General features: G+C 66.4%; 215 protein-coding genes and 1 tRNA gene (2 of these 216 only partly in view). 120 read left to right on the forward strand and 96 right to left on the reverse strand.

Going from position 1 to position 223206, the window contains the following annotated elements; translation table 11 throughout:
- Window positions 1-74 carry the final stretch of a helix-turn-helix domain-containing protein gene (locus GA0116996_RS00250; RefSeq protein WP_244159736.1) on the forward strand. The gene continues 238 nt to the left of window position 1, outside the view, so 74 of the gene's 312 nt are visible here — the last part of the coding sequence; its start codon lies beyond the left edge, outside the window; its stop codon occupies window positions 72-74.
- A gap of 556 nt (window positions 75-630) precedes the next feature.
- Window positions 631-1314 (forward strand): choice-of-anchor D domain-containing protein, encoded by a 684-nt coding sequence (locus GA0116996_RS28585; protein WP_165835106.1) that lies wholly within the window; start codon window positions 631-633, stop codon window positions 1312-1314.
- Between the two features lie 461 nt (window positions 1315-1775).
- Here GA0116996_RS28585 and GA0116996_RS27880 read toward each other — a convergent pair whose 3' ends face one another.
- The 3 genes from GA0116996_RS27880 to ispB form a co-directional block, all read right to left on the reverse strand.
- Window positions 1776-2186 (reverse strand): hypothetical protein, encoded by a 411-nt coding sequence (locus GA0116996_RS27880; protein WP_141693701.1) that lies wholly within the window; start codon window positions 2184-2186, stop codon window positions 1776-1778.
- Between the two features lie 213 nt (window positions 2187-2399).
- Window positions 2400-2476: transfer RNA gene (locus GA0116996_RS00260), tRNA-Pro, on the reverse strand.
- Between the two features lie 118 nt (window positions 2477-2594).
- Window positions 2595-3524: an octaprenyl diphosphate synthase gene (gene ispB / locus GA0116996_RS00265; RefSeq protein WP_092306243.1), complete on the reverse strand. Its 930-nt coding sequence runs from the start codon at window positions 3522-3524 to the stop codon at window positions 2595-2597.
- A gap of 86 nt (window positions 3525-3610) precedes the next feature.
- On the opposite strand from ispB, the gene GA0116996_RS00270 reads away from it, so the two are divergent.
- The 5 genes from GA0116996_RS00270 (at window position 3611) to proB (ending at window position 7049) form a co-directional block, all read left to right on the forward strand.
- On the forward strand, window positions 3611-3817 hold the full coding sequence (locus GA0116996_RS00270) for a hypothetical protein (RefSeq protein ID WP_092306245.1): 207 nt from the start codon (window positions 3611-3613) through the stop codon (window positions 3815-3817).
- Window positions 3818-4012: 195 nt separating this feature from the next.
- Complete coding sequence (gene rplU / locus GA0116996_RS00275) at window positions 4013-4324, forward strand: 50S ribosomal protein L21 (protein ID WP_006576525.1); 312 nt, start codon at window positions 4013-4015, stop codon at window positions 4322-4324.
- A 39-nt stretch (window positions 4325-4363) separates the two neighbouring features.
- The gene (rpmA, locus tag GA0116996_RS00280; RefSeq protein ID WP_092306246.1) at window positions 4364-4624 is read left to right on the forward strand and encodes a 50S ribosomal protein L27; all 261 of its coding nucleotides are present in this window, start codon (window positions 4364-4366) and stop codon (window positions 4622-4624) included.
- Between the two features lie 161 nt (window positions 4625-4785).
- Complete coding sequence (gene obgE / locus GA0116996_RS00285; protein WP_092306248.1) at window positions 4786-5883, forward strand: GTPase ObgE; 1098 nt, start codon at window positions 4786-4788, stop codon at window positions 5881-5883.
- Between the two features lie 47 nt (window positions 5884-5930).
- The gene (gene proB, locus GA0116996_RS00290) at window positions 5931-7049 is read left to right on the forward strand and encodes a glutamate 5-kinase (protein ID WP_092306250.1); all 1119 of its coding nucleotides are present in this window, start codon (window positions 5931-5933) and stop codon (window positions 7047-7049) included.
- Between the two features lie 70 nt (window positions 7050-7119).
- Here proB and GA0116996_RS00295 read toward each other — a convergent pair whose 3' ends face one another.
- Together GA0116996_RS00295 and GA0116996_RS00300 are read right to left on the reverse strand one after the other, a co-directional pair.
- A complete protein-coding gene (locus tag GA0116996_RS00295) occupies window positions 7120-7701 on the reverse strand; it encodes a CNP1-like family protein (protein ID WP_092306252.1) in 582 nt (193 codons plus the stop codon).
- Complete coding sequence (locus GA0116996_RS00300; RefSeq protein WP_092306254.1) at window positions 7694-8386, reverse strand: RNA pyrophosphohydrolase; 693 nt, start codon at window positions 8384-8386, stop codon at window positions 7694-7696. The genes GA0116996_RS00295 and GA0116996_RS00300 overlap by 8 nt, the downstream gene beginning before the upstream one ends.
- Window positions 8387-8579: 193 nt before the next feature.
- Here GA0116996_RS00300 and GA0116996_RS00305 point away from each other — a divergent pair, with 193 nt between their 5' ends.
- From GA0116996_RS00305 to GA0116996_RS00330, 6 genes are all read left to right on the forward strand, one after another.
- Complete coding sequence (locus GA0116996_RS00305) at window positions 8580-10301, forward strand: proline--tRNA ligase (protein ID WP_092306256.1); 1722 nt, start codon at window positions 8580-8582, stop codon at window positions 10299-10301.
- Between the two features lie 5 nt (window positions 10302-10306).
- Entirely contained in the window at window positions 10307-11080 is a 774-nt protein-coding gene (locus GA0116996_RS00310; RefSeq protein WP_092306258.1) for a lytic transglycosylase domain-containing protein, read from the forward strand.
- A complete protein-coding gene (locus GA0116996_RS00315; protein ID WP_092306260.1) occupies window positions 11077-11973 on the forward strand; it encodes a 2OG-Fe(II) oxygenase in 897 nt (298 codons plus the stop codon). Before GA0116996_RS00310 ends, GA0116996_RS00315 begins: the two co-directional genes overlap by 4 nt.
- Window positions 11970-12800, forward strand: a complete 831-nt coding sequence (locus GA0116996_RS00320) for an AraC family transcriptional regulator (RefSeq protein WP_167355464.1) — start codon at window positions 11970-11972, stop codon at window positions 12798-12800. The genes GA0116996_RS00315 and GA0116996_RS00320 overlap by 4 nt, the downstream gene beginning before the upstream one ends.
- 89 nt (window positions 12801-12889) lie before the next feature.
- Window positions 12890-13549 carry a LysE family translocator gene (locus GA0116996_RS00325; protein WP_092306264.1) on the forward strand — a complete coding sequence of 220 codons (660 nt, stop codon included), beginning with the start codon at window positions 12890-12892 and terminating at the stop codon, window positions 13547-13549.
- A 105-nt stretch (window positions 13550-13654) separates the two neighbouring features.
- On the forward strand, window positions 13655-14278 hold the full coding sequence (locus tag GA0116996_RS00330) for a LysE family translocator (protein WP_092306266.1): 624 nt from the start codon (window positions 13655-13657) through the stop codon (window positions 14276-14278).
- Window positions 14279-14370: 92 nt separating this feature from the next.
- Here the strand turns inward: GA0116996_RS00330 and GA0116996_RS00335 are convergent, their stop codons facing one another.
- Entirely contained in the window at window positions 14371-14913 is a 543-nt protein-coding gene (locus tag GA0116996_RS00335) for a hypoxanthine-guanine phosphoribosyltransferase (protein ID WP_092306268.1), read from the reverse strand.
- A 53-nt stretch (window positions 14914-14966) separates the two neighbouring features.
- Entirely contained in the window at window positions 14967-16361 is a 1395-nt protein-coding gene (ffh, locus tag GA0116996_RS00340) for a signal recognition particle protein (RefSeq protein WP_092306270.1), read from the reverse strand.
- 141 nt (window positions 16362-16502) lie between these two features.
- On the opposite strand from ffh, the gene GA0116996_RS00345 reads away from it, so the two are divergent.
- From GA0116996_RS00345 to GA0116996_RS00380, 8 genes are all read left to right on the forward strand, one after another.
- Window positions 16503-17450 carry a cytochrome C assembly family protein gene (locus GA0116996_RS00345; RefSeq protein WP_092306272.1) on the forward strand — a complete coding sequence of 316 codons (948 nt, stop codon included), beginning with the start codon at window positions 16503-16505 and terminating at the stop codon, window positions 17448-17450.
- 6 nt (window positions 17451-17456) lie between these two features.
- On the forward strand, window positions 17457-17768 hold the full coding sequence (locus GA0116996_RS00350; RefSeq protein WP_092306274.1) for a PP0621 family protein: 312 nt from the start codon (window positions 17457-17459) through the stop codon (window positions 17766-17768).
- Window positions 17765-19915 carry a sensor histidine kinase gene (locus GA0116996_RS28590; protein WP_092306276.1) on the forward strand — a complete coding sequence of 717 codons (2151 nt, stop codon included), beginning with the start codon at window positions 17765-17767 and terminating at the stop codon, window positions 19913-19915. Before GA0116996_RS00350 ends, GA0116996_RS28590 begins: the two co-directional genes overlap by 4 nt.
- Window positions 19916-19938: 23 nt before the next feature.
- Window positions 19939-21570: a sigma-54-dependent transcriptional regulator gene (locus GA0116996_RS00360; protein ID WP_208601222.1), complete on the forward strand. Its 1632-nt coding sequence runs from the start codon at window positions 19939-19941 to the stop codon at window positions 21568-21570.
- On the forward strand, window positions 21567-22187 hold the full coding sequence (gene ampD, locus GA0116996_RS00365) for a 1,6-anhydro-N-acetylmuramyl-L-alanine amidase AmpD (RefSeq protein WP_092306280.1): 621 nt from the start codon (window positions 21567-21569) through the stop codon (window positions 22185-22187). The genes GA0116996_RS00360 and ampD overlap by 4 nt, the downstream gene beginning before the upstream one ends.
- A gap of 495 nt (window positions 22188-22682) precedes the next feature.
- Window positions 22683-25622, forward strand: coding sequence for a ribonucleoside-diphosphate reductase subunit alpha (locus GA0116996_RS00370; RefSeq protein WP_092306282.1), 2940 nt, complete (start codon window positions 22683-22685; stop codon window positions 25620-25622).
- A 155-nt stretch (window positions 25623-25777) separates the two neighbouring features.
- On the forward strand, window positions 25778-26977 hold the full coding sequence (locus tag GA0116996_RS00375; protein ID WP_092306284.1) for a ribonucleotide-diphosphate reductase subunit beta: 1200 nt from the start codon (window positions 25778-25780) through the stop codon (window positions 26975-26977).
- A 187-nt stretch (window positions 26978-27164) separates the two neighbouring features.
- Window positions 27165-28859: an AIPR family protein gene (locus tag GA0116996_RS00380; RefSeq protein ID WP_092306286.1), complete on the forward strand. Its 1695-nt coding sequence runs from the start codon at window positions 27165-27167 to the stop codon at window positions 28857-28859.
- A gap of 198 nt (window positions 28860-29057) precedes the next feature.
- On the opposite strand, the gene GA0116996_RS28595 is transcribed toward GA0116996_RS00380, so the two are convergent.
- Together GA0116996_RS28595 and GA0116996_RS00390 are read right to left on the reverse strand one after the other, a co-directional pair.
- Complete coding sequence (locus tag GA0116996_RS28595) at window positions 29058-29273, reverse strand: SymE family type I addiction module toxin (RefSeq protein ID WP_092306288.1); 216 nt, start codon at window positions 29271-29273, stop codon at window positions 29058-29060.
- Between the two features lie 323 nt (window positions 29274-29596).
- Window positions 29597-30310: a PGN_0703 family putative restriction endonuclease gene (locus tag GA0116996_RS00390; RefSeq protein ID WP_244159737.1), complete on the reverse strand. Its 714-nt coding sequence runs from the start codon at window positions 30308-30310 to the stop codon at window positions 29597-29599.
- A gap of 610 nt (window positions 30311-30920) precedes the next feature.
- On the opposite strand from GA0116996_RS00390, the gene GA0116996_RS27890 reads away from it, so the two are divergent.
- On the forward strand, window positions 30921-31724 hold the full coding sequence (locus tag GA0116996_RS27890) for an Nmad2 family putative nucleotide modification protein (RefSeq protein WP_279615819.1): 804 nt from the start codon (window positions 30921-30923) through the stop codon (window positions 31722-31724).
- A complete protein-coding gene (locus GA0116996_RS28600; RefSeq protein WP_167355466.1) occupies window positions 31699-32403 on the forward strand; it encodes an Nmad3 family putative nucleotide modification protein in 705 nt (234 codons plus the stop codon). Before GA0116996_RS27890 ends, GA0116996_RS28600 begins: the two co-directional genes overlap by 26 nt.
- A gap of 257 nt (window positions 32404-32660) precedes the next feature.
- Here GA0116996_RS28600 and GA0116996_RS00395 read toward each other — a convergent pair whose 3' ends face one another.
- On the reverse strand, window positions 32661-33704 hold the full coding sequence (locus tag GA0116996_RS00395; protein WP_244159738.1) for a LysR family transcriptional regulator: 1044 nt from the start codon (window positions 33702-33704) through the stop codon (window positions 32661-32663).
- Window positions 33705-33944: 240 nt separating this feature from the next.
- On the opposite strand from GA0116996_RS00395, the gene GA0116996_RS27895 reads away from it, so the two are divergent.
- The 5 genes from GA0116996_RS27895 to GA0116996_RS00415 all read left to right on the forward strand — a co-directional run bounded on the left by GA0116996_RS27895 (window position 33945) and on the right by GA0116996_RS00415 (window position 38099).
- A complete protein-coding gene (locus tag GA0116996_RS27895; protein ID WP_141693703.1) occupies window positions 33945-34136 on the forward strand; it encodes a hypothetical protein in 192 nt (63 codons plus the stop codon).
- A 40-nt stretch (window positions 34137-34176) separates the two neighbouring features.
- Window positions 34177-35763, forward strand: a complete 1587-nt coding sequence (locus GA0116996_RS00400; protein ID WP_092306290.1) for an asparagine synthase-related protein — start codon at window positions 34177-34179, stop codon at window positions 35761-35763.
- Between the two features lie 3 nt (window positions 35764-35766).
- Window positions 35767-36750 carry a phosphotransferase enzyme family protein gene (locus tag GA0116996_RS00405; protein WP_092306292.1) on the forward strand — a complete coding sequence of 328 codons (984 nt, stop codon included), beginning with the start codon at window positions 35767-35769 and terminating at the stop codon, window positions 36748-36750.
- A gap of 16 nt (window positions 36751-36766) precedes the next feature.
- Window positions 36767-37249, forward strand: a complete 483-nt coding sequence (locus tag GA0116996_RS00410) for a GNAT family N-acetyltransferase (RefSeq protein ID WP_092306294.1) — start codon at window positions 36767-36769, stop codon at window positions 37247-37249.
- 319 nt (window positions 37250-37568) lie between these two features.
- Window positions 37569-38099: a DUF6496 domain-containing protein gene (locus GA0116996_RS00415; RefSeq protein WP_092307321.1), complete on the forward strand. Its 531-nt coding sequence runs from the start codon at window positions 37569-37571 to the stop codon at window positions 38097-38099.
- 96 nt (window positions 38100-38195) lie between these two features.
- On the opposite strand, the gene GA0116996_RS00420 is transcribed toward GA0116996_RS00415, so the two are convergent.
- Window positions 38196-39020: a PaaX family transcriptional regulator C-terminal domain-containing protein gene (locus GA0116996_RS00420; protein ID WP_092306296.1), complete on the reverse strand. Its 825-nt coding sequence runs from the start codon at window positions 39018-39020 to the stop codon at window positions 38196-38198.
- 90 nt (window positions 39021-39110) lie between these two features.
- Between GA0116996_RS00420 and GA0116996_RS00425 the strand changes: the two genes are divergently transcribed.
- A complete protein-coding gene (locus GA0116996_RS00425; RefSeq protein WP_092306298.1) occupies window positions 39111-40757 on the forward strand; it encodes an isovaleryl-CoA dehydrogenase in 1647 nt (548 codons plus the stop codon).
- 2 nt (window positions 40758-40759) lie between these two features.
- Here GA0116996_RS00425 and GA0116996_RS00430 read toward each other — a convergent pair whose 3' ends face one another.
- Window positions 40760-42478, reverse strand: a complete 1719-nt coding sequence (locus GA0116996_RS00430) for an ATP-binding cassette domain-containing protein (protein WP_244159739.1) — start codon at window positions 42476-42478, stop codon at window positions 40760-40762.
- Between the two features lie 274 nt (window positions 42479-42752).
- Between GA0116996_RS00430 and GA0116996_RS00435 the strand changes: the two genes are divergently transcribed.
- The 12 genes from GA0116996_RS00435 (at window position 42753) to GA0116996_RS00490 (ending at window position 52008) form a co-directional block, all read left to right on the forward strand.
- Window positions 42753-43046, forward strand: a complete 294-nt coding sequence (locus GA0116996_RS00435; RefSeq protein WP_092307323.1) for a YciI family protein — start codon at window positions 42753-42755, stop codon at window positions 43044-43046.
- A 168-nt stretch (window positions 43047-43214) separates the two neighbouring features.
- On the forward strand, window positions 43215-43607 hold the full coding sequence (locus GA0116996_RS00440) for a PAAR domain-containing protein (protein ID WP_092306302.1): 393 nt from the start codon (window positions 43215-43217) through the stop codon (window positions 43605-43607).
- A 6-nt stretch (window positions 43608-43613) separates the two neighbouring features.
- Window positions 43614-44117 carry a DUF4123 domain-containing protein gene (locus GA0116996_RS00445; RefSeq protein ID WP_092306304.1) on the forward strand — a complete coding sequence of 168 codons (504 nt, stop codon included), beginning with the start codon at window positions 43614-43616 and terminating at the stop codon, window positions 44115-44117.
- Complete coding sequence (locus tag GA0116996_RS00450) at window positions 44101-44487, forward strand: hypothetical protein (RefSeq protein ID WP_092306306.1); 387 nt, start codon at window positions 44101-44103, stop codon at window positions 44485-44487. The genes GA0116996_RS00445 and GA0116996_RS00450 overlap by 17 nt, the downstream gene beginning before the upstream one ends.
- Window positions 44488-44613: 126 nt before the next feature.
- Window positions 44614-45204, forward strand: a complete 591-nt coding sequence (locus GA0116996_RS00455; protein ID WP_092306307.1) for a restriction endonuclease fold toxin 5 domain-containing protein — start codon at window positions 44614-44616, stop codon at window positions 45202-45204.
- On the forward strand, window positions 45201-45911 hold the full coding sequence (locus GA0116996_RS00460) for an Imm52 family immunity protein (protein WP_092306309.1): 711 nt from the start codon (window positions 45201-45203) through the stop codon (window positions 45909-45911). Before GA0116996_RS00455 ends, GA0116996_RS00460 begins: the two co-directional genes overlap by 4 nt.
- Before the next feature lie 181 nt (window positions 45912-46092).
- The gene (locus tag GA0116996_RS00465) at window positions 46093-46818 is read left to right on the forward strand and encodes an Imm52 family immunity protein (protein ID WP_092306311.1); all 726 of its coding nucleotides are present in this window, start codon (window positions 46093-46095) and stop codon (window positions 46816-46818) included.
- A 219-nt stretch (window positions 46819-47037) separates the two neighbouring features.
- A complete protein-coding gene (locus tag GA0116996_RS00470; RefSeq protein ID WP_092306313.1) occupies window positions 47038-47766 on the forward strand; it encodes an Imm52 family immunity protein in 729 nt (242 codons plus the stop codon).
- A gap of 145 nt (window positions 47767-47911) precedes the next feature.
- Window positions 47912-48850 carry a LysR family transcriptional regulator gene (locus GA0116996_RS00475; protein WP_092306315.1) on the forward strand — a complete coding sequence of 313 codons (939 nt, stop codon included), beginning with the start codon at window positions 47912-47914 and terminating at the stop codon, window positions 48848-48850.
- Window positions 48851-48911: 61 nt separating this feature from the next.
- The gene (locus GA0116996_RS00480) at window positions 48912-49877 is read left to right on the forward strand and encodes a Bug family tripartite tricarboxylate transporter substrate binding protein (protein ID WP_092306317.1); all 966 of its coding nucleotides are present in this window, start codon (window positions 48912-48914) and stop codon (window positions 49875-49877) included.
- Between the two features lie 59 nt (window positions 49878-49936).
- The gene (locus GA0116996_RS00485) at window positions 49937-51190 is read left to right on the forward strand and encodes a CaiB/BaiF CoA transferase family protein (protein WP_092306319.1); all 1254 of its coding nucleotides are present in this window, start codon (window positions 49937-49939) and stop codon (window positions 51188-51190) included.
- Complete coding sequence (locus GA0116996_RS00490) at window positions 51187-52008, forward strand: enoyl-CoA hydratase/isomerase family protein (protein WP_092306321.1); 822 nt, start codon at window positions 51187-51189, stop codon at window positions 52006-52008. The genes GA0116996_RS00485 and GA0116996_RS00490 overlap by 4 nt, the downstream gene beginning before the upstream one ends.
- Before the next feature lie 52 nt (window positions 52009-52060).
- Here the strand turns inward: GA0116996_RS00490 and GA0116996_RS00495 are convergent, their stop codons facing one another.
- Entirely contained in the window at window positions 52061-52570 is a 510-nt protein-coding gene (locus GA0116996_RS00495; protein ID WP_092306323.1) for a GNAT family N-acetyltransferase, read from the reverse strand.
- 165 nt (window positions 52571-52735) lie between these two features.
- On the opposite strand from GA0116996_RS00495, the gene GA0116996_RS00500 reads away from it, so the two are divergent.
- Window positions 52736-54283: a methyl-accepting chemotaxis protein gene (locus GA0116996_RS00500; RefSeq protein WP_092306325.1), complete on the forward strand. Its 1548-nt coding sequence runs from the start codon at window positions 52736-52738 to the stop codon at window positions 54281-54283.
- Between the two features lie 174 nt (window positions 54284-54457).
- Window positions 54458-54979: a DNA-binding protein gene (locus GA0116996_RS00505; protein ID WP_092306327.1), complete on the forward strand. Its 522-nt coding sequence runs from the start codon at window positions 54458-54460 to the stop codon at window positions 54977-54979.
- A gap of 67 nt (window positions 54980-55046) precedes the next feature.
- Here GA0116996_RS00505 and GA0116996_RS00510 read toward each other — a convergent pair whose 3' ends face one another.
- Together GA0116996_RS00510 and GA0116996_RS00515 are read right to left on the reverse strand one after the other, a co-directional pair.
- On the reverse strand, window positions 55047-56549 hold the full coding sequence (locus tag GA0116996_RS00510; RefSeq protein WP_141693705.1) for a methyl-accepting chemotaxis protein: 1503 nt from the start codon (window positions 56547-56549) through the stop codon (window positions 55047-55049).
- A 256-nt stretch (window positions 56550-56805) separates the two neighbouring features.
- A complete protein-coding gene (locus tag GA0116996_RS00515) occupies window positions 56806-57798 on the reverse strand; it encodes a Bug family tripartite tricarboxylate transporter substrate binding protein (RefSeq protein ID WP_092306331.1) in 993 nt (330 codons plus the stop codon).
- 278 nt (window positions 57799-58076) lie between these two features.
- Here GA0116996_RS00515 and GA0116996_RS00520 point away from each other — a divergent pair, with 278 nt between their 5' ends.
- Window positions 58077-58520: a thioesterase family protein gene (locus GA0116996_RS00520; protein ID WP_092306333.1), complete on the forward strand. Its 444-nt coding sequence runs from the start codon at window positions 58077-58079 to the stop codon at window positions 58518-58520.
- A gap of 54 nt (window positions 58521-58574) precedes the next feature.
- On the opposite strand, the gene GA0116996_RS00525 is transcribed toward GA0116996_RS00520, so the two are convergent.
- Window positions 58575-59474 carry a recombination-associated protein RdgC gene (locus GA0116996_RS00525; RefSeq protein ID WP_092307324.1) on the reverse strand — a complete coding sequence of 300 codons (900 nt, stop codon included), beginning with the start codon at window positions 59472-59474 and terminating at the stop codon, window positions 58575-58577.
- A gap of 107 nt (window positions 59475-59581) precedes the next feature.
- Complete coding sequence (locus GA0116996_RS00530) at window positions 59582-60160, reverse strand: BPSL1445 family SYLF domain-containing lipoprotein (protein WP_092306335.1); 579 nt, start codon at window positions 60158-60160, stop codon at window positions 59582-59584.
- A 211-nt stretch (window positions 60161-60371) separates the two neighbouring features.
- Here GA0116996_RS00530 and GA0116996_RS00535 point away from each other — a divergent pair, with 211 nt between their 5' ends.
- The gene (locus GA0116996_RS00535; RefSeq protein WP_092306337.1) at window positions 60372-60785 is read left to right on the forward strand and encodes a hypothetical protein; all 414 of its coding nucleotides are present in this window, start codon (window positions 60372-60374) and stop codon (window positions 60783-60785) included.
- Between the two features lie 15 nt (window positions 60786-60800).
- Here the strand turns inward: GA0116996_RS00535 and GA0116996_RS00540 are convergent, their stop codons facing one another.
- The 3 genes from GA0116996_RS00540 to GA0116996_RS00550 all read right to left on the reverse strand — a co-directional run bounded on the left by GA0116996_RS00540 (window position 60801) and on the right by GA0116996_RS00550 (window position 63716).
- Entirely contained in the window at window positions 60801-61634 is an 834-nt protein-coding gene (locus tag GA0116996_RS00540) for an aldo/keto reductase (RefSeq protein ID WP_092306339.1), read from the reverse strand.
- A gap of 101 nt (window positions 61635-61735) precedes the next feature.
- On the reverse strand, window positions 61736-63127 hold the full coding sequence (locus GA0116996_RS00545; protein ID WP_092306341.1) for a GntP family permease: 1392 nt from the start codon (window positions 63125-63127) through the stop codon (window positions 61736-61738).
- A 196-nt stretch (window positions 63128-63323) separates the two neighbouring features.
- On the reverse strand, window positions 63324-63716 hold the full coding sequence (locus GA0116996_RS00550; RefSeq protein ID WP_092306343.1) for a tautomerase family protein: 393 nt from the start codon (window positions 63714-63716) through the stop codon (window positions 63324-63326).
- A 133-nt stretch (window positions 63717-63849) separates the two neighbouring features.
- Between GA0116996_RS00550 and GA0116996_RS00555 the strand changes: the two genes are divergently transcribed.
- Window positions 63850-64722 (forward strand): LysR family transcriptional regulator, encoded by an 873-nt coding sequence (locus GA0116996_RS00555; protein WP_092306344.1) that lies wholly within the window; start codon window positions 63850-63852, stop codon window positions 64720-64722.
- 176 nt (window positions 64723-64898) lie between these two features.
- Window positions 64899-67037, forward strand: a complete 2139-nt coding sequence (locus GA0116996_RS00560; protein ID WP_092306346.1) for a TonB-dependent receptor — start codon at window positions 64899-64901, stop codon at window positions 67035-67037.
- 124 nt (window positions 67038-67161) lie between these two features.
- On the opposite strand, the gene GA0116996_RS00565 is transcribed toward GA0116996_RS00560, so the two are convergent.
- Complete coding sequence (locus GA0116996_RS00565) at window positions 67162-67626, reverse strand: DUF2147 domain-containing protein (protein WP_092306348.1); 465 nt, start codon at window positions 67624-67626, stop codon at window positions 67162-67164.
- 1516 nt (window positions 67627-69142) lie between these two features.
- Here GA0116996_RS00565 and GA0116996_RS00580 point away from each other — a divergent pair.
- Window positions 69143-69724, forward strand: coding sequence for a histone H1-like DNA-binding protein (locus GA0116996_RS00580; RefSeq protein WP_062801739.1), 582 nt, complete (start codon window positions 69143-69145; stop codon window positions 69722-69724).
- A gap of 271 nt (window positions 69725-69995) precedes the next feature.
- On the opposite strand, the gene GA0116996_RS00585 is transcribed toward GA0116996_RS00580, so the two are convergent.
- The 10 genes from GA0116996_RS00585 to GA0116996_RS00630 form a co-directional block, all read right to left on the reverse strand.
- Complete coding sequence (locus GA0116996_RS00585) at window positions 69996-70472, reverse strand: outer membrane lipoprotein (protein WP_062801738.1); 477 nt, start codon at window positions 70470-70472, stop codon at window positions 69996-69998.
- Window positions 70473-70510: 38 nt separating this feature from the next.
- Window positions 70511-71458, reverse strand: coding sequence for a carbohydrate kinase family protein (locus GA0116996_RS00590; protein ID WP_092306352.1), 948 nt, complete (start codon window positions 71456-71458; stop codon window positions 70511-70513).
- A gap of 130 nt (window positions 71459-71588) precedes the next feature.
- Window positions 71589-72089, reverse strand: a complete 501-nt coding sequence (gene tpx / locus GA0116996_RS00595; RefSeq protein WP_092306354.1) for a thiol peroxidase — start codon at window positions 72087-72089, stop codon at window positions 71589-71591.
- A gap of 98 nt (window positions 72090-72187) precedes the next feature.
- The gene (locus tag GA0116996_RS00600; protein WP_092306356.1) at window positions 72188-73633 is read right to left on the reverse strand and encodes a DUF3426 domain-containing protein; all 1446 of its coding nucleotides are present in this window, start codon (window positions 73631-73633) and stop codon (window positions 72188-72190) included.
- A gap of 9 nt (window positions 73634-73642) precedes the next feature.
- Window positions 73643-74536 carry a 50S ribosomal protein L11 methyltransferase gene (gene prmA / locus GA0116996_RS00605; protein ID WP_092306358.1) on the reverse strand — a complete coding sequence of 298 codons (894 nt, stop codon included), beginning with the start codon at window positions 74534-74536 and terminating at the stop codon, window positions 73643-73645.
- A 39-nt stretch (window positions 74537-74575) separates the two neighbouring features.
- Entirely contained in the window at window positions 74576-75928 is a 1353-nt protein-coding gene (gene accC, locus GA0116996_RS00610) for an acetyl-CoA carboxylase biotin carboxylase subunit (RefSeq protein ID WP_092306360.1), read from the reverse strand.
- 247 nt (window positions 75929-76175) lie between these two features.
- Window positions 76176-76643, reverse strand: a complete 468-nt coding sequence (gene accB, locus GA0116996_RS00615) for an acetyl-CoA carboxylase biotin carboxyl carrier protein (RefSeq protein ID WP_092306361.1) — start codon at window positions 76641-76643, stop codon at window positions 76176-76178.
- A 167-nt stretch (window positions 76644-76810) separates the two neighbouring features.
- Window positions 76811-77308, reverse strand: coding sequence for a type II 3-dehydroquinate dehydratase (gene aroQ / locus GA0116996_RS00620; RefSeq protein WP_092306363.1), 498 nt, complete (start codon window positions 77306-77308; stop codon window positions 76811-76813).
- A 197-nt stretch (window positions 77309-77505) separates the two neighbouring features.
- On the reverse strand, window positions 77506-78054 hold the full coding sequence (locus GA0116996_RS00625; protein WP_092306365.1) for a TlpA family protein disulfide reductase: 549 nt from the start codon (window positions 78052-78054) through the stop codon (window positions 77506-77508).
- A gap of 36 nt (window positions 78055-78090) precedes the next feature.
- Complete coding sequence (locus tag GA0116996_RS00630) at window positions 78091-78780, reverse strand: UDP-N-acetylmuramate--alanine ligase (protein WP_092306367.1); 690 nt, start codon at window positions 78778-78780, stop codon at window positions 78091-78093.
- Between the two features lie 200 nt (window positions 78781-78980).
- On the opposite strand from GA0116996_RS00630, the gene mpl reads away from it, so the two are divergent.
- From mpl to mtgA, 8 genes are all read left to right on the forward strand, one after another.
- Window positions 78981-80369 carry a UDP-N-acetylmuramate:L-alanyl-gamma-D-glutamyl-meso-diaminopimelate ligase gene (mpl, locus tag GA0116996_RS00635; protein ID WP_092306369.1) on the forward strand — a complete coding sequence of 463 codons (1389 nt, stop codon included), beginning with the start codon at window positions 78981-78983 and terminating at the stop codon, window positions 80367-80369.
- Window positions 80370-80380: 11 nt separating this feature from the next.
- A complete protein-coding gene (locus GA0116996_RS00640; RefSeq protein ID WP_092306371.1) occupies window positions 80381-80995 on the forward strand; it encodes a YqiA/YcfP family alpha/beta fold hydrolase in 615 nt (204 codons plus the stop codon).
- Complete coding sequence (locus GA0116996_RS00645) at window positions 80992-81657, forward strand: chorismate--pyruvate lyase family protein (protein ID WP_092306372.1); 666 nt, start codon at window positions 80992-80994, stop codon at window positions 81655-81657. The genes GA0116996_RS00640 and GA0116996_RS00645 overlap by 4 nt, the downstream gene beginning before the upstream one ends.
- Complete coding sequence (gene fabG, locus GA0116996_RS00650) at window positions 81654-82394, forward strand: 3-oxoacyl-ACP reductase FabG (RefSeq protein ID WP_092306374.1); 741 nt, start codon at window positions 81654-81656, stop codon at window positions 82392-82394. Before GA0116996_RS00645 ends, fabG begins: the two co-directional genes overlap by 4 nt.
- Before the next feature lie 228 nt (window positions 82395-82622).
- Window positions 82623-84737 carry a ribonuclease catalytic domain-containing protein gene (locus tag GA0116996_RS00655; protein WP_092306376.1) on the forward strand — a complete coding sequence of 705 codons (2115 nt, stop codon included), beginning with the start codon at window positions 82623-82625 and terminating at the stop codon, window positions 84735-84737.
- Window positions 84738-84928: 191 nt separating this feature from the next.
- Window positions 84929-85801, forward strand: coding sequence for an energy transducer TonB (locus tag GA0116996_RS00660; RefSeq protein WP_221209880.1), 873 nt, complete (start codon window positions 84929-84931; stop codon window positions 85799-85801).
- The gene (gene aroE, locus GA0116996_RS00665) at window positions 85801-86688 is read left to right on the forward strand and encodes a shikimate dehydrogenase (RefSeq protein ID WP_092306380.1); all 888 of its coding nucleotides are present in this window, start codon (window positions 85801-85803) and stop codon (window positions 86686-86688) included. The genes GA0116996_RS00660 and aroE overlap by 1 nt, the downstream gene beginning before the upstream one ends.
- Before the next feature lie 17 nt (window positions 86689-86705).
- Window positions 86706-87479, forward strand: coding sequence for a monofunctional biosynthetic peptidoglycan transglycosylase (gene mtgA / locus GA0116996_RS00670; RefSeq protein ID WP_092306382.1), 774 nt, complete (start codon window positions 86706-86708; stop codon window positions 87477-87479).
- A gap of 12 nt (window positions 87480-87491) precedes the next feature.
- Here the strand turns inward: mtgA and corA are convergent, their stop codons facing one another.
- Both corA and GA0116996_RS00680 read right to left on the reverse strand, forming a co-directional pair.
- The gene (gene corA / locus GA0116996_RS00675) at window positions 87492-88454 is read right to left on the reverse strand and encodes a magnesium/cobalt transporter CorA (protein ID WP_018006324.1); all 963 of its coding nucleotides are present in this window, start codon (window positions 88452-88454) and stop codon (window positions 87492-87494) included.
- A gap of 555 nt (window positions 88455-89009) precedes the next feature.
- On the reverse strand, window positions 89010-89909 hold the full coding sequence (locus GA0116996_RS00680) for a DMT family transporter (RefSeq protein ID WP_092306384.1): 900 nt from the start codon (window positions 89907-89909) through the stop codon (window positions 89010-89012).
- Window positions 89910-90127: 218 nt separating this feature from the next.
- Between GA0116996_RS00680 and pyrF the strand changes: the two genes are divergently transcribed.
- Window positions 90128-90946, forward strand: coding sequence for an orotidine-5'-phosphate decarboxylase (gene pyrF, locus GA0116996_RS00685; protein WP_092306386.1), 819 nt, complete (start codon window positions 90128-90130; stop codon window positions 90944-90946).
- Window positions 90947-91026: 80 nt separating this feature from the next.
- Here the strand turns inward: pyrF and GA0116996_RS00690 are convergent, their stop codons facing one another.
- The 3 genes from GA0116996_RS00690 to thiL form a co-directional block, all read right to left on the reverse strand.
- Window positions 91027-91524 carry a CinA family protein gene (locus tag GA0116996_RS00690; RefSeq protein WP_092306388.1) on the reverse strand — a complete coding sequence of 166 codons (498 nt, stop codon included), beginning with the start codon at window positions 91522-91524 and terminating at the stop codon, window positions 91027-91029.
- Window positions 91525-91570: 46 nt separating this feature from the next.
- Window positions 91571-92137 carry a phosphatidylglycerophosphatase A family protein gene (locus GA0116996_RS00695; RefSeq protein WP_092306390.1) on the reverse strand — a complete coding sequence of 189 codons (567 nt, stop codon included), beginning with the start codon at window positions 92135-92137 and terminating at the stop codon, window positions 91571-91573.
- Window positions 92138-92262: 125 nt separating this feature from the next.
- Complete coding sequence (gene thiL / locus GA0116996_RS00700; RefSeq protein ID WP_092306391.1) at window positions 92263-93243, reverse strand: thiamine-phosphate kinase; 981 nt, start codon at window positions 93241-93243, stop codon at window positions 92263-92265.
- Between the two features lie 391 nt (window positions 93244-93634).
- On the opposite strand from thiL, the gene GA0116996_RS00705 reads away from it, so the two are divergent.
- The 3 genes from GA0116996_RS00705 (at window position 93635) to GA0116996_RS00715 (ending at window position 97321) form a co-directional block, all read left to right on the forward strand.
- Window positions 93635-95956, forward strand: coding sequence for an NADP-dependent malic enzyme (locus GA0116996_RS00705; protein WP_092306393.1), 2322 nt, complete (start codon window positions 93635-93637; stop codon window positions 95954-95956).
- Window positions 95957-96335: 379 nt separating this feature from the next.
- Window positions 96336-96707 carry a guanyl-specific ribonuclease gene (locus GA0116996_RS00710; protein WP_062801716.1) on the forward strand — a complete coding sequence of 124 codons (372 nt, stop codon included), beginning with the start codon at window positions 96336-96338 and terminating at the stop codon, window positions 96705-96707.
- Window positions 96704-97321 (forward strand): barstar family protein, encoded by a 618-nt coding sequence (locus GA0116996_RS00715; RefSeq protein WP_092306395.1) that lies wholly within the window; start codon window positions 96704-96706, stop codon window positions 97319-97321. Before GA0116996_RS00710 ends, GA0116996_RS00715 begins: the two co-directional genes overlap by 4 nt.
- An 82-nt stretch (window positions 97322-97403) precedes the next feature.
- On the opposite strand, the gene GA0116996_RS00720 is transcribed toward GA0116996_RS00715, so the two are convergent.
- The 3 genes from GA0116996_RS00720 to GA0116996_RS00730 are packed head-to-tail and all read right to left on the reverse strand — an operon-like array spanning window position 97404 to window position 99283.
- Complete coding sequence (locus tag GA0116996_RS00720; RefSeq protein WP_092306397.1) at window positions 97404-98030, reverse strand: YidB family protein; 627 nt, start codon at window positions 98028-98030, stop codon at window positions 97404-97406.
- A 57-nt stretch (window positions 98031-98087) separates the two neighbouring features.
- The gene (locus tag GA0116996_RS00725; protein ID WP_092306399.1) at window positions 98088-98849 is read right to left on the reverse strand and encodes a 16S rRNA (uracil(1498)-N(3))-methyltransferase; all 762 of its coding nucleotides are present in this window, start codon (window positions 98847-98849) and stop codon (window positions 98088-98090) included.
- The gene (locus GA0116996_RS00730; protein ID WP_092306400.1) at window positions 98849-99283 is read right to left on the reverse strand and encodes a VOC family protein; all 435 of its coding nucleotides are present in this window, start codon (window positions 99281-99283) and stop codon (window positions 98849-98851) included. The genes GA0116996_RS00725 and GA0116996_RS00730 overlap by 1 nt, the downstream gene beginning before the upstream one ends.
- A 300-nt stretch (window positions 99284-99583) precedes the next feature.
- Between GA0116996_RS00730 and tkt the strand changes: the two genes are divergently transcribed.
- The 3 genes from tkt to GA0116996_RS00745 all read left to right on the forward strand — a co-directional run bounded on the left by tkt (window position 99584) and on the right by GA0116996_RS00745 (window position 104067).
- On the forward strand, window positions 99584-101617 hold the full coding sequence (tkt, locus tag GA0116996_RS00735) for a transketolase (protein WP_183298368.1): 2034 nt from the start codon (window positions 99584-99586) through the stop codon (window positions 101615-101617).
- 84 nt (window positions 101618-101701) lie between these two features.
- Window positions 101702-102700 carry a type I glyceraldehyde-3-phosphate dehydrogenase gene (gene gap, locus GA0116996_RS00740; protein WP_092306404.1) on the forward strand — a complete coding sequence of 333 codons (999 nt, stop codon included), beginning with the start codon at window positions 101702-101704 and terminating at the stop codon, window positions 102698-102700.
- Between the two features lie 371 nt (window positions 102701-103071).
- Window positions 103072-104067, forward strand: a complete 996-nt coding sequence (locus GA0116996_RS00745; RefSeq protein WP_092307326.1) for a LysR family transcriptional regulator — start codon at window positions 103072-103074, stop codon at window positions 104065-104067.
- 95 nt (window positions 104068-104162) lie between these two features.
- Here GA0116996_RS00745 and fur read toward each other — a convergent pair whose 3' ends face one another.
- Window positions 104163-104594, reverse strand: coding sequence for a ferric iron uptake transcriptional regulator (gene fur, locus GA0116996_RS00750; protein ID WP_012353845.1), 432 nt, complete (start codon window positions 104592-104594; stop codon window positions 104163-104165).
- Between the two features lie 39 nt (window positions 104595-104633).
- A complete protein-coding gene (locus GA0116996_RS27905) occupies window positions 104634-104843 on the reverse strand; it encodes a hypothetical protein (RefSeq protein ID WP_133250508.1) in 210 nt (69 codons plus the stop codon).
- Between GA0116996_RS27905 and GA0116996_RS00755 the strand changes: the two genes are divergently transcribed.
- From GA0116996_RS00755 to GA0116996_RS00795, 9 genes are all read left to right on the forward strand, one after another.
- Window positions 104842-105483, forward strand: a complete 642-nt coding sequence (locus GA0116996_RS00755; protein WP_092306407.1) for an outer membrane protein assembly factor BamE — start codon at window positions 104842-104844, stop codon at window positions 105481-105483. The genes GA0116996_RS27905 and GA0116996_RS00755 overlap by 2 nt on opposite strands.
- A gap of 108 nt (window positions 105484-105591) precedes the next feature.
- A complete protein-coding gene (gene dapB / locus GA0116996_RS00760; RefSeq protein ID WP_092306409.1) occupies window positions 105592-106389 on the forward strand; it encodes a 4-hydroxy-tetrahydrodipicolinate reductase in 798 nt (265 codons plus the stop codon).
- Between the two features lie 168 nt (window positions 106390-106557).
- Window positions 106558-109179 (forward strand): leucine--tRNA ligase, encoded by a 2622-nt coding sequence (gene leuS / locus GA0116996_RS00765; RefSeq protein ID WP_092306410.1) that lies wholly within the window; start codon window positions 106558-106560, stop codon window positions 109177-109179.
- A 44-nt stretch (window positions 109180-109223) separates the two neighbouring features.
- The gene (locus GA0116996_RS00770; protein WP_062801706.1) at window positions 109224-109739 is read left to right on the forward strand and encodes an LPS-assembly lipoprotein LptE; all 516 of its coding nucleotides are present in this window, start codon (window positions 109224-109226) and stop codon (window positions 109737-109739) included.
- Window positions 109740-109746: 7 nt separating this feature from the next.
- On the forward strand, window positions 109747-110805 hold the full coding sequence (gene holA / locus GA0116996_RS00775; RefSeq protein ID WP_092306412.1) for a DNA polymerase III subunit delta: 1059 nt from the start codon (window positions 109747-109749) through the stop codon (window positions 110803-110805).
- Between the two features lie 84 nt (window positions 110806-110889).
- A complete protein-coding gene (locus GA0116996_RS00780) occupies window positions 110890-112170 on the forward strand; it encodes a glutamate-5-semialdehyde dehydrogenase (RefSeq protein ID WP_092306414.1) in 1281 nt (426 codons plus the stop codon).
- Window positions 112171-112218: 48 nt separating this feature from the next.
- Complete coding sequence (locus tag GA0116996_RS00785) at window positions 112219-112641, forward strand: CopD family protein (RefSeq protein WP_092306416.1); 423 nt, start codon at window positions 112219-112221, stop codon at window positions 112639-112641.
- A 65-nt stretch (window positions 112642-112706) separates the two neighbouring features.
- Window positions 112707-113312: a 2-hydroxychromene-2-carboxylate isomerase gene (locus tag GA0116996_RS00790; RefSeq protein ID WP_092306418.1), complete on the forward strand. Its 606-nt coding sequence runs from the start codon at window positions 112707-112709 to the stop codon at window positions 113310-113312.
- Between the two features lie 63 nt (window positions 113313-113375).
- Window positions 113376-114629, forward strand: coding sequence for a THUMP domain-containing class I SAM-dependent RNA methyltransferase (locus GA0116996_RS00795; RefSeq protein ID WP_092306420.1), 1254 nt, complete (start codon window positions 113376-113378; stop codon window positions 114627-114629).
- A gap of 27 nt (window positions 114630-114656) precedes the next feature.
- On the opposite strand, the gene GA0116996_RS00800 is transcribed toward GA0116996_RS00795, so the two are convergent.
- The 5 genes from GA0116996_RS00800 to GA0116996_RS00820 all read right to left on the reverse strand — a co-directional run bounded on the left by GA0116996_RS00800 (window position 114657) and on the right by GA0116996_RS00820 (window position 119473).
- The gene (locus GA0116996_RS00800; RefSeq protein ID WP_092306422.1) at window positions 114657-115703 is read right to left on the reverse strand and encodes a response regulator; all 1047 of its coding nucleotides are present in this window, start codon (window positions 115701-115703) and stop codon (window positions 114657-114659) included.
- 244 nt (window positions 115704-115947) lie between these two features.
- A complete protein-coding gene (locus GA0116996_RS00805) occupies window positions 115948-117423 on the reverse strand; it encodes an NAD(P)(+) transhydrogenase (Re/Si-specific) subunit beta (RefSeq protein WP_092306423.1) in 1476 nt (491 codons plus the stop codon).
- Complete coding sequence (locus tag GA0116996_RS00810) at window positions 117423-117764, reverse strand: NAD(P) transhydrogenase subunit alpha part 2 (RefSeq protein ID WP_092306425.1); 342 nt, start codon at window positions 117762-117764, stop codon at window positions 117423-117425. Before GA0116996_RS00810 ends, GA0116996_RS00805 begins: the two co-directional genes overlap by 1 nt.
- Window positions 117765-117931: 167 nt before the next feature.
- Entirely contained in the window at window positions 117932-118294 is a 363-nt protein-coding gene (gene panD, locus GA0116996_RS00815) for an aspartate 1-decarboxylase (RefSeq protein ID WP_018007908.1), read from the reverse strand.
- 57 nt (window positions 118295-118351) lie between these two features.
- On the reverse strand, window positions 118352-119473 hold the full coding sequence (locus GA0116996_RS00820; RefSeq protein WP_092306427.1) for a Re/Si-specific NAD(P)(+) transhydrogenase subunit alpha: 1122 nt from the start codon (window positions 119471-119473) through the stop codon (window positions 118352-118354).
- Window positions 119474-119728: 255 nt separating this feature from the next.
- Here GA0116996_RS00820 and GA0116996_RS00825 point away from each other — a divergent pair, with 255 nt between their 5' ends.
- A complete protein-coding gene (locus GA0116996_RS00825; RefSeq protein ID WP_092306429.1) occupies window positions 119729-120220 on the forward strand; it encodes an NUDIX hydrolase in 492 nt (163 codons plus the stop codon).
- On the forward strand, window positions 120217-121302 hold the full coding sequence (gene mnmA / locus GA0116996_RS00830) for a tRNA 2-thiouridine(34) synthase MnmA (protein ID WP_092306431.1): 1086 nt from the start codon (window positions 120217-120219) through the stop codon (window positions 121300-121302). Before GA0116996_RS00825 ends, mnmA begins: the two co-directional genes overlap by 4 nt.
- A 71-nt stretch (window positions 121303-121373) precedes the next feature.
- Here the strand turns inward: mnmA and GA0116996_RS00835 are convergent, their stop codons facing one another.
- Window positions 121374-121988, reverse strand: coding sequence for a glutathione S-transferase C-terminal domain-containing protein (locus GA0116996_RS00835; RefSeq protein ID WP_092306433.1), 615 nt, complete (start codon window positions 121986-121988; stop codon window positions 121374-121376).
- Window positions 121989-122344: 356 nt separating this feature from the next.
- Between GA0116996_RS00835 and purB the strand changes: the two genes are divergently transcribed.
- The 8 genes from purB to GA0116996_RS00875 all read left to right on the forward strand — a co-directional run bounded on the left by purB (window position 122345) and on the right by GA0116996_RS00875 (window position 131115).
- On the forward strand, window positions 122345-123721 hold the full coding sequence (gene purB, locus GA0116996_RS00840) for an adenylosuccinate lyase (RefSeq protein ID WP_092306435.1): 1377 nt from the start codon (window positions 122345-122347) through the stop codon (window positions 123719-123721).
- A gap of 283 nt (window positions 123722-124004) precedes the next feature.
- A complete protein-coding gene (locus GA0116996_RS00845) occupies window positions 124005-124559 on the forward strand; it encodes a cytochrome b (RefSeq protein WP_092306437.1) in 555 nt (184 codons plus the stop codon).
- Window positions 124560-124624: 65 nt separating this feature from the next.
- Window positions 124625-125206 (forward strand): YceI family protein, encoded by a 582-nt coding sequence (locus tag GA0116996_RS00850; RefSeq protein WP_092306439.1) that lies wholly within the window; start codon window positions 124625-124627, stop codon window positions 125204-125206.
- Between the two features lie 74 nt (window positions 125207-125280).
- Window positions 125281-125871, forward strand: a complete 591-nt coding sequence (locus GA0116996_RS00855; protein WP_092306441.1) for a YceI family protein — start codon at window positions 125281-125283, stop codon at window positions 125869-125871.
- 349 nt (window positions 125872-126220) lie between these two features.
- Window positions 126221-127612: a class I SAM-dependent methyltransferase gene (locus GA0116996_RS00860; RefSeq protein ID WP_092306443.1), complete on the forward strand. Its 1392-nt coding sequence runs from the start codon at window positions 126221-126223 to the stop codon at window positions 127610-127612.
- Between the two features lie 22 nt (window positions 127613-127634).
- Window positions 127635-128966 (forward strand): sensor histidine kinase, encoded by a 1332-nt coding sequence (locus GA0116996_RS00865; RefSeq protein ID WP_092306445.1) that lies wholly within the window; start codon window positions 127635-127637, stop codon window positions 128964-128966.
- Between the two features lie 5 nt (window positions 128967-128971).
- Complete coding sequence (locus GA0116996_RS00870) at window positions 128972-130111, forward strand: hybrid sensor histidine kinase/response regulator (RefSeq protein WP_092306447.1); 1140 nt, start codon at window positions 128972-128974, stop codon at window positions 130109-130111.
- Entirely contained in the window at window positions 130108-131115 is a 1008-nt protein-coding gene (locus GA0116996_RS00875; protein WP_092306449.1) for a response regulator, read from the forward strand. Before GA0116996_RS00870 ends, GA0116996_RS00875 begins: the two co-directional genes overlap by 4 nt.
- A gap of 69 nt (window positions 131116-131184) precedes the next feature.
- Here GA0116996_RS00875 and secF read toward each other — a convergent pair whose 3' ends face one another.
- The 5 genes from secF to queA form a co-directional block, all read right to left on the reverse strand.
- The gene (gene secF, locus GA0116996_RS00880; RefSeq protein ID WP_092306451.1) at window positions 131185-132156 is read right to left on the reverse strand and encodes a protein translocase subunit SecF; all 972 of its coding nucleotides are present in this window, start codon (window positions 132154-132156) and stop codon (window positions 131185-131187) included.
- 41 nt (window positions 132157-132197) lie between these two features.
- The gene (gene secD, locus GA0116996_RS00885) at window positions 132198-134069 is read right to left on the reverse strand and encodes a protein translocase subunit SecD (RefSeq protein WP_092306453.1); all 1872 of its coding nucleotides are present in this window, start codon (window positions 134067-134069) and stop codon (window positions 132198-132200) included.
- Window positions 134070-134278: 209 nt separating this feature from the next.
- Window positions 134279-134605 (reverse strand): preprotein translocase subunit YajC, encoded by a 327-nt coding sequence (gene yajC, locus GA0116996_RS00890; RefSeq protein WP_012353816.1) that lies wholly within the window; start codon window positions 134603-134605, stop codon window positions 134279-134281.
- Between the two features lie 191 nt (window positions 134606-134796).
- Window positions 134797-135927 (reverse strand): tRNA guanosine(34) transglycosylase Tgt, encoded by a 1131-nt coding sequence (gene tgt / locus GA0116996_RS00895; RefSeq protein ID WP_092306455.1) that lies wholly within the window; start codon window positions 135925-135927, stop codon window positions 134797-134799.
- A 16-nt stretch (window positions 135928-135943) separates the two neighbouring features.
- On the reverse strand, window positions 135944-137014 hold the full coding sequence (gene queA, locus GA0116996_RS00900; protein ID WP_092306457.1) for a tRNA preQ1(34) S-adenosylmethionine ribosyltransferase-isomerase QueA: 1071 nt from the start codon (window positions 137012-137014) through the stop codon (window positions 135944-135946).
- A gap of 229 nt (window positions 137015-137243) precedes the next feature.
- Here queA and recG point away from each other — a divergent pair, with 229 nt between their 5' ends.
- The 5 genes from recG to ubiA all read left to right on the forward strand — a co-directional run bounded on the left by recG (window position 137244) and on the right by ubiA (window position 143979).
- Complete coding sequence (recG, locus tag GA0116996_RS00905; protein ID WP_092306459.1) at window positions 137244-139427, forward strand: ATP-dependent DNA helicase RecG; 2184 nt, start codon at window positions 137244-137246, stop codon at window positions 139425-139427.
- A gap of 121 nt (window positions 139428-139548) precedes the next feature.
- Window positions 139549-140499, forward strand: a complete 951-nt coding sequence (locus tag GA0116996_RS00910; protein ID WP_062801683.1) for a LysR substrate-binding domain-containing protein — start codon at window positions 139549-139551, stop codon at window positions 140497-140499.
- Window positions 140500-140905: 406 nt separating this feature from the next.
- Window positions 140906-142348, forward strand: coding sequence for a catalase (locus tag GA0116996_RS00915; RefSeq protein ID WP_092306461.1), 1443 nt, complete (start codon window positions 140906-140908; stop codon window positions 142346-142348).
- A 146-nt stretch (window positions 142349-142494) separates the two neighbouring features.
- Window positions 142495-142980 (forward strand): Dps family protein, encoded by a 486-nt coding sequence (locus GA0116996_RS00920; RefSeq protein WP_092306463.1) that lies wholly within the window; start codon window positions 142495-142497, stop codon window positions 142978-142980.
- A gap of 141 nt (window positions 142981-143121) precedes the next feature.
- The gene (gene ubiA / locus GA0116996_RS00925; protein WP_092306465.1) at window positions 143122-143979 is read left to right on the forward strand and encodes a 4-hydroxybenzoate octaprenyltransferase; all 858 of its coding nucleotides are present in this window, start codon (window positions 143122-143124) and stop codon (window positions 143977-143979) included.
- A gap of 99 nt (window positions 143980-144078) precedes the next feature.
- Here ubiA and proC read toward each other — a convergent pair whose 3' ends face one another.
- Window positions 144079-144915 (reverse strand): pyrroline-5-carboxylate reductase, encoded by an 837-nt coding sequence (gene proC, locus GA0116996_RS00930; protein ID WP_092306467.1) that lies wholly within the window; start codon window positions 144913-144915, stop codon window positions 144079-144081.
- 43 nt (window positions 144916-144958) lie between these two features.
- Window positions 144959-145648 (reverse strand): YggS family pyridoxal phosphate-dependent enzyme, encoded by a 690-nt coding sequence (locus GA0116996_RS00935; RefSeq protein ID WP_092306469.1) that lies wholly within the window; start codon window positions 145646-145648, stop codon window positions 144959-144961.
- A gap of 68 nt (window positions 145649-145716) precedes the next feature.
- Between GA0116996_RS00935 and GA0116996_RS00940 the strand changes: the two genes are divergently transcribed.
- Genes GA0116996_RS00940 through GA0116996_RS00950 form a run of 3 tightly spaced genes read left to right on the forward strand, consistent with a single transcriptional unit; the run spans window position 145717 to window position 148485 of the window.
- Window positions 145717-146760 (forward strand): type IV pilus twitching motility protein PilT, encoded by a 1044-nt coding sequence (locus GA0116996_RS00940; protein ID WP_025583874.1) that lies wholly within the window; start codon window positions 145717-145719, stop codon window positions 146758-146760.
- A 36-nt stretch (window positions 146761-146796) separates the two neighbouring features.
- On the forward strand, window positions 146797-147936 hold the full coding sequence (locus tag GA0116996_RS00945) for a PilT/PilU family type 4a pilus ATPase (RefSeq protein WP_092306471.1): 1140 nt from the start codon (window positions 146797-146799) through the stop codon (window positions 147934-147936).
- A gap of 54 nt (window positions 147937-147990) precedes the next feature.
- Window positions 147991-148485, forward strand: a complete 495-nt coding sequence (locus GA0116996_RS00950; RefSeq protein ID WP_092306473.1) for a glutathione peroxidase — start codon at window positions 147991-147993, stop codon at window positions 148483-148485.
- Between the two features lie 3 nt (window positions 148486-148488).
- Here the strand turns inward: GA0116996_RS00950 and GA0116996_RS00955 are convergent, their stop codons facing one another.
- The 11 genes from GA0116996_RS00955 to GA0116996_RS01005 form a co-directional block, all read right to left on the reverse strand.
- Entirely contained in the window at window positions 148489-149178 is a 690-nt protein-coding gene (locus tag GA0116996_RS00955; protein ID WP_092306474.1) for a helix-turn-helix transcriptional regulator, read from the reverse strand.
- A 22-nt stretch (window positions 149179-149200) separates the two neighbouring features.
- On the reverse strand, window positions 149201-149572 hold the full coding sequence (locus GA0116996_RS00960) for a VOC family protein (RefSeq protein ID WP_208601223.1): 372 nt from the start codon (window positions 149570-149572) through the stop codon (window positions 149201-149203).
- 98 nt (window positions 149573-149670) lie between these two features.
- Complete coding sequence (locus tag GA0116996_RS00965; RefSeq protein ID WP_082819011.1) at window positions 149671-150396, reverse strand: LrgB family protein; 726 nt, start codon at window positions 150394-150396, stop codon at window positions 149671-149673.
- Entirely contained in the window at window positions 150393-150779 is a 387-nt protein-coding gene (locus tag GA0116996_RS00970; protein WP_092307328.1) for a CidA/LrgA family protein, read from the reverse strand. Before GA0116996_RS00970 ends, GA0116996_RS00965 begins: the two co-directional genes overlap by 4 nt.
- Window positions 150780-150850: 71 nt before the next feature.
- Window positions 150851-152104, reverse strand: coding sequence for a glycolate oxidase subunit GlcF (gene glcF, locus GA0116996_RS00975; protein ID WP_062801673.1), 1254 nt, complete (start codon window positions 152102-152104; stop codon window positions 150851-150853).
- 40 nt (window positions 152105-152144) lie between these two features.
- Window positions 152145-153248, reverse strand: a complete 1104-nt coding sequence (gene glcE / locus GA0116996_RS00980; protein ID WP_092306478.1) for a glycolate oxidase subunit GlcE — start codon at window positions 153246-153248, stop codon at window positions 152145-152147.
- 40 nt (window positions 153249-153288) lie between these two features.
- Complete coding sequence (locus tag GA0116996_RS00985) at window positions 153289-154212, reverse strand: ion transporter (RefSeq protein WP_092306479.1); 924 nt, start codon at window positions 154210-154212, stop codon at window positions 153289-153291.
- A gap of 8 nt (window positions 154213-154220) precedes the next feature.
- Window positions 154221-155747: an FAD-linked oxidase C-terminal domain-containing protein gene (locus GA0116996_RS00990; RefSeq protein WP_092306481.1), complete on the reverse strand. Its 1527-nt coding sequence runs from the start codon at window positions 155745-155747 to the stop codon at window positions 154221-154223.
- A gap of 250 nt (window positions 155748-155997) precedes the next feature.
- Window positions 155998-156537 carry a GNAT family N-acetyltransferase gene (locus GA0116996_RS00995; RefSeq protein ID WP_092306483.1) on the reverse strand — a complete coding sequence of 180 codons (540 nt, stop codon included), beginning with the start codon at window positions 156535-156537 and terminating at the stop codon, window positions 155998-156000.
- 12 nt (window positions 156538-156549) lie between these two features.
- Window positions 156550-157440: a LysR substrate-binding domain-containing protein gene (locus tag GA0116996_RS01000; protein ID WP_018007943.1), complete on the reverse strand. Its 891-nt coding sequence runs from the start codon at window positions 157438-157440 to the stop codon at window positions 156550-156552.
- A gap of 24 nt (window positions 157441-157464) precedes the next feature.
- Window positions 157465-158895, reverse strand: coding sequence for an FAD-binding oxidoreductase (locus tag GA0116996_RS01005; protein ID WP_092306486.1), 1431 nt, complete (start codon window positions 158893-158895; stop codon window positions 157465-157467).
- Between the two features lie 282 nt (window positions 158896-159177).
- Here GA0116996_RS01005 and GA0116996_RS01010 point away from each other — a divergent pair, with 282 nt between their 5' ends.
- The 4 genes from GA0116996_RS01010 to pabB all read left to right on the forward strand — a co-directional run bounded on the left by GA0116996_RS01010 (window position 159178) and on the right by pabB (window position 165305).
- Window positions 159178-159738 (forward strand): cob(I)yrinic acid a,c-diamide adenosyltransferase, encoded by a 561-nt coding sequence (locus tag GA0116996_RS01010; protein WP_092306488.1) that lies wholly within the window; start codon window positions 159178-159180, stop codon window positions 159736-159738.
- A gap of 196 nt (window positions 159739-159934) precedes the next feature.
- Window positions 159935-161881, forward strand: a complete 1947-nt coding sequence (gene dnaK / locus GA0116996_RS01015; protein WP_092306490.1) for a molecular chaperone DnaK — start codon at window positions 159935-159937, stop codon at window positions 161879-161881.
- Window positions 161882-162052: 171 nt separating this feature from the next.
- The gene (gene dnaJ, locus GA0116996_RS01020; RefSeq protein ID WP_092306492.1) at window positions 162053-163186 is read left to right on the forward strand and encodes a molecular chaperone DnaJ; all 1134 of its coding nucleotides are present in this window, start codon (window positions 162053-162055) and stop codon (window positions 163184-163186) included.
- A 190-nt stretch (window positions 163187-163376) separates the two neighbouring features.
- The gene (gene pabB / locus GA0116996_RS01025) at window positions 163377-165305 is read left to right on the forward strand and encodes an aminodeoxychorismate synthase component I (RefSeq protein ID WP_092307330.1); all 1929 of its coding nucleotides are present in this window, start codon (window positions 163377-163379) and stop codon (window positions 165303-165305) included.
- A gap of 8 nt (window positions 165306-165313) precedes the next feature.
- Here pabB and GA0116996_RS01030 read toward each other — a convergent pair whose 3' ends face one another.
- From GA0116996_RS01030 to GA0116996_RS01070, 9 genes are all read right to left on the reverse strand, one after another.
- Entirely contained in the window at window positions 165314-166030 is a 717-nt protein-coding gene (locus tag GA0116996_RS01030) for an ATP-binding cassette domain-containing protein (protein WP_092306494.1), read from the reverse strand.
- The gene (locus GA0116996_RS01035; protein WP_092306496.1) at window positions 166027-166725 is read right to left on the reverse strand and encodes an ABC transporter permease; all 699 of its coding nucleotides are present in this window, start codon (window positions 166723-166725) and stop codon (window positions 166027-166029) included. The genes GA0116996_RS01030 and GA0116996_RS01035 overlap by 4 nt, the downstream gene beginning before the upstream one ends.
- A 4-nt stretch (window positions 166726-166729) precedes the next feature.
- A complete protein-coding gene (gene panB, locus GA0116996_RS01040; protein WP_062801660.1) occupies window positions 166730-167551 on the reverse strand; it encodes a 3-methyl-2-oxobutanoate hydroxymethyltransferase in 822 nt (273 codons plus the stop codon).
- Between the two features lie 102 nt (window positions 167552-167653).
- Window positions 167654-168295: a deoxynucleoside kinase gene (locus GA0116996_RS01045; RefSeq protein ID WP_092306498.1), complete on the reverse strand. Its 642-nt coding sequence runs from the start codon at window positions 168293-168295 to the stop codon at window positions 167654-167656.
- 56 nt (window positions 168296-168351) lie between these two features.
- The gene (gene folK, locus GA0116996_RS01050; protein ID WP_092306500.1) at window positions 168352-168891 is read right to left on the reverse strand and encodes a 2-amino-4-hydroxy-6-hydroxymethyldihydropteridine diphosphokinase; all 540 of its coding nucleotides are present in this window, start codon (window positions 168889-168891) and stop codon (window positions 168352-168354) included.
- Complete coding sequence (pcnB, locus tag GA0116996_RS01055; protein ID WP_092306502.1) at window positions 168892-170415, reverse strand: polynucleotide adenylyltransferase PcnB; 1524 nt, start codon at window positions 170413-170415, stop codon at window positions 168892-168894. It lies immediately after the preceding gene.
- Between the two features lies 1 nt (window position 170416).
- On the reverse strand, window positions 170417-171091 hold the full coding sequence (locus GA0116996_RS01060; RefSeq protein WP_092306504.1) for a histidinol-phosphatase: 675 nt from the start codon (window positions 171089-171091) through the stop codon (window positions 170417-170419).
- 63 nt (window positions 171092-171154) lie between these two features.
- On the reverse strand, window positions 171155-171862 hold the full coding sequence (gene hda, locus GA0116996_RS01065; RefSeq protein ID WP_012353781.1) for a DnaA regulatory inactivator Hda: 708 nt from the start codon (window positions 171860-171862) through the stop codon (window positions 171155-171157).
- 63 nt (window positions 171863-171925) lie between these two features.
- Window positions 171926-172996, reverse strand: a complete 1071-nt coding sequence (locus tag GA0116996_RS01070; RefSeq protein WP_092306506.1) for an AI-2E family transporter — start codon at window positions 172994-172996, stop codon at window positions 171926-171928.
- A 191-nt stretch (window positions 172997-173187) separates the two neighbouring features.
- Here GA0116996_RS01070 and purM point away from each other — a divergent pair, with 191 nt between their 5' ends.
- The 5 genes from purM (at window position 173188) to GA0116996_RS01095 (ending at window position 179567) form a co-directional block, all read left to right on the forward strand.
- Window positions 173188-174240, forward strand: a complete 1053-nt coding sequence (purM, locus tag GA0116996_RS01075; RefSeq protein WP_062801653.1) for a phosphoribosylformylglycinamidine cyclo-ligase — start codon at window positions 173188-173190, stop codon at window positions 174238-174240.
- Window positions 174241-174575: 335 nt separating this feature from the next.
- A complete protein-coding gene (locus tag GA0116996_RS01080) occupies window positions 174576-175904 on the forward strand; it encodes an MFS transporter (RefSeq protein ID WP_092306508.1) in 1329 nt (442 codons plus the stop codon).
- 40 nt (window positions 175905-175944) lie between these two features.
- Entirely contained in the window at window positions 175945-177381 is a 1437-nt protein-coding gene (hydA, locus tag GA0116996_RS01085) for a dihydropyrimidinase (protein WP_092306510.1), read from the forward strand.
- Window positions 177382-177423: 42 nt separating this feature from the next.
- The gene (locus GA0116996_RS01090) at window positions 177424-178815 is read left to right on the forward strand and encodes an amidase (protein ID WP_092306512.1); all 1392 of its coding nucleotides are present in this window, start codon (window positions 177424-177426) and stop codon (window positions 178813-178815) included.
- Between the two features lie 8 nt (window positions 178816-178823).
- A complete protein-coding gene (locus GA0116996_RS01095) occupies window positions 178824-179567 on the forward strand; it encodes an aspartate/glutamate racemase family protein (protein ID WP_092306514.1) in 744 nt (247 codons plus the stop codon).
- A gap of 37 nt (window positions 179568-179604) precedes the next feature.
- On the opposite strand, the gene GA0116996_RS01100 is transcribed toward GA0116996_RS01095, so the two are convergent.
- The 4 genes from GA0116996_RS01100 to mutL all read right to left on the reverse strand — a co-directional run bounded on the left by GA0116996_RS01100 (window position 179605) and on the right by mutL (window position 184033).
- Window positions 179605-180348 (reverse strand): GntR family transcriptional regulator, encoded by a 744-nt coding sequence (locus tag GA0116996_RS01100; protein ID WP_092306516.1) that lies wholly within the window; start codon window positions 180346-180348, stop codon window positions 179605-179607.
- A 110-nt stretch (window positions 180349-180458) separates the two neighbouring features.
- Window positions 180459-180971 (reverse strand): GNAT family N-acetyltransferase, encoded by a 513-nt coding sequence (locus GA0116996_RS01105; protein ID WP_092306518.1) that lies wholly within the window; start codon window positions 180969-180971, stop codon window positions 180459-180461.
- 78 nt (window positions 180972-181049) lie between these two features.
- On the reverse strand, window positions 181050-182018 hold the full coding sequence (miaA, locus tag GA0116996_RS01110; RefSeq protein ID WP_092306520.1) for a tRNA (adenosine(37)-N6)-dimethylallyltransferase MiaA: 969 nt from the start codon (window positions 182016-182018) through the stop codon (window positions 181050-181052).
- Window positions 182019-182053: 35 nt separating this feature from the next.
- On the reverse strand, window positions 182054-184033 hold the full coding sequence (mutL, locus tag GA0116996_RS01115) for a DNA mismatch repair endonuclease MutL (RefSeq protein WP_092306522.1): 1980 nt from the start codon (window positions 184031-184033) through the stop codon (window positions 182054-182056).
- 165 nt (window positions 184034-184198) lie between these two features.
- On the opposite strand from mutL, the gene GA0116996_RS01120 reads away from it, so the two are divergent.
- The gene (locus GA0116996_RS01120; RefSeq protein ID WP_092306524.1) at window positions 184199-184852 is read left to right on the forward strand and encodes a VTT domain-containing protein; all 654 of its coding nucleotides are present in this window, start codon (window positions 184199-184201) and stop codon (window positions 184850-184852) included.
- Window positions 184853-184873: 21 nt separating this feature from the next.
- Here GA0116996_RS01120 and GA0116996_RS01125 read toward each other — a convergent pair whose 3' ends face one another.
- Together GA0116996_RS01125 and murJ are read right to left on the reverse strand one after the other, a co-directional pair.
- Window positions 184874-185722, reverse strand: coding sequence for a SirB1 family protein (locus GA0116996_RS01125; RefSeq protein ID WP_092306526.1), 849 nt, complete (start codon window positions 185720-185722; stop codon window positions 184874-184876).
- A 91-nt stretch (window positions 185723-185813) separates the two neighbouring features.
- Entirely contained in the window at window positions 185814-187364 is a 1551-nt protein-coding gene (gene murJ / locus GA0116996_RS01130) for a murein biosynthesis integral membrane protein MurJ (protein WP_092306528.1), read from the reverse strand.
- A gap of 320 nt (window positions 187365-187684) precedes the next feature.
- Between murJ and rpsT the strand changes: the two genes are divergently transcribed.
- Complete coding sequence (gene rpsT, locus GA0116996_RS01135) at window positions 187685-187951, forward strand: 30S ribosomal protein S20 (RefSeq protein ID WP_006579059.1); 267 nt, start codon at window positions 187685-187687, stop codon at window positions 187949-187951.
- Between the two features lie 113 nt (window positions 187952-188064).
- On the opposite strand, the gene GA0116996_RS01140 is transcribed toward rpsT, so the two are convergent.
- Entirely contained in the window at window positions 188065-188364 is a 300-nt protein-coding gene (locus tag GA0116996_RS01140) for a DUF3579 domain-containing protein (RefSeq protein WP_012353767.1), read from the reverse strand.
- 442 nt (window positions 188365-188806) lie between these two features.
- On the opposite strand from GA0116996_RS01140, the gene argF reads away from it, so the two are divergent.
- The gene (gene argF / locus GA0116996_RS01145) at window positions 188807-189730 is read left to right on the forward strand and encodes an ornithine carbamoyltransferase (protein ID WP_092306530.1); all 924 of its coding nucleotides are present in this window, start codon (window positions 188807-188809) and stop codon (window positions 189728-189730) included.
- 79 nt (window positions 189731-189809) lie between these two features.
- Window positions 189810-190121 carry a pyrimidine/purine nucleoside phosphorylase gene (gene ppnP, locus GA0116996_RS01150; protein WP_092306532.1) on the forward strand — a complete coding sequence of 104 codons (312 nt, stop codon included), beginning with the start codon at window positions 189810-189812 and terminating at the stop codon, window positions 190119-190121.
- A 36-nt stretch (window positions 190122-190157) separates the two neighbouring features.
- On the opposite strand, the gene murB is transcribed toward ppnP, so the two are convergent.
- On the reverse strand, window positions 190158-191177 hold the full coding sequence (murB, locus tag GA0116996_RS01155) for a UDP-N-acetylmuramate dehydrogenase (RefSeq protein WP_092306534.1): 1020 nt from the start codon (window positions 191175-191177) through the stop codon (window positions 190158-190160).
- A gap of 123 nt (window positions 191178-191300) precedes the next feature.
- On the opposite strand from murB, the gene GA0116996_RS01160 reads away from it, so the two are divergent.
- Window positions 191301-191786, forward strand: coding sequence for a YajQ family cyclic di-GMP-binding protein (locus GA0116996_RS01160; protein ID WP_092306535.1), 486 nt, complete (start codon window positions 191301-191303; stop codon window positions 191784-191786).
- A gap of 47 nt (window positions 191787-191833) precedes the next feature.
- Here the strand turns inward: GA0116996_RS01160 and GA0116996_RS01165 are convergent, their stop codons facing one another.
- The 3 genes from GA0116996_RS01165 to GA0116996_RS01175 form a co-directional block, all read right to left on the reverse strand.
- The gene (locus GA0116996_RS01165) at window positions 191834-192286 is read right to left on the reverse strand and encodes a DUF192 domain-containing protein (RefSeq protein ID WP_092306537.1); all 453 of its coding nucleotides are present in this window, start codon (window positions 192284-192286) and stop codon (window positions 191834-191836) included.
- 169 nt (window positions 192287-192455) lie between these two features.
- Window positions 192456-192656, reverse strand: coding sequence for a hypothetical protein (locus GA0116996_RS01170; RefSeq protein WP_092306538.1), 201 nt, complete (start codon window positions 192654-192656; stop codon window positions 192456-192458).
- A 107-nt stretch (window positions 192657-192763) separates the two neighbouring features.
- Window positions 192764-193426 carry a pseudouridine synthase gene (locus tag GA0116996_RS01175; protein WP_092306540.1) on the reverse strand — a complete coding sequence of 221 codons (663 nt, stop codon included), beginning with the start codon at window positions 193424-193426 and terminating at the stop codon, window positions 192764-192766.
- A gap of 278 nt (window positions 193427-193704) precedes the next feature.
- On the opposite strand from GA0116996_RS01175, the gene icd reads away from it, so the two are divergent.
- Together icd and GA0116996_RS01185 are read left to right on the forward strand one after the other, a co-directional pair.
- On the forward strand, window positions 193705-194955 hold the full coding sequence (icd, locus tag GA0116996_RS01180; protein WP_092306542.1) for an NADP-dependent isocitrate dehydrogenase: 1251 nt from the start codon (window positions 193705-193707) through the stop codon (window positions 194953-194955).
- 142 nt (window positions 194956-195097) lie between these two features.
- Window positions 195098-195559 carry a VOC family protein gene (locus GA0116996_RS01185; RefSeq protein WP_092306544.1) on the forward strand — a complete coding sequence of 154 codons (462 nt, stop codon included), beginning with the start codon at window positions 195098-195100 and terminating at the stop codon, window positions 195557-195559.
- Between the two features lie 232 nt (window positions 195560-195791).
- Here GA0116996_RS01185 and GA0116996_RS01190 read toward each other — a convergent pair whose 3' ends face one another.
- Entirely contained in the window at window positions 195792-195998 is a 207-nt protein-coding gene (locus GA0116996_RS01190; protein WP_012353757.1) for a cold-shock protein, read from the reverse strand.
- A gap of 511 nt (window positions 195999-196509) precedes the next feature.
- Between GA0116996_RS01190 and clpS the strand changes: the two genes are divergently transcribed.
- The 4 genes from clpS to GA0116996_RS01210 all read left to right on the forward strand — a co-directional run bounded on the left by clpS (window position 196510) and on the right by GA0116996_RS01210 (window position 201155).
- Window positions 196510-196836, forward strand: a complete 327-nt coding sequence (gene clpS / locus GA0116996_RS01195) for an ATP-dependent Clp protease adapter ClpS (protein WP_010814998.1) — start codon at window positions 196510-196512, stop codon at window positions 196834-196836.
- Window positions 196833-199127, forward strand: a complete 2295-nt coding sequence (clpA, locus tag GA0116996_RS01200; protein ID WP_018007976.1) for an ATP-dependent Clp protease ATP-binding subunit ClpA — start codon at window positions 196833-196835, stop codon at window positions 199125-199127. The genes clpS and clpA overlap by 4 nt, the downstream gene beginning before the upstream one ends.
- A gap of 127 nt (window positions 199128-199254) precedes the next feature.
- Entirely contained in the window at window positions 199255-200262 is a 1008-nt protein-coding gene (locus GA0116996_RS01205; protein WP_092306546.1) for a tripartite tricarboxylate transporter substrate binding protein, read from the forward strand.
- 44 nt (window positions 200263-200306) lie between these two features.
- Window positions 200307-201155 carry a VOC family protein gene (locus GA0116996_RS01210; RefSeq protein WP_092307332.1) on the forward strand — a complete coding sequence of 283 codons (849 nt, stop codon included), beginning with the start codon at window positions 200307-200309 and terminating at the stop codon, window positions 201153-201155.
- 56 nt (window positions 201156-201211) lie between these two features.
- Here the strand turns inward: GA0116996_RS01210 and dut are convergent, their stop codons facing one another.
- The 5 genes from dut to GA0116996_RS01235 form a co-directional block, all read right to left on the reverse strand.
- Window positions 201212-201712 carry a dUTP diphosphatase gene (gene dut / locus GA0116996_RS01215; RefSeq protein ID WP_092306548.1) on the reverse strand — a complete coding sequence of 167 codons (501 nt, stop codon included), beginning with the start codon at window positions 201710-201712 and terminating at the stop codon, window positions 201212-201214.
- A 28-nt stretch (window positions 201713-201740) separates the two neighbouring features.
- The gene (coaBC, locus tag GA0116996_RS01220) at window positions 201741-202943 is read right to left on the reverse strand and encodes a bifunctional phosphopantothenoylcysteine decarboxylase/phosphopantothenate--cysteine ligase CoaBC (RefSeq protein WP_092306550.1); all 1203 of its coding nucleotides are present in this window, start codon (window positions 202941-202943) and stop codon (window positions 201741-201743) included.
- A gap of 47 nt (window positions 202944-202990) precedes the next feature.
- Complete coding sequence (gene lspA, locus GA0116996_RS01225) at window positions 202991-203518, reverse strand: signal peptidase II (RefSeq protein ID WP_092306552.1); 528 nt, start codon at window positions 203516-203518, stop codon at window positions 202991-202993.
- A complete protein-coding gene (ileS, locus tag GA0116996_RS01230) occupies window positions 203518-206409 on the reverse strand; it encodes an isoleucine--tRNA ligase (RefSeq protein ID WP_092306554.1) in 2892 nt (963 codons plus the stop codon). The genes lspA and ileS overlap by 1 nt, the downstream gene beginning before the upstream one ends.
- Window positions 206410-206528: 119 nt before the next feature.
- A complete protein-coding gene (locus GA0116996_RS01235) occupies window positions 206529-207533 on the reverse strand; it encodes a bifunctional riboflavin kinase/FAD synthetase (RefSeq protein WP_092306556.1) in 1005 nt (334 codons plus the stop codon).
- A gap of 235 nt (window positions 207534-207768) precedes the next feature.
- Between GA0116996_RS01235 and GA0116996_RS01240 the strand changes: the two genes are divergently transcribed.
- Window positions 207769-209583, forward strand: coding sequence for a hybrid sensor histidine kinase/response regulator (locus GA0116996_RS01240; protein ID WP_092306558.1), 1815 nt, complete (start codon window positions 207769-207771; stop codon window positions 209581-209583).
- A 44-nt stretch (window positions 209584-209627) separates the two neighbouring features.
- On the opposite strand, the gene GA0116996_RS01245 is transcribed toward GA0116996_RS01240, so the two are convergent.
- A complete protein-coding gene (locus GA0116996_RS01245; protein WP_012353747.1) occupies window positions 209628-210287 on the reverse strand; it encodes a response regulator in 660 nt (219 codons plus the stop codon).
- 253 nt (window positions 210288-210540) lie between these two features.
- On the opposite strand from GA0116996_RS01245, the gene purN reads away from it, so the two are divergent.
- The 6 genes from purN (at window position 210541) to nadC (ending at window position 217791) form a co-directional block, all read left to right on the forward strand.
- Window positions 210541-211209, forward strand: a complete 669-nt coding sequence (gene purN, locus GA0116996_RS01250; RefSeq protein WP_092306560.1) for a phosphoribosylglycinamide formyltransferase — start codon at window positions 210541-210543, stop codon at window positions 211207-211209.
- On the forward strand, window positions 211206-212609 hold the full coding sequence (locus GA0116996_RS01255; RefSeq protein ID WP_092306562.1) for an RsmB/NOP family class I SAM-dependent RNA methyltransferase: 1404 nt from the start codon (window positions 211206-211208) through the stop codon (window positions 212607-212609). Before purN ends, GA0116996_RS01255 begins: the two co-directional genes overlap by 4 nt.
- A gap of 58 nt (window positions 212610-212667) precedes the next feature.
- Window positions 212668-214065: a mechanosensitive ion channel family protein gene (locus GA0116996_RS01260; protein ID WP_092306564.1), complete on the forward strand. Its 1398-nt coding sequence runs from the start codon at window positions 212668-212670 to the stop codon at window positions 214063-214065.
- Between the two features lie 394 nt (window positions 214066-214459).
- Window positions 214460-215650 carry a DesA family fatty acid desaturase gene (locus GA0116996_RS01265; protein ID WP_092306566.1) on the forward strand — a complete coding sequence of 397 codons (1191 nt, stop codon included), beginning with the start codon at window positions 214460-214462 and terminating at the stop codon, window positions 215648-215650.
- A gap of 126 nt (window positions 215651-215776) precedes the next feature.
- Complete coding sequence (gene nadA / locus GA0116996_RS01270; RefSeq protein WP_092306568.1) at window positions 215777-216931, forward strand: quinolinate synthase NadA; 1155 nt, start codon at window positions 215777-215779, stop codon at window positions 216929-216931.
- Entirely contained in the window at window positions 216928-217791 is an 864-nt protein-coding gene (gene nadC / locus GA0116996_RS01275) for a carboxylating nicotinate-nucleotide diphosphorylase (protein ID WP_092306570.1), read from the forward strand. Before nadA ends, nadC begins: the two co-directional genes overlap by 4 nt.
- A gap of 72 nt (window positions 217792-217863) precedes the next feature.
- Here the strand turns inward: nadC and nadB are convergent, their stop codons facing one another.
- The 4 genes from nadB to radC all read right to left on the reverse strand — a co-directional run bounded on the left by nadB (window position 217864) and on the right by radC (window position 220928).
- Window positions 217864-219456 (reverse strand): L-aspartate oxidase, encoded by a 1593-nt coding sequence (nadB, locus tag GA0116996_RS01280; RefSeq protein WP_092306572.1) that lies wholly within the window; start codon window positions 219454-219456, stop codon window positions 217864-217866.
- 177 nt (window positions 219457-219633) lie between these two features.
- A complete protein-coding gene (gene rpmG / locus GA0116996_RS01285) occupies window positions 219634-219804 on the reverse strand; it encodes a 50S ribosomal protein L33 (protein WP_010814980.1) in 171 nt (56 codons plus the stop codon).
- A 13-nt stretch (window positions 219805-219817) separates the two neighbouring features.
- Window positions 219818-220051, reverse strand: coding sequence for a 50S ribosomal protein L28 (gene rpmB, locus GA0116996_RS01290; RefSeq protein ID WP_006575661.1), 234 nt, complete (start codon window positions 220049-220051; stop codon window positions 219818-219820).
- A gap of 190 nt (window positions 220052-220241) precedes the next feature.
- Window positions 220242-220928 carry a RadC family protein gene (radC, locus tag GA0116996_RS01295; RefSeq protein ID WP_092306574.1) on the reverse strand — a complete coding sequence of 229 codons (687 nt, stop codon included), beginning with the start codon at window positions 220926-220928 and terminating at the stop codon, window positions 220242-220244.
- Window positions 220929-221030: 102 nt separating this feature from the next.
- Between radC and GA0116996_RS01300 the strand changes: the two genes are divergently transcribed.
- The 3 genes from GA0116996_RS01300 to GA0116996_RS01310 form a co-directional block, all read left to right on the forward strand.
- Window positions 221031-221519 carry an FKBP-type peptidyl-prolyl cis-trans isomerase gene (locus GA0116996_RS01300; protein ID WP_012353738.1) on the forward strand — a complete coding sequence of 163 codons (489 nt, stop codon included), beginning with the start codon at window positions 221031-221033 and terminating at the stop codon, window positions 221517-221519.
- A 35-nt stretch (window positions 221520-221554) separates the two neighbouring features.
- On the forward strand, window positions 221555-222520 hold the full coding sequence (ispH, locus tag GA0116996_RS01305) for a 4-hydroxy-3-methylbut-2-enyl diphosphate reductase (protein WP_092306576.1): 966 nt from the start codon (window positions 221555-221557) through the stop codon (window positions 222518-222520).
- Window positions 222521-223077: 557 nt separating this feature from the next.
- Window positions 223078-223206, forward strand: partial view of a branched-chain amino acid ABC transporter substrate-binding protein gene (locus GA0116996_RS01310; protein ID WP_092306578.1) — the start only. 1083 nt of this gene lie beyond the right edge of the window; 129 of the gene's 1212 nt are visible here — the first part of the coding sequence; its start codon is at window positions 223078-223080; its stop codon lies off the right edge, out of view.

Genomic DNA, 223206 nt, shown 5'->3' on the forward strand with positions numbered 1-223206 from the left:
TCGGGCGCAGCCAGCTTTTCTCCGTAGCGGAGCTGAAAGCATACAAGCGACAGCGCAAAGCCATCAAGGGCTGAGGCCTTCCTGCATACGTAGCAGCTATTATACTACTGTAACTTTTAATATCCTTATCTGCTGCTCGTCGGGTGGTATAAGCCTGCGATGATCCCCCGAAACATTTTGCTCCTTTGACACGTCTCCGTACAAGCTATTCTTGTTCGAAAATTTGTCCACGTTGGTGGTTGCCCATCCATTAGATGCAATGGTTGCTTCGGGCAAGAGCACGAAGGATGCCCAATTGCAAGTCGCATCGGGGGAAGCTTGATCCATGCAAAGAAGTCTGTAGTCGCGATAACTCGACCATCTGCTAATTTCAAAAAAACACCTCGTGTCCTTTTGTTTGTGGTGTGAGGAGGGCAGGCATACAGCGCGGATGGCGAGACTGCAGAGTCTTGGTGGTTCGGCCTCCATCACTGGCCCATGAACAATCGGCCGCAACGCCCCTTGCTGTAAGCTATGCCAGGTTGCGGTCACCCCTGTTGCTTACAACAGTAGGATGCATCGCACCGCTCGATTCCTCATTCACAAACGGGATTATTGATGGATAAATTGGCTCACCGTGGAATTGTGACCATGCTTTCCGCTGTGGCGGCACTGGTAGTCCTTAGTTCTACTGCAGCATTTGCGCAGGAAAATCTCCCAAGGCTTGGTCTTATCTTTGCTCTCGATTTAGGTAAAACTGACGGTGCACCCTTGTCAGAAGATACCTCACTGGTCAATCCTGGACCAGGACCCGCAATTATCCAAAAGATGGAGATACAAGGCCGCGTTGCCTCAGCTTTCTCGGTCAGCAGTAAATGCCCTCTCGTTCTTGAGCAGGGAGAAAGCTGCGACATAACCGTGAAATTTTCTCCTCTGAATGCTGGATTTCATCAAGCCCTACTCCTAGTAACCCCGAAGGGAGGCGCTCCCGCGAAAATGCATGTAGTTGGGCGTGGCCTCCCTGCGTCGGCTAAACTTTCCTCGAGAGAACTTTCGTTCAGCGCGAAGTCACCCACTAAGTCCGTTACGTTGACCAACAGTGGTTCGACAACGCTTCCAGTCTACGCAATTGCAGTAACTGAAGAGAAGGAGAGCTTTCGTAGTACGAATAAGTGCCCAGCTTTGTTACAACCAGGTGCATCTTGCGATATTTCCGTGGAATACCGCTATCAACACGAGGGCCTTGCGATGGGAATACTCGAACTGTACACGGGTAACTCGGGAGGACCTCAATTCGTGAAGTTGTACGGAGATAAATCGTCGCCTGAGCGTTAGGCTTGGTAGACCGTTTGTCCGGAAAGCCCAGTCCTTTCGGGTCCGGGATGACATCAAATACATCGCAGTGCAATGGATCCCGCAGAAGAGGTCTCGACCAAGACCAGAGCTCAGTGCAGGAGTGCGAACAGCGTCGTCTTAATGAGTGAGCCTGTCACGCGTTCTTCCGTAGTCGGGGTGTTGGCTGCCTGCGTAGTGGAGCTGCAACGCACCTGAGCGGTTTCGGTATGTTCCGAAATCACCGTCTGTGTTCGAGCTACCACGCGCGACGTGATTGGTGACTCGGCCCGCTCGGAAAAGCGAACACCGGTGACGCCAACGGTGAATTTGCGCCGCTCGACCCACATTTCGGCCAAAGAACTGCGTGCGAACACGGCCCAATGGCGTCGACTTGATGTCGGTGGTGCAGTTTCGGTTGGTGAGCGGCGTGATGATGAGCGTCTTCCGGCGTGGCCAGGACTTCATCGGGTGCGGTGCTGAGGACAACCGGCTGAAAATCTGGCTTCGCCCGGGGCACGAACTTTATCGGTAATGCTGCGGCATAGGTTTGCTCGCCCAGCAGGTCTGCTTGCGTACCCCCGGGCGTAGTCGATGAAGAGCCCTTGCTTGTGCTCGCTTTCAAGGCGTGCCTGAATGGCCTCGGCTTCTGCTTTACTGGTGGCGCGAAGCGTCTGCTCCTTGCGCGACACACTGCGGTCGCGAACGACGTAATAGTTGTCCAGGCGTCCCAGCTTGGGCTTGAACCTTTGCGCCTTCAAGGACTGGCAGTATTCCTCGGCCTTCTTCTTGGCGCTATGGGCGAAGGTCTGCGCGAGGTCGTCGCGGTGCTTGACCGAAACTTCGTAGTGCGAGCGGTTTTCGCTGGACGCCATGGTCCGTACTCCATGTGTTGCGGAGCACGGTATATGTCGAGCGAGCGACTATGATTTGTCGTTGAGCGCGCGAACGGCGAAAAGTGCCACTGATGGCTGGCACTTATTTTTTGTAACAGGCGAACCAGGTGGCAACTGCCACTGATTTGCCACTGCCGTCCAACACAAACAAAAACAGCGGGTTAGCAACCCGCTGTTTTGTAAGGAGAAATCTGGTCGGGGTGAGAGGATTCGAACCTCCGGCCTCTACGTCCCGAACGTAGCGCTCTACCAGGCTAAGCTACACCCCGATTTGGTTTGCCGGCAGACGCTTTAGCGTCAGCAGCAAAGAACGTAAGTTTAGCAGCGTTTTTTTGGGAATGGAAGAGGGCGGAGGAAAACGCCGCGCAGCCCGCCGCCTGTCCCGACTCAGGACTGCCGCTGCAGCGAGAACGCGCAGAGCTGGATCAGCGTTTCCTTCAGCTCGGATGGCGGGAACTGCCGGGCCGCCTGCTCGGCGGCTTCGGCCTCGCGCCGTGCGGCCTCGAAGGTGACCTCGAGCGCGCCGCTGGCGTGGATCGCGGCAAAGACCGCGTCGAAATGCTCGGTGCCGCCCTGCACGATCGCGTCGCGTGCCAGCTGGCGCTGCTCCGCGGTGCCGTGTTCCAGCAGGTGCAGCAGCGGCAGGGTGGGCTTGCCTTCGCGCAGGTCGTCGCCGGCGTTCTTGCCCATCTGCTCGGCGCTGGCGGTGTAGTCCAGCATGTCGTCGATCAGCTGGAACGCGGTGCCGATGCGGCGGCCGTATTCGGCGGCGGCTTCTTCCATCTGCGCGTCGGCGCCGGACAGCACCGCGCCCAGTTGCGCGGCGGCCTCGAACAGCTTGGCGGTCTTGTAGCGGATCACCTGCAGGTAGCGCTCGACGGTGACGTCGGGGTCGTGCATGTTCAGCAGCTGCAGCACTTCGCCCTCGGCGATCACGTTGGTCGCGTTCGACAGGATCTCCATGATGCGCATGCTGCCGGCATCGACCATCATCTGGAACGCGCGCGAATAGAGGAAGTCGCCCACCAGCACGCTGGCCGCGTTGCCGAACACGGCGTTGGCGGTGTCGCGCCCGCGGCGCAGCTCGGACTCGTCGACGACATCGTCGTGCAGCAGGGTGGCGGTGTGGATGAATTCCACGACGGCGGCCAGCTCATGGTGGCGGTTGCCGTCATAACCCAGCGCGCGCGCCGTCAGCAGCAGGATCACCGGGCGCAGGCGCTTGCCGCCGGCACCGATGATGTATTCGCCGATCTGTTCGATCAGCGGGACTTCGGAGGACAGCCGCTGGCGGATAACAGCATCGACCGCGCGCATGTCTGCAGCGACCGGGGCAAGCAAGGCAGTGGCGGAAGGCTGGGGCAAGATGATCACCGTTACGCAAAACCGGTCGATTATATGCGATGCAGGCGGCGTTCTACGCATGCCCCGCATTGTTTGCCGGGCTGCTGGCCGGGCGATGTCAGGGTATGCGCGCAGCGGTGCCGGTGGCGGGCGCCACTATAATGGCGGCCATGGACAAGCCCGTACCTCGCCGCCAACTGCGCCGCACCGCCTGGTGGGTGGCGTTTGCCGCACTGGCGGGGTTTCTTCTCGCCGATCTGACCTGAGCCCAGCCGCGGCCGATTGTGCCGGGCGCGCCGCTCACAGGCTATGTGCCTGTTTTCTTTGCGGTTTTCCCTAATCTCGTTTACAATTCCCGGTTTCCTCCGGTAGTCGCTCGCCATGCGGGTCCTTGCCGGTGGGAGATAACCGGGCCGCATCGCGCGGTTTCGGCGTTTTATTCACATCCGAGAGGTTCGACAATGTACGCGGTCGTAAAAACCGGCGGCAAGCAATACAAGGTTGCTGCTGGCGAAAAACTGAAAGTAGAACAGATACCGGCAGACATTGGCGCAGAAATCACGCTCGACCAGGTGCTCGCAGTGGGCGCCGGCGACCAAATCAAGTTTGGTACGCCGCTGGTGAGCGGGGCTTCCGTCAAGGCTACCGTTATCTCCCAGGGTCGTCACGACAAGGTGAAGATCTTCAAGATGCGCCGTCGCAAGCACTACCAGAAGCGTCAGGGCCATCGTCAGAATTACACCGAACTGCGCATCGAAGCGATCGTTGCCTGATCGATCGAGCGTAATCCGGTAAAGCGACAGGAGTAAGACATGGCACAGAAAAAAGGCGGCGGTTCCACGCGGAACGGCCGTGATTCCGAATCGAAGCGTCTGGGCGTGAAGGTGTTTGGTGGCCAGGCCATCAACGCCGGCGGCATCATCGTGCGCCAGCGCGGTACCCGCGTGCATGCCGGCGACAACGTCGGCGTGGGCAAGGACCACACGCTGTTCGCACTGGTCGACGGCCACGTGCAGTTCGCCGTCAAGGGCCCTGCCAAGAAGCAGCAAGTCAGCGTCGTCCCGGCGGCCTGATAACAGCCTTTGCAGGATGAAAGGCCCCGCAACGCTTGCGGGGCTTTTTCTTTTCTGGCGACAATAACATTGGCCAGTCCGGATGATGCGGCGTATTGCCGCACGTTCGCGCCGAGCCCGCCGGTCCCGCGGACCCGCCAATCCATCACGGAAAACCCATCATGAAGTTCATCGACGAAGCCCGAATCGAAGCCATCGCCGGCAACGGCGGCAATGGCAGCGCCTCGTTCCGGCGCGAGAAGTTTGTGCCCTTCGGCGGCCCGGATGGTGGCGACGGCGGCCGGGGCGGCAGCGTGTTCGCCGTGGCGGACCGCAATATCAATACGCTGATCGATTTCCGCTACGCCAAGAAGCATGTGGCGAAGAACGGCGAGAACGGCCGCGGCTCCGATTGCTATGGCGCCGCCGGTGAAGACATCACCCTGCGCATGCCGGTGGGCACGCTGATCACCGACATGGACACCGGCGAAGTCATTGCCGACCTGACCGAGCACGGCCAGCGCGTGTGCCTGGCCGAAGGCGGCATGGGCGGCTGGGGCAACCTGCACTTCAAGTCCAGTACCAACCGCGCGCCGCGCCAGCAGGTCGACGGCAAGCCGGGCGAGCGCCGCATGCTCAAGCTCGAACTGAAGGTGCTGGCCGACGTCGGCCTGCTGGGCATGCCCAACGCCGGCAAGTCGACCTTTATCTCGCATATCTCCAACGCGCGCCCCAAGGTGGCGGACTATCCGTTCACCACGCTGCATCCCAATCTGGGCGTGGTGCGCGTGGACCATGAGCAATCGTTCGTGGTCGCCGACATTCCCGGCCTGATCGAAGGCGCGGCCGAAGGCGCGGGCCTGGGCCACCAGTTCCTGCGCCACCTGCAGCGCACCGGGCTGCTGCTGCATATCGTCGACCTGGCACCGTTCGACGAGGCGGTCGACCCGGTCGCCGAGGCCAAGGCCATCGTCAACGAGCTGAAGAAGTACGACGAGACCCTGTATGAAAAGCCGCGCTGGCTGGTGCTGAACAAGCTCGACATGGTGCCCGAGGACGAGCGCGCCGCGCGCGTGAAGGACTTCCTCAAGCGCTACAAGTGGAAGGGCCCGGTGTTCCAGATCTCGGCGCTGACCGGCGAAGGCTGCCGCGAGCTGATCTACGCGATCAAGGACCACCTGCAGGCGATCAAGGCCGAAGAGGCCGCGGCGCTGGCAGAGCCGGACATCCGCCTGGACGACCGCCTGCATAACGTCGACCAGGACCAGCGCGAGGCATAAACAAGAATCAGCGGTTCCGAACGATCTCCGGAGACAGGATTTCCACCATGCAATCGGTCATCGCGCAGGCAAAGCGCATCGTCGTCAAAGTGGGCTCCAGCCTGGTCACCAACGACGGCAAGGGGCTGGACCACGACGCCATCGCCCGCTGGGCGGCCCAGATCGCCAAGTTGCGCGTGGCCGGCAAGGAAGTGGTGCTGGTCAGTTCCGGCGCCATTGCCGAAGGCATGCAGCGGCTTGGCTGGGTGCGCCGCCCGAAGGAAATCCATGAGCTGCAGGCGGCCGCCGCGGTTGGGCAAATGGGCCTGGCGCAGGTCTATGAGAGCCAGTTCGGCCGCTATGGAATCCGCACCGCGCAGGTGCTGCTGACCCACGCCGACCTGGCCGATCGCGAGCGCTACCTGAACGCCCGCTCCACGCTGCTGACGCTGCTGTCGCTGGGCGTGGTGCCGATCATCAACGAGAACGACACCGTGGTCACCGACGAAATCAAGTTCGGCGACAACGATACGCTCGGCGCGCTGGTCACCAACCTGATCGAAGGCGACGCGCTGGTGATCCTGACCGACCAGCGCGGCCTGTACACCGCCGATCCGCGCAAGGATCCGGCCGCGCAGTTCGTCGACGAGGCGCTGGCCGGCACGCCCGAGCTGGAGGCCATGGCCGGCGGCGCCGGCACCTCGATCGGGCGCGGCGGCATGCTGACCAAGATCCTGGCGGCCAAGCGCGCGGCCAAGTCCGGCGCGCATACCACCATCGCCTCGGGCCGCGAAGCCAACGTGCTCGAGCGCCTGGCGGCCGGCGAGGCCATCGGCACCCAGCTGCTGGCGCCGACCGGCCGGCTGACGGCACGCAAGCAATGGATGGCCGACCACCTGCAGCTGCGCGGCCGGGTCGTGATCGACAACGGCGCGGTCGAGAAGCTCACCAGCGGCGGCAAGTCGCTGCTGCCGATCGGCGTGACGGAAGTGCAGGGCGAGTTCGCCCGCGGCGAGGTGATCGCCTGCGTGGACGCGCAGGGCAAGGAGGTGGCGCGCGGCATCACCAATTATTCCAGCGCGGAGTCGCGGCTGATCGCGCGCAAGCCGTCGTCCGAGATCGAAGCCGTGCTCGGCCACCTGAACGAGCCCGAGCTGATCCATCGCGACAACCTGGTGCTGGTCTGAGCGACGCAAGCAAAAACGGCGGAACTGCCAGGCAGTTCCGCCGTTTTTTTATGCCGGTGCGCGGTGCGCTTCAGCGCTTGTGCGGCGCGCGCGACTGCAGCTCGCGCACCATGTCCGCGGGCTTGCCGGCCACGGTGCGGCCCTCGCAGAAGAAATCGATCGCGAGCGTGGCGGCGTAGGCGTTGCGGACCCCGGCTTGCATGCGGTGCCAGGTCTCGCCGTAGTCGCTGGTGTTGGGCACCCACTCGGTGGCGCCGGGGGGCAGGGTCGCGTACAGCTTGCGCTCGAACACGTCGCAGCGCATGCCTTCGAAGGTCACGTTGCGGGCGCCGCTCTGGCTGGTGGTGACGGCGGTATAGCGCACCACGTTGTCCTTGCCCACCGAGATCGACTTGCTGTCCACCGCGAACGACAGCGTGCCGGTGCCGGCCACCGAGAACGGAATCAGGTTGGCTTCCTGCGGCAATGGCGGCAGCATGGCCTTGGCTTCCTCGAAGGTCTTGGGCGCGAACGGGTTGTTCCAGGTGCTTTCTTCCTCGGCCATCTCCTTGCCGGTGGTCTTGCAGCCGGCCAGCGCCAGGCTGGCCGCGGCAAGCAGCAATCCGGCAGCGCCCAGGCCGCCGCGGCGGCCCACGCCGGTAAAACTAGTCATCAGTGCTCCGTGAGGTGGATACCGGCGTAGCCGGCGAAACGTAGTCGGCCGTGGCCGGGGCTTCGGCATTGCCGTCGGCGTCGGCCTGCTGCGCGGCCTGCGCCCGGCTCAGCGCCTGGCCGCGCGGCCCGCCGTGGCGCCCGTGCACGCCGTGGGCACCATGGGCGCCATACGCCCCATGTGTGCCATAGGGGCTGAGCGGCACGCGCGGGTGACGGTTCAGGAAGCGTGACAATTCCGTCAGCGCCATCTGGTAGACATCGCGCTTGAACTCGATCACGGCTTCCAGCGGCACCCAGTAATGGCTCCAGCGCCAGGCATCGAACTCCGGGTGCTCGGTGGCGCGCAGGTGGATGTCGCAGTCCCTGCCGGCCATGCGCAGCAGGAACCAGATTTGTTTCTGGCCCTTGTAGTGGCCGCGGATCTCGCGGCGGATGAACTTGTCCGGCACCTCGTAACGCAGCCAGTCGCGCGTGCGACCGACGATCCTGACGTGCTCCGGAAGCAGGCCGATTTCCTCATGCAGTTCGCGGTACATGGCCTGTTCCGGCGTTTCGCCGTACTTGATGCCGCCCTGCGGAAACTGCCAGGAGTGTTCGCCGATTCGCTTGCCCCAGAAAACCTCGTTTCTTGCGTTGAGGAGGATGATGCCGACGTTCGGGCGAAAGCCTTCACGATCGAGCATGACTGCACCTCGAATCCTTTAGAATTACGCTGATTATAAAGGAAGCGCGCAGCCGGGCCCGGACCGGGGGATGGTGGTTTTCCCCGAGCGGAAGGGCAGTTTCAGGCGCGTGCGCATAATTCAGCGCCGCCAGCTCCCCGGATTGTGCCGGGACGGATTTTTCCGACCTTGGCGGCCCAGAGAGAAATTACGGATGAAAGCCTCGCAATTCTTCATTTCCACCCTTAAGGAAGCGCCCGCCGACGCGGAAATCGTTTCGCACAAGCTGATGATGCGCGCCGGCATGATCAAGAAGCTGGGCGCCGGCATCTACACCTACATGCCGGTCGGGCTGCGCGTGATCCGCAAGGTGGAGAACATCGTGCGCGAGGAGATGAACCGCGCCGGCGCGGTGGAACTGTCGATGCCGGTGATCCAGCCGGCCGAACTGTGGCAGGAGACCGGCCGCTGGGACAAGATGGGGCCCGAACTGTTGCGCCTGAAGGACCGCCACGAGCGCGACTTCGCGGTCCAGCCCACCTCCGAAGAGGTGGTGACCGACATCGCCCGCAGCGATATCCGCAGCTACAAGCAGCTGCCGCTCAATTTCTACCAGATCCAGACCAAGTTCCGCGACGAGCGCCGGCCGCGCTTCGGCATCATGCGCGGGCGCGAGTTCACCATGAAGGACGCCTATTCCTTCGACCGCGACACCGACGGCCTGCGCAAGTCGTACGAGAACATGTACGACGCCTACGTGCGCATCTTCCGCCGCTTCGGCCTGGAATTCCGCGCCGTGGCGGCCGACAACGGCGCCATCGGCGGCTCGGGCTCGCATGAGTTCCACGTGATCGCCGAAACCGGCGAAGACGCCATCGTCTACTGCCCGACCTCGGCCTACGCCGCCAACATGGAGGCCGCCGAGGCGCTGCCGCTGCTGGCCGAGCGCGCCGCACCCAAGCAGGACCTGGTCAAGACCTTCACCCCGGAGAAGGTCAAGTGCGAGCAGGTGGCCGAATTCCTGAACCTGCCGCTGGAGACCAACGTCAAGTCGATCGTGCTGGCCACCGACGGCGAGGCCGGTACCCAGATCTGGCTGCTGCTGATCCGCGCCGACCACGAGCTGAACGAGGTCAAGGCCTCCAAGGTGCCGGGGCTGGCCGACTTCCGCTTCGCCACCGAGAACGAGATCGTCGAAGCCTTCGGCTCGCCCCCCGGCTACCTGGGCCCGATCGACATGAAGAAGCCGGTCAAGGTGGTGGCCGACCGCACCGTCGCCAACATGAGCGACTTTGTCTGCGGCGCCAACTACCGCGACTACCACTACACCGGCGTCAACTGGGGCCGCGACCTGCCCGAGCCGATCGTGGCCGACCTGCGCAACGTGGTGGCGGGCGACGCCTCGCCGGACGGCCAGGGCACGCTTGAGATCTGCCGCGGCATCGAGGTGGGCCACGTGTTCATGCTGGGCACGCGCTACTCGGAATCGATGAGCGCCACCTTCCTCGACGAGAACGGCAAGACCCAGCCGATGCAGATGGGCTGCTACGGCATCGGCATCACCCGCATCCTGGGCGCGGCGATCGAGCAGAACTTCGATGAGCGCGGCATCATCTGGCCGGCCGCGATCGCCCCGTTCGCGGTGGTGATCTGCCCGGTGGGCTACGACCGCTCCGAGGCCGTCAAGGCCGAGGCCGACCGCATCCATGCCGAGCTGCTGGCCGCCGGCGTGGACGTGATCCTCGACGACCGCGGCGAGCGCCCGGGCGTGATGTTTGCCGACTGGGAGCTGATCGGCGTGCCGCACCGCGTGGTGGTGGGCGACCGCGGCCTGAAGGAAGGCAAGGTCGAGTACCAGGGCCGGCGCGACGCGCAGGCCACCGCCGTCAGCGTGGCCGAGGTGGTCGGCCACGTGCGCAGCCTGCTGGCAGACTGAGCCTCATGCGCGCCGTCCGCGGCCTGACCGCCGCCGCTGTTGCCTCCCGCCGCCTGGCGGGCGCGCTGCTGGTATCGCTGCTGGCATTCCTGCTGGCGCTGGCGGCCCCGGCGGCGCACGCCGGCGCGCAGAAGGAAGAAGACCTGGCCGACTCCGTGCGCGGTGCGCTGGCCGCGGCCATTGCCGATGACCGGCCGCTGCGGCCGGTGTTCGCCTCCGGCGGCGAGCGCCTGGCCTACCTGAAGTGGCTGGGCGAGATGTCGGCGCGGCTGGCCTCGCGCATCCCCGAGCCGCAGGTGCGGGTCGAGCTGATCGAGGTGGCCTACTACGAAGCCAAGCGCGCCGGCCTGGAGCCCGCGCTGGTGCTGGGCCTGATCCAGGTCGAAAGCAACTTCCGCAAGTACGCGATCAGCTCGGCCGGCGCGCGCGGGCTGATGCAGGTGATGCCGTTCTGGGTGCGCACCATCGGCGACAGCGACGCGCGCAAGCTGTTCCACCTGCAGAGCAACCTGCGCTACGGCTGCACCATCCTGCGCTACTACCTGGACCGCGAGCAGGGCGACCTGTACCTGGCGCTGGGCCGCTACAACGGCAGCCGCGGCCGCGCGGAGTATCCCAACGCGGTGCTGGCGGCGTGGAAGCGCTGGCAGTATTCCGAAGCCACCGTCACCGTGGCCGGCGATCCCGAGATCGCGCCGTCGCGCCCGCGCGCGCCGGTGGCGGAGCCGCCTGCCCGCAACCCGTTCTCGTCGCAGCGCGTCGCAGCCAATCCGTCATGATCCGCGAAGCATCCGTTGCCGGCGGCAAGGCCGGCTACACCGAATCCTCGCCCGAACTCGAACAATGGCTGGCCCGGCATATCGCCCAGGGCTTTGCGGCCGATGCGCTGGTGCTGTCGATGCTGCGCTCGGGCTACGACGACGCTTTCGCGCGCCGTTGCGTGGCCGCGGCGTTTGCGCAAGGCACCGAGGCCGCCGTGCCGGCCCGGCCGGCCCAGCCCCAGGCGGAGACCGCCGCTTCGAGCACGCCCGCGGTCTACGCCGCCGATGGCGGCGACCGCCGGGTGCCCGTCCTGTTCCGGCTGGCGTCGCCGCAGGTGCAGCTGTTCCAGCAGCTGCTGAGCGACGACGAGTGCGATGCCCTGGTGGCGCTGTCGCGCGGCCGCCTGGCACGCTCGCCGGTGGTCAATCCCGACACCGGCGACGAGAACCTGATCGACGCCCGCACCAGCATGGGCGCGATGTTCCAGGTGGCCGAGCACGCCCTGATCGCGCGCATCGAGGCCCGCATCGCCGCGGTCACCGGGGTGCCGGCCGAGCACGGCGAGGGGTTGCAGATCCTGAATTACAAGCCGGGCGGCGAGTACCAGCCGCACTTCGATTACTTCAACCCGCAGCGGCCCGGCGAAGCGCGGCAGCTGTCCGTCGGCGGGCAGCGCATCGCCACGCTCGTGATCTACCTGAACTCCCCCGAGGCGGGCGGCGCCACCGCGTTCCCGCGCGTGGGCCTGGAAGTGGCGCCGGTCAAGGGCAACGCGGTCTACTTCAGCTACCTGCTGCCCGACGGCACGCTGGATGACCGCACCCTGCACGCGGGCCTGCCGGTGGCCGCCGGCGAAAAGTGGATCGCCACCAAATGGCTGCGCGAACGGCCGTACCGCAGCGCGGCGTGAGCCGTCCCGCGGCCCCATCGGCACCCGGCTGCTGGTGGGCGGACCCCGCGCTGCCGTTTGCCGAAAGCCGGCGCGCCAGCCACAGCAGCGCCAGCTACCTGCCGCATACCCATCCCACCCTCTCGGTCGGCGCCGTCGACGGCGGCACCAGCCGCTTTACCTGCGGCGACGAGAGCGCCGTGCTCGGGCCGGGCGGGGTGGTGGTGATTCCCGCGCACCAGGTCCACGCCTGCAACCCGGTGCCGGACGGGCGCTGGAGCTACCAGATGCTGCATTTCGACCCGGCGTGGGTGGCGGCCGTGCTGGACGAGGGCAGCACGGCACGGGCTTGGCTGCCGGCACGCGTGCTGGCGTCCCCACACGTCTACCGGCTGGTCTGCGCGTTGAACCGCACGCTGTTCTCGCCCGCGGACAGCGTCGAGAAAGAGGCCGCGCTGGTGGCCTTCGTCGGCGACCTGCATGCCGCCCTCGACACCGGCGCCGCCACCAGGACACTGCCGCCGCCCGCTGCGGTCTCCGCGCGGGTGGCGCAATTGTGCGAGCTGCTGCAGGCGCGCCATGCCGAGCGGCTGCCGCTGGCGGAACTGGCGCGCGCCTGCGGGCTGAGCCGCTACCACCTGGTCCGCGCCTTCCGCGCCGAAACCGGCATGACGCCGCACGCCTACCAGCTTGACCTGCGCATCCAGCATGGGCGCCGCCTGCTGCGGCAAGGTGCGGCGCTGGCCGAGGTCGCCCTGGCGCTGGGCTTTGCCGACCAGAGCCATTTCCAGCGCGCCTTCAAGCAGCGCGTGGCCATGACACCGCGCGGCTACCAGCGCGCCGCCTGAGGCACGGCGCCTCGCGCCGCTACCGCAACTTTCTTCAAGACGGCCACCCCGGCGCGCACGACACTGCGGACTCTTCACGGAGGGTCGGCATGGACATGGCTTTCGATCTCGCCCCCGGGGCATTGCCGTGGCAGCAATTCGCCATGGTCGCCGGCGCGCACGCGCTGGCACTGCTGAGCCCGGGGCCTGATTTTTTCCTGGTGGTGCGCAGCGCGCTGCTGCACGGGCCGCGGCGCGCCAGCGCCGTCTGCCTGGGCATTGCGCTGGGCAATGGCGTCTTTATCGGCCTGGCGCTGGCGGGCGTGGCCGCGATGCGCGACTCGCCGCAACTGTTCGCGGCGTTGCAGTGGGCCGGCTGTGCCTACCTGGCGTGGCTGGGCTGGCGCCTGCTGCACGCGTCGGGCGAACTGTCGATGCCGGCGCCCGCCGCCGCAAAGCCCGCGCCCGCGGCATGGCTCGGCCAGCTTGGCAGCGGCTTCCTCTCCGCCGTGCTGAACCCGAAGAACGGGCTGTTCTACGCCAGCCTGTTCTCGGTGCTGGCCACCAGCCGCACGCCGGCGGCGGTGCAGCTGGCCTATGGGATGTGGATGTTCGCCGTCGTGCTCGGCTGGGACCTGCTGGTGGCCTACGGCATCGGCCATCCGGCCATGGCCGCGCGCTTCGGGCGCTCGGTGCGGTGGGTCGAGCGCCTGACCGGGGCTGTGCTGTGGCTGCTGGCGCTGGGTGTCGCCTGGCACGCGCTTGGTTGAGCGGCCCTGTATCGGCGTATTTCCGCTGAAGTGTACCGGTACTGTACCGTTAGGTGGCCGTAGACTGATTTCCCGAAAGCACATGAACGCCCCCTGGAGTCAGTCATGGAAGTGTCCCAATTCGCCGCCGGCACCGGTGTCTTTGCCGCCTTTGCCGGCTTCGCCCTGGTGTCGTCGATCACCCCCGGTCCGAACAACACGATGCTGCTCGCCTCGGGGGTGAACTTCGGCTTCCTGCGCACGGTGCCGCACCTGCTTGGGGTCAGTATCGGTTTCGCGCTGATGGTGGGGCTGGTCGGGCTGGGGCTGGGGTCGCTGTTCCATGCGTTCCCGTGGACCTGGCAGGTGCTGCGGGTGGTGGCGACGGTCTACCTGGTGTGGCTGGCCTGGAAGCTGGCCATGGCCGGCGGCGTGCAGGACCAGCAGGTGGCGCGGCCGATGGGCTTCTGGGCCGCCGCGGCGTTCCAGTGGGTGAATCCCAAGGCGTGGGTGATGGCGGTGGGCGCGTGCAGTACCTATGTGCTGCACGGCAACCTGTGGCTCAACGTGCTGCTGCTGTCGGGGATCTTCGGGGTGGTGAACCTGCCCAGCGTGGCGATGTGGGCGTTGTGCGGGTCGGCGCTGCGGCGCTGGCTGGCGCGGCCCAAGGTGCTGCGGGCGTTCAATATCGGGATGGCGGTGCTGCTGCTGGCGTCGCTGTGGCCGATCCTGGGGACGCACCAGGCGTAGCCGAACGAGCTTCCAACTCCCCGCATGTTTGCTCCCTCTCCCGCGAGCGGGAGAGGGGAGAATACCCTCAGCGCGCGCCGCCCCCGTCTAGATCAAACCAGCGCCCGGATCGAATCCAGATTCCGCCAATACCCCTTGGCATCCATGCCGCAACCGAACACATAGCGGTCCGGCACCGCAAAGCCGCAGAAGTCCGGATGCATCGGCTTGGGTTTGCTCAGCGTCTTCTCGCACAGCACCGCGGCGTGGAATTCCTTGGCGCCCATGTCCATGATGCGCTGGCGGATGGCCGCCATGGTCTCGCCTTCATCGAGGATGTCGTCAAGCACCAGCACCACGCGGTCCTTGACCGATTCGCGCGGCGCCACGCGCCATTGCATCTCGCCGCCGACGGTCTTGTTGTTGTAGCGCGAGAGGTGGATGTAGTCGAACTCCAGCGGAAACGCCAGCTTGGGCAGCAGCATGCCGGTGAAGACCACCGCGCCGCCCATCACCGACAGCACCAGCGGGAAGTCATTGCCCATCCTGGCGGTGATGTCCGCGGCCATGCGGTCCAGCGAGGCCTGGACTTCCTCGGCGGAGACGATTTCTTCGGAATTGGCCCACAGCTCGCGGGCCTGTTCGGCGCTCATCATGATGTCTTTCCTGTTCTTTTGCGGGGAGGCGGTTCGGCTTGCGGCAGAGGGCTTCAGCGGTTGAAGAGGCCCTTCATGCCGCCCTTCATCGCGCCCATCTGGCGCATCATCTTCATCATGCCGCCGCCCTTGAGCTTCTTCATCATGGATTGCATCTGGTCGAACTGGTTGAGCAGGCGGTTGACTTCCTGCACCGGCACGCCGGCGCCCGCGGCGATGCGGCGCTTGCGGCTGGCCTTGATCAGGTCCGGCTTGGCGCGCTCGGCCGGCGTCATGCTGTTGATGATGCCCTCCATGCGCGCCACCTGCTTCTCGGCCTGGTCCATGTTGGCGCCCTGCGCCTGCTGGGCGAACTGCGCCGGCAGCTTGTCGACCAGGCTGCCCAGGCCGCCCATCTTCTTCATCTGGCCGATCTGGGCCTTGAAGTCCTCAAGGTCGAAGTCGCCGGTCTTCTTGATCTTCTTGGCCAGCTTCTCGGCCGCTTCCATGTCGACGCCGCGCTGGGCTTCCTCGACCAGCGCCAGGATGTCGCCCATGCCCAGGATGCGCTGGGCCATGCGGTCCGGGTAGAAGGGCTCCAGGCCGTCCAGCTTTTCGCCGACGCCGACGAACTTGATCGGGCGGCCGGTGATATGGCGCACCGACAGCGCCGCGCCGCCGCGCGCATCGCCGTCCAGCTTGGTCAGCACCACGCCGGTCAGCGGCAGGGTGTCATTGAAGGCCTTGGCGGTGTTGACGGCGTCCTGGCCCAGCATGGCGTCGACCACGAACAGGGTTTCGGCGGGCTTGAGCTCGGCGTGCAGCGCGGCGATTTCCTGCATCATCGCCTCGTCGATACCCAGCCGGCCGGCGGTGTCGACGATCAGCACGTCGTGGTAATGCTTGCGCGCCCAGTCCACCGCGGCGCGGGCGATGTCCACCGGTTTCTGGTCCGGCTGCGACGGGAAGAATTCCGCGCCGACCTGCTCGGACACGGTCTTGAGCTGGGCAATGGCGGCGGGGCGGTAGACGTCGCACGAGACCGTCAGCACCTTCTTCTTTTTGTTTTCCTTGAGCCACTTGGCCAGCTTGCCGGCGGTGGTGGTCTTGCCCGCGCCCTGCAGGCCGGCCATCAGGATGATGGCCGGCGGCTGCACCGCCAGGTTCAGCTCGGATTCCTTGTTGTTGCCGCTGGCGGCGTCGGCGCCGCCGATCACCGCGGTCAGCTCGCGCTGGACCACGCCGACCAGGGCCTGGCCCGGCGTGAGGCTGCTGACCACCTCTTCGCCCATGGCCTTTTCCTTGACGCGGGCGACGAATTCGCGCACGACCGGCAGCGCCACGTCGGCTTCGAGCATGGCAAGGCGCACTTCGCGCAGCATCTCGGCGGTGTTGGCCTCGGTCAGGCGCGCCTCGCCGCGCATGGTCTTGACCACACGCGCCAGGCGTTGAGTGAGATTGTCCAGCATGGCAGGAATCGGGGGAGAAGTCGGAGCAGGGCTCGGGGCTGAAATCGGAGGCAGTCCGGCACACGGGGCGGGCCTGGAACACCGGCCACACCGGTTCAAGCGGGCCGCCACCGGCCGTGGGCACTAAGGTAAACTGCGTAAATGGTCATTGTACTGTATGCCCTGACGGCACTTCTCTATTGCGGCCTGGCCTGGCACGGCTGGGCCACGCGCCATCCGCGCGTGGCGGCGGCCGCCGGCCCGGCCGGCCCGGGCAGCGCTTCGGCCGCGGCCGTGCTGGTGGCGGGCGGCGGGCCCATTCCCCCGTCCGGCGGCGCGCACGGCGAAGGGCGGCCGGCCTGGTGGCACGTGCTGATGCTGGCGGCGCTGGCCAGCCACGGCATGCTGCTGCACGAAACCATCTTCCCGGCCGAGCGCATGATGTTCGGCTTTGCCTTCGCCCTGTCGGCCATGCTGTGGCTGGGCGTGGGTATCTACTGGATCGAGAGCTTCTTCTTCTCGCTGGCGGGGCTGGGCCTGATCGTGATCCCGGTGGCCCTGGTGGCCAGCCTGATGCCGCTGGCGTTTCCCGGCTCGCAGATCCTGGGCTACGCGGCGCGGCCGCTGTTCAAGCTGCATTTCATCATCGCCAACGTGGCCTACGGGCTGTTCACGCTGGCCGCGTTCCACGCCTTTTTGATGCTGCTGGCCGAGCGGCGCCTGCACGGGTTCCGGCATGCGCCGGCACGGATGACGCAACAGCAGCCCAGCCAGTGGCTGGGGCGCTGGCTGGATCTGCTGCCGCCGTTGCTGACGCTGGAGAAGCTGCTGTTCCGGCTGATCGGCGCCGGCTTCGTGCTGCTGACGCTGACCATCGGCTCGGGGCTGCTGTTCTCCGAAGAGTTGTTCGGGCGCGCCTTCCGGCTGGATCACAAGACGGTGTTCGCGCTGATCTCGTGGGCCATGTTCGGCGGCATCCTGGCCGGGCGCATCTTCCGCGGCTGGCGCGGCAAGGTGGCGCTGCGCTGGGTCATCGCCTCGTTCGGCATCCTGCTGCTGGCCTATGTCGGCAGCCGTTTCGTGATTGAAGTCGTCCTGCACCGGCTCTGATTTTCCATGGCACGTATCCTGATCCTGCTGGCCGTGGTGCTGGGCGTCTTCTGGTGGCTGCGCGCCCGCGCCGAGGCCCGCCTGGCCGAGCATCGCGCCCGCCAGGCCCGTGAGGCCAGCGAACACGCGGCCGCCGGCACGCCCGACGTCGCCGCCGAGCGCATGGTCCAGTGCGCCCAGTGCGGCGTGCACCTGCCGCAGGGCGACGCCATTGCCTGGCGCGGCCTGCACTACTGCCGGCGCAGCCACCTGCCTGACGAAAGCCGCACCGATGGCAGCAACGGCAGCGGCGACGGCAGCAGCGGCCCGCGCCCATGACCCAGCCGGCGCCGTCGGCCTGGCAGCGGCTGAACGCCTGGCGCGGCCTGGCGCAGCTATGGCACCAGCCCGAGCCGCCTGACTTCCACTGGCGCCTGCTGCGCTATTTCTGCTGGACCCGCGTCGCCGTCGGCCTGCTGCTGGTCGGCTTTGCGCTGATGCGGCGCGGCGAACCCGCCACCGGCGCCGCTTCCCCCCTCACTGCCGCGATCCCCGCCTTGCCCTTTGGCCTGGAAGCCATGGGCGGCATCGAACATGCGGCGGCCATGGCCGTCGCCGTCCCTTACCTTGGCATTGCCCTGGCGATGCTGGCCGGCACGCTGTGGCGCCGGCATTTTCATCTGCGCGTGCGGGTGCAGGTGCTGGCCGACCTGGCGCTGCTGGCGCTGGTCTTCAGCGTGCTGGGCCGGGGTGGGCATGCCGAGGGCCTGGCCATGATCTTCCTGCTGCCGGCGCTGGAGGCCGGTGCGCTGACCAGCCTGCTGTTCGCGCTGTTTGCCGCGGCGATCTCGGCGCTGGTGGTGATGAGCGGGCCGTTCATGCACACCATACTGCTGCGCCAGGCCGATGCCGGGCTGCTGGGCTCGGGCCTGTTCGGCCTGGTGTTCATGATCGCCGCGCTGCTGATGTATATGCTGGCCAACCGCCAGCTCGCGCAGGAGCGCCTGGCGCTGGCGCGCGAGCAGGAGCTGCGCCTGCAGCAGCTGGTCAACCGGCTGATGGTCAACGACATGCAGGACGGCGTGATGCTGGTGCGCGCCAACGGCGCGGTGGTGGCCGCCAATCCCGCCGCGGTGGTGCTGCTGGGCGTGCAGCCGCATGAGCGCATCTACTCGCGCAAGCTCGGCGGCGGGCCCGGTGGCGAAGCCGGGCAGGGCGGCGGCGATTCCGTATTGTTCGACCTGCGCCGCATCCCGCGCCTGCAGCCGCTGATGGAAATGCTGCGCGACTGGCTGCGCAGCAAGGACGACGTGCCGCGCATCCTGCAACTGCTGCCGATGGCCTCCGGCGCCGCGCTGGCCGACGGCACCATGCAGCACACCCGGCTGCGGCTGCGCTTCGTGCTGCCGGGCCTGGCCGGGCTGCGCTCGACCATGGCGCATGGCCGCACCGTGCCCGCCGCGCTCGACACCGCCGCGTGGAATGAACTGTCGCCCGAAGCTGCCGGCCGCCTGCGCCTGGCCATCGCCCAGAACGAGGCCATGGCCTGGTCGCAGGAGGACGAGGCGCTGCTGCGCAGCGAGATGCGCGACACCGTGCTGGTCCATATCGAAAGCTGGGAACGCATCGCCGAGCAGGTGCAACAGGAAAAGCTGGCCGCCATGGGCCGGCTGGTGGCCAGCATCGCGCACCAGATCCGCAACCCGCTGGCGGCGATCAGCCAGGCCAGCGAGCTGCTGGGCGATTCCGGCCGGCACGATCCGGCCGCGCATGACCCGGCCGCGCATGATCCGGGCGGGGCCGATGTCGATATCGATGCCCGCCTGCTGCGCATCATCCACGACAACGTGCGCCGGCTGGACCAGGTGGTGTCGGACGTGCTGCAGATGTCGCGCCGCCCGCGCACCGGCCGCAGCACCGTGCACCTGGCGCAGGCGCTGCCCGAGATCGTCGAGCGCTGGCGCGCCGAAATGCGCCAGCGCCGCCCGCGCGCCGGCGAGACCCGCCCGGCGGGCCGCGCCGACATCAACGCCAATGCCATCCGCCTGACCGTCGACGTGGCCCAGCCGGTGGTGTTCGACGCCGCGCAGCTGCAGCAGGTGCTGGGCAACCTGCTCGACAACGCCTGGCGCTATTGCAGCCGGCTGCCCGGCTCGATCCGGTTGCTGGCGCACGCGCTGGACCAGCACCATGCCGAGCTGATCGTCTGGAACGACGGCGCCGAGGTGGCGCGCGAACACCAGCGCAGCCTGTTCGAGCCGTTCTTCACCAGCAACGCCCAGGGCACCGGGCTGGGCCTGTTCATGGCGCGCGAACTTTGCGGCGCCAATGACGCCCAGGTGCGCTACGGCGCCATCTCGCTGCCGGCGCTGATCGAGCGCACCGGCGTGCTGGCCCCCACCGCGCGCGATACACTGCCGGCCAAGGCCTTCGTGCTGACGCTGCGCATCGAGAGCGCCGAAGCCGCCGCGGCGGCCGCCGTCTGACCCGTCCTCATTCCGCCATCACAATGCCACCCCGAATGTCCCGCGCGCCCGATCCCATCCTCGTCATCGACGACGAGGCCGACCTGCGCGAACTGCTGGACATCTCCATCCGCCGCATGGGCCATGACGTAGTGCTGGCCGGCTCGCTGGCCGAGGCGCGCGACAAGCTGGCGCAGGGCCGCTACAGCCTGGTGCTGACCGACATGCGCCTGGGCGACGGGCTGGGCATCGAGATCGTGCGCCAGCTGTCGGCCGCGCCGGAACGCATCCCGGTAGCCGTGATCACCGCCTACGGCAGCGCCGACAACGCCGTGGAAGCGCTCAAGGCCGGCGCCTTCGACTACATCGCCAAGCCGGTGTCGCTGGAGCAGCTGCGCAGCCTGGTGCTGAACGCGCTGGGCCGCCAGCCGCGCGACAGCGCCGATGCCGATGCGGCCACGGCGGCGGATCAGGCCGCCGACCGCGCCGCCGCGCTGCTGCCGGGCCATTCCGCGGCGATGCAGGAGGTGCGCCGCTCGCTGTCGCGGCTGGCGCGCAGCATGGCGCCGGTGGTGATCAGCGGCGAATCGGGCAGCGGCAAGGAGCGTGCCGCGCGCGCCATCCACGCCACCAGCGCGCGCGCCGCGCATCCGTTCGTCGCCGTCAACTGCGGCGCCATCCCCGAGAACCTGATGGAGTCCGAGTTCTTCGGCTACGTCAAAGGGGCGTTCACCGGCGCCGACGCGGAACGCGGCGGCTTCTTCCAGGCCGCCAACGGCGGCACGCTGCTGCTCGACGAGGTGGCCGACCTGCCGCTGCCGATGCAGGTCAAGCTGCTGCGCGCGCTGCAGGAGCGCCGCGTACGCAAGATCGGCGCCAGCCGCGAAGACGCCGTCGACGTGCGCGTGATGTGCGCCAGCCACAAGGACCTGGCCGCGATGGTGGCGGCGGGGCAGTTCCGGCAAGACCTGTATTACCGCCTGAACGTGCTGGCGTTGCGCATGCCCACGCTGCGCGAGCGCGGCGAAGACATTCCGGTGCTGGCGCGCGCCATCCTGGACCACCTGGCGGTGCGCTACGGCGATGCGCATCCCAAGCGGCTGTCGCCGGCGGCGCTGCAGCGGCTGGCGGCGTATCCGTTCCCGGGCAATGTGCGCGAGCTGGAAAACCTGCTCGAGCGCGCCTACGCATTTGCCGAGAGCGAAGACATCGAGCTGGCCGACCTGGGTCAGCTGGACGCTGGCGCCGGGCGCGCCGGGCTGATGCCTGCCCCGGCGCCGGCGATGGTGCCGCAGCCGATGGCGCCTTATCCTTACGCGCCCTGGGGCACGGCCGGGGTTGCGGCCGCGCCGGCCGCCGCCACGCCTGCGCCGGTTCCGGCCGAGCCACCGCTGGCGGCCGCTGCCGTCGCGCCCGAACCCGAGCCCGCCGGCGACCCCGCCGAGCGCGCCTGCCGCGGCATCGTCTTCCCGATCGACCTGCCCGCCAAGCTGGAAGCCGTCGAGCGCGAGCTGATCCTGCAGGCGCTGGCGCAAACCAATTTCAACCGCACCGCGGCCGCGCCGCTGCTGGGCCTGAACTTGCGCCAGCTGCGCTACCGCATCCAGCAACTGGGCATCCGCGAAGCCATGGACGCCGCCGACCGCGGCGCCGTGGAAGGCGAGGGCACGCCATGACCGCGCCCGCGTCTTCGTCCTATCTGCCCGGTGCCGACGGCTGGGTTCCGGCCGCGCGCCGCGTGCCGTCGCCCAATTTCGATGCGCGCCCGGACGGCATGCCGGTGGACCTGGTGGTGCTGCACAACATCAGCCTGCCGCCCGGCCAGTTCGGCAGCGGCGACATCGAGGCGTTCTTCCAGAACCGGCTCGATCCGAACAAGCATCCCTTCTTTGCCACCATCCATCAGGTCCAGGTGTCCGCGCACTTCCTGGTCACGCGCACGGGCGAACTGGTGCAGTTCGTGCCGTGCACGCAGCGGGCCTGGCATGCGGGGCAGTCAGACTTCTTCGGCCGCGCGCGCTGCAATGATTTTTCGATCGGCATCGAGATCGAAGGCTGCGACGACCTGCCGTTCACCCTGGCCCAGTACGACACCGTGGCGGCGCTGGTGCCCGCGCTGATGGCCGCCTACCCGGTGCGTGCGATTGCCGGCCACAGCGACATCGCCCCGGGCCGCAAGACCGATCCGGGCCCGCATTTCGACTGGGCGCGGTTTGCCAGGCAGGCCGGCGTGGCGCCGGGCATGCTGCCCTACCAGTGCCCCGGCGCTGGCGGGCACGTGACGGATTCCTAACGTCATTCCCCGCCCTTGTGCGCGGCATACCGGCGCACATGCCCCACGTCGGTGTGGGGCTATCGCAACCTCGCAACAATCAAAAAAATTTTTGTGAAATGTGCAGTTGCGAACGGTCTGGCCGAAACCCTTGCGAGTACTAGGCTTGCGGGCATGTGGCGCTGCCGCACAGCCGCCGTCGCCGTCCAAATAACGGTTGTCAAGACTGGTCATTCGGATTCGTTTCACTATACTTAGCCCAGTTTTCCGCTTCACACACTATATCTAGTAGTCAAACCGGGGAGCCGGCCCCAAGAGCGAGGCAGCAGCCGCGAAATTCGCGTATCGACTGCAAACCTCCCCGCAAGGCCAGCGAATCACAAGAGTCCCTGGCGAAATGTTCACGTAAAGGCAGTCTGTCCGCACCCGCTTGCGAGCCGGGAGGGACGTTCTTTTCGCCGCATTTCGCCAGGGACTCTTTTGTCTCTTATTTCCAGGGTAAAAACAGGAGTTCTCATGCAAACGGCCCAGAACGAAATCACCACGGGTGGCGCCGCCGCCGGCGTTGCCAGCCAGGCCTCGACCACGCAGCAGACCCCCAACGCCGCGACCACGAATTACCCGGATCACAAGATCATTCGTCGCAACGGTGCCGTGGTGGCGTTCGAGCCGTCCAAGATCGCCGTCGCCATGACCAAGGCCTTCCTCGCCGTCAACGGCGGGCAGGGCGCCGCCAGCGCGCGCGTGCGCGAGATCGTCGAGCAGCTGACCAACAACGTGGTGCGCGCGCTGGTGCGCAGCCGCCCCAGCGGTGGCGCCATCCATATCGAAGACGTGCAGGACCAGGTTGAGCTGTCGCTGATGCGCTCGGGCGAGCATGAAGTGGCCCGCGCCTACGTGCTGTACCGCGAGAAGCGCAAGGCCGAGCGCGCCAGCGCCAGCGCCGAAGCCGTTGCCCGCGTGCAGGAAGGCGGCATCAGCATCAACGTGACCGACGCCGGCGTGACCAAGCCGCTGGACATCGTCGCGCTGCACGCCCTGATCGACAACGCCTGCTCCGGCCTGGGCGATGCGGTCAGCGCCGAGCCGATCCTGAAGGAAACGCTGAAGAACCTGTACGAAGGCGTGCCGATGACGCAGGTGTACGACTCCGCCATCCTGGCCGCGCGTACCCTGATCGAAAAGGACCCGGACTACAGCCAGGTCACCGCCCGTATCCTGCTGCACACCATCCGCAAGGAAATCCTGGGCACCGAAGTGACCCAGGCCGAGATGGCCACGCGCTACGCCGAGTACTTCCCCAAGTTCATCGCGCGCGGCATCGCCGCCGAGCTGCTGGACGAAAAGCTGGCCACCTTCGACCTGGCCCGCCTGGGCGCCGCGCTGGACGCCGGCCGCGACTTCCAGTTCAACTACCTCGGCCTGCAGACCCTGTACGACCGCTACTTCCTGCATATCGATGAAACCCGCATCGAAATGCCGCAGGCCTTCTTCATGCGCGTGGCCATGGGCCTGGCGCTGAACGAGAAGGACCGCGAAGCGCGCGCCATCGAGTTCTACCAGCTGCTGTCGTCGTTCGACTTCATGTCGTCCACGCCGACCCTGTTCAACTCGGGCACCCAGCGCTCGCAGCTGTCGTCGTGCTACCTGACCACCGTCTCGGACGACCTGGAAGGCATTTACGAAGCGCTCAAGGAAAACGCGCTGCTGTCCAAGTTCGCCGGCGGCCTGGGCAATGACTGGACCAACGTGCGCGCGCTCGGCTCGCACATCAAGGGCACCAACGGCAAGAGCCAGGGCGTGGTCCCGTTCCTGAAGGTGGTGAACGACACCGCCGTGGCCGTGAACCAGGGCGGCAAGCGCAAGGGCGCCGTCTGCGCCTACCTGGAAACGTGGCACCTGGACATCGAAGAATTCCTGGAGCTGCGCAAGAACACCGGCGACGACCGCCGCCGCACCCACGACATGAACACGGCCAACTGGATTCCGGACCTGTTCATGAAGCGCGTGATGGAAAACGCCGAATGGACGCTGTTCTCGCCGTCCACCTGCCCGGACCTGCACGACAAGGTCGGCAAGGAATTCGAGAAGGCCTACCTGGGCTACGAAGCCAAGGCCGCCAGCGGCGAGCTGAAGCTGTTCAAGAAGGTCCCGGCCATGCAGCTCTGGCGCAAGATGCTGGGCATGCTGTTCGAAACCGGCCACCCGTGGATCACCTTCAAGGATCCGTGCAACATCCGCAGCCCGCAGCAGCACGTCGGCGTCGTTCACAGCTCCAACCTGTGCACGGAAATCACGCTGAACACCAACGACAGCGAAATCGCCGTCTGCAACCTGGGTTCGGTCAACCTGGTCGCCCACCTGGCCAAGCAGGCCGACGGTTCGTACGCGCTCGACCACGCCAAGCTGCAGAAGACCATCCGCACCGCCATGCGGATGCTGGATAACGTCATCGACATCAACTACTACGCTGTCGAGAAGGCCCGCAATTCCAACATGCGCCACCGTCCGGTCGGCATGGGCATCATGGGCTTCCAGGACTGCCTGCACGTGCTGCGCACGCCGTACGCCAGCGACGCCGCGGTGAAGTTCGCCGACACCTCGATGGAAGCCGTGTGCTACTACGCCTACCAGGCCTCCACCGAGCTGGCCGAAGAGCGTGGCCGCTACGAGACCTACACCGGCTCGCTGTGGGACCGCGGCATCCTGCCGCAGGACTCGCTCAAGCTGCTGGCCGAAGAGCGCGGCGGCTACCTGGAAGTGGACCTGTCCAGCACCATGGACTGGGACAGCCTGCGCGCCCGCATCAAGCAGCACGGCATGCGCAACTCGAACTGCATCGCGATCGCGCCGACCGCCACGATCTCGAACATCATCGGCGTGTCCGCTTGCATCGAGCCGACCTTCCAGAACCTGTACGTCAAGTCCAACCTGTCGGGCGAGTTCACCGTGGTCAATGACTACCTGGTGCGCGACCTGAAGGAACGCGGCCTGTGGGACGAAGTGATGGTCGCCGACCTGAAGTACTTCGACGGCTCGCTGTCGCGCATCGACCGCATTCCGCAAGACCTGCGCGACATCTACGCCACCGCGTTCGAAGTCGAGCCGACCTGGCTGGTCGAAGCCGCCAGCCGCCGCCAGAAGTGGATCGACCAGGCCCAGTCCCTGAACATCTACATGGCCGGCGCCTCGGGCAAGAAGCTGGACGACACCTACAAGCTGGCCTGGCTGCGCGGCCTGAAGACCACCTACTACCTGCGCACCATGGCTGCCACCCACGTGGAGAAGTCCACCGTGTCGCGTGGTTCGCTGAATGCGGTGTCGTCGGGCAGCGATAGCGGCTCGGCGCTGGACGCGGCAGCCGCATCGGCCCCGGCCATGCCGGAAGCCGAAGGCGCCGTCTGCACGATGCGCCCGGGCGACCCCGGCTTCGAAGAGTGCGAAGCCTGCCAGTAAGGCAAAAAAGACTAGAGAGCAAAAAACCACCCCCTGTTTGCTCCCCTCTCCCGCTTGCGGGAGAGGGGCGGGGGTGAGGGCCGGCGCATCAACGAAGTAAAGCGTCAAACCTGACCAACCACCGCGCCCCCCAACCGATCCACGGAGAACCAATCATGCTGAGCTGGGACGACGACGTTCAAGCCACCCCGCAGGCCGCACCGCAGCCTGCCCTGCAACCCGCCGCAGTTTCCAATCCCGCCGCTGCCACCGCTGACCAGCAAGGCGTCCTGCCGCCGAGCGCTACGCAAGCCGGCATCCTGGGCAACAACCCCAACGCCGCCGCCGCGCAAAGCAACCGCCGTGTCAACGCCGCCGACAAGCGCGTCATCAACGGCTCGACCGACGTCAACCAGCTCGTCCCGTTCAAGTACAAGTGGGCGTGGGAAAAGTACCTGGCCGGCTGCGCCAACCACTGGATGCCGCAGGAAATCAACATGTCCCGCGACATCGCCCTGTGGAAAGACCCCAACGGCCTGACCGAAGACGAGCGCCGCATCATCAAGCGCAACCTCGGCTTCTTCGTCACCGCCGACTCGCTGGCCGCCAACAACATCGTGCTGGGCACCTACCGCCAAATCACCGCGCCGGAATGCCGCCAGTACCTGTTGCGCCAGGCCTTTGAAGAGGCCATCCACACGCACGCCTACCAGTACATCGTTGAATCGCTGGGCTTGAACGAAGCCGAGATCTTCAACGCGTACCACGAAGTGCAGTCGATCCGCGACAAGGACGAGTTTCTGATCCCGTTCATCGACACGCTGACCGACCCGTCGTTCAAGACCGGCACGCCGGAAAACGACCAGAAGCTGCTGAAGTCGCTGATCGTGTTCGCCTGCATCATGGAAGGGCTGTTCTTCTATGTGGGCTTCACGCAGATCCTGGCGATGGGGCGGCAGAACAAGATGACCGGGGCGGCGGAGCAGTATCAGTACATCCTGCGGGATGAGTCGCTGCACTGTAATTTTGGGATTGATTTGATTAATCAGATCAAGCTGGAGAATCCGCATCTTTGGACGGCGGAGTTTAAGGCTCAGATTACGGAGCTGTTCAAGAAGGCGGTGGATCTGGAGTATCGCTATGCTGAGGACACCATGCCGCGTGGCGTTCTTGGTCTGAATGCGCCGATGTTTAAGTCTTACCTGCGCTTTATCTGCAATCGTCGTTGCCAGCAGATTGGTCTTGATCAGCTGTTCCCGAATGAGGAGAATCCGTTCCCGTGGATGTCTGAGATGATCGATTTGAAGAAGGAACGCAACTTCTTCGAAACGCGCGTCATTGAGTATCAGACGGGTGGGGCGTTGAGCTGGGATTGAGCTTCTTCTTTAAAATTGTTGTGCACAAAAAAATGGGAGCTGAGGCTCCCATTTTTGGGCCTGGAGTGACTACCTCGTTCCGGGATTCACCCATGTTGTTGGTTATACTAGGTGTGGCCAGAATCCTGCTGTGGCGAAGACTGGTTTTATTTGAAGATTAAACAAGAATTTTCGATCGGAAATATCGATGCATAAAATTGTTAAGTCTCATCTCGATAGTTACGTGGCTAGTTGTGGATTGGAGCAACTCACGGAGTCTGAGCGTTTTGAGTCATTCTGCAATTATTCGATAGCATTTGACCGAGTGGGTGCAAGCTTTGATGCGTCCGAGATAACGACGGGCGCTGATGAAGATGGGATTGATGGCGTAGCGATTATCATCAACGAAGAGATCTGTCTCTCTAGGGAGGACGCCGAAACGATATTCGGATCCGATAAGAGAAATAATGATGTTGAGCTTGTCTTTGTTCAGGCGAAGACAAGCGAATCGTTTGACTTGGGGGATTTTCTGAAGTTCAAGGAAGGGGTTATGCGGTTCGTCGAGGCGGATCCGTATGATTCACGCGATGATGTTTTATTGTCGGCGAATGAAACATATAATTTCTGCCTTACCAAGGTGCCAAAAATTCGAGACGGAAAGCCAAGATTTACGGCGCGATACGTCGCTACTGGGAAATATGATAAGCCCATAGAAATTGAGCGGGCAGTTGAGAAATTTGAATCGGAAATCTCCACTCTTGGTTATTTTGGGAGTGTCGATATCGCCATTATTGGTCGTGAGGAATTAACCACACTATGGGTGCAAACATACTCCGGTGTCTCCGCGGCATTGCCCGTTTTCAGCAGCGCTGCGCTACCGCCGATTGCCGGCGTTGATGAGGCCTATTTGGTCGTTGCAAGAGCAAAGGATATTGTGGAGGAACTCTTGACTGCCAAAGACGGCGCGCTCCGAACACAAGTGTTCGATGAGAACGTTCGCGCATTCCTTGGCACCGACAACCCCGTCAATGCTTCTATTGGTAGTACCCTTAGTGATGCAAAAGCATCAACCCGTTTTCCTGTTATGAACAATGGTATTACGATTGTTAGCCCAGATGTTCGAGTGCAGGGGAATGTAATACATCTTGAGAATTTTCAGATCGTTAATGGATGTCAGACTTCAAACGTTCTGTTTGAGCATCGTCATTCTTTGAGTCATAATGTCATGGTTAATCTCAAGATTGTTGAGACAAAGAATGAAGATATATTCGCCGATCTAGTGCGCGCAACGAATAGTCAGTCAAAAATTGATGATAATCAATTTTACTCGCTCCGTCCCATTGTTAAGCGGATCGAGCAGTATTTCAATTCATTCGATGGTGATGAATCTAGGCTGTATTTTGAGCGTAGGGATCGGCAGTTTGTGGGTTTCGAAATTCCAGCCATTCGAGTTTTTTCCCTGTATATCGTGGCTAAGTGTGTTTGTGCGATGTTGTTGCGGCGACCTGATCTTGCGTACAAATATCCTAAGCAAATGTACGAACAATTGGGGGAAAGGATATTCGCCGAACGAAATAAGGAGTCTATCTATTATGCCGCAGCGCTCGCACTTTATAGGTTCCACTTGCTGAGGTCAAATGGGGTTATTTCTAAGAATCTCGGCAAATTCAAATGGCATTTGATTGCGTTGGTGGCGGAATTGGTTGCCGGAAAGCAGACACCAGATTTAAATTCGAAGGCTGCCGACAAATATGCGGGAAAGCTTATTGACACGCTTTCTCGGCATGACAAGTCTGTACCATATTTCAAGCGAGCAGCCGATGCTGTTCAGGCGCTCGCTCCGATCTCCGATGACCGATTGAAACGCGGCGCGATCTTGGAGGAAATGAGTGCAAAGTTGTAAGGTATGGCGTCCTTCGTCAGGAACATGATTTCACTAAATTGAAAGTTCGTAATTTCGATGTTCTAGCCTGAGCTGGCGCATAGAAAAGAGAAGGGGCGGATCTATTTTTATATTCTGCCAATCTTTCGCCCCCGTCTCTATTGTTGTCACAGCGTTTGAGGGTATAGCAAAGCACCTACCAATCCCTTGGCTTTGTGGCTATTCCGACGAAATTACGATGACCTTGTTCCGTACTTCCACTTTGAGCGCCTGCCCGATCTTGAAGCCTGCCTGTTCCAACCATACCCCACCTAACCGTATCCATGGAACGCATCGCATCCCACAATAACGGTTACCTTCAGTTGCCTTGACGCGGAAATGCCTGTAACTGGTTGTGAATGTGCGCATGTGCGCAGTGGAAGATATCTTCCGCATAGCGAACTCCTAACTCGAAACTTGGATTCGCCCGTGCAAACTGGGCGGCCGGGCACTTGAACACCGCCCGCAGATCGGCCCGCATGTTTCCCCTTTCGGGTCTTGTATCGATGCGCGCTGCCCGGCCTTAGCAGAAAGCTATGGAAGACACGCCACGACTGTCGGACGTGGCAACGCTGCGGGAGGTGTGTTCAGCACCGACAACAAGGCTAAGGAATGCGGATACTGCCGCCAATGAGACAACTCTGCATTGCTGTACCGCAACCCACGGGCCCACGCTATTCTTTCCCAGTTGCCTAACCTTCGGCTGACGAAAGTACCTTTCACCCAGATAGGCCAGATAGGGCTGACACGCTGGTAGCCTGGCTGAACATAGCTTCCCCAAAGATCGCCTGGTAACTGATGGCTTCGAACCGCAGCTCATCGCCTACTAGATCCTGGAAACGCCAGATCTCATCCCGGTGCCGCTCCCCGTGCGATCCCGGCCAATCGAAGTACACATAGCGCAGTACCCAACGGTCCTCGTACTGACGGGCCAGTGCAAGGGCATGCTTGAGAAGCTGCGGCGCGCCAATGTGCCGGAACGCCTCATATCCCTCTTGCAGGGCTTCCGCGAGCGCCTGTGCCCTCGGCAACCCGACCTCTTCCCAGCGTCTGCGCCCCTGTGCAAGGTATGGCGGCCTGAACGCCTCACCCACCTGCGTTGCCTTGCCGCGCAGCCATTCCGTGAACTTGCTCTCCACGCCGGCCATGACGCCGTTCGCCAGTGGCAGGCACACATCCAAGTTGGCCTGACTGTCGACGCCGGTGGACAGTTTGGATTCGAATAGCACTGCGGTGGGGCAGGAGGGTAGCGCCAGCGCTTTCATCAATGGCGTGGCATCCGCGCAATCGGTCCAGAAATCGAAGAAGTTCGCGGCCAGCGCAGAAGACGAATGTAAGGCTCGCATCTTTGCCGGCCTGTCTCCACGCTCCAGTAGCTCGCCACCATCGCCATTTGCAAACGCCGCCAACGTTGCTGGCGAAAGTGGTCGCATCAGATTCAGATCCAGATGGGGGACATAACCGCGTGCGTCATAGGCGCCGGTTCGCTGCCCATTCCTGCTGTTCCCCGCAAATGGCTGTTACAGACATGAATCGCCTCCGTCGAGCGCGTTCCCCTGCTGACCGGCGGTCATGCAAGGGATCGTGGTTACTGTTGACGATTGTTTGTCAGCCGGGCAGCGCGGGAAATCCGCCAAATGGTGGAGAGGGGGACTGTGCCCTGGCCCTGGCCGAAGCGGAGCAGATCAAATCTCCTATGCCTTTCCACTCCTCTTACCGTCGAAACACATCCCAATCTGCAAGCGTTAGCCCCATCGTGGCGGCCACCGCGTTAGCCTCTCATGTACGCCACGCCCTCCTGGCCGGGCGCAGAGTGATTCCCAAATCCCGCGCAGGCTCTCTCGTCTCCGTAAAATACGCATCCAACTCCGCGCAGTTGTGGCGATGCTTCTCAATCAGCATCCGACACAGTCATGCGCGGCGTGGTGCTTCGTAAGAAACCCTAAGGCAAACCATTCTCAGTCGATGAGGTTGCGCGGCATATCAGGCGTGAGTGGTAATGAGGCCTGGTTTCAGGCTACATTACGAGAATACCCGACCCACATGCCGCCAGGATTTCACGTGCACGAACCAGCAAAGATTGTCTGTGCCTATGTCATGACTCACGACAGTGGCCACGCACCAAATCCATTTCACAACACTTGTACACTGGCTATCTGCACTCCAAACCACATGCGTTCGCGCTGCAGGCCCGGTGATTGGATTATTGGGCTGGCCAGCGCCAGTATTCGCAGGGAATTGGGGGAGCCAGACGTATGGCGACTAATCTATGCCATGAACGTCGAGAAGAAGCTGGATCTAGATTCGTACTATAGAGATCCACAGTTCGCGGCAAAAATCCCCAGGCTTGGTAGCTCACTGGTGGAGTCGTGTGGAGACAATTTCTACTGTAAGGACTCGAGCGGGCAACTCCATCACACGCGACAAACCGACGAGCATCAGGCCCAACCGCCGGGTACAGGTATTGAAAAGCAGGACATTTGTGGTGATCGTGTGTTTGTCGGACAACGATTCTGGTACTTCGGGCGCAACGCACCTGCCATACCCCTTGGCAAGCAATGGGCGGAGCGGTTGATTTCCAAGTTTTCCGCATCCGCAGTGGGACTTCGCTACGTATATGAGGAAGGGGCGGAGATCGGGGGACGGTGGTCTGATTCGGATCTTTCCGACTTTAGCGCGTGGCTGCCAGCCAACGGCGGTCTCCTTGGCCGCCCGACTCATTGGCCTCAGGGGGAGGAGGGGCGGATGAATTCCTCGGGCTGTAACTCCTATCGAACGAATTCGCTAACTGACATCGAAAAGATCTCCAATGCAAAGGCAGATGCTATTCCTGCGTGTAGGGGTTGACCGGGGCTGCGGCGGCTGTTTGGCGCCTCAATTTGAGGATGGCAGTTTTGAGTACGTACCCATCCCAGAATCTAAGGCCGTAAGCCTAAACCGAGGCGTAAGCTATAGCGAGATTCCGGCCCGAAGCGGAGGGACGTTGCTGCGATGGGTCAGACAGGATGGGCTGGCGCATTACGATCCGGAGTTTGAGTCATTTACATACGGAGAGCCCAACAATCCGAAGCGCTTGCAGCTCTTGCGGCTCCAGCCCGGTGACTACCTGGTTTTCTATGCGGGATTTCACGGAGCGACGATTTCCGCAGGAACGTGCTTTGTTATAGGCTATTTCTGCGTAAAGATGGTTCATGAAGTCCGCCACGAGGATACCTGGCCGCCGGCACACCTGGTTCATTTGCACCGGAACGCCCACTTCAGACGGTCAAGTCCAGAATCGAGCCTTGTGGTCGTCGAAGGTGACCAGTCGCGATCCCGCCTTCTGGGAAAGCTGAAGCCGCTCTCTGATCCAAACCAGATGGTTTTGCCTGACGTCGAAGACAAGATAGGTTTTGGGGGTTCTGTAAAGCGAGCAATTGGACGTTGGGTTCCAAGGACTCACTATGGATCGGCTGAGGCTTGGCTGCTAATGAATGAACCTGTAGGAGGGTCTTTGCAAGTCCCTCATATCGGGCTTTTTCGCTAGCCGATTGCGGATCGTGCCGCACGACTCATTCTCCTACAATCGGTGGCTCGCTCCCTGTAACGACGCACCGTAGGCGCCGGCCACCGTGACGACCCAGGCCCCTCCCGCACCCCCGCCTCCACTTCGACCTAGCCACCATCCAACCCTTCATCGCCGTAACCGACGAGGCAGCATTACCTGCCGCGCGGGATGCCTCTACCTTCATACGGTTGTGTCGCAATAGGGCGTCCGCTGGCTGCTCCACCGACGTGTCCTCATCAACCGAATTGCCGCCTGCCAAGTCTTTGCCGCGCAATCGACAAGAACGCCTGCAACAGCTCTGGCGCTCTCTCCGCGCTATACACGACACCAAGCGGGGAGAGCGGTGCCGTGATATCGACGTCAAGTTGATGGACGCGCCCGCTAGCGATCAGACCCCTCGACACACTGCGTGGCAGAAGCGTGACGGCGCCGGGCTGCTGCAGGAATCCTTCCAGCACCGATAGGGAAATGGTCGAGAGGGGAAACAACAAGGCATCGGGCAGCGCGCTCAGCACTACGCGATCGAACAACTCTCTCAACTGGATGCTCGAAGCGGGTAATACCCAGCGTGCACCATCTAATGCGGTGATAGCCAAGCCAGCCATCGTGGACAGCGGATGGGACGATGCAGCGATGATGATGGCATCGTCTTCAAGCAGCGGCTCGAACATCAGTTCGGCTGGCATTTGTAGTGGTGTCCTGCAGAACAATGCATCGAGACCACCGCCAATCAACACCGGTAGCAAGCGCGCGTCGGTGTCTTCCGCCAAGTCGATGTGCACATCAGGATGCCGGCTGTAAAAGGCCGGCAAAAGCGGGGCGATCAGTGCGTAGGAAGCCGCTGGTATGGAGCCGATGCGCAATGCATTGGTCGTGCCCCGTTTGCTGGTTGCGAGGTACTCTGCAGCCTGCCGGATCCTGACAATGACTTCACGCGCATGCGATATCAATCCATGCCCACTCGCTGTGGGTCGAATGCCGCGAGCGTGCCGCTCGAACAATCTCATGCCAACAACTCTCTCCAACTCCGCCAGGGCTTGCGTGGCAGCAGACTGGCTCATGCAGAGTTCAGCAGCGGCGCGCGCAATGCTTCCACACTCTTCGATCATCACCAGTAACTGAAGCTGCCGCAAACGTCCTTGCCTGATAAGGCGTCCGAAGATCGTCCTGGCGAGCGATAAGCTGCTCGTCCCGGCCGTCACGGAACTCTCAGGTGATCTTGATGTTGCGTCGCTCGGGCCCTTCATGGCGAAGGGATTGACCAGGTGTCTGCCATCCATGGCTCGCATTGGAGAGTGGATTGGAGTCTAGGACGCCGAGTCTTCATCCCAATACCGACAATGCCATCAAGCTTGATCTATGTCAGAGCATGGCGATCGCACCAAGCTCAGATATTCAGATATCCGGTAGCTCCGCTGGAAATTCACCTGCAGCGAGAGTGCGATGCTCGCCTAGCATTGAGTCGAATCGACGAGCACCCTGACTCTGCCGATTCGATCAACGTATGAAGGAGATGAAAGATGAATGCACTTCCTGACCAAGAAGCCATCCATGCTTCAGTCAAGCCGGTGATGTTGCGTGATGTCTACAAGGATCTGATCGCTACCGATCCATGTACATCGATTGCGGCACCACTCGATAACCCAAGGCCGAAGCCGGCGTTACCAAAGAATCGGTTCCCCGGAGACAGCTCGACCCTGGCCTATATGTGATTGCCCTTTGCGGAGATGACGCCGCGCACGGAGGCTTGCCATGCTGAAGGCAAGAATCAGCATCGAAGATCTGTCGCGGACGCCTCGCTGGTGCGGCAGAGGCATTCGGTTTGGAGGTAGCGAGATTTCAGCATTTCCGAACCCATGCCTCTGCTCTCTGTTTGCACAGGGGACAAACCGTTGGGTCTACGCCGTACTCGAACGGAGTACTCATGAGCCGGACGAAAGACCCCCATCCGCGCAAGGCATATTGTCGCTCGAAGACTATGCCGAAGTTCACAAAAAGATCCTGAACTGGCCGCTCGACTATGCGCTAGTGGAGGCCGTATCGAACGGGGCAAATGCGCAAGTACGGATTACATCGGGGCGGCTGGGCGTTGCTCCTCTCTATGCGACAGTCGGCGCGGGTCATGTTGAATTGTCATGGGACTGCGCAGACGTGGTTTCTCGCGGAAATCACGCCGCGGACTTTGAGGTGCTGGCTCATGTTCTAGGTCTGCGCACCTTCTACGCGAGTCGCCAGGTTTGTACAGGAATCGCACTGCTGACCGAACGTTCCTCGCTTCTTGTTGACGCCGAAGGCGCATCATTCGTCTATCCTTCCGCCGCGCCAACGCTTTCGCCGCACGCCTTGCAGGAAGGTGTGGATGTACTTGGTGCGTTCGAAGCTTGTATGGCGAGCGCGACCGGTGCACGGCCGCTTGATGCGAGCGGATGTCTGGTGGAACTCAGCGGAGGCATGGATTCCTCCTCAGTTGCAGTCGCCACAACGCAACTTTCCGGTGCCCCTTGGCGTTCGGCTGGCATCGTACTCGCTCAGCCTGGCCGAAACGTGCAAAGCACGCGGCGGCGTGCGATCGTGCAGACGCTCGCTCTTGAGGACGTGTCGTTCGACATGTCAGCCTACATGCCCGTTGTTGATCTGGATTCTTCTGTGAGGGCACCAGAGCATCCTCTTGGTGAGTTCTACATCGAGGCCTTCGATGCGTTATGGCGACAGGCGGCAACGAAAGGTTGTCATGCTGTCCTGACGGGAATAGGTGGCGACGAGCTGTTTCCTCGCTACGAAACGGACTATCCATCTGCAAGCAGGGTGAAACCTTCGAAACTGATAGCCGCGGAGAAGATCGCTCGGTCAATGCTGAGCCGCCGGGCACGCGTTGCCGCGGATACTGAGCCGCTTTACTGCGCACCGACCAGCGCCATTCCGCAAACGGCGCTGCTAGCACATGCCGCTCGCTCGCCCTACATGATGCGGCTTGGACTGTGGCCAGTGAATCCGTTGTGCGACCCGAGCCTGATCGGATTCTGCCATCGACTGCCGGTCAAGTTTCGCGGCGAACGTCGACTGCTTCGCCAGTATCTCCGCAGGTATTTGAGAAAGGATCTGTTTCCCATTGGCTATAAGAAGGAGACATTTGACTACGTACTGCCGGAAGCCATCTCGCTTCATTACGATCGAATCAATGCACAGCTCCGCGAATGTGCACTTGCTGACTTCGGTCTGGTCGATATGAAGGCGGTGAAATGCGTGTTGAAACGCGTCGCCGATACGCGTGATATCGCGGCGACGGCTCCGCTGGCGATCTTCCTTTTCCTTGAGCGGTTCATGAGACAGGTCACATAAGTGATGACCACTGACCACGAAACCAAATCAGCTGGCGACGTCGCAATGGTGCGGCGGGCCGTCGCAACCGTCTACGGCATAGATGCGATCGACGTGCATGAAGTCGTGCGCGGAGTGAATCGAACATTCTCGCTGACGGATTCTGCCGATCGGACCTACTACCTTCGTTTGTACAGAATCCACGGACGAGGCGAAGCCGAGATTGACGCCGAGCTGCGATTGCTAGCGCGAATCGAGCGGGATGACCTGCTGGAGGTATCGACTGCACATTCAACGCTACGGGGAGGAAGGCGCTTTCGTCTTGCCTTGTCGGACGGTGCAATACGTCATGCAGCTTTGTTTGGCGCCGCAGTGGGACGTCCTTTGGAGATGACTTGTGATGATCTCGCTGCAGCCGCGAACGCGCTGAAGCGCCTTCATGCGCAGCCTGCGTTGGGCGAACTCGCACCCAGCAGGCATATCGCAGAGCTTGGTGAGGCATATCGGACGCTGAACCGTTTGGCCGAATCGTTCACCTTTGCCGGTAGCGCAGCCGCGACAGTCAGCGACCGTTGCAAGCACTTGGCGGCTGGCGGTTGCTCGCCTACCGGTATGCCTGTTGGCTTCTGCCATGGCGATTTCCGAATTGCGAATATGCGGATCGAAGGCAGGCGAGTCACGTTGTTCGACTTCGACGACTGTGGAAGCGGGCCGCAATGGTTTGACCTGGCCACCATTGGATGGTGGCTCGAGACCGAAGGCCGAGACGATTCAGCGTCTTTGTGGCATGCGTTCGTCAATGCCTATACGCCGGCGTTGCATGGTTCCCCGAGGTTTCTCCATGCGATCTCTGTTCTGATCCTGCTTAACGAGATCAGATCGATCGGCTTTCTGCTTGACTACTGTGTACTGGATGAGCCCACATGGCGTGAGATGTGCAGGCGCTTGGATGATCTGAGCTACCGCGCAGTGTCAGGTCAGCTGGCCATTGACCGTTGGCCCGCGTAAGCAAGAAGGGGCTCCCATGAAGATTGAGATCCGCACTGTGAGGCATAGCGATCTCGAATGGTACAAGCTTCTGCATTCCGACGAGGCGTTCAACCGATGGATAACGCGAAGAATCAACGATCCACAGTCCATGGAAGAAGAGTTCTTGTTCAAGATGGAAGCGCAGCGCGCCCGCCGCGGTGTGTTTGCTGTGGCGGACGTTGACGGCACTAGTCAGGGGTATGGCGTTTTGCTCTTCTCCGTTACGGGGGAAAGCGCTCACGTCGAATTTGGCGTGGATCCTCGCTATCAGCGCAAGGGAATTGGCAGTTTGCTACTCGACGAAGCGTTGCGTGCAGGCAACCGTATTGAACCGGGGCTGAGAACTATCAAAGCGCTGTGTCATCGAGATAACGAGGACTGCATCCGGCTACTCAGGGCTCGAGGCTTCACGACATCAACGGCGGCCGGGCTGGCAATGCCGCCTCTATGCGTCGGGTGGCAAGTGCGAGTCGGCTAGTTGATGGTCCGATTGTGATGCTCTCATGAGACATCGGCCCGCCATCGAACCGGACCTAATCCAAAAGCGACCTGAACATTCTTGCGTTGGCATGGTTGCCCGATGTGCAGGTCGTTGATCACTGCTTACATCAACCCCGTGCAAGTCAGCGGGAATATGCTGCCGCATCCAGCCGCTTTGTAGATTCAACGCACAGCGTGCAGCTTTCGCACTCTGCCGCAACACCGATTTCCTTCCAAGTGACGGCTTCCAGCACGCTAAAAGCCTGGCATGGCATATGCGTCTCTCCAACAACTTCGCCAACCTCATGGAGGCCATCATGCCAAAAGCATCCAGCATCGCACAGGCAAAGGCGGACAAACGAGCGGGGAAGTCGCCGAGCACCCAGGCTGGTCATTTTGTCCGCGACGAGATCGAAGCCGTCCGCCATGGCAAGCACGGCGTACGCTCGGCCAAACAGGCCATCGCCATCGGCTTGTCTGAAGCGCGCCGCGCTGGCGTTGAACTGCCGCCTAAGGCCGGTACCAAAGCCGCAACGGCCAAGAGCGCGGCCAAGCCGGCCGCCAAGAGTGCCGGCGAAAAGAAGCCAAAGCGGCCTAGTTCCGAAAGCACGGCCAAGCGTCGCAGTGCCGCCATCAAGGCGCTCAAGCGAGAGAGTACGGCCGGGGCCTCGCATCAGGCGTTGTCAACCCAGGCTAAGCGCGCGGCCAGCAAGCGTACTGCGGCAGAGCGCTCCGCGGCGGCCGAGAAGGCTGCCAGGACAAAGGGTGCGGCCGCACGATCCGAAGCAGCCCAGAAGGCTGCGCGCACGCGTGCTGCGAACAAGCGGGCAGAACAGAAGCCCCGTTAAGCAGGTGTTTCGAGCGTGGAAGGCGGGTGCGTGCTACGGAACATTGGTATTGCCGTCACGCCCCGGCCTTCAACGGCGCCGATCAGGCGCCAGCGCCTAACCCCGCGCCGCCAAAAACCGCTGCCAGATGGAGCGACCAACTTCGTCATAACGACGTACCTGACTCCCAAAGGCGACACGATCCGCCACGCTCACAAGCGGCTCGGGCAGCATCGGATCGAACACCAGTTGCCGGATCGCCTGGTCGCCTAGCAGATAGGATTCCTTGGCGGCCAGCTCCAATGGCAGCGTGTCGAGTTTGGCCTCCGATTTTTCAAGCAGACGCTTGCTCTCCCGATAGCCCTTCACAAGTTCCTTCCCGTTCCACAGGCCGCGAGCCTTCGATTCCAGCCCGGCGTCGAAGTCTCGTACTGTAAAGACCGGTGCACTGTCCTCGACGCCAAGGCCGTAGAGCCGTTCGCGCGCATGGGCGACACCTCCGGCGAGGTTATCCGGCCGAACATACAGGCCTTCCTCGAGCTGCCGCATGCCGACGAGCGCCAGGGCGCGCTCGCGCGCTCGCAGCGCCGTGCGATCGCTTCGTCCCAGGCCGGCAATCAACACGGCGATCCACGTGCCATCCCAGGGGCGCACGCGTTGCTCCGCGATTCGCCATGCGGAGATGTCCTCCCCCAGCGCGCGGCCCTCGGGGCCTAGTCGATAAGTTCCTCTTCCCGCTGCCTCGATCAGATCGGCGCTCGCCAGACGGGTAAGCGCCACCCGCGCATTGTTGTCCGAGATCCCGAAGAGCGCGCAGGCGCGGATGGCGTCAGCGGCGTCGAGGGTCTCCGTCTCTGATGCCACCAGGAGCTTGAGAATCAGGCGGCGCGCTGCCGGACCGGGAGCGCTCTCATCCAGCGCAGCCTTTGATGGCTCAGCCATAGGTTAGGGTTCTTCCTTATATTACTTATTTATGCAGAATATGCGATGACATGTAATATTTGTATCGCTTCCACGGATGAGAGTCTACCCATGTCAGCCAGCTCACAGTTCAGCACTCACGATGTACAGAACCAGCCGTTGCCCCTGCCCGCGTATAACGCCTGGTCAACGGATCAAGCATTGCAGGAGGCCGTAGCGCGGCACGGCGGAGCATGGGCGAGCGAGCACCTTGCGGCCTTCGGTGAAGTCACCGGCGGAGAGATGATGGAGTACGGCGAGCTGGCCAACCGGCACAAGCCGGTGCTGCACAGCTTTGACAGGTATGGCCGGCGCATTGATACGGTGGAGTTTCACCCCGCCTACCATCAACTGATGAGCCGCGCGATGCAGGGCCAGGTGCACAGTTTTTCCTGGCGGAATGAGGGTCGCGCGGGCGCGCACGTAGCGCGTGCGGCCCTGGTGTATCTGAACAGCCAGCCGGATGCCGGCACCAGCTGCCCGCTGACGATGACACATGCCGCCATTCCGGCGCTTCGGAAGTCTCCGGCGGTTGCAGACGCATGGATCCCTCGCGTGACTGCCAGCGAGTACGACTCATGCACCCTGCCTGCCCACGAGAAGACCGCCTGCACCATCGGCATGGGCATGACGGAAAAGCAGGGCGGCTCGGATGTGCGCAGCAATACTACGCGGGCACTCCTGCAACGGGATGGCACGTACGAGATCGTTGGCCACAAGTTCTTCTTTTCGGCGCCGATGTGCGATGCGCATCTGGTCCTGGCGCAGGCGGAGGGCGGCCTGAGTTGCTTTCTGTTGCCGCGTGTCCTTCCTGACGGCTCGCTGAATGCGGTCCGGATCCAGCGCTTGAAGGACAAGCTGGGCGACTGGAGCAATGCATCGTCCGAGGTCGAGTTCCAGGGGGCGACGGCTCAACTGATTGGCGAGGAAGGGCGTGGTGTCGCGACGATTATCGAGATGGTGGCGCTGACCCGGCTGGATTGCATTGTCGGCTCGGCCGGGCAGATGCGGCAGGCCATTGTCCAGGCGCTCCATCACACGCGCCAGCGCAAGGCATTTGGGCGGTTGCTGATTGACCAGCCGCTGATGCGCAATGTGCTGGCCGACCTCGCACTGGAGAGCGAGGCAGCCATCGCGCTTGCGATGCGTATCGCGTCCGCCGTGGATGCGTCGCCGCGCGATCCTCATGAGGCCGCGCTCGCCCGCATCGGGACCGCCATCGGGAAATACTGGATCTGCAAGCGCACGCCTGCGCATATCAACGAAGCGCAGGAGTGCCTGGGCGGGATCGGATACGTCGAAGAAAACATCCTGCCGCGGCTCTATCGGCAAGCGCCTTTGAATTCGATCTGGGAGGGCAGCGGCAATGTGCAGTGCCTGGATGTGCTGCGAGCCTTGCAGAAGGAGCCGGGGGTTCGCGATGCCTTGTTCAAGGAGCTCCAGGCCGCACGCGGATTGCATGATGCCTATGACCAGCATGTGGCCTGGCTGCAAAAGGCGTTCGAAGACCCGAGCGTGCTGGAAGCGCGCAGCCGGCTGGTGGTGGAGCGAACGGCAATGGCCCTTCAGGCGGCGCTGCTGTTGACCTCCGGCAATGATGAGATCGCCAATGCCTTCTGCCGCGCCCGTCTGGCACAAGACAGTGGCTTTGCATATGGCACGCTGGACCCACAAGCGCCGATTGCCCAGCTGATCGACCGCGCCAGCCTGATGGCGTGATGTCAACCCGCGGCATTCGCAGCGCGCGGACAGTGCTCCCGGACGGTGCCGTTCGCAACGCGATATACGCGCTCTGCCGCCTTGATCAGCGCATGTCGATGCGTCACCACGATAAGCGTTGGGACCCGCTGCCGGACACGTGCAAAAATCCGCGCCTCGCGATCCGGATCGATCGATGAGGTGGGTTCATCCAGAATGATCACCGCTGGGCGGCGTGCGAGCGCACGGCCCGGCGCGACACGCTGGCGCTCACCTCCTGACAGGGCCCGGCCTTGAATGCCGAGGGGGCGATCCAGGACATCGCCGTCTCCGTCTGCGGCGATCTCCTGCAATTCGAGCAACGCTACGAGGTCATGCAGGGCATGGTCGGATGGCACGTTGCTGCAGCCGTAGATCAGATTTTCCCTGAGTGAGCCCGTGAGAATCATCGGCGCTTGAGGCGCTACCGCGACTTCACGTGCGATATCGCTGACCGCCAGCTTGCTGACGTCCGCGCCAAAAAGGTAAACAGTGCCAGCCGCGGGGCGGACGAGCCCGAGCGTCAAGTGGACCAGGCTCGATTTGCCGGCACCCGATGGCCCGACGAGCGCGACCAGTTCCCCCTGCCTGACAGTGATATTCACGCCCTGCAGAATCTGCTTTCCACCTTGTGTCACCGTTGCGTGCTCGATGCGAAAGACTTCGTTCGCCGTGCGGTCAATGTGCGCGCTGGATTCGCTGCGCTCGATCGGCAGCTCCAGCAGCCCGAAACTCTCGCGCAATGCGAGATGGTTGCGGCGCAATTCAGACAGAGACCCCGCGAGATTCGTGAAAGGGGTTGCCAGTGTCACGATATAGCTGGCAATCATGACGAAATCGCCGGCGCGGAATGTTGAGTGAATGACGACGTACGCGGTCGTGACCGTGAACAGCGTGAGCAATAGGCCGGTGCAGATGGCTTGTGCCACAAGCAGCAGCGCGAGCCGGGTGTTTCCACGGGTCACTTTGCCGATGTAGACCTCAAGCGTGCGATGCAACGCGGCATCTTCCCTGGCGTACGCGTTGTTGAGTTTGATGTCGAGCATGAAGCCGAGCTTCTCAACAAGGTGGCTCGACAACATGTCGACACCGCTGAAAATCTCTTCATGGGCGCCCTTGCTTTTGTCCGCGAGAAACCATGTCGCGGCAAAGAGAAGCATCATGGAGATGGCAAATCCCAGCGCGAACGCGCCGCCGATCAGTTGCCACAGAGCGAGGCTGGACAGCATCAACTGCAGCGCCGTCGGTACGATTGCCCAGAACATCGAAAAGGTGATGGCACTGAAGGCTGCGCGGCTTCGGGCGATGACGGAGACGAGTTTCCCCGGGTCTTCCGCAGTCAGGTGCGGGTAGTCGACCCTGATCAGCCTGGCAAAGATGGCGTCATGGAAGGCGGCGTCGCATCTTGCGAGAACGGCCGCCGAAAGTATGGCTTTCAGCCAATCGAATGCGCGCGCGGCAGTCCAGGCCAGACCGTACGCGCCGGCAAGAAGCAGCGCAGCGCCCGCAGCGCTTCGTGAGGCGTCCACAGACAGCGCATCGGTTGCCTCCCGCAAGAGGTAGGGGATCAGCGTAGACAAAGCCGCGCACAGCGCTACAAATAGCGTTGCTGCGCAGAAGTGGATAGGTAAGGCTGGGTACTTTCTGACCGTGATTCGGTAGGCGAGGATCCAATCCTTGTACAAATCGAGAAGAAGCCTCATCGCCATCACCTTCGGGGATCAAAGTCATGGGGGGTCTACAGATCAGATTGGTCGTGCCATGTTGAGCGGGACCATCTGCTCACAGGTTAGGTATGCTGCAAGGCAAAGGTCGTCAGAGCATTCAGAAGATTGCAGAAGAAAGTTCTGGCGGTTTCGCTTCGCTGGACATCAAGCAATGGGCGGGCTGGCGGCACAGCGAAAGTTCTGCGCTTTTGCGCCGATGCTTCGCGGGATGTACACCACAATCGTAGCTATTCCCTCCTTTAGGAACACCATGATTTTTGCGGTCCGCTTTCACGACAAGCCCGACCAACTCACCCTGCGCAATGCCCTTTTGCAAGCCCATCTCGATTGGCTGGCTCTGCATCGCGACGCGATCCTGATCGCCGGCTCTCTGCGCGAAGCGCCGAACCAAGGAGCCGTTGGCGGGCTTTGGATTGTCCGGGCCGGGGATCGTGCGGAGGTTGAGACCCTCGTTCAAACGGATCCGTTCTGGACGCAAGGCCTGCGCGAGCGCGTGGAGATCCACAGCTGGCACCGCGCCTTCGATGAACCGGTGACCATTTGACTCAGGGCTTCGCCCTGATGCAGCCCTTTCCCTCACCCTTGCAGAAACAGACGCATATCTTTGCAGATTAGGTCTGTTGCGATGACCCCCTTGCGCCAACTACCTTGAGCAAGCATGCCTTTGGCAGTCAGGCGGCTTTCTCGAACATAGCGAAGGTGGAGGGGTCAGTTGATCTCCGGACTCATTTGCGTCGGCGACCGGACAACGCACGGAGGGACAGTCATTACCGGTGATGCCACCAGCATCATCGGTAATCGTGCCATGGCACGTGCAGGGGACATGACGATTTGTCCCAAGTGCAAGGGCACTTTCCCGATCCTCGCAGGGAACGGAATTATCACTGCGCCCAATGGCGTTCCCTACGCCAGGCATATGGACCGCACCGCCTGCGGTGCCAGGTTGCTTGCCAGCCAGGACACCACGCTGGCAAGCGACATGGAGACGCCAGTTGCTGCCGACTTTGAACCGGCAGGGATTGCTGCGGTAACGGCGTCTGGCCTCTGCCTGGACTGTCTGATGAAGGCCGCTATGGCCGGCGCGGCAACCGTCGTCCGAGGGTAGCTGACGATGGATGTCCTCGATCGATACGGCCAACTCCGTACGCGCTTGCAGACGCTGAACCTGTATGCCCTGGTGGATGGCGCGCTGTATCAGCAGCATCGCGAGCGCCAGCTTGAACAGGTGCCTGGCGGGATAGTCGCCTTGTTCTCCGGTACAGCGGATGACGCGCTGGCGCACGCAGGCCCCTGGCTGGTTGACGCGGCGCAGGTGACTGAAGCAGTCCTGCGCGACTTGATCTCACTGGAGAGGGCGGCACCGGCCGTCACTTGGCTTATCGCTGAGGCTGATCTGACCGGGCTCACACAACTGCTGCAATTGCGACTCGACATCAAGCTGCCCGACGGAAGAATGGCGCTTTTGCGGTATTGGGATCCGCGTGTACTGGCTGGCCTCTTTCAATTGTTGGCAGGTGACCAGCGAGCGGAATTCTTCCGTCATATCCATGAATGGCATTTGCTGGCCAATGGCAGGCGAGTATGGATAGGGAGGCAGCATGCTGACGCTCAGTGAGGCGCAATGGCAGGCGCTGCGACACACAGAGGTGCAGAACTTTGTCGGCGCGGTCTGTGATCAGTTTCTGGCTCATCGGCCGGAGCTGTTGCGCGAACCGGGTAAAGAAGAAGTTCTCGGACGAATGCGGACTGCGCATGACTTTGCCGCAAAAATTGGCATGGAATCAACACCACATATCGTGAGGCTTCTCTACCTCTGTGTCGATGCGCCGCAATTGGCGGCTGACACGGATTTCCAGGCGTATCTCCAGAAGCCGGGAACGACACCGGAGCTCAGGCTGGATGACTTGTCTGCCGTGATCGAGCACATCCTTAAGAAGAAGGAGGCAAGGGTGGCGCACGGGGCCAAGGTAATGCGCGTGCTCTGAACAAGGGCGACCCATGGCCAGTCGCAGAGCCGGCAGTTGCTCGGCACACTCGCCAGCGCTTGCAAATGATTGCGCAAAGGATGATTCCGTCTCAGCGCGAAAGCGGAACAGTGGAGAGCTATCACCATGGCCACACTTGCAATCCCAGTAATCGAGAGTATCGCTGTTCGCGTGTTGGCTGCGCTCGGTGTCGGCCTCACCGGAGGTGCAGCAATTGAGGAGATGCGAAAGCGAAACGAGGAGGCGGAAAAGGCCAAGGATAGCCCTGTAGCCCGCACCGATGCTCAGACGAAAACAAAGAAAGAAAAATGCAAGGAGTGCCCACCGGATCATGGAAAACCAGTGGCGAGAGGCTGGAGCATGTCGGACGCTTCGCTCGCATATCAGGCGCGAATCACAGGGTTCCCTCCGGGTACAGAGTGGAATTTTGCTGGACTGGATTTCGATGGTTTCCGGTCTTCCCAATGCCTGCTGCAGGAGGCCAAGGCAAAGTACGACCAGTTCTTTGACGAGTACGGCTTGCCGAAGGAGTGGTGGGCAAGCGATTCGGGCGGGGAGAACGGCCTGATCCGACAAGCGGGTACACAGTACGCGGTCGCGCTGCCGCGGCCGCCTGTCAGGCTGAGTTGGTACTTCATGGAGCCGAAGAGCTACTCCCATTTTGCTTCGCTATTCTCGGTCCACTACCCAGGCCTGGAAACGGTCTTTGAACCATGACGAGCACGTTGCTCCCCGAAATTACTGCCCTCATGCGCCCGTCGGTCGCCCCGTCGCTTCAGGACCAGTTGGATCAACTGGGCAGATTCATCCACGTGATCCAGGCCTGGGGGCCGTCGTTCAGCAAGTGGTATCTGGGCGGCGACAGCAAGGATGAAGCATTGCGCTATGAGGCCTTTGGAGATGGTGGAATCAAGCCAGCGGCGCTCGCGGTCCTTTGGGCGATGAATAGCGGAAAGGCCACGGCATGTGACGTCGGCCTCTGGAATGGGCAAGACGGTGCCCAGGCGGCAGGGCTGAAGTATTTGATCGGCGGACTTCGCCCGTGGACTGTCAATCTTAGGCCGAGAGTCGACCCGGCAATTGCTACGCCGCAGGTCGTCTACGTTGTGGAGCAAGCCGCCGTCATCTGGTCGCCCTTGCTAATTACCGCGCACGCTCAGTCGTATATGACGAAGAAGGTGTTTCGCGATCGTCCGGGCGTCGGCAATATGATCTATCTGCCGCGCTCACTCACACAACGTGAGGTGCCGGAAGCGGGTGCTCTCGTTCCTGTCATGAGAGAGCAGTGTCAAATCGGGACAATCATCATCAGTGTCGTGGATCAAGTGTTTTCGGATCTGCTTCCTGATCACGTAAGGCTGGCGAACAGTATTGAGGTGCGGCTTGTCGACCAAGACCTCCTCCCCCGATACGCTGACCTCTAGCCATCGTTCATTAACCTGTTTCGAGCATGAGAGTCTGGATAGCGAGGCTGCATGCTGACGCTCAGTGAAGCTCAATGGCGGGCGCTGCCGATGACGGAGGTTCGGAACTTTGTGAGTGCGAACGGGATTTCTCTCGGATCATTCGAGCCGCATTTCCCGACATAGAAGTGGTCTTTCAGCCATGAGTTCCATACCTGCACTCGAACTCGCAGTCCGGCGCAAGGAAGCTCACCTCATCGACATCAGGCGCCAGTTTGCGGAGCTGCACGAATTTGCACGTGTCATTGGCAGGTATTCGTCCCTTCTCGATGACTGGTATCTGTCGTCCAGCAAAAGCAAAGAAGATGCGCTCCTGTACCGCGCCTTCGACGAAGACGGACCAGCCAGTGCGGCGCTGGCTGTCCTTGAAGAGCGCAATAGAGGTGTCACCGATATTCGTTCGATCGCACTTTGGAATGGCGCCGAGAAGACCGCTCAACAGGCGTCGCTTGCATCAACCGCCAATGTGCTTGGGCGACCGGACAGGATTGCGCTGTCACTTCGCGTTGAGCCCTCATTCTCTGACTGGAAAGTGCCGCTACTCTGGTTAGAAAAAGCCGTTGCTATATGGCGACCGCTTGTTGCGTGCTTTGGCCCATTCTGGTACAGCGAGCACAAGGCTTTTCAGGATCGCCCAGGCGTGAGCTGGCTGTTCTATTTGCCGCGTGTCCTCTCGGAGCAGGAGGTGCCAGAAGCGGGACTGTTGCACCCGGTGCTGGATGAGGGAAGGAAGCAGGTTGGTACGGTTGTGATCAGCATCATCGATGAACCATTCTCTGAATTGAATCCTGAGCATGTGCGGGTGGCAAACGCAATCGAGATTCGGCTAGTTGATCAGGATTTGCTACCAAGGTACATCGATCTGTAGATGATGTTAGGGATTGAAGTGCCGCTCAGTTCAGCGTCCGCCAGACCCAAGGGTTGTATGCGTAGTGGACGAACCATTCTCGGGAAGCAATCCGGAACATGGCAGGGTGGCCAATGCCATTGAGGTGCGGCTTGTCGATCAGGACCTTCTGCCGCGATATGCTGACCTCTAACTCTCTGAGAGAAATCGACCTAGGTCGACAGATTAGGTTGCGCTGCCATGTCGCACGAGCTCTGCCTGTGGTTTCGGCACTCATCCGATTCACATCTCACTTTGCGAGACCATCTGTCGCTTGTGCAGAAGCTGACGGGATTTCTGGGAGCAGAAGACACGCTGCTCGATGAATCCGCGTGGCTGTTGGCAGGTGACACGAAAGACGATTCTTACCGTTATTTGGTCTTCGACAGCCAAGGCCCCACCACGACCGCACTGTCCGTGTTGAATCAGGAACTCGAAGCAGAAGATGTCATCAAGACGTTCGTCATATGGAACGGGCAACTGGCAAACTCGCAAGGTGCGTCCATTTCATACTATTTCGATCGCGCTGACGGAGCAGCGTCAGCCATGAGTCTTACTTTGGGCTCCAAGCCTCCATCGAGCCGATTAGGCCCTTGGACCACGGTTGCCAAGGTTTTGAGCGAGGCGGTAAAGATCTGGGACCCGCTGATCGCCACTGTCGAGACACGGAAATATGATGGTGTCTTCCCGGACCGTCCCGGTGTGGGTTGGATGATCTATCTGCCGACCATCGTCACGGAGCAGCACGTCCCGGAAGCGCGCGCACTCATGGCCGTCTCGGACGGGTGCAACGATCAGATGGGAACGATTGTCGTGAGCGTAACTGACGGGCCTTTCTCAGGAACGGACCCGGAACACGTCAGGTCGGCCAATGCCATTGAAATTCGGCTTGCCGAACTGGATTTGCTGCCGAGATTCATCGATCTGTAGACGCGGGGAACCCGCCATTGCAGAGGCCCGACGTTGAGCGGAAAATGGGCGCGCATTTCGCAACAACCGCTGTATTGCTCGTGGCGGTTTCTCCAACATCGATCCCTACCTCGCCCCAACAACCTGCACCAGCGCGCCCACGACCGTGACGTCCCCCGCCCCCTCACGCAATCCCCGCCTCCATTTCGACCTCACCACCATCCAGCTCTTCATCGCGGTAGCCGACCAGGGCAGCATCACCCGCGGCGCCGAGCGCCTGCATCTCGCCGCAGCGGCGGCTTCAAGACGCATCCTCGAACTCGAATCCCAGCTCGGCGTCGCCCTGTTCGAGCGGCTGCCTCACGGCATGGCTTGCACGGAAGCCGGACGCGCGCTGCTGGCCCATGCCCGCGGCATTACGCACACCGTCCAGCGCATGCAGGACGACGCCGCGTCGTTCCTGGGCGGAGACCTGGGCGTGGTGCGGGTGGCGGCGCCAAAGTCGGCCGTGATCCAGTTCCTCCCGTTCGACATCCTGCGCTGCGCCACCGAATGCCCGGGCGTTCGCATCGACCTGCAGGAAATGAACAGCCAGGAAGTCCAGCAGTCGCTGCGCCGCGGCACGGTGGACATCGGCATCTACGAGGGCAGCCTGGGCGTGGTCGACCTGCCGACCGCGCCGTACCGCAGTGACCGGCTGGTGCTGGTGGTGGCGCGCGGTCATGCGTTGGCGAAGCGCAAGAAGGTGACGACGCAGGACGTGCTGGATTGCGAACTGATCGTGCTGGGCGAGAGTTCGGCGATCTCGGTCGGGCTGGAGCGGCTGGCGGAGGAGGCGGGGCGGCTGCTGCGCATGCGCATGCGGGTGAGCGGGTTCGACAGCATCGCGGCGCTGGTGGCGCAGAACCTGGGGGGCGGGGTGATGCCGGAGGCGATTGCGCGGGAGGTGGCGGGCGACAGCCGCTTCGTCCGGCTGCCGATCGCGGGGGAGTGGGCGGTGCGGCATTTTGTGCTGTGCCATCGGCCGGAGGGGGCGCTGTCGTCGGCGGCGTTGAGCGTGCTGCAGGTGCTTGCGCAAAACGCGAAACCTGAATCCCGAAAATAGCGATAGCCCTGGGCGGGGGCATTGCGGAAGATGGCTCCATAACGATGAGAGGAGACACGCAATGCGGCGCAGACAATTTCTTGTGGCGGCGGCGGCCGGGCTGGCGGTGCCGGGCCTGGCGCGCGCGGCCAATGTGGCGGGGCCGGTGCGCATCGTGGTGGGCTTTGCCCCCGGCGGCGGCACGGACGTGCTGGCGCGCGTGATCGGGCAGAAGCTGGGTGTCATGTGGAACACCAGCGTGGTGGTGGAGAACAAGCCGGGTGCCACCGGCGCCATTGCCGCGGCCTATGTGGCCAAGCAGCCGCCCGACGGCACCACGCTGCTGATGGCGCATGTCAACAGCCACGCGATCGCGCCGGCGCTGCTGGACGTCAAGTACGACCCGCGCGCGGACTTTACGCCGATTTCGATGGTCGGCGTCACGCCCAATATGCTGACCTGCCGTCCGGAACAGAAGGTGCGCACGGTATCGGACATCGTGGCGCTGTGCCGCAAGAATCCGGGCAAGATTTCATTCGGCTCGTCAGGCATCGGCTCGGCGCAGCACCTGGCGCTGGAACTGTTCCGGATGCAGGCGAAGATCGACGTGGTGCACGTGCCGTACAAGGGCTCGGGGCCCCTGGTGGCAGACCTGCTCGGCGGCCAGATCGACTATGCCTTCGACACCATGACCGCGGCCACGCCCTTTATCCAGCAGGGCAAGGTGATCGCGATCGCGCAGACGCGTCTGAAGCGCGCGCCCAGCCATCCGGGCGTGCCGACGCTGGCGGAGTCGGGCTTCCCGGGCCTGGACGCGGCGTCGTGGTACGGGCTGGTGGGCCCGAAGGGCATGCCGCCGGCGCTGGCGCAGCGCCTGAACGAAGACGTCAACCGCGTGCTGGCCATGCCGGACGTGGCGGAGCGGCTGAAGAGCTTTGGCGCCGAGGACTCGGGCGGATCGAACCAGCAGTTCGCCGCCTATATCACCGCGGAATCGACCAAGTGGGCCAAGGTGATCAAGGACGCCGGCGTGAAGGCGGAGAGCTGATGGCCGAGCGCCGACGCACCGATGCACGAAGCCCGAACCAATTTCCCAGGACGCAACCGATGACTGATTTCCGCGACTCCGGCGCCCGCGCCAACCAGGCCGCCCAGGCCAACGCCGCGCCCCTGCCGCTGGCCGGCGTGCGTGTGCTCGACGTCAGCCAGGTCATGGCCGGCCCTTACGCCTGCATGCTGCTGGCGGACCTTGGCGCCGACGTGATCAAGATCGAACCGCCGGATGGCGGCGACCAGACGCGCGGCTCGATGGGGTTCAAGATGAAGGGCCCGGACAGCATGGGCTTCCTGAACATGAACCGCAACAAGCGCAGCGTCACGCTGGACTTGAAGACGGAATCGGGCCGCGAGGTGCTGTACCGGCTGGCGGAAACCGCCGATATCCTGGTCGAGAACTATCGCCCCGGCGTGATGAAGCGCCTGGGTATCGACTACGAGACCCTCAGCCAGATCAACCCGAAGCTAGTCTACTGCAGCATCTCGGGCTTCGGCCAGAGCGGGCCGTGGGCCGCGCGGCCGGGCTTCGACCTGATGGCGCAGGCGATGTCCGGCGTGATGAGCGTCACCGGCTATCCCGGCGGCGCGCCGGTGAAGGCGGGCGTACCGGTGGCGGATATCGGCTGCGCGCTGTTCGCGACCTATGGCATGTTGTCGGCCTATATCGGCGCCAAGGAGACGGGCAAGGGGCAGTATGTCGATGCCTCGCTGTTCGATTCCGCGCTGGCGTTCTCGGTGTGGGACACCTGCGAATATTGGGGCACCGGGCGCGAGCCCGAGCCGCTCGGCACGGCCAACCGCATGAGCGCGCCGTACCAGGCGATGAAGGCGGCGGATGGCTACTTCGTGATGGGCGCGACCAACCAGAAGCTGTGGCAGCTGCTGTGCAATACGCTCGACCGGCCCGACCTGCTTGCGGACGAGCGCTTTGCCACCGTCGCGCTGCGCCTGGCCAACCGGCAGGCACTGATCGGCGCGCTGGAAGAGAGCTTTATCAAGCAGAGCGCCGACTACTGGATCGAGCAGCTGCTCGAGGTCGGCATCCCGGCCGGGCCGATCCTGACCTACCCGCAGGCGTTCGACAGCGAGCACGGCAAGCACCGCCAGATGCGCATCGAGATCGATCATCCGATCGAAGGCAAGGTGCCCAATATCGGCTTTGCGGTGAAGATGGGCGGCACGCCGCAGCAGGTGCGGCGCCCGCCGCCGCTGCTGGGCCAGCACACCGCCGAGATCCTCGCCGAGCTGGGTCTGTCGCAAAACGAACAGCAGTCGCTGGCCGCGGCCGGCGCATTCGGCGCATGAGCGCCCCGCAGGCTGCAACCGGCGCAGGCACGCCGCCCGGCGAAGGGCAAGTCACGCTGACGCGCCAGGGCCGGATCGCGACGCTCACCTTCGACCGCCCGGCCGCGCGCAATGCGATGACGTGGGCGATGTACGGGCAGCTTGCCGCGCACTGCCGCACGCTCGCCGCGGAGGGTACCGCCGGTGCGCGCGTGGTGGTGCTGCGCGGCGCGGGCGGCGAGGCCTTTGTTGCCGGGACCGACATCGCGCAGTTCCAGCAGTTCGGCGGCGGCGATGACGGGGTCGCGTACGAAGCGCGCATCGACGAGGGCATCGCGCTGGTCGAGCAACTGCCGATGCCTGCGGTAGCGGTCATCGACGGCTGGGCGGTGGGCGGTGGCCTGGCCATCGCGACCGCATGCGACTTCCGGCTGGCAACGCCGAAGGCCCGCTTCGGCGTGCCGATCGCCAGGACGCTGGGCAATACGCTATCCGCGCTGAACCTCGCCAAGCTGCGCGCGGCATGGGGGTTGCAACCGGTGCGGCGCATGCTGTTGCTGGCGCAGGTGCTCGATGCCGACGCGGCGCTGGCGTGCGGCTTCCTCGAGGGCGTGCATGCGCCGGAAGCGCTGGAAGCCGAAGTCGCCAAGCTGTGCGAGCGGCTCGGTGCGCTCGCGCCGGTCACGCAGACGGTCATCAAGGAGTCGTTGCGCCGCCAGACCGTGGCGGCGGTGGCCGAGACCGACGATCTGGTGCGGCAGTGTTATGGCAGCGACGATTTCCGGGAAGGGGTGGACGCGTTCGTTGGCAAGCGTCCGCCGGTGTGGAAGGGGCGGTGAACCTGCAAGAGGCCGACGCCCTGAACGGTGGTGTCGATGGGTCCCGAGCCAGCTAATTTACCGGCACCGAATAAACCACCCGCACAAACTTGCGCGCCGGCTGCCGGTCCACCACGACGCCGCCCATCGCTTCCGCGATCCGGCGGCTCTTCCAGTTCTGCTCCGCGGCCGGATACACAAACCGTGCCGGGCGCAAGGTGGCCGTCGCCCATGCTGCCACCGCCAGCACCGCTTCCTTGCCATAGCCGTGCCCGTGGGCGTCCTCGCGGATCCAGATGCCGAACTCGGGTGCCGGCGTGTCGGCATGATGCAGGCCCGCCAGGCCGAGGAAATGTCCATCGCTGGTCCGACGGACGGCAAAGACGAAGTCGGTCCCTTTCTCCATGGCCGGCAGCCATGCCTGCCAGACCTCGTGAAACGCCTCGGGCGACGGGGCGGGGTCCCATTCCATGTAGCGGGCGAGCGTGGGGGTGATGCAGGGCCAGGCCTCGGCGGCGTCGTTCTCGCAGAAGGGCGACAGGGTCAGGCGGTCGGATTGGATCGGCAGGGAGAACGCGGGCATGGGCGAGGCTGGGTCGGTCAAACAGGCGCGAACCTGTTACGCCGCAGTGTACGCCTCCCGGTTCTTCCACTAGCGATAACTCAATTTACGGATCCCGTTGCCGATAAGAGCCATGCCATACCAGCCCCCGCGCTGGCGTGTCCCCATGCCCATCGGAAATCCGTAATGAAGATCGCAGTCAAACTCCCGCTCGCCTTCGCCGCGGCGCTTATCGTCATGTTCGCCGGCGCGCTGTACGGCCTGAGTACCCTGAACCGCTCGCTCGACGACTACAACCATGTCGTGCTCGAGCGGGTCGAGGAGGAGCGGCTGGTCACGGCGATGCTCGTCGATTTCAAGGAACAGATCCAGGAGTGGAAGAACACGATCCTGCGCGGTCGCGATACGGCGCGGCTGGACAAGCACTGGGCCGCCTTCGCGGCGCGCGAGGCGGCGATCCGCGAGCGTGGCGCGGTGCTGGCCAGGCGCCTGCCCGATGGCAAGTCGAAGCACCTGGCCGCGCAGTTCGCCAGCGCGCATGCCGCCATGGGCGAGGGCTATCGGCGCGGCTTCGAGGCCTTCAAGGCGGCGGACTTCGACCCTGCCGCGGGCGACCGCGTCGTGGCCGCCGTCGATCGCGAGCCGGCGCGGCTGCTGCAGGAAGCCGCGCGACTCATTGCGGCGGACGCCGCGGCCGTGTCGGCGCAGACGGCTGCGACCGCGAGCCGTGCTGCAACGCTTAGCTACGCGCTGATGTTTGCCGCATTCGTCTGCGGACTGGCCGGCGCGATGGTGTTCAGCCGTGCGCTGACGCGACCGCTGTCTCGTGCGCTGAATGTGGCGCAGACCGTCGCCAGGGGGGATCTTTCGACGCCGATCGATACGCGCGGCAAGGACGAGATCGCCGCGCTGATGCAGGCGCTGCACGACATGCAGCACAGCCTGTCCGATGTCGTCGGCCTGGTCCGGCGCAATGCCGAAGGCGTGGCGGCGGCCAGCGCGCAGATCGCGAACGGCAACTTCGACCTGTCGGCGCGCACCGAGCAGCAGGCCGCATCGCTGGAGCAGACCGCCGCGAGCATGGATGAACTGACGCTGACCGTGCGCGCCAACGCCGAGAACATCGAACAGGTCTCGCAGCAGACAGCGCTGGCTCGCGATATCGCCGGGCGCAGCGCCGATGTGATGGGCAATGTCGTCGCCACCATGCAGGAGATCGCCGAGCGCTCGGCCAAGGTGGGCGATATCGTCGACGTGATCGAAGGCATCGCCTTCCAGACCAACCTGCTGGCGCTGAACGCGGCGGTCGAGGCCGCGCGTGCCGGCGAACAGGGACGCGGCTTTGCCGTGGTCGCCAACGAGGTGCGCACGCTCGCGCAGCGCAGCGCGGTGGCTTCGCGCGAAATCAAGGCGCTGATCGACGTGGCGGTCGAGCGCGTCGCGGCCGGCCACGCGCTGGTGGGCAGCGCCGGCGGCACGATCGAAGAGATGACGGCGGCCATGGCGCAGGTCTCGCGCATCGTGAACGAGATCGCCGCCGCGTCGGGCGAGCAGCGCCAGGGCATCGAGCAGGTCAACACGGCGGTCGGCCAGCTCGACGAGGTCACGCAGCAGAACGCGGCGCTGGTCGAGCAGGCTTCGGCGGCCACGCAATCGATGGCGGAGCAGGCGCGTGCGCTGCGCGAGGCAGTGGCGGTGTTCCGGTTGGGTGGGGCGGCGATGGCGGCGGCGTGAGGGGGAGGTGCACGTCCGCGCCGCGCTTTGTTGCCGACGCCGGAGCGTTTGACATGGCATGGCTTAAGGTTGTCAGTTGACAACCTTAAGCCATGCCTCTAGCCTTGGAGGCATCGATGCCCCGTGCCCAACACCCAACGTGATGCCGGTCGAGCTGACGGAGAAACCACCGCCATGGAATACGCGTTCACCTTGAGATACCAGTTGTCGGCAGACGACAGCGATCCCGACACGCTGGTCGAGCGCCTTTACGAAGCCGGATGCGACGATGCAAGCGTGGGCACTGGCGTGGTGGGTCGGATTGCGATCGCCTTTGACCGCGAGGCGGAATCAGCGGCCGACGCCATCGTGAGCGCGCTTACCGACGCCAGGCGCGCCATGCCGTCCGCCACGCTGATCGAAGCGGCACCAGATCTGGTGGGACTGACGGACATTGCGGACACCGTTGGCATGTCTCGCCAGAACATGCGCAAGCTGATGCTGGGCCATCCGGCTTCGTTTCCCCCGCCGGTGCACGAGGGGGCGAGTTCCCTCTGGCATTTGCGGGAAGTGCTCTTGTGGATGAGCGGCAAGGGCTACGAGATCGAACCGTCGCTCATGGACGTCGCTGCGGCGGCGATGCAGGTCAATCTGGCCAGGAGCGCCGGAAACATTGTCCCGGCGATGGAGCGCCGGATCCGCAAGCTGGTTGCCTGAGGCAGCACGGCGGGTCGGCGGTCATTTCGTCGCAGGCGACGAGAAAAAACGCTGAGCCCCCGGCGGGTCAGTCGAGCCGGAACACCCCCACCGCCCGGTTCAGCCCTTCGGTCTGTACTCGTTGTGCCCGCGCGGCTTCGGCCGCGCCGGCCACCAGTTCGGCGTTCTCCTCGAATGCCGCCTGGATCTCGGCAACGCGTTGCGCCATGCCCTCGATGCCGCTGCGCTGGTGGTCGCCCAGCGTTGCCAGTTCCTGCACCAGCGCGGCCAGCTTGCCGATGCTGGCCACCACTTCGTTCATGGTCTCGCCGGTATGGCCTACCAGCTGCGTGCCGGCGTGGGCGCGCTCGACCGAGGTATTGATCAGCCCGCGGATTTCCCGCGCCGCGGCGCCGCAGCGATGCGCCAGTTGCCGCACCTCGCCGGCCACCACGGCGAAGCCCTTGCCGTGCTCGCCGGCGCGCGCGGCTTCGACGGCGGCGTTCAGCGCCAGGATGTTGGTCTGGAAGGCAATGCTGTCGATCACGCCGATGATCTCGGTGATGCGCCCGCAGGCCTCGTCAATCTCGCCCATGGTCTGGATCACCGACAGGATCTCGCCGCTGCCGCGCGCCACCACGGCGCTGGAGGCGCCGGCCAGTTCGCAGGCGCCGCGGGCCTGGTCCGCGCTGGCGCGGGCGGACTGGGTCAGTGCCTGCATGTCGTGCATGGTCTGGGCCACGATGCGCGCCTGCGCCTCGGTGCGGTGCGCCACGCTGGCGCTGGTGTCGAGGATCTCGCCGGCGGCGTCAGCCACGGTGCCGGCGGTGTCCCGTACCTGCTGCAGGGTCTGACGCACGGTGTCCAGGGTCTTGCGAAAGGCGCGGGCGAAATCGCTGTCGGGCTCGGTGCCGTCGCCGGCCAGCGTCAGGTAGCCGGGTTCGCGCCCGATGCCCGCGGCCAGCGCGCTCAGTTCGTCGGCGGAATGGGCGTCGCGTTCCAGCCGCCAGGCGATCACGCACAGCACGGCGGTCTGCGCGATGACAAAGGCTGCATGGAACACCACCATGTTGAAGCTGGGATCGGTGAAGCAGATGGTGTTCCAGCCCCATTGCTGGAAAAAGTTGAAGCTCAGGTGATGCAGCGCGATCACCAGCGCTGCCAGCAGGATCACGCGGAAGTCGCGATAGGCCAGCAGCATCGACAGCGACACGAACACCAGGAAGTGGAATTCCACCTGCCCGCGCGCCTGGTGGATCAGCAGCGCCACAAAGGCCATTATCAGCACCGCCATCGCCAGCCGCGTGGCCAGGCGGGCGGGCAGGGCGACCGCCATCAGCGTGCCGAGCAATGCAATCGGCAGGCCCAGCGCCAGCGTCAGGCCGGTGGATCCATAGTGATTGCCTACCACCAGCGACAACAGGCCCAGCAGCCACAGCATCGCCGTCATCAAGCGGTCCGCGCGGCGGTGCACGCCTTGCAGCAATGGCGTGTGCTTCGCGGCCGGGGTGGAAACGGAACCGCCCGCGGCACGGCGGGCAGGGATGGTCGCGGACAGGCGTCCGGACAGGGCGTGGTCAGCGCTGGTCATGGTTCCCCCGCAGCGTGGTTCGAGAAGACGCCGCACCCCGTCCGTGCAAGTTATTGTTTTAATGTCTTTATCTTGGGTATTGCGCGGCTGATTATATCGACGCCCATGGCGCGCGGCGGGCCGTGCCGCCGCCGCGCAACACCGCGGGCAAATTGCTGCAATTGAGTGATGTTCGAGGTCGCCGCAAGCGGCTACGATGTTCCGCCTGCGCCGCGCCGCGCTTGCCACGCCGGTTGTGAACCGGCGCTGCCTCGCCTCAATCGAGCCGAATATTGTTTTCCTTGATCACGTTGCCCCAGTACGCCTGGTCGGCACGCGTCGCCGCCGCGAAGGCCGCCGGCTGCGTGGTCTTGACGATCAGGCCCAAGTCACCCAGCCGCTGGCGGATGTCGGGCGCGGCCATCACCGTTTCCACATCGGCCGCGATCTTGTCGACGATGGCTTGCGGCGTGCCGGCCGTGGTGAACAGGCCCAGCCAGGCCGGGCCGTCCAGGCCCTTGAAGCCGAGTTCCTGGAAGGTCGGCACGTCGGGCAGCATCGGCGCGCGGGTATTGCCGGTCACCGCCAGCGGCTGCAGCTTGCCGGTGCGCGCATGCTGGCGCACCGTCATCGGCGACAGCGTGCCCAGCGAAATCTGGCCGCCGATCAGGTCGGTGGCGATCGGCGCTTCGCCCTTGTACGGCACGTGGACGAGCTGGGCCCCGGCGTCCTTGAGGAAGACCTGCATGTATAGATGGGCGCCGGTGCCGATGCCATAGGTGCCATAGGAGAACTTTTCCGGCTGGGATTTGGCCAGGGCCACCATCTGCGGCAGCGTGCGCGGCATGGTGCTGCTGGCGGTCAGCACCAGGCTGGAGGTGCACAGCTGGCCGATGGCGGTAAGGTCGCGCAGCGGGTCGAACGGCGGCTTGGCCACCATATAGGGCGTCTGCACCAGGCTGGGCAGGCCCAGCAGCAGCGTGTAGCCGTCCGGCTGCGCCTTGGCGACCACGTCGGCGCCGATCATGCCGCCCACGCCGGGACGGTTCTCGACGATCACCGGGCGCTGCCACAGCTTGCCCAGCGGGTCGCCCAGCGCGCGCGCCAGCACGTCGGTGGCGCCGCCAGGCGGGTAGGGCACCACCAGCCGCACCGGACGCGCCGGCCAGGACTGCTGGCCCCGGGCCGGCCCGATTCCCAAGGTTGAAGCGGCGGCGGCCAGGGATCCGGCTCCCAGCCAGTGCAGGGCCTTGCGGCGGTCGGCTTGCATGGTGTCTCCTCCAGTGGTTGACGTCGTATCGGCATGCGGCCAGGCGTCGGTGCGCCAGTGGCCACGGCAAGGCGCAGCGTACGAGGCCACGACGCGTTGCGGCATCGACGGAATGGACGAAAACGGTGGGGAGTACTTACCCGGATCGGGTTTGCGCAAGAGGATGCGGCCGTGCCGCGATCCGAACCGCGGCATCGCTTATGATGGCGCCGCCGCTGCCGGCGCGTTCAGTCAGTCCGTTCCGTGCGGCGCTTGATCCATTTCCTGCTTGATCCAACATGGCCCGCCTCAAACTCGACCTGCCCGCCGACCAGCTTTGCTACGCCACGCACCTCACTGTGCGCGTGACGGACATCAATTCGGCCAACCACCTTGCCAATGATTCGATGATCTCAATGATTTCAGAGGCGCGGGCGCGGTTCCTGTTTGAATTCGGCAGCGAGGATGTACGCGAGGAAGGGGTAGGGATCATCGTCACCGACCTGGCCACCATGTACCGCAACGAGGCCCATGCGCGCGACCAGCTGCTGTTCGAGGTGGGCGTGATGGACTTCAACAAGTACGGCGGCGACATCATCTTCCGCATCACGCGGCCGGCCGATGGCGCGCTGATCGCGATGGCCAAGTCGGGCTTCGTCTTCTTCGACTACGTGGCCAGGCGCGTGGTGGCGATGCCGGCGGGATTCGCCGGGCGCTTCCCGAAGGTGAACTGGGTGGAGTAGCCGCTGGCGTGGCGCTGCCCGGTGGCGGCGCCACGTGTTTGCCAACCAGAAGGATCAGGCCTTGCGCTCGCCGCCAAGCGCCTCGGTCAGATCCACCAGCATGCCGGACAGCTCGCCCGCCATCATGGTGAAGTCCGCGTCGAAGCGCTCGTCTTCATCGTGCGCGGTGCCGTCGGCCTGTTCCTTGATCACGTCGAGCGGCGCGACTTTCTTGACCACCAGCCCGTCGGTCAGCACGAACGAGACGCGGTCGTTCCAGGTCATCGCCAGGCGGGTGCAGCGCTTGCCGGCGGCGATATGGCGGCGCAGGTCTTCCGCGTCGAGCGGGTGGCGCACGTAGCGGACCGTGGCCTTGCTTTCGGCGCCGGACTGCAGCTCGATTTCCTGGTCGACGGTAAAGCCGGCGGGGGCCGCATCGCCGGCCAGCCATTCGGTCATCGCCGCCACCGGCGACTGGTTGACGTGCAGGTTGATCAGCGGCAGCGGGTCCAGCGCCTTGAACAGCATGCCGCGCACTTCATCGGCCTTGGCCGCGGCGGCGGCGTCGATGGCAAGCCAGCCGTTGTCAGGATCGATCCACACGCGCGTGTCGCGGCGGATGCTGAAGGCGCGCGGCAGCAGTTCTTCGGTGACCTGCTCCTTTAGTTCCTTCATTTGCTTGCGGCCCGGCTTGTAGCCTTGCTGCTCTTCGATCTCGGCGGCGCGGGCGCGCGTGACCTGGTTGACCACGGTGGTGGGCAGCAGCTTTTTTTCGGTGCGCAGCGTCAGCAGCATCTGGCGGCCGACGGTATGGACCAGCTGGCCGTTGTCACGCGGCGAAGCCCAGCCCTGCGTCTGCATTTCGAGGCTGGTGCCGGGAAAGAAGGCGTGCTTCGCCAGGCTGGCTTCGACCTCGTCGGCGCTGGGCGACCACGGGGCGGAGAAACGATGGACCTGCAGATTCTTGAACCACATGGGGAATTCGGCCAAAGGGACGAATTCTAACGCCCGCGGCGCGCCGCCGCGGAAAATGCCTGCGCCGCGCGACCTGCAGGCCGCGCGGCGGCGATCGGAAATTGCTGCTACAGGTCGAGCCGGGTGATCTTGCTGCCTTCGAAGCTCAGGCCCGCCATCAGGCCGGCATTGGTCAGCACGAAGCCGACGATCGGCTGCTGGGCAGTGTTGGTGTCGAGCACGCCGTTTGCGCCAACCGTCGCCAGCGCCACGGTGGCATCGACGCCCGCGGTCCAGCCGCTGCTGCGCACGAATTTGTCGTAGGCGTCCTGCGTCATGAACATCAGGATCACCGACTTGGACTGGGCCCCGATCTGCCAGCCGACCGAGCCCGAGATCAGCCGGTAATAGCCGCGCGTGCCGCCACCGGAGCGCAGCGTGCCGTCGCCATACTCGCCGCCGACGATAAAGCCCGCCGACAGGGTCTTCGGGAACACCAGGATGCCGCGCGCGCGGCTGCCCAGCTCGCGCGCGCCGTTGACCGAGCCGTACAGGCGCGACAGCGTGGCATCCGCGCCGGAGTCCAGTTCGCGCCGGCGCGCGGACTTGTCGGCAGGCGCGTCGGGCTTGGTGGTGGTGCACGCGCCGGTAGCCAGCGTGCCGAGGGCCAGACCCGCGCTGGCCGTAAGGAAGGTTCGACGTTTCATCTCGTCTCCTTGGTGTTGTTGTCGCCTTTGAAGCATAGGCGCCGAAATCACCCGGGCAAATGATTCAGGCCAAGGAGTCGTTTCCATTTGTGACGAAGGTGGTGCAGGATGGGCCTTCGCGGCAAGAATAGTGGGCCTTGCGCCCGGTACGTCCCATGGCTGGCTTACTGCCAACATAGGACCGGGCGCCGTCACCGCATCTTAATCCGCCATGAAGAAACTTCTCACCGCCTTGCCGCTGCTTCTGCTGGCTGCCTGCGCCTCCCAGCCTCCGGGTGCTTCGACCGACGCCGCGGTATCGGCCCCGTCGGCCGACTCCGGCAGCGAATGGCAGGCGCTGCGCGCCAAATACATGGATTGCACGCAGAAAAAGGCGAACGACAACCTGTCGGCCAAGGGCCAGCCGAAAGACGTGGCCGACCTCGCGCTGTCCGCGTGCCAGCCTGAACTGGACGCGATGCACAGTGCCTTCCGCGGCTATCTCGACGCGCAGATGTCGTCGTCGCACGGCAAGAGCAGCGCGCGCCAGGCGGCGGCGCGCGTGACCACCGACACCCGCGACAAGGCGCGCAGCTACCTGGTGCGCTACGTCGAGCGCGAGCGCTACCTGGCGCGCCAGAACTGAGGGCGCGCCGGCGGCTCAGAGCATTTCCAGCGGCCCCGGCCCGTCGGGCGGCGGGAAGATGCGGTCGATCTCGGCCAGCTGGGCGGGGGACAGGCTTTTCGACAGCGCCTCCAGGTTTTCCTGAAGGCGCTCGCGCCGGCTGGTCTTGGGAATGGCGATGACGCCGTCCTGCGCCAGCAGCCAGGCCAGCGCGGCCTGTGCCGCGCTCATGCCGTGGTCGCGCGCGAAGCGCTTGAGCCCGGCATGGCCCAGCAGCCGCGACTGCTCGATCGGGGAATAGGCCATCACCGGCACGCCGCGCTGGCGCAGCCAGGGCAACAGGTCCCACTCGATGCCGCGCCGCCCCAGGTTGTACAGCAGCTGGTTGGTGGCCACGCGGCTGCCGCCGGGCGCGTCCCACAATTCCTGCATATCGGACAGGTCCAGGTTGCTGACGCCCCAGTGGCGGATCTTGCCGTCGCGCTGCAGCGCCTCCATGGCCTGCACGGTTTCTTCCAGCGGCACGCCGCCGCGCCAGTGCAGCAGATACAGGTCGATGCGGTCGGTGCGCAGCCGCTTCAGGCTGCGCTCGCAGGCCTGCACGGTGCCGCGCCGGCTGGCGTTGAAGGGGTAGACCTTGCTGACCAGGAAGGCCTGGTCGCGCCGGCCGGCGATGGCCTCGCCGATCATCTCCTCGGACTGCCCTTCGCCGTACATCTCGGCGGTATCGATCAGGCGCAGGCCCAGGTCCAGCCCCAGGCGCAGCGTGGCGATCTCTTCCGCGCGCGCGGCGGGCGACTCGCCCATATTCCATGTGCCCATGCCGAGCGCCGGGACGCGCTCGCCGTCGGGCAGGGTGACTTGCTTCATCGCTTGGCTTCCAGGTTGGCCGGGGTCGGGTGCCCGGCGGCACCCAACCACACTAGTTAACAACACCGGCAATGTACAACCCGGCGCGGGCCGGCAATGCTTCAGACCAGTCCGGTCAGAAAATACAGCGCGATGACGAAAAACACCGCGGCGGTCTTGATCAGCGTGACCGCGAAGATATCGCGGTAGGACTCGCGGTGGGTCAGGCCGGTCACGGCCAGCAGCGTGATCACGGCGCCGTTGTGCGGCAGGGTGTCCATGCCGCCGCTGGCCATCGACACCACGCGGTGCAGAACTTCGAGCGGGATCTGCATGGCCTGCGCGCCCGCGATGAAGGTTTGCGACATCGCCGCCAGCGCAATGCTCATGCCGCCCGAGGCCGAGCCGGTGATGCCGGCCAGGGTGCTGACCGAGACCGCGGCATTGACCAGCGGGTTGGGGATGGCGCGCAGCGCGTCGCTGACCACCAGGAAGCCCGGCAGCGCGGCGATGACGCCGCCGAAGCCGTATTCCGACGCGGTGTTCATCGAGGCCAGCAGCGCCCCGCCGACCGCCCCCTTGGTGCCCTCGGCAAACCGTTCGCGCAGCGCGCCAAAGGCGGTCACCAGCACCACGGCGATGCCCAGCAGCAGCGCGCCTTCCACCGCCCAGATCGCGGTGACGCTGGCAATCTTGGTTTCCACCGGGCTGGCCAGGCCGGGCAGCGCCACGCTGCTGGATTCGCCGTACCACAGCGGAATCATCCGCGTCAGCCAGAAATTGGCCACGCCCACCACCACCAGCGGCAGCAGCGCCAGCAGCGGGTGCGGCAGCTTGCCGGCCTGGCTGCGCTCGGGCTCGTTGCGCAGATTGGTGCCATAGCCCTCGCCGCGCGCGGCGGCGCCGCGGCGCCGCCATTCCAGGTAGCTCAGGCCCACCACCAGGATAAACAGCGACCCGGCCACGCCCAGCGCGGGCGCGGCCCACGAGGTGGTGTTGAAGAAATTGGTGGGAATGATGTTCTGGATCTGCGGGGTGCCCGGCAGCGAATCCATGGTGAACGAGAACGCGCCCAGCGCGATCGCGCCCGGCATCAGCCGCTTGGGGATGTTGCTCTGGCGATACAGCTCGGCGGCAAACGGGTAGACCGCGAACACCACCACGAACAGCGACACGCCGCCATAGGTCAGCAGCGCGCACACCGTGACGATCACCGCATTGGCGCGCGAGCGCCCGATATAGCGGATCGCCGCGGCGACGATGGACTCGGAAAAGCCCGATAGCTCGACCACCTTGCCGAACACCGCGCCTAATAAGAACACAGGGAAATACAGCTTCACGAAGCCGACCATCTTCTCCATGAAGATGCCGCTGAACACCGGCGCCACCGCCGACGGGTCGGTCAGCAGCACCGCGGCCAGCGCGGCGATCGGCGCGAACAGGATCACGCTGTAGCCGCGGTAAGCGGCGAACATCAGAAAGGCAAGGGCTGCCAGTACGATCAGGAACGACATCGGATCTCCTTCAGGGTTGCCTTCTCCTGAGGTGCGGTCCGTTGCCGCGCTGGGGCCTGCGCTTGTGGCGCGTTGTCTCTCTCTGTGCGTCAGGAAAAGGGATCAGCCGGCGACTGTGCCACAGCTTGGCCGGCGGCGAAACCTCGCGTCTCGCCGCCGGCGCTGGCGGTGGCCGGCATGAAGGAGCGGGGCGGCTTCACGCGTGCTGGTGGCGATATTCCTGCGTGCGCCCGCCGTAGCCATAGGCCGCGGCACGGGCGTCGATCACGTGGACGTAAGAGACCGGATGCAGGTTGCCCAGCAGGCCCGACATGGTCTCGAACACGGCCGCGATGAACTGCGCCTTCTCCGCCTTGGTATTGGTTTCATCGGTCACGCTGATGTCCAAATGGAAGGCGTTGCGGCCCTGCCCGGACAGCGGCGCGTCGGCGATGATCCAGTGGTCGTGCGGGATGTACTGGACCGTGACGGCAATCACGTCGCGCTGCTTGCCAAGCACGCGCTCGGTCAGGTCGGCGATGGCCTTGGCGCTGCGGCGGGTGAGGTCGGCATCGGGGTGGCCGGACAGGTGCAGGACGATGTGGGGCATGGCGGAGCTCCTTGGGTTTGGCGGGTTGGTGAAGCCATGGTAGGGGGGTGGTGTAGTATCGGAAAAGCGGGAATAACCGATGCCTTCCATCGGTTGTGCCGAAATCACTCCACCCCTGCCCCGGAGGCTTGCCATGCGTGGATTCGACACCGACCAGTTGCGCACCTTCGTGACGGTTGCCGACAGCGGCAGCCTGTCGGCCGCGGCGCCCCGGCTGTTCCTGTCGCAGTCGTCGGTCAGCGAGCAGCTGCGCAAGCTGGAAGAGCGCGCCGGCGTGCCGCTGCTGACGCGCGGCCGCCACGGCGCGCAGCCGACGCCGGCCGGACAGCGGCTGCTGGCGCACGCGCGGCGCATCCTGGACCTGAACGAACTGGCCTTGCAGGAGTTGCGCGGCCACGCGCTGGAAGGCGAGCTGCGGCTGGCGGTGACCGACTATTTCCGCCCGGGCGAGATCGCCGGCATGCTGCGGCGCCTGCGTGAGCGCTATCCGTACCTGCGCCTGCACGTGACGGTGATGAAGAGCGCGGCGATCGATGCCGCCGCGGCGCGCGACGCCTTCGATATCGGCCTCAGCATGCGGCTGCCAGGCACGCGCGGAACCGCGGCGCGCGGCGCGGTGCTGCGACGCGAGCCGCTCGCCTGGGTGGCGGCGCCGGCCGAGGCCGAGAGCCTGCCGGCGACCCTGCCGCTGGTGCTGCTGCCCGATACCTGCTCGCTGCACCAGTACGTGGTGCAGCGGCTCATGCGCAAGCGCGTGCCGTTCGAGATCGCGCATTCGGCGTCCGGCGTGGCAGGGCTGCACCTGGCGCTGGCTGCGGGACTGGGCCTGTCGTGCCTGAACGCGTCGGCGATCGGGCCCGGCGTGGCGCCGCTGGACGCCGCCACCATCGCGCGGCTGGGGCTGCCGCGCTTGCCCGAGGCGGAGTTCTTCCTGCTGCCGGGGCGGCGCGGGGAATCGGCATTCATTGCCGAGGCGCGCGATGCGCTCGCCGCGCAACTGGCCTAGCCGACCTACCTGAGGTCAGAAAGTCACAAACCGGAGCGTGCCGGCCAACCTGATTGTGTTGAAAGCAACATATCTTGATTGGGAATAGGAATAATTCGCAATCTCGTTGACCATGACAATCCCGTAATCGATAATTCGCCCGCTTTTTCAAAATTATTACAGTCGATTACAGGCCAATGAGAATAAAACTTCACCCGATTTGTGCCGCGGTGGCGGGGAGCTTCGTTTTTCAACCGATGCTGGTGTGGGCGCAGTCCGCACCGGCAGCCCCGGCGCAGTTGCCGGAGGTCACCGTCAAGGCGGACGTCAGCCGTGAACTGGGCGCGGGCTACAACCCGCCCAATGCGGTCAGCGCCACCAAGACCGAAGCGCCGCTGCGCGACGTCCCGCAAACCGTCAACGTGGTCACCGCCGACGTCATGCGCGACCAGCACGCCACCTCGATGCAGGACGCGCTGAAGAACGTGCCGGGCGTGTCGTTCTCGCACGGCGACGGCCAGCGCGACCAGGTCTCGATCCGCGGCTTCACCGCCATCGCCGACCAGTTCGTCGACGGCATCCGCGACGATGCGCTGTACTTCCGCGACATGTCCAATGTCGACCGTGTCGAGGTCATCAAGGGACCGGCAGCGGTGCTGTACGGGCGCGGCTCGTCGGGCGGCCTGATCAACCGCGTGACCAAGAAGCCCGGCATCGATGTCACCGACTTCGCGCTCAGCTACGGCATGTGGGCCGACCGCCGCGCCGAAGCCGACGTGGGCCGCGTGTTCGCCGACGGCGCCGCGGCGTTCCGCGTGACCGGCGCAGTGCAAAAGGCCAACAGCTACCGCTCGCAGCAGTTCCTGGACCGTGCGGCGATCGCGCCGTCGCTGGAGCTGCGGGTCGCGCCCGAGACCACCGTGCTGTTCCAGGCCGACTACCTGGAAGACCGCCGGGTGACCGACTTCGGCATCCCGGCCTACCGCGGCCGGCCGGTGGAAGTGCCGGCGTCGCGCTACTACGGGGCGGCCAACGCGCGCGACGCGGACTACTCGCAGTCGCGTGTGTTCTCCGGCACTGCCACGATCAACCATCGCTTCAATGAGAACTGGTCGATCCGCAATGCGACGCGGTATTACCACTACTCGCTGGACCGCAACAACACGCTGACTCGAGACGTGTTCGAGGCAACTCGGGAACTGACGCTGAATCACGGCAATGTCCGGCGCGAGGAGCATGGCTGGTTCAACCAGACCGACCTGACCCAGAAAGCAACGATCTTTGGCACCAAGCACGAGATCCTTTATGGCATGGAGTTTGGTCAGCAAAACAAGGACCAGGTAAACAACACCCAGCCTGTGCGCGATACCAGTGGCGGGATTGCCCGTTTTGACTTGTTCAATCCGGCGCTTCCGGTGCTGCCGCGCCTGGCACCGGGCAACCCGGCTACCTCGAACCTGGGTGTCTTCGACACGCTGGCGTTCTACACCCAGGACATGATCACCTTCAGCGAGCAGTGGAAGGCGCTGGTGGGGGTGCGCTACGACAACTTCCAGCAGGAAACCCGCAACCGCATCGCCGGCCAGCGCGACCTGTCGCGCAGCGACTCCGCCTGGAGCCCGCGTGCCGGCCTGGTGTGGCAGCCGAGCAAGACGCAGTCGTACTACGTGTCGTGGAGCAAGTCGTTCCAGCCGTCCGGGGAAACTTTTCCCCTGGCGACCAACAATGCCGACCTGACGCCCGAGACTACGAACAATACGGAGATCGGTGCCAAGTACGACTGGCTCGACGGCAAGGCCAGCACGACAATTTCCGTGTTCAGGCTGGAGCGGAACAATATGAAGGTGCCGAACGCTACTAACACTGCCATCTTGCAGGTGGGCAAGCAGCGCACTGATGGCGTTGAACTGAGTGCCGCCGCTGAACTGGCCCAAGGTTGGAAGGTTCTGGCGGGGTATGCTTATCTGGATGCACGTATCATCAATTCCACTCAGATTGATGCCGGCCAGCCAGTGCAGGGCAAGCGCGCGACGCTGACGCCAAGGCATAGCGGGAACGTCTGGGTGACGAAAGATCTAGGACATGGATTCGGTATCGGTGGTGGCCTCAACTTGGTCGGGCCCCGGTTCGCCAACTTAGGAAACACGGTAACCCTGCCCGGCTACGTCACCGCCGACGCGATGGCCTGGTACCGTCGCGGCGCCTTCGAGGCCCAGCTCAACGTGTACAACCTGTTCGACAAGGGCTACATCGTCTCGGCGCATGGCACCAACGCCAACCTGAACATGCCCGGCGCTCCGCGCAGCGTCATGGCCACCCTGCGCTACCGCATGTAAAGCGCAGCATCGGGGACAAAAAAACCGGGCGGTTCATCACCGCCCGGTTTTTTTTCGCCTGCTGTTTCCGCTTCAGCCGGACATGCAACGGCATGCCCCGGAGAAACCCTGAGTCCGCCAGCGATCAGTGCTCGCGCTCCCAGGTCTGGGTGCGCCCGATCAGGCTGATGCCGATGAAGCCGCGCACGTTGAGCTTGTTGCCATCCTCGGCGAGCGACATCTTGCTCTTGTAGACCTTGCCGTTCTCCGGGTCGAGGATCTCGCCGCCGCTCCACTCGTTGTCGCCGGTCTTGCGCAGGCCGGACAGGATGGTCATGCCGATCAGCGGCTGGTCCTTGCGTGCGTCGGTGCACTTGTCGCACACCCTCGGCTTGCCGTCGCTGTCGACGAAGCTCTTGAGCAGGCGTCCGCTGTAGACGCCGTTCTTCTCGGTGATCTCCACCAGCCCGCGCGGCTTGCCGGTGTTGTCGTCGATGGTCTTCCACGTGCCGCTGGGCGTGGCCTGCGCCAGCGCCGCGGCGCTGCCGAGCAGGGTGGCGGCAAGCACCGCGGCGCGCATGGTGCAGGCAATGAGGGAAGGGCTGCGCATGATGTCTCCTTTGAGGTCCGTAGCCACGCCAATCTACTGGCGCTGCCGCCGCGCCGCAATCCGTCGCGGACCGGCGCGCGCCGCTGCGCGGCGCTTGCCTGCTGCCCGCCAGGCCGCATGCAGCGGGCGTTTGCGGGTTTTTGTGGCGCAGCAAAACGCGCCTGCGCACGGCCGCTGAAGCAATCCTCTAAGCGGACGTACGACGCACCGGACGGCACCTTGCCGCGTCCTTCGCGACGGCGCGAACGCATCCGCAAAGCACGGCGCGCGCGCTCCGGATCGTGCGGCACGACGCGACCTCATCGCAGCGACTGCCGGAGTGTTGCCGCGACGCTTCGCTGTCGTCCGGCTTGGCTCGATCGCAACGCTTCGACGTCGCCGCGACGTCCTTGCGATGCCTTCGCGATGCCCTTTCGATGTTGCGTCGATGCAAACCGTTGCGTGCGCGCATCACTCTCGCGCGCGCTCGGCGATGGTGTCGCGCCGCGACCGACCCCGGTGTCGTTGAGCATCGGGCTCGGCGTCGCGCATGCGTGCCGGGCCGAGTGTGTAAAGCATGCAGGGCGCGCGCCGGTGATCGCGTCGCGCGCGTGCCGAAGCGTGCCGCCGCACAGCTCGACGCGCGCCGCTCGCGCGTTGGTGCATCGCCCGCAAAGCCTTTGTCCATGCGGCTTTTCGGAAAGTGCGAGGACGCGCGTCGGAGCTTTTCACTGTCGTCGCGCGCATGCCGCGCGGCTTGTCATCGCTACGCGCGACGGTGTGTAAAAGCTGCGGCGCGCGCAGTCAGCGAAGGGGCATCGCGCAGCGTGCGCGAGCGCGCGTGGTGGGTCCCGACACGGGCATGCGCGCGACGCGTTTTGATGTCGTCGGCAACGTCTTCGTGACGACGCGCGTGAGAACTAGTTGGAGCGATCCATGCAGGCAAGTTTTTTTGCACTTTTTTCTTAACATCATCGTGCAAACGAATTATGATTCGCCTTGACAAGAGTCTCACTTCATTGCAGCGAAGCAGGAAGCAAGATGGAACCGAAAAGCGCGATGCGCGCTTCGATGCAATGACGAAGGTAGTAGCTGAGGAGCACGAGAACTTTGACGCAGACCAGGCCCGACCGGCTTCTTAAAACGCGTGCAGTCTCCCTTGGTCCATTAACGGGTTGGACCCGCTACCACCGAATGAATGCCGCCTGCCGTGCGCGAGGCCAAGCCCGCACCGCAGGCCTGCTGTCCGATATCTCCTCAATTCTGGCCGCGCGCCGGCTCAACGGGCGGTGCGGGCTGATCGAATATTCCAGGGCGCGGCATGTGCCCGAGACCCGCTTGCGGGCTCGCGCCGGCCGCCAAGTCACCGCCATGGGCGGTGCCCCTGCAACCGAATTCATTAGCGTGCAGCAGTGGTCGGGCCGCACGCCGATGAATCGCTCGCTCGACTGGGGCCGCGCTGCTGTGGCGCGCCTCGGGTCGGTCGGGTCGCCAACTTAGGTCATTCGATATTCACTCTCTAGTGAAGGAGTTATCCATGGCAACTGCTGCAAAGAAAAAGCCGGCGGCTAAGAAGGCCGCCAAGCCGGCCGCCAAGAAGGCTGCTGTGAAGAAGGTCGCCGCCAAGAAGGCTGCACCGGCCGCCAAGAAGGCAGCCGCCAAGAAGGCACCGGCCAAGAAGGCCGCGGTGAAGAAGGTCGCCGCCAAGAAGGCCGCACCGGCCAAGAAGGCAGCCGCCAAGAAGGCAGCACCGGCCAAGAAGGCCGCAGTGAAGAAGGTCGCCGCCAAGAAGGCAGCGCCGGCCAAGAAAGCTGCTGCCAAGAAGGCACCGGCCAAGAAGGCCGCGGTGAAGAAGGTCGCTGCCAAGAAGGCCGCACCGGCCAAGAAGGCTGCTGCCAAGAAGGCGCCCGCCAAGAAGGCCGCTGCCAAGAAGGCTGCACCGGCCAAGAAGGCTGCTGCCAAGAAGCCCGCCGCCAAGAAGGCTGCTGCCAAGAAGCCGGCTGCCAAGAAGGCTGCCGCCAAGCCTGCCGCGGCCCCTGCCGTTGCTCCCGCTTCGGCTGCCAAGACCGCGCTGAACCCGGCTGCTGCCTGGCCGTTCCCGACGGGCAACCGTCCGTAAGCTGCGCCACCACGGCGTGGATCCTACCCGTTCCGCAAGGAACCTCAACGGCACGCACGTCGTGCCTGCATGACCGGATACCGCGTATCCGGTCCGCAAGACACCTGGTCTTGCCGACCCGCCGATGGCAACCGCCCGGCGGGTTTTTTCATGGGCGCGCCAGCGCCGCGCCGGGGCATGGAAAGGCCGCCAGAGCGACCAAAGAAAAAGCGCCGCACCCTTGCGGGTACGGCGCCCGGGGAGCGCCTTTGGCGAGGGGCCTGCGTGGCCGTCAGTGCGTGACGCGTGTCACGCCGCCGGAAGACAGCAGCCGCACCCGTTCGCCGGGACGGAAGGCTTCGTCGGCCTCCTGCGTGATCGCGCGCATCTCGCCGTTGTCCAGGCGCACCGTGATCTCCAGCGCGCGGCGCTGGTTGATCTTGTTCTCCGCCGCGCTGCCGGCGATGCCGCCCAGCACCGCGCCGAGGATGCCGGCCGCCACCGCGCCGTTGCCGCCGCCGATGGTGCTGCCGGCCGCGATGCCGCCGATGGCGCCGCCGGCCAGCGTGCCGGCGCCGCTCTGGCTGCCCTGGATGGTGACCTCGCGGATGCCTTCGACCACGCCGTAACGCACGGTCTGCTCGCGCTGCGCCTGGCCGGTGCTGTAGACGCTGTTGGAATTGGATTGCGTGGCGCAGCCGGCCGCCAGCGTGGCAACCAGGGTGGCACCAAGGACGGCAAGCGCGCCGCCGCGTAGCTTGTTGTTCATGTCAGTTCCCGAAAAATTCGCCACGCGCCGGCCGCAGCTCAGGCGTAGCGGTACCCGAATGCAGACTGGAACCGGTTGCCGATTTCCTCGCGCGACAACCAGTGGTTCTGCGGACCCTGCTGCGCGATCTTGACCGACCCCATCAGCGATGCGAGACGGCCTGTCGTTTCCCAGTCTAATCCGTTTTCGATGCCGAAGAGCAGGCCGCCGCGGAAGGCGTCGCCACAGCCGGTCGGATCGACGATGCGCTCGGCCGCGACGGCCGGGATCGCGTACTGGCGGCCATCGGCAAAGATGCTGGCGCCGCGTTCGCCGTGCGTGATGATGAAGGCACGAACCTTGGCGGCAACCTCGGCGCTGGTCCAGGCGGTGCGCGACAGCAGGACCTGCGCCTCGTAGTCATTGACTGTCACGTAACTGGCGAGTTCAACGAACTCCCGCAGGTCGTCGCCGTTGAACAGCGGCATGGCCTGGCCCAGGTCGAAGATGAACGGCACGCCGGCCTCGGCGAACTGGCGCGCGTGGTGCAGCATCCCTTCGCGGCTGTCGGGCGCGACGATGCCCAGGCGCGGCGCCTTGTCGCCGCCCAGCGCGTCCTTGACGTTGTTCAGCTGCGACTGGCTCATTGCGCCAGGGTGGAAGGCGGTGATCTGGTTGTTGTCCAGGTCGGTGGTGATCATGGCCTGGGCGGTGAAGGTCTCCGGCAGCACGCGGATGTGGCCGGTGGGGATCTCCAGCTTGCGCAGGTATTCAAGGTAGGGCTCGGCGTCGATGCCGACGGTGGCCATCACCACCGGATCGCCGCCCAGCATCTTCAGCGTGTAGGCGATGTTGCCGGCGCAGCCGCCGAACTCGCGGCGCATGCCGGGCACCAGGAACGAGACGTTCAGCATGTGGATCTGGTCCGGCAGAATGTGTTCGCGGAAGCGTCCGTCGAACGTCATGATGGTGTCGTAGGCGACGGAGCCGCAGATCAGGCTGGCCATGCTCTCTCCAGGTGTCGGGGTTGGGTTCGGGTGGATCGGTGCCCTTTGCGGGCGGAAGCAGTAACGCACAAAACAGAAGCGGCCGCCCCGTGGTCGCGGGCGGCCGCTGACATCGCAGGCGCGCCGCCTGTTACTTCAGCGCGGCCAGGGCGGCGTCGTAGTCGGGCTCGGTCTTGATCTCGGGCACCAGCTGGCTGTACTTGACGGTGTCGTTCTCGTCGAGCACCACCACCGCGCGGGCGGTCACGCCGGCGAGCGGGCCGGTCTTGATGTCGACGCCGTAGTTGCCTTTGAACTCGGCGCCGCGCATGGTCGACAGCGTCACCACGTTGGCCAGGCCTTCGGCGGTGCAGAAGCGGCCCATGGCGAACGGCAGGTCGGCGGAGATGGTCAGCACCACGGTGTTGGCCAGGCCGCTGGCAGCTTCGTTGAACTTGCGCGCGGACGCCTGGCACACCGGCGTATCCAGGCTCGGGACGATGTTCAGCACCTTGCGCTTGCCGGCGAAGTCGGCCAGCGTGACGTCCTTCAGGTCCTTGCCGACCAGCGAGAAGGCGGGGGCCTTGTCGCCGGCTTGCGGGAACTTGCCTGCTACTTCGATGGCGTTGCCGCCGAGGGTGACGTTGCTCATGTCTACTCCTTGATGTCTGATGGATTTCCGGTTGCGGTCCGGAGCGGGGGCAAGGCTCGCTGCCAGACTCGGATTCGGTCAGGCGGCGGGCCAGGAATTCAGGGGTAAAAAATCAGCACGCGATAGTTGGCTGGCGCCTGCTGCGTCCGGAATCGTACCCGAACCGGCAGCTCCATGCCCGCGCGCAGCCCTTGCGCGGCAAAGGCCTGCTGCGACGGCTCCAGGTATTCGGCGGGCTGCAGCACCCGGCGCAGCAGCAACTGGTCCTGCAGGTCGGTCATCACCAGCTCGATCGCCGGCAGCGCGGTGCTGGCCCGGCCCAGGTTGCGCAGCGTGACAGCAAGCAGGTAGGTGTCGCCGCCTTCATCCTGGCGCTGCAGCTGCGAGGTCTCGATGCGCAGCGCATCGATGTCGCGCCACGGCGGCACCGTGCAGCCCAGCGGCGCGCATGCCGCCTCGAGTGCCGGGCGCAGCATCGGAAAGTGCCCGGCGAGCTGGCTGCGTCCCAGGTACGCAAGCTGCAACAGCGCGGCGATGGCGAGCACCACGGCTGCCACGCGCCATGCAGCGCGAGGCACGGCAATGGGCCGGCGCGGCTGGCGTTCACGCTCGCGCTCGCGCGCGTGCCGCAGGAAGTCAGGGGCGAACACCGGGCCGGCCGGTGCTTCGGCGCGGACCCAGCGGCGCGTCGCCTGCTCGCGCGCGACCGCGCCGCCGGTGACGCTGGCAAGGGTGTCGGGGCCGGCGGAGCGGGCTTCGTCCTGCTCGCCGACGGCGGGCAAGGCGTTCGGCGGCGTGGCGGCCGCAGCCTGGTCAGCCGGGCCCCGCGTGTGATCCGGCCACGGCGCCGACTCGGATGCCTGATCGGCCGATGCCGCGCGCAGGAATTCGCTCGCGCTGGGGATGGCGCCGGGGGTCGGCGCCGCGGGTTTTTCGGCCGGGCTATCGAGCGCGCCGTGATCGAGCGCCGGCCAGGCGGTTGCCGGCGCGGGCGGCTGTGCCGCCGGTGCCGGTGCCGGGGTCGGAGCTGGGGCCACTTCGGCGACCGGGCTTGCCGCCTGCCGCTGCGCGTCGCGCGCATCGCGGTCGGCGACGGCTGCGTTGGCTTCGCGCAGCGCGCGCTCGATCTCGGCTTCGTCCATGCCGGCCTGCGGCGGCACGGCCATGTCCTCGGGCGACGACATCAGCATGGTCGGCGCATCCAGCGCAGGCACGTCGTAGCCGGGATCGATGGTCGGGGTGAAAGCGGGCGTCGGGGCGGGCGTCGGCGCGGGCGCCGCTGGTGACGATGCGAGCGGCGCGGGGGTGTCAGCGGCAGCGGGGGCAGGCGTGGCAGACGCTGCCGGCTTCTGTGACGGGGCCGGGGCGCTGCCCGCGGTGGTGCCCGCCGGCAGCGGAATCTCGATCAGGTGCTCGCGCGCGTCGAACACCGTTTCGCACTGGCCGCAGCGCACCAGCCCCTGGCGCAGGCGCAGCTGGTCGGCGACCAGCCGGAAGGCGGTGCGGCAGGCCGGGCAGCGCGTGACTAGCTTGACGGCGGCCATCGGGCGGAATCAGGGGCGGGTGCCGTGCAGGCAGACCCAGCCTTCCTCGCTGCGCCACACCGTCAGCGGCAGCCAGGGGGCGTAGGCCGCGGCGACTTCGTCGGCCTGGCGCTCGAGCACGCCGGACAGCACCAGACGCCCGCCGGCGCGCACGCGCGCGCTCAGCATGGCCGCCATCAGCTTGAGCGGGTTGGACAGGATATTGGCGACCACCAGGTCGTAGCTGGCGTCGGACACCGATTCCGGCAGCGCGAACGACGCCTCGACGCGGTTGCGCTCGGCGTTGTAGCGCGATGCTTCCACCGCGTTGGGGTCGATGTCGATGCCGACCGTGTCGCCCGCGCCCAGCTTGCGCGCGACGATGGCCAGGATGCCGGAGCCGCAGCCGTAGTCGAGCACGGTTTCGCCCGGCTTCAGGTTCTGCTCCAGCCACTGCATGCATAGCCGCGTGGTAGGGTGGCTGCCGGTGCCGAAGGCCAGGCCCGGGTCGAGCTCCAGCACCACGGCGTCGGGCTCGGGCGCGTCGTGCCACGACGGCACCACCCAGATGCGCTCGCCCACGCGGATCGGCTCGAACTGCGACTGCGTCAGCCGCACCCAGTCCTGGTCCTCGACCGCGCGCAACTGGTACGGCGGCACCGGGTCGATGCCCAGCTGGTTGGCGGCAGCGGCCACCACCACGGCGGGATCGGCGTCGTCGCCGAACAGCGCGACCACGCGCGAGCGGTTCCACGCGAGTTGCTTCGGTTCCAGCCCGGGCTCGCCAAACAGCGGCTGCTCATCGGGCGTGTCGGCGTCGGCGTCTTCCACCGAGACCGACAGCGCGCCGAGGTCGAACAGGGTGTCAGACCAGGCCTCGGCCTGGTCCTGCGCCACTTCGATCACACATTCCTGAAATGCCACGGGCTTCCTTCTGTTGCTGCGGGTTGCTCAGACCGGTGCTCAGGCCTTCGCGCGTTCTGCCAGGCGATGCTCGAGATAATGGATGCTGGTGCCGCCTTCGACGAAGTTGGCGTCCATCATCAGTTCGCGGTGCAGCGGCACGTTGGTCTGGATGCCGTCCACCACCATTTCCGACAGCGCGATGCGCATGCGGGCGATGGCCTGCTCGCGCGTGGCGCCGTAGGTGATGATCTTGCCGATCATCGAATCATAGTTGGGCGGGACGAAGTAACCATCATACGCGTGCGAGTCCACCCGCACACCGGGGCCGCCCGGCATGTGCCATGCGGTAATGCGCCCCGGCGACGGGGTGAACTTGAACGGATCTTCGGCGTTGATGCGGCATTCGATGGCGTGGCCGCGGAACTGCACGTCCTTCTGGCGGAAGCGCAGCTTCTCGCCAAAGGCGATGCGGATCTGCTCCTGCACGATGTCGATGCCGGTGATCATCTCGGTGACCGGGTGCTCCACCTGCACGCGCGTGTTCATCTCGATGAAATAGAACTCGTTGTTCTCGTACAGGAACTCGAAGGTGCCTGCGCCGCGGTAGCCCATCTTCTTGCAGGCCTCGGCGCAACGGTCGCCGATGCGCTCGATCAGGCGGCGCGGGATATGCGGCGCGGGGGCTTCCTCGATCACCTTCTGGTGACGGCGCTGCATCGAGCAGTCGCGCTCGCCCAGCCAGATGGCCTGCTTGTGCTGGTCGGCCAGGATCTGGATTTCCACATGGCGCGGGTTCTCGAGGAACTTCTCCATGTAGACCTCGGGATTGCCGAAGGCGCGGCCGGCTTCTTCGCGCGTCATGTTGACGGCGTTGATCAGCGCGGCTTCGGTATGCACCACGCGCATGCCGCGGCCGCCGCCGCCGCCGGCGGCCTTGATGATCACCGGGTAGCCGACGCGGCGCGCGGTGGCCAGGATTTCCTTGGGATCGTCGGGCAGGGCGCCGTCGGAGCCGGGCACGCACGGCACGCCGGCCTTGATCATGGCCTGCTTCGCCGAGACCTTGTCACCCATCAGGCGGATGCTGTCGGCGGTCGGGCCGATGAAGACGAAGCCGGACTTTTCCACACGCTCGGCGAAGTCCGAGTTCTCGGACAGGAAGCCGTAGCCGGGGTGGATGGCCTGCGCGTCGGTCACCTCGGCGGCCGAGATGATGGCGGGCATGTTCAGGTACGACAGCGGCGACGGGGCCGGGCCGATGCAGACGGCTTCGTCGGCCAGGCGCACGTACTTGGCCTCCTTGTCGGCCTCGGAGTACACCACGACCGTCTTGATGCCCAGCTCGCGGCAGGCGCGCTGGATGCGAAGAGCGATTTCGCCGCGGTTCGCGATCAGAATTTTTTCAAACATGGTCTCTCTCTGCGAGAACAGTAGCGGTCCCGCTGCGTGGCGCCATGGCGCGCCGGGCGCGCTCCGTGATGGCCTGTGGCCACCCGGGCCGCGATACTGCGGGAATTGCATGGAACTGCACGGAACGGGCCGCGAAGCCCACAACGTCCCTGGCGTCGGAAGCGCCGTGGCATGCCGCGTGGGACGGGCCGCCGTGAGGCCGCTTGCGCGGCCGTAGGCAGCCCCGGGGCCGGCATGCCGGTCAGGATCAGCCGATGACGAACAGGGGCTGGCCGTATTCCACGGCCTGGCCGTTCTCGACCAGGATTTCCTTGATGACGCCGGCCTTGTCGCACTCGATCTCGTTGAGCAGCTTCATGGCTTCGATGATGCAGACGGTCTGGCCTTCCTTGACGGCGTCGCCGACGTTGACGAAGGGCGCGGCGCCCGGCGACGGGGCACGGTAGAAGGTGCCCACCATCGGCGAGGTCACCACATGGCCGGCGGGCAGCTGCGCAACCGGCTCGGCAGCCGGCGCGGCGGCGCCGGCGGGGGCGGCCGCGGCCGGCACGGCGGCGGGCAGGGCCTGCATCTGCGGCATGGCCATCGGCGCGGCGACGACTTGCGGCGGTTGCTTGACGATGCGTACCTTGCCGTCGCCTTCGGTGACTTCCAGCTCGGAGATGCCGGATTCGGCCACCAGGTCGATAAGCGTCTTCAGCTTGCGCAGGTCCATCTTTTTATCCTCCTGAATCGGGTTTTCCGCCGCTGCCCGGGACGGGCCGTGGCGGAACAATCGTTGTGCCGGCCACCGGAAATCCGCACCCGCCGTGCCGAGGCACGCCAACGGGCGCAGGCCGCCGGGCGGCGCGCGCAGGTTGTCGAAAAAATCCTTGCGGGGGTTCAGCTCCCCGAACTGTCGGGCGGGGGCTGCTCCTGGCCCAGTACATAGTCCAGCGCCAGCAGGTAACCCTGCCAGCCAAGCCCGCAGACCACCCCGACCGCCACGTCCGAGAAGTACGAGTGGTGCCGGAAGCTTTCACGCCGGTGCACGTTCGACAGGTGCACCTCGATGAACGGGATCGCCACGCCGGCCAGCGCGTCGCGCAGCGCCACGCTGGTGTGCGTATAGGCAGCCGGGTTGATGATGATGAACTCGACCCCTTCCGCCCGAGCGGCGTGGATGCGGTCGACCAGCGCCCCCTCGTGGTTGGACTGGAACGTCTCCAGCGACGCGCCGGCTTTCGCCGCGCGTTCGGCCAGGGCCGCGTCGATATCGGCCAGCGTGGTGTGCCCGTAGGTCTCCGGCTCGCGTGTTCCCAGCAGGTTAAGGTTCGGCCCGTGCAGGACCAGCACCTTGCGGTAGCGGGGTGAGCGACGGATAGAGCGGGATGCAGTCACGGCGGCTCGACCAGATCAACGAAATTGCGCGGAGATTACCGTAGCTTAGAGGGATTTGTCTAGCACGCGATACAGGCCTTGGCGGCCCTCGGCGCAAGCTCGGCGGCCTTTTGAGCACTTTTGCATCAAAGCGGTCCGCAGCCGGGACAAATCCTTCAAGAAAGCCGAAATTCCGCGATGTTGGCGGGAGAAATGACTCAGGTGCGCGGCAGCACGGCACGCAGTTCGTCCGCGGTAACCCGGCCCATCTTGCGATACTTCACCGATCCGTCCGGATTGATGACCACGGTGTAGGGCAGGCCGCCGGCGCTGTTGCCGAAATTCCGGGACAACTCAGTGCCGGCGAAGCCAGCCACGGCCAGCGGATACGCAACCGGCACCTTCTGGGTGAACTGCTGGATGTTGGTGGCGGAATCGATACCGATGCCGACAAATTCCACCTGACGATGCTTGAACTCCTCATGCAGGGCAGTCAGCTCCGGCATTTCCTCGACGCACGGGCCACACCACGGGGCCCAGAAGTTGACCACCACGGTCTTTCCGCGCAACTTGCCCAGATCAAGTTCGGTCCCGGCGGGATCAGGCAGGCGCGACTGGAACAAGGTTTCGACGGCCTGATCGTTGGCGGGCTTCGGCGAGAACACGAAATGCCCGGCGAGCGCACCGGCGGCACAGGCGACCACGGCGACAGCGATCCATAGCCAGAGACGGGAGCGGCGGACGGGCGGGGCGACGGTTTCAGTCATGGAGATGGCTTGACCAGTAGAAGGTAAGGCGGGGCTTCAGGCGTTGCCAGCGGCGTCAGCGGCATCCAGCAGGGCCTGCACGGCCTGCACATCGGCGCGGGCCGCGCGCCCGGAGGCGTCCGTGCGCATTGCGCCGCGTTCATCGACGGCATCATACAGTGCTATATGGATGCCGACTGGCGCACCCAGTTCCGCGCGGACTTCACCGGCCAGGAGACGCGCCTCGCGGCGGTCGGGCCACTGGCCCTTCCACAGGAAGCTGAGGGTTTCGACCTCGCCGCGCCCGCCGAAGTGGCGGCTTTCGCTGGTTTCGAAATCGACGCCGGCATTGATCAGGTGCAGCGCGGCGTCCTTGGCGCTGTCGCAGAAGCACTGCAGATAGATATCGGAGTGTTCCGTGGCGGTGCCGTTGAGCACCGCGCCGACCAGATAGGGCCGGAACGGCGCCAGGTCTTGCATTGCCATCACCGCCAGCCGGCGCAGCAGCGCCAGCACGCGCGGCTGGCTGTCGGCGTGGAACAGCGCCTGATAGGCGCGCACCTCGGCCTCGACCTGTTCGTTGTCGGGCAGCCATTCGCCCGGCACGCGTTGTTCGCCCAGCACCTGGCGCGCGGCCTTGCGCTTGGCGGTGGCGTAGTCGGCACCGTCCTCGGCAATCATGCGGGCGGCGGCCTGGGCGATTTCCTCGCGCAGGCGGGTCGGGTCTGGGGCGGTACGTCGGTTCATGCCCCATGATACCGGAGGCGTCCGCGGTCGCGCTGCGGCGCTGCCCGTGCTGCCGCAGTGCAGCGAAGGGCGCTGGCGCTCGGGTACAATCGAAGGCTTCCTGCCCGGCCGCCGCACCGCACGACACGGCTGCAACCCAGCCGCCGCGCCGCCGGGCCCGAATCCCCACGCCTGCGGGCTTCAAGTCTTTCCGGGAACCCATGCATATTCATATCCTTGGCATCTGCGGCACCTTCATGGGCGGCCTGGCGGTGCTGGCCAAGCAGGCCGGCCACCGCGTCACCGGCTGCGATGCCAACGTCTATCCGCCGATGAGCACCCAGCTCGAAGCCCAGGGAATCGAACTGATCGAGGGCTTCGACCCCGCCCAGCTGTCGCTGGAGCCGGACCTGTTCGTGATCGGCAATGTGGTCTCGCGCGGCAACCCGCTGATGGAGGCCATCCTCGACCGCAACCTGCCTTACGTGTCGGGCCCGCAATGGCTGGGCGAGCACGTGCTGGCGCGCAAGTGGGTGCTGGCGGTGGCCGGCACGCACGGCAAGACCACCACCACCTCGATGCTGGCCTGGATCCTCGAGGACGCCGGCTACAACCCTGGCTTCCTGGTGGGCGGGGTGCCGCAGAACTTCGGCATCTCGGCGCGCGTTACCGAGTCGGACTTCTTCGTGATCGAGGCCGACGAGTACGACACGGCGTTTTTCGACAAGCGCAGCAAGTTCGTCCACTATCGCCCGCGCACCGCCATCCTGAACAACCTGGAATACGATCACGCCGACATCTTCCCGGATCTGCCCGCGATCGAGACCCAGTTCCATCACCTGGTGCGCACCGTGCCGGGCCAGGGCCGGATCGTCGTCAACGGCGTGGAAGAGAGCCTGGCGCGGGTGCTGGAGCGCGGCTGCTGGAGTGAAGTGGAGCAGTTCGGCGTCGGCGACTGGCGCGAGAGCGACGCCGCCGGCACCGAGGCGGCGCCGGGCAAGGATGCGTTCGATGTCTGGTTCGGCGACGCCGTTGCCGGCACCGTGGTGTGGGACCTGCAGGGCACCCACAACCGCATGAACGCGCTGGCCGCGATTGCCGCCGCGCGCCACGTCGGCGTGCCGGCCGTGCAGGCGATCGCGTCGCTGTCGCGCTTCGCCAACGTCAAGCGCCGCATGGAGGTGCGCGGCGTGGCCGGCGGCGTCACGGTCTACGACGATTTCGCCCACCATCCCACCGCGATCCAGACCACGCTGGACGGGCTGCGCCGCCGCGTCGGCAATGCCCGCATCCTGGCGGTGCTGGAGCCGCGTTCCAATACCATGAAGCTGGGTGTGATGAAGGCGCAGCTGCCGGCCAGCCTGGAGCAGGCCGACCTGGTGTTCGGCTACGGCGCTCCCGCGGGCAAGGATGCGCTGGGCTGGGACCTGGCCGAAGCGCTGGCGCCGCTGGGCGCCACCGCCACCGCGTTCCAGGACCTGGGCGCGCTGGTGCAGGCGGTGCGCGCCGCGGCGCGGCCGGGCGACCATGTGCTGGTGATGAGCAACGGCGGCTTTGGCGGCGTGCACCAGAAGCTGCTGGACGCGCTGGCCCAGGGCAGCGCGGGCTGACCGGACTCGCCATGCTGCTGTATCTGCACGGATTCCGCTCTTCGCCCCAGTCGTTCAAGGCCCAGCTGGTGCAGGCGCGCATGCGCGAGTGGGGCGTGGGCCGCTACTACGCCTGCCCCACGCTCAATGTCTCGCCGGCCCTGGCCGTGGCCCAGGCCGAGGCGGCGATCCGCGCGGCGCAGGCGGGCGGCGACCAGGAGATCGCCATCGTCGGCTCGTCGCTGGGTGGCTTCTATGCGCGCTGGCTGGGCGAGCGGCACGGCTGCAAGACCGTATTGCTCAATCCCGCGATCCATCCCTGGACCGACCTCGAAAGCTACCTGGGCGAACAGCCGCTGTGGCACGGCGGCGGTTCGGTCACGGTCGAACGCCGCCACCTGCAGGAACTGCTGGACCTGCGCGTGGACACCATCACCCGGCCCGAGCGCTATTGCCTGATCGCCGCCACCGGCGACGAGGTGCTGGATTACCGCGAAATGGTGGAGGCCTGCCCTGGCGCGAACATCCGCGTGATCGAGGGCAGCGACCACGGCATCAGCGAATTTGCCGACTACGTCGACGATGTGCTCGCCTTCTGCGGCTATGGTCCCGGCGGCAAGGTGCCGGCCGGCGCCGGCGCGGCATGAGCGCGCAGTCGGTGCGCCGCGGCGGCTGGAGCCCGCACCTGGCTTTCGATGCGGCCATCCCGCCCAACCTGCGGCGCTGGGTCACCGGCGATGACGGCTCGCTGACGGCGCGGCTGGTAGCCGCGTCCGCGCGCTTTCGCGTGGCGCGGCTGCTGCAGGCGCCGCGGCGCCCGCTGGCCGACGAATGGCAGGTGCTGGGCCAGGCCGACCGTACTCCCGCGCTGACGCGCGAGGTGCTGCTGATCTGCGACGACATCCCCGCCGTATTCGCCCACACCGTGGTGCGGCTGCGCCATGCGCGCCGCGACTGGCCGTTCCTGCGCGGGCTGGGCGAGCGTCCGCTGGGCGGGCGCCTGTTCGTCGATCCGGCGGTGCGACGCGAGCCGTTCCAGTTTGCGCGGCTGCTGCCGCACCACCCGCTGCGCCAGGCCCTGCACCGCGTGCTGCCGGACATGGCGGCAGTGCCCATGCTGACCGCGCGGCGCTCGGTGTTCCGGCGCGGCGGCGGCGTCATGCTCGTGACAGAAGTGTTCCTGCCAGACCTGCTGTCGCGGCCATCCCCGGGGACCGAGGCGGTACCGCATCCCAAATATATGCGGACGACAGACCGAAGCCCTGTTTCGACACACACTACCGAAATCAAGAAAGAGACCACGAGATGAAACTGCAGGGTCGGGTTGCCATCATCACCGGTGCCGCCGCCGGCATCGGCTTTGCCACCGCGCAGCGCTTTGCCGAAGACGGCGCCATCGTCGTGCTGTGCGACGTGCAGGAAGCGCGCGTGCGCGAGGCCGCTGCCAGGCTGGCGGCCACCGGCGCCACCGTATCGGCCTACCGCGTCGACGTGACGCGCCGCGACGAGGTCGACGCCATGGTCGCCGCGGTGCTGGCCGCGCACGAGCGGGTCGATATCCTGGTCAACAACGCCGGCATCACCAAGGACGCGCGCCTGGCCAAGATGACCGAGGCCCAGTTCGATGCCGTCATCGACGTCAACCTGAAGGGCGTATTCAACTGCGCGCAGGCCGTGGCCGGGCTGATGACCGAGCAGGGCAAGGGCGTGATCCTGAACGCTTCGAGCGTGGTCGGCCTGTACGGCAATTTCGGCCAGACCAATTACGCGGCCAGCAAGTTCGGCGTGATCGGCTTCACCAAGACCTGGGCGCGCGAGCTCGGCCCCAAGGGCGTGCGCGTGAACGCGGTGTGCCCGGGCTTCGTCAACACCGAGATCCTGGCGACCGTGCCGGACAAGGTGCTGGACGGCATGAAGTCGTCGTGCTGGCTGCGCCGGCTGGCCGAGCCGGCCGAGATCGCCAGCATCTACGCCTTCCTGGCCAGCGACGATGCCAGCTACGTCAACGGCGTGGCGATCGAGGCCAGCGGCGGCATGTCGCTCTGAGCCCGGCGGGCGGGCGGACCGGGGTGCGGTATCATGCCAGGTCTCAGGCCGGGTCATTGCCGGTCACCGGCAGGCCGCCGACAGGCCCTCGCGCCCCGCACCCGTTCCCGTTCGCACGCGTTGATGTCCGGGTGCGCGCGGTGGCACCATTTCTCCCACAGGATCCGCTCCAGCGCTGGCCACAGGGCTGCCCGGCGCGGTTCCGCGCATAGTTGAAAGTACCGATCGATGCAGTTGCTGTTCGAAGAAGGCGGCGAGATCCGCGCCGGCACCGTGCTGAACCAGCAGGGCGAGGCTTACCAGGTGGAGCTGCCGGCCGGCAAGCGCACCAAGGTCAAGTCGCGCGACGTGCTGCTTCAGTTCGCGCAGCCGTCGGCGCCCGAGCTGGTGCGCCAGACCGGCGAGCTGGTGGCCGAGATCGACCTGGACTTCCTGTGGGAATGCGCGCCCGAGGCCGAGTTCGGCTTTGCCGAGCTGGCCGCCGAATACTACGGGGCCGAGCCCGGCGCGGTGCAGCAGGCGGCGCTGGCGATGGCGCTGCACGGCAATCCGGTGTACTTCCGCCGCAAGGGGCGCGGGCGCTACCAGCGCGCGCCCGAAGACCAGCTCAAGGCCGCGCTGGCCGCGCTCGAGCGCAAGCGCCAGCAAGCGCTGGTGCAGGCCGAATATGAAGACCAGCTGAAGGCGCTGACGCTGCCGGAATCGTTCCGCAACAAGGTGCTGCAGCTGCTGTTCAAGCCGGACAAGAACAGCCTGGAATACAAGGCCATGGACGCCGCCTGCAGCGCGCTCGGCATGTCGCCGATGCGGCTGATGGTGGCCGCCGGCGGCGTCGCCAGCGCGCGCGCGCTGCACGAGGCCAAGTTCCTCGCCGAGTGCTTCCCCAAGGGCACCGGCTTTCCCGATACCGATGTGCCCGAGCCGCCGGCCGAGCTGCCGCTGGCCGAGGTCGAGGCGTTCTCGATCGACGACGTCACCACCACCGAGATCGACGATGCGCTGTCGGTAACGCAACTGCCCGACGGCAAGCTGCGCATCGGCATCCATATCGCCGCGCCAGCGCTGGGCATCCGCCGCGGCGAGCCGCTCGACGCGATCGCGCGCCAGCGCCTGTCGACGGTCTACTTCCCGGGCGACAAGATCACCATGCTGCCGGACCCGGTGGTCGAGCGCTACACGCTGCAGGAAGGCCGGCTTTGCCCGGCGCTGTCGCTGTACGTGACGGTGGACCCGTCGGTGTGGCTGATCACCGGCAGCGAGACCCGCGCCGAGATGGTGCCGATCGCCGCCAACCTGCGCCACAACCTGCTCGACGATGTCATCACCGAAGCCTCGCTCGCCGAAGGCACCGGCGACTACCCGTTCCGCGAGGAACTGACCCGGCTGTGGCACTTTGCCGGCTACCTGTACGACGAGCGCCAGCGGGCGCGTCTGGCCAGCGGCCTGCGCCCCGAGACGCACAACCGCGCCGACTTCAACTTCTACCTCGACGACCAGGCCGACGGCAGCCAGCGCGTGCGCATCGAGCAGCGCAAGCGCGGCTCGCCGCTGGACAAGATCGTGGCGGAGATGATGATCCTGGCCAACAGCACCTGGGGCAAGCTGCTGGCGGATCATGGCGTGCCCGGCATCTACCGCACGCAAAAGGCGTGGGGCATGCACCGCACGCGCATGCAGACCTACCCGGCGCCGCACGAAGGCCTGGGCGTGGCGCAGTACGCGTGGAGCACCTCGCCGCTGCGCCGCTATGTCGACCTGGTCAACCAGTGGCAGATCCTGGCGGTGGCCCAGCACGGCGTGACCGCCAAGCTGGTGGCGCCGTTCAAGCCCAAGGACGCCGACCTTCTGGCCGCGGTGGCTGACTTCGAGGGCACCTACGCCGCCTATGCCGACCACCAGTCGACCATGGAGCGCTACTGGTGCCTGCGCTGGCTCAAGCAGGAAAACCGCGAGCGCATGGTGGCCTCGGTGCTCAAGGAAGGCGCGGTGCGCTTCACCGAGATCCCGCTGGTCACGCGCGTGCCCGAGCTGGTGCAGGCGCAGCGCGGCACCCAGGTGCTGCTGGAGATCGGCGAGACCGACGAGATCACGCTGGAGGTCTCGTGCCGGGTGCTCGAGATCTTCGCCGGTGAAGGCGAAGTCCCCGAAGAAGAGCTCGAAAGCGACGAGGAAGCCGCTGAGTTGTCCGCCGAAGCCGCAGCCGAGGCCGCGGCCGAGGATGCCGCCGAGCAGGCCGCGGGTGTGGCCGATCCGGAGCCGGCCGAAGTGGACGGCGAAGCGGACGGCGACGCCGGCGGCGAGGCGTCGGGCGAGCGCGACACCGGCACCCCGGCGGCCGGCTGAAGCCTTCGGAAATCCGCGGGGCTCCCTTACAATGCGGGTCTGATCCGGAGCCCTGGTCCACGGTCTCCCGCTCTGCCAGCGGCACCGGCCGGTGCCGCCGCGGTTGTCTCCCGAGCCCTCATCCATCCATCGTGATCGCCACTCTTGCCGCTTCCCGCCCCTGGTGGCATGCCAGGTGGCACCACAGCAGTATGCTGGCCCGGGCACTGGCCATTTCCGTGGCCGTGCACGCGCTGCTGCTGATGGTGCGGGTGGCCGCGCCGGAAGTGTTCGAGATCAAGCGCAGCGACGCCGCGCTGGACGTGGTGCTGGTCAATGCCAAGTCCGCGCAGAAGCCGCGCAACCCGACCGCCCTGGCGCAGGCCAACCTCGACGGCGGCGGCGACCATGACCTGCAGCGCGCCACCACGCCGCTGCCGGCGCAGACCCTGACGCAGGAAGGCGACCTGGTGCGCCAGGTGCAGCGCCGGGTCGAGCAGCTGGAACAGGAACAGCAGCGCCTGCTGACGCAGGCGCGCGAAGCCGCGCCCGCGGTGCGCAACCAGCCGCTCAGGCCGGGCGAGAAGCGCCAGGACACGCCGCTGCGCGGCCAGGACGAGCGCACCTCGGCAGACGAGATGGCCAGGCTGGAAGCCGAGATCGGCCGCAACCTGGAGCACTACGCCAAGCGGCCCAAGCGTTTCCAGCTGACCGCCACCAGTGCGCAGGCGGTCGACTACGCGCAGTACTACGACCGGCTGCGCCGCAAGATCGAGGCGCGCGGCACCACGGATTTCCCGCAACGCAACGGCAAGCCGCTCTACGGCCAGTTGATCCTGGTGATCAACGTCAACCGGCAGGGCAAGCTGGGCTACAACCGCGATGGCTACAACGTCGATGCCATCGACGTGGTCAAGAGCTCGGGCGATCCCGCGCTGGATCGCCAGGCGGTGGCGATCGTGCGCGCGGCCGCGCCGTTCGGCGCCTTTACCGCGGAGATGTCGGCGCGCCAGGACATCCTCGAAGTCATATCCACTTTCAAGTTTTCGCGCAGCGGGCTGGAAACCCGCCTGCAGGCACGCTGATGACATCCACTGACTCTTCCCAAGCCAGCGCCGACCGCTATGTGGTGATCGGCAACCCGGTCGCGCACAGCCGCTCGCCGGCGATCCACGCGGCCTTCGCGCGCCAGACCGGCGAGGCCGTGCAATATGACCGCCTGGAGGCGCCATTGGACGGGTTTGCCGACACCGTGCGCCGGTTCTTCGCCGACGGTGGCTACGGCTGCAACGTGACCGTGCCGTTCAAGCTGGAAGCCTATGACCTGGCCGACCGCCTGACCGAGCGCGCCGAGGCCGCCGGCGCGGTCAACACGCTGTGGATCGAAGAGGGCTTGATCCATGGCGACAATACCGACGGCATCGGCCTGGTGCGCGATATCCAGGACAACCTCGACACGCTGATCGAGGGCAAGCGCGTGCTGCTGCTGGGCGCCGGCGGTGCGGCCATGGGCGCGATGCTGCCGCTGATCGAATGCCGGCCCTCGCGCATCGTGGTGGCCAACCGCACCGCGTCGCGCGCCAGCGACATGCTCGAAGAGTTTGTCGAGGCGGCCGACCAGTATGGCGTCGAGCTGTGGGGCGGCGGCCTCGATGCGCTCGAGGGCCTGTCCGAGGACGAGGCCGTCGACGTGGTGATCAATGCCTCGTCCAGCAGCCTGCAGGGCGAGGTGCCGCCGGTGCCGGAGTTCCTGCTGGGCGAAGGCGTGCTGGCCTACGACATGATGTACGGCGCCGAGCCCACCGTGTTCCTGCAGTTCGCGGCAGGCTGCGGCGCGCGCGTCAGCGACGGCCTCGGCATGCTGGTCGAGCAGGCCGCCGAGGCCTTCTATATCTGGCGCGGCGTGCGGCCCCGCACTGCGCCCGTGCTGGCCGAGCTGCGCGCCGCGCTGCAGGCCGAACGCAAGGGCTGACCGGGACGCCGCCGGCCGTGGCCAACCGCAACCGCACGGCCAGTGCCGCACGCACCCACGCGGCGCCGGCGCGTGCCGTCTTCAATCCGGTGCGCTGGCTCGGCTACCTGCTGGGTTGCGTGGTCGCCGGCGTGGTGGCGATGCAGCTGTACTTCTTCGTGCAGATCGCCAGCTGGCAGTACCTCAATCCCAGCACCACCACCTTCATGCGCGCCGAGCGCTGGCGCCTGTGCGGCATCAACGTGTGGAGCTGCGGCCTGGATCGGGAGTGGGTGCCGTACGACCGCATCTCGCGCAACCTCAAGCGCGCGGTGATCGCCAGCGAGGACGCCGACTTCGTCAACCATCCCGGCTATGAGCTCGATGCCATGCTCGATGCCTGGGAGCGCAACAAGAAGCGCGGGCGCATCGTGCGCGGCGGCTCCACCATCACGCAGCAGCTGGCCAAGAACCTGTTCCTGTCGTCGGAACAGCATTACCTGCGCAAGGGCCAGGAGCTCGCCATCACGTGGATGCTCGAGTTCTGGCTGGACAAGCAGCGCATCTACGAGATCTATCTGAATTCAGTGGAGTGGGGCGAGGGCGTGTTCGGCGCGCAGGCCGCGGCGCAGCACTACTTCCGCACCAGCGCCGACAAGCTCAGCGTGGGCCAGTCGGCGCGCCTGGCGGCGGCGCTGCCGGCGCCCAAGTGCTTCGACAAGAAGGAGTACTGCGCCAATGTGCGCGTGAACTTCCGCGCCAAGGCGGGCATCATCGCGCGGCGGATGGGGGCAGCGACGCTGCCCGATTGAAGCCGCCCGCCCTCAGCTCAGCCAACCCTTCCTGCGGAAATACACCAGCGGGATCGCCGCCGACACCGCCATCAGCGCAATCGCCCACGGGTACCCGGCGCCCCAGTCCAGTTCCGGCATGAACTTGAAGTTCATGCCGTAGATGCTGGCGATCAGCGTGGGCGGCATCAGCGCTACCGACACCACCGAGAACAGTTTGATGATCTTGTTCTGGTTGATGTTGATGAAACCGACGGTGGCGTCCATCAGGAAGTTGATCTTGTCGAACAGGAACGCGGTGTGGTTCTCGATCGAGTCGATGTCGCGCAGGATCTGGCGCGCCTCGTCCTGCTGCTCGGCCGACAGCAGCTGGCTGCGCATCAGGAAGGACACCGCGCGGCGCGTGTCCATCACGTTGCGGCGGATGCGCCCGTTCAGGTCTTCCTCGCGCGCGATGGTTTCCAGCACGTCGGCCGCGGCGGCATCGGTCACGTTCTCGGCCAGCACGCGGCGGCTGGCTTCTTCCAGGCGTTCGTAGATTTCCTCGATCGAGTCGGCCGAGTATTCCGCATCGGTCGCGTACAGGTCCATCAGCACGTCCTTGGCGTTGCGCACCGAGCCCGGGCGCATGCGCGCGCGCAGCCGCACCAGGCGGAACACCGGCAGGTCTTCGTCGTGGATGGAAAACAGCACGTCCTTGGTCAGCACGAAGGCGACGCGCACGTTGCGCGACACCTCTTCCTCGTCGAGCAGGAAGTCGGTGCGGATATGGATGTTCTCGTCCTCGCCTTCAAAATAACGCGCGGACGCTTCCAGGTCGCCCAGGTCTTCCAGTTCAGGAAGGGCGACGCCATAGGCTTCCTTGATCCAGTTCAGTTCCTCGTCGTCGGGATTGACGACATCGATCCAGATCGGCTTGTGCTGCAGCAGCTCATTGCGCTCGTCGACCTGCTCCTGGGCAAGCCGGCCTTTTTGCAGGACGAACAGGTTGATCATCCCCGGGATTCCTTATTGCTGATTGCGACGAAAAACAAAGACAAGCGCGAAGACAAGCGCAGGCGGCTCGCCGCATTCCCAGGTATTGCGTCATGCCCCGTCATGGCCCCGCGGCATGCCGCGCAAGGCCGGGCCACGGGCAAGCGTGATCGCGCTGTCCCGCGGCTGCGTGGGGCAGGCGGACAAGGCGATGGCGTTTGCCTGGGTTGGCTGGCTAGCCGGGAGAGGGAAGATCCGCCACGTCGGGCGCGCATGGAGGCGCCGCCGGTGGCACGGAAAGACACTCGCCCGCAGTTCTGACTGCGGGCAAGGCCGACGAAGCGCGGAGCCGGGTGCTCCGGGCGGGTCGTCGTTACGCAGCCCGCAGTGACATGGCGTTCGCAGAGGTCGCAGCGTTGCCGCGCCAACTCGAACACCCGATGCTACTGCCCACGTAATTTCTCCGGGATTGTGATGGCCGCGAGTGTAGCCCAACGCGGGGTGGCTTGTTAAGTGAAATCTCCGCGACGCGCGCGCGCCGTTGCCGGCTTGCGACCGCGGCATGCACCGCGGGCGTCAGCCGGGCGCGCCGCGCAGCCGGCGCCACAGCAGCGGCGCCAGCATCACCGAGGACAGGGCCAGGAACATCAGCACGATCGCGGCGTAGTCCTGCCAGTGCGGCTGCTCGCCCAGCAGCCACATCCCGAAAAACACGCCGACCACCGGGATAAACATGATCGACAGGCTCGACACCACCGGCGGCAGGCTGCGCGCCAGCCCGAACCAGACCAGGTGGCAGAAGGCGAAGACCACCACCGCGTTATAGGCGATCGCGGCCCATTCGATGGCGGTGGGCATGCGCCAGCCGTCTTCCAGCAGCAGCGTGCCCAGCGCCAGGAAGGGCAGGGTCACGGCCAGCATCCAGAAGGTCATGGCGCCGATCGGCACGTCGGTCTGGGTACGCTTGATCAGCTGGGTGCCGAAGCCCCAGCCGGCCGCGGCCAGCAGCATCAGCAGCGTGCCGGCGGGGCTGCCGGTCAGCGCGGCGAGCTCGCCCGACAGCAGCAGCGCCGTGCCCGCCAGCGCGCAGCCGATGCCCAGCCAGGCCCATGCGCCGATGCGCTCGCGGAAGAACACCAGGCCCCAGACCACCGCCCAGATCGGCATGGTGTAGCCCAGGATCGCGGCGCGGCCCGACGACAGCATCTTGACCGCGCAGATCGCCAACAGGTGCCAGACCACCATGTTGGGCAGCGCCAGCCGGAATACCGTGCCCCATTCGCGCCGCGGCACGGCCAGCGAATCGCCGCGCAGCCGCAGCGCCAGCCCCAGCGCCACCAACCCGCCGGCCATGCACAGCAGGCGGAAGCCCATCGCCGGGAAATGCGCCACGCCCACCTTCATGATGGGCCAGTTGATGCCCCAGGCGAGCGTCAGCACCACAAGCAGGAAGAGACCACGGCGATCGAGAGACATGAGGGGACGCGGCTGTGCGGGATGCCGCGCATTGTTTTGAGACGAAGCGCAAAACGATAGCACGCAGCGGGTAAAATTGCCGAAAGCGACATATGCTGCAGGGATGAAAGGTTTTCACGCCGCTGCGGCCAACCGCGCCGGCCGAGTCCATCGGCCAAGATCGATCAGGATCGGCCTCGCGATGAGACGCCGGCGCCACCAGGACATTCCGATTACCCATGACTTTCACCGAGCAGCTTGCTGCCGCCTGGCAGCGCAACGATTCCCTCCTGTGCGTCGGGCTCGACCCTGATCCGCACAAGCTTCCTCTGTCCCTGACCGGGGCCGGCGGCGCCATCTTCTCCTTCTGCCGCGAGATCGTCGACGCCACCGCTGACCTGGTCTGCGCCTTCAAGCCGCAGATCGCCTACTTCCATTCGCAGCGCGCCGAAGACCAGCTCGAGCAGCTGATCCACTATATCCACGACGCTCACCCCGGCATCCCGGTGATCCTGGACGCCAAGCGCGGCGACATCGGCTCCACCGCCGAGCACTATGCGCTGGAAGCCTTCGAGCGCTACAAGGCCGATGCGGTCACGGTCAGCCCGTACATGGGCTTCGACTCGATGCAGCCCTATCTCGCCTATCCGGACCGCGGCGTGATCGTGCTGTGCCGCACCTCCAACCCGGGCGGTTCGGACGTGCAGTTCCTGCAGGTCGACGGCAAGCCGCTGTACCAGCTGGTGGCCGAGGCCGCGCGCGAGCGCTGGAACACCACCGGCCAGATGGGCCTGGTGGTCGGCGCGACCTTCCCCAACGAGATTGCGCGGGTGCGCCAGATCGTCGGCGACATGCCGCTGCTGATTCCCGGCATCGGCGCCCAGGGCGGCGACATCGAAGCCACGGTGAAGGCCGGGCGCACCGCCGACGGCACCGGCATGATGATCAATTCGTCGCGCGCCATCCTGTACGCCAGCCGCGAGAAGGACTTCGCGTCGGCGGCGCGCAACGTCGCGCTGCAGACGCGCGAGACCATCAACCGCTACCGCCACGGCTGACCGCCGCACGCGGCCCCAAAAAAAACCGCGCCGGCAGGCGCGGTTTTTTTTGGGGCTCGGGCTGCGCGGCGGCATTGCTTTCAGGCCTCGTTGCGCAGCAACTCCACCAATCCACGCATCGCGTGCTCGGCCGCCTGGCGCCGGATTTGCGCGCGGTCGCCAGGAAACCGCTGGGTCTCGACGACGGTGGTGATGCGGTTGCTCCAGCCAAAGCACACCATGCCCACGGGCTTTTCGGGGGTGCCGCCGTTCGGGCCGGCGACCCCGGTGATCGACAGCGACACCTGCGCGCGGCTGTTCAGCAGCGCCCCCTCCGCCATCGCGCGCGCAACCTCTTCGCTGACCGCGCCGTGATCGCGGATCAGCTTGGCCGGCACGCCCAGCATGGTCGACTTTGCCTCGTTGGAATACGTGACAAAGCCGCGCTCGAACCAGCCCGACGAGCCCGACACGTCGGTAATGGCGGCGGCGACCAGGCCGCCGGTGCAGGATTCGGCGGTGGCCAGCATCAGGGATTTGTCGGCTAGGGCGACGCCGGCCTGGATGGCGAGCTGGTCGAGCAGGCGGCTGACGGACATGATGGGTGCAGGGGTTGTTTTGGGGAATCAGTCTGGCGTTCGCCGCTCAGAACGAGCGCCACAGGGCAAACACCAGCAGCGTGTAGAACGCCGCGAAGATGTCGTCGAACATCACGCCGAAGCCGCCGCGCAGGCCCGGGCCTTTCAAGCTGCGGTCATAGTGGCCGATCGGCGCCGGCTTGGCGATATCGAACAGCCGGAACCACAGGAACGCGGCGAACTGGCCCCAGAAACCGGTCGGCATGACAAAGGCCAGCACCAGCCAGAATGCCACGATCTCGTCCCAGACCATGCTGCCGTGGTCGTGCACGCCCATGTCGCGCGCGGTGCGGGCGCACGCCCACAGGCCCAGCACGAAGCCGCCGCCGATGATCCACAGCCAGGTTGCGGGCTCGATCCACAGTGAAATCACCACGAACGAGAGCCAGGCGTAGAGCGTGCCGACGGTTCCGGGGCCGACCGGCGACAGGCCCGAGCCGAAGCCGAAGGCGATCAGGTGCGCCGGATGCGCGAGCATGAAACGCGCGCTCGGGCGCGTGACCTTGACGGTCTGGCCGGCTTCCAGGGTCAGGGCAGGGTCGCGCGGCGCGGCCCCGGGAGGGAAGGTGGACATCAAAATTGGCTCGTGTGATGCGGATACAGCTTATGGTTATGGCCGGCTTGCGCTGCGATGCATGCGGGACTCCCGTGCCCGCGCAGGCGCCGATGCCGGCATCATGACATGCCTGTGACCCCGTGTCAGGGGGCAGCGAAATGGTCGAAGCTGGCGCCCTCGTAGCGGGTCGGGTTGCCGGCGCGGTCGACCAGCCGCAGGCCGGGCTCGGGCGTGATCGCACCGACGCGCGTCAGCGGCAGCGCGAGCCGCTCGCCGATCGCCGCAATGGCGTCGCGGTGCCCGGAGGGCGCGGTGAAACACAGCTCATAGTCGTCGCCGCCTGCCAGCACGCATTCGCGCTGGATGGCGTCCGGCTGGCCCGCCAGCACTGCCGACCGGGGGAGCGCGTCGACATCGACCAGTGCGCCCACCTGCGAACGCGCCAGGATATGGCCGAGGTCGCCGATCAGGCCGTCGGAGATATCCAGTGCCGCATGCGCCACGCCGCGCAAGGCCATGCCCAGCGCCACGCGCGGCGTGGGTGTGTCCATGCGCGGCCGCACCTGGCTGAATTCGGGTTCGGGCAGCAGCCATTCGCCGCGGCAGTCGCCTAGCGCCAGCCGGGCGTCGCCCAGGGTACCGGAGATCCAGATATCGTCGCCCGGGCGCGCCGCATCGCGGCGCAGCGCCGCGCGCAGCGGCACGTCGCCGAATACCGTCAGCGACAGCGTCAGCGGCCCGCGCGTGGTGTCGCCCCCCACCAGTTCGCAGCCGTGTTCGTCGGCCAGTGCCAGCATGCCTGCGGCAAGTTCGGCCAGCCATTCGGGCTCGGCCTCGGGCAGCGCCAGCGCCAGCGTGAAGGCGCGGGGCTCGGCGCCCATGGCGGCCAGGTCCGACAGGTTCACCGCCAGCGCCTTGTGGCCGAGCGCGCGCGGCGCCACGTCCGGGAAGAAATGCCGGCCGCTGACCAGCATGTCGGTGCTGATGGCGAGATGATGGCCGGGACGGCCCTCGATCAGCGCGCAGTCGTCGCCCACGCCGAGTGCGGCCTTGCGGACCGGCCGCGTGAAGTAGCGGCGGATCAGGTCGAATTCGGAAAGCTGGGCGGGCTGGGCGTTGGGCATGGATCGAGCGGCTGCCCGGGTGGGCGGATGAGATGACGGCGGTTTTCCGGGGAGATCGTTGCCACTTGCCGGCAGATCCCGCAGCGGGCACGCGGCGTCAGCATGGGGCGCACCCGGCGTTTCAGCAAGATACTGCCGCGCATCACAGCCATGACCGCCATGCGCTGCGTCGCCTGGGCGCAGGGACGCTACGCTTGCTGGTGTTGCCCCCGAGGATGGGGCATATTGTACCGAATCGCAAAGGTGCCCCAAGCAAAAGGCTTATTGTGAAATAGTTTTTCACTATATAAAATGCTGGGTTCCAAAGGAAGAGAAGGGCGGACGCGTGGAGCCGGTCCGCCGATCGTCCCCGCCTTGTCAATGACGGCTCCACCGATTGGAAGATGCGCCGATGACCAGCCCACAGTCCCCGTCCCAAGACGATCTGAAACAGCAGCAGCGCGAGGCGCTGCGCAAAGCGGCGCTCGAGTATCACGAGTTTCCCACCCCCGGCAAGATCTCGGTCACGCCGACCAAGCCGCTGTCGAACCAGCGCGACCTGGCCCTGGCGTATTCGCCCGGTGTTGCCGCGGCCTGTGAAGAAATCGTGTCCGATCCGGCCAACTCGTTCCGCTATACCGCGCGTGGCAACCTGGTCGCGGTGATCACCAACGGCACCGCCGTGCTGGGCCTGGGCGACATTGGCGCCGCGGCCTCCAAGCCGGTGATGGAAGGCAAGGGCGGGCTGTTCAAGAAGTTTGCCGGTATCGACGTGTTCGATATCGAAATCGACGAGAAGGACCCGGAAAAGCTGGTCCAGATCATCGCCGCGCTGGAGCCCACCTTCGGCGGCATCAACCTGGAAGACATCAAGGCACCGGAGTGCTTCTACGTCGAGCGCAAGCTGCGCGAGAAGATGAAGATTCCCGTCTTCCACGACGACCAGCACGGCACCGCCATCGTGGTGGCCGCGGCCATCATCAACGGCCTGAAAGTGGTCGGCAAGGACATCAAGAAGGTCAAGCTGGTTGCCTCCGGCGCCGGCGCGGCCGCGCTGGCCTGCCTGGACCTGCTGGTCGACATCGGCCTGCCGATCGAGAACATCTGGGTGACCGACCTCGCCGGCGTGGTCTATGAGGGCCGCACCGAACTGATGGACCCGGAAAAGGCGCGCTTCTCGCAAAAGACCGACAAGCGCAAGCTGGGCGAAGTGATCGACGGCGCCGACATCTTCCTGGGCCTGTCCGCGGCGGGCGTGCTGAAGCAGGACATGGTCCAGCGCATGGCCGACAAGCCGCTGGTGCTGGCGCTGGCCAACCCGAATCCGGAAATCTCGCCGGAACTGGTCAAGGAAGTGCGCCCGGACGCGGTCATGGCCACCGGCCGTACCGACTACCCGAACCAGGTCAACAACGTCCTGTGCTTCCCGTTCATCTTCCGCGGTGCGCTGGACTGCGGCGCCACCACCATCACGCGCGAGATGGAAATCGCCGCGGCCAATGCGCTGGCCGAACTGGCGCGGCAGGAGCAGAGCGACATTGTCGCCACCGCCTACGGCATCCAGGATCTGTCGTTCGGTCCCGAATACCTGATCCCGAAGCCGTTCGACCCGCGCCTGATCGTCAAGGTGGCGCCGGCCGTGGCCGAAGCCGCGATGAAGTCGGGCGTGGCCGCGCGCCCGATCGAGGACATGGACGCGTACCGCCTGCAGCTGCAGCAGTTCGTCTACCACTCCGGCACGGTGATGAAGCCGATCTACGCCGCCGCGCGCAAGGTCGAGATGGAGAAGAAGCGCATCGTCTTCGCCGAGGGCGAGGAAGAGCGGGTGCTGCGCGCGGTGCAGGTGATCGTCGACGAAAAGCTGGCCAACCCGATCCTGATCGGCCGCCCGGCAGTGCTCCAGCACCGCATCGAGCGCTTCGGCCTGCGCCTGCGCGCCGGCGTGGACTTCACCGTGGTCAACCCGGAACACGACGAGCGCTTCCGCGACTATTCCGATGCCTACTACCGCATGATGGCCCGCCAGGGCATCACGCCGCAGTACGCCAAGCTGGAAATGCGCCGCCGCACCACGCTGATCGGCGCGATGCTGGTGCACAAGGGCGAGGCCGACGGCATGATCTGCGGCACCGTCAGCAACACCGCGGCGCACCTGCGCTATATCGACCAGGTGCTGGGCGGCACCAACAAGGTCTATGCGGCGATGAACGGCCTGGTGCTGCCGGGCCGCCAGATCTTCCTGGTGGACACCCACGTCAACGTCGACCCGAGCGCCGAGGAACTGGCCGCGATCACGCTGATGGCCGCCGAGGAGCTGAAGCGCTTCGGCATCGAACCCAAGGTCGGCCTGCTGTCGCATTCGAACTTTGGCTCGTCCGAGGCGCCGTCGGCGCGCAAGATGCGCGAAACCCTGGCCATCCTGCGCGAGCAGGCGCCGGAGCTGGAGATCGACGGCGAGATGCACGGCGACTGCGCGCTGGACCAGAAGCTGCGCGACCAGCTGGTGCCGGACGGCACGCTCAAGGGCGAAGCCAACCTGCTGGTGTGCCCGAATATCGACGCGGCCAATATCTCGTACAACCTGCTCAAGGTTGCCGCGGGCAACAATGTCGCGATCGGGCCGATCCTGCTGGGCGTGAAGGCGCCGGTGCACATCCTGACGCCGTCCGCAACGGTGCGCCGCATCGTCAACATGACGTCGCTGGTGGTGGTGGACGCCGCCGCCAAGCGCTAAGCCGGTCGCGCTGGCCCCGCGCGGGCCAGGGTGACGGAAAGCCGGGCTTGCCCGGCTTTTTTTATCGCCTGGCGATCCCGGTTAGTATGCGCACACATACGCTTAACATATTGAAACAATTGAAGAAATTGCGCTGCAACAGCGGCGGGATTGATTAATTGCGTGCATGCGCGTAACCTTACGCCTTTGATACAGGCGCTCGCCATGAGCGCCCCGGTGCGGCCGGCATTCCTCGCGCGACGCTTCAACCAGCGCAGAGGGGGCAGGCCAGGGTGGCCCGGACAGATCGTCTACCCAACCAGCGGCAGGCTCGATTTCCGGTTCAACCAAGACAAGCAACGTGGGTTTCCAAGTTTCTCCGATGCGGCACGCAACGCGCATGCTGGCCCGGTCCCTGACCGGCGCGGCGCTGGTGCTGGCCCTGGCGCAACCGACGCTGGCGCGCCAGGCGCAGACCGAAGGGCTGGGAACCATTGCAGTGCAGCAGTTGCCCAACGAAGCGCGGCAGACCCTGGAGCGCATCGAAGCCGGCGGCCCGTTCCCGTATGACAAGGACGGCTCGAGATTCGGCAACTACGAACGCATCCTGCCGCTAAAAGAACGCGGTTATTACCGCGAATACACGGTCAAGAGCGCCAGGAGCCGGAACCGGGGAGCCAAGCGGATCGTCTGCGGCGGGGAACAGCGCGCTGCCAACGATTGTTACTACACGGAAGATCACTACAACAGCTTCAAACGGATACTCAAATGATGACTGACATTTTCGGATTGGGCGACGCCCTTGCCGCCCGCGAAGAGCGCGGCGCCGGAGATGGCTGGCAGCGGGCTCAGCAGCAGGCCCAGAACCTATACGACAACGTGCTGATGATGCCGAGCCACGAGCTCATGCAAAAACTCCCGCCCGCGACCGCGCCCTTGGCCATGCCCGCCGGTCCCGGTTGGAACGACGGCACCAGCGAGGGGGCCATGAACCTGTTCAAGACGGTGCGTCCGAACATCGTCCAGTCGATCCGCGCCTTCCGCGTGCCGGAACTGGCCCAGGCCGCGGCCGATCTCGGCCAGCATTTCCTCTATGCCAATTGCGCGCATTGCGCGAGCAAGGCGGAGATCCTGGAAACCATCGCCACCTCGTTCACCTTCCCCAAGCATTTCGGCAAGAATTTCGACGCGCTGGCCGACTGCCTGACCGACATGATCTACAAGGCCGGCCCGCAGCCGGGTTTCGTGATCGTTCTGGAAGGGCTGCCGATCGCGCAGAAGTTCGACAAGGAAGCGCGCGAGGTGCTGCTCGACGTGTTCCGCGACGCCGCCGAATTCTGGGGCGAGCGCAAGGTGCAGTTCCGCGTGTTCTATTCGTTCGCCTGACCGCGCTGACTGCCGTTCCCCGGCATACCAGGCAAAAAGCCCGCTGATGCGGGCTTTTTGCTTGTTGAGGCAGGTGCCGCGCTTATTCCTGCGCCGGCAGGTGGCCATGCGGCGTGAGCCGGTCGATCAGCTCCGGCAGGCCTTCGCTCAACTGCGCCGCCACATCGTCCTGCGACATGCCGGTGCTCTGCGCCAGCGACTGCAGCGCGCCGGTGTCGTTCAGCGCATCGTTCAGCGCCGACGGCGTGACCGGCTGGTTGGGGCCGCTGCCGATCCATGAGTTGACCTGTTCGCCGAGCCCGGCCTGCGCCAGGATCTGCTGCAGCGCGCCGATGCCGCCGGCGGCCGCGCCCAGTGCCTGGCTGTTGGCCGGCGCGCCGCCCTGGCCGCCCAGCAGGCCGCCGAGCAGCGAGCCCAGGTCGAGGCCGCCGGTCGCGCCGCCCGGTGCGGTGCCGGCGCTGGCGCCGCCGCCGCCGAGCATGCCGCCCAGCAGCCCGCCGAGGCTACCCAGCCCGCCCAGGCCATCATCGGACGCGGCCGCCCCGCCGGCGGCATCGCCGCCTTGCGCGCGGCTGCGCATGGCCAGCGTTGCCAGCAGGCCGAGCGCTATCATCAGCTTGGGGTCGAGCCCGCCCGCCTGGCCGCTCTCTCCGCGCGCGCCGCCGAGCTGTCCGAGCACACCGCCCAGCACGCTATCGAGTAGTCCCATGGTCGACTCCTTTCAGTCAGGGTTGCAAGGTGACACAGGGCCGGGGTGGCCCCGTCGTCAGAATCCGCCCAGCAAGGCGTTCAGGGTTGCCAGGCATGCAAGCCCGGCGGTTTCCGTGCGCAGGATGCGCGGGCCGAGCGACACGCCGGTGAAACCGGCCTGCAGCGCGGCCTGTTCTTCCTCGGGAGCCAGGCCGCCTTCCGGGCCGATCAGCAAGGTGACGCCGTCGGCCAGCAGCGCCTCGCGCCGTTCTGCCACCAGCGCCGGCAGCGCTTGCGCGGCACGCGGCGATACCAGCAGCCTGGTGCCGCCGTTGCCGGACCGGTCTGCGCGCGCCAGCCACGTATCCAAGTTAGTGACCTCCGCCACCGCCGGCAAACGATTTCGACCGCATTGCTCGCAGGCGGCCTGGACCAGGGCCTGCCAGTGCGCCTGGCGCTTCTGCGCGCGCTCGCCGGACAGGCGCACCACCGAGCGGCTGGCCTGCAGCGGCTGGATCGCCGCGACGCCGAGTTCGACCGCTTTCTCGATCAGCCAGTCCATCTTGTCGCCGCCGGCCAGGCCCTGTGCCAGCGTGACGCGGAAGGGCGGCTCGGCCTCGGCGGCGTCATGCGCGCCGATGCGCGCCAGCGCGTGGCGCTTGCCCAGTTCGACCAGCGTGGCGGCGTGGCTGCCGCCGCGGCCGTCGAACAGGGTGATGGCGTCGCCCGGCGCCAGGCGCAGCACCTGCGCGTGGCGCACCACCGGTTCGGGCAGCGGGAAATCCGAATCGGCGGCCAGCACGGTGTCTGCGCCGCCGACAAAAAATCGTGGCGCCATCAGCTTGCCTGGCCTGCCTGGCTGGCTTGATTCAGCGGCTTGCCGAAGCCCCAGCGGTAGCCGTCGGGATCCTCGACCATGCAGTAGCGGTCGCCCCAGAACTGGTCGGCGGGCGCCATCAGGCTGACCGCGCCGGCCTCGACCGCGCGCTGGTGCATGGCGTCGACATCGTCGCAATAGACATAGAAGGTTTGCGGGCACTCCACGCCCAGCGAGCGCGGCGTGCGCGCGGTGCTGCCCCACGCGCCCTCGGGCGCGAACATCACCACCAGCTGACCCTGGTAGTGCATCTCGGCGTGGGTGGGGACGCCGTTCTCGTCGACCACGTTGCCGGGGGTGAAGCCGAAGGCGGCGCTATAGAAGTCCAGCGCGGCGCGGCCGTTGGCGACGGTCAGGTAGGGGGTGAGCCAGGGGGTGTTGGCCGGTCTGGTCATGATCGTCTCCTGGTTGCGGGAAACCCGGCGCGGCGGCGTGCCGCGCGGTGCGAGAGTGCATCTTACGCGTGCCGCGCTACGCTGTCGAAGTGCCGCGCCACCGTCCGCGGCAGGGCGCCGGGGTGAAGCATCAGGCATGCCGGAGCCCGGATAGTTCCGGTTGCCGGCATGCGGCAGTGCAGGGGGCCCGCGATGATCGCCCGGACTCGGCCGAGGGGGCGCAGGGAGTCCGGAAAACCCCCTAGCTTCTGCTAAAATTGCGGTTTTCCTGCCGCCAAGGCTCACGCCGAATCCGCCCGCATGTCCGCCCTTGCCCATCCCGCCACAAGTCCCTTTGCTTCCCAGCCCGCCAAGCTGATGGCCGACGCCATCCGCGTGCTTGCCATGGACGCCGTCCAGCAGGCCAATTCCGGCCACCCCGGTGCGCCGATGGGCATGGCAGACATCGCCGTGGCGCTGTGGGGCCGGCACCTGAAGCACAACCCGAGCAACCCGCAGTGGGCCGACCGCGACCGCTTCGTGCTGTCCAACGGCCACGGCTCGATGCTGATCTACGCGCTGCTGCACCTGACCGGCTATGACCTGCCGATCGAAGAGCTGAAGAACTTCCGCCAGCTGCACAGCAAGACCGCCGGCCACCCCGAATACGGCATCACCCCGGGCGTGGAAACCACCACCGGCCCGCTCGGCCAGGGCATCACCAACGCGGTCGGCATGGCGCTCGCCGAGCGCCTGCTGGGCGAGGAATTCAACCGCCCGGGCTTCGACATCGTCGACCACTACACCTATGTGTTCCTAGGCGACGGCTGCCTGATGGAAGGCATCTCGCACGAAGCCTGCTCGCTGGCCGGCACGCTCAAGCTGAACAAGCTGATTGCGCTGTGGGACGACAACGGCATCTCGATCGACGGGGACGTGGTGCACTGGTTCAACGACGACACCCCGAAGCGCTTCGAAGCCTACGGCTGGAACGTGATCCGCGGCATCGACGGCCACGACGTGGTCGCGGTCGACAACGCCATCGCGCAGGCCAAGGCCAGCGACAAGCCGACCCTGATCTGCTGCCGCACCAAGATCGGCAAGGGCGCGCCCAACAAGGAAGGCGGCCACGACGTGCACGGCGCCCCGCTGGGCGGCGCCGAAGTGCTGGCCACGCGCGAGGCGCTGGGCTGGGCCCATGCCCCGTTCGAAGTGCCGGCCGCGGTCTATGACGCCTGGGACGCCAAGGCCAACGGCCAGGCGCTGGAGCGTGCCTGGAACGCGCTGTTCGAATCGTATGCCGAGCGCCACCCGTACGAGGCCGGTGAGTTCACCCGCCGCATGAAGGGCGAACTGCCGGGCGCGTTCGATGCCGCCGTCGAAGCCTTTATCGCCAAGTGCGAGGAAAAGGCCGAGACCATCGCCACCCGCAAGGCCAGCCAGAACACCATCGAGGCCTTCGGCCCGGTGCTGCCCGAGTTCCTCGGCGGCTCGGCCGACCTGACCGGCTCGAACCTGACCAACTGGTCGGGCAGCAAGGCGGTGCGCGTCGACGCCTGGGGCAACCACATCAACTACGGTGTGCGCGAGTTCGGCATGAGCGCCATCATGAACGGCATCACGCTGCATGGCGGCTACATCCCCTACGGCGCGACCTTCCTGACGTTCTCGGACTACAGCCGCAATGCGCTGCGCATGGCGGCGCTGATGAAGATCCGCTCGCTGTTCGTGTTCACCCATGACTCGATCGGCCTGGGCGAAGACGGCCCGACCCACCAGTCGATCGAGCACGTCGCCAGCCTGCGCCTGATTCCCAACCTGGACGTCTGGCGTACCGCCGACACCACCGAGACCGCCGTGGCCTGGGCCGAGGCGATCCGCCGCGAGAATGGCCCGAGCTGCCTGATCTTCAGCCGCCAGAACCTGCCGTTCCAGCAACGCGATGACGTCACCCGCGCCAATATCGCGCGCGGCGGCTACGTGCTGCGCGACAGCGTCAATGCCAAGACGGGCCGTCCGGACGCCGTGATCCTGGCCACCGGCTCCGAAGTGGGCCTGGCCGTTGGCGCCGCCGATGCGCTGGCCGCCGAAGGCGTGCACGTGCGCGTGGTGTCGATTCCCGCGACCACCGTGTTCGACAAGCAGGACACCGCCTACAAGGCCAGCGTGCTGCCGGCCGGCGTGCCGCGCGTGGCGGTCGAGGCGGGCGTGACGGACTTCTGGTGGAAGTACCAGGTCCAGGCGGTGGTGGGCATCGACACCTTCGGTGAATCAGCCCCGGCCGGCGTGCTGTTCAAGCACTTCGGCTTTACTGTCGACAACGTCGTGCGTACGGTGAAAGACACCCTTATCTAAGCATCCGGGCGCTCGAGCCGCGCGGTGCGCCGCGCGGCAGAGGCGGCGCCCACCGGTTTCCATCGATCCTCAGGAGAGACAGTCATGACCATCAAGATCGGCATCAACGGCTTCGGCCGCATCGGACGCATGGTGTTCCGCGCCGCCGCCGCCAACTTCAAGGACATCGAAGTCGTTGCCATCAACGACCTGCTCGAGCCCGACTACCTGGCCTACATGCTGAAGTACGACTCGGTGCACGGCCGCTTCGACGGCGAAGTGTCGGTCGACGGCAACACCCTGGTCGTCAACGGCAAGAAGATCCGCCTGACCGCCGTCAAGGATCCGGCTGAGCTCAAGTGGGGCGAAGTCGGCGCCGACGTGGTGATCGAGTCGACCGGCATCTTCCTGACCAAGGAAGGCGCGCAGAAGCACATCGACGCGGGCGCCAAGAAGGTGATCATGTCGGCCCCGTCCAAGGACGACACCCCGATGTTCGTGTACGGCGTGAACCACGACACATACAAGGGCGAGGCGATCATCTCCAACGCCAGCTGCACCACCAACTGCCTGGCCCCGGTGGCCAAGGTGCTGAACGACAAGTGGGGCATCAAGCGCGGCCTGATGACCACCGTGCACGCCGCCACCGCCACGCAGAAGACCGTCGACGGCCCGTCCAACAAGGACTGGCGCGGCGGCCGCGGCATCCTGGAAAACATCATCCCGTCGTCGACCGGCGCCGCCAAGGCCGTCGGCGTGGTGATTCCGCAGCTGAACAAGAAGCTGACCGGCATGTCGTTCCGCGTGCCGACCTCGGACGTGTCGGTGGTCGACCTGACCGTCGAGCTGGAAAAGTCCGCTTCGTACGAAGAAATCTGCGCCGAGATGAAGGCCCAGAGCGAAGGCGCGCTGAAGGGCGTGCTGGGCTACACCGAAGACAAGGTGGTTGCCACGGACTTCCGCGGCGATGCCCGCACCTCGATCTTCGACGCCGAAGCCGGCATCGCGCTGGACGGCACCTTCATCAAGGTCGTGAGCTGGTACGACAACGAGTGGGGCTACTCGAACAAGTGCCTGGAAATGGCACGCGTGGTGGCCAAGTAATTCGCGCCTGCCGCACTCGGGAAACGCGCCTGCGGGCGCGTTTTTCTTTTTTCAGGCAGGATGCTGATCTGCTGCCGCGGCTGAAATAGTTGCGTCAGAAAAGAATGATAAAAGTGGAACCCTAAGGTCGAGGATAGCTACGGCGAAGTGCTGGTTGCGACGCCGCCAATGTACGCATCTACGATCAATTGCGGCGAAATCGCGCAATTTTTCGGAGTTATGCCATGGGCAGCCGTTTCAGAAATGCCGAATTTGCTTTCCGAGCCTGATTTTTCCTCTTACACTGTTAAGACGCTGTTGAAATCTGATGTGCAGCCAGTGCAAGTGGTGGGGCCATCTTAGCTGTGAAAAATCTGACCGGGGGCCTGATCATGGTGAACGTAGACACAAAGCTTCTAGTGATCTTCACCGAGCTGCTGAGCAAGCGTAATGCCACCTACGTGGCTGAGAAGATGCACATGACCGCGCCGGCGGTCTCGCATTCGCTGGGCAGGCTGCGCGAAATCTTTGACGATCCACTCTTTATCCGCGTCCCGCACGGGCTGACGCCGACGCCGCGCGCGCTCGAGCTGGGCCCGAAGATCCGCGACATGCTGGACCTGTGGTCGTCCATCAACGAGGGCGACGCGGACAACTTCGATCCGGCCACCGCCACCGGCACGCTGAACATCGGCTTTGCCGCGGAACTGGGCGATACGGTGTTCAACCGTTTCGTACTGCGCATCAAGGCGCTGGCGCCGGACCTGCATATCAAGCTGGTCGAGTCCCATTCGTGGGAAACCGACGTGGCGTCGATGCGCGCCAATGAACTCGACCTGGCCTTCTCGCCGTTCCCGACCCGCCATCCGGAAATCGTCGAGGAAATGGTGACGTCGCTGAACCTGTGGGTGTGCGCGCGCAAGGACCATCCGGTGCTGAAGGGCCACTGCACGCTGGAGCAATACCTGGACTGCGGCCATATCTTCATGGCGCATTCCGGTGGTTCCGGCCGCCCGGCGCCTTCGCTGATCCCGCTCGACTACGCGCTGCAGCAGCGCGGCCTGAAGCGCAACGCCTCGCTGACGGTGCATTCGTGGCGCGCCCAGGCCGAACTGGCTTCGCAGACGGACATGATCTTCACCGTCAACGCACTGACCAAGGACATGGCCTGCGAAACGTACGGCCTGAAGGCCTTCCCGCTGCCGGCGGAGCTGAATACCACGCTGGGCCTGAACATGTTCTGGCACCGCAGCCGCAATACCCACCCGATGCTGGTGTGGGCGCGCGGCCTGTTCCGCCAGGTAGTGGGCGAGTTCGTCGGCCTGCCGCCGGCACGCCCGGCACGGGTGGTGAGCGAGCAGGACCTGCAGGACCTGCAGGCGCGCTGACCCTCGGCGGCAGCAAGCCACCAACAAAAAAACCGGCGCCTGGCGCCGGTTTTTTTGTTGCCCGTCTGCGCTCCGGCAACGGAGCGAGCGGTTGCTTATCGTTTGGGTCTGTGGGGACAGTTTGTTTTTGTGCAGTTGCCGTACAGCGACAACGCGTGTTCCTGCAGGGTGAAGCCGCGCTCGCGCGCAATGCTTTGCTGGCGCTGCTCGATCTCGGAATCGAAGAATTCCTCGACCCGGCCGCAATCCAGGCACACCAGGTGGTCGTGGTGTTTGCCTTCGTTGAGCTCGAAGATCGCCTTGCCGGACTCGAAGTTGTTGCGCGACAGCAGGCCGGCCTGCTCGAACTGGGTCAGCACGCGGTAGACGGTGGCCAGGCCGATATCCATATGCTCGTTGAGCAGGATGCGGTAGACGTCTTCCGCGCTCAGGTGACGCTGTTCGCTGGTCTGAAAAATTTCAAGAATCTTCAGCCTGGGCACGGTCGCCTTCAGGCCGATATTCTTGAGGTCCGCCGGACTCGGCATGTGGGTGACTCCCTAGAGTACAATGTCTGGATAGTTGAATCATAAGGGTTTTGGCAGCAAAAGTCGCTCGTGCCGACGATGTCCAGAGGTCGGCGTCGCGTGCCCGGCAAGCTTGCCGACCCATGTGGTTGCGGCGGCAGATGCCATCCGCTCGTGTGGTGCAATCGGCGCATTTTGCGCCGTTTTCATGCCTGCGCAGCCCGCTCTCTGCCGCGTTACTTTTTCTTTCCCTCCGGAAACGAGATCCATGCGTTCTATCCGTTCGTCCGCCATGCGTCCGACGCTGGTTGTCTCCCTGCTGGCCGCGGCCCTGCTGGCCGGCGCCTGCTCGGCCTACGATTCCACTTCGCGCAAGGTAGCCAACGCCATCACGCCGTACCGGATCAACATCGTGCAGGGTAACTTCGTCTCGCGCGAAGCCGCTTCGCAGCTGCGCGAGGGCATGACCCGCGACCAGGTCAAGTTCCTGCTCGGCACGCCGCTGCTGACCGACGTGTTCCACGCCAACCGCTGGGATTATGTGTTTTCGTTCCGCCGCGGCAATACCTCGGTGGTGCAGCAGCGCCGCTACACGGTGTTCTTCGACGGCGACCGCCTGGTCAAGTTTGGCGGCGACGAACTGCCGTCCGAGTATGAGCTGATTGCCGAGATCGACGGCATGAAGAAGGCGCTCAAGGAGCAGACGCCGGGCAAGATCTCCACCAGCGCAGCCGCGGCCCCGGCCGAGCAGCAGACCACGGTCGAGAACTTCGTGCCGCGGCAGGCACAGCAGCCGGAAGCGCCCGGCGCTTCCGCACAACCGGCGCAGGCGGCGCAGCCCGCCGCCGAAGCGTCGGCTCCGGCCCAGGCCACCGCGCCTGCCGACGCGCCCAAGCCCGCCGCCAACTGATCGATCACGCGCGCCGGCCGCGGCGCGCTGCCGGTTTTCCGGGCCGGCCAGGCATGGCCGGCTCGTTCCTCTTTCGCGCACCGCGCATATTCCGCAGAGCCAGACACCATGAACATCGCCATCGCAGGCGCATCGGGCCGCATGGGCCGCATGCTGATTGAACAAGTGCTGAACACCGAGGGCGTGAAGCTGTCGGGCGCGCTCGACGTGCCGGGTGCGCCGGCGCTCGGCCAGGACGCGGGCCTGTTTCTGGGACGCAACACCGGCGTGGCGATCACGGCTGACGTGGAAGCCGGGCTGGCCGGCGCGGACTGCCTGATCGACTTCACCCGTCCGGAAGGCACGCTGGCGCACCTGGCCGCGGCGAAGAAGCTGGGCGTCAAGATGGTGGTCGGCACCACCGGCTTCGACGAGGCCGGCAAGGCCGCGCTGGCCGAGGCCGCCAAATCGATCGGCATCGTCTTTGCGGCCAACTTCAGCGTAGGCGTCAATGCCACCTTCAAGCTGCTCGAAGTGGCGGCCAAGCTGCTGTCGAGCGGCTATGACATCGAGGTGATCGAGGCCCACCACCGCTTCAAGGTCGACGCCCCGTCGGGCACCGCGCTGAAGATGGGCGAAGTGATTGCCGATGCGCTGGGCCGCGACCTGAAGACCTGCGGCGTCTTCGCCCGCGAAGGCCATACCGGCGAGCGCGATCCCGGTTCGATCGGCTTTGCCACCATCCGCGGCGGCGACATCGTCGGCGACCACACCGTGATGTTCGCCGGCATCGGCGAGCGCATCGAGATCAGCCACAAGTCGTCGAGCCGCCAGTCGTATGCCGACGGTGCGGTGCGCTCGGCCCGTTACCTGGCCGACAAGCCGAACGGGCTGTTCGACATGCAGGACGTGCTGGGCCTGAAGTAAGGGCCCCCGGGGCGGCCAGCGCTGCCGCCACGGTTATAATCGTTTGCTTTAGCATTGCACGCCGGGCGGGCGCCCAGACTGGCGCCGGCCGCTTTCCTTCGAACGAATCTTCCCGGATGCCGGCAGGCCAGTTGCCGCGCAGACGCTGTCCTGACCGCTGTCCCGACCATGCAAGACAAATACCTTCCTTCCGCCGTTGAACAAGCCGCCCAGCAGCACTGGCAAGCCATCGACGCCTATCGCGTGTCGGAGCATGCGGCGGGGCCCGACGGCAAGGAAAAGCCCAAGTTCTACGCCTGCTCGATGCTGCCGTATCCGTCGGGCAAGCTGCACATGGGCCACGTGCGCAACTACACCATCAACGACGTGATGGCGCGCTACCTGCGCATGAACGGCAACAACGTGCTGATGCCGATGGGCTGGGACGCGTTCGGCATGCCGGCGGAAAACGCCGCGCTGAACAACGGCGTGGCGCCGGCCGCCTGGACCTACGACAACATCGCTTACATGAAGAAGCAGATGCAGTCGATGGGCCTGGCGATCGACTGGTCGCGCGAGGTGGCCACCTGCAGCCCGGACTACTACCGCTGGAACCAGTGGCTGTTCCTGAAGATGCTGGAGAAGGGCATCGCCTACCGCAAGACCGGCACCGTCAACTGGGACCCGGTCGACCAGACCGTGCTGGCCAACGAGCAGGTCATCGACGGCCGCGGCTGGCGCTCGGGCGCGGTGGTCGAAAAGCGCGAGATCCCGATGTACTACCTGCGCATCACTGACTATGCGCAGGAACTGCTGGGCGACCTGGACCAGCTGGGCTGGCCTGAGCGCGTCAAGGTGATGCAGCAGAACTGGATCGGCAAGAGCGTGGGCGTGCGCTTTGCCTTCACCCATGACATCCCGGGCGAAGATGGCAAGCCGATCAACGACGGCAAGCTCTACGTCTTCACCACGCGCGCCGACACCATCATGGGCGTGACCTTCTGCGCGGTCGCCGCCGAGCACCCGCTGGCCACGCACGCCGCGCTGAACAATCCCGAACTGGCTGCCTTCATCGACGAATGCAAGCACGGCTCGGTCATGGAAGCCGACATGGCGACCATGGAGAAGAAGGGCATGCCGACCGGGCTGCAGGTGGTGCATCCCCTCACCGGCGCCAAGGTCGACGTGTGGGTCGGCAACTACGTGCTGATGAGCTACGGCGACGGCGCCGTGATGGGCGTGCCGGCGCACGACGAGCGCGATTTCGCCTTCGCCAACAAGTACCAGCTGCCGATCAGGCAAGTGATCGACGTCAAGGGCCAGCCGTACTCGACCGAAGCCTGGCAGGAATGGTACGGCGACAAGGAGCACGGCACCTGCATCCACAGCGGCAAGTATGACGGCCTCGGCTACCAGGCCGCGGTGGAAGCCATCGCCGCCGACCTGGCCGCGATGGGCCTGGGCGAGAAGAAGACCACCTGGCGCCTGCGCGACTGGGGCATCTCGCGCCAGCGCTACTGGGGCACGCCGATCCCGCTGATCCATTGCGACAGCTGTGGCGTGGTGCCGGTGCCCGAGCAGGACCTGCCGGTGGTGCTGCCCGAAGACCTGGTGCCGGACGGCACCGGCAACCCGCTGGCCAAGGACCCCCGCTTCCTGCAGTGCACCTGCCCGTCGTGCGGCAAGCCCGCGCGCCGCGAGACCGACACGATGGATACCTTCATCGATTCGTGCTGGTACTACATGCGCTATACCTGCCCGGACGCGGCCACCATGGTCGATGCCCGCAACGACTACTGGATGCCGATGGACCAGTACATCGGCGGCATCGAGCACGCGATCCTGCACCTGCTGTACGCGCGCTTCTGGACCAAGGTCATGCGCGACCTGGGCCTGGTCAAGTTCGACGAGCCGTTCACCAACCTGCTGACCCAGGGCATGGTGCTCAACGAGACCTACTACCGCGAAGACGCCGCCGGCAAGAAGACCTGGTACAACCCGGCCGAGGTCGACCTGCAGACCGACGAGCGCGGCCGCCCGGTGGGCGCCACGCTGCTCGCCGACGGCCGCCCGGTGGTGATCGGCGGGGTCGAGAAGATGTCGAAGTCCAAGAACAACGGCATCGACCCGCAGGCGCTGATCGACCAGTACGGCGCCGACACCGCGCGCCTGTTCGTGATGTTCGCCGCGCCGCCCGAGCAGCAGCTGGAGTGGAGCGGTTCGGGCGTGGAGGGCGCGTCGCGCTTCCTGCGCCGTGTGTGGAACTACGGCTATGCCAACGCCGCCGCCATCCGCGACGGTGCCGCCGGCGCGCCGGGCGCGGACGATGCCGAGCTGCGCCGCGAGATCCACGGCGTGCTCAAGCAGGCCAACTACGACTACCAGCGCATCCAGTACAACACCGTGGTGTCCGCCACCATGAAGATGCTGAACGCGCTGGACGACGCCAAGACCGCGTCGCCGGCGGCGCGCCGCGAGTGCTTCGGCATCCTGCTGCGCGTGCTGTACCCGGTGGTGCCGCACATCACCCACGGCCTGTGGGAGCAGCTGGGCTATGCCGCCGAGGCCGGCGACCTGCTCGACGCCCCCTGGCCGCAGGTCGATGAAGCCGCGCTGGTGCGCAGCGAAATCGAACTGGTGCTGCAGATCAACGGCAAGGTGCGCGGCAGCATCACCGTGCCCGCCGACGCCGACCGCGCCGCGATCGAGGCCACCGCCGCCGCCAGCGACACCGTGGCCAAGTTTGCCGAAGGCAAGGCGCCGAAGAAGATCGTGGTGGTGCCTGGCCGCCTGGTCAACGTGGTGCTTTGACAGCGCGGTCCGCCCGCCGGAACCTGACAGAGGAATCGCCAACCATGAAGCGACTGAACCTGGGACGCCGCAAGCTGCTTGCGGCCCTGCTGGCAGTGCCGGCCACGGGCCTGCTGGCCGGCTGCGGCTTCCATCTGCGCGGCAATTCGGACTTCGCCTTCAAGCGGCTCTATATCGGGATTCCGCCCAACTCGCTGATGGGCGCGGACCTGCGCCGCGCCATCCGCGGCGGCTCCGACACCCAGGTGGTGGCCGACCAGAAAGAGGCCGACGCGCTGCTGGATGTGCTGCAGGACACCCGCACCAAGTCCATCCTGTCGATCACGACCGAGGGCGTGGTGCGCGAATACCGCCTGACCCAGCGCTTCACCTTCCGCCTGCGCGACCCCGCCGGCAAGGAACTGATCGCGCCGTCGCAACTGGTGCTGACGCGCGACCTGACCTACAACGAAGCCAATACGCTGGCCAAGGACTACGAAGAGCAGCAGTTGTACCGCGACATGCAGCGCGACATCGTGCAGCAGCTGATGCGCCGGCTGGCAGCGGTCAAGGCTATTTGACGCACGCATGCAGCTCAAGCTCGACGGGCTCGACGCGCACCTGAAGCAGGCCAAGGCCAAGGGCCTGGCGCCGCTGTACGTGGTGCATGGCGACGAGCACCTGCTGGTGCTCGAAGCGGTCGACCGCCTGCGCGCGGCGGCGCGCGAAGCCGGCTTCTCCGAACGCGAGGTGCTGGTGGCCGAGCGCGGCTTCCACTGGGGCCGGCTGGTCGAGGCGCAGCAGTCGATGTCGCTGTTCGGCGACCGCAAGATCGTCGAGCTGCGCATCCCCTCGGGCAAGCCCGGCAAGGACGGCGGCGAGGCGCTGCGCGCCGTGGCCGCGCAGCCCTCGCCCGACGTGGTGATGCTGGTGACGCTGCCGCGGCTGGATTTTGCCGCAGCGAAGTCGGCGTGGTTCCAGGCGCTGGAAGGCGCCGGCGTGTCGATCAAGGTCGACACCGTGGACCGCACCCGCTTGCCGGCGTGGGTCGGCGAGCGGCTGGCGCTGCAGCAGCAGCGCGTGCAGGGTGGCGAGCCGGGCCGGCGCGCGCTGCAGTTCATCGCCGACAAGGTCGAAGGCAACCTGCTGGCGGCGCACCAGGAAATCCAGAAGCTGGGGCTGCTGTACCCGCCCGGCGAACTGGGCTTCGACCAGGTCCACGATGCGGTGCTGAACGTGGCCCGCTACGATGTCTTCAAGCTGTCGGAATCGATGCTCTCGGGCGACGTGCCGCGGCTGGTGCGCATGCTCGAAGGGCTGCGCGGCGAGGGCGAGGCCACGGTGCTGGTGCTGTGGGCGCTGACCGAGGAAATTCGCGTATTATCCAAGGTCCGGCAAGGGCTGGCGGGCGGCAAGCCGGCGGGCGTGCTGATGCGCGAACTGCGCGTCTGGGGCCCGCGCGAGCGGCTGGTGCCGCAGGCCGCGCAGCGCCTGTCGCAGCCGCGGCTGGAAGCGGCCCTGGCGCTGGCCGCGCGGCTGGACCGCCAGGTCAAGGGCCTGCAGGACCTGCCCCCGCCAGGCGCCGCGCCGCTGCCGGCCGAGCCGTGGGACGGCTTGCAGCAACTGGCGCTGATGATTGCGCGCTGAGCGTTTGCTCCCGGAAGATTTGCTCTCCTCTCCCGCGCGCGAGGGGAGGAACACACACTGACGGCCTTTCCCCCGGCCACTGACATGACCGAGTTCGACCTCAACCAATACATGGACCGCGTCGGCCGCCAGGCCCGCGCCGCGTCGCGCGCGATGGCGCGTGCCTCCACCGCCGACAAAAACCGTGCGCTGCTGACCATTGCCGCGGCGATCCGCCGCGATGCCGACAAGCTCAAGGCCGTCAACGCGCGCGACCTCGAGCGCGCCCGCGCCAACGGCCAGGACGCCGCCTTCGTCGACCGCCTGACGCTGTCGGACAAGGCCATCGACACCATGGCGGCGGGCCTGGAGCAGATCGCCGCGCTGGCCGACCCGATCGGCGAGATCTCGAACATGAAGTTCCGCCCGACCGGCATCCAGGTGGGCCAGATGCGCGTGCCGCTGGGCGTGATCGGCATCATCTACGAGTCGCGCCCCAACGTGACCATCGACGCCGCCGCGTTGTGCCTGAAGTCGGGCAACGCCACCATCCTGCGCGGCGGGTCCGAGGCGATCGAATCCAACACCGCGCTGGCCGCGCTGGTGGCCGAGGGCCTGTCCGCGGCCGGCCTGCCGTCCGAGGCGGTGCAGGTGATCGAGACCACCGACCGCGCCGCGGTGGGCCGGCTGATCACCATGACCGAGTACGTCGACGTGATCGTGCCGCGTGGCGGCAAGAGCCTGATCGCGCGGCTGATGGAAGAAGCGCGCGTGCCGATGATCAAGCACCTGGACGGCATCTGCCACGTCTATATCGACGCCGAGGCCGACCTCGACAAGGCCGTGCGCGTCTGCGACAACGCCAAGACCCAGCGCTACGCGCCGTGCAACACCATGGAGACGCTGCTGGTATCGCAAGATATCGCCGCCGCCGCGCTGCCACCGCTGTGCCGCATCTACCAGCAGAAGGGCGTCGAGCTGCGCGTATGCCCGGCCACCCGCGCCACGCTGGAAGCGGCGGGCTTCGGCAGCCTGGTCGATGCCACCGAGGAAGACTGGCGCCTGGAATACCTGGCGCCGATCCTGGCCATCAAGACCGTTGCCGGCCTGGATGAAGCGATCGCGCATATCAACGAATACGGCTCGCACCATACCGACTCGATCATTACCGAGAACTACTCGGCGGGCATGCGCTTTATCCGCGAGGTCGATTCGGCCAGCGTGATGGTCAATGCCTCGACCCGCTTCGCCGATGGCTTCGAGTACGGCCTGGGCGCGGAGATCGGCATCTCCAACGACAAGCTGCATGCGCGCGGCCCGGTCGGGCTGGAGGGGCTGACCTCGCTCAAGTACGTGGTGTTCGGGCACGGCGAGATCCGGACCTGACCCAAGCGCCGCCAACAACAAGAACCGTCCACTGCCGACCGCCTGCCGATGCTCTGGATCAAAGCGCTGCATATCGTCTTCGTCGTTTCGTGGTTTGCCGGCCTGTTCTACCTGCCGCGCATTTTCGTCAACCTGGCGATGGAGACCGACGCCGCCAGCACGCAGCGCCTGTTGCTGATGGCGCGCAAGCTGTTCCGCTTCATGACCATGCTGGCGGTGCCGGCGTTGGTGTTCGGGCTGTGGCTGTACCTGGGCTACGGCATCGGCCGCGGCGCCGGGCAGGGCTGGATGCATGCCAAGCTGGCGCTGGTGCTGGTGCTGATCGGCTACCACCACGGCTGCGGCGTGCTGCTGCGCAAGTTCGAGGCGGGGCGCAACGCGCGCTCGCACAAGTTCTATCGCTGGTTCAACGAGCTGCCGGTGCTGGTGCTGCTGGCGGTGGTGATCCTGGTGGTGGTCAAGCCGTTCTGAGGCTGGGCGCCTTTCGCCCCGCCTTTCGCCTATACATTGCTGCCTATTTCGTCGCGGAAACCAAAATGAGCAAGCTGGTCGACTATTACCTGACGCCGCAATCGCCGTACGTCTACATGGGCCATGCCCGTTTCAGCGCCATCGCCGAGCGCCACGGCGCGCAGGTGAACCTGAAGCCGTGCGACCTCGGCAAGGTGTTCTCGGTCTCGGGCGGGCTGCCGTTGGCGCAGCGCCCGCCGCAGCGGCAGGCATACCGGCTGGTGGAGCTCAAGCGCTGGAGCGCGTTCCTGAACCTTCCGCTGAACCTGGAACCGACCTTCTTCCCGGTGTCGGGCGATGCCGCCAGCAAGCTGATCATTGCCGCGCAACTGGCGCACGGCACCGCGCGCGCGATGGCGCTGACCGGCGCGATCTGCGCCGCGGTGTGGGCGCAGCAGCGCAATATCGCCGATGCCGCCACGCTGGCGCAGATCGCCGACGAAGCCGGCCTGGATGGTGCCGGCCTGCTCAAGGCCAGCGAGGCGCAGTCGGTGCAGGCCGCCTATGCCCAGAACACGCAGGAGGCGATCTCGGCCGGCGTGTTCGGCGCGCCGTGGTACGTGTTCGACGGCGAGCCGTTCTGGGGCCAGGACCGCCTCGACTTTCTCGACCGCGCACTGGCCGCGGCTTGACCTAAGCTACCGATACTTCCCCGTCCGCCACGGCGGACGTTTTTGTTTGCAGGAATCCCTCTCATGACCCAAGCCTTCTTTGCCCCTTGCCCGCGCGGCCTGGAGAGCGCGCTCGCCGAAGAGCTGCGCGAGATCGCCGCGATGCCGGGCATGGCCGCGCTGGCGCCGTTCGCGGTACACCAGGAAGTGCCGGGCGGCGTCAATTTTTCGGGCGAGATGGCCGCCGCCTATGCGGTCAACCTGCATTCGCGCATTGCCAGCCGGGTGCTGATGCGCGTGGCCGCGCGCGGCTACCGGCACGAGGACGACATTTACACGCTGGCACGCGGGGTGCGCTGGGAGCAGTGGTTCTCGCCCGACGAGTCGCTGCGCGTGGACATTACGTCGCACAAAGCGCCGCTGCGCAGCCTCAATTTCACCGCGCTGCGGGTCAAGGACGGCGTCTGCGACGCCATGCGCGAGCGGCTGGGGGCCCGCCCGAGCGTCGATACCGTGAGCCCGGATGTGCGCATCTACGCCCACCTGACCGAGCGCGACTGCACGCTGTATCTCGACACCACCGGCGAGCCGCTGTTCAAGCGCGGCTGGCGCACCGAGAAGGGCGAGGCGCCGCTGAAGGAAAATCTGGCGGCCGGCATTCTGCGCCTTGCGGGCTGGGTCCCGGGCCAGACCTGCCGGCCCTTCTACGACCCGATGTGCGGCAGCGGCACCTTCCTGGTCGAGGCCGCGCAGGTGGCGCTGGGCATCGCGCCGGGCGGCAGCCGCAGCTTTGCCTTCGAATGGCTCAAGGGCATGGATACCAAGGCCTGGCAGAAGCTGAAGTCGGACGCGCAGCGCGCGCGCATGCTGGCCTCGGCCGATGAGCTGCAGGTGGTGGGTTCCGACATCTCCACCGACATGCTGGCGATCACGCACGCCAACTGGGAACGCGCCGGCCTGCCGGGCGAGGCGCGCACCAAGCAGGTGGACGCGCGCTTCGTGCAGCCGCCCTATGACGAGCCGGGGTTGCTGTTGATGAATCCCCCGTACGGCGAGCGGATCGCGGTGCGCGGGCAGCGCCGCGCCCCCGAGGACGAGCTGCCGCGCGACGAGGTGGAGGAGGCCGCCGCCAACCAGTTCGCCAGCGCCTTTGCCACCACACTGAAACAGTATTTCGCGGGCTGGCAGGCGTGGGTGTTCACCGGCGACCTGGGCTTCCCGCGCCGGCTGCGGCTGAAAGAGTCGCGCCGCACGCCGCTCTACAACGGCAATATCGAGTGCCGGCTGTTCCGTTTCGACATGGTGCGCGGCGCCAACCGGGCGCCGCAGGCGGACTGACCCCGGCTGCGCACGGGCGCTGTGGCGTCAGGAGCGCTTGCGCCCCGTCAGCGCCTCCGGGTTGCGGCTGAAATCCGCCAGGAAGCTCTGCAGGCTGACCACCGGCTCCTGCAGCAGGTGGCGCGGCAGGTCGAACAGCGCGTAGAAGAATTCTTCCCTGCCTTCGCAGCGCTCGGCCGGCAGGCAGTATTGTTCCCAGTCGACGCAGGCCGGCGTGTACATGCCGTTGCCCGGCCAGAAGAACGGCACCAGCCGGCCTTCGCGCAGGCCTTCGATCAGCGCGGCGGGGGCGTCGTAGGCTTCGGCCGACTCCACCTGCGTCATCAGGCCGGCGCGGGTCTCGATCACCATCAGGGTGGCGTGGCCCTGCGCGGTGAGCAGCAGGATGCCGGCGGGATTGGGGTACAGGTAGTACTCGACAAAGCCGTAGCGCGCGGTCAGCTGGCGCACGCGCTCGGTCATGGCCGGATCGGACAGGAACGAGAACGAATGCCGCGTCAGCAGCTCGCGCAGGGTGCGCGACAGCGTGGCGAAGTACGCCTGCTGCATGGCTTCGATTTCCTGGTCGAGCCGCTCCACCATATTGCTGTCGTGCTTTTTCACATAGCGGTCGATCAGCCCGTGGTTGAAGCCCTGCACCGCGATGCTTTCATCGGCGGTGCCAGTCAGCAGGATGGTCTTGCACGGCAGGTCCTGCAGCGCCTGGCAGAATTCCAGGCCGTCCATCTGCGGCATCGAATAGTCGACCACCACCACGCCGGGCTGCAGGAAGCGGTTGACGTCGTGGATCTGGCGGTAGATGCGGTCGATGTCGAGCTGGACCGTGCGGCGCTCGGTCAGGAAGGTCAGGTCGTCGTGGGTGACGCGCACCGGCAGGAAGCCCGGGAAGCGGGTGGCGTAGGCTTCGCGGATCCACTGCAGCGCTTCGCGCGGATCGGTGAAGGTGATCACCCCGCGCGCGGCATCCATCTGGAACGCCAGGCTGTCGATGAAGGACTTGCTGTCATCCACAAGGACAGTCAGGACCGGGTGATGGAAGACCGACAGATTCCTGTCGTGCGGATTGAAGGTCATGGAGCGGCGGGCAGGGGTTGGCACAGGCGTGGCGCAAGTGGCAAGCCAGCGTGCGTATTCGCAGGCCAGTATAGCGCGCCACGGCTGCCTTGCAAGGCACGCCTTGCGGCCGGGGCCGCCTGCGGCGGGGCGGGAAGGGGTGCCGGCCCTTGTTCCAGCAGGGCCGGCGGGCCAGGGCGGTGAACCACGCCGGGACCAGGAAAGCCCGCACCCCGGGGGCGCGGGCCGGCCCGGCTGTGCGGCCTTAGTCGACCGCCTTGAACATGTCCTCGACCACCTTCTTGGCGTCGCCAAACACCATCATGGTCTTGTCCATATAGAACAGTTCGTTGTCCAGCCCGGCGTAGCCGGCGGCCATCGAGCGCTTGTTGACGATGATGGTCTTGGCCTTGTACGCCTCCAGGATCGGCATGCCCGCGATCGGCGACTTGGGATCGGTCTTGGCCGCGGGGTTGACCACGTCGTTGGCACCCAGCACCAGCACCACGTCGGCCTGGCCGAACTCGCTGTTGATGTCTTCCATCTCGAAGACCTGGTCGTACGGCACCTCGGCCTCGGCCAGCAGCACGTTCATGTGGCCCGGCATGCGGCCCGCCACCGGGTGGATCGCGTACTTCACGGTCACGCCCTTCTCGGACAGCTTCTCGGTCAGCTCCTTCAGCGCGTGCTGGGCGCGTGCCACCGCCAGGCCGTAGCCGGGCACGATGATCACGGTCTCGGCGTTGCCCATCAGGAAGGCGGCGTCGTCCGCCGAGCCCGACTTGACGTTGCGCTGCGCTTGCGCGCCGGCACTTGCGCCAGCCGACACATCGCCGCCGAAGCCGCCCAGGATCACGTTGAAGAACGAGCGGTTCATCGCCTTGCACATGATGTACGACAGGATCGCACCGCTGGAGCCCACCAGCGAGCCGGCGATGATCAGCATCGGGTTGTTCAGCGAGAAGCCGATGCCGGCGGCCGCCCAGCCCGAGTACGAGTTCAGCATCGACACCACCACCGGCATGTCGGCGCCGCCGATCGGGATGATGATCAGCACGCCCAGCACGAAGGCGATCGCCAGCATCACCAGGAACGGCAGCCATTCCTGCGTCATGAAGAAGGCGATGCCGAAGCCGACCATGGCCACCGCCAGCGCCAGGTTCAGCATGTGCTGGCCGGCGAACACCACCGGCGCGCCCTGGAACAGGCGGAACTTGTAGCGCCCGGCCAGCTTGCCGAAGGCGATCACCGAGCCCGAGAACGTGATCGCGCCGACGAAGCAGCCGATAAAGAGCTCGATGCGGTTGCCCAGCGGGATCAGGTGCGAGCCGGCCGGGCTGATGCCGAACGCCGCCGGCTCGGCCACCGCCGCCACCGCGATGAACACCGCGGCCAGGCCGATCAGCGAGTGCATCGCCGCGACCAGTTCCGGCATCTTGGTCATCTGCACCTTGCGCGCGACGTAGGCGCCGATGCCGCCGCCGACCACCAGCGCCGCGAAGATCAGCGCCAGTCCCGTGCCCACCGACGACTGGGCCGTGCCCGCCGCGAGGAATTCATTCTTCAGCTTGACGATCAGGACCAGCGTGGTGACTACCGCGATGGCCATGCCGATCATGCCGAAGGCATTGCCCTTGCGCGCCGAGGCCGGGTGCGACAGCCCCTTGAGCGCCTGGATAAAGCAGACCGAGGCCACCAGGTAGAGCAGGGTGACGAGGTTCATGCTGACGAGGCCCGCCATCACGCGCCCTCCTTGGCCAGTGCCGGCTTGGCCTCGGGCGCCTTGGCCTTCGGTTCCTTCTTCTTGAACATCTCCAGCATGCGCTGGGTCACCAGGAAGCCGCCGAACACATTGACCGCGGCCAATGCCACCGCCAGCGTGCCCATGATGCGGCCCGTGGCGCCTTCGGTCAGACCCGCGGCCAGCATCGCGCCGACGATGATGATGGCCGAGATCGCGTTGGTTACCGCCATCAGGGGCGTATGCAGGGCCGGCGTGACCGTCCAGACCACGTGGTAACCCACGTAGATCGCCAGCACGAAGATGATCAGGTTGATCACCGTGTGGTTCACCATCTCCATCGACTTCTCCTCCGTTGCTTTTGAAACCGGGATGCTGCGTGTTGCTGTGATTGTTCTTTGCAGTATTACGGCGGGGCGCGCCGACGGCCCGTGGCTCTTGAAGGGCCGGTGGCGAGCTCCCTCTCCCGCGTGCGGGAGAGGGGAGCAACCCCTCAGGGGGGCGATACTCAGACCTTCTTGATTTCCTTGATCGCGTTCTTCTCGTTCACCAGGATGATCTTGGGCTTGTAGGTGGCGATTTCCTCGTCCGTCATCGGCGCGTAGGTGCAGATGATCAGCTGGTCGCCCAGGTGCGCGCGGCGCGCGGCGGCGCCGTTCAGCGAGATCTCGCCGCTGCCGCGCTCGCCCTTGATGATGTAGGTGGAGAAGCGCTCGCCGTTGTTGACGTTGTACAGCTCGATCTTCTCGAACTCCTTCATGTCGGCAGCGTCCAGCAGGTCCTGGTCGATGCCGCACGAACCCTCGTAGTTGAGGTCCGCCTGCGTCACGGTGACGCGGTGGAGCTTGGCGCGGAGCATGATGCGTTGCATGGGTGATACGTCCTTATATCTGAAGCGAAAGCAGTGGGCGCGCTGCGCCCGTCGGAGTTACGCCGCCTCGCGCACGACCTGGCCGTCCCTGCACATCAGGCAGGCGGCGACGATGTCGTCTTCGAGGTTGAGCGTGAACTGGCCGTCCTTGTCGACGACCAGCTTGAGGAAGTCCAGCACGTTGCGGGCGTAGAGCGCCGAGGCGTCGGCCGCGACCATGCTGGCCAGGTTGGTATGTCCGATCAGGATCACGCCGTTGTGGTTGACCACCTGGTCGGCTACCGTCAGCGGGCAGTTGCCGCCCTGCGCGGCGGCCAGGTCCACCACCACCGAGCCCGGCTTCATCTGCGCGACGGTGGCTTCCTGCAGCAGCACCGGTGCCTTGCGGCCCGGGATCAGCGCGGTGGTGATGACGATGTCGGCCTGGAGCGCGCGCTGGTGCACCAGCTCGGCCTGCCGCTTCATCCAGTCCGGCGGCATCGGGCGCGCGTAGCCGCCCACGCCCTGCGCGATCTCGCGCTCTTCGTCGGTCAGGAACGGCACGTCCACGAACTTGGCGCCGAGCGATTCGATCTGTTCCTTGACCGCGGGACGCACGTCCGAGGCTTCGATCACCGCGCCCAGGCGCTTGGCGGTGGCGATGGCCTGCAGGCCGGCCACACCCGCGCCGAGGATCAGCACGCGCGCGGCCTTGACGGTGCCGGCGGCGGTCATCAGCATCGGCATGAAGCGCTGGTAGTGGTGCGCGGCCACCAGCACGGCCTTGTAGCCGGCGATATTGGCCTGCGACGAGAGCACGTCCATGCTCTGCGCGCGCGTGGTGCGCGGCGCGGCTTCGAGCGCGAAGGCGGTGATGCTGGCGGCCGACATGCGCGCGTTGTTCTCGGCATCGAAGGGATTGAGCATGCCCACCAGCACCGCGCCGGGCTTCATCTGCGCCAGCTCGGCGGCATCGGGCGCGCGCACCTTCAGCACCAGTTGCGCGCCGAGCGCGTCGGCGGCGCTGCCGATGGTGGCGCCGACCGCCTCATACGCGCCGTCGGGCTGGCTGGCGTTCAGGCCGGCACCGGCCTGCACCACCACCTTGTGGCCCTGGGCAACGTATTTCTTGACGGTCTCCGGGGTGGCGGCGACGCGAGTCTCGCCGGCCCGCGTCTCCTGCGGGATGCCGATGTACATCGTCAATTTCTCCTTTAGCTGGCGTCTTGTCTGGTTGGACGGACCGACGTCTGGCCCGTGCGCGCTGCCGGATCGGGTTAAGCCGCAGCGCACAATTTTTCCGCAGCTTACAGGAATCTGACTTGCAATGGTGACCGGGCGGTCGGCTTTTGCGGACCCTGTGCCGGGCCTGGAACGGCGCGCCGGCGCCCGCCGCCGCGCTGCACGATGGGCTCGCAACCGGTAGAATGCGGGATTGCCTAAAAATTGAGCATCATGTCAAGTGACTGGAATGCCAGCGTGACCGTTGCCGCCGTGATCGAGCGCGGCGGCCGGTTCCTGCTGGTGGAAGAGGAAACCGCCGAGGGGCTGCGCCTGAACCAGCCCGCGGGGCACCTGGATCCGGGCGAAAGCCTGATCCGCGCCGTGATCCGCGAAACCCTGGAAGAAACCGCCCACACCTTCGAGCCGCGCGCGCTGCTGGGCTGCTACATGGGGCGTTCGCTGTCGTCGCGCACCGGTGGCGACGTCACCTACGTGCGCTTTGCCTTTACCGGCGACCTCGGCTCGCTCGACGCCGGCCGCCAGCTCGACACCGGCATCGTGCGCACCGTCTGGATGGGGGCCGAGGAGTTGCGCGCGTGTCCGGAGCGGCATCGTTCGCCGCTGGTGATGGCGTGCGTGGACGACTACCTGGCCGGCAAGCGCTTTGCGCTGGACGCGCTGTACACGCACCCGTCGGTGCTGCAAGCGGGGACGCAGTCGTGAGCGGTGCCGCAAAGCGTGTGGTGGTGGGGATGTCCGGCGGAGTCGATTCGTCGGTCACCGCGTGGCTGCTCAAGCAGCAGGGCTACGAGGTCATCGGCCTGTTCATGAAGAACTGGGAAGACGATGACGACAGCGAATATTGCTCCACGCGCCAGGACTGGCTCGATGTGGTCTCGGTGGCCGACCTGATCGGCGTCGACGTGGAGGCGGTCAACTTCGCCGCCGAATACAAGGACCGCGTCTTCGCCGACTTCCTGCGCGAATACTCGGCCGGCCGCACGCCCAACCCGGATGTGCTGTGCAATGCCGAGATCAAGTTCAAGGCGTTCCTGGACCATGCCATGTCGCTGGGCGCGGAAACCATCGCCACCGGCCACTATGCGCGCGTGCGCCAGAACGCGGCCGGCCGCTTCGAGCTGCTCAAGGCGCTGGACCATACCAAGGACCAGAGCTACTTCCTGCACCGGCTGAACCAGGCGCAGCTGTCGCGCACGCTGTTCCCGCTGGGCGAGATCCCGAAGACGCGCGTGCGCGAGATCGCCGCCGAGATCGGCTTGCCGAACGCGAAGAAAAAGGACTCGACCGGCATCTGCTTTATCGGCGAGCGTCCGTTCCGCGACTTCCTGAACCGTTACCTGCCCACCAAGCCGGGGCCGATGAAGACGCCCGAGGGCAAGGTGGTCGGCGAGCATATCGGCCTGGCTTTCTACACGCTGGGGCAGCGCAAGGGCATCGGCCTGGGTGGCAGCCGCGACGGCAACGGCGACGCCTGGTATGTCGCGCGCAAGGACATGGCGAACAATACGCTTTACGTGGTGCAGGGCCACGACCATCCGTGGCTGCTGACGCCGGTGCTGACCGCGTCGGACCTGTCCTGGGTGGCCGGCGAGCCGCCCGCCGCCGGTGCGGCGATGGCGGCCAAGACCCGCTACCGCCAGAGCGATGCCGCCTGCACGGTGCAGGCGGTTGACGCCGGGGCGCTGACGCTGGCGTTTGCCGAGCCGCAATGGGCGGTCACGCCCGGGCAGTCGGCGGTGCTGTATGACGGGGATGTCTGCCTTGGAGGCGGCATTATCCAGTAAGCACCCGGCAAAGCCGTGGCACAGCCGAAAACACCCGCGCCAGGCGGGTGTGTTTCATCCGGGGCTGGGCGTCAGCCGCGCGGCGGCTCGGTATCGATGAACGACTGCCGCTTCGACAGCTTTTCTTCCAGCGTCGCCAGGTTCGGATGGCGTTCGCGCCAGGCGATGTCCGGGAAGCGGAAGTCCAGGTAGGACAGCGCGCAGCCCACCGCCACGTCGGCCAGCGAGTAATGCGTGCCGGTGCAGAACGGGCGGTCGGCCAGGCCGTGGGCCATGGCCACCAGTGCCGCGTCGATCTTGCCGCGCTGGCGCTGCACCCAGCGCTCGCTGCGCTCGTGCGGCTCGCGCTGGGTGGCCTCCAGGCGCACCAGCAGCGCGGCGTCGAGCAGGCCGTCGGCCAGCGCTTCCCAGCAGCGCACTTCCAGGCGCTCGCGCCCGCCCTGCGGGATCAGCCGGCTGACCGGCGTGAGCGTGTCGACATACTCGACGATCACGCGCGAATCGAAGATCGCGCCGCCGTCTTCCATCACCAGGCACGGCACCTTGCCCAGCGGGTTGTACTGGCCGATCCGGGTTTCAGGCGACCAGACGTCCTCTTCGATCAGCTGGCACTCGATCTTCTTCTCCGCCATGACCACGCGCACCTTGCGCGCGTACGGGCTGGTCCGGGATGCATACAGCTTCATGTTCTCCCCTTGAGCTTGTTATGAAGTGCATCGTCGCTCGGTGGCAGCGCGGCGGCGGGGGAGGCAGCGATGGCTTGCCCGATGCACTTCATAACAGGCTACTGGAACGGCGTGCGCGAGTATACCCGCGCCGCATGGCGAATGCGGGCTCGCGCACCGATGCCCCACGGCCGCGCTGTGCCGCCGCCCGGAGCCGGGGCAGGGGTGGTAAAATCGCGCGTTGCGCAGCGCCGGCCGCCCGCCGATGCGGCGTGACGGGCGCATTGCCCCGTCCGTGCCCGCCAGCGCTGCCCGCGCCAGCCCCCGCGGCGTCCCTTGTTCGCCTTCTTCTATTCCTCCCTTTCCCGGTTTCCAGCATGACCTCCTCCTCGCTTTCGCCGCTCACCGCCCTGTCCCCGATCGATGGCCGTTACGCCGCCAAGGCCGATGCGCTGCGCGAATGGCTGTCCGAGGCGGCCTTCATGCGCAACCGCGTCAAGGTCGAGGTGCACTGGCTGATCGCGCTGGCGCAGGCCGGCCTGCCCGACATGCCGAAGTTTTCGGCCGCGTCCGAGGCCGCACTGCTGGCGCTGGTCGACAAGTTCAGCGAGGCCGACGCCGCCCGCATCAAGGAAATCGAGGCGGTCACCAACCATGACGTGAAGGCGGTCGAGTACTGGCTCAAGGAGCAGGTCAAGGGCAACGCCGAACTGGAAGCCGCCAGCGAGTTCATCCACTTCGCCTGCACCTCGGAAGACATCAACAACACCTCGCACGGCATGATGCTCAAGGGCGCGCGCGAGGCCGTGGTGGTGCCGGCGCTCAAGCGCGTGCACGCGCGCCTGGTCGAGCTGGCCAGGCTCAATGCCAGCCAGCCGATGCTGTCGCGCACCCATGGCCAGCCGGCCAGCCCTACCACCCTGGGCAAGGAAATGGCCAACGTCGCGGCGCGCCTGGCGCGCGCGATCCAGCGCATCGAGCAGGTCGAGCTGCTGGGCAAGATGAACGGCGCCGTGGGCAACTACAACGCCCACCTGTCGGCCTACCCCGCGTTCGACTGGGAAGCGTTCTCGAAGCAGGTCATCGAGACCCGCCTGGGCCTGACCTTCAACCCGTACACCATCCAGATCGAGCCGCACGACTACATGGCCGAGCTGTTCGACGCGATCGCCCGCGCCAACACCATCCTGCTCGACCTGAACCGCGACGTGTGGGGCTATATCTCGCTGGGCTACTTCAAGCAGAAGACCAAGGCCGGCGAAATCGGCTCGTCGACCATGCCGCACAAGGTCAACCCGATCGATTTCGAGAACTCGGAAGGCAACCTGGGCCTGGCCAACGCGGTGCTGCGCCACCTGTCCGAGAAGCTGCCGGTGTCGCGCTGGCAGCGCGACCTGACCGACTCGACCGTGCTGCGCAATATCGGCGTGGCCTTCGGCTACAGCCTGCTGGCCTACGAGGCCTGCCTGCGCGGCCTGGGCAAGCTCGAGACCAATCCGGAGCGCCTCGATGAAGACCTCGACAACTGCTGGGAAGTGCTGGCCGAGCCGGTGCAGACCGTGATGCGCCGTTTCGGCGTGCCCAACCCGTACGAGCAGCTCAAGGAGCTGACCCGCGGCAAGGGTATCTCGCGCGAAGCGCTGCAGACCTTCATCAACGGCCTGGCGATCCCCGACGACGCCAAGAAGCTGCTGCTGGAGATGACGCCCGCCAGCTATATCGGCAAGGCCGTGACGCTCGCCGAGCGCATCTGAAGCCACTTTTCCAGCTGCCAGGCAGGCGGCGGAAACGGAAAGCCATCCCGCGGGATGGCTTTTTTTGCTTTTGAGCGTGCTCTACCTGGCCTTCGGTGCGCGGTTGTGACGCCTGCGCCAGAATGTCGCTTCAAAGCATTTGAATAACTTAATGAAGGACTGTCCTGCACCGGCGCACATCCGCCCGCAATAATGCGAGAATCGTCAGCGCACGGGCGGGTGGATCCGGCCGTAGCCTTCCCCAAAATTGTGAAACGCCCCTGCCGCGGGCGAGAGGAATTCGATGCGTTCTACCGCCACTGCCCCCGCCGGCTACGGTGCCACCGCGATTGCCCTGCACTGGCTGGTGGCGCTGGCCATATTCGCCGCGTTCGCGCTGGGCCTGTACATGACCGGCATTCCGGGGCTGACGCCGACCAAGCTCAAGCTGTACTCCTGGCACAAGTGGCTGGGCGTGACGATCTTCGCCATCGCCGTGCTGCGCGTGCTGTGGCGCGCCACCCACGCCGCGCCGCCGGTCGCGTCCGGCACCCCGGCGTGGCAGGCCAGGGCGGCGGCCGGGGCCCACCATCTGCTGTACCTGCTGATCGTGATCGTACCGATCAGCGGCTACCTGTACAGCTCGGCCGCGGGCGTGCCGGTGGTCTACCTGGGCCTGTGGAAGATGCCGGCGCTGATCGAAAAAAGCGATGCGCTGAAGGAAGTGCTGAAGTTCACCCATGTCTGGCTGAACTACCTGATGGCCGCGGTGGTCGTTGTCCATGCGGCGGCGGCAGTGAAACACCAGTTTGTCGACCGCGACGGCACGCTGGGCCGGATGCTGCCGTTCCTGCGCTGACCCGGCGCGCCAACCATTTTCGTTCCGCGGCGCGCCTGCGCCGTCCCTGACAGGAGTTTTCCCAGATGAAACGTCATTCCCGCCGCGGCTCGGCCACTCTCCGCGCCACCCTGGCCGCCGTGCTGGCCGCCACCGGCATCGCCGCCAACCTGGCCTGGGCCCAGGTCGACGCCGCCAGGAGCTCGGTCACCGCGGTGGCGCGCCAGATCGGCGTGCCGATGGAGGGCAAGTTCAGGAAGTTCGACGCCAACGTCAGCTTCGACCCCGCCAAGCTGGCGACATCGACGGCCAAGATCGAGATCGACGTGGCCAGCTTCGAGATCGGCGATGCCGAGACCACCAAGGAAGTGAAGGGCAAGGACTGGTTCGACGCCGCCAAGTACCCCAAGGCGGTGTTCCAGTCGACCAGCATCAAGAACGGCACGCCGGGCAAGTACGACGTCGCCGGCAAGCTGACCATCAAGGGCAAGACCGTGGACGTGGTGGTGCCAGCCACCTACCGCCAGGAGGGCGGCGCGCAGGTGTTCGAGGGCGCGCTGCCGATCAAGCGCACCGCGTTCAATATCGGCGACGGCGAATGGAAGGACACCTCCGTGGTCGCCGACGATGTCCAGATCAAATTCCGTATCGTGCTGGCCAAGAAGTAAGGCCGGCATACCTCTGACGTACCCAGGACTTACCTGAACCGCTCCATCCCAACCCTGATTTGTCGGGAGACACCATGAAACTGCGTTCCCTCGTTGCCGCCGTCGCGGCCGTTTCCGCAACCGCCGCCTTCGGCGTGGCTTCGGCCAACACCGTGACGTACAACCTCGATCCGACCCATACCTACCCCAGCTTCGAGGCCGACCACCTGGGCGGCCTGTCGACCTGGCGCGGCAAGTTCGACAAGTCCAGCGGCGTGGTGACGCTGGACCGGGCCGCCAAGGCGGGCTCGGTCGAGGTCAACATCGACCCGGCTTCGATCGATTTCGGCAATGCCAAGCTGAACCAGCATGCCAAGGGCCCGGACATGTTCGACGTGCAGGCCTTCCCCGAGGCCACCTACAAGGGCAAGTTCTCCAAGTTCAAGGGCGACGTGCCGACCGAGGTCGATGGCGTGCTGACGCTGCGCGGCGTGTCCAAGCCGGTCAAGCTGGAAATCCGCGAATTCAAGTGCATCCAGCACCCGATGCTCAAGCGCGAAGCCTGCGGCGCCGACGCCGTGGGCCACTTCAACCGGACCGATTTCGGCCTGGACTATGGCGTCAAGATGGGCTTCAAGCCCGAAGTCAAGCTCGCCATCCAGGTGGAAGGCGTGCGCGCCGACTGAGCGCGCGGTCCGCTGCGGCGGGCAAACTGCTGTCAAGGCCGGCCCATGCCGGCCTTTTTTGTTGTATTGCACCATGCGGGGGGGCCGCCACGGCACTTTGTTGTGCGAGTTGCGACGGGCACAGTACAATGGCCCGCGGCAATCCACCTTGATCCGGGGTATTGCGACTCCTGCCACGGCGGGGGGCAGCCATGCCCGCAACTGGCCAGAGCGCATCACTATGAGCATTCGCTGCATGTCCCGATACCGGTAGCCTTCCCGCGACCCCCTCGCCCCTCATGCTGTACCCGGCCGTTCTGCCCTGGCTGTATGGCCCGCAGCGTTTCCCGGTTTTCCCTGGCGCTATACCGTGTACTCCAAAACGCAAATCGATCCGGTAGTTAGTTTCCGCAACTCGCAGGGCGAGCAGGTGCGGGGCACGATCATCAATCTCCAGAGAAAGTCTCTGGTGATGGAAATCTACAACCCGTATTCGATCGTGCAGGTCAGCGAGGTGCTGAGCGAGCTCAGCGTCCGCATGGGCGCCAAGAATGCCTATCTCGGCAAGGCCGTGGTGATGAGCCTGGTCAACACCGGCCTGACCGCGGTGGTGTCGCTGACGCTGATCGACGAGTGGCGCGAGCTGTCCGATCTCAACAACGAGCCCAAGTCGGTCGCGCGCGAAGCCGAGCTGTTCGTGCAGGATTGGGACACGCGCTTCAACATCCGGCGCGACTACCAGATCGTGGTCAACGAGATGCGCGCCTTCCTGTCCGAAGTGTCGCGCTGGGTCGAACAGGTCGACCTGACCGAGTCGCTGCCCAAGACCGAAGGCAAGCTGCGCCAGGACGTCTTCTACGAGCTGGCCACGCCGATCATGGCCAAGACCAAGACCTACCTGGACTGGCTCGAGGGCGAGGCCCAGCGCGTGGACGCCGAAATTGCCCCGGTGCACCGCACCTACGCGCAGTCGGCGCTGCATCCGTTGCTGCTGCGCGCGCCGTTCGTCTATCGCACCTTCACCAAGCCGCTCGGCTATGCCGGCGACTACGAAATGGTGAACCAGATCCTGGGCGATCCGCAGCAAGGCCCGACCACCTACTTCCAGATCGTCAATACCGCCTTCCTGAAGGCGGCGGTGGCGACCGCGCACCGCAACCGCATCGACCTGCTGATCGATTTCCTCACGCGCCAGGCCGAACGCGCGCGCGCCGCCGGCCGGCCGTTCCGTGTGCTCAATGTCGGTTGCGGCCCGGCCTTCGAAATCCAGCGCTTCGTGCGCGAATACCCGAACCCGGAGCTGTTGTCGTTCCAGCTGGTCGATTTCAGCGAAGAGACGCTGGAATACACGCGCAAGTCGATCGAGCACTCGGCCAACAGCGCCGGCCACAAGTTTGCCGTCGAGATGGTGCACCAGTCGGTGCACGAACTGCTCAAGCGTCGCATCTCCCCGGACGATGCCGCCGCACGCGAGTTCGACGCGGTCTACTGCGCCGGCCTGTTCGACTACCTGTCGGACAAGGTCTGCGCCCGGCTGCTGTCGTACTTCGCCTCGCGCTCGCGCTCCGGCGGCCAGATCCTGGTGACCAACGTCCACGCCGACAATCCGGAGAAATTCGGCATGGAGCACCTGCTCGAGTGGTACCTGATCTACCGCGACGATGCCGGCATGGCGCAACTGCTGCCCGAGCACTCGCATTCGCACCGCGTCTACGTCGACAGCACCGGGGTCAACGTGTTCGCGGAAGCCACCATTGACTGAGGCTGTCCTAGCGGGCCACGCCATGAGCACCAACCAACTCTACGCCGGCTACCAGTCCGAACTGGTCGACTTTCGCCTGGCCTTCAGCCGCGGCGGCGCCTATACCGCGATCGTGCTGGTCCTGCTGGGCGTGGGCCTCGACTACGGACAGTATCCGCAGCAGCAGTTTGCCTTTGCGGTGGCACGCGTGCTGGTGTCGCTGCTGATCGCCGCGGTCGTGGTGGTCCTGTACAGCGCCGCCGGACGCCGCTTCGCGCCCTGGTTGACGCTGACCTGGCTGCTGCTGCCGCAGATCATGATTGCCTGGATGATCTCGCAGACCGAAGGCGTGCATTCGCCTTATTACGTGGGACTGAACCTGGCCATTTTTGCTTCCGGCATCGCGCTGCCGTTCGGCCTGTGGCAGAACGTGGTGTTCGGCCTGCTTTCATACCTGCTGTATGTGTTCGCCTGCCTGCTTCACCCCGGCGGCATCGAGCCGCTCGGCACCTTTATCGTCAATTCGCTGTTCCTGCTGTTTGCCGCCGCGGCCAGCGCCGTCTACACCTATTTCAACGAGCGTGCGCGCTTCATGCTGTTCCGCCTCAAGGCCGAGGTGGCCGAGAAGAACGCCGAACTCGAGGTCATCAACCGCAAGCTGGTCGACATCAAGGGCCAGATGCTGCAGCAGGAAAAAATGGCCGCGATCGGTACGTTGGCCGCTGGTCTGCTGCACGAGGTCAACAATCCGGTGAACTTCTGCCTGATGGCGATCGAGGTGGCGATGGAAGAGCCCCAGGCCAAGGAGAGCGAGTCGCTGACCGAATGCCTGGTGGATGCCAAGCAGGGGATGCAGCGCATCCAGCATATCGTTTCCGACCTGAAGACCTTCGCCTACCGCAAGCCGGGCGCGGAGGTGGAAGGCACGCCGTTCATGTTCGAAAAGGCGCTGGATTCGTCGATCCGCCTGACCGCGCATGAGCTGCGCGGCGTCAAGGTAACGCGCGAGTTGCCCGCCGACACGCTGGTGCTGGGCGACGAGGCCGCCATCATCGGCGTGCTGATCAACCTGTTTTCCAACGCGGCGCTGGCCATGCGCAAGGCCGGCACCACCGCGCCCGCGATCCATACCACGGTGCGCTGGTCCGAAGGCCGCTTGCACGTGACCGTGCGCGACAACGGCCCCGGCATCGCACCGGAACACCTGGCGCGGGTGTTCGAACCCTTCTTCACCACGCGTGAAGTGGGACAGGGCCTGGGCCTGGGACTGTCGATCAGCTATGCCGTGATCGAGCGCCACGGCGGCCAGCTGTTTGCCGAAAGCGAACTGGGCCAGTGGGCCGCGTTCAGCTTCGACCTGCCTCGCGCGGAGTAAGTCGCATGAGCGAAGCCCAGCAAGCGCGGCCAAACGTCGTCCTCTATGTCGATGACGAGGACATGGCGCGCAAGTACTTTGCGCGTGCGGTCGGCAGCGAGTACGAGGTCCTGCTTGCCGCCGGCGCCGACGAGGCGATGGCGACGCTGCGCGCCGAGGGCGGGCGCATCGCGATCCTGGTCACCGATTTCCGCATGCCCGGCCGCGATGGCGGCGACCTGCTGCGCGAGGTTGCGCAGGCCTATCCGCAGATCGTGCGCATCCTGGTGACGGCCTACGCCGACAAGGACATGCTGTTGCGGACCGTCAACAGCGGCGAAGTCTTCCGCATCCTGGAAAAGCCGCTGAGTGTCAGCGACGTGCGCCAGGTCCTGAACCTGGCCGGCGAGCGCCACCTGGAGCGCGCGTTGCGCCAGCACCGCCTGATGGCGATCGACGAAACCCTGGCCTTCCTGGCGCATGAACTGAACACGCCGCTGGCCGCCATTGCCAACTTCGCGCGCGGCATCGAAAGCCGCGTCCAGGCCGACTACAGCGAGCAGCGGCAAGGCGAGATCGGGCAGGCCGCGGGCGCCATGTACGACAACGCCCAGTATTGCCTGGCGGTGCTGTCGTCTTTCCTGGAGTCGGTGCGCAACAGCGCGGGAGTCAGCAAGACGCCGGCGGCCGACGCCGGCACCGAGGTCAGCGCGGGTGCGCTGGTGGCGTCGCTGCTGGATACGTATCCGTTCACCGGCGGGCAGCGCCAGTGGGTCGACGTCGACATGCAGGGCGATTTCCCGGTGCATACGCTGCCCAACTGCGTCGCGCTGGTGCTGTCTTCGGTCATGAGCAACGCGCTGCGCGCGCTGGCGGGCGTGGACCAGCCGTCCCTGCGCTTCGTGGTGACAGCCCAGCCCAACCAGGAAATCCGCATCTGCGACAACGGCCCGGGCATCCCGCCAGAGGTGATGGGGCGCCTGCTGGTCGATCCGGTCACGACCCACGCCAGCGCCGGCGGCAGTGGCCTCGGGATGATTTTCTGCAACCGCGTCATGCAGTCCTTCGGCGGAGGTGTCCGGATCGCCTCCGCGCCCGGAGCCGGGACCACAGTGACGCTGGACTTTCCAAATATCAAGAATCGAATGATTAGGAGTGACCGATGAGCGAACCGATTGCCACCCAGGCACCACCCCCGGCGATTCTGTTCGTCGATGACGAGGCCACCGCCGTCAAATATTTCCAGCGCGCGATCGGTGCGCTGGCGCCGGTGGTGACTGGCGGCTCGGTGGAGGAGGGCAAGACGCTGCTGGACGCTCACGCCGACAGCCTGGCCGTGCTGGTCTCGGACCAGCGCATGCCGGGCGAGTACGGCAACGAATTGCTGCGCTATGCACGCGAACGCTACCCGCATATCGTGCGCATCCTGACCACCGCGTATTCGGAACTCGACCAGACCGTCGAGGCGGTGAACCAGGGGCAGATCCACCGCTATATCAAGAAGCCGTGGGACATCACCGCGCTGCGCATGGAGCTCAAGCAGGCGCTGGAAATGTCCGGCCTGCGCAAGGAGCGCGACCAGCTGGTGCGCGAGAAGCTGGCGGTGCTGCAGACCCAGACCGTGGCGACCCGCATCGGCATGCTGCACGCGCTGTGCGCGAGCCTGATCGGCCCCGGCCATTTCCAGCCGGTGGATACCTACCTCGCCGCGGTCGACCTGGTCGGGGCCCGTAACGCTGATCCGGACTGGCAGCGCATGGACTATGCCGACCTGGTGCGCGCCGAAGCCGAGCGCAGCGGCAGTTTCGGCCATGCCGTCGGCACCCGCCTGGCCGGGCTGCGCAGCGCCAATGCAGGCAAGGGCGCCGCCGATGCCGCCGCCGTGATTGCCGACGCGCTTGGCAGCGAGGTGGTGCGCCGCGACGGCGATACGGTGGTGTGGACCCAGCCGGCCGCGCTGGCCGAGTTCCTGTCCCAGCCCGTGGGCACCGCGGTGTCGGCGCAGCACGCCGCCTGGCTGGCCAGCCTGCTGTGGCTGGAAGAGGCCGGCGGCGCGCTGAAGTTCGTGCGCGACGGCGACACCATCGTCTGCCGCGCCGCCCCGCGCAGCGAGAGCTTCGCCTCCGACCGCCTGGCCGCATGGATCGAGCGCTTCTCGATGCCGGCCTGACGGTCTCCTGAGCGGCCATGAAAAACGGCGCCCCGCGGGGCGCCGTTCTGTTTTCCGGCAGGGCAGGGCTCAGGCCTGCGCGCCGTAGTTGGGGTCGTTGCGGTCGGTCGACTCGCCCTTTTTCTCGCCCTTGACCAGGTCTTCGCGCTTCACGCCCAGCCACATCGCCAGCGCCGCGGCGACGAACACCGACGAGTAGATGCCGAACAGGATGCCCACCGTCAGCGCCAGCGCGAAGTAGTGCAGCGTCGGGCCGCCGAAGAAGAACATCGACAGCACCATCATTTCGGTCGAGCCGTGGGTGATGATGGTGCGCGACATGGTGCTGGTGATGGCGTGGTCGATGACCTCGTGGGTGGTCATCTTGCGGTACTTGCGGAAAGCCTCGCGGATCCGGTCGAAGATCACCACCGACTCGTTCACCGAATAGCCCAGCACGGCCAGGATCGCCGCCAGCACCGACAGCGAGAACTCCCACTGGAAGAAGGCGAAGAAGCCCAGGATGATGACGATGTCGTGCAGGTTGGCGATGATGCCCGCCACCGCGAACTTCCACTCGAAGCGGAACGACAGGTAGATCACGATACCTGCCACCACGCACAGCAGCGCCAGCAGGCCGTCGGTGGCCAGCTCCTTGCCCACCTGCGGACCGACGAACTCCACGCGCTGCAGCTTGACGTCAGGCGCCGCCGCGGTCAGCGCGCCCATCACCTGCTCGCTCTGCTGGGCGGACGTTACGGGCTTGCCGTCGGCGCCCTTCTGCAGCGGCAGGCGGATCATCACGTCGCGCGAGGTGCCGAAGTTCTGCACCTGCACGTCGGTGTAGCCCAGCTTGCCCACCTGGCCGCGGATCTTTTCCAGGTCGGCCGCCTGCTGGTAGCTGACCTCCATCACCGTGCCGCCGGTGAATTCGATCGAGAGGTGCAGGCCCTTTTGCCAGAGGAAGAACACGGCCGCGGCAAACGTCAGGAAGGAGATCACGTTGAAGATCAACGCGTGCTTCATGAACGGAATGTCGCGCCGGATGCGGAAGAATTCCATGTTGAATCCTGTTCTGTACTACGTGTTGTGCCGCGGGCCGCTTACTTGGCGATCGGCGTGTCGGTGGTATTGCCCGGCTTCCAGATCTGGCCGATGGCCACGCTCTGCAGCTTCTTCTTGCGGCCGTACCAGAGGTTGACCAGGCCGCGGTTGAAGAACACCGCCGAGAACATCGAGGTCAGGATGCCCAGGCAGTGCACCACGGCAAAGCCTCGCACCGGGCCCGAACCGAACGCCAGCAGCGCCAGGCCGGCGATCAGCGTGGTCACGTTGGAGTCCAGGATGGTGGCCCAGGCGCGGTCGAAACCGACCGCGATCGCCATCTGCGGCGACGCGCCGGCGCGCAGTTCCTCGCGGATGCGCTCGTTGATCAGCACGTTGGCGTCGATGGCCATGCCCAGCACCAGCGCGATGGCGGCGATGCCCGGCAGCGTCAGCGTGGCCTGCAGCATCGACAGCACCGCAATCAGCAGCAGCAGGTTCACGCCCAGCGCGATCACCGAGAACACGCCGAACAGCATGTAGTACAGGATCATGAACACGCCGATGGCGGCAAAGCCATAGGCGACCGAGTCAAAGCCCTTCTCGATGTTGTCGGCACCCAGCGACGGGCCGATGGTGCGCTCTTCGATGATCTCCATCGGCGCGGCCAGCGAGCCGGCGCGCAGCAGCAGGGCCAGGTCGTTGGCGGCTTCGGTGGAGTAGGAGCCGGTGATCTGGAAGCTCGAGCCCAGTTCGGACTGGATCGTCGCCACCGTCAGCACTTCGCCCTTGCCCTTTTCGAACAGCACGATCGCCATCGGCTTCTTCAGGTTCTCGCGCGAGACGTCGCGCAGCACGCGGCCGCCCTGGGCGTCGAGCTTGATGTTGACCGAAGGCTGCTGGTTCTGGTCGAAGCCGGCCGAGGCGCTTTCGATGCGGTCGCCGGTGAAGATCACCTGCTTCTTCAGCACCACCGGGGCGCCGTTGCCTTGCGTGAACAGTTCGCTGCCGAACGGGACCGGGTCGCCCGGGCGCGGGCTGCGCGGTGCGTCGTTGTCGACCAGGCGCGCTTCCAGCGTGGCGGTGCGGCCGATGATGTCCTTGGCCTTGGCGGTGTCCTGCACGCCCGGCAGCTGCACCACGATGCGGTCGGCGCCTTGCTGCTGGATCACCGGCTCGGCCACGCCGAGTTCGTTGACGCGGTTGTGCAGCGTGGTGATGTTCTGCTTGACCGCGGCATCCTGCACGGCGCGGCGGGCGACTTCGGTGAAGGTGCCGACAATGTTGTTGCCGTCCATGGCGAAGGCCACTTCGCGCAGGTTGTCGGCCAGCAGCGCGCGGGCGCGGCCGGCGTCGTCGGCGTTGTTGAAGCGCACCGTCAGGCGCTCGCCGTCGCGGTCGATGCCGCCGTGGCGGATGTTCTTGTCGCGCAGCAGGGTGCGCGCGTCGCCGGCAAGGCTGTCGAGCTTCTTGTCGACCGCGCCCTTCATGTCGACCTGCAACAGGAAGTGCACGCCGCCGCGCAGGTCCAGGCCCAGGTACATCGGCAGCGCGTGCAGCGAGGTCAGCCAGCGCGGCGAGCCCGACAGCAGGTTCAGCGCGACCACGTAGGCGGGGTCGGACGCGTCCGGGTTGAGCGCGCGCGACAGCACGTCCTTGGCCTTGAGCTGCTCGTCGGTGGTGCGGAAGCGCGCCTTGACCGAGCCCGACTGGCCGGAAATATCGAAGAAGACGCCGTCGGGCTGCAGCTGGTTCTGCGCCAGGATCTCTTCAACCTGCTTCTGCATCGACAGGTCGACCTTGACCGTGGCCTTGCCCGAGGACACCTGCACGGCAGGCGCCTCGCCGAAGAAGTTCGGCAAGGTGTAGATGATGCCGATGGCCAGGGCCACCAGGATCACGAGGTATTTCCAAAGCGGATAACGATTCATCTCGGGCCAGTCATTCAGCGGTTGGCGGGGCCGGCGCAGGCGTGGCGGGCCACGTCGGCGGGGCCGAACCGGTTTGGCAAACAGCCGCCTGGCAGCCGCGGATGGAAGCCGCGGGGGCTTCGTCGGGCTGGATCAGGCGGCTGCCGGGGCATGCGCGAACGGGCATGCCGGAAAAGACAAAGGCGGGAGTCGCGCGCGCGCTCCGGGGATCAGAGCGCCTTCAGCGAGCCCTTGGGCAGCACCGTGGTCACGGCATTCTTCTGCACCGTGATCTCGGTGCCTTCGGCGATTTCCAGGCTGACATACTGGTCGGTGACCTTGGTCACGCGGCCCAGGATGCCGCCGGCGGTGACGACTTCGTCGTTCTTGGCCAGCGCTTCGAGCATTGCCTTGGCTTCCTTCTGGCGCTTCATCTGCGGGCGGATCATGATGAACCACAGCACACCAAACATCAGGATGATGGGCAGGAAGCTCATCAGGCCGCCAGCCGCGCCGCCGGCACCGGCGGTCTGGGCAAATGCGTTAGAAATCAGCACGTTGATTCTCCGTCACAAAAGTCAGTCAATTAATCGAACATTCTACCATTCGCACCCAGCCCGCCCTTGGCATTCTAGGGCGGAATACGGGTTTGTTCGGGGTGCGTTGGGGGCAACTTGCGCGGCGTGCGCCGCGCCTTGACCGGCTATTCGACCGCCGGCGGCGCGAAAGTTCGCGCCGCCCGGGGTGGTCACTGCGTGCCGCGGGCGCGGTCGGCGGCGAACTGGCGGCGGAAATCGGTGAAGCGGTGCTGCTCGATCGCCTCGCGCACCTCGCGCATCAGCTGCAGGTAGTAGTGCAGGTTGTGGATGGTGTTCAGGCGCGCGCCCAGGATCTCGCCGACGCGGTGCAGGTGGTGCAGGTAGGCGCGCGAGAAATTGCGGCAGGTGTAGCAAGCGCAGCTCTCGTCGAGCGGGCGCGGGTCGTTGCGGTGCGCGGCGTTCTTGATCTTGACGTCGCCGTAGCGGGTGAAGAGCCAGCCGTTGCGCGCATTGCGGGTCGGCATCACGCAGTCGAACATGTCGACCCCGGCGGCGACGCCGGCGACCAGGTCCTCGGGCGTGCCCACGCCCATCAGGTAGTGCGGCTTGTTGGCCGGCAGGCGCGGCGCCACGTGTTCCAGCACGCGCATCATGTCTTCCTTGGGCTCGCCCACCGACAGCCCGCCGATGGCAAAGCCGTGGAAGTCCAGCTCGGACAGCCCGGCCAGCGACTCGTCGCGCAGGTCTTCGTACATGCCGCCCTGGACGATGCCGAACAGCGCGTTCGGGTTGGCCAGCCGCTCGAACTCGTCGCGCGAGCGCTTGGCCCAGCGCAGGCTCATGCGCATCGACTTGGCGGCTTCCTCGTGCGTGGCCGGGCGGCCGTCGATCTCGTACGGCGTGCATTCGTCGAACTGCATGACGATGTCCGAATTCAGCGTGCGCTGGATCTGCATCGAGATCTCGGGCGACAGGAACAGCTTGTCGCCGTTGACCGGCGAGGCAAAGGTGACGCCATCTTCGGTGATCTTGCGCAGATCGCCCAGCGAAAACACCTGGAAACCGCCCGAGTCGGTCAGGATCGGCTTGTCCCAGCCGATAAAGCGGTGCAGCCCTTCATGGGCATTGACCACGTCCAGCCCCGGGCGCAGCCACAGGTGGAAGGTATTGCCCAGGATGATCTGGGCGCCGATCTCGTTCAGTTCCAGCGGCGACATCGCCTTGACCGAGCCATAGGTACCCACCGGCATGAAGATCGGCGTTTCGACCACGCCGTGGTTGAGCGTGACGCGGCCGCGGCGGGCGTTGCCGTCGGTGGTGATGAGTTCGAAGTTGAGCATGTCGAATAGTCTGAAATCAGGCCTTGGCGGCGGCGTCCGGCTGCCGGGTCAGGAGCATGGCGTCTCCGTAGCTGAAGAAGCGGTAGCGCTGCTCGACCGCGTGGCGGTAGGCGGCGCGGATGGCTTGCACCCCGGCCAGCGCCGACACCAGCATCAGCAGCGTCGACTTGGGCAGGTGGAAATTGGTGATCAGCGAGTCGACCAGGCGGAAGCGGTAGCCGGGCGTGATGAAGATATCGGTGTCGCCGCTGCCGGCGGCGAGCGTGCCGTCGGGCTGCGCGGCCGATTCCAGCGCGCGCAGCGAGGTGGTGCCGACCGCGATCACGCGGCCGCCGCGTGCGCGGGTGTCGCGCACCGCCTGCGCCAGGTCTTCGGAAATCGCGTACCACTCCGAATGCATCTTGTGCTCGGCGAGGTTCTCGGTGCGCACCGGCTGGAAGGTGCCGGCGCCCACATGCAGCGTCAGGAAGGCGCGGCGCACGCCCGCGGCATCGAGCCGGGCGAACAGCGCGTCGTCGAAATGCAGGCCCGCGGTAGGCGCGGCGACCGCGCCGGGGCTGCGCGCGTAGACGGTCTGGTAGCGGGTCTCGTCGTAGGCGTCGGGGTCGTGGGTGATATACGGCGGCAGCGGCAGGCGGCCGTAGCGCTCGATCAGGTCCAGCGCCGGCTCGGGGAAACGCAGCGTGAAGAACTGGTCCACGCGCGGGCCCACGGTCACGGCGAAGGCGCCGTCGGCCAGGTGCAGGGCGCTGCCTTCGGCCGGCGTCTTGGACGCGCGCACCTGGGCCAGCACGGTATGGGCATCGACCACGCGCTCCACCAGTACCTCGACCTTGCCGCCGCTGGGCTTGTGGCCGAAGAAGCGGGCCTTGATCACGCGGGTGTCGTTGAACACCAGCAGGTCGTCCGGACGCAGGTAATCGACGATGTCGCTGAAGGCGCGGTCGACCATGCGCACCGCATCGGCGGTGTCGCCGGGGGCGAGCCGCTCCACCACCAGCAGGCGGCTGGCGCTGCGGTCGGGCAGCGCGCTCTGGGCAATCAGTTCGGGCGGCAGCGGAAAGTCGAAATCGGAAAGCGTCAACATCGTGGGAAGGGCGGGCTGCGCGGTCTGCAGGCTGTGGCGGAGGCGGGCGCCGGGCAGGGCGCGTCACTCCGCTGCCCGGGTTGGCAGCCGGCATGGGTACAATCGGCGAATCCGATATTGTAAGGCCACGGGCGCGCTTGCCGCCGCGCCGGGCGTGATACCGGCCATTCGCCGGCGCCGCGCCAGCCAGTCCAGAAGCCCGCAGCGACTGCTGCCAACTTTTTCGCCGATGCCCGGAACCGCCGCTGAACCGATCCAGGACCCTGCCGACGCCGACGACGCGCCGGCCCCCGCGCGCGGCAAGGCCGGCGCGGGCAAGGGCAAGGCCGCGGGCTCGGGCACGTCTTCCGCGGCCGCGCGGCTGGCCAAGCTGGGCCTGCGCCGCCCGGTCGACCTGGTGCTGCATTTGCCGATGCGCTACGAGGATGAGACCACGGTGGTGCCGATCGCCGAGGCCATCCACCGTGCCGGGCTCGGGCTGCCGGCGCAGGTGGAAGGCGAAGTCGTCTCCAACGAAGTCACGTTCCGGCCGCGCCGCCAGCTGGTGGTGAAGATTGCCGACGACAGCGGCGAGCTGACCCTGCGCTTCCTGAACTTCTACGGCAGCCAGACCAAGCAGATGGCCGAAGGCGTGCGCCTGCGCGTGCGCGGCGAGGTGCGCGGCGGCTTCTTCGGCGCCGAGATGGTCCACCCGACGGTGCGCCCGGTGCTGGCCGGCGAGGCGCTGCCCGACCGCCTGACGCCGGTGTACCCGTCCACCGCCGGCATCCCGCAGGCCTACCTGCGCAAGGCCATCGGCGGCGCGCTGGTGCGCACTCCCTTGCCCGAGACGCTGCCGCAGCCGGTGCTGAAGGGGCCGCTGGCGCGCCTGCAGCTGCGTCCGCTGGCCGACTGCCTGCGGCTGCTGCACGCGCCGCCGCCGCAGGAAAGCGAGGCCGCGCTGGCCGACCGTTCGCATCCGGCCTGGCAGCGCGTCAAGTTCGACGAACTGCTGGCGCAGCAGATCTCGCTGCGGCGCGCGCACGCGGCGCGCCGCGACAAGACCGCGCCGACCATGCCGCGCCGCGAGGGCGGGCTGCTGACGCGCTTCCTGGCGGCCCTGCCGTTCCGGCTGACCGGCGCGCAGCAGCGCGTGGTCGGCGAAATCGCCGCCGACATGAGCTTGCCGCACCCGATGCACCGGCTGCTGCAGGGCGACGTCGGCAGCGGCAAGACCATCGTCGCCGCGCTGGCCGCGTGCCAGGCCATCGATGCCGGTTTCCAGGCGGCGCTGATGGCGCCCACCGAGATCCTGGCCGAGCAGCATTTCCGCAAGCTGTCGGCGTGGCTGGAGCCGCTGGGCGTACCGGTGGCATGGCTGGCCGGCAGCCAGAAGGCGCGCGACAAGCGCGCGGCCGTGGCCCGCGTGGAATCGGGCGAGGCGCAGCTGGTGATCGGCACCCATGCGCTGATCCAGGACACCGTGCGTTTTGCCAGGCTGGGACTGTCGGTGGTCGACGAGCAGCACCGCTTCGGCGTCGCCCAGCGGCTGGCGCTGCGCGGCAAGGCCGGCGCGGCCGAAGCGCCCGCTGCCATCTGCGCGGCCGAAACCGTGCCGCACCAGCTGATGATGTCGGCTACGCCGATCCCGCGCACGCTGGCCATGACGTACTACGCCGACCTCGACGTCTCGGTGATCGATGAACTGCCGCCGGGGCGCACGCCCATCGTCACGCGCCTGGTCAACGACGAGCGCCGCGACGAGGTGATCGGGCGCATCCACCACGCCGCCGCCGAAGGCCGCCAGGTCTACTGGGTATGCCCGCTGATCGAGGAAAGCGAGGCGCTGCAGCTGCAGACCGCGGTCGAGACCTACGAGACCCTGGTGGCCGCGCTGCCCGACCTGCGCGTGGGCCTGGTGCACGGGCGCCTGCCGCCGGCGGAGAAGGCCGCGGTGATGGACGACTTCAGTGCCAACCGGCTGCAAGTGCTGGTGGCCACCACCGTGATCGAGGTGGGCGTGGACGTCCCCAATGCCTCGCTGATGGTGATCGAGCATGCCGAGCGCTTTGGCCTGGCGCAGCTGCATCAGCTGCGCGGCCGGGTCGGACGCGGCAGCGCCGAATCGGTGTGCCTGCTGATGTACCAGGCGCCGCTGTCGCCCACCGCGCGCGAGCGCCTGGCGACCATGCGCGAGACCACCGACGGCTTCGAGATCGCGCGGCGTGACCTGGAGATCCGCGGCCCGGGCGAATTCCTGGGGGCGCGCCAGTCCGGCGAGGCGATGTTGCGCTTTGCCGACCTGCAGACCGATGCCTGGCTGGTGGAGTACGCCCAGGAGGCGGCCGAGCTGATGCTGGCGCACTATCCGGAAGCGGTGGAAGCGCACTTGGCGCGCTGGCTGGGCGGGCGCGAGCACTACCTGAAGGCCTGATTGAAGTCTTGCTGGCCGGCTTTGTGCCGGAGCCGTCGCATACCGGCTCGCGTGAAGCGGGCACTCTGACAGAACCGGCAATCGAAGGTAAAATCTATCGCCTACCCGGATTTGATAAGTCATGACGCTCACCGAACTCAAGTACATCGTCGCCGTGGCGCGCGAGCGCCATTTCGGCCGGGCCGCCGAAGCCTGCTTCGTGTCGCAGCCGACGCTGTCGGTCGCCATCAAGAAGCTGGAAGACGAGCTCAACGTGCAGATCTTCGAGCGCGGCACCTCCGAGGTGTCGGTGACGTCGGTCGGCGAGCAGATCGTGGCGCAGGCCCAGCGTGTGCTGGAGCAGACCATGGCCATCCGCGAGATCGCCAAGCAGGGCAAGGATCCGCTGGCGGGGCCGCTGCGCGTGGGCGTGATCTACACCATCGGGCCGTACCTGCTGCCGTCGCTGGTCAAGCAGATGATCGACACCGTGCCGCAGATGCCGCTGATGCTGCAGGAGAACTACACCCACAAGCTGATCGAGCTGCTCAAGCAGGGCGAGATCGACTGCGCGGTGATGGCCGAGCCGTTCCCCGATTCCGGCCTGACGGTGCGCCCGCTCTATGACGAACCCTTTGTCGTGGCCGTGCCGCGCGGCCACCAGCTGGCGCAGGCGCACGCGGTCGATCCCGAAGAGCTGAAGCAGCAGACCATGCTGCTGCTGGGCAGCGGCCATTGCTTCCGCGACCACGTACTGGGCGTGTGCCCCGAGCTGTCGCGCTTTTCGCAGGCGGCCGACGGCATCCAGAAGACCTTCGAGGGCTCGTCGCTCGAGACCATCCGCCATATGGTGGCCAGCGGGGTCGGCATCACCGTGCTGCCGCGCACCTCGGTGCCCGACCTGAAGGCCAAGGGCGACATGCTGTCGTACGTGCCGTTTGCCGACCCCGTGCCCGACCGGCGCGTGGTGCTGGCCTGGCGCAAGAGCTTCACCCGCCTGCCGGCGATGGAAGCGCTGGCCAACGCCGTGGCCGCGTGCGACCTGCCCGGCGTGCGCAAGCTCGATGCCAAGGAACTGGCCGAAGCCGCCTGAGCGTCGCGTCGAAGGACTGTCCATGCAACGGCCGCAGCGGAGATTCCGCTGCGGCCGTTGTCATTTCTGCTCCCCGGATCGGATATCTGGCCGCGCTGTCTTGGGGTGGTCACCTGCCGCTGGCATAAGTTTCACTAACCCCAAATAGATTTGACCTAATACATAGGTATAAATAATTAAATTCTCAACCTGATAGATAATTTGTAGACTGGCTCCTGTCGATGCGGATGGCGTCGACGCAAGACAGGAACCGATGATGAGCACCAGCGCCCGTTCACTGAAAACCATACCGATCCAGCCCCGTTTTTCCTTCCGCATGGGGCGCTGCCTGCTCGATTGCCTTGCCTGCTATGCCGCCGCGCACTGACGCGGCATTTGCTTTCAGCCCACCCACAAAGAGGAAAAGATGAGCAAGAAAGACACTCTCACCACTGCCGCCGGCGCACCGGTTGCCGATAACCAGAACTCGCAGACCGCCGGCCCGCGCGGCCCGATGCTGCTGCAGGACGTCTGGTTCCTCGAGAAGCTGGCTCACTTCGACCGCGAAGTCATTCCCGAGCGCCGCGTCCACGCCAAGGGCTCCGGCGCCTACGGCACGCTGCGCATCACGCACGACATCACGAAGTACACCAAGGCCTCGGTGTTTGCCGAGATTGGCAAGGAAACGCCGCTGTTCATCCGCTTCTCCACCGTCGCCGGCGAACGCGGCGCGGCGGACGCCGAGCGCGACGTGCGCGGCTTCTCGATCAAGTTCTATACCGACGAAGGCAACTGGGACCTAGTCGGCAACAACACGCCGGTGTTCTTCGTGCGCGACCCGCTCAAGTTCCCCGACTTCATCCACACGCAGAAGCGCAACCCGCGCACCAACCTGCGCGACCCGATCGCGGTGTGGGACTTCTGGTCGCGCCATCCGGAATCGCTGCACCAGGTCACCATCCTGATGAGCGACCGCGGCCTGCCGCAGAACTACCGGCAGATGCACGGCTTCGGCTCGCACACGTATTCGTTCATCAACGCCAATAACGAGCGCTTCTACGTCAAGTTCCACTTCAAGTCGCAGCAGGGCGTGGAGAACTGGACCAACGAGGAAGCCGCAAAGGTGGTGGCCAACGACCGCGAGAGCGCCCAGCGCGACCTGTTCGACAATATCGAGCGCGGCAACTTCCCGCGCTGGAACCTGCGCGTGCAGGTCATGCCGGAGGCCGAGGCGGCCAAGTACCACATCAACCCGTTCGACCTGACCAAGGTCTGGCCGCACAAGGACTACCCGCTGATCGACGTGGGCGTGGTCGAGCTCAACCGCAATCCGGACAACTACTTTGCCGAGGTCGAGCAGGTGGCAATGAACCCCGCCAATATCGTGCCCGGCATCGGCTTCTCGCCCGACAAGATGCTGCAGGGGCGGCTGTTCTCGTATGGCGACACGCAGCGCTACCGCCTGGGCATCAACCACGCCCAGATCCCGGTCAATGCGCCGAAATGCCCGTTCCACAACAGCTTCCACCGCGACGGCGCGATGCGCGTGGACGGCAACCAGGGCGGCAAGCTCAACTACGAGCCCAACCGCGAAAGCGCCTACGCCGCCAGCGAGCGCGCGATCGAGCCGCCGCTGGCGCTCGACGGCGCCGCCGACCGCTGGGACCACCGCGTCGATACCGACTACTACAGCCAGCCCGGCGCGCTGTTCCGCCTGTTCGACGAAGGCCAGCGCCAGCGCCTGTTCGCCAATATCGCCGCGGCGATGCAGGGCGTGCCGGAGGCCATCGTGCGCGTGCAGCTGGAGCACTTCAGCAAGGCCGACCCGGCCTATGGCGAAGGCGTGAAGCGGGCGCTCAACCTGCAATAAGCGCCCGCCCGGCAACGGCCATCCGGCGCGGGGTTTGGCCGGGACCGTTGCCGGGTGCAATAATGCGGGGTACCGCGCCGCCCGGCCCCGAATCGGCAAGTCCGGCGGCGCTCCTCGTGGCTATACCTGAACGGAGCGTATCTACCATGGCAAAGAAGAACGAGATGAGCGTGAATATCGGTATTTCCGACAAGGACCGCAAAAAGATCGCGGAAGGGCTGTCCAAGCTGCTGGCCGACACCTATACCCTCTACCTCAAGACCCACAACTTCCACTGGAACGTGACGGGTCCGATGTTCAATACGCTGCATCTGATGTTCGAGACCCAGTACAACGAACTGGCGCTGGCCGTGGACTCGATCGCCGAGCGTATCCGCGCGCTGGGCTACCCGGCCCCGGGCACCTACAAGGAATACGCGCGCCTGTCGTCGATCGCCGAGGAAGAGGGCGTGCCCGAGGCCACCGACATGATCCGCAAGCTGGTCGAGGGCCAGGAAGCCGTGGTGCGCACCGCGCGCTCGATCTTCCCGGTGATCGATGCCGCCGGCGACGAGCCCTCGGCCGACCTGCTGACCCAGCGCATGCAGACGCACGAAAAAACCGCATGGATGCTGCGTTCGATGCTGGCCTGAGGCCGGCTCGCCCGCCTGGCTGCCGCGCCTGCGGCAGCCGGTACAGCGCGTCGCAGCCATCCGGGCTGCGGCGCGTTTTCATTGAATCGCCCGCCCCGGATCCACGCCGTGCAGACCCTCTCGCCGTTGCCCCCCACCCCCATGCTTGAACGCCTTGCCCTCTACGCGCGCCTGGTGCGCATCGACAAGCCCATCGGCACGCTGCTGCTGCTGTGGCCGACGCTGTGGGCCATGTGGATGGCGGCGGACGGGCCGCCGCGCTGGGGCCTGTTCTGGATCTTCGTCGCGGGCACCTTCCTGATGCGCTCGGCCGGCTGTGCCATCAACGACTGGGCCGACCGCGACTTCGACAAGCACGTCAAGCGCACCCGGGAACGGCCGCTGACGGCCGGCAAGATCGCCGCGTGGGAAGCGCTGGCGGTGGCCGCCGTGCTGGCGCTGGTGGCCTTCATGCTGGTGCTGCCGCTGAATGCGCTGACCAAGTGGCTGGCGGTCGTGGCGGCGGTGGTGGCCGGGACTTACCCGTTCTTCAAGCGCTTCTTTGCGATTCCGCAGGCCTACCTGGGGATCGCGTTCGGCTTCGGCATCCCGATGGCGTTCGCCGCGATCCAGGACCAGGTGCCGCCGGTGGCATGGCTGATGCTGCTGGCCAATGTGTTCTGGGCAGTAGCGTATGACACAGCCTATGCCATGGTGGATCGCGACGACGACCTGCTGATCGGCATGAAGACCTCGGCCATCACCTTCGGGCGCTTCGACGTGGCGGCGATCATGCTGTGCTATGCCGCGTTCTTTGCCCTGATGGCGTGGGCGGGCGTGCTGCTGGGCCTGGGGTGGCCGTACTGGGTGGGGCTGGTTGCCGCGATCGGCTGTGCCGGCTACCACTACACGCTGATCCGCGAGCGCGACCGGATGCGGTGCTTCGCGGCGTTCCGGCACAACAACTGGCTGGGGGCTTGCGTGTTTGCCGGGACGGCGCTGGCGTATGCGGTGCGGTGATTGATCCCTGCCGGTTTGCTCCCCTCTCCCGCCTGCGGGCGAGGGTAGCGTTCACAAGGGGCGGCGGCCAGCTCAGAGCGCCTGCGGGCTGACCGCCCCTTAATCCTTCCCGAACTCCGCCCCCATCTCCTTGCCGCGCGCCGCGGCCGCGTGCATCGCCCGCACGAAGGCATCGGCGATGCCCGAGGCCTCCATCGACGTCAGCGCCGCATGGGTGGTCCCCCCCTTCGACGTCACGCGCTCGCGCAGCGTCGCCACCGGTTCGGGTGACTGCCCCGCCAGCGTGGCCGCGCCGCGGAAGGTTTCCACCGCGAGGTCGCGTCCCTGTTCGGCGCTCAGTCCCAGTTCGGTGGCGGCGCGCTGCATCGCCTCGATGAAATAGAACACATAGGCCGGGCCGCTGCCGGAAATCGCAGTGACGGCGTCGATCTGGTCGTCGCCATCGACCCAGACGCACTTGCCGACGGCCTCGGCCACGGCGCTGGCAATGGCGCGGTCTTTGGCCGACAGCCCGGCCGGCGCGGCCAGCCCCGTCATGCCCATGCCCGACAGCGCCGGCGTATTCGGCATCGCGCGCACCACGCGGTTGCGCCCGCCGAGCCAGCGCTGCATGTCCTGCAGCCGGATGCCGGCGGCCACGCTGATCACCAGGTTGCCCGGGCCATCGCCCGGCAGGTGCGGCAGCAGTTGCTCCGTGGCGTCGCGGAACTGCTGCGGCTTGACCGCCAGCACCAGCACATCGCTGGCGCCGAAGGCGGCGTCCGGCGCTCCGGCCGCATGCACGCCGAGGTCGCGCGCCAGGCGCTGCTGCGCTTCCGGGAACGGGTCGACCACGCGGATCGCGCCGGCGGGCACGCCGCGAGCGATCAGGCCGCCGATCAGTGCGGAAGCCATGTTGCCGCCGCCAAGAAAACCGAAGGTGAGGGTGTCGAGCATGAAGGTCTCTGGGGTCTGAAAGATTCCGGTCGGGGCGCGGACGTCAGCCGCGCGCGCCGAAGATGGCGGTGCCGATCCGCACCAGGGTCGCGCCCTCGGCGATGGCGGCCTCCATGTCGCCCGACATGCCCATCGACAGCGTGTCGAGCGCCAGCCCGTCGGCGCGCAGCGCCTGCAGCATGGTGCGCATGGTGGCGAACGGGCGGCGTTGCGCGGCGGGGTCGTGCGCGGGTTCGGGGATCGCCATCAGCCCGCGCAGTTGCAGGCCGGGCAGGGCCGCGACCGCATGCGCCAGCGCGGGCACCTCGGCCGGGGCGACGCCGCTCTTGCTGGCTTCGCCGCTGATATTGACCTGGATGCAGACTTGCAGCGCCGGCATGCCGGCCGGGCGCTGGGCCGACAGCCGCTCGGCGATCTTGAGCCGGTCGATGGTGTGGACCCAGTCGAAATGTTCCGCCACCGGCCGCGTCTTGTTGCTTTGCAGCGGGCCGATGAAATGCCATTGCAGGCGGTCGCGCAGGTCGGCCAGCGCGGCGATCTTGTCGATGCCTTCCTGGACGTAGTTTTCACCGAATTCGCGCTGTCCGGCGGCGTATGCGGCCCTTATTCGGTCGGGGGAAACGGTCTTGGAAACGGCCAGCAGGGCGATGTCCGCGGCTTGCCTGCCGGCCTGTTGTGCTGCCGCCGCAATGCCCTGGCGCACGGCTTGCAAGTTGGCGGCAATCACAGACATAATCCGGCGAACATATATATAAAAGGTACGTCAAGTACCGATAACAAATCAGGGTGGGGTCATTATAGATGGACATCGCGCAGCTATTGGCTTTCGCCGTCAAGAACAAGGCGTCCGATCTTCATCTGTCCGCGGACATGCCGCCGATGGTGCGGATCCACGGCGACATGCGCCGCATCAACGTCGCCTCGATGACGCACAAGGATGTCCACGCCATGGTGTACGACATCATGAGCGACACCCAGCGCAAGGCCTACGAGGAACGCCTCGAAATCGATTTCTCGTTCGAGATCGCCGGCCTGTCGCGCTTCCGCGTCAATGCCTATAACACCCAGCGCGGCGCCGCCGCGGTATTCCGTACCATTCCGTCCAAGGTGCTGACGCTGGAAGAGTTGCGCGCGCCGGCGGTGTTTGCCGACCTGTGCATGAAGCCGCGCGGGCTGGTGCTGGTGACGGGCCCGACCGGCTCGGGCAAGTCCACCACGCTGGCGGCGATGGTCGACCACCGCAATGAAAACGACATGGGCCACATCCTCACGGTGGAGGACCCGATCGAATTCGTGCACAGCTCCAAGAAGAGCCTGATCAACCAGCGCGAACTGGGGCCGCATACGCATTCGTTTGCCAACGCGCTGCGCTCGGCGCTGCGCGAAGACCCCGACGTGATCCTGGTAGGCGAACTGCGCGACCTCGAAACCATCCGCCTGGCGCTGACCGCGGCCGAGACCGGCCACCTGGTCTTCGGCACGCTGCACACCAGCTCGGCGGCCAAGACCATCGACCGCGTGGTCGACGTGTTCCCGCCCGAAGAGAAGGACATGGTGCGCACCATGCTGTCGGAATCGCTGGAGGCGGTGATCTCGCAGACGCTGCTGAAGACCCGCGACGGCAACGGCCGCACCGCCGCGCACGAGATCATGATCGCCACGCCCGCGATCCGCCACCTGATCCGCGAAAACAAGATCGCGCAGATGTACTCGATGATGCAGACCAGCAGCGGGCTGGGCATGCAGACGCTGGACCAGTGCCTGTCGGACCTGATCAAGCGCAGCGTCATCAGCTACAACGATGCGCGCGCGATTGCCAAGAACCCGGACGCGTTCATGGGCTGAGGCCCGCCTTCGCTCTTCCTCCTGCAGGACACCGCCATGCTCGACCGCGAATCCGCCGCCAAGTACATCAACGACCTGCTGGAGCTGATGGTCAGCAACCGCGGCTCGGACCTGTTCATCACTTCGGACTTCCCGCCGGCGATCAAGGTCGACGGCAAGATCACGCCGGTGTCGCAGCAGCCGCTGAACCCGACCCAGGCGCTCGGCCTGGTGCGCTCGGTGATGAACGAGCGCCAGGTGCAGGACTTCGACACCAGCCGCGAATGCAACTTCGCGATCAGCGCGCCCAAGGCCGGGCGCTTCCGCGTCTCGGCCTTTATCCAGCAGGGCAAGGCCGGCATGGTGGTGCGCACCATCAATACGCGCATCCCGTCGGTGGCCGACCTGGACCTGCCGCAGACGCTGCATGACGTGGTGATGGCCAAGCGCGGGCTGGTGATCGTCACCGGCGCCACCGGCTCGGGCAAGTCGACCACGCTGGCGGCAATGCTGGACCACCGCAACGCGCACTCCTACGGCCACATCATCACCATCGAGGATCCGATCGAGTACGTGCACGCGCACCAGAACTGCATCGTCACGCAGCGCGAGGTCGGCATCGATACCGAGTCCTGGCACGTGGCGCTGAAGAACACGCTGCGCCAGGCGCCCGACGTGATCCTGATCGGCGAGATCCGCGACCGCGAGACCATGGAGTACGCGATGCAGTACGCCGAGACCGGCCACCTGTGCCTGGCCACGCTGCACGCCAACAACGCCAACCAGGCGATCGACCGCGTGGTCAACTTCTTCCCCGAGGAAAAGCGCCAGCAACTGCTGATCGACCTGTCGCTGAACCTGAAGGCGATGATCTCGCAGCGCCTGCTGCCGCGCGCGGGCCGCAAGGGCCGGGTGCCGGCGGTGGAGATCATGATCGGCACGCCGCTGGTGGCCGACCTGATCTTCAAGGGCGAGATCCACGAGCTCAAGGAAGTCATCAAGAAGTCGCGCGAGCAGGGCATGATCTCGTTCGACCAGGCGCTGTTCGACCTGTACGAGCAGGGCAAGATCACCTACGAGGACGCGCTGCGCAACGCCGACTCGCTCAACGACCTGCGCCTGATGATCAAGCTGCACAGCACGCATGCCAAGGACTCGGACCTGGGCGCCGGCACCGAGCACCTCAACGTCATCTGAGGGCTGCGCGGCGACGCGCATGGCGGTATGCTTGGCTATCTACAGGAGTCTGCCATGAGCAATGTCTACCAGTTCGAAGCCAACTCGCTCGCCGGCCAGCCGGTGCCGCTGTCGCAGTTCCAGGGCAAGGTGATGCTGGTGGTCAATACCGCCAGCGAATGCGGTTTCACCCCGCAGTACGAAGGCCTGCAGAAGCTCTATGACGAATACCACGAGCGGGGCCTGGAAGTGCTGGGCTTCCCGTGCAACCAGTTCGGCAAGCAGGAACCGGGCGATGCGCAGCAGATCGGACAGTTCTGCGAAACGCGTTTCGCGGTGCGCTTCCCGATGTTCGCCAAGATCGACGTCAACGGCCCCAACGCCCATCCGCTGTACCAGTGGCTGACCACCGAAAAGCGTGGCGTGCTCGGTACCCAGGGCATCAAGTGGAACTTCACCAAGTTCCTGCTGCGCCGCGACGGCACCGTGTACAAGCGCTATGCGCCGACCGTCAAGCCGGCAGAACTGCGCGCCGACGTCGAGCGGCTGCTGTCCGACCCGGCCGCCTGAGCCTCAGGTGCCGCTCGCGCGCACCGCGCGCAGGAAGCCGTTGAGCGAGCGCTCCGGGGTTTCGTGGAACTGGTCGTCGAGCATGCGGATGGCGCGGCAGCGGTCGAGCCGGAAGCTGCGGTAGTCTTCGCGCGTGGTGCACCACGTCGCCAGCAGCCAGGCATTGCCCCAGAAGAACAGCCCCAGCGGCATCACCACGCGTTCGGTGATGCGCTGCTGCGCGTCGCAGTAGTCGAGCTGCAGCAGCTTGTGCGCGCCCAGCGCGCCATGCACCACGTCGAAGGCCTCGCGCACGTGCGCCTGGTTGACGTACTCGGGCGCGAACACGCGGCTTTGCTGCGCCGCCAGCCGGCGCGGCGACGGCAGCGCGGCCATCAGCTTCTCCAGCGCCGGATCGGCCGCGGCGGCCAGCGCGCCGCCGCCCCAGGCCTTCAGCAGCCGCAGGCCGGCAACCAGCGCTTCCACTTCCATGGCGGTGAACATCAGTGGCGGGACGTCGAAGTCGGCGCGCAGCCGGTAGCCGATGCCGGCCTCGCCCTCGACCGGCACGCCCGACAGCGACAGCGCCTGGATATCACGGTAGACGGTGCGTTCCGAGACCCCGAGCCGCTGCGCCAGCAGCGCCGCCGTGGTCAGGCGGCGGCCGCGCAGCACCTGAACGATCTGGAACAGGCGGTCGGCGCGGCGGCTCATCGGTCAGCGTGGCCCATGGCGGTCATGCGGCCACCGGCTCGTGCAGGCCGATGCGGTTGCCCTCGCTGTCGGTGATATGCGCGATGCGGCCGATCTCGCCCGGCAGGCGCAGCGGCCCGAACACGGTCTTGCCGCCGGCGCGCGTGGCGCGCGCCAGCAGCGAATCGAGTTCGGGCGCGTGCAGGTACGGCACCGTGCCGTAGTAGTTGCTGGGCCGGTAGCCTTCGCCGGCGACCAGCGCGCCGCCGGGATCGGGGTGCGGGAACACGGCCATGTCGACCTGGCTCATGGTTTCGCGGCGCAGCTTGATATCGAACACCTGCTCGTAGAAACCGATGGCGCGGGGCATGTCGACGACGGGGATTTCCAGCCAATTGATCAGGCGTTGGCTCATGATGGGCTCCTGGGTTCCATAGGTAGGGGAGTGAGGAGCTCGCATCATGCGCGGGGGCTGCTGACAGCGTGCTGTCAGGAGGATGTCAGGGCGAAAGGTCAGTGCGGCATCCACGCCGCCATCACCGGCACCAGGATCGCGGTCAGCACGCCGTTCAGGCCCATGCCGAGCGCGGCGAAGGCGCCGGCCTCCTGGTTGACCTGGAACGCGCGCGCGGTGCCGATACCGTGCGCCGCCACCCCGGTGGCAAAGCCGCGCACGCTGTAGTCGCGAATGCGCAGCAGGTTCAGCAGCATGGTCGCGCTGACCGCGCCGATGATGCCGGTGCCCATCACCAGCACCGCCGTCAGCGACGGCAGCCCGCCGATCTTCTCGGCCACGCCCATGGCGATCGGGATCGTCACCGACTTGGGCGCGAGCGAGCGCACCGTTTCCGGCGAGGCGCCGAGCAGCCAGGCAATGCCCACCGCCGACACCACCGCCACCACCGAGCCCGCCACCAGTCCCGCCAGCAGCGGGAACACATGGGTGCGCAGCTTGGGCAGCTGCAGGTACAGCGGCACCGCCAGCGCCACCGTCGCCGGGCCCAGCAGGAAGTGCACGAACTGCGCGCCGTCGAAGTAGGTCTTATAGGGCGTGCCGGTGACGGTCAGCACCGTGACCAGCAGCGCCACCGCGATCATCACCGGGTTGGCCAGCGGCGAGAAGCGCGATTTCTCGTAGATGCGGAAGGCGAACACATAGGCCAGCAGCGTCGCGGTCAGGCCCACCAGCGGGCTGGCGGCCAGGTAGACCCAGATCTCGTTCAGGCGCGGCGTCATCATGCCTGTTCCCCCTTGGCGTCGGCATGCGGCGCGTCGGGCGTGCCGGAACGCTTGCGCATCAGCATGCGCGTGACCACGGCGGTGGTGGCGATGGCCAGCCAGGTGGACACCACCAGCGCGACCAGGATCGGCATCCACTCGCCCTCGATGCGGTTGGCGTGGACCATGATGCCGACGCCGGCCGGCACGAACAGCAGCGACAGGTGCTTGAGCAGCTCGGTGGTGGTGCCCTGGATCACGGGCAGCAGCCGGTCGTCGAAGACGAGCCAGCCGAACAGCAGGATCATGCCGAGCACTGGGCCGGGCACGGGCAGGGTCAGCGCGTAGCTGATCACCTCGCCGACGGACTGGAAAACCAACAGGATGGCAAAGGTCTGGAGCATGGGGGCGGTCATGGTTGTGCATTGCCCCCTCTCCCGCAGGCGGGAGAGGGGAGACAACCACGGCCGGGGTGTTATCCCAGCATCCGGTCGACCAGTTCGATCCAGTGCATGACCGGCGTATCGGTGCCGCCCTGCAGGTGCGAGATGCAGCCGATATTGGCCGAGACGATGGCTTCGGGCTGCGTCGCCTGCAGTTTGGCGAGCTTGTCGTCGCGCAGGCGCTGGGACAGTTCCGGCTGCAGCACCGAGTAAGTGCCCGCCGAGCCGCAGCACAGGTGGCTGTCAGCGCAGAGTTTGACTTCCACGCCGAGGCCGGTCAAGAGCGCTTCGACTTTGCCGCGGATCTGCTGGCCGTGCTGCAGCGTGCAGGGCGGGTGGTAGGCCACGCGCCGGCCGTCGCGCGGCACCGCGCCGGCGGCGGCGTGCAGGTCGTCGGCAAAGTCCGGCAGGACCTCGGACAGGTCGCGCGTCAGCGCCGAGATGCGGCGCGCGCGCTCGGCATAGGCGGGATCGTTGCGCAGCAGGTGGCCGTAGTCCTTGACCATCGCACCGCAGCCCGATGCGGTCATCACGATGGCTTCGGCGCCGGCTTCGACATGCGGCCACCAGGCGTCGATATTGCGGCGCATATTGTCGAGGCCGCCATCGTGGTCGCCGGTGTGGAAGCGGATCGCGCCGCAGCAGCCGGCCTCGCGCGCCACCACCAGTTGTACGCCGACACGGTCGAACACGCGCGCGGTGGCGGCATTGATGTTGGGCGACATTGCCGGCTGCACGCAACCGTCGAGCAACAGCATCTTGCGCGCATGCGTGTTGCGCGGCCACGCGCCGGGCGCGGCGCTGGCCGACAGCGGCGGCACCTTGGCGCGCAGCGTGCCCGGCAGCAGCGGGCGCACCATCTGGCCCAGGCGCAGCGCGGTGCCGAACAGCGCCGGCCGCGTCAGCCCCTCGCGCAGCACCCAGCGCGCGATGCGCTGGCTGGCGGGACGCCGCACGCCTTCGGCCTCGAGCTTGTCGTCGACCAGCTGGCGGCCGATGTCGACCAGGCGGCCATAGCGCACGCCGGAGGGGCAGGTCGATTCGCAGTTGCGGCAGGTCAGGCAACGGTCCAGGTGCAGGCGCGTGCTTTCGGTGATGGCATGGCCTTCGAGCACCTGCTTCATCAGGTAGATGCGCCCGCGCGGCCCGTCCAGTTCATCGCCGAGCAACTGGTAGGTGGGGCAGGTGGCGGTGCAGAAGCCGCAATGCACGCACTTGCCGACGATGGATTTGGCTTCCTCGCCTTCGGGCGTGTCGCGGAGAAAATCGGCCAGGGTCGTTTGCATGATGTGGGGTGTAGTGCCTGGAGTGTCTTGGCCCGCGGGCTCAGAGCCCGGGGTACATGCGCTGCGGATTGAAGATGCCGGCAGGGTCGAAGGTCTCTTTCAGGCGGCGATGGATCGCGGCCAGCGGCGACGCCAGCGGCGTGAACACGCCCATCGACTTGTCGCCGTGGCGAAACAGCGTGGCATGGCCGCCGGCGGCCTGGGCCACCGCGCGCACGCTTTCGGCGTCGGCTTTGGCCGAGCCCTCTTCGGGCAGCCACCAGCGCTGGCCGCCACCCCATTCGAGCAGCTGCGCGCCCGGCAGCGCCAGCGGCGCGGCCACGGTGGGCACCGCCAGCCGCCACAGCGCGCGGCCGGCGTGCGCCGGGGCGAAGAACGGGTGGGTCTGCTCGCGCAGCGATTGCCACAGCGCGGCAGCGGGCGCCGCGTCCAGGCGGTCGCCGCCGAGCCGGGCGCAGGCCGCACGCACCGCGGCGCCGGCGCCGGACAGGCGCACGTGCAGCACTCCCGCATGCCACACCGAAGACGCCAGCGGCAGCGGCTGCCCGCCCCACTGGTTCAGTTGCCGGACGGCTTCGGCCTGCGCCATCTCGAAGCGCAGCGTGGCCTCGTCGAACGGCGCCGGCAGCACCTTGACCGAGACCTGCAGGATCAGCCCCAGCGTGCCGAGCGAGCCCGCCAGCAGCCGCGACACGTCGTAGCCCGCGACGTTCTTCATCACCTGGCCGCCGAAGTCCATCACCTCGCCGCGGCCGTCCATCAGCTGCGCGCCCAGCACGAAGTCGCGCAGCGCGCCCACCGACTGGCGGCGCGGGCCCGACAAGCCGGCGGCGACGGCACCGCCCAGCGTCGCCACGCTGGGCTGGCCGGGCAGCGCGAAGTGGGGCGGCTCGAACGCCAGGATCTGGCGCTTGTCCGCGAGCGCGGCTTCGATCTCGGCCAGCGGCGTGCCGCAGCGTGCGGTGATCACGAGTTCGGCCGGGTCATAGTCGACGATGCCGGTGTAGGCGCGCGTGTCCAGCAGCTGGCCTTGCGGCGGCTGGCCGTAGAAGTCCTTGCTGCCGCCGCCGCGCAGCCGCAGCGCGGTGCGGGTCTCGGTGGCTTGCCTGACGGCGTCGCGGAAGGCGTCGAGGGTGGCTTGCATAGTCGTGCGAGTAGGGAGGAGTGTCTGGCGCGGCTCTGGATCAGGCCAGGCCGTCGCGGCCGCCCGGGATTTCAGGCCGGTCGTTCTGATAGGCCGGCAGCTGGGTGCCGCAGTGCTTGCAATACTGCGCGTCGGGCTCGTGCCCCTCGGTCAGGCAATGGGTGCAGGTGCGGGTGGTCAGCGGCCGCTTCATGATGCTGGCGGCCAGCTCGGCGCCGACGATGCCGGTGGGAAAGGCGATGATGCCGTAGCCCAGCAGGATCGTCAGCGAGGTGATGAACTGCCCCAGCGGCGTCTTCGGCACCATGTCGCCGAAGCCGGTGGTGGTCAGCGTCACCACGGCCCAGTACATGCTGACCGGGATACTGTGGAAGCCGTGCTCCGGGCCTTCGACCACGTACATCACGGTGCCGAGGATCACCGTGATGATGAACACCGCGGCCAGGAACACGAAGATCTTGCGCCGGCTGTTGACCAGCGCGCGGTACAGGATCTCGGCTTCCTCGAAGTACACCGTCAGCTTCAGGATCCGGAACACGCGCAGCAGCCGCAGCAGGCGCACGTCGATCAGGAAATGCAGTTCCGGCACGAAGAACGCGAGCCAGGTCGGCATGATCGAGATGAAGTCGATGACGCCGTAGAAGCTCAGCGCATAGCGCCACGGGTGCCGCACCACCAGCAGGCGCATGGCGTATTCGGCGGTGAACAGCAGCGTGAACATCCATTCCAGCACCGTGAATACCCCGCCAAGGCGCTGGTTCACCGCGGGCAGGCTGTCGAGCATCACGATCATCACGCTGGTGACGATGGCGAGCAGCAGCGCGACATCGAACAGGCGACCTTCGCGCGTATCGGCCTCGAAGATGATGGTGTACCAGCGCTGGCGCCAGCCCGCCTCGGGCTGGCCCAGGCGCTGGCGCACCACGGCTTCCTGGTGCTGGCGCCGGCGGGGATTCTCTTTCATGGCGTGGCTCAGAAGCGCGGCAGCTCGGGATGCGGCAGCAGGCCCTTCTTCACGTGCATCTTGCCGTATTCGGCGCAGCGCGCCAGCGTCGGGATGGCCTTGTCGGGGTTCAGCAGCCGCGCCGGGTCGAAGGCGGCCTTGACGCCGAAAAAGGCGTCGCGCTCGGCGGTCGAGAACTGCACGCACATGGAGTTGAGCTTCTCCACACCGACGCCGTGCTCGCCGGTGACGGTGCCGCCCAGCTCGACGCAGGTTTCCAGGATATCGGCGCCGAACAGCTCGGCGCGGTGCCATTCGTCCTGGTCGCCGCCGTCGAACAGCACCAGCGGGTGCATGTTGCCGTCGCCGGCATGGAACACGTTGATGCAGCGCAGCCTGTACTTCACTTCCATGGCCTCGATGCGCTTGAGCAGCGTGCCGATGTGCTTGCGCGGGATGGTGCCGTCCATGCAGTAATAGTCCGGAGAAATCCGGCCCGCCGCCGGGAAGGCGTTCTTGCGGCCGCTCCAGAAGCGCAGGCGCTCGGCCTCGTTCTGCGAGACCACGATGCGGGTGGCGCCCGATGCCGTCAGCACCGCGCTCATGCGCTCGATCTCCTCGGCCACTTCCTCGGGGGTGCCGTCGGACTCGCACAGCAGGATGGCGGCGGCATCGAGGTCATAGCCCGCATGCACGAACTGCTCGACCGCGGCGGTGGCGGGCTTGTCCATCATCTCCAGCCCGGCCGGGATGATGCCGGCGGCGATCACGTCGGCGACCGCGTTGCCGCCTTTCTCGACATCGTCGAAGCAGGCCATGATCACCTGCGCCAGCTGCGGCTTGGGGATCAGGCGCACGGTGACCTCGGTGACCACGGCCAGCATGCCTTCGGAGCCGATCAGCACGGCCAGCAGGTCCAGCCCGGGCGCGTCGGGGGCCTCGGAACCGAACACCACCACCTCGCCCGACATCGTCACCGCGCGCACGCGCAGCACGTTGTGCACGGTCAGGCCGTACTTCAGGCAGTGCACGCCGCCGGAGTTCTCGCTGACATTGCCGCCGATGGTGCAGGCGATCTGCGACGACGGGTCGGGCGCGTAGTACAGGTTGTGCGGTGCGGCGGCGTCCGAGATGGCCAGGTTGCGCACGCCCGGCTGGACCACCGCGGTGCGCGAATACGGGTCGACCGACAGGATGCGCTTGAACTTGGCCAGCGACAGCACCAGGCCCTCGGCGATCGGCATGGCGCCGCCCGACAGGCTGGTGCCGGCGCCGCGCGGCACCACCGGCACGCCCAGCTGGTGGCACAGCCGCAGGATGGCGCAGACCTGCTCCTCGGTGTCGGGCAGGGCCACCGCCATCGGCACCTGCCGGTACGCTGCCAGGCCGTCGCACTCATAGGGCACGGTGTCTTCCGGCTTCCACAGCACCGCGGCGTCGGGAAGGATCTGAGCCAGCCCGGCCAGCAGCGCGTCGCGGCGGCCGTCGGCCGCGGCCGTGGCCGGAGCGCCGGCGGCGCCGGGAGCGAGGGTTTGGGCTTCGTGCGGGGCATTCATGAACGACTCCTGTGGGGTCTCCTGGACGGCGGCCTGTGGCGCTCGCTTGCCGGCCTGCCGGCCGCGGGGGACGGGTGACTATAGCGCAGGCCACCTGGCGCGGGCACCACGCCAGACGTGAATTCCGCATGCCAGGCCGATCAAAAATGCTCATCATGGCCGGCGGGCACTGGCCCCGCTTTCAGCGTAGCACCGGCGGCCGGCCATCGGAAAGGCGGGTGCGGCGCTCGGCGTTGCCCCGGCGCTGCCTTCAGCGGTCCGGCTGCGCCGGGGCCTCGGGCAGCCGCAGCACCATGTCGAGCTTGTCGTGGAAGTGCGGCGCGACGTACAACGCGTCGGGCTCCAGCCCGAAGCGCTCGAACCCGAGCGATTCGTACAAGCGCACCGCGCCCGCGCTGCCGGCATTGACGCACAGCGTGACCTGGCGCACGCCCGGCATGGCGGCGGCCTGCTGCAGCGCGCGCAGCATCAGCGCGCGGCCGAGCTTGCGCGCGCGCCAGGCCGGCGCCACGTACATGGCGAAGATCGAGGCCTTGTGCCAGTGCTTGCGCCGGGGCTCGCGCATCACGCCGACCATGCCGGCCAGCGCGATACCGTCGGGACCCGCCTCGAAGGCGCCGAACATGGCCTTGTCCGCGCTCGGCGCAAGGCGTTGCGCCACCGCCTCCGGTGCCAGCTCCTGTTCTTCTTCGAGGCTGGCGGCAAAGGCTTCCGGGGCTTCGGCAAGTCCCTGCAGCCGCAGCGCGTGGAAGGCTGCGGCATCGTCGGGAGTCAGCAGGCGGATTTCCATGGGCGCAGTCTCCTACCAGTCCAGGCTCAGCAGCCAGTCGACGAAATAACGCGCCTCGGGCTTGAGCGGCGCCTGTTCGCGCTCGACGATGTAGTAGCCGTGCGGCGATACCGATTCCACATCGAGCAGGCGCACCATCTGCCCCAGCGACAGCCAGTGCCGAGCCATGCGCTGGCGCACCAGCGCCACGCCCTGGTTGGAGGCGATCGCCTCCAGCATCAGGCCGATGTCGTTGAACTGCGGGCCGGTCTGGGGTTCGGGCCAGTCCAGTCCGGCGGTCTCGAACCACGGCTTCCACGGCTCCAGCGGGCTGCGCAGCAGCACCAGGCCGTGCAGGTGCTCGGGCCGGGTGATGGCGCGGCCGTTGACGCGCTCGTAGTACTCGCGCCCGCACGCCGGGAACACCGGTTCCACCAGGAGCTTGGTCGTCTTCAGGTCAGGGTAGCGGCCGGTGCCGTAGCGGATCTCGACATCGGTGTCCTCGGCCTTGACGTCGAGGAACGGGATCGCCAAGTGCAGCTCGAGGTCGATATGCGGATAGAGCGCGCCGAACTCGGGCAGGCGCGGCACCAGGTGCTGGCGCCCGAAGGTGGGCGGGATCGCCACGCGCAGGCGCGTGCGCATCTTGTTGTACTCGGGCCGCGCCAGCTCGTTGAGCGACTTGAGCGCGTCCTGCACGTTGCGCAGGTAGCGCGTGCCGGCCGCGGTCAGCCGCAGCGCGGCGTTGGCGCGCACGAACAGGTCTTCGCCCCACAGCTCCTCGAGGTTCTTGATGCGGTGCGAGACCGCGCTGGGGGTCACCGACAGCTCCTCGGCCGCGCGCGCGAAGCTGCCCAGGCGCGCGGCGGCCTCGAACGCGATCAGCAGGTGCAGCGGCGGCACGCGGTTGAACATGGAGGCCATCCCTGCGCTTGCCTGTCGGGCGCCTTACTGCGTGCCGGCGCGCGCGGCGCTGAAGATCTTGCCGGGGTTCAGGATGTGGTTGGGGTCGAGCGCATCCTTGATCGCGCGCATCAGGTCCAGCGCGTCTTCGCCGTGCTCCGCCACCAGGAAGCGCTGCTTGTGCAGGCCCACGCCGTGCTCGCCGGTGCAGGTGCCGCCCATCGCCAGCGCGCGTTCGACGATGCGCTGGTTGATGGCCTCGGCCTCGGCCATTTCCTCAGGCCGGTCCGGGTCGACCAGGATCGCCACGTGGAAGTTGCCGTCGCCGACATGGCCGACGATGGGGCAGGGCAGCGCCGAGGCGTTCAGGTCCTTCTCGGTCTCGGTGACGCAGTCGGCCAGGCGCGAGATCGGCACGCACACGTCGGTGGTGACCGACTTGCAGCCCGGCTTGAGCTGGAGCATCGCAAAGTACGCGGTATGGCGCGCGTTCCACAGCCGGCTGCGGTCTTCCGGGCGCGTGGCCCACTCGAAGCCCTGGCCGCCGAATTCGGCGGTGATCTGCTGCACGGTCTCGGCCTGCTCGCGCACGCCGGCCTCGGTGCCGTGGAATTCGAAGAACAGGTGCGGGGTCTCGGGCAGGGTCAGGTTGTCGTGGCGGTTGATGGCGCGGATCGCCAGCGCATCGACGAATTCCACGCGCGCCACCGGCACGCCCAGCTGGATGGTCTGGATCACGGCCTGCACTGCGCTGCCCATGCTGGAAAAGGCGCATACCGCGGCGGAGATCGCCTCGGGCTGCGGGTACAGCCGCACCGTGACCTCGGTGATGATGCCGAGCGTGCCTTCGCTGCCGATGAAGAGCCGGGTCAGGTCATAACCGGCCGACGACTTGCGCGCCTGCGTGCCGGTGCGAATCACGCGGCCATCGGCGGTCACCACCGTCAGCGCCAGCACGTTTTCGCGCATGGTGCCGTAGCGCACCGCGTTGGTCCCCGACGCGCGCGTGGCGCACATGCCGCCCAGCGACGCGTCGGCGCCCGGGTCGATCGGGAAGAACAGGCCGGTGTCCTTGATCTCCTGGTTCAGCTGCTTGCGCGTGACGCCGGGCTGCACGGTCACGGTCAGGTCCTCGGGCTGCACCGCCAGCACCCGGTTCATCTGCGACAGGTCCAGGCTGATGCCGCCGGCCACCGCCAGCAGGTGGCCTTCCAGCGACGAGCCCGCGCCGTACGGGATCAGCGGCACGCCATGCTGGTTGCACAGGCGCGCGACCTCGGCCACCTCCTCGGTGCTGTGGGCAAACACCACCGCATCGGGCAGCGCCGGCGGGAACGGCGACTCGTCGCGGCCATGGTGCTCGCGCACGCCGGCGGAGGTGGTGAAGCGCTCGCCGAAGCGTGCCGCGAGGGCGTCGGCCATGGCGGGCGGCAGCGGACGGCGGGCGAGGGAGGCGGACGACGTGGGGTGGTTCATGCGGGGTCTCCGGCGGGTCGGTGCGGCCTCATGGATTGCGAGGCCGCCGAGGATGCCGGCGGCAGGCTGGGGCGCGACCCGGTTATCGAATGGACGAATGACTGCATTCTACGCCGCGCGGCGGCTGGTGCACCTTCCGGCGGCGAGCGCGCGGCCGATAGCCGCACAAGCGGATGACCGCGCCAGCCGCAGCCGGCGGATGCGGCGCGCATGGCTAAGTCAGCGGCTCTGGCGCGATAATGCGCCATTTCCCAACGACAAACCGCTGACAAGGAGACCGGCATGGGCAACCGCCTGTCGAAGATCGCCACCCGCACCGGCGACGCCGGCACCACCGGCCTGGGCGACGGCAGCCGCACCGGCAAGGACAGCCTGCGCATCGCCGCGATCGGCGATGTCGATGAACTGAACTGCCACGTCGGCGTGCTGCTGACCGAAGACCTGCCCGCCGACGTGCGCGCCGCGCTGCTGCATATCCAGCACGACCTGTTCGACCTGGGCGGCGAGCTTTCCATCCCGGGCTACACGCTGCTCAAGCCCGAGCAGGTGGCTCAGCTCGACACCTGGCTGGCCGACTACAACGCCAACCTGCCGCGCCTGGCCGAGTTCATCCTGCCCGGCGGCAGCCGCGCCGCGGCGCAGGCCCACGTCTGCCGTACCGTGTGCCGGCGCGCCGAGCGCGCGCTGGTGGCGCTGGGCGCGGCCGAGGCGCTGAACGAGGCGCCGCGCCAGTACCTGAACCGGCTCTCGGACCTGATGTTCGTGCTGGCGCGAGTGCTGAACCGGGTGGGCGGCGGCTCGGACGTGCTGTGGCAGCGCGACCGCGATGCCGCGGAGAAGTAATCCAAAAGCCACATAACGCAGCCCGCCAGCGCTGCCGGCTCAAGCCGCGGCAGCGCCTGCCGTTGAATGAGGGCAGAAACCGAGAAAATTACTCGGATTTGCCGGTTCTGCCCTTGAAAAGCCCCCGGACGGCCACATTTCGGCCTCAGGTTGAATTGCAGCCGCGCGGATAGCGCTGGCTCAAGAGGAGAGAATAATGGGTAAGATCATCGGTATCGACCTCGGTACCACCAACAGCTGCGTCGCGATCCTGGAAGGCAACACGCCCAAGGTCATCGAGAATTCCGAGGGTGCGCGCACCACCCCGTCGATCATCGCCTACATGGAAGACGGCGAGATCCTGGTCGGCGCGCCGGCCAAGCGCCAGGCCGTCACCAATCCGCGCAACACCCTGTACGCGGTCAAGCGCCTGATCGGCCGCAAGTTCGAAGAGAAGGAAGTCCAGAAGGACATCGGCCTGATGCCGTACGCCATCGTCAAGGCCGACAACGGCGACGCCTGGGTGTCGGTGCGCGACCAGAAGCTGGCGCCGCCGCAGGTCTCGGCCGAAGTGCTGCGCAAGATGAAGAAGACCGCCGAGGACTACCTCGGCGAGCCGGTGACCGAAGCCGTGATCACCGTGCCGGCCTACTTCAACGACTCGCAGCGCCAGGCGACCAAGGACGCCGGCCGCATCGCCGGCCTGGACGTCAAGCGCATCATCAACGAGCCGACCGCGGCCGCGCTGGCCTTCGGCCTGGACAAGAACGAGAAGGGCGACCGCAAGATCGCCGTGTATGACCTCGGCGGCGGCACCTTCGACATCTCGATCATCGAGATCGCGGACGTTGACGGCGAAAAGCAGTTCGAAGTGCTGTCGACCAACGGCGACACCTTCCTGGGCGGCGAAGACTTCGACCAGCGCATCATCGACTACATCATCGGCGAGTTCAAGAAGGACCAGGGCGTCGACCTGTCCAAGGACGTGCTCGCGCTGCAGCGCCTGAAGGAAGCTGCCGAAAAGGCCAAGATCGAACTGTCGAGCTCGCAGCAGACCGAGATCAACCTGCCGTACATCACGGCCGATGCCTCGGGTCCGAAGCACCTGAACCTGAAGATGACCCGCGCCAAGCTGGAATCGCTGGTCGAAGAGCTGATCACCCGCACCATCGAGCCGTGCCGCACCGCGATCAAGGACGCCGGCGTCAAGGTCAGCGACATCGACGACGTGATCCTGGTCGGCGGCATGACCCGCATGCCCAAGGTGCAGGAGCAGGTCAAGGAGTTCTTCGGCAAGGAAGCGCGCAAGGACGTGAACCCGGACGAAGCCGTGGCCGTCGGTGCCGCGATCCAGGGCTCGGTGCTGTCGGGCGACCGCAAGGACGTGCTGCTGCTGGACGTGACGCCGCTGTCGCTGGGGATCGAGACCCTGGGCGGCGTGATGACCAAGATGATCACCAAGAACACCACCATCCCGACCAAGCATGCGCAGGTGTTCTCGACCGCCGACGACAACCAGCCGGCCGTGACCATCAAGGTGTACCAGGGCGAGCGCGAGATGGCCACCGGCAACAAGCTGCTGGGCGAGTTCAACCTCGAGGGCATTCCGCCGGCACCGCGCGGCACGCCGCAGATCGAGGTCTCGTTCGACATCGACGCCAACGGCATCCTGCACGTGGGCGCCAAGGACAAGGCCAGCGGCAAGGAAAACCGGATCACCATCAAGGCCAACTCGGGCCTGTCGGAAGACGAGATCCAGCGCATGGTCAAGGACGCCGAGGCCAACGCCGAGGAAGACAAGAAGGCCCGCGAGCTGGCTGATGCCCGCAACCAGGCCGACGCGCTGATCCACTCGACCAAGAAGGCGCTGACCGAGTACGGCGACAAGCTGGACGCTGGCGAGAAGGAAAAGATCGAAGCCGCGATCAAGGAACTGGAAGACGCCGCACGCGGCGGCGACAAGACCGAGATCGACGCCAAGGTCAACGCGCTGTCCGAAGTCAGCCAGAAGCTGGGCGAGAAGGTCTACGCCGACATGCAGGCCAAGGCCGGCGAAGGCGCCGCGGCCGGTGCCGCGGGTGCTGCCGGCGGCCAGCAGCAGGCCCAGCCGCAGGACGACAACGTTGTGGACGCCGAATTCAAGGAAGTCAACGACAAGAAGTAATCGGGATACGCGGGCGGCGGTGCAGGCACTGGCCGGCGCCGCTCCCGCCCCGACGCCGGGCGACGGCCATCAGACCTGCGGGAAACCGCCGTCGGATGCCGCGCTCGGCTTTTTTGCTATTCGCCGGCCCGTGCCGCTTGCACCCGCCGGCCAATGAGGTAGTGAGCCACCATGGCAAAACGTGACTATTACGAAGTGCTCGGGGTAGGCAAGAACGCGAGCGAAGACGAAGTCAAGAAGGCTTATCGCAAGCTCGCGATGAAATACCACCCGGACCGCAATCCGGACAGCAAGGAATCCGAGGAAAAATTCAAGGAGGCCAAGGAGGCCTACGAGATGCTTTCCGATCCGGAGAAGAAGGCCGCGTATGACCAGTACGGCCATGCCGGCGTGGACCCGAACATGGCGGGCGGCTTCGGCGGCGCGCAGGGCTACGGCGGCTTTGCCGAGGCCTTCGGCGATATTTTCGGCGATATCTTCGGCCAGGGCGGCGCTCGCCGCGGCGGCGGGGGCCCGCAGGCCTATCGCGGCGCCGACCTGCGCTACAGCATGGAGATCTCGCTGGAGCAGGCCGCGCACGGCCACGAGGCGCAGATCCGCGTGCCGCACTGGGACGACTGCGACCACTGCCACGGCAACGGCGCCGAGCCTGGCTCGAGCGTGGAAACCTGCCCGACCTGCCACGGCGCCGGCCAGGTGCGCGTGTCGCAGGGCTTCTTCACCATGCAGCAGACCTGCCCGAAGTGCCACGGCAGCGGCAAGTTCATCCCCAAGCCCTGCACCAAGTGCCACGGCCAGGGCAAGCTGAAGTCGCAGAAGACGCTGGAAGTGAAGATCCCGGCCGGCATCGACGAAGGCATGCGCATCCGTTCGTCCGGCAACGGCGAGCCGGGCATCAACGGCGGCCCCCCGGGCGACCTGTACGTGGAAGTCCACATCAAGCCGCACGCGGTGTTCGAGCGTGACGGCGACGACCTGCACTGCCAGATGCCGATCTCGTTCGCCACCGCGGCGCTGGGCGGCGACCTGGAAGTGCCCACGCTGAGCGGCAAGGCCACCTTCCCGGTGCCTGAGGCGACCCAGTCCGGCAAGACCTTCCGGCTGCGCGGCAAGGGCATCAAGGGTGTGCGCTCCGGCTACCCGGGCGACCTCTACGTGCATGTGAACGTGGAGACGCCGGTCAAGCTGACCGAGGCGCAGAAGGAAATGCTGCGCCAGTTCGACCGCTCGGTGCATGAGGGCGGCTCGCGCCACAGCCCGCAGGAAACCTCGTGGCTGGACAAGGTGAAGAGCTTCTTCAGCTGATCCGGCTTGCGGTATGGAACCGGCCACGCGCGAGCGTGGCCGGTTTTGTTTTTTGGCGCGGCGCTGGGCGAGAGGGGCGGGCGTCAGGGCCGGCGCTGGCGGCGACGACCAAGTTCCAAATATCCGCCCGGCCTGTCCCGCCGCGCGATAATGCATGGCCGTCCCGCTGTTTTCCCCTGACGATTTTCCTGTGGTAGCAAGCATCCCGCCCCCGCCTTCACCCCCGGCCCCTCTCCCGCTCGCGGGAGAGGGGAGCACGCCCGCAGTGCGCGGGGACGTCTTCGTCCTGCTCGACGACGCTACCGCACCCGCCGGGCAAACCACGTCCCGCCTCTACACCGGCCTGGTCCACGAAGACCGCCTATCCCCCGGCAGCGACATCGCCCGGCTCGACGCCATGCTCGCCGAAGGCTGGCGCCAGGGCTGGCACGCCACCTTGTTCGCGCCCTACGAATTCGGTGGGGCGCTGGTCGATGCCCCGGTGCATACGGGCAACGCCATGCCGTTCCACGACGGTGCGCTGCGCCTGCTGTGGTTCCGCGGGCTGCAACGGCTCGATGCCGCGGCGGTGGCGGCGTGGCTGCAAGCCCATGCGCAGCCGCGGCCAGCGGGCCTGATGCATATTGCTTCCGATACGTCCCGCGCGGCCTTCGACGACGCCATCGCGCGTATCCACCAGTGGATCGAGGCGGGCGACACGTATCAGGTCAATTACACCCAGCGCCTGCGCTGCGATGCCTTCGGCGATCCGGTGGCGCTGTACGCGGCGCTGCGTGCCGCGCAGCCGGTGCCGTATGGCGTGCTGGCCAGGCTGCCGGATGACGCCATGGTGCTGTCGCTGTCGCCGGAGCTGTTCGTGCGCCACGATGGCCAGGGCCATCTGCTGACCCGGCCGATGAAGGGCACCGCGCCGCGCGCCGGCGACGCCGCGCGCGATGCGCAGGCCGCCGCGGCGCTGGCCGCCGACGCCAAGAACCGGGCCGAGAATGTGATGATCGTCGACCTGCTGCGCAACGACCTGGGCCGCATCGCGCAGCCGGGCAGCGTGGCGGTGCCGGAGCGCTTTGCGGTGCAGCCGTTCGGCGCGGTGCTGCAAATGACTTCGACCGTGACGGCGACGGCGCGGCCCGGCACCGGCTTCGGCGCGCTGATGGCGGCGCTGTTCCCGTGCGGCTCGATCACCGGCGCGCCCAAGCGGCGCACCATGCAGATCATCACCGAGCTCGAGCACGCGCCGCGCGGGCTCTACACCGGCGCGATCGGCTGGATCGAGGCGCCGTCCGGGGCCGCGATGGCCGGCCCGTTCGCGCTGTCGGTGGCGATCCGCACGCTGGTGCTGGCGCCGCCCGCGGCCAGTGCGCTGCGCGCCGGCGAGATGGGGGTGGGCGGCGGCATCGTCCATGACAGCGTGGCGGCGGAGGAATTCGCCGAATGCGGCTGGAAGGCGCGCTTCCTGACCCGGCACGATCCCGGCTTTACGTTGTTCGAGACCCTGCGCGTGCAAGACGGGGCGTGTCCGCACCTGGCGCGGCACCTGGCGCGCATTGGGGCATCGGCGCAGGCGTTCGGCTTTGCCTTCGACGCCGATGCCGCGCGCGACGCGGTGGCCGCGCAGGCGGCACGACTCGGGGCGGGCACCTGGCGCCTGCGCCTCAGCGTCGACAAGTCCGGCACGCTGGCGTTTGCCAGCGGCGCGCTGGCGCCGTTGCCGGCGGGGCCGGTCGGTGTCGACCTGGCGCCGGACCCGCTGCCGCCTGCCGACCCGCTGCGCCGCCACAAGACCAGTGCGCGCGCGGTCTTCGATGCCGGCTGGCAGGCCGCCGAGCGCGCCGGCGGCTTCGACCGGCTGTTTTTCAACGCGCGTGGCGAACTGCTCGAGGGCGGGCGCAGCTCCGTGTTCGTGCGCATCGACGGCCGCTGGCTGACGCCGCCGCTGTCGGCCGACATCCTGCCGGGCGTGATGCGGGCGGTGGTGCTGGAGGCGGGCGGCGCGGCGCTGGGCGCGCCGGGCGAGCCGGTCGAAGAAGCGGTGATCACGCGCGCGATGCTGGCGCACGCCGAGGCCATCGTGCTGGTCAACGCCTTGCGCGGCGTGATGCCGGCGACGTTGACGGCCTGAGCCGGTGGCTAGGGGTGGTGGGTGTCCAGCACGCCGTCGCCCAGTTTCCAGCGCACCACGCCGGGCAGGTTGATCAGTTCGCGGTCGTGGCAGATCATCACCACGGTGCGGCCTTCGGCGGCGAGGTCGCCGACCAGCGCGATCACCTGCTCGCGCGCGTGGCCGTCGAGGCTGGAGGTGGGTTCGTCGAGCAGCAGCAATTCCGGCTCCAGCACCTTGGCGCGCGCCAGTGCCACGCGCTGGATCTCGCCGCCGGACAGGTATTCGGGCGCGGTGTCCTGCAGGTGCGAGACCCCGGCCCAGCCCAGCGCCTCGCCCACGCGCAGGTCGATGTCATGGCGCGGCAGGCCGCGCGCGCGCAGGCCGTAGGCGATGTTCTCGCGCACCGAGGTGCGGAACAGGTAGGGATGCTGGTGCAGGTAGGCAATGCGCCGGCGCAGCGCCGGCGGCAGCGGCGTCAGCGCCGCGCTGTGGGCGTGGCCCTGCGCATCGGTCCATTGCGCGACCGCGCCGGGCGCGGGCTCGAGACCCGCCAGCATGCGCAGCAGCGTGGTCTTGCCGGCGCCGTTCATGCCGGTCATGACGATCGCGGTGGCGCGCGGGATCACCAGCGTGTCGATCGCAAACAGCTTGCGCAGGCCGATGCTGCGCGCCAGCCCGCGCACAGTTAGCAGCGGGCCATGGTCGGCATGGCCGGCATGGCCGGCGGTAGCGGTCGGTGTCATCGGCGAAAGCCTCCGGCACCCTGCAGCCAGGCCATGCCGATATTGACCAGCAGCGCCAGCGCCACCAGCACCATGCCCAGCGCAATGCCCTGCGCGAATTCGCCCTTGCTGGTTTCCAGCGCGATGGCCGTGGTGATGGTGCGGGTCGAGCCTTCGATATTGCCGCCGATCATCAGCGCCGAGCCCACCTCGGCAATGACCCGGCCAAAGCCGGCGACCACCGCCGCCATCAGCCCGAAGCGCAGTTCGCGCAGCACCGTCAGGAAGGTGCGCCAGCGGCCGGCGCCCAGCACCCAGGCGGTTTCGCGCAGGCGCACGTCGGCACCCTGCAGCGTCGACAGGGCAAAGGCCAGCACCACCGGGAAGCCGATCACGGCCTGCCCCAGCACCATGCCCGAAGGAGTAAAAAGCAAATGCAGGCTGCCCAGCGGCCCCTGGCGCGTCAGCAGCAGGTAGAGGATCAGCCCGACCAGCACGGTCGGGAACGACAAAAAGGCCTGCGCCACCACCACCACCGCGCGCCGGCCCGGGAACTGCCGCGTGGCGATCAGCCAGGCCGCGGCGATGGCCGGCACGGTGGCGATGGCCAGGCCCAGCACCGCCACCACCAGCGAGGTCCAGACGATGAACCACAGCCCGGCGTCGCCGCTCGCCAGCAGGCGGAAGGCGTCGGCGGTGGCGGTGCCGATCTCCACCGCGTCAGGCGGAGAAGGTGTGCTCGACGGCGGGGAAGCTGCCGTCCTTGACGGCGGCCACGTAGGCGCGCACCGCGGCCTCGATCGAGGGCTGGCCGTCCATGAAGTTGCGCACGAACTTGGCCTTGCGGCCGGGGTAGATGTTGAGCATGTCCTGCAGCACCAGCACCTGGCCCGTGCAGTCTGCGCCGGCGCCGATGCCGATGGTGGGCACCGCCAGCGACTGCGTGATCTCGCCGGCCAGCGCGGCCGGCACCGCTTCCATCAGCACCACCTGGGCACCGGCGGCCTGCAGCGCCAGCGCATCGCGCCTGAGCTGGGCCGCGCCGGCGTCGGTCTTGCCCTGCACCTTGAAGCCGCCCAGCGCGTGCACCGACTGCGGCGTCAGGCCGATATGCGCGCACACCGGGATGCTGCGCTCGACCAGGAATTTCACGATCGGCGCGAGCCAGTCGCCGCCTTCGAGCTTGACCATCTGCGCGCCGGCCTTCATCAGCGTGACGGCGCTGGCGAACGCGGCTTCCGGGGTCGGATAGGTGCCGAACGGCAGGTCCGTCAGCAGCAGCGCGGTCTGGTTGCCGCGCGCGGCGCATTCGGTGTGGTAGGCCATCTGTTCCAGCGTGACCGGCAGCGTGGTCTGCTGGCCCTGCATCACATTGCCCAGCGAATCGCCCACCAGGATCATCTCGACGCCGCAATAGTCGAGCAGCGCGGCGAAGCTGGAGTCGTACGCGGTCAGCATGGCGATTTTCTCGCCGGCGTCACGCATCGCCTGCAGTTTGGGAATCGTGATGGTCTTGCGGGAGGGATCGAGGAGGTAGCTCATGGCAGTGCCCGTGTAGGACGGCCTTGCCGGTGCCGGGAGGGCTGCCCGCACGGCAACGACAGCCGTCGTTATTGTGTTGTGTCTGGCAGGCGAGGGTGCCTGTCAGGGCGCGGCGAGATTGAGAAAGGCCTTGCGGCCGCGCATGTTTTCGATGCGCGACAGTAGTGTACGGAAATCGTCGTCATTGTCCACCGGATTGAAGTGGGCGGTGTCGACCACCAGCACCGGGGCGTCGTCGTAGCGGTGGAACAGTTCGCCATAGGCGCCGGCCAGGCGCTGCAGGTAGTGTTCATCGATGCCGGCCTCGCCCGGCTCGCCGCGGCGCACGATGCGCTCGCGCAGCAGCGACGGCGTCGCCTGCAGCACGATCACCAGGTCGGCGCGTTGCGGCGGCAGCGCCAGCCGCGCGGCAATGGCGTCGTAGAGCGCCAGTTCGTCCTCGGACAGGGTCAGCGCGGCGTGCAGGCGGTCTTTGGCGATCAGGAAGTTGCTGACCATGCGCTGGCCGGCGGCGACTCCGGCCTGCCACTGCTTCAGCAGCACCGCGCGCTGGGTCAGGCACCACAGCTGCAGCGCCAGCGCGTGGCGCGCGGGGTCGCGGTAGAACGGCTCGAGGAACGGGCTGCGGCGGGCGTTGTCGGGCAGTTCCTGGGCCTGCAGCGTGCGCGCCAGGCGCTGCGCCAGCGAGGTCTTGCCGGATCCGACGGGGCCTTCGACGACAATGCGGCGCAGGTGATCGAGCATGGCGCTCCGGGCGTCAGTGAGGGGGATGGCAGCGCCGCGGGCGCCGCCGGGCGGGTTCAGCCGGGCGTGCCGCCATGGTCCGGCTCGCCGGCCGCGGCCTGCATGCGCATGCACTTGCAGGTGGAGACCTTCTCGATGCGCTGCGCGCCCACGCCGGCCAGGTAGTCGGCCGCGCGGCCGCGCCCCGGGATCGCCAGCGCCGCGTCCAGCTCCAGCAGCGGCACCAGCGTGAAGGCGCGCTCGGTCAGGCGCGGGTGCGGCACGGTCAGGTGCTCGTGGTCGTGCTGTTCGTCGCCGAACAGCAGCAGGTCCAGGTCGAGCGTGCGCGGCGCGTTGCGGAACGGGCGCTCGCGGCCGAACTGGTCTTCGATGTGGTGGCAGATGCGCAGCAGCTGCGACGCGGTGAACGAGGTCTGCACCTTGACCACCGCGTTGTAGTAGTCGTCGCCGCCGGCATCGACCGGCGCGGTGCGATAGAGCGAGGAGCGCGCCAGCACCGTGATGCCGACCTGCTGGGCCAGGCACACGATGGCGTCCTTGATGGCCTGGCGGGCATCGCCAAGATTTGCGCCGATGCCGATGAAGGCGAGAGTCATTTACGTTTCCTCCGGCTGGCCGGGGCCGGCATGTGCTGCCTCGCCCGCGTCCGAGTCGCTCCGGGAAGAAACTTTATCCGATTTCCGCGGACCGCGCCGGCGGCGCTTCTTGCGCGCCGGGCCTTCGCCTTCCGCACCCTGGGCCTGGGCGCCACCCTGGCCGCGCGCGCTGCGCACCGCGTCGATCAGGGCTTCGCGCTCATGCGGCTCGGCATTCTGGAAGTCGTTCCACCAGCCGGCCAGCTCTTCCGGCAGCTCGCCGGACTGGCAGCGCAGCACCAGGAAATCGTAGCCGGCGCGGAAGCGCGGCGACTCCAGCAGGCGGAACGGCATGCGGCCCACGCGCTTCTCGAAGCGCGGCTGCATGCCCCAGATATCGCGCATGTCGGTGACGAAGCGGCGCTGGATCGCGAGCTGGCCGGTCTGCTTCTCCAGCACCGTGTCCATGGCCGTGTTGAGCGCGGCGATGGCGTGCTCGCCGTCGTCGCGCAGCTTGTTCCAGCGCTGCAGCACGTGGTGCCACAGCAGCGCGGCGAACAGGAAGCCCGGCGACACCGGCTTGCCGGCCTGCACGCGGCGGTCGGTGTTGTCCAGCGCCAGCTGCACGAAGCGCTGGCCCATGGGCTGCTCCAGCGCCACGTCCAGCAGCGGCAGCAGGCCCTTGTGCAGGCCCGCCTTGCGCAGCTCCTGCAGCGAGGCCCAGGCGTGGCCGGACATCAGCAGCTTGAGCATCTCGTCGAACAGGCGCGCGCTCGGCACGTTGTGGATCAGCTCGGCCAGGCCGGCGATCGGCAGGCGCGTGGCCTCGTCGATGTCGAAGCCGGTCTTGGCGGCGAAGCGCACCACGCGCAGCATCCGCACCGGGTCTTCGCGGTAGCGCGTGGCCGGGTCGCCGATCATGCGCAGCAGGCGCGCGCGGATGTCTTCCATGCCGTGATGGTAGTCATGCACGGTCTGCGCGGCCGGGTCGTAGTACATCGCGTTGATGGTGAAGTCGCGGCGTTCCGCGTCTTCGGCCTGCGAGCCCCATACGTTGTCGCGCAGCACGCGGCCCGAGGCATCGATCGCATGGGTCTTGCTGTCGAGCTCGGCGCGCTTCAGGCGCCGGCCTTCGGGCAGGGTCTCGCTGGCGATGGCGTCGACCAGCGCGCGGAAGGTCGAGACCTCGATGATTTCCTGCTCGCGCCCGCCGTAGAAGGTCACGTGCACGATCTGGAAGCGCCGGCCGATGATGCGCGAGCGGCGGAACAGCGACTGCACCTGCTCGGGCGTGGCGTTGGTGGCGACGTCAAAGTCCTTGGGCTTGATGCCGAGCAGCAGGTCGCGCACGGCGCCGCCGACGATATAGGCCTGGTAGCCGGCCTGCTGCAGCGTCGAGGTGACCTTGACGGCATTGCGCGACAGCAGCGTGGGGTCGATCCGGTGCTCGTCGACGTTGACGATGCGCGGCGTATGGGCGCGGCCGGTACGGCGCTGCTTGGGGCCGGGTTTGCCCAGCAGCCGGGTAATGAGCTTCTTGATCACGTCAGAACAGATCCATGATGCGCCAGCCGGCCGCGGCGGCGTGGTGGCGCAGGCGATCGTCCGGGTTGGTGGCGATCGGCTCGGAGACCTTTTCCAGCAGGGGCAGGTCGTTGGCCGAGTCGCTGTAGAAGGTGGTGGTCTCGAAGTTGTCCCAGCCCGCGCCCTGGGCCTTGAGCCAGGCCTCGACGCGGGTGATCTTGCCTTCGCGGAAGCTGGGCACGCCGTCGACCTCGCCGGTGAACTGGCTCTCGGGCTTGCCGTCGACGGTGGCCGGCTCGGTCGCGATCAGGTGCTTGATGCCGAAGGCCGCGGCGATCGGCGCGGTGACGAAGCTGTTAGTGGCGGTGACCACGGCGCACAGGTCGCCGGCCTCGAGGTGCTTGTAGACCAGCGCGCGCGCCTGCGGCGTGATCACCGGGTCGATCACCTCGTGCATGAAGCGCACCCGCATGGCATCAAGCCGGTCGCGCGGATTGGCCGCCAGCGGCGCCAGCGCAAAGCGCAGGAACGCCTGGATATCGAGCGTGCCGGCCTTGTAGTGGCCGTAGAACTCGTCGTTCTTCTGCCGGTAGATTACCTCGTCGACGACGCCCAGGCGGACCAGGAAGCGGCCCCATTCATGGTCGCTGTCGGTCGGGATCAGGGTGTGGTCGAGGTCAAAGAGTGCCAGATTCATGGGCGGCGATTTTACCTGAAGGCAGGATGGGGGTAGGGGAGCATGCGGTGCCGGGGCCGTCGCCTAATCCCGGAATTCGGCGAACATCTCGCGCAGCAGCGGCAGCGTGACCGGCCGCTTGCGCTCGAGCGAATAGGTGTCGAGCGCGTCCAGCAGCGCCATCAGGCTGGGCATGTCGCGGTAATGCCGCGTCACCAGCCAGTGCGTGATCTCGGGCGACAGCTGCAGTCCGCGCTCGCGTGCGGCATGGAGCACGGCGGCCTTCTTGTCGTCGTCCGACAACGGCGCCACCTGGTACACCAGGCCCCAGCCCAGGCGCGTGCGCAGGTCTTCGCGCACCGGCATCGCGCGCGGCGCCAGGCCGCCCGCCACCACCAGCGCGGTGCGCCCGTGCGCGCGCACCTCGTTGTAGAGCGAGAACACCGCGATCTGGCGCGCTTCGTCGAGCAGCTCGACGTCATCGACGGTATAGAGCTGGCACCAGGGGTCGAACAGGAAATCGGACAGCGGGTGGTGCGGGCTCAGGTAGCGGCAGCGGATGCCATGTTGCGGCCCGGCCTCGCACACCGCGTGCAGCAGGTGGGTGCGGCCGCAACCGACCTCGCCCCACAGGTAGATCAGGCGGTCGCTGGCATGCTCCTGCGCCAGCGCGGGCGGCAGCTCGCGCAGCCGCTGCACCGCCTCGCGGTTGGACGCCACCACGAAATTCTCGAAGGTCGAAGGCGGCGGGCTGCCCAGCTCGAGCGACAGTTGCTTGGGACGCGGGGACATGACGTATGGCTAACTTCGGCTAGATTCGTGGAGCGGGCAGCAGCGGTCAGCGGACAGCAGCCGTTATTTTCGATAGAGATCGCTGGCCAGGTAAACCCGCCGCAGCTGGCGCGCCCCCACCAGCAGCACGGCGCAGGTCGGCAGCGCCAGCAGCACGCCGAAGAAGCCGAACAGCTGGCCGAAGGCGAGCAGCGCGAAGATCACCACCAGCGGGTGCAGGCCGATGCGCTCGCCCACCAGCCTCGGCGTCAGGTAGAAGCTCTCGATGAACTGGCCGAAGCCGTAGACCACCGCCACCGCGGCCAGCCCGTACCAGTTGCCGAACTGCAGCAGCGCGGCCAGCGTCGCCATCACCAGGCCGACGCCGAAGCCAATATACGGGATAAACACCGCCAGCCCGGTGAAGACCCCGACCGGCACGCCGATATCGAAGCCGGCGATGGTCAGTCCGATCGAGTAGATCGCCGCCAGGATCACCATCACCAGGATCTGGCCGCGCAGGTACTGCGACAGCAGCGCGTCGGTCTCGTTGGTCAGTTCGCGCACCTTGGGCACCCAGCGGCGCGGCACCACGCTCTCGATGCGGCGCATCACCATGTGCCAGTCCATCATCAGGTAGAACATGACGATGGGCACGATGAAGACGATGCCCGCCACCGCGATCAGCGCCGAACCCGACATCTTGACGTAGTTCAGCAGCACCACCAGCAGGTCTTCCGGGCTGGCGGCGAAGCGGTCCGACATCATGTTGCGCAGGCCGGGGAAGTCGAAGCGCACGCGCACGCCGAACTCGGCCAGCCGCGGCGACACCACCGAATTGAGCTTCTTCAGCAGGATCGGCAGTTGCTCGCGCACCTGCGGAATCTCGCGCTGGAGCACCGCGATCAGCAGCAGCACCAGCATCACGCAGACCACCGTCAGCAGCAGGATCATCAGCGTCACGCCGATCGCGCGCGGCACGCGGCGGCGCTGCAGCCAGTCGACGCCGGGGTTCAGGATATAGGCGAAGATGAATGCGAACAGGAACGGCGTCAGCACCGGCGCCAGCGCAAGGATGGCGGCGAACAGCGCCACGGCCACGACGATCCACAGCAGGATGCGCTTGGCCTCTTGGTTCAACAGCGGGGCATTCATCAAGGGTTGCAGGAGGGCGGCAGCGCCGTTTGCGGCGCGATCTCGCCGGAAACTGGAAGCGGGGGGCCTCTATCCGTTAAAATTGCGATTCTACTGGACTCGCGCCTGCCTTCCGATGCCACGCGACGGAAGCGACGGTGGCCCGAGCGCCGAATTCCTCACTTTATTTCCTCCAGGACAAGCAGGTTCCCATGAGCGCATCCCCGACCGCCGGCCAGGCAGGCCTTTCCTACCGCGACGCCGGTGTTGACATCGATGCCGGCGACGCGCTGGTCGACCGCATCAAGCCGTTTGCCAAGCGCACCATGCGCGAGGGCGTGATGGCGGGCATCGGCGGGTTCGGTGCGCTGTTCGAGTTGTCGAAGAAGTTCCAGGAGCCGGTGCTGGTGTCGGGCACCGATGGCGTGGGCACCAAGCTCAAGCTGGCGTTCCAGCTGAACCGCCATGACACCGTCGGCCAGGACCTGGTCGCCATGAGCGTCAACGACATCCTGGTGCAGGGCGCCGAGCCGCTGTTCTTCCTCGACTACTTCGCCTGCGGCAAGCTCGACGTCGACACCGCCGCCACCGTGATCCAGGGCATCGCCCGCGGCTGCGAACTGGCCGGCTGCGCGCTGATCGGCGGCGAAACCGCCGAAATGCCGAGCATGTACCCGGACGGCGAATACGACCTGGCCGGCTTCGCCGTCGGCGCGGTCGAGAAAAAGAAGATCATCGATGGCAGCACCATCGCCCCGGGCGACGTGGTGCTGGGCCTGGCCTCGTCGGGCGCGCATTCCAACGGCTACTCGCTGGTGCGCAAGATCATCGAGGTGGCCAAGCCGGACCTGAACGCCGACTTCCACGGCCAGCGCCTGCAGGACGCGATCATGGCGCCGACCCGCATCTACGTGAAGCCGTTGCTGTCGCTGATCGAGACGCTTCCGGTCAAGGGCATGGCCCACATCACCGGCGGCGGCCTGACCGAGAACGTGCCGCGCGTGCTGGCGCAGGACGTCACCGCGGTGCTGCATCGCGATGCCTGGACGCTGCCGCCGCTGTTCCAGTGGCTGCAGGCGCAGGGCCGCGTCGCCGACGACGAGATGCACCGTGTCTTCAACTGCGGCATCGGCATGGTCGTGATCGTCGCCAAGGAAGACGCCGAACGCGCCATCCGCCACCTGCAGGCCGCCGGCGAAGCCGTGTGGCAGATCGGTGAGATCCGCGAGCGGGCCGAGGGCGAGGCCCAGACCATCGTGATCTGACGCGACCCCAGCTTTTCATACAAAAACGGCGCATGCCTTCGGGCATGCGCCGTTTTTTTTGTCCGCGCGCCGGCGCAGAGGGCCCGCTAGGTGTTTACCCGAGCTGCGCATCGCCATGTTGTGGCAAAGGCTGCCCTGGTGCATTGCACCAAATCCCAGCATGCATATGCACCATTTCTGACAAACAATATTTTGCTTGATTGTATGGCGGTTTATGGCCTAATGTACTGAGCAAAGACGCCGCCCAAGCATGCGGCGTCCGGAGACAACGCCTCAATCCGACGCCGGAATCACCGGTGCACCAGGGCGGGCCAGGGACCATTGGAGGATCCACCATGCAAGCAGTCAGCATCGACGCCGCGGAAAAAGGCGCGTCGGCCAGCAAACAGTCAGTCGCGCGCGTCGCCGGGGCCAGCCTGGCCGGCACCACGCTCGAGTTCTACGACCACTTCATCTATGGATCGGCCGCAGCGCTGGTCTTCCCCAAGCTGTTCTTCCCGCAGAGCGATTCGCTGACCGCGACGCTGCTGTCCTTTGCCAGCTACGGCGTGGCCTTCGTGGCGCGGCCGCTGGGCGCGGCCATCTTCGGCCACTACGGCGACAAGATGGGCCGCAAGTCGATCCTGATCATCACGCTGCTGATGATGGGCCTGGCCACCTTCGGCATCGGCCTGCTGCCCACCTATGCCACGGCCGGCGCGCTGGCGCCGCTGCTGCTGGTGCTGCTGCGCGTGGTGCAGGGCCTGGCGCTGGGCGGCGAGTGGGGCGGGGCGGCGATCATGGTCAACGAGCTCGATCCCGAAGGCAAACGGCGCGGCATCCTCGGCAGCCTGGTGCAGCTGGCGGCGCCGATCGGCCTGCTGCTGGCCAACGGCATCTTTGCGCTGGTGACGTGGCAGGTATCGGAAGAAGCCTTCCTCAGCTGGGGCTGGCGCGTGCCGTTCCTGCTGTCGGCGCTGCTGGTCGGGGTCGGGCTCTATATCCGCTCCAACGTGCGCGAATCCGGCATGTTCGAGAAGCTGGAGGAATCGCATGCCGAAGCGCGCGCGCCCATCATGGAAGTGCTGCGCAACTACAAGAAGCAGCTGCTGATCGCCTTTGGCGCGCGGCTGGGCGGCGACATCGCGTTCTACGTGTTCACGCTGTTCCTGCTCTACTTCGTGCCGACCAAGCTGGGCCTGCCCAAGAGCATCGCGCTCAATGCCGTGCTGCTGGGCGCGGTGGCGCAGATCCTGTTCATCCCCATCGCCGGCCTGCTGGCTGACCGCATCGGCCGCCGTCCGGTGCTGATGATCGGCGGCATCGGCGGCGCGGTGTGGGCGTTCGCGTTCTTCGCCATGGTCAAGACCGGCAGCCCGGCGCTGATCATGCTGGCCTCGTTCGTCGGCATGGTGCTGGTGTCGTTCATGTTCTCGCCGCTGGCGTCGTTCCTGCCCGAGCTGTTCGCCACCCGGGTGCGCGTGACCGGCGCCTCGCTGGGCTTCCAGTTTGCCGGCGTGTTCGGCGGCGCGCTGGCCCCGCTGATCGCCGTGGGCCTGCTCGACCGCTTCGGCAACACCATGCCGGTGGCGCTCTACCTGGCGGCGGTGTGCGCGCTGATCGCGGTGGCGGCGTTCGCGGCGCGTGAAACCGCGCGCATGCACCTGTCCGACGCTGACCGCTGAAGCGCGGCCTCTCTCCTTGTCCTCACAACAAATCCGTACCGTGAAACAGTTCGACCTCATCATCCGCAACGGCACCGTGGTGACCGCCAGCGACACCATGCAATGCGATATCGGCATCGCCGGCGGCCGCATCGTGCAGCTTGGCCATGACCTGGGCGAGGCCGCGCAGGTCATCGACGCCAGCGGCAAGCTGGTGCTGCCGGGCGGCGTCGATGCGCACTGCCACCTGGACCAGCCGATGCCGGACGGGCTGCGCATGGCGGACGACTTCCGCACCGGCTCGGTCTCGGCGGCGTGCGGCGGCACCACCACCGTGATCCCCTTCGCCGCGCAGGAGAAGGGCCATTCGCTGCGCGCGGCGGTGGCCGACTACCACCGCCGCGCCGGCGGCAAGTCGGTGGTCGACTACGCCTTCCACCTGATCGTGGCCGACCCCACCGAGGCCGTGCTGAATGACGAACTGCCGGGCCTGATCCGCGAAGGCTATTCGTCGTTCAAGGTCTACATGACCTACGACGACCTCAAGCTGAACGATCGCGAGATCCTCGAGGTGCTGTCGGTGGCGCGCCAGGAAGGCGCGCTGGTGATGGTGCACGCGGAGAACTCCGACTGCATCGCGTGGCTGACCGACAAGCTGGAGGCGGCCGGCAACACCGCGCCGAAGTTCCACGCGCTGGCCCGGCCGATGGCGATCGAGCGCGAGGCCACGCACCGCGCCATTACGTTCTCCGAGCTGGTCGACGTGCCGATCCTGATCGTTCATGTCTCGGGCAAGGAAGCGGTCGAGCAGATCCGCTGGGCGCGCAACCGCGGCATGAAGATCTTTGCCGAGACCTGCCCGCAGTACCTGTTCCTGACCGCCGAAGACCTCGACCAGCCCGGCTACCACGGCGCCAAGTGCGTGTGCAGTCCGCCGCCGCGCGACCGCAGCAACCAGCAGGTGATCTGGGACGGCCTGGCCGACGGCCTCTTCACCATCTTCTCGTCCGACCATGCACCGTTCCGCTACGAAGACGCGCAGGGCAAGAAGCCCGGCGGCCAGGAAGTCCCGTTCCAGTACATCCCCAACGGCATCCCCGGACTCGAGACGCGGCTGCCGCTGCTGTTCTCGGCAGGCGTGGTGGGCGGCCGCATCTCGGTCAACCAGTTCGTCGCGCTGACCTCGACCAACCCGGCCAAGCTCTACGGCCTGCATCCGCGCAAGGGCACCATCGCCATCGGCGCCGATGCCGACCTGGCGATCTGGGATCCGCAGCGCGAAGTGACGATCCGCAATACCGATTTGCACCATGACGTCGACTACACGCCGTATGAAGGCCTGCGCGTGACCGGCTGGCCGGTGACCACGCTGGTGCGCGGCAAGGTGGTGGCGCACGAGGGCGAAGTGATGGCCGAGGCCGGCCACGGCGAGTTCCTGCCGTGCGGCCTGCCCGAAATGGCACGGCCGCGCTACCGCACCTCGGGCGGCACCCTGTGACCAGCACTTTGCGTGACTGATGCCTTGACCGACACTGTAGACATGGAACTGACCAACCGCCTGGATGCCGCCACCATCGCCGCCCGCGTCGCCGCCGGGCGCCTCGATCCCGTCGAGGTGGCCGCGGCGTTCCAGGCCCGCATCGCGGCGCGCAACGACCAGCTCAACGCCGTCTTCGAACAACGCCAGGAACTGGTAGATGCCGACCTGGCGCAATTGCGCGCGCGCCTGGCGCAGGGCGAGCGCCCGCTGCTGGCCGGGGTGCCGGTGATCGTCAAGGACGTGATCTGGAGCCAGGGCCGGCGCGTGACGCAGGGCTCGCAGCTGTACCGCGACTTCATCGCCCCCGCCGACGCGATCGCGGTCGAACGGCTGCGCCGGGCCGGCGCGATCGTGTTCGGCATGGGCAACACCTCGGAGTTCGCCTGCAAGGGCCTGACCACCAACAAGGTTTACGGCCTGACGCGGCATCCGCTCGATGCCACGCTGACCGCGGGCGGCTCGTCGGGCGGCTGCGCGGTGGCGGTGGCCGCCGGCATGGCGCCGCTGGCGCTGGGCACCGATGGCGGCGGCTCCAGCCGGCGTCCGCCCGCGCATGCCGGCGTAGTCGGCTTCAAGCCCTCCTACGGCGCGATTCCCGATGCGGTCGGCTTCGCCCATGCCTTCAACGGCATCCAGGTGATTGCGCCCATCGCCCGCACCGTTGCCGATGCCGAGCTGATGTTCGAGGCGCTGGCCGGCGCCGATCCGCGCGATCCCGATACGCTGGGGTTCTCGCTGGGCGCGGCGCGGCCGCTGCATACGCTGAAGATTGCGGTCAGTCCGCGCCTGGGCCTGGACACGCCGGTCGACGACGATGTCGCGCAGGCCTTCGACCAGGCCGTGGCCCGCTTGCAGGCCGCGGGGCTGAGCATCGAGCGCGCCGACCCGGCGTGGCCGCGGGGTGCCGACGAGGCCGCGCTGATGCCGCTGCAGCACGTCGGCCTGGCCAACCTCTATGGCGATGCCTGGCGCCGCGATCCGGAAGTGTTCGATGCCGATGTCGCGCGCCAGATCGAGCGCGGCCTGGCGTGGACCGGCGCCGAGGTGGCGCGCGCGCGCGAGGCCAGCCGCCAGATCGCGCTGGCGCTGGCCGGCTTTTTTACCCGCTATGACCTGCTGCTGTGCCCGACCACGCCGTGCGTGGCCTGGCGCAACGACCGCCTGGGGCCGGAGCGCATCGGCGGGGTGGCGGTGGAGCCGCGCGCCCACGCGGTGTTCACGCCCTTCTTCAACCATGCGCTGGCGCCGGCGATCTCGGTGCCTTGCGGCAGTGGACGCGATGGGCTGCCGGTGGGGCTGCAGATCGCCGGCCCGCGCGGTGCCGACCGCAACGTGCTGGCCGCCGCAAGGCTGGTCGAGAGCTTGCTGGCGTCTTTCGTCAATCCTGCCTGATCCCTGACATGCGAATCCTTGTTCTGAATCCCAACACCAGCGAAGGCATCACCGCGCGCCTGATGGCCGCGGCCACCGAAGCCGCCGCGCCCGGCACCGAGCTGGTGCCGCTGACCGCCAGCCGCGGCGTGCCGTATATCGCCACCCGCGCCGAGGCGCAGATCGGCGGCGCCATCGCGCTGGAAATGCTGGCCGAGCATCACGGCCAGTTCGACGCGGCGGTCATCGCCGCCTTCGGCGATCCCGGCCTGATGGGCGCGCGCGAGCTGTTCGACCTGCCCGTGGTGGGCATGGCCGAGGCGGCGATGCTGTCGGCGTGCATGCTGGGGCGGCGCTTTGCCATCGTCACTTTTGCGCGCGCGCTGGGTCCCTGGTACGAGGAATGCGTCGACATGCACGGCCTGCGCGGCCGGCTGGCCGGCATCCGCATGCTCGACGGCAGCTTTGCCTCGGTGTCGGACGTGCAGGAAGAGAAGGAAGCCGTGCTGGTTGAGCTGGCGAACCGCGCGGTGGTGGAGGACGAGGCCGACGTGGTGATCCTGGCCGGCGCGCCGCTGGCCGGCCTGGCCGCGCGCGTGCGCGACCGCGTTCCGGTGCCGGTGGTCGACCAGATGGCCGCCGCCGTCAAGCAGGCCGAGGCGCTGGTCGCGTTGCAGCCGCGCAAGGCCACCGCGGGCACGTTCCGCCGCCCGGATGCCAAGCCGACGCTGGGTTTGCCGGCGGCGCTGGCGGCGCGCATAGAGCACCGCTAAGCCGCGCAGCGGCTTGCTTTCACGCTGACGCCGCGGCTCAGACCGCGGCGAACACCGCTTCCAGGTCCACCTTCTCTTCGGCGGGCAACTCCAGCCGCAGCGTGCTTTCGACGTGGCCGAGGTGCTCGCTCATCAGCCGCGCGGCGCGTTCGCCGTCGCCGGCTTCCAGCGCATCGACGATATCGTCGTGCTCGTGATGCGGGCACGACGGCACGCCCGGCGCGTCATACAGCGCGATGATCAGGCAGGTCAGCGAGCACAGCTCGCGCATGTACTTGCCCAGGTACTGGTTGCCCGTCATTTCCGCCAGCTTGCAGTGGAACTCGCCCGACAGCCGGATGATGGCGCGGCGGTCGTTGCTTTCGCGCGCCTGCGCTTCCTGGCGCGTGGTCTCGCGCAGCGCGCGCACGCCCCTGGCGCTGATCGCGCCGGCCAGGTCGCGCACCAGCGCGGGTTCCAGCAGGTGGCGCGAATGCAGCACCTGCCGCGCCTCGGCCACGCTCGGGCTGGAGACGAAGGTGCCGCGGTTGGGATGCACGGTCAGCACGCCCTCGTGCGCCAGCTTGGCAAAGGCCAGCCGCACCTTGGTACGGCTGACGCCGAACACGCCGCCCAGCTTTTCCTCGACCAGTTTCGTGCCCGGCGGCAGGCGGTGCTCCCAGATCGCGGTCAGGATGCGGTCGGCGATTTCCTCGACCGATGCGCCGCGCGCGCCGTCCGCCTCGGTGTCAGGGATACCGTCGGCAGGCTTGGCGGGCGGTTCGGCTTTGGTGCGTGGCATGGCGGTTGTCGCGGTCCGGAGAAAAGACAGTCGGTGCTGTCATTGTATGGCGGTTCAGCGTCAAGTGTATAACACCGACGGTGGACCGGTTGCCGCCTTCGATTGCCGGCTTATTTCGCGCCGAGCTTGTCCAGTGCCGTGCCGGTCACGCGGCAGATGCGCCAGTCGGGCAGCACGTCGGCGCCCATGGCCTGGTAGAAGTCGATCGAGGGCTGGTTCCAGTCCAGCACCGACCATTCGAAGCGGCCGCAGCCACGCTCCACCGCCAGTGCCGCCAGGTGCTTGAGCAAGGCCTTGCCCAGGCCGTGGCCGCGCCAGGCCGGATCGACATACAGGTCTTCCAGGTAGAGACCGGGCTTGGCAAGGAACGTCGAGAAATTATGGAAGAACAGGGCAAAGCCCACCGCCTTGCGGGCCGCATTGCCTTCGCCCTCGGCGTCGACTTCCACCAGCACGGCCTCGGCATGCGGCGTGGCGCCGAACAGCGCCGCCTCGATCTTCTGCGGCGTGGCTTCGACGAGATGCGTCAGCTTTTCGTATTCGGCCAGCGCCAGGATCAGGTTGAACAGGGTTTCGCTGTCGGCCGCGGTGGCGGGGCGCAGCGTGAAGGTGGGCTTGGACATGCGGTTCGGCTTGCGAGTACAGGAACCAGGAATTATCGCCTGTCCGTCACTCGCCATGCCAGCGTGCGTGCGGCCGGATCAGTGCGCAAAGTCCGCGAGCTTGCGCACCTGGTCGACATAATCGGCCGCCAGGCAATCCACCACCAGCCGTTCGGGCGTGCTGCGCAGCCAGGTCAGCTGGCGCTTGCACAGCTGCCGCGTGGCGGCGATGCCGCGCTCGCGCATGGTGGCAAAGTCGGCCTCGCCGTCCAGGTATTCCCACACCTGGCGGTAGCCGACGCAGCGGATCGACGGCAGCCCCGGATGCAGATCGCCACGCGCGCGCAGCCGCTCGACTTCTTCGATAAAGCCATGCGCCAGCATGGCGTCGTAGCGACTGGCGATGCGGGCATGCAGCGCCAGCCGGTCCGAGGGCTCGAGCGCGATCACGCGGTAGCGCTGGTCGGCCGCGCCGGCAAAGGTACGGCCCTCGGCCTGGCGCGCCAGCAGCGCCGACATCGGCTGGCCGGACAACCGGTGGATCTCCAGCGCGCGCTGGATGCGCTGCGCGTCATTGGGGGCGAGCCGGGCCGCGGTGACTGGGTCGACCTCGGCCAGCATCGCATGCAGGGCTGGCCAGCCGCGTTCGGCGGCGAGCTGGTCCAGCTCGGCGCGCAGCGCGGCATCGGCCTGCGGCAGGTCGTTGAGTCCCTGCGTCAGCGCCTTGTAATACAGCATGGTGCCGCCCACGATCAGCGGCACATGACCGCGCGAGCGGATCTGAGCGATCAGCTGCTCGGCGTCGCCGACAAACTGCGCGGCCGAGTAGCTCTCGGCCGGGTCGATGATGTCGATCAGGTGGTGCGGCGCCACGGCCAGTTCGTCGCGCGTCGGCTTGGCGGTGCCGATATCCATCTCGCGGTACACCAGCGCCGAGTCCAGGCTGATGATCTCCACCGGCGCGTCGGCCGCCAGCGCCAGCGCGGCGGCGGTCTTGCCCGACGCGGTGGGGCCGAGCAGGCAGACCACGGGCGGATGCGCGGCGGAATCGTTGGGTACTACGGACATCGGAAAGCCTTGAATCGAAGGGGCAAGCGCGCGGCCTACTGCCCGCGCAGGAACAGCCGGTCGAGCTCGGTCACGGTCAGCTGCACCCAGGTGGGCCGGCCGTGGTTGCATTGGTCGGCGCGCTCGGTCTGCTCCATCTGGCGCAACAGCGCGTTCATTTCCTCGACGGTGAGCTTGCGGTTGGCGCGCACCGCGCTGTGGCAGGCCAGGGTGGCGAGCAGTTCGTTGCGGCGCTCGGCCAGCACGCGCGAGCCGCCGTAGGCGTGCAGGTCGCGCAGCACGTCGCGCGCCAGCGCCTCGGCATCGGCCTGCTGCAGCAGCGCCGGCACCGCGCGCACCGCCAGCGTGGTGGGCGACACCGGCGCGATATCGAAGCCCAGCAGCGTCAGCGTCTCCTGGTGTTCTTCGGCGACGCCGATCTCGACCGGGCTGGCGGGCAGCGTGACCGGGATCAGCAGCGGCTGCACCGCCAGGTCGCGCGCGTCCAGCCCGGCCTTGATCTGCTCGTAGAGGATGCGCTCGTGCGCCGCATGCATGTCGACCAGCACCAGCCCGCGCGCGTTCTGCGCCAGCACGTAGATGCCGTGCAACTGGGCAATGGCATAGCCCAGCGGGTGTTCGTCACCGCCGCCATCGCCGGATGCCGGCGCCGGCGGCAGCCGGTCCAGCAGGCCGGGCGGATCCCCGGCGCGCGCCGCCTGGACCTCGGCGAGCCATGCCGGTGCTTGCGCCGACGCGCCGGCCCAACCGCCGGCAGCCGGTCCGGTCGCGCCGTAGGGGCGTGCCGCCGGGGCCGTGGCTTCGCGCACCATGCCCAGGTAGGCCTGGCGCGGCTGGGCGATGCCCAGCTCGGTCTGCCGTGCCGCGGAATAGTTGATCCATTGGCCCGGGCCGCCAGCGCCAGGCCGCGCCGCAGCCGCTGGCGCCGCGGCGCCCGGCGGCAGCGTGATCTCGCCGTCGGCATCGGTATGCAGGCTGTCGCCGTTGGCGCCGGCCTGGCGTGCCAGGCAGCGCTGCACCGCGTGGTAGACAAACTGGTGCACGGCGCGCGACTCGCGGAAGCGCACTTCGATCTTGGACGGGTGCACGTTGACGTCGACCATCTCCGGCGGCAGGTCCAGGCACAGCACATAGGACGGGAAGCGGTCGCCGTGCAGCACGTCCTGGTAAGCGCTGCGCACCGCATGGTTGAGCAGCTTGTCGCGCACGAAGCGGCCGTTGACAAAGAAGTATTGCTGGTCCGGCCGGCCGCGCGAGGCGGTGGGCAGCCCGGCAAAGCCGTACAGGCTGAGGGTGTCGGCGTGCTCGTCCAGCGCAAGCCGGGCGCGGGCGAAATCGTTGCCCAGCACCTGCGCGGTGCGGGAGGCGACGTCGCCGGCATTCCAGTGCTCCAGCGGCTTGCCGTTGTGATGGACCGAGATGGTCACGTCCGGCCGTGCCAGCGCCACGCGCCGGACCATCTCCAGGCAGTGGCCCAGCTCGGTTTGTTCGGTCTTGAGGAACTTTCTGCGCGCCGGCGTGTTGAAGTAGAGGTGCTGCACGTCGACGGTGGTGCCGACACCCCCGGAAGCGGGCTGCACCGCGCCGGAGTCGGCGCTGACCTGGGTGGCATGGGCATCGGCCGCGGTGCGGCTGGTCAGCGACATCTGCGACACCGAAGCGATCGACGCCAGCGCCTCGCCGCGGAAGCCCAGCGTCAGCACCGATTCGAGTTCGTCGAGGGAGGCGATCTTGCTGGTGGCGTGCCGCATCAGCGCCACCGGCAGTTCGGCGGCGGGAATGCCGCAGCCGTTGTCGGTGATGACGATGCGCCGCACGCCGCCTTCCTCCAGCCGGATGCCCAGCTGCGTGGCGCCGGCATCGAGCGCGTTTTCGAGCAGTTCCTTGACCACGGAGGCCGGGCGTTCCACCACTTCGCCGGCGGCGATCTGGCTGATGAGCTGGTCCGGCAGCGGGCGGATCGGGCGCGGCTGCTGGGTGGTGCGCAAGGCGGTGCTGGAAGGGGCGGCTGGCATCCGGCGATTATACGTGGACGTTCCCCCACGCAGACGGGTTGCCGAGGAGGGGGAAAGGCGCGGCCGCTCTTGTATGATTCAGGCCATGGCGGCATGGATCGGACATCGGCGCCGCATGGAACAAAACCGTCAAACCACCACACGGGGAACGACTTGGATCTCGCTTTGCAGCTGATCGACATGCTGGTGCATGTCGACAAATACCTCGGCACCGTCATCGACCAGTACGGCCACTGGGTCTATGCCATCCTGTTCCTGATCGTTTTTGCCGAGACCGGGCTGGTGGTCCTGCCGTTCCTGCCGGGCGACTCGCTGCTGTTTATCGCCGGCGCCTTCTGCGCGACCGGGGCCATGAACGAATGGGCGCTGATCGGCCTGCTGCTGGTGGCGGCTATCTCGGGCAATACCGTCAACTATTGGGTGGGCAGCTGGATCGGGCCCAAGGTGTTCGACCACCAGTGGCGCTTCCTCGACCAGGATGCGTTGCGCCGGACCCATGACTTCTATGAGCGGCATGGCGGCAAGACCCTGGTGATGGCGCGTTTCGTGCCGATCGTGCGCACCTTCGCGCCGTTCGTGGCCGGGGTGTCGCAAATGACCTTTGCGCGCTTCCAGATGTTCAACGTGATCGGCGCCGTGGCGTGGGTGGTCGGCCTGGTGTTTGCCGGCTACTTCTTCGGCAACCTGCCGTTCATTCGCCAGTACCTGAACCTGATCGTGCTGGCCGGCATCGGCGCGGCCGTGGTGCCGCTGGTGCTGGGCGGGCTGTGGAAGCTGGTGCGCGGCAACCGCCGCCGGCCCACGCGCGTGGAGCGCTGAGCCACGTCAGGTGGAGCCGCCTTAGCTTAGACTGCGGCTCATCATCCGCAGCGCGGGCATGCGCTCGCGGATCTGGCCGATATCGGCGGCGTCGGGGCGGGCCTGGACATAGGCTTCCAGGTCGGCCAGCGCGGGGCGGAAGCACTCCAGGTTGGCATAGGCCAGGCCCCGGTCGCGCACTTCCTCGATCGAACCCGGCAGCAGGATCACCAACCGGTTCTGCACCGCAAGCAGTCGCTGCCAGCGCGATTCCTGCAGATAGATCGCCTTCAGGTTGCGCAGCATGCGCGCGATGATCTCGCGGTGGCTCGCCGGGCGCAGGAACAGGCCCAGCGGCACCTGGCTGGCATCGCTGATGCCCTCGCGCTCCAGGTACGGGTCCAGCATCTCCTGCAGCTGTTCCTTCGACAGGGTCTCGCCGGTGAGCGGGTCCAGTATCACTTCGCCGGCCGGGATCGTCATCCGCAAAAGGAAATGGTTGGGGAACGACACGCCCTTGAGCGGCAGGCCGATCTGCTGGCCCAGCTCCATATGCAGCACCGCGAGCGAGATCGGGATGCCGCGGCGCTGGCGCAGCACCACGTTCAGGTAGGAGTTGTCGGGGTCGTAGTAGTCGTTCGCGTTCGCGCCGAAGCCGAGATCGCGATAGAAGAAATGGTTCAGCAGCCGCAGCCGCTGGATCGCGGGGGTGCCTTCGGCAATTCGCCGCTTCAGGCGCAGCGCCAGCACGTCCAGCGCCGCCAGCTCGCCCTGCAGGTCCAGGTCGGGATAGGCGTCCTGCGCGATCGACAGCGCGGTCTCGGTGAGCGGGATGCCGTTTTCGTCGGCCACGAGGCTGGCGAAATAATCCAGGACTTTGGTGGATGTCATGTCGGTTTCCCGGTGCAGCCCCAGGCACCGCGCGCAGCGTGGGTCACCAATGCCGGGCGGTCAGCCGGCAATGGCAGTTGCCGCTGACCCATCAGCCGGCCCGGCGCCTGAAGGCAGAGTAGCGCAGTCCCATGAGCCACAGTGTACCGAAGTAGACCACCGCTGCAAGTACCAGGCACGAAGCCAGCAGCGCGATGCGCAGCAGCGGCGTCGCGCCCAGGCCGATCCAGTCGAAGTTGCGCGCGAACCAGAGCAGCATGCCTGACAGCAGCAGCACCGAAGCGCTCAGCTGCGCCAGGAACAGCCACCAGCCCGGCGCCGGGCGGTACAGCCCGCGCCGGCGCAGGCCGAAAAACAGCAGCAGCGCGTTGAGCGTGGCGCCCGCGCTGATCGACAGCGCCAGCCCGGCATGGCCGATCCAGGGCACGAACGCCACGTTGCACAACTGCGTGATCACCAGTACCAGCAGCGCGATCTTGACCGGCGTGCGGATATCCTGCCGCGCGTAGAAGCCCGGCGCGAGGATCTTGATCGAAATCAGCCCCATCAGGCCCACGCCATACGAGACCAGCGCCTGGCGCGTCATCTCGACCGCATGGGCGTCGAACTTGCCATAGTTGAACAGCACCGCGGTCAGCGGCGCGCCGAACACGAACAGGCCGACCGCGCACGGCACGGCCAGCAGGAAGGTCAGGCGCAGGCCCCAGTCGAGCAGGCTGGAGTACTCGGCATGGTCGCCAGCCGCGTTGGCCCGGGACAGGCTCGGCAGCAGGATCGTCCCCAGCGCGACGCCCAGCAGCGCGGTGGGAAATTCCATCAGCCGGTCGGCATAGGTCAGGTACGAGACGCTCCCCGCCGCCAGCCGCGAAGCAATATTGGTATTGATGATCTGGCTCACCTGCGCCACCGACACCGCCAGCAGCGCCGGCCCCATCTGGCGCAGGATGCGGCGCACGCCCGGGTCCGACCACGCCGCGCGCAGGTTGAAGCGGATGCGCGGCATCACCCCAAGGCGCCGCAGCGCCGGCACCTGGATCGCCAGCTGCAGCACGCCGCCCACCAGCACGCCCCACGCCTGCGCGTAGATCGGCTGCTCCATGTGCGGGCCGACGAACAGCGCCGCCACGATCAGGCACAGGTTGAGCAGCACCGGCGTAAAGGCCGGCACCGCGAACTTGCGCCAGGTATTGAGGATGCCCGACGCCAGCGCCACCAGCGAGATCAGCCCGATATACGGGAACATCACCCGCGTCATGAACACGGCCGCGGTATAGGTATCGGCCTGCCCGCGGAAACCCGTGGCGACCACCGTCATCACTAGCGGCGCGCCGATCACGCCCAGCAGCGACACGGCCACCAGCACCCAGGTCATCACGGTGGCGACGGCATCGATCAGGGCCCGGGTCGGGGCGTCGCCGCGCTGGGTGTGGTATTCGCCCAGGATCGGCACGAAGGCCTGCGAAAACGCGCCTTCGCCAAAGATGCGGCGCAGCAGGTTGGGAATGCGGAAGGCCACGTTGAACGCGTCGGTCATGTCCGACGCGCCGAAGGCGCGGGCGATCAGGATCTCGCGCACCAGGCCGGTGACGCGCGAGAGCATCGTCAGGCTGCTGATGGTGGCGAGCGCTTTGAGCAGGTTCAAGGTGCGGACGGGTGCGGGACGGGTGGAGCGGTGCCCGGCGGCACCGCGAGCTCCTTGAGACGCGGTCCGGGCCGTAAAGTTGCCGGCGCGCCACGTGGCCCGGCACAATGTGGCGCTTATTATACGGATCGCCCGACGCTCGTCCCCTGCGCCGGCAAAGTCCCTGCAGGCTTGTCATGTGCGTCGGCATCTGTGTATAATTGCCGATTCACAAGGACAGTTGCGTTCCGGATTCGTGTGTCAGTGCATCCCGGGTCGCTCGATATGACTTAATTGTTGTGTCCCCCGCGGCACGCATCTGAATTCAGGATATTTTTTACATGGCAAATTCCGCACAAGCCCGCAAGCGCGCCCGCCAGGCCGTTGCCCAGAACGCTCACAACTCCAGCCTGCGTTCGCGTCTGCGCACCGCCGTCAAGGCCGTCCGCAAGGCCATCGACGCTGGCGACAAGGCCGCTGCCGCCGAGATCTTCAAGAACTCGCAAGCCGTGATCGACAGCATCGCCGACAAGAAGATCGTGCACAAGAACAAGGCTGCACGTCACAAGTCGCGCCTGTCGGCCGCCATCAAGGCCATGGCTGCCTGATAGCTGCCCGGGCCGCTGAGGCGGCCCAGCACGGACGGATGCCCCGGCTTCCGCCAATAAAAAAGCTCGTCATCCGACGAGCTTTTTTGCTTTCCGGCGTCCGGCCGGCGAGCTTATTCGAGCGAGCAGGCTTCGACCAGCTGCAGGTTGTTGTCGCGGGCGAAGTTCAGCACGAAGTCAAGCGCCTTGGGCTCGATGTCGCGCAGGCGCACGTCCACCACCACGCATTTGACGTTGCCGGCAAAGATCGGCCGCACGTACGGCGAGTAGGTCAGGCGCGGGTCGCCGCTGTCGCCTTCGGGGCGGAACTGCGCCATCACGCCGCACAGTCGTTCGGCCCAGTCGCTCGGGCGGAAGGTCTTGCCTTCCTTGGTAATGCCTTGGATAAAGTATTCGCGAACGTTGGGGTTCATGAGGCTGGACACTGCGGGTGAGGCGGATGACTCGACGGTAAGCCCGCTGGACGGGGCGCCCGTTTGACGCGGCCGGGACGCGATTGGTTCGCGCTGGTTCCAGCCGGAAGGCGGGGCGTCGGTGTCCTGCAGGGGCACTTTTGATGCCGGCGGCGGGCACTGGCATGGGTATGCCGGGCCCCGCGTGAATCAGCCAGTATTATATCTTATATAAGAGTTGCGCATAAGGGCGAAATCCTGTCAGGAAGCTGTCAGCGCAACGGCGCGGCAGGCCGCGGCCGGGTTGATGCGGGCTCGCCAAAGCAGAAATAATCCCTTATGATCCTTGCAGTTAAATTGCGTATGCGACGCGAAAGGCGGCTCCGCGACGCGCTTCGATCCTGAACAGTTTGCAAGAACAGTTCGTGACGGCGTGTCCCCACCGAGCCGCCTTCTTTGTTTTATGAGCTCAACCCCGATCAAGCATTACCTCCAGTTCAGCGACTTCACTCCCGACGAGTACGAGTACCTGCTGGACCGCGCGCGGATCCTGAAGGCCAAGTTCAAGAACTACGAGACCTGGCATCCGCTGCATGACCGCACGCTGGCCATGATCTTCGAGAAGAATTCCACGCGTACGCGCCTGTCGTTCGAAGCCGGCATCCACCAGCTCGGCGGCCATGCGGTCTTCCTGAACACGCGCGACTCGCAGCTGGGCCGCGGCGAGCCGATCGAGGATGCGGCGCAGGTGATTTCGCGCATGGTCGATATCATCATGATCCGCACCTTCGGCCAGGACATCATCGATCGCTTCGCCGCGCATTCGCGCGTGCCGGTGATCAACGGCCTGACCAACGAATACCACCCGTGCCAGGTGCTGGCCGACGTCTTCACCTATATCGAGCAGCGCGGCAGCATCCGCGGCAAGACGGTGGCGTGGATCGGCGACGCCAACAACATGGCGTACACCTGGATCCAGGCCGCCGAGCGCCTCGGTTTCACCTTCCACTTCTCGGCACCGCCGGGCTACCAGCTGGACCCGGCCATGGTGCCGGCTTCCGCCTCCGCTCTGGTCAAGGTTTTCGACGACCCGCTCGCGGCCTGCCAGGGCGCCAGCCTGGTCACCACCGACGTGTGGACCAGCATGGGCTTCGAGGCCGAGAACGACGCCCGCAAGCGCGCCTTCAAGGACTGGATGGTCACCACCGCGATGATGGACCGCGCCGCGCCCGACGCGCTTTTCATGCATTGCCTGCCGGCGCACCGCGGCGAGGAAGTCGAGGCCGCCGTGATCGACGGCCCCAAGAGCGTGGTCTGGGAAGAGGCGGAAAACCGCCTGCACGTGCAGAAGGCGCTGATGGAATACCTGCTCTGCGGCCGCTACTGAGCGCGCGCGGGGTGAACAGGAGAGGGGCCGTTGCGGCCCCTCTTTTTACGTCTTTCGCAAGACACCCAAGGAGATGGAAGTGAGCCAGTTCGACAACGTATCGGTCGTCAAGAAAGCCAACCTGTATTTCGACGGCAAGTGCGTGAGCCACACCGTGCTGTTCCCGGACGGCACCCGCAAGACGCTGGGCGTGATTTTCCCGGCATCGCTCACCTTCAACACCGGCGCGCCCGAAATCATGGAAATCAACGCCGGCAGCTGCCGCGTGCGCCTGGCCGGGTCGGAAGCCTGGCAGACCTACGGCGCCGGCCAGCAGTTCAGCGTGCCGGGCAACAGCAGCTTCGACATCGAGGTGCTGGAGACGCTGGACTACGTCTGCCACTTCGAGTGACAGTCGCGGCGGGTCAGCGCGGCTGGCCCGTCAGCTTTACAGCACCACCGGCTCGGGCTCGATGCGCACGCCGTAGCGGGCCTGCACGGTATCGGCAATGCGGTTGGCCAGTGCCAGCAGCATCGCGCCGGTGCCGCCGCCGTGGTGCACCAGCACCAGGGCCTGCTTGCCATAGACGCCCACCGGGCCGTCGCTCAGGCCTTTGAAGCCGCAGCGGTCGATCAGCCAGCCGGCCGCCAGCTTGTACGAGCCGTCGGGCTGCACATAGCTGACCAGGTCCGGATGCGCCTGCAGCAAGGCATCGCGCTGCGCGGCGCTGACCAGTGGATTCTTGAAGAAGCTGCCGGCATTGCCCAGCTGCGCGGGGTCGGGCAGCTTGCGCGAGCGGATCGCGACCACGGCGTCGCGGATGGCGGCCGCGTCCGGCGCGGCCTGGCCGTCCAGTTCGCGTGCCAGTTCGCCGTACGACAGCACCGGCTGCCATCCCTTCGGCAGGCGCAGCGTGACCGCGGTAATGATGTAGCGCCCGGCGCCGGCGCGCTTGAACAGGCTGTCGCGGTAGCCGAACTCGCATGCTTGCAGGTCCAGCCAGACGAAGGTGCCGGTGTGCCGGTCATAGGCCCGCACGCCGGCGCAGCGCTCGCGCAGCTCCACCCCGTAGGCGCCGATGTTCTGGATCGGCGCGGCGCCGGCGGTGCCTGGGATCAGCGCCAGGTTTTCCAGCCCCGGCATGCCGTCGGCGATGGTGCGGTTGACCAGCGCGTTCCAGTTTTCGCCCGCGCCCGTGGTGACCAGCCAGGCATCGCCGCCTTCGCTGGTGGCTTCGACCTGGTAGCCGGGGATTTCCATCAGCAGCACCAGCGCGTCGAGATCGCCGGTCAGCACGACATTGCTGCCGCCACCGAGCACCACCAGGGGCAGGCCTTCAGCGCGCGGGTCGGCAAGGGCCGTGACCAGGTCGGTCTCGCTGCGCACCTGCACCGCAAAGCGTGCGCGCGCATCGAATCCGAATGTATTGTGGCGACGCAGGGGATAGAATTCGTGGAAATCTGCCATGCAAGGGAAAGGTGACGCGGCCGCCGCTGGTGTGCGCGACCCGGAACTGCGAGGTAGGCTGGATTATACGGAAGGCGCCGTGCGCGGCCGGCTTCCGGGCATACGGATCACAAGGAGAATGCAATGCCGTCGTTTGACGTAGTGTGCGAAGCGAACATGGTCGAGGTGAAGAACGCCGTCGAGCAGGCCAACAAGGAAATCTCGACGCGCTTCGATTTCAAGGGCTCCGACGCCCGGGTCGAGCACAAGGAAAACGAACTGACCGCCTTTGCCGACGATGATTTCAAGCTGGACCAGGTCAAGGACGTGCTGATCAGCAAGATGGCCAAGCGCAACGTCGATGTGCGCTTCCTGGATTACGGCAAGACCGAGAAAATCAGCGGCGACAAGGTCAAGCAGGTAATCACCATCAAGAAGGGCGTGACCGGCGACCTGTCCAAGAAGATCGTGCGCATGATCAAGGACAGCAAGCTCAAGGTGCAGGCCAGTATCCAGGGCGACACGGTGCGCGTGTCGGGCACCAAGCGCGACGACCTGCAGAACGTGATCGCCATGCTGCGCAAGGATGTGTCCGAGGCACCGCTGGACTTCAATAACTTCCGCGACTGAGCGGCACCCGCGCCGGCTCCCTTGCCGGCGCCGCGCGCGGCCGCCCATCAGCGCGGCTGCGGCAATCCTCCGATCTTCGCGCCGGCCTTGATGCCCTTCTGCGCGAACCACCCCCGGTTCATTTCCAGCGCATAGCGGATGGCCGCCTTCGGGCAATGGTTGTTTTCGGTACGCGGCGCCATGTCTTCGATATTGACGATAGTGCCGTCGTCGGCGAGAAACGCGATCGACAGCGGCAGCTCGGTATTGCGCATCCAGAAGCAGTGGCCCGCCTTCTGCTCGAACACGAACAGCATGCCCGCATTGGGCGCCATCGATTTCCGGTACATCAGGCCTTGCTCGCGCGCCGCGGGCGTGGCCGCGACTTCGGCCTGGATCGCATACATGCCCGCGGTCAGTGGCGCCACCGGCAGTGCGCCTTGGGCGTTGGCAACGCCGGCCGCCAGTGCGGCGATCACGAAACAGCAGCGTGAGGTCAGGGTCTTCGACAACAGGGGCATGATGGTCAGTCCGGGAAGGCTCGGCGTCGGGCAGCCGCAAGCATAACGCACGTTGCACCAGTGGCTGAGCATGGTGCAACCGGCACGAAAACAAAAAAGGCAGGCGCCCTGGTGGCGACCTGCCTTGCTTTTGCTGCGGGCGCACGGCCCGGCAGTGGTGCCAGCCCTGTTATGCGGCCGGGGCCGCGGCAGCAGCGGTTTCCTTCTTCTTGCTGTGCTTCTTGTGGGTAGCCTTCTTCTTTGCGGTCTTCTTCGGGGCTTCCTTGGTGGCCGCGGCCGCGGGCGTGGCCGGATCGGCAGGCACAGCGGCCTGGGCGAAGGCGCCGGTGGCGAACAGGCCGACAACCAGTGCAGCGATCAGTTTTTTCATGGCGTATTACCTCGAAGGATAAAAGCAGTCGGGAAAGTGGTGACGCGTGGTTGGACGTGTCCCCGACAAGAACGAGGCCGCTGTTGGCAGCGTTGACGGTCGATTTGTTAGCTTTTGTAACGTAAGCGCCGCTTGGCGCCGTTCGCCTGTCTGGTCTTGGAGACATGAGTGCGTGGCGCCGGGACAGGGCGCGCCGCTGGCGATATCAGCGCAAGGCCCGAGTCGGCGAGCGGCACCTCGCAGCATTGGCCGGGGGCAAGGCCGAGCGCGCGCAGGTCGAGCGCGCCGATTGCCACCCGGACCAGCCGCAGCGTCGGAAACCCCACCGCCGCCGTCATGCGCCGCACCTGCCGGTTCTTGCCTTCCCGGATCTTCAGCTCCAGCCACGTCGTCGGGATGGCGGCGCGAAAGCGCACCGGCGGGTGGCGCGGCCACAGCCAGCCGGGGGGTTCGATAGCGCGTACCGTCGCCGGCCGGGTCACGAAATCGCCAAGATCGACGCCGGCGCGCAAGCGGGCGAGGGCGTCCGCGTCGGGAATGCCTTCGACCTGCGCCAGATAGGTCTTTTCGAGCTTGTGGCGCGGGTCGGCGATGCGCGCCTGCAGCGCGCCATCGTCAGTCAGAAGCAGCAGGCCCTCGCTGTCGGCATCGAGCCGGCCGGCCGGATAGACGCCGGGCACCGACACGCACGACGCCAGCGTCGGCCGCGTCGGGTGTTCCGAGAACTGGCTCATGGTGCCAAACGGCTTGTTCAGGGCAATCAGGGTCATGGGGCGCAAGTATGCCGCAGCGGCGCGTGTGCAGGTCGGTCAGGCCGGCCGGCTCGGGGTCCGGCCCGATTGGCGGATGATGAAAAATTGCTGCATAATATAAAATTAGTCTTGTGTCTTATATAAGACTGAAGCCGACCAGGCATGGCGCCGGCATGATGCATGGCAGTATGGGCGGGGCATCCAGGCCCGCTACAATGCACAGCGCCATCTTCCCGAATCTCGCCGTCCGGCCACGAACCGGCGGCAGTCACAACCGTTCCGTAACTGGAGACGTCATGTACCAACACATCAAGGTTCCGGCAGGCGAAAAGATCACGGTCAACCAGGACTTTTCGCTCAATGTCCCGGACAACCCGATCATTCCTTATATCGAAGGCGACGGTACGGGCCTCGATATCACCCCGGTGATGATCAAGGTGGTCGACGCGGCCGTGGCCAAGGCCTACGGCGGCAAGCGCAAGATCGCCTGGATGGAGATCTACGCCGGCGAGAAGTCGACCAAGGTCTACGGCCCGGACGTGTGGCTGCCGGATGAAACCCTGGACGTGCTGAAGGAATACGTGGTGTCGATCAAGGGGCCGCTGACCACGCCGGTCGGCGGCGGCATCCGCTCGCTCAACGTGGCGCTGCGCCAGCAGCTGGACCTCTATGTCTGCCTGCGCCCGGTACGCTACTTCAAGGGCGTGCCCTCGCCGGTGCGCGAGCCGGAAAAGACGGATATGGTGATTTTCCGCGAGAACTCGGAAGACATCTACGCCGGCATCGAATGGGCGGCAGAAAGCGACCAGGCCAAGAAACTGATCGCCTTCCTGCAGAACGAGATGGGCGTGAAGAAGATCCGCTTCCCCGCTACCTCGGGCATCGGCGTCAAGCCGGTGTCGCGCGAGGGTACCGAGCGGCTGGTGCGCAAGGCGATCCAGTATGCGATCGACAACGACAAGCCGTCGGTGACGCTGGTGCACAAGGGCAACATCATGAAGTTCACCGAAGGTGGCTTCCGCGACTGGGGCTACGAGCTGGCACAGAAGGAGTTCGGTGCCGAGCTGGTCGACGGTGGCCCGTGGTGCAAGTTCAAGAACCCGAAGACCGGCAAGGACATCGTGGTCAAGGATGCCATCGCCGACGCCTTCCTGCAGCAGATCCTGCTGCGCCCGGCCGAATACTCGGTGATCGCCACGCTGAACCTGAACGGCGACTACGTCTCTGACGCGCTGGCGGCGCAGGTCGGCGGCATCGGCATCGCGCCGGGCGCCAACATGTCGGACTCGGTGGCGATGTTCGAGGCCACCCACGGCACCGCGCCGAAGTACGCCGGCAAGGATTACGTCAATCCGGGCTCGGAAATCCTGTCGGCGGAAATGATGCTGCGCCACATGGGCTGGACCGAGGCCGCCGACCTGATCATCGCGTCGATGGAGAAGTCGATCCTGTCCAAAAAGGTCACCTACGATTTTGCGCGCCTGCTGGAAGGCGCGACGCAGGTATCGTGCTCGGGCTTCGGGCAGGTGATGATCGAGAATATGTAAGCACAGACTCCCGCCAGGGCGGGCGAACTGCCGACAAGAACCCCGGTATCGGATACCCCGTACCGGGGTTTTTTCTTGCCGGCTGACGCGGCGTTGGCTAGAACTTCTGGACTGACGGGCATACGGCCCGGGGGAGACTGGCATGGACGATCCCTTCCGCCGCACCGCGTTCGGCGCGGCACTGTTCTACAAGGATCCGCTGGCGGCGCTGGACTGGCTGGAGCGGGCGTTCGGCTTCGAGCGCGTCATGGTGATCCGCGACCAGCAAGGGCAGCTGGTGCATTCCGAAATGCGTTTCGGCGACAGCTACCTGATGGTGGGCAGCGAATGGGCCGACTTTACCGCCAGCCCGGCGTCGATCGGGGACAAGAATACCCAGACCGTGCACGTGCATCTGCCCGACGGGCTCGACCAGCATTGCGAGCGGGCCCGGGCCGCCGGGGCCGTGATCCTGCGCGAGCCGCAGGACGAGTTCTATGGTGACCGCACCTACACCGCCCGCGATGCCGAGGGCCATGTCTGGACCTTCGGCCAGACTGTGCGCAAGGTAACCAAGGAGGAGGCCGAACAGGCCAGCGGCCTGAAGATCGACGGCTGGACCTGAACCGGCGCGAGCGGGCGCTGCAAGGAAGGCCGGCTCAAAAACCAGAAAGCCCGGCGCCAGGCCGGGCTTTCGATCGGGTGTGCGTGTCGCTGATGCGAGCCGGTGCCCGCCGCGCCGCCCCTGGCGGCCAGCGGGGGCGCTGGCATCGGTCCCGTCCCGGGGGTTTGCATCCCCCACACCCTGGTTGACCGCTCCGGTGGCTCTGCGGCCGGGGATGCGGTCGCGGCGCGCTTTAGCTGGCGTCCTGGATATTGGTGGCCTGCTTGCCCTTCGGGCCCTGGACCACCTCGAACGAGACGCGCTGGCCTTCCTTCAGCGTCTTGAAGCCCGCCATCTGGATAGCCGAAAAGTGCGCAAACAGTTCTTCTTCGCCCTCGTCCGGCTTGATGAACCCGAATCCCTTGGCGTCATTGAACCATTTGACGATACCGCTTGCCATATACTCCCCCAACGAAATAGCAGATTTTCAAGCGGGGAAGCTTGCCAGCCAGACGGCACGGACTGCGGCGCCATGGCTGGCCGCGTGCTGAAATGCGGCCGGCGATGACGCGCGGCGAGGTGTGCTATCGCGAGGTGGCCAGTCTGATTGCTGACTCGCCGCCGCGGGCCGTGGGCCTCCCTGCTCACGGATCACCCGCCTTGGCTGTTGCTTTGGCTCGTGGCCTTCGGTGGGTGTGCGACCGATTTTTCTGGCAAAGCCGGAGACTGTCAAGCTGGCGGATTCCCCACTGCCAGAAGGGTGTGGCAGGAACAGGACGGCGCCTGATGTTACCGTTGCCATGAATCGGCGGCCGCCGGCCCGGCTTTTCGGACGGTGCGGCGACGTGCCTTGCAAGGCCTTCGGCGGAACTATCCGCTTCCATTTACCCCGGAAAACCGGTGGCCGGACTCTTGAATCCACCGCCTTTTCCCCAAATTGCAGAGTTGCGAGTAAGGGTTAGAATAAAGCCATGGCTACACGGCTTGCGAATGTCCCACAACGCGAAGCGGGCACCATCCTGGAGCGCAAAGAGCAGGCGCTGAAACCGCCTGCCATGTTCAAGGTGGTGCTGCTGAACGACGACTACACTCCGATGGAGTTTGTCGTGATGATCCTGCAGCAGTATTTCAGCAGGGACCGGGAAACGGCGACGCAGATCATGCTGACCGTGCACCGGGAAGGTAAGGGCGTCTGTGGTATCTACACCAGGGATATCGCGGCGACTAAGGTCGAGCTGGTGTCAACGCACGCGCGGCAGGCGGGGCACCCCCTGCAGTGCGTGATGGAGGAAGCATGATTGCGCAAGAATTGGAAGTGAGCCTGCATATGGCTTTTGTCGAAGCCAGGCAGGCACGCCACGAGTTCATTACCGTGGAGCACCTGCTGCTGGCATTGCTCGACAATCCCACGGCAGCTGAAGTCTTGCGCGCCTGCGCGGCCAATATCGAGGACCTGCGCACCAGCCTTAAGAACTTCATCGCGGACAACACGCCGGTGGTACCGGGTACCGACGAGGTCGATACCCAGCCCACGCTGGGTTTCCAGCGCGTGATCCAGCGCGCCATCATGCACGTCCAGTCGACTTCCAACGGCAAGAAGGAAGTGACCGGCGCCAACGTGCTGGTCGCGATTTTCGGCGAGAAGGATTCGCACGCCGTCTATTACCTGCAGCAGCAGGGCGTGACGCGCCTGGACGTGGTCAATTTCATCAGCCACGGCATCCGCAAGGACCAGTCCGAGCCGGCCAAGCATGGCGAGGCGGCCGGCGAGGGCGAGGGCGGCGACGGCAAGGAAAGCCCGCTCGAGCAATACACCCAGAACCTGAACGCGCTGGCCAAGGCCGGCAAGATCGATCCGCTGATCGGCCGCGAGAGCGAAGTCGAGCGCGTGGTCCAGGTGCTGTGCCGCCGGCGCAAGAACAACCCACTGCTGGTGGGCGAGGCCGGCGTCGGCAAGACCGCGATTGCGGAAGGCCTGGCGTGGCGCATCACCAAGAACGAGGTGCCGGATATCCTGGAAAAGGCCACCGTCTACTCGCTCGACATGGGCGCGCTGCTGGCCGGTACCAAGTACCGCGGCGATTTCGAGCAGCGCCTGAAGGGCGTGCTCAAGTCGCTCAAGGACAATCCCAACGCGATCCTGTTCATCGACGAGATCCACACGCTGATCGGCGCGGGCGCCGCCTCGGGCGGGACGCTGGACGCCAGCAACCTGCTCAAGCCGGCGCTGTCGTCGGGCCAGCTCAAGTGCATCGGTGCGACCACCTTCACCGAATACCGCGGCATCTTCGAGAAGGACGCGGCGCTGTCGCGGCGCTTCCAGAAGATCGACGTGGTCGAGCCGTCGGTGGACCAGACCGTGCAGATCCTGCGCGGGCTGAAGTCGCGCTTCGAGGAGCACCATGGCGTCAAGTACGCGTCGTCGGCGCTGACCGCCGCGGCCGAGCTGTCGGCGCGCTTCATCACCGACCGCCACCTGCCGGACAAGGCCATCGACGTGATCGACGAAGCCGGCGCGGCGCAGCGCATCCTGCCGAAGTCCAAGCAGAAGAAGACCATCGGCAAGGGCGAGATCGAGGACATCGTCTCGCGCATCGCGCGCATCCCGCCGCAGAGCGTGAACCAGGACGACCGCAGCAAGCTGCAGACGCTGGAGCGCGACCTGAAGTCGGTGGTGTTCGGCCAGGATCCGGCGATCGAGGCGCTGGCGTCGGCGATCAAGATGTCGCGCGCGGGCCTGGGCAAGACCGACAAGCCGATCGGCTCGTTCCTGTTCTCGGGCCCCACCGGCGTGGGCAAGACCGAGGTCGCCAAGCAGCTGGCCTTCATCATGGGCATCGAGCTGCTGCGCTTCGACATGTCCGAATACATGGAACGCCATGCGGTGAGCCGCCTGATCGGCGCGCCGCCGGGATACGTCGGCTTTGACCAGGGCGGCCTGCTGACCGAGGCCGTCACCAAGAAGCCGCACTGCGTGCTGCTGCTGGACGAAATCGAGAAGGCGCATCCGGATATCTTCAATATCCTGCTGCAGGTGATGGACCATGGTTCGCTGACCGACAACAACGGCCGGCGCGCCGACTTCCGCAACGTGATCATCATCATGACCACCAATGCGGGAGCGGAGACCATGAACCGCGCCACCATCGGCTTCACCAGCTCGCGCGAGCAGGGCGACGAGATGGCCGACATCAAGCGCATGTTCACGCCGGAGTTCCGCAACCGGCTGGATGCCACCATCAGCTTCCGCTCGCTCGATGAGGAAATCATCCTGCGCGTGGTCGACAAGTTCCTGATGCAGCTGGAAGAGCAGCTGCACGAGAAGAAGGTGGAAGCCAGCTTCAGCGAGAAGCTGCGCAAGTTCCTGGCGCACAAGGGTTTCGATCCGCTGATGGGTGCGCGTCCGATGCAGCGCCTGATCCAGGACATGATCCGCAAGGCGCTGGCCGACGAGCTGTTGTTCGGCCGCCTGGTCTCCGGCGGCAAGGTGGTGGTGGATCTGGACGAACAGGACCAGATCAAGCTCGATTTCTCCGAGATCGAGCCCGAACCGCCCGAGGCGCCCGAGGAACAGCGCGCAGAAGCCTGAGCGATATTCGGCCGCGTTGCCAGCACCGCGGTCGATCATCGGGCAAAATAGCAGGGCGGCCACACTGGCCGCCCTGTTTTTTTTCCTGCCGCCCCACGCCTCCAGCGCCCCGAAACCGAACGACCCGATGTCATCCGCCGACCGCACGCGGCGCCGCCGCCTGCTGCTCAAGATCCTGCCGCTGGGCGCCTTGCCGGGCCCGATGCTTCATGCCACCGCCGCCAGCGCCGCCGATAGCGCCGCCAGCCACCGGCCGATCGCACTGGTGCTGCCGTTCCCGCCGGGTGGCAGCGTCGACATCGTCGCCCGGCAGCTGCAGCCCGGGCTGAAAGCGGTGCTGGGGCAAACGGTGGTGGTGGACAACAAGCCGGGCGCGGGCGGGCTGATCGCGTCGAGCACCGTGGCGCGCGCCCGTCCCGACGGCAATACGCTGCTGATGGCGTTCGACACGCATGCGATCAATCCGTTTGCCTATAAGCAGCTGCCCTACGACACCTTCCGCGATTTCTCGCCGATCTCGCAGCTGGTGCGTTTCCCGCTGGTGATCGCCGCCAACCCGGCGCTGCCGGCGTCGAACGTGCGCGAACTGGTGGCGCTGGCCAGGGCGAGGCATGACGGCGTGCGCTATGCATCGTCGGGCATCGGCAGCCTGAACCAGCTCGCGGCCGAGGCGCTCGCGACCGAGGCAGGCGTGCATATGCTGCACGTGCCCTACAAGGGCGGCGGCCCGGCGGTGCAGGCGGTGCTGTCCAATGAGGTCGACATCTTCTTCAGCAGTTACGCGGCGGTGCAGGCGCACGTGGCCGCGCGCACCATCAAGGTGCTGGGCGTGACTGGCACCAGCCGGCTGCGCCAGTTGCCGCAGGTGCCCACGGTGGCCGAGCAGGGCCTCAAGGGCTTCGAGGCGTATTCGTGGATCGGCGTGTTCGGTCCGGCCGACCTGCCGGCGGCGACGGTGACGCGCCTCCACGGCGCGCTGGTCGAGTCGCTGCGCCAGCCGCGCGTGGTCGATGCGCTTGGCGCGCAAGGTTTCGAAATCGTCGGCGGCAGCCCGGCCGAGCTGGGCCAGCTGGTACGCCGCGAGCATGACAAATGGCAGGCGGTGGCGCGCAAGGCCAATATCCAGTTCGAATAAACCAGTCCGGCGCCGCCGTGCGCCATGCGTCCGGGGGGATGCCGATGGCAACGCAAGCAGAAATGTTCGATCACGCCGTGGTGGTGTGCCCAGACCTCGATGCCGGCGCTCAGGCCTGGCAGCGGCTGGGTTTTACGCTGACGCCGCGCGGCTATCACACGCTGGGCTCGCAGAACCACTGCATCATGCTGCAGCGGGACTACCTGGAGCTGCTGCACGTGACCGCGCCCAGTCCCAGCCGTCAGTATTATTGGGACGCCCAGCAGCGCGGCGGCGGCTGTGCGGCGATGTCGTGCAAGAGCGCCGATGCCTTTGCCACCGCGGCGCGGCTGCGCGCGGACGGCTGGCATACCTCGGAACCGATCGAATTCTCGCGTCCGGTGCGGCTGGACGATGGCAGCGAACATCCGGCCACCTTTCGCGTGACCGCGCTCGACGACGCCCCGGGAGCACGCTATTTCGTCTGCGAGCACCGCACGCCCGAGCTGCTGTGGCGGCCCGAATGGATGCGCCATGCCAACGGCGCGCACAGCATCGCGACCATGTTCCTGGTGGTGGCCCCCGCGCTGGTGGATGCCGCCGCGCGCGCCTATGCCGAACTGACCGGCGGCGAGCTGACGCAGCTGAGCGAACATGTCAGCAGCCTGGCGGTCGACAATGCCACGCTGGTGCTCAGCACGCCGCAGGCGCTGGCATCGGCCACCGGCAGCGCGCATATCCGGCGCGAAGGGCCGGGGTATGCGGCGATCCGCCTGCGCACCCACGACCTTGCGGCGGCCCGCGCTGGCTGGCGCGAGCAGAGCGTGCCGACCCACGACCTGGGTCCGCGCGAAACGCTGGTGCCGGCCGATGCCGCCAGCGGCGTGGCCTTGCTGTTCGAGCAGCAGGGCTGAAATGCAAACTGGCGCCCCGCGGGGCGCCAGTACTTCATGCCGAGGCCGACAACCGGTCAGGCGCTGGCCTTGGCGTGATGCACGCCGGTCGAGCCAAAGCCGCCTGCACCGCGCTCGCTGTCCTGGCTGAACTCTGCCACCGTCGAGAACACCGGACGCAGCACCGGCACGAACATCATCTGCGCAATGCGCTCGCCCGGCTGGATCACGATCGGCTCCGTGCCCGGCGCGTTGCGGTTCCAGACGCTGACCATGATCTGGCCCTGGTAGTCGGCATCGATCACGCCGATCGAATTGCCCAGCACTAGCCCCTTCTTGTGGCCCAGGCCCGAGCGCGGCACGATGGTCGCGGCCATGTACGGGTTGCCCATGTGCACGGCAATGCCGGCCGGCACCAGCTGCGCCGGTGTGCCCGGCGCGATCGCGACGGGCGCGTCGACGCAGGCGTGCAGGTCGATGGCGGCAGCCATCTCGCTCTGGTAGGCGGGCAGGCCCCATTGGTTCAGGCGCGCATCGAGCACCTTGATTTCGACGGTCGGGTTCAGAGGCTGGGTCATAAGCAATCTCGGGAATACGTTGCAAAAGTCAGGGCCGCGCGCGACCGGGCAGGCGCTGGCCGATGGCCGCGACCAGCTGCCGTGCCAGCGACAGCTTGTCGGCGCGCGGCAGCCGCGTCATGCCGGCGGCGTCGAACAGCACGATCTCGTTGTCGTCCAGGCCGAAGGTGTGGTGGCCGATATTGCCCACCAGCAGCGGCACGCCCTTGCGCTGGCGCTTCTGCTCGCCGTACTGCTCCAGGTTCTCGCTTTCGGCGGCAAAGCCGACGCAGTAAGGTGCGTCGGCGCGGGCCGCGACCGCGGCCAGGATGTCGGGGTTCTGCACGAACTGCAGTGTCGGCGTATCGGTATCGCTGGCCTTCTTCAACTTCTGCTGCGCGACTTCGGCCGGGCGCCAGTCCGCCACCGCGGCCACCGCGACGAAGACATCGATACCGGGCAGCTGCGCCATCACCGCGTCATGCATCTGCTGCGCGCTGCGCACGTCGGTGCGCATCACGCCGCGCGGTGTGGGCAGGCCGGTGGGTCCGGCTACCAGCAGCACTTCGGCGCCGGCCTCGCGCGCCGCGCGCGCGATCGAGAAACCCATCTTGCCGGACGACAGGTTGGTGATGCCGCGCACCGGGTCGATCGCCTCGAAGGTCGGGCCGGCGGTGATCAGCATGCGCTTGCCTTGCAGCGGCTTGGGCTGGAAGAAGGCGATGATGTCGTCGAGCAGCTCCTCGGGCTCCAGCATGCGGCCGTCGCCGACTTCACCGCAGGCCTGGTCGCCGCTGCCCGGGCCCAGGATCACCACGCCGTCGGCACGCAGCTGCGCGGCGTTGCGCTGCGTGGCGGGCGCGGCCCACATCTGGCGGTTCATCGCCGGCGCCACCAGCAGCGGGCAGTCGCGCGCGATGCACAGCGTGCTCAGCAAGTCGTCGCACAGGCCGTTGGCCAGCCGCGCCATGAAGTCGGTGGATGCAGGGGCGATGACAATGGCGTCGGCCTCGCGCGAGAGGTCGATATGCGCCATGTTGTTGTCGATGCGCGCATCCCATTGCGACAGGAAGACCGGCCGGCCCGACAGCGCCTGCATCGTCACCGGCGTGATGAAATGCGTCGCCGCCTCGGTCATGGCCACCTGCACGGTGGCGCCGGCCTTGGTCAGCAGCCGGACCAGTTCGGCCGACTTGTAGCAGGCGATGCCGCCGGTCAGGCCGAGAACGATGTGCTTGCCGCGCAAATCCATGGTGGGGAACCTGGCTGGGAAGGGAAGGGGAAAGGTAGCGGCGCAGCTCAGTGCTTGCGCACCCGCCGCAGCTCGTCGACGATCAGCAGCACCGCGCCCACCGTGATCGCGCAGTCCGCGACATTGAAAGCCGGCCAGTGATACCTGCCCACGTAGAAGTCCAGGAAATCGATCACGTGGCCGTAGGCCACGCGGTCGATCACGTTGCCGACCGCGCCGCCCAGGATCAGCGACACCGCGAAGCAGAACAGCCGCTGGCCGGTATGGCGGTACAGCAGCCAGACGATGAACGCGCCGACCACCACGCCCAGGCCGGTGAAGAACCAGCGCTGCCAGCCGCCGGCGTCAGCCAGGAAGCTGAACGCCGCGCCCTTGTTGTAGACCAGCACCAGGTTGAAGAAGCCGGTCACCGGGCGCGATTCGCCGTAGCTGAAGCTGCGCACGATCACGATCTTGAAGAACTGGTCGAGCAGCACCACCAGCAGCGCAAAGGCCATCCACAGCAGCGGGGTGGTGCTGCCGGCAGCCTTGTTGCGGCGCGCCGGGCGCGTCGAACGGGACGTGGTCGATGCCATCAGGCATGGCTCCTGTGTTCGCCGGCGCCGAACAGGTTGCTGTCGCAGCGGCCGCAGAGGGTGGGATGGTCGGGGTTGTGGCCGACGTCGGCGCGGTAGTGCCAGCAGCGCTCGCACTTGGCATGCGCCGACGGGGTCACCGTCACCAGCAGGTCGCCGGCCTCGGGCGCGGGCGCGACCTTGGCCGACGAGGTCAGCAGCACGAAGCGCAGGTCGTCACCCAGGCTTTGCAGCGCCGCCAGCACCGGACCGCCGGCCTGGATGGTCAGCTCGGCCTGCAGCGACGAACCGATCTCGCCTTCCACGCGCACCGCTTCCAGCTGGCGCGTGACTTCGGCGCGCACTTCGCGCAGCGCATGCCATTTCTGCAGCAGGTCGTCGGCGTCGTCGACTTCCGGCACGGCGTAATAGGTGCTGGTGAAGATGGTGTCGTTGTGCTCGGTGCCATGGGCGAACACCTGCCACGCTTCCTCGGCGGTGAACGACAGGAACGGCGCCATCCAGTGCAGCATCGCCTGGGTGATGTGATACAGCGCGTTCTGCGCGGCGCGGCGCGCCTTCGAGTCCGGCGCGGTGGTGTACAGGCGGTCCTTCAGCACGTCGAGGTAGAAACCGCCCAGGTCCTCGGAGCAGAAGGTCTGCAGCTTGGCCACCACCGGGTGGAATTCGTAAGCCTCGTAGTGCGACAGCACTTCCTTCTGCAGCTGCGCGGTCAGCGCCACGGCGTAGCGGTCGATCTCCAGCCACTCGGCGGCCGGCAGCGCGTGCTTCCCATGGTCGTAGTCGGACAGGTTCGACAGCAGGAAACGCAGCGTATTGCGGATGCGGCGATAGCCTTCCACCACACGCTTGAGGATCTCGTCCGAGATCGACAGCTCGCCGGAGTAATCGGTCGAGGCCACCCACAGGCGGATGATCTCGGCGCCCATCTTGTTCGCGATGTCCTGCGGCGACACGGTATTGCCGATCGACTTGGACATCTTGCGGCCTTCGCCGTCGACGGTAAAGCCGTGCGTCAGCAGCGCCTTGTAGGGCGGCTTGCCATACAGCATCGAGGCGGTCAGCAGCGACGAGTGGAACCAGCCGCGATGCTGGTCCGAGCCTTCCAGGTACAGGTCGGCCAGGCGGCCGTCGGCATCGTCGGCGGTCGGTTCGTACAGGTCGTCGCGGTGCGAGCCGCGGATCACGGTCCAGTGCGTGGTGCCGGAATCGAACCAGACGTCGAGCGTGTCGCGGTTCTTCTCATACTGGCTGGCCTCGTCGCCCAGCAGTTCGGCCGGGTCCAGCGTCTGCCACGCTTCGATGCCGTGCTGCTCGACGCGCTTTGCGATCGCTTCCAGGAGCTCGGGCGTGCGCGGATGCAGCGCGCCGGTTTCCTTGTGCACGAAGAACGCCATCGGCACGCCCCACTGGCGCTGGCGCGACAGGGTCCAGTCCGGGCGGTGGGCGATCATGTTGTGCAGGCGCTGCTTGCCCCACGACGGATAGAACTCGGTCGCCTCGATGCCCGCCAGCGCGGTCTCGCGCAGCGTCGGCACGGGCTTGCCGTTTTCCTCGGCCGGGTCCACGTCCATGCCCGCGAACCACTGTGAGGTGGCGCGGTAGATGATCGGCGTCTTGTGGCGCCAGCAGTGCATGTAGCTGTGGGTGTATTTGTGCGAATTGAACAGGTTGCCCGAGGCCTGCAGCGCCTCGACGATCTTCGGGTTGGCGTCCCAGATCGACAGCCCGCCAAACAGCGGCAGCGTGGCGGCGTAGACGCCGTTGCCCATCACCGGGCTGATGATGTCGCTGTCGGGCATGCCGTGCGCCTTGCACGACTGGAAGTCTTCCACGCCATAGGCCGGCGCCGAGTGCACGATGCCCGAGCCGGTGTCGGTGGTGACGTAGTCGCCCAGGTAGATCGGCGAGAGCCGGTCATAGCCTGCTTCCATCCGGGCCAGCGGATGATGGAAGCGGATCTCCGACAGCGCCGCGCCGGTGGTGGTGGCCACCACCTCGCCCTGCAGGCCGTAGATCTTCAGCTGCTCCTCGACGCGCTCGGTGGCGAGGATCAGGTGGCCGCGCGGCGTGTCGACCAGCGCGTATTCCACCTCGGGGTGCACGTTCAGCGCCTGGTTGCTCGGGATGGTCCACGGCGTGGTGGTCCAGATCACGATCCAGCCCGGCCTGGCGTCGATCCGCTCGACCGGCACCTTGAACGCGTGCGCCAGCTTGTCGGTCTCGGCGAACGGAAAGCCCACGTCGATCGACAGGTCGACCTTGTCCTTGTATTCGACTTCGGCCTCGGCCAGCGCCGAGCCGCAGTCGAAGCACCAGTTCACCGGCTTCAGGCCGCGGAACACGTAGCCCTTTTCCATGATCTTGCCGAGCGCGCGCAGTTCGTCCGCCTCGTTGCTGTGGTTCATGGTCAGGTAGGGGTGGTCCCAGTCGCCCAGCACGCCGAGACGCTCGAAATCCACCATCTGGCGCTTGATCTGCTCGGTGGCATAGGCGCGCGCCTTGGCCTGGACTTCCTGCACCGGCAGGCCCTTGCCGAACTTCTTCTCGATCTGGATCTCGATCGGCATGCCGTGGCAGTCCCAGCCCGGCACGTAGACGGCGTCGAGCCCGGTCAGGCCGCGCGCCTTGATGATCATGTCCTTGAGCACCTTGTTGACGGCGTGGCCGATATGGATATCGCCGTTGGCATACGGCGGGCCATCGTGCAGCACGAACTTCTTCGCGCCCTTGCGCGCCGCGCGGATCTTCTTGTAGAGCTGCTTGTCCTGCCACTGCTTGACCCATTGCGGCTCGCGCTTGGGCAGGTCGCCACGCATCGGGAAGGGCGTGTCGAGCAGGTTGACGGGATACTTGTTCTTCTCGGACTTGGCGCGTTTGTCGTCAGACATTTCGATTCTCAGGGCAATTCGGTTGGCGCGCGGCCGGCTGTGGCCGGCGGGCGCGCGTGAAGGCTGGGGCAGGCGGCGTGCGAACCGGGCCCGCGCAGCGGGGTGCGGGGCGCCGGCCGCTACCTAATTCGGTCGGTGGCCGAGGTGGCGAAATCGCGGCCGCCGCTGGCTTCCGCCGCCGCCGCGGCGCCTGGCGCCGTCAGGCCGAAGAAGGCGCGCGCATCGGCGCTGTCCTTGGCGATCGCGGCGGTGAGTTCATCCAGGGAGTCGAAGCGCGCCTCGTCGCGCAGCTTCTTCATGAATTCGACCCGCACCAGCTTGCCGTACAGGCTTTCATTGAAATCGAACAGGTGGACTTCCAGCAGCACCCGGCCGGCGTCCTCGATGGTGGGGCGCACGCCGATGCTGGCCACGCCGGGCAGCGGATGCTCGGCGATGCCGTGCACCTGCACCACGAAGATGCCGCTGACCGCGGGCCGCTTGTGCGAAATGCGCAGGTTCAGCGTCGGGAAGCCGAGGTCGCGGCCCAGCTTGCGGCCGTGGATCACGTGGCCGCTGATGGCGTAGCCGTGGCCGAGCAGGTGCCGCGCGTGCTCCAGGTCGCCATCGGCCAGTGCCTGGCGTACCGCCGAGCTGGAAATGCGGATGCCCCCTTCGGACACCGAGCCCATCTGCTCGACATCGAAGCCGTAGCGGCGCCCCGCCTCCTGCAGGTAGGCAAAATCGCCGGCGCGCCTGGCGCCGAAGCGGAAATCGTCGCCGACCAGCAGCCAGCGGGTATGCAGGCCATGCCAGAGCACGTTCTCGACGAATTCCTGCGGCGACTGGCCGGCAAAGTGGGCGTTGAAGTGTTCCACCACCACGCGATCCACGCCGTTGCGGCGCAGGCTTTCCAGCTTGTCGCGCAGCAGCGCGATGCGGGTGGGGGCCTTGTCCGGCGTGAAGAATTCGCGTGGATGCGGCTCGAAGGTCATCACGCACAGCGGCAGGCCGCGCGCATCCGCCGCCGCGCGCGCGCGCGCAAGCAGCGACTGGTGGCCGCGATGCACACCGTCGAAATTGCCGATGGTGAGCGCGCAGGGCGCCCGGCTTTCGGCGTTGGGCAGGCCGCGGAAGACTTTCACGGGGACGGCGGGAAACGATTCGGGTAAAGCGAGCATTATAAGGCGAATGGGTCGGCTTGCCGCTGCCGCCGCCCCCGGCCGGTCCCCGCGCTGCGGCTTTTGTGCCGCAACCGGCCCTCCCGCCATGGCGCGATGCTACAAAAGGCGGCATGATAGGCGCCACTTTGGCTCACTACGGGACTGCTGCGGCACGCCGCGCGGCATGCCCGGCCTTACGCCCATTCCTGATTCCCAGTTGAAAGCGCTGACCTATCGGTTCTTTTCCCGGCTCCTGCCCCGGGGCCTGCCTCAGCCGAGCGCCCAGCTCGACGTCGAGACGCGCGCCAAGCTGATGGCGATCGTGCACAAGAATGCGCCAACCGCCATCGTCGCTTCGGTGCTGCTGCCCGCGCTGACCACCCTCGGCTTCTGGAACGACGTCAGCCGTGGCGCGCTGCTGGGCTGGTGCGCGGTGATGCTGCTGCTCACGGCGGGCGGGCTGTGGTTCTACATCGGCTACCAGCGCGACCACGCCCTGATGAGCCGTTCCGCGCATACGCACAAGTGGTGGAACAATATGCGCGCGGTCGCTTTCCTGACCGGCGTGACCTGGGGCAGCTCGGCGCTGCTGCATTTGTATACAGCCTCGCCGGTGTTCTCCAGCGTGCTGTACCTGCTCACCCTCGGCGTGCTGGCCGGCGGCGCGGTGTCGCAGGCGCCGGTGCCGTCGAACCTGGTCTACGCCGGCGTGCCGATCATGGTGCCGAACCTCCTGATGGCGGAATTCGCCTTTCCCGGCCATGGCGTCTATGTGCAGGGCCTGCTGGCAATCTACGCGCTGATGCTGTCGCGCCACGCCTTCAACCTGCAGGTGACGCTGGTGCGCGCGATCCAGCTGGAGGGCGACAGCCGGCGCCTGGCCAAGCAGTTTCAGGACGAGAAGGAGCGGGCCCTGCATGCCAGCGAAGAGAAGTCGCGCTTCCTGGCCGCGGCCAGCCATGACCTGCGCCAGCCGGTGCATGCGCTGGTGATGCTGGTCGAGGCGCTGCGCGCGCGCAACCAGTCAAGCGCGCTGCATCCGCTGGTGGAGCAGGTGGCGGCGGGCACGCAGACCATCGATCTGCTGTTCCGCTCGCTGCTGGACCTGTCCAAGCTGGAAGGACGCAAGGTCCTGCCGACGCTGGAGCCCTGCGAGCTGGGCGCGCTGATCCGCGACGTGATGAGCCAGTTTGCCGCCGACGCGCGCGAAAACGGGCTGACCCTGACCCCGCGCGTGCCGGACGAGTTGTACGCGATGGCCGAGCCGGTGCTGCTGCGCCGGGCCTTGTTCAACCTGGTGCAGAACGCGCTGCGCTATACCCAGCGCGGCGGCGTGCTGGTGACCGCGCGCCAGCGCCGCAAGCACGTGCGGCTGGAGGTGTGGGACACCGGCGCCGGCGTCACGCCCGAGCATCTGCCGGACATCTTCTCGCCCTACTACCAGGTCCACAACCCGCAGCGGGACCCGTCGCAGGGCCTGGGCCTGGGGCTGGCGATCTTCAAGGAATGCGTGCGACTGATGCGCGGCACCTATGGCGTGCGTTCGGTGCCGGGCAAGGGCTCGGTGTTCTGGTTCGCGCTGGCGCCGGTGCCGGCCGAGACCGTCGCCAGCGTGCGCGAGATGCGCGCCATGGCGCAGGCCGAGGAGGCCAAGCCCGATCGCCTGCGGGGCACGGTGCTGGTGGTCGACGACGACAGCCAGATCCGCAAGGCCTGGATCGCGCTGATGGAGGCGTGGGGTATTCGCGTGGCCTGCGCCGCGCACGGTGCCGAGGCCGACAAGCTGTTCGCCCAGGGCCTGCGCCCGGACATCATCTTCTGCGACCTGCGCCTGCCCGGCAGCGAGAACGGCCTGGATTTGCTCGAGCGCTGGCAGAACACGCAGCCGCAGGCGCGCAGCGCATTGCTGACGGGGGATTTGAAGTCAGCCGCGCTGGCGGCGGCGGAAGAGGCGGGCTATTTCGTGCTGCCCAAGCCGGTGGACCCGGCCTCGCTGCGGCTGCTGCTGCGGCGCTGGCTGCGGCCGGCCTAGCGCGGCGGGCGCGCCCAGGCAGGCTGCGGGGAAGGTGGCTCGCCTTACTGGCGCAGCCGGAACCGTTCCATGCGCGACATCACCTGCATGCGGGTGCGCACGCCCAGGCGCTGCAAGATGGCGGACACGTGTTCCTTGACGGTGTTCTCGGTCAGCCCGAGCCGCCGCGCGATCACCTTGTTGGGCAGGCCTTCCAGCACCAGCGCCAGCACCGAACCCTGGCGCGGCGTCAGGCCCAGTTCGGCGGGCGTGACCGGAATGCCGTGGGCCGGGCCGAACGACTGCGCGCGCCCGTTGAGGGCTTCGTCGGTGGGGAAGGCGGTGTCGCCGGCCAGCACCTTGCGCACCGCGGCGGTGAAGGCATTGGCGTCCAGGTGCTTGCCGACGAAGCCGCATGCCGACAGCGCGCGGGCGCGGCCGACGATTTCAGGGGTGGCCTCGGCCGACATGAAGATAAAGCGCGCGCCCGGGATGACGGTCTTGAAGGTCTGCATGGCATCGAAGCCGGTACCGTCGTTCAGCCAGATATCGAGCAGCACGATATCGGGGCGCAAGCCTTGCTGCAGGCTGGCCAGGGCCTCGCGGGCGCTGCCGGCGGCATGGACTGCCACATCCGGCATGACTTCGGCCAGGAAGGCGGTGGTCCCTGACAAGGCCATAGGATGATCATCGACCACCAACAACGTCGGTGCAGCGTTCGACATGCGAATTCCCGTTCAAATATCCCGTTTCGTCCTTGTTGTCACCTCTCCGGAAAACCTGAGTCATGCACAGGAATGGCGCGTGGACGTAGGGCCCACTCTAGCAGAGGGGGCGAAGCGTCACAATCCATCAATCGGGTTATAGGGCTTCGCTACCACAGGCCAGGAAACCGGCGCCTGTCCGGATCTCGTGAATTAAGCACGTACTGGTTTGGCTTTACCGGAGTTTAGCGCCTCGCCTTGGTAGAATTGCGCGATGAAAAAAATTGTCATCTTGATTTCCGGGCGAGGCTCCAATATGGAAGCCATCGTCCGTGCCTGCGCGGACGGGGGCTGGCCCGCCCGGGTGGCGGCGGTGCTGTCGAACCGGCCGGACGCCGCGGGCTTGCAGTTTGCGCGCCAGCAAGGCATTGAAACCGGCGTGGTCGACCATCGCCAGTATCCCGACCGGGCCGCCTTCGACGCGGCGCTGGCCGAGGCCATCGATGCCCATGCCCCCGATCTGGTGGTGCTGGCGGGTTTCATGCGTATACTCACGCCCGGCTTTGTCGACCGCTACGCGGGCCGGCTGCTGAATATCCATCCGTCGCTGCTGCCGTGCTTCCCCGGCCTGAATACCCACCAGCAGGCGCTGGATGCCGGTGTCAAGCTGCATGGCGCGACCGTGCATTTCGTGACCCCGGAGCTGGACCATGGCCCGATCGTGATCCAGGCCGCGCTCGACGTGCTGCCGGCGGATACGCCCGCGACCCTGGCCGAGCGCCTGCTTGCGTGCGAGCACGTGATTTACCCCCGCGCCGTGCAGTGGTTCGTCGAGGACCGGCTGCAGCTGCACAATGGCGTGGTCAACGTTATCAACCCGGCCGAACCGCAATTGCTGATGGCCATCTCCGCCGCGACCCCGGCGGCAGGAGTCCAGGCATGAGCCGTACCCAGGCAGGAAACCGTTCCCCGCGCGGCGAGGGCCGCGCCCCCGCGCGCAGCAAGGGCAAGAGCAGCCCGATCCGCAAGTCGCCCAATGCCGGCGGTGCCAACGGCGCACCTACGCGCACCCATGGCGGCCTGCATGCCACCCACATCCAGCATATCGATCGCCTGCTGGGCAAGGTCATGCTGTTCGCGCGGCCCGCCGATGCGGTGGTCAGCTACTACTTCCGCGAAAACGCCAAGCTCGGCCACCGCGAGCGCGGCATCATTGCCGAAGCGATCTACGCGGTGCTGCGCCGGCGCGTCGAGTTTGCGCAGTTTGCCGAGAGCGGCACCGGCGCGGCCTCGCGTCGCCTGGCGCTGCTGGGGCTGGCGGCGACGCTGGGCCGCGATGCGCTGTCGCCGTTCCTGTATCCCGACGAAGCCGCGTGGCTGGACCGCCTGACCACCATCGAGCGCTCCAGCCTGGCCCCTCGCGTGCGCGCCAACCTGCCCGAGTGGCTGTACGACGAACTGGTGCGCCAGCATGGCGAGGCCTTTGCCGCGGCGCTGGGCGATGCCTGGCTGCGCCCGGCGCCGCTGGACCTGCGCGTCAACCTGGGCAAGACCAGCCGCGAGGATGCGCTGGCCGAGCTGCAGGCCGCGGGCCTTGGCGCCGAGCCCACGCCGATGGCGCCGGCCGGCATCCGCATGACCGGCAAGCCGGCGCTGAACCAGCTGCCGATCTTCGTCAACGGCCTGGTCGAGGTGCAGGACGAAGGCAGCCAGCTGCTGTGCAGCCTGGTGGCGCCGCGACGCGGCGAGATGGTGGTCGACTTCTGCGCCGGCGCGGGCGGCAAGACCCTGGCGCTGGGCGCGGCAATGCGCTCGACCGGCCGGCTCTATGCCTTCGACGTATCGGAAAAGCGCCTGGCCAACCTGAAGCCGCGGCTGGCGCGCAGCGGCCTGTCGAATGTCCATCCGGTGCTGATCGACTCCGAACGCGACGCCAAGATCAAGCGCCTGGCCGGCAAGGCCGACCGCGTGCTGGTGGACGCGCCGTGCAGCGGCCTGGGCACGCTGCGCCGCAATCCCGACCTGAAGTGGCGGCAATCGCCGGAGTCGGTACTGGAACTGACCGCCAAGCAGACCGCGATCCTGGACTCCGCGGCGCGCCTGGTGAAGGGCGGCGGCCGCGTGGTGTACGCGACCTGCAGCGTGCTGGAAGCCGAGAACGAGCAGATCGTGCGCGATTTCCTCGCCGCGCACCCGAACTTCCGCCTGGTGCCGGCCGCCGAAGTGCTGGCCGACCAGAAGATCGAAGTGCCGGGCCTGCCGGACAACGGCATGTTCGCCTTGTATCCCCACCTGCACCAGACCGATGGCTTCTTTGCCGCGGTGCTGGAACGCACCAGCTGATCGCGGTTTGCAGCCGCGCCGCCCGCGCCGCGCGGGCGGCCCACACTGAATCTGCACCATGAACGGTGAAACCCTGTCCGACCTCGGCGGCCTGAAGGACCTGAAGGCCTCGCATTCGATGTTCGGCAAGATGCTGGACGACCTGATCCGCGATGCCGGCGGTCCCGGCTTCTTCTGGCAATGGCTGGTGCTGGCCGGCTGCCTGCTGGTGGCCTGGCCGCTGGCACGCTTCGTGGTGCGGCGGCTGGAGGCACGCTATGAAGGCTCGAGCTTCTCGGTGCGCTTCGCCGCCGCCAGCCTTGAGCGCGCCATGTTCCCGCTGGCCGGCTGGGCGCTGGTGCTGGTGGCCCGCTTTGCGCTGGCGCCGCTGATCCCGGTCAGTGTGCTGCGCCTGGCGCTGGTGCCGCTGTTCGGCATCACCGCGCTGAATTTCACCTTCTATGTGTTGCGCCGCGTGATGTCCGGCAGTGGCCAGCTGCACGGCATGCTGCTGCTGGTGGAGAAGGTGCTGACCACGCTGGTCTGGGTGGGCATGGCCCTGTACGTGCTGGGCGTGCTCGGCGACGTGGTGGGCTGGATGGAGAGCGTGCGCTTCTCCATCGGCGGCAAGCAGAAGATCAGCGTGGCCGAGACCCTGATGGCGGTGGTCTGGATCCTGCTGACGGTGCTGGTGGCGCTGTGGTTCGGCTCGTGGCTGGAAGAGCGGCTGATGCGGTCGGCCAACCTCGACGGCAATCTGAAGGTGGTGCTGACGCGGATTTCCAAGGCCTTGCTGCTGCTGGTATCGCTGCTGCTGAGCCTGTCGCTGGTGGGCATCGACCTGACCGTGCTGTCGGTCTTCGGCGGCGCGCTGGGCGTAGGCCTGGGGCTGGGTTTGCAGAAGATCGCCAGCAATTACATCTCGGGCTTCATTATCCTGCTGGACCGCTCGGTCAAGCTCGGCGACCAGATCACGGTGGACAAGTACACCGGCATCGTGTCGCAGATCCGCACCCGCTACACCGTGGTGCGCAATGGCGACGGCGAGACGCTGGTGCCGAACGAGCAGCTGGTGGCGCAGTCGGTGCAGAACCATTCGTTCTCGAATACCAACGTGCGCGTGGCGACACGCGTGCAGGCCGACTACAGCGCCGACCCCGAAACCGTGATCGCGCTGCTGACCGAATGCGTGCGCACACTGCCGCGCGTGCTGCCCGACCCCGAGCCGGCCGCTTTCCTGGTGCTGTTCGCCGACAGCGGCATCGAGTACGAAGTCGCGGTCTTCGTGGCGGATCCGCAGAACGGCAAGCTCGGCGTGCAATCGGCGATGAACCGCGCGATCTGGCGCACGCTGCGTGAGCACGGCATCTCCATCCCGTACCCGCAGCGCGAGTTGCGTGTGATGCATGAGACGCTGCCTGCGGGCCCAGGCGGGCCAAAGGCGAGTACATTGCCAGAGGCAGCAAACGCCTCCTGAGCGCCCCGGACAAAGGGGAGCGCCGCGCGGGCGACGAATGCGCCACCCGTGGAACGAAAACCGTTGCGCCCCGTCCAAATCCGGGAAATAGCGTATGCTTGCGCCCTCGGCGATCCGGTAGAATGCCGGGTTGTCGCGGGTTGAGACATCCCGCTCCCACATCAGACAGCCGCCAGATTGCAGCGGCTCGTACCCGGCTCGCTACATGAGCCGCTAGCCACGGCCGGCGCCGCGCGTGCCTGCCCTGGGGGAGCCCGGAGCGACTTCGGGTCCCGTGGCAAGCGCCAGACAGCTATCGCAATCAATAGATTCGCAGCTATTTTTTCTGCGCTTAGTGTGTACCGGCCCAGCCGGCTTGCACGGGAAAGTCCCTGTTTAACCGACGGAGAACAGTTTGTTCGACACTATTCTTGACTGGGCCGCCAACGGCCTTGCCAACTGGACCTGGTGGGAGATCGTCATCTACACGCTCGTGATGACGCATATCACGATCGCCGGCGTCACCATCTTTCTGCACCGCTGCATGGCGCACCGGTCGCTGGATCTGCACCCCATCGCGCAACACTTCTTTCGCTTCTGGCTGTGGCTGACCACGGGCATGGTCACGCGCGAGTGGACCGCCATCCACCGCAAGCACCACGCCAAGTGCGAAACCGAAGACGATCCGCACAGCCCGCAGACCCGCGGCATCCGCAAGGTGCTGCTGGAAGGCGCCGAGCTGTATCGTGCCGAGGCCAAGAACAAGGAAACCATCGCCAAGTTCAGCCATGGCTGCCCCAATGACTGGATCGAGCGCAACCTGTACTCGCGCTTCACCTGGCAGGGCGTGGGCCTGATGCTGATCATCGACCTGGCGCTGTTCGGCGTGATCGGCATGTCCGTGTGGGCGGTGCAGATGCTGTGGATCCCGATCCACGCCGCCGGCATCATCAATGGCCTGGGCCACTGGTGGGGCTACCGCAACTACGATTGCGAGGACGCATCGACCAACGTGTCGCCGTGGGGCCTGATCATCGGCGGCGAAGAACTGCACAACAACCACCACACCTATCCGACCTCGGCCAAGTTCTCGATCAAGTGGTATGAGTTCGACGTGGGCTGGGGCTATATCCGCGCGATGCAGGCGGTCGGCCTGGCCAAGGTCAAGAAGATCCCGCCCAAGGCGCGCCTGGTCGAGGCCCGTCCGGTCGACCACAATACGCTGGAAGCCATCATCGCCAACCGCTATGACGTGATGGCGCGCTACGCCAAGGCCGTCAAGGGCGCGTTCCGCCAGGAACTGGAAAAGCTCAAGGAAGGCCGCGTTGCCGAGTACCGCAGCTTCAAGCCCGCCAGCAAGTGGTTCCACCGCGAGGAAACCAAGCTGGCCGCGCAGCAGCGCGAGCAGCTGGCGAGCATCGTCGAGCAGAACAAGGCGCTGCAGACCTTCGTCGAAATGCGCCGTGAACTGGCCGCCATCTGGGGCCGGTCCAACCTGACGCGCGAGCAGCTGCTGCAGCAGCTGCAGGCCTGGTGCCACCGTGCCGAGGCCAGCGGTATCCAGGCGTTGCACGATTTCTCGCTGCGCCTGCGCCGCTACGCCTGATACAATTCGGCCGCGCCGTATGGTTTGACAAAGCCCCGCCCATGGCGGGGCTTTTGTTTTAGATAAACTCCCCCATGTTCTGGCCGGCCGCACCCTGTTGGCGGAGGTCTAGAGGAGTACCCGGAGATGACCCCACAATCGATCAAGACCGTCGAGTTCGAGAAGCCGAACCTGGCGGGTGCCGAAAACGCCGCTGGCGCCAGCTGCGTGGCCCATGCTTGGGCCAAGGTGCCGCCGGTGCTGTCGCCCGATGAACGCCAGTCGCTGAAGGCGCGTATCCGCCGCTTGCTGAAGGAACGCAACGCGGTGCTGGTGGCGCACTACTACGTCGACGCCGACCTGCAGGACCTCGCCGAAGAAACCGGCGGCTGCGTCTCCGACTCACTCGAAATGGCTCGCTTCGGCCGCGACCACGAAGCCAGTACGCTGGTCGTGGCCGGCGTGCGCTTCATGGGCGAGACCGCCAAGATCCTCAGCCCGGAGAAGACCGTGCTGATGCCGGACCTGGATGCGACCTGCTCGCTCGACCTGGGCTGCCCGGCCGACGAGTTCGCCGCCTTCTGCGATGCGCACCCGGACCGCACCGTGGTGGTCTACGCCAACACCAGCGCCGCGGTGAAGGCGCGCGCGGACTGGATGGTCACGTCGAGCATCGGCCTGAAGATCGTCGAGCACCTGCACGCGCAGGGCAAGAAGATCCTGTGGGCACCCGACAAGCACCTGGGCAGCTATATCCAGAAGCAGACCGGCGCCGACATGCTGCTGTGGCAGGGCTCGTGCCTGGTGCACGACGAGTTCAAGGGCATCGAGCTGGACCTGCTGCGTCGCGAATTCCCCAACGCCAAGATCCTGGTGCACCCGGAATCGCCGGAGAACGTGGTGGCGCAGGCCGACGTGGTCGGTTCCACCTCGCAGCTGATCGAGGCCGCGCAGAAGCTGGACGCGACCGAATTCATCGTCGCCACCGACAACGGCATCCTGCACAAGATGCGCATGGCCGCGCCGGGCAAGCACTTCATCGAGGCGCCGACCGCCGGCAACAGCGCCACCTGCAAGAGCTGCGCGCATTGCCCGTGGATGGCGATGAACGCGCTGACCAACCTCGCCGAGGTGCTGGAGACGGGCCGCAACGAGGTCCACGTCGACCCGGCCATCGGCGTCAAGGCGGTGACCTGCATCAACCGCATGCTCGACTTCGCCGCCGCGCAGAAGCGCAACGTGCGTCCGTCATCCGACCTGGCGCAGGAACAGGCGCTGTTCCAGGGGATTGGCCCGGCATGAGTGTGAATCCGATTTTCGAAAGCTATGGCGCGGCGCTGCAGGCAGCGTTGCAAGCCAATGTGCAGGCAGCCATCGCCGAGGATGTCGGCAGCGGCGACCTGACCGGCCTGCTGGTGCCGGCGGACAAGGCAGCGCACGCGCGCGTGATCGTGCGCGAGTCGGCGGTGCTGTGTGGACAGCCGTGGTTCGACGCGTGCATGCGTGCGGTCGACCCGGCGCTGGAAGTGCGCTGGCTGCAGGAAGAGGGCGCGCGCATGGCACCAGATTCCGTGGTGTGCGAGATCACCGGCCCGGCGCGTTCGCTGCTGACCGCCGAGCGCCCGTCGCTGAATTTCCTGCAGCTGCTGTCCGGCGTGGCCACCGCCACGCGCCGCTACGCCGACCTGATCGCCGGCACCCGTGCGCGCGTGCTCGACACGCGCAAGACGTTGCCCGGGCTGCGCCTGGCGCAGAAGTACGCGGTGCGCATCGGCGGCGGCGACAACCAGCGCCTGGCGCTGTACGACGGCATCCTGATCAAGGAGAACCATATCGCCGCGGCCGGCAGCATCGGCGCGGCGATGCGGGCGGCGCTGGCGCTCGATACGCAGGCGTCGGTGCAGATCGAGGTCGAGAGCCTGGCCGAACTGGAAGAAGCGCTGGCGGCCGGTGCCACATCGGTGCTGATCGACAACTTCACCGTGCCGATGATGCACGACGCCGTGAAGATCAACCAGGGCAGGGCGCTGCTGGAAGTGTCGGGTGGTGTCAATGCCGACACCATCCGCACCTTTGCCGAAACCGGCGTCGACCGGATCTCGGTGGGCGCGCTGACCAAGGATGTGCGCGCGACGGATTACTCGCTGCGGATCATCGGCTGAGGCTTGTTCCGGCCAAATGAAAAACGGGGTGGGCCATGCGGCGCCACCCCGTTTTGCTTGGCAAGCGCGCCGTCAACGCTTGCGGCCCGCAGGCGGCTGCATCACCGTCGGCAGCGCCTTGGGCAGCGCCTCCGGATAGTCCCGGCTGAAATGCAGGCCGCGGCTTTCATGGCGCGAGTAGGCGCTGTCGACGATCAGCGAGGCCACCTCCACCAGGTTGCGCAGTTCTAGCAGGTCGCGCGTGACGCGGAAATTGGCGTAATACTCGGCAATCTCTTCGCGCAGCAGCACGATGCGGTGCTGCGCCCGCTCCAGGCGCTTGCTGGTGCGCACGATGCCGACGTAGTTCCACATCATGCGGCGCAGCTCGTCCCAGTTGTGCGACACCACGACTTCTTCGTCGGCATCGGAAACGCGGCTCTCGTCCCACGCCGGCAGCGTGATGCTGGGCGCGCCGGCCTTGTCCTGCGAGGCGATGTCTTCCGCGGCGGCGCGGCCGATCACCATGCATTCGAGCAGCGAGTTCGAGGCCAGCCGGTTGGCGCCGTGCAGGCCGGTGCAGGCGGTCTCGCCCACGGCATAGAGGTTGCCGATATCGGTGCGGCCCATGGTGTCCGTGACCACGCCGCCGCAGGTGTAGTGCGCGGCCGGCACGACCGGGATCGGCTCGCGCGTGATATCGATGCCCAGTTCCAGGCAGCGCGCATGTATGGTCGGGAAATGTTCTTTCAGGAAGGCCTCGGGCTGGTGCGTGATATCGAGATAGACGCAATCCAGTCCGCGCTTCTTCATTTCGAAGTCGATGGCGCGCGCGACCACGTCGCGCGGTGCCAGTTCGGCGCGCGCATCGTGCTCGGGCATGAAGCGCGTGCCGTCGGGCAGCTTGAGCAGGCCGCCTTCGCCGCGCACCGCTTCGGAGATCAGGAAGGACTTGGCGTAAGGGTGGTACAGGCAAGTCGGGTGGAACTGGATGAACTCCATGTTCGAGACCCGGCAGCCCGCGCGCCAGGCCATGGCGATGCCGTCGCCGGTGGCCGTGTCAGGATTGGTGGTGTAGAGGTAGACCTTGCCGGCGCCGCCGGCAGCCAGCACGGTGTGCGTGGCGGTGACGGTGTGGACCGCGCCGGTGCGGTCGTCCAGCACGTAGAGGCCATAGCAGCGGTTGCCCGGCAGCCCCATCTTGCGAGACGTGATCAGGTCGATCGCGAAGTGGTCTTCCAGGATGGTGATGTTCGGGTGCTGCGTGGCCTGCTGCAGCAGCGTGCTGACCACCGCATGGCCGGTGGCGTCGGCGGCGTGGATGATGCGCCGGCGGCTGTGGCCGCCTTCGCGCGTCAGGTGGAAGCCCAGCTCGGCCTGCGCGTCGCGGGTGAACGGCACGCCGCGGTCGATCAGCCACTGGATGGCCTCGCGCCCATGCTCCACGATAAAGCGCGTGGCCTCTTCATCGCACAGCCCCGCACCGGCAACGAGCGTGTCCTGGGTGTGCTCGTCGTGGCTGTCGCCGGAATCCAGCACCGCGGCGATGCCGCCTTGCGCCCAGTCGCTGGCACCCTGGGTCATGGCGCGCTTGCTGAGGATGGCCACCCGATGGGTGTCGGCCAGTTGCAATGCGACCGTAAGGCCGGCCAGGCCGCTGCCGACGATGGCGACGTCGAAATTCATGGTGCAAGGAGAGCGCCGGCAGGGCGCTTGGCAGATTGGGGGAAACGGCAAAGTCTACACCCGGCGCGCCATCCCGTGCATCAATGCGCAGGGCCAAGGTGCAAACGGTGGGCAATATCGACGGGCAACAAAAAGCCCCGCTGCAGGGCGGGGCTTTCTGGTGGGAGACCGGATCAATTACTTGATCTTGGTTTCCTTGTAAGCGACGTGCTTGCGGGCGACGGGATCGAACTTCATGATCTCCATCTTTTCCGGCATGGTGCGCTTGTTCTTGGTGGTGGTGTAGAAGTGACCGGTACCTGCGGTCGATTCCAGCTTGATCTTGTCGCGGCCGCCCTTGCTTGCCATGATGTACTCCTAATTAGACTTCGCCGCGTGCGCGCAGGTCGGCGAGCACGGAGTCGATGCCTTTCTTGTCGATCAGGCGCAGGCCGGCGTTCGAGACGCGCAGGCTCACCCAGCGGTTTTCGGATTCAACGAAGAAACGACGATTCTGCAGGTTGGGCAGAAAACGGCGCTTGGTCTTGTTGTTTGCGTGGGAAACGTTGTTGCCGACCATCGGCGCTTTCCCGGTCACTTGACAGACGCGTGCCATGAAGCACTCCTAAATCTTCTATTCGTGGACAATGTTCGCAACAGATCAACAAAAGGCGCGCGGGCCCGGACTGCAGCGGTTGAGACTTCAGCAAAACGGGCATTATAGACCGGATTCCCCCGGCGAATCAATGCTTTCTGTGCTCTGCCGGAGCCGGGTGTTGCGCTCCGGGCATGTCGTGGCGTAGGCATCACAGCCCGGGCAGGCGCTCGCAGGATTCCGCCAGCGAGCGGATGTCGTGCCCCGCCACGATGAAGTGGTCGAGCAGCCGCACATCGATCAGGTCGAGCGTGCGCGCCAGTTCGCGCGTCAGGTGGATGTCGCTCTGGCTGGGCTCGGTGGTGCCGCGCGGATGGTTGTGGGCGACGATGATGCCGGCGGCATTGTGGGCCAGGGCCTGGCGCGCGACCTCGCGCGGATAGACCGAGGTCCGCGTCAGCGTGCCGCGGAACAGCTCCTCGCTGGCGAGCATGCGGTTGCCCGGATCCAGGAACAGGCACATGAAGACCTCATGCTGCAGCGGTGCCAGGGTCAGGCGCAGGTAGCCGCGCACCGACTCCGGCGAGTCGAAGCCGGCGGGCAGGCGCAGCGACTCGGCCAGCGCGCGCCGCGCCAGCTCCGGGATGGCCTGCAGCTGGGCGAACTTCGCGGTGCCCATGCCTCGGACGCGGGTCAGGGCGTTCCCCTCGGCCGCGAACAGGGCGGTCAGCGAGCCAAAGCGGTGCAGCAGCTCGCGTGCCAGGTCCACGGCACTTTTGCCCGCCGCACCCACGCGCAGCAGGACGGCCAATAGTTCGGCATCAGACAGGGCGGCAGCGCCGCTTTCCAGCAGTTTCTCGCGGGGCCGCTCGCAGGCGGGCCATTTGGCAATGGTCATGGGCATCCAGGGTAGTCGCGTCGGGAACAGGGCCTGCGGCCCTGGGGCGGCGGGCTAGGGGCCAGTCGAATACAATACGGGTTGTTCCTTGGTTGATCACCCATGAATTTGCAAACTTTCGCGTCGGAAGCCGACGGCGGCACGGCTGGCCGCAAGACTGTCCAGGCCGACTCCTTCCTGACCCTGCACTACAGCATCGCGCTCGAGAACGGCACCGAGGTCGTCAGCACGTTCGAAGAAAAGCCCGCCACGCTGCTGCTGGGCCAGGGCCAGTTCGCGCCGACGCTCGAGCAGGCGCTGCTGGGCATGCCCGAAGGCGAGCGCATGACCTACCGGCTGGCGCCGGAGCAGGCCTTCGGCCCGCGCAACGCCGAACTGCTGCAGTGGGTGTCGCTGGCCACGCTGCGCGAGAACAGCTCGTTCGAAGAGGACTACAGCCCGGGTGACCTGGTCGAGTTCAACGCGCCCGGCGGCGGCAAGTACGCCGGCGTGCTCAAGGAGATCGGCGAGACCGCCGCGTTGTTCGACTTCAACCATCCGCTGGCTGGGCAGACCATCCTGTTCGACGTGCAGCTGATCGGCATTCTCTGAACGTCGCCACGTCGAACCTGTCCGGATACCGCAGCATGCCCGACCTGACCCCCGCCCCCGACGCAGAAATCCTGATGGCCCAGCCGCGCGGCTTCTGCGCCGGCGTGGACCGCGCCATCGAGATCGTCGAGCGCGCGCTCGAGCGCTTCGGCGCCCCCATCTACGTCCGCCATGAAATCGTCCACAACGCCTATGTAGTGGCCGACCTGCGCCGCAAGGGCGCGGTGTTCGTGGGCGAGCTCGACGAGGTGCCGGCCGGCGCCACCGTCATCTTCAGCGCCCATGGCGTGTCGCGCGAAGTGCGCGAAGACGCCGCCCGGCGCGGCCTGCACGTCTTCGATGCGACTTGCCCGCTGGTGACCAAGGTGCATGTCGAAGTCAGCAAGCTGCGCGCGCAGGGCTGCGAGATCGTGATGATCGGCCATCGCGGCCACCCCGAGGTCGAGGGCACCATGGGCCAGGCCAACGGCGGCATGGTGCTGGTCGAGTCGGTCGGCGATGTCGAGACGCTGCAGATCGCCGATCCGTCGCGGCTGGCCTACGTCACCCAGACCACGCTGTCGGTGGACGAGACCCGCGAGATCGTGGCCGCGCTCAAGGCCCGCTTCCCCGAGATCCGCGAGCCCAAGAAGCAGGACATCTGCTATGCCACGCAAAACCGCCAGGACGCGGTGAAGTTCATGGCGCCGCAGGTGGAAGTGGTGATCGTGGTCGGCAGTCCCAACAGTTCCAACTCCAACCGCCTGCGCGAGCTGGCCGAGCGCCTGGGCGTGCCGGCCTATATGGTGGACGCGCCCGAGCAGGTGCGGCCCGAGTGGGTCGCCGGCAAGCGCCGCATCGGCCTGACCGCCGGGGCCTCGGCGCCGGAAGCACTGGCCCAGTCCATCGTCGAGCGCCTGCGCGAACTTGGAGCGCGCCAGGTGCGTCCGCTCGACGGCATCGAGGAAAACATGGCGTTCCCGTTGCCGCGCGGGCTGCTGCCCACCAGCGCGGCCGCCTGAGCGCGGCGCGGGTTCGCCCGCCGCTTGAATGCCTGGCCTGATAAAGGGGCGCCGCTGATGCGGCGCCCCTTTTTGTTTCTGGCCTCTGCCGACCCGGGAATAATGCGCGCTGCTGGTGCCGGGGTGCCCGCGATTCGTGCCGGGCGCTAATCAGGGTAATCCCCGAAGCTGGGGTTTTCCCTATTATGGTGCGGCGCTACATTCTGCACATTAGAGAGAAGCACCACTCTAGTTAAATGAAACGCCTAATTAATAATGGTGCATTATGGGTGGTGCCGGCGCTGCTTCCTTGCCGCCTGGGGCGTCGCAGGCACGGTTCTTGTAAGAAGGAGGGGCGGCCGCGTCATGTGGGCGGGAATTGCCGCAATCTGTGCATTGGGGAAATTCCCTAGCTCAAATGCGCGGTAAATCGTAAAGGATGTTGCGTCGCGTATTGCATCGACTAAGAAAGGGGATACAATGCGCGCGTTTCAAATTGAAACTAAACAACGGCGGTCCAGGGAAACGTCCGGGAGGCGTTGCAAATCCCTGTTTTTGTGAATCCTAGGAGATCACTCATGCAAATCACGTTTGCCAAGATTCTGCCGATCGCGGCCGCAGTGGCGCTGGTCGCAGCTTGCGGCAAGAAGGAAGAAAAGCCGGCGGATCCGGCCTCTTCGGCGCCGGCGGCAGCGGCTCCCGCAGCG

The sequence above is a fragment of the Cupriavidus alkaliphilus genome (assembly GCF_900094595.1).
In the GTDB taxonomy this organism is placed as follows: domain Bacteria; phylum Pseudomonadota; class Gammaproteobacteria; order Burkholderiales; family Burkholderiaceae; genus Cupriavidus; species Cupriavidus alkaliphilus.

Excerpts from the sequence above, each read along its gene's own strand:
- GA0116996_RS00800 (WP_092306422.1), bottom strand. The coding sequence starts at position 115,703 with ATGACCTTCAATCCGCACGACAGGAATCTGTCGGTCTTCCATCACCCG.
- GA0116996_RS28590 (WP_092306276.1), top strand. The coding sequence starts at position 17,765 with ATGACCCAGCCGGCGCCGTCGGCCTGGCAGCGGCTGAACGCCTGGCGC.
- rplU (WP_006576525.1), top strand. The coding sequence starts at position 4,013 with ATGTACGCGGTCGTAAAAACCGGCGGCAAGCAATACAAGGTTGCTGCT.
- GA0116996_RS01080 (WP_092306508.1), top strand. The coding sequence starts at position 174,576 with ATGCAAGCAGTCAGCATCGACGCCGCGGAAAAAGGCGCGTCGGCCAGC.
- GA0116996_RS00510 (WP_141693705.1), bottom strand. The coding sequence starts at position 56,549 with ATGACCAGCGCTGACCACGCCCTGTCCGGACGCCTGTCCGCGACCATC.
- GA0116996_RS00835 (WP_092306433.1), bottom strand. The coding sequence starts at position 121,988 with ATGAAGCTGTATGCATCCCGGACCAGCCCGTACGCGCGCAAGGTGCGC.
- GA0116996_RS00645 (WP_092306372.1), top strand. The coding sequence starts at position 80,992 with ATGAGCGCGCAGTCGGTGCGCCGCGGCGGCTGGAGCCCGCACCTGGCT.
- clpA (WP_018007976.1), top strand. The coding sequence starts at position 196,833 with ATGATTGCGCAAGAATTGGAAGTGAGCCTGCATATGGCTTTTGTCGAA.
- GA0116996_RS01125 (WP_092306526.1), bottom strand. The coding sequence starts at position 185,722 with ATGACATCCACCAAAGTCCTGGATTATTTCGCCAGCCTCGTGGCCGAC.
- fabG (WP_092306374.1), top strand. The coding sequence starts at position 81,654 with ATGAAACTGCAGGGTCGGGTTGCCATCATCACCGGTGCCGCCGCCGGC.
- GA0116996_RS01000 (WP_018007943.1), bottom strand. The coding sequence starts at position 157,440 with ATGGCCTCCATGTTCAACCGCGTGCCGCCGCTGCACCTGCTGATCGCG.
- GA0116996_RS00770 (WP_062801706.1), top strand. The coding sequence starts at position 109,224 with ATGAAGCGACTGAACCTGGGACGCCGCAAGCTGCTTGCGGCCCTGCTG.
- secF (WP_092306451.1), bottom strand. The coding sequence starts at position 132,156 with ATGGAATTCTTCCGCATCCGGCGCGACATTCCGTTCATGAAGCACGCG.
- GA0116996_RS01170 (WP_092306538.1), bottom strand. The coding sequence starts at position 192,656 with ATGAAAAAACTGATCGCTGCACTGGTTGTCGGCCTGTTCGCCACCGGC.
- GA0116996_RS00795 (WP_092306420.1), top strand. The coding sequence starts at position 113,376 with ATGACCCAAGCCTTCTTTGCCCCTTGCCCGCGCGGCCTGGAGAGCGCG.
- dnaK (WP_092306490.1), top strand. The coding sequence starts at position 159,935 with ATGGGTAAGATCATCGGTATCGACCTCGGTACCACCAACAGCTGCGTC.
- GA0116996_RS00920 (WP_092306463.1), top strand. The coding sequence starts at position 142,495 with ATGGCAAAGAAGAACGAGATGAGCGTGAATATCGGTATTTCCGACAAG.
- GA0116996_RS01010 (WP_092306488.1), top strand. The coding sequence starts at position 159,178 with ATGGGCAACCGCCTGTCGAAGATCGCCACCCGCACCGGCGACGCCGGC.
- gap (WP_092306404.1), top strand. The coding sequence starts at position 101,702 with ATGACCATCAAGATCGGCATCAACGGCTTCGGCCGCATCGGACGCATG.
- GA0116996_RS01100 (WP_092306516.1), bottom strand. The coding sequence starts at position 180,348 with ATGCCACGCACCAAAGCCGAACCGCCCGCCAAGCCTGCCGACGGTATC.
- rpsT (WP_006579059.1), top strand. The coding sequence starts at position 187,685 with ATGGCAAATTCCGCACAAGCCCGCAAGCGCGCCCGCCAGGCCGTTGCC.
- GA0116996_RS00445 (WP_092306304.1), top strand. The coding sequence starts at position 43,614 with ATGGATGTCCTCGATCGATACGGCCAACTCCGTACGCGCTTGCAGACG.
- GA0116996_RS00310 (WP_092306258.1), top strand. The coding sequence starts at position 10,307 with ATGCGCGCCGTCCGCGGCCTGACCGCCGCCGCTGTTGCCTCCCGCCGC.
- GA0116996_RS00970 (WP_092307328.1), bottom strand. The coding sequence starts at position 150,779 with ATGCTCCAGACCTTTGCCATCCTGTTGGTTTTCCAGTCCGTCGGCGAG.
- accB (WP_092306361.1), bottom strand. The coding sequence starts at position 76,643 with ATGGACCTGCGCAAGCTGAAGACGCTTATCGACCTGGTGGCCGAATCC.
- hda (WP_012353781.1), bottom strand. The coding sequence starts at position 171,862 with ATGTCCCCGCGTCCCAAGCAACTGTCGCTCGAGCTGGGCAGCCCGCCG.
- accC (WP_092306360.1), bottom strand. The coding sequence starts at position 75,928 with ATGTTTGAAAAAATTCTGATCGCGAACCGCGGCGAAATCGCTCTTCGC.
- ubiA (WP_092306465.1), top strand. The coding sequence starts at position 143,122 with ATGCTTGAACGCCTTGCCCTCTACGCGCGCCTGGTGCGCATCGACAAG.
- GA0116996_RS00495 (WP_092306323.1), bottom strand. The coding sequence starts at position 52,570 with ATGCCCGCGTTCTCCCTGCCGATCCAATCCGACCGCCTGACCCTGTCG.
- GA0116996_RS00460 (WP_092306309.1), top strand. The coding sequence starts at position 45,201 with ATGACGAGCACGTTGCTCCCCGAAATTACTGCCCTCATGCGCCCGTCG.
- GA0116996_RS00730 (WP_092306400.1), bottom strand. The coding sequence starts at position 99,283 with ATGACCAGACCGGCCAACACCCCCTGGCTCACCCCCTACCTGACCGTC.
- GA0116996_RS00695 (WP_092306390.1), bottom strand. The coding sequence starts at position 92,137 with ATGTCCACCTTCCCTCCCGGGGCCGCGCCGCGCGACCCTGCCCTGACC.
- GA0116996_RS01205 (WP_092306546.1), top strand. The coding sequence starts at position 199,255 with ATGTCATCCGCCGACCGCACGCGGCGCCGCCGCCTGCTGCTCAAGATC.
- icd (WP_092306542.1), top strand. The coding sequence starts at position 193,705 with ATGTACCAACACATCAAGGTTCCGGCAGGCGAAAAGATCACGGTCAAC.
- aroE (WP_092306380.1), top strand. The coding sequence starts at position 85,801 with ATGACATCCACTGACTCTTCCCAAGCCAGCGCCGACCGCTATGTGGTG.
- GA0116996_RS00315 (WP_092306260.1), top strand. The coding sequence starts at position 11,077 with ATGATCCGCGAAGCATCCGTTGCCGGCGGCAAGGCCGGCTACACCGAA.
- GA0116996_RS00520 (WP_092306333.1), top strand. The coding sequence starts at position 58,077 with ATGGCCCGCCTCAAACTCGACCTGCCCGCCGACCAGCTTTGCTACGCC.
- thiL (WP_092306391.1), bottom strand. The coding sequence starts at position 93,243 with ATGCCCAACGCCCAGCCCGCCCAGCTTTCCGAATTCGACCTGATCCGC.
- GA0116996_RS00480 (WP_092306317.1), top strand. The coding sequence starts at position 48,912 with ATGCGGCGCAGACAATTTCTTGTGGCGGCGGCGGCCGGGCTGGCGGTG.
- pyrF (WP_092306386.1), top strand. The coding sequence starts at position 90,128 with ATGACTTTCACCGAGCAGCTTGCTGCCGCCTGGCAGCGCAACGATTCC.
- ampD (WP_092306280.1), top strand. The coding sequence starts at position 21,567 with ATGACCGCGCCCGCGTCTTCGTCCTATCTGCCCGGTGCCGACGGCTGG.
- GA0116996_RS00305 (WP_092306256.1), top strand. The coding sequence starts at position 8,580 with ATGAAAGCCTCGCAATTCTTCATTTCCACCCTTAAGGAAGCGCCCGCC.
- GA0116996_RS01140 (WP_012353767.1), bottom strand. The coding sequence starts at position 188,364 with ATGAACCCCAACGTTCGCGAATACTTTATCCAAGGCATTACCAAGGAA.
- GA0116996_RS00400 (WP_092306290.1), top strand. The coding sequence starts at position 34,177 with ATGCTGAAGGCAAGAATCAGCATCGAAGATCTGTCGCGGACGCCTCGC.
- GA0116996_RS00955 (WP_092306474.1), bottom strand. The coding sequence starts at position 149,178 with ATGAGCCGCCGCGCCGACCGCCTGTTCCAGATCGTTCAGGTGCTGCGC.
- tgt (WP_092306455.1), bottom strand. The coding sequence starts at position 135,927 with ATGCTCAACTTCGAACTCATCACCACCGACGGCAACGCCCGCCGCGGC.
- murB (WP_092306534.1), bottom strand. The coding sequence starts at position 191,177 with ATGGCAGATTTCCACGAATTCTATCCCCTGCGTCGCCACAATACATTC.
- GA0116996_RS00755 (WP_092306407.1), top strand. The coding sequence starts at position 104,842 with ATGCGTTCTATCCGTTCGTCCGCCATGCGTCCGACGCTGGTTGTCTCC.
- GA0116996_RS00630 (WP_092306367.1), bottom strand. The coding sequence starts at position 78,780 with ATGAACCGACGTACCGCCCCAGACCCGACCCGCCTGCGCGAGGAAATC.
- GA0116996_RS01260 (WP_092306564.1), top strand. The coding sequence starts at position 212,668 with ATGAACGGTGAAACCCTGTCCGACCTCGGCGGCCTGAAGGACCTGAAG.
- rpmA (WP_092306246.1), top strand. The coding sequence starts at position 4,364 with ATGGCACAGAAAAAAGGCGGCGGTTCCACGCGGAACGGCCGTGATTCC.
- GA0116996_RS00425 (WP_092306298.1), top strand. The coding sequence starts at position 39,111 with ATGTCAGCCAGCTCACAGTTCAGCACTCACGATGTACAGAACCAGCCG.
- glcF (WP_062801673.1), bottom strand. The coding sequence starts at position 152,104 with ATGCAAACGACCCTGGCCGATTTTCTCCGCGACACGCCCGAAGGCGAG.
- GA0116996_RS00485 (WP_092306319.1), top strand. The coding sequence starts at position 49,937 with ATGACTGATTTCCGCGACTCCGGCGCCCGCGCCAACCAGGCCGCCCAG.
- GA0116996_RS00405 (WP_092306292.1), top strand. The coding sequence starts at position 35,767 with ATGACCACTGACCACGAAACCAAATCAGCTGGCGACGTCGCAATGGTG.
- GA0116996_RS27890 (WP_279615819.1), top strand. The coding sequence starts at position 30,921 with ATGCCGCCAGGATTTCACGTGCACGAACCAGCAAAGATTGTCTGTGCC.
- GA0116996_RS00450 (WP_092306306.1), top strand. The coding sequence starts at position 44,101 with ATGCTGACGCTCAGTGAGGCGCAATGGCAGGCGCTGCGACACACAGAG.
- GA0116996_RS01245 (WP_012353747.1), bottom strand. The coding sequence starts at position 210,287 with ATGTCGAACGCTGCACCGACGTTGTTGGTGGTCGATGATCATCCTATG.
- GA0116996_RS27895 (WP_141693703.1), top strand. The coding sequence starts at position 33,945 with ATGAATGCACTTCCTGACCAAGAAGCCATCCATGCTTCAGTCAAGCCG.
- GA0116996_RS01095 (WP_092306514.1), top strand. The coding sequence starts at position 178,824 with ATGCGAATCCTTGTTCTGAATCCCAACACCAGCGAAGGCATCACCGCG.
- tkt (WP_183298368.1), top strand. The coding sequence starts at position 99,584 with ATGTCCGCCCTTGCCCATCCCGCCACAAGTCCCTTTGCTTCCCAGCCC.
- GA0116996_RS28595 (WP_092306288.1), bottom strand. The coding sequence starts at position 29,273 with ATGCGGAAGATATCTTCCACTGCGCACATGCGCACATTCACAACCAGT.
- GA0116996_RS00535 (WP_092306337.1), top strand. The coding sequence starts at position 60,372 with ATGAAGAAACTTCTCACCGCCTTGCCGCTGCTTCTGCTGGCTGCCTGC.
- corA (WP_018006324.1), bottom strand. The coding sequence starts at position 88,454 with ATGATCAACCTGTTCGTCCTGCAAAAAGGCCGGCTTGCCCAGGAGCAG.
- GA0116996_RS00825 (WP_092306429.1), top strand. The coding sequence starts at position 119,729 with ATGTCAAGTGACTGGAATGCCAGCGTGACCGTTGCCGCCGTGATCGAG.
- GA0116996_RS00720 (WP_092306397.1), bottom strand. The coding sequence starts at position 98,030 with ATGGGACTACTCGATAGCGTGCTGGGCGGTGTGCTCGGACAGCTCGGC.
- GA0116996_RS00995 (WP_092306483.1), bottom strand. The coding sequence starts at position 156,537 with ATGGAAATCCGCCTGCTGACTCCCGACGATGCCGCAGCCTTCCACGCG.
- GA0116996_RS01160 (WP_092306535.1), top strand. The coding sequence starts at position 191,301 with ATGCCGTCGTTTGACGTAGTGTGCGAAGCGAACATGGTCGAGGTGAAG.
- GA0116996_RS00940 (WP_025583874.1), top strand. The coding sequence starts at position 145,717 with ATGGACATCGCGCAGCTATTGGCTTTCGCCGTCAAGAACAAGGCGTCC.
- holA (WP_092306412.1), top strand. The coding sequence starts at position 109,747 with ATGCAGCTCAAGCTCGACGGGCTCGACGCGCACCTGAAGCAGGCCAAG.
- GA0116996_RS01045 (WP_092306498.1), bottom strand. The coding sequence starts at position 168,295 with ATGCTCGATCACCTGCGCCGCATTGTCGTCGAAGGCCCCGTCGGATCC.
- GA0116996_RS00380 (WP_092306286.1), top strand. The coding sequence starts at position 27,165 with ATGCATAAAATTGTTAAGTCTCATCTCGATAGTTACGTGGCTAGTTGT.
- secD (WP_092306453.1), bottom strand. The coding sequence starts at position 134,069 with ATGAATCGTTATCCGCTTTGGAAATACCTCGTGATCCTGGTGGCCCTG.
- nadB (WP_092306572.1), bottom strand. The coding sequence starts at position 219,456 with ATGAATTTCGACGTCGCCATCGTCGGCAGCGGCCTGGCCGGCCTTACG.
- GA0116996_RS00565 (WP_092306348.1), bottom strand. The coding sequence starts at position 67,626 with ATGCGCAGCCCTTCCCTCATTGCCTGCACCATGCGCGCCGCGGTGCTT.
- ispB (WP_092306243.1), bottom strand. The coding sequence starts at position 3,524 with ATGCGCGCGGTCGATGCTGTTATCCGCCAGCGGCTGTCCTCCGAAGTC.
- GA0116996_RS00500 (WP_092306325.1), top strand. The coding sequence starts at position 52,736 with ATGAAGATCGCAGTCAAACTCCCGCTCGCCTTCGCCGCGGCGCTTATC.
- GA0116996_RS00505 (WP_092306327.1), top strand. The coding sequence starts at position 54,458 with ATGGAATACGCGTTCACCTTGAGATACCAGTTGTCGGCAGACGACAGC.
- nadC (WP_092306570.1), top strand. The coding sequence starts at position 216,928 with ATGAGTGTGAATCCGATTTTCGAAAGCTATGGCGCGGCGCTGCAGGCA.
- GA0116996_RS00555 (WP_092306344.1), top strand. The coding sequence starts at position 63,850 with ATGCGTGGATTCGACACCGACCAGTTGCGCACCTTCGTGACGGTTGCC.
- GA0116996_RS00370 (WP_092306282.1), top strand. The coding sequence starts at position 22,683 with ATGCAAACGGCCCAGAACGAAATCACCACGGGTGGCGCCGCCGCCGGC.
- GA0116996_RS27880 (WP_141693701.1), bottom strand. The coding sequence starts at position 2,186 with ATGGCGTCCAGCGAAAACCGCTCGCACTACGAAGTTTCGGTCAAGCAC.
- GA0116996_RS01175 (WP_092306540.1), bottom strand. The coding sequence starts at position 193,426 with ATGACCCTGATTGCCCTGAACAAGCCGTTTGGCACCATGAGCCAGTTC.
- GA0116996_RS00690 (WP_092306388.1), bottom strand. The coding sequence starts at position 91,524 with ATGTCCGTCAGCCGCCTGCTCGACCAGCTCGCCATCCAGGCCGGCGTC.
- panD (WP_018007908.1), bottom strand. The coding sequence starts at position 118,294 with ATGCAACGCATCATGCTCCGCGCCAAGCTCCACCGCGTCACCGTGACG.
- dnaJ (WP_092306492.1), top strand. The coding sequence starts at position 162,053 with ATGGCAAAACGTGACTATTACGAAGTGCTCGGGGTAGGCAAGAACGCG.
- GA0116996_RS00455 (WP_092306307.1), top strand. The coding sequence starts at position 44,614 with ATGGCCACACTTGCAATCCCAGTAATCGAGAGTATCGCTGTTCGCGTG.
- ispH (WP_092306576.1), top strand. The coding sequence starts at position 221,555 with ATGCCCGACCTGACCCCCGCCCCCGACGCAGAAATCCTGATGGCCCAG.
- radC (WP_092306574.1), bottom strand. The coding sequence starts at position 220,928 with ATGACCATTGCCAAATGGCCCGCCTGCGAGCGGCCCCGCGAGAAACTG.
- GA0116996_RS00680 (WP_092306384.1), bottom strand. The coding sequence starts at position 89,909 with ATGTCTCTCGATCGCCGTGGTCTCTTCCTGCTTGTGGTGCTGACGCTC.
- GA0116996_RS01185 (WP_092306544.1), top strand. The coding sequence starts at position 195,098 with ATGGACGATCCCTTCCGCCGCACCGCGTTCGGCGCGGCACTGTTCTAC.
- GA0116996_RS00785 (WP_092306416.1), top strand. The coding sequence starts at position 112,219 with ATGCTCTGGATCAAAGCGCTGCATATCGTCTTCGTCGTTTCGTGGTTT.
- GA0116996_RS01060 (WP_092306504.1), bottom strand. The coding sequence starts at position 171,091 with ATGAATCTGGCACTCTTTGACCTCGACCACACCCTGATCCCGACCGAC.
- queA (WP_092306457.1), bottom strand. The coding sequence starts at position 137,014 with ATGTTGACGCTTTCCGATTTCGACTTTCCGCTGCCGCCCGAACTGATT.
- folK (WP_092306500.1), bottom strand. The coding sequence starts at position 168,891 with ATGACTCTCGCCTTCATCGGCATCGGCGCAAATCTTGGCGATGCCCGC.
- glcE (WP_092306478.1), bottom strand. The coding sequence starts at position 153,248 with ATGCAAGCCACCCTCGACGCCTTCCGCGACGCCGTCAGGCAAGCCACC.
- GA0116996_RS00870 (WP_092306447.1), top strand. The coding sequence starts at position 128,972 with ATGAGCGAAGCCCAGCAAGCGCGGCCAAACGTCGTCCTCTATGTCGAT.
- GA0116996_RS00300 (WP_092306254.1), bottom strand. The coding sequence starts at position 8,386 with ATGCTCGATCGTGAAGGCTTTCGCCCGAACGTCGGCATCATCCTCCTC.
- GA0116996_RS28600 (WP_167355466.1), top strand. The coding sequence starts at position 31,699 with ATGCTATTCCTGCGTGTAGGGGTTGACCGGGGCTGCGGCGGCTGTTTG.
- GA0116996_RS00530 (WP_092306335.1), bottom strand. The coding sequence starts at position 60,160 with ATGAAACGTCGAACCTTCCTTACGGCCAGCGCGGGTCTGGCCCTCGGC.
- GA0116996_RS00325 (WP_092306264.1), top strand. The coding sequence starts at position 12,890 with ATGGACATGGCTTTCGATCTCGCCCCCGGGGCATTGCCGTGGCAGCAA.
- GA0116996_RS00710 (WP_062801716.1), top strand. The coding sequence starts at position 96,336 with ATGCTGGCCCGGTCCCTGACCGGCGCGGCGCTGGTGCTGGCCCTGGCG.
- panB (WP_062801660.1), bottom strand. The coding sequence starts at position 167,551 with ATGAGCTACCTCCTCGATCCCTCCCGCAAGACCATCACGATTCCCAAA.
- GA0116996_RS00345 (WP_092306272.1), top strand. The coding sequence starts at position 16,503 with ATGGTCATTGTACTGTATGCCCTGACGGCACTTCTCTATTGCGGCCTG.
- GA0116996_RS00945 (WP_092306471.1), top strand. The coding sequence starts at position 146,797 with ATGCTCGACCGCGAATCCGCCGCCAAGTACATCAACGACCTGCTGGAG.
- purN (WP_092306560.1), top strand. The coding sequence starts at position 210,541 with ATGAAAAAAATTGTCATCTTGATTTCCGGGCGAGGCTCCAATATGGAA.
- GA0116996_RS00330 (WP_092306266.1), top strand. The coding sequence starts at position 13,655 with ATGGAAGTGTCCCAATTCGCCGCCGGCACCGGTGTCTTTGCCGCCTTT.
- GA0116996_RS01190 (WP_012353757.1), bottom strand. The coding sequence starts at position 195,998 with ATGGCAAGCGGTATCGTCAAATGGTTCAATGACGCCAAGGGATTCGGG.
- argF (WP_092306530.1), top strand. The coding sequence starts at position 188,807 with ATGAGCTCAACCCCGATCAAGCATTACCTCCAGTTCAGCGACTTCACT.
- dapB (WP_092306409.1), top strand. The coding sequence starts at position 105,592 with ATGAACATCGCCATCGCAGGCGCATCGGGCCGCATGGGCCGCATGCTG.
- GA0116996_RS00875 (WP_092306449.1), top strand. The coding sequence starts at position 130,108 with ATGAGCGAACCGATTGCCACCCAGGCACCACCCCCGGCGATTCTGTTC.
- GA0116996_RS27905 (WP_133250508.1), bottom strand. The coding sequence starts at position 104,843 with ATGGATCTCGTTTCCGGAGGGAAAGAAAAAGTAACGCGGCAGAGAGCG.
- GA0116996_RS00660 (WP_221209880.1), top strand. The coding sequence starts at position 84,929 with ATGCTGGCCCGGGCACTGGCCATTTCCGTGGCCGTGCACGCGCTGCTG.
- GA0116996_RS00295 (WP_092306252.1), bottom strand. The coding sequence starts at position 7,701 with ATGACTAGTTTTACCGGCGTGGGCCGCCGCGGCGGCCTGGGCGCTGCC.
- GA0116996_RS00545 (WP_092306341.1), bottom strand. The coding sequence starts at position 63,127 with ATGTCGTTCCTGATCGTACTGGCAGCCCTTGCCTTTCTGATGTTCGCC.
- GA0116996_RS00350 (WP_092306274.1), top strand. The coding sequence starts at position 17,457 with ATGGCACGTATCCTGATCCTGCTGGCCGTGGTGCTGGGCGTCTTCTGG.
- GA0116996_RS00590 (WP_092306352.1), bottom strand. The coding sequence starts at position 71,458 with ATGGCCAGCCTGATCTGCGGCTCCGTCGCCTACGACACCATCATGACG.
- GA0116996_RS01210 (WP_092307332.1), top strand. The coding sequence starts at position 200,307 with ATGGCAACGCAAGCAGAAATGTTCGATCACGCCGTGGTGGTGTGCCCA.
- GA0116996_RS00270 (WP_092306245.1), top strand. The coding sequence starts at position 3,611 with ATGCAGGCGGCGTTCTACGCATGCCCCGCATTGTTTGCCGGGCTGCTG.
- GA0116996_RS01255 (WP_092306562.1), top strand. The coding sequence starts at position 211,206 with ATGAGCCGTACCCAGGCAGGAAACCGTTCCCCGCGCGGCGAGGGCCGC.
- tpx (WP_092306354.1), bottom strand. The coding sequence starts at position 72,089 with ATGAGCAACGTCACCCTCGGCGGCAACGCCATCGAAGTAGCAGGCAAG.
- GA0116996_RS00820 (WP_092306427.1), bottom strand. The coding sequence starts at position 119,473 with ATGTACATCGGCATCCCGCAGGAGACGCGGGCCGGCGAGACTCGCGTC.
- ileS (WP_092306554.1), bottom strand. The coding sequence starts at position 206,409 with ATGTCTGACGACAAACGCGCCAAGTCCGAGAAGAACAAGTATCCCGTC.
- GA0116996_RS00415 (WP_092307321.1), top strand. The coding sequence starts at position 37,569 with ATGCCAAAAGCATCCAGCATCGCACAGGCAAAGGCGGACAAACGAGCG.
- GA0116996_RS00550 (WP_092306343.1), bottom strand. The coding sequence starts at position 63,716 with ATGCCCCACATCGTCCTGCACCTGTCCGGCCACCCCGATGCCGACCTC.
- GA0116996_RS00655 (WP_092306376.1), top strand. The coding sequence starts at position 82,623 with ATGCAGTTGCTGTTCGAAGAAGGCGGCGAGATCCGCGCCGGCACCGTG.
- GA0116996_RS01070 (WP_092306506.1), bottom strand. The coding sequence starts at position 172,996 with ATGAATGCCCCGCTGTTGAACCAAGAGGCCAAGCGCATCCTGCTGTGG.
- miaA (WP_092306520.1), bottom strand. The coding sequence starts at position 182,018 with ATGTCCGTAGTACCCAACGATTCCGCCGCGCATCCGCCCGTGGTCTGC.
- dut (WP_092306548.1), bottom strand. The coding sequence starts at position 201,712 with ATGACCCAGCCTCTGAACCCGACCGTCGAAATCAAGGTGCTCGATGCG.
- GA0116996_RS00985 (WP_092306479.1), bottom strand. The coding sequence starts at position 154,212 with ATGAAAGAGAATCCCCGCCGGCGCCAGCACCAGGAAGCCGTGGTGCGC.
- GA0116996_RS00580 (WP_062801739.1), top strand. The coding sequence starts at position 69,143 with ATGGCAACTGCTGCAAAGAAAAAGCCGGCGGCTAAGAAGGCCGCCAAG.
- GA0116996_RS00705 (WP_092306393.1), top strand. The coding sequence starts at position 93,635 with ATGACCAGCCCACAGTCCCCGTCCCAAGACGATCTGAAACAGCAGCAG.
- GA0116996_RS00965 (WP_082819011.1), bottom strand. The coding sequence starts at position 150,396 with ATGATGACGCCGCGCCTGAACGAGATCTGGGTCTACCTGGCCGCCAGC.
- GA0116996_RS00745 (WP_092307326.1), top strand. The coding sequence starts at position 103,072 with ATGGTGAACGTAGACACAAAGCTTCTAGTGATCTTCACCGAGCTGCTG.
- GA0116996_RS00410 (WP_092306294.1), top strand. The coding sequence starts at position 36,767 with ATGAAGATTGAGATCCGCACTGTGAGGCATAGCGATCTCGAATGGTAC.
- GA0116996_RS00560 (WP_092306346.1), top strand. The coding sequence starts at position 64,899 with ATGAGAATAAAACTTCACCCGATTTGTGCCGCGGTGGCGGGGAGCTTC.
- GA0116996_RS00935 (WP_092306469.1), bottom strand. The coding sequence starts at position 145,648 with ATGTCTGTGATTGCCGCCAACTTGCAAGCCGTGCGCCAGGGCATTGCG.
- ffh (WP_092306270.1), bottom strand. The coding sequence starts at position 16,361 with ATGCTGGACAATCTCACTCAACGCCTGGCGCGTGTGGTCAAGACCATG.
- nadA (WP_092306568.1), top strand. The coding sequence starts at position 215,777 with ATGACCCCACAATCGATCAAGACCGTCGAGTTCGAGAAGCCGAACCTG.
- GA0116996_RS00430 (WP_244159739.1), bottom strand. The coding sequence starts at position 42,478 with ATGAGGCTTCTTCTCGATTTGTACAAGGATTGGATCCTCGCCTACCGA.
- mpl (WP_092306369.1), top strand. The coding sequence starts at position 78,981 with ATGCATATTCATATCCTTGGCATCTGCGGCACCTTCATGGGCGGCCTG.
- GA0116996_RS00420 (WP_092306296.1), bottom strand. The coding sequence starts at position 39,020 with ATGGCTGAGCCATCAAAGGCTGCGCTGGATGAGAGCGCTCCCGGTCCG.
- GA0116996_RS00625 (WP_092306365.1), bottom strand. The coding sequence starts at position 78,054 with ATGACTGAAACCGTCGCCCCGCCCGTCCGCCGCTCCCGTCTCTGGCTA.
- GA0116996_RS00390 (WP_244159737.1), bottom strand. The coding sequence starts at position 30,310 with ATGCGACCACTTTCGCCAGCAACGTTGGCGGCGTTTGCAAATGGCGAT.
- GA0116996_RS01090 (WP_092306512.1), top strand. The coding sequence starts at position 177,424 with ATGGAACTGACCAACCGCCTGGATGCCGCCACCATCGCCGCCCGCGTC.
- GA0116996_RS00585 (WP_062801738.1), bottom strand. The coding sequence starts at position 70,472 with ATGAACAACAAGCTACGCGGCGGCGCGCTTGCCGTCCTTGGTGCCACC.
- proC (WP_092306467.1), bottom strand. The coding sequence starts at position 144,915 with ATGCTCGACACCCTCACCTTCGGTTTTCTTGGCGGCGGCAACATGGCT.
- proB (WP_092306250.1), top strand. The coding sequence starts at position 5,931 with ATGCAATCGGTCATCGCGCAGGCAAAGCGCATCGTCGTCAAAGTGGGC.
- GA0116996_RS00725 (WP_092306399.1), bottom strand. The coding sequence starts at position 98,849 with ATGGCGCCACGATTTTTTGTCGGCGGCGCAGACACCGTGCTGGCCGCC.
- GA0116996_RS01105 (WP_092306518.1), bottom strand. The coding sequence starts at position 180,971 with ATGTCCAAGCCCACCTTCACGCTGCGCCCCGCCACCGCGGCCGACAGC.
- GA0116996_RS00790 (WP_092306418.1), top strand. The coding sequence starts at position 112,707 with ATGAGCAAGCTGGTCGACTATTACCTGACGCCGCAATCGCCGTACGTC.
- GA0116996_RS00375 (WP_092306284.1), top strand. The coding sequence starts at position 25,778 with ATGCTGAGCTGGGACGACGACGTTCAAGCCACCCCGCAGGCCGCACCG.
- GA0116996_RS00805 (WP_092306423.1), bottom strand. The coding sequence starts at position 117,423 with ATGGCGGGCCTCGTCAGCATGAACCTCGTCACCCTGCTCTACCTGGTG.
- GA0116996_RS00360 (WP_208601222.1), top strand. The coding sequence starts at position 19,939 with ATGCCACCCCGAATGTCCCGCGCGCCCGATCCCATCCTCGTCATCGAC.
- GA0116996_RS01005 (WP_092306486.1), bottom strand. The coding sequence starts at position 158,895 with ATGAACCACCCCACGTCGTCCGCCTCCCTCGCCCGCCGTCCGCTGCCG.
- GA0116996_RS00780 (WP_092306414.1), top strand. The coding sequence starts at position 110,890 with ATGACCGAGTTCGACCTCAACCAATACATGGACCGCGTCGGCCGCCAG.
- leuS (WP_092306410.1), top strand. The coding sequence starts at position 106,558 with ATGCAAGACAAATACCTTCCTTCCGCCGTTGAACAAGCCGCCCAGCAG.
- GA0116996_RS28585 (WP_165835106.1), top strand. The coding sequence starts at position 631 with ATGCTTTCCGCTGTGGCGGCACTGGTAGTCCTTAGTTCTACTGCAGCA.
- rpmG (WP_010814980.1), bottom strand. The coding sequence starts at position 219,804 with ATGGCAAGCAAGGGCGGCCGCGACAAGATCAAGCTGGAATCGACCGCA.
- GA0116996_RS00395 (WP_244159738.1), bottom strand. The coding sequence starts at position 33,704 with ATGGATGGCAGACACCTGGTCAATCCCTTCGCCATGAAGGGCCCGAGC.
- GA0116996_RS00990 (WP_092306481.1), bottom strand. The coding sequence starts at position 155,747 with ATGAATGCCCCGCACGAAGCCCAAACCCTCGCTCCCGGCGCCGCCGGC.
- purM (WP_062801653.1), top strand. The coding sequence starts at position 173,188 with ATGAGCGCATCCCCGACCGCCGGCCAGGCAGGCCTTTCCTACCGCGAC.
- GA0116996_RS00950 (WP_092306473.1), top strand. The coding sequence starts at position 147,991 with ATGAGCAATGTCTACCAGTTCGAAGCCAACTCGCTCGCCGGCCAGCCG.
- GA0116996_RS01300 (WP_012353738.1), top strand. The coding sequence starts at position 221,031 with ATGAATTTGCAAACTTTCGCGTCGGAAGCCGACGGCGGCACGGCTGGC.
- GA0116996_RS00915 (WP_092306461.1), top strand. The coding sequence starts at position 140,906 with ATGAGCAAGAAAGACACTCTCACCACTGCCGCCGGCGCACCGGTTGCC.
- GA0116996_RS00600 (WP_092306356.1), bottom strand. The coding sequence starts at position 73,633 with ATGGCCGCCGTCAAGCTAGTCACGCGCTGCCCGGCCTGCCGCACCGCC.
- clpS (WP_010814998.1), top strand. The coding sequence starts at position 196,510 with ATGGCTACACGGCTTGCGAATGTCCCACAACGCGAAGCGGGCACCATC.
- lspA (WP_092306552.1), bottom strand. The coding sequence starts at position 203,518 with ATGGCATCGACCACGTCCCGTTCGACGCGCCCGGCGCGCCGCAACAAG.
- GA0116996_RS00515 (WP_092306331.1), bottom strand. The coding sequence starts at position 57,798 with ATGCAAGCCGACCGCCGCAAGGCCCTGCACTGGCTGGGAGCCGGATCC.
- GA0116996_RS00910 (WP_062801683.1), top strand. The coding sequence starts at position 139,549 with ATGACGCTCACCGAACTCAAGTACATCGTCGCCGTGGCGCGCGAGCGC.
- recG (WP_092306459.1), top strand. The coding sequence starts at position 137,244 with ATGCCCGGAACCGCCGCTGAACCGATCCAGGACCCTGCCGACGCCGAC.
- GA0116996_RS00855 (WP_092306441.1), top strand. The coding sequence starts at position 125,281 with ATGAAACTGCGTTCCCTCGTTGCCGCCGTCGCGGCCGTTTCCGCAACC.
- GA0116996_RS00470 (WP_092306313.1), top strand. The coding sequence starts at position 47,038 with ATGTCGCACGAGCTCTGCCTGTGGTTTCGGCACTCATCCGATTCACAT.
- GA0116996_RS00715 (WP_092306395.1), top strand. The coding sequence starts at position 96,704 with ATGATGACTGACATTTTCGGATTGGGCGACGCCCTTGCCGCCCGCGAA.
- obgE (WP_092306248.1), top strand. The coding sequence starts at position 4,786 with ATGAAGTTCATCGACGAAGCCCGAATCGAAGCCATCGCCGGCAACGGC.
- GA0116996_RS00490 (WP_092306321.1), top strand. The coding sequence starts at position 51,187 with ATGAGCGCCCCGCAGGCTGCAACCGGCGCAGGCACGCCGCCCGGCGAA.
- coaBC (WP_092306550.1), bottom strand. The coding sequence starts at position 202,943 with ATGGATTTGCGCGGCAAGCACATCGTTCTCGGCCTGACCGGCGGCATC.
- GA0116996_RS00540 (WP_092306339.1), bottom strand. The coding sequence starts at position 61,634 with ATGAAGCAAGTCACCCTGCCCGACGGCGAGCGCGTCCCGGCGCTCGGC.
- GA0116996_RS00465 (WP_092306311.1), top strand. The coding sequence starts at position 46,093 with ATGAGTTCCATACCTGCACTCGAACTCGCAGTCCGGCGCAAGGAAGCT.
- GA0116996_RS00960 (WP_208601223.1), bottom strand. The coding sequence starts at position 149,572 with ATGAGCCAACGCCTGATCAATTGGCTGGAAATCCCCGTCGTCGACATG.
- GA0116996_RS01165 (WP_092306537.1), bottom strand. The coding sequence starts at position 192,286 with ATGCCCCTGTTGTCGAAGACCCTGACCTCACGCTGCTGTTTCGTGATC.
- GA0116996_RS00640 (WP_092306371.1), top strand. The coding sequence starts at position 80,381 with ATGCTGCTGTATCTGCACGGATTCCGCTCTTCGCCCCAGTCGTTCAAG.
- GA0116996_RS00845 (WP_092306437.1), top strand. The coding sequence starts at position 124,005 with ATGCGTTCTACCGCCACTGCCCCCGCCGGCTACGGTGCCACCGCGATT.
- GA0116996_RS00435 (WP_092307323.1), top strand. The coding sequence starts at position 42,753 with ATGATTTTTGCGGTCCGCTTTCACGACAAGCCCGACCAACTCACCCTG.
- GA0116996_RS00865 (WP_092306445.1), top strand. The coding sequence starts at position 127,635 with ATGAGCACCAACCAACTCTACGCCGGCTACCAGTCCGAACTGGTCGAC.
- GA0116996_RS00525 (WP_092307324.1), bottom strand. The coding sequence starts at position 59,474 with ATGTGGTTCAAGAATCTGCAGGTCCATCGTTTCTCCGCCCCGTGGTCG.
- GA0116996_RS00850 (WP_092306439.1), top strand. The coding sequence starts at position 124,625 with ATGAAACGTCATTCCCGCCGCGGCTCGGCCACTCTCCGCGCCACCCTG.
- purB (WP_092306435.1), top strand. The coding sequence starts at position 122,345 with ATGACCTCCTCCTCGCTTTCGCCGCTCACCGCCCTGTCCCCGATCGAT.
- rpmB (WP_006575661.1), bottom strand. The coding sequence starts at position 220,051 with ATGGCACGCGTCTGTCAAGTGACCGGGAAAGCGCCGATGGTCGGCAAC.
- GA0116996_RS01030 (WP_092306494.1), bottom strand. The coding sequence starts at position 166,030 with ATGACACCGACCGCTACCGCCGGCCATGCCGGCCATGCCGACCATGGC.
- fur (WP_012353845.1), bottom strand. The coding sequence starts at position 104,594 with ATGCCGAGTCCGGCGGACCTCAAGAATATCGGCCTGAAGGCGACCGTG.
- GA0116996_RS00335 (WP_092306268.1), bottom strand. The coding sequence starts at position 14,913 with ATGATGAGCGCCGAACAGGCCCGCGAGCTGTGGGCCAATTCCGAAGAA.
- GA0116996_RS00810 (WP_092306425.1), bottom strand. The coding sequence starts at position 117,764 with ATGGAGATGGTGAACCACACGGTGATCAACCTGATCATCTTCGTGCTG.
- mutL (WP_092306522.1), bottom strand. The coding sequence starts at position 184,033 with ATGCCAGCCGCCCCTTCCAGCACCGCCTTGCGCACCACCCAGCAGCCG.